Annotated in this window: 204 protein-coding genes, 2 tRNA genes and 5 pseudogenes (2 of these 211 cut by a window edge); 76 read left to right on the top strand and 135 right to left on the bottom strand. The window is 72.8% G+C overall.

Annotation, left to right across the window (positions count from 1 at the left end):
• Window positions 1–1,375, top strand: the 3' portion of a protein-coding gene (locus ACIQD7_RS02095) for a M1 family metallopeptidase (protein WP_402438629.1). The gene continues 239 nt to the left of window position 1, outside the view; 1,375 of the gene's 1,614 nt are visible here — the last part of the coding sequence; the start codon falls outside the window, past its left edge; its stop codon occupies window positions 1,373–1,375.
• A gap of 30 nt (window positions 1,376–1,405) precedes the next feature.
• On the opposite strand, the gene ACIQD7_RS02100 is transcribed toward ACIQD7_RS02095, so the two are convergent.
• Both ACIQD7_RS02100 and ACIQD7_RS02105 read right to left on the bottom strand, forming a co-directional pair.
• The gene (locus ACIQD7_RS02100; RefSeq protein WP_402438631.1) at window positions 1,406–2,269 is read right to left on the bottom strand and encodes an oxygenase MpaB family protein; all 864 of its coding nucleotides are present in this window, start codon (window positions 2,267–2,269) and stop codon (window positions 1,406–1,408) included.
• A gap of 97 nt (window positions 2,270–2,366) precedes the next feature.
• On the bottom strand, window positions 2,367–2,852 hold the full coding sequence (locus ACIQD7_RS02105; RefSeq protein ID WP_121829760.1) for a hypothetical protein: 486 nt from the start codon (window positions 2,850–2,852) through the stop codon (window positions 2,367–2,369).
• 125 nt (window positions 2,853–2,977) lie between these two features.
• Between ACIQD7_RS02105 and sph the strand changes: the two genes are divergently transcribed.
• Entirely contained in the window at window positions 2,978–4,003 is a 1,026-nt protein-coding gene (gene sph, locus ACIQD7_RS02110; protein WP_402438634.1) for a sphingomyelin phosphodiesterase, read from the top strand.
• Between the two features lie 22 nt (window positions 4,004–4,025).
• On the opposite strand, the gene ACIQD7_RS02115 is transcribed toward sph, so the two are convergent.
• On the bottom strand, window positions 4,026–4,517 hold the full coding sequence (locus tag ACIQD7_RS02115) for a hypothetical protein (RefSeq protein ID WP_391052761.1): 492 nt from the start codon (window positions 4,515–4,517) through the stop codon (window positions 4,026–4,028).
• A gap of 294 nt (window positions 4,518–4,811) precedes the next feature.
• Here ACIQD7_RS02115 and ACIQD7_RS02120 point away from each other — a divergent pair, with 294 nt between their 5' ends.
• Window positions 4,812–5,549: a MerR family transcriptional regulator gene (locus tag ACIQD7_RS02120; RefSeq protein WP_402438636.1), complete on the top strand. Its 738-nt coding sequence runs from the start codon at window positions 4,812–4,814 to the stop codon at window positions 5,547–5,549.
• A gap of 4 nt (window positions 5,550–5,553) precedes the next feature.
• On the opposite strand, the gene ACIQD7_RS02125 is transcribed toward ACIQD7_RS02120, so the two are convergent.
• Genes ACIQD7_RS02125 through ACIQD7_RS02140 form a run of 4 tightly spaced genes read right to left on the bottom strand, consistent with a single transcriptional unit; the run spans window position 5,554 to window position 11,328 of the window.
• Window positions 5,554–7,728 carry a 3-hydroxyacyl-CoA dehydrogenase NAD-binding domain-containing protein gene (locus ACIQD7_RS02125; protein ID WP_402438638.1) on the bottom strand — a complete coding sequence of 725 codons (2,175 nt, stop codon included), beginning with the start codon at window positions 7,726–7,728 and terminating at the stop codon, window positions 5,554–5,556.
• A gap of 40 nt (window positions 7,729–7,768) precedes the next feature.
• A complete protein-coding gene (locus tag ACIQD7_RS02130) occupies window positions 7,769–8,983 on the bottom strand; it encodes an acetyl-CoA C-acetyltransferase (protein ID WP_121829755.1) in 1,215 nt (404 codons plus the stop codon).
• Between the two features lie 57 nt (window positions 8,984–9,040).
• Window positions 9,041–10,183: an acyl-CoA dehydrogenase family protein gene (locus tag ACIQD7_RS02135; RefSeq protein WP_121829754.1), complete on the bottom strand. Its 1,143-nt coding sequence runs from the start codon at window positions 10,181–10,183 to the stop codon at window positions 9,041–9,043.
• Window positions 10,180–11,328 (bottom strand): CaiB/BaiF CoA transferase family protein, encoded by a 1,149-nt coding sequence (locus ACIQD7_RS02140; protein WP_402438640.1) that lies wholly within the window; start codon window positions 11,326–11,328, stop codon window positions 10,180–10,182. The genes ACIQD7_RS02135 and ACIQD7_RS02140 overlap by 4 nt, the downstream gene beginning before the upstream one ends.
• A gap of 247 nt (window positions 11,329–11,575) precedes the next feature.
• On the opposite strand from ACIQD7_RS02140, the gene ACIQD7_RS02145 reads away from it, so the two are divergent.
• Complete coding sequence (locus ACIQD7_RS02145; RefSeq protein ID WP_402438642.1) at window positions 11,576–12,799, top strand: saccharopine dehydrogenase family protein; 1,224 nt, start codon at window positions 11,576–11,578, stop codon at window positions 12,797–12,799.
• Window positions 12,800–12,859: 60 nt separating this feature from the next.
• On the opposite strand, the gene ACIQD7_RS02150 is transcribed toward ACIQD7_RS02145, so the two are convergent.
• The 3 genes from ACIQD7_RS02150 to ACIQD7_RS02160 form a co-directional block, all read right to left on the bottom strand.
• Window positions 12,860–13,246 carry a hypothetical protein gene (locus ACIQD7_RS02150; RefSeq protein WP_402438644.1) on the bottom strand — a complete coding sequence of 129 codons (387 nt, stop codon included), beginning with the start codon at window positions 13,244–13,246 and terminating at the stop codon, window positions 12,860–12,862.
• 90 nt (window positions 13,247–13,336) lie between these two features.
• A complete protein-coding gene (locus ACIQD7_RS02155) occupies window positions 13,337–13,708 on the bottom strand; it encodes a VOC family protein (protein ID WP_391166960.1) in 372 nt (123 codons plus the stop codon).
• 129 nt (window positions 13,709–13,837) lie between these two features.
• Window positions 13,838–14,563, bottom strand: a complete 726-nt coding sequence (locus ACIQD7_RS02160) for an endonuclease V (RefSeq protein WP_402438647.1) — start codon at window positions 14,561–14,563, stop codon at window positions 13,838–13,840.
• 90 nt (window positions 14,564–14,653) lie between these two features.
• Between ACIQD7_RS02160 and ACIQD7_RS02165 the strand changes: the two genes are divergently transcribed.
• Entirely contained in the window at window positions 14,654–14,953 is a 300-nt protein-coding gene (locus ACIQD7_RS02165; protein ID WP_121829749.1) for a YciI family protein, read from the top strand.
• A gap of 36 nt (window positions 14,954–14,989) precedes the next feature.
• Here the strand turns inward: ACIQD7_RS02165 and ACIQD7_RS02170 are convergent, their stop codons facing one another.
• Window positions 14,990–16,066: a WD40/YVTN/BNR-like repeat-containing protein gene (locus tag ACIQD7_RS02170; protein ID WP_402439686.1), complete on the bottom strand. Its 1,077-nt coding sequence runs from the start codon at window positions 16,064–16,066 to the stop codon at window positions 14,990–14,992.
• Window positions 16,067–16,694: 628 nt separating this feature from the next.
• On the opposite strand from ACIQD7_RS02170, the gene ACIQD7_RS02175 reads away from it, so the two are divergent.
• The 3 genes from ACIQD7_RS02175 to ACIQD7_RS02185 all read left to right on the top strand — a co-directional run bounded on the left by ACIQD7_RS02175 (window position 16,695) and on the right by ACIQD7_RS02185 (window position 20,266).
• Window positions 16,695–17,111, top strand: coding sequence for an SsgA family sporulation/cell division regulator (locus tag ACIQD7_RS02175; protein WP_121829748.1), 417 nt, complete (start codon window positions 16,695–16,697; stop codon window positions 17,109–17,111).
• Between the two features lie 259 nt (window positions 17,112–17,370).
• Window positions 17,371–19,014, top strand: coding sequence for an ABC-F family ATP-binding cassette domain-containing protein (locus ACIQD7_RS02180; protein ID WP_402438649.1), 1,644 nt, complete (start codon window positions 17,371–17,373; stop codon window positions 19,012–19,014).
• A 277-nt stretch (window positions 19,015–19,291) separates the two neighbouring features.
• On the top strand, window positions 19,292–20,266 hold the full coding sequence (locus ACIQD7_RS02185) for an acyl-ACP desaturase (RefSeq protein ID WP_121829746.1): 975 nt from the start codon (window positions 19,292–19,294) through the stop codon (window positions 20,264–20,266).
• 98 nt (window positions 20,267–20,364) lie between these two features.
• Here the strand turns inward: ACIQD7_RS02185 and ACIQD7_RS02190 are convergent, their stop codons facing one another.
• The gene (locus tag ACIQD7_RS02190) at window positions 20,365–20,622 is read right to left on the bottom strand and encodes a WhiB family transcriptional regulator (RefSeq protein ID WP_062756753.1); all 258 of its coding nucleotides are present in this window, start codon (window positions 20,620–20,622) and stop codon (window positions 20,365–20,367) included.
• A gap of 230 nt (window positions 20,623–20,852) precedes the next feature.
• On the opposite strand from ACIQD7_RS02190, the gene ACIQD7_RS02195 reads away from it, so the two are divergent.
• Entirely contained in the window at window positions 20,853–21,698 is an 846-nt protein-coding gene (locus ACIQD7_RS02195; protein WP_402438652.1) for a hypothetical protein, read from the top strand.
• On the opposite strand, the gene ACIQD7_RS02200 is transcribed toward ACIQD7_RS02195, so the two are convergent.
• From ACIQD7_RS02200 to ACIQD7_RS02230, 7 genes and pseudogenes are all read right to left on the bottom strand, one after another.
• Window positions 21,688–22,776, bottom strand: coding sequence for an LLM class flavin-dependent oxidoreductase (locus ACIQD7_RS02200; RefSeq protein ID WP_402438654.1), 1,089 nt, complete (start codon window positions 22,774–22,776; stop codon window positions 21,688–21,690). The two genes, ACIQD7_RS02195 and ACIQD7_RS02200, sit on opposite strands and share 11 nt — an antisense overlap.
• A 3-nt stretch (window positions 22,777–22,779) precedes the next feature.
• On the bottom strand, window positions 22,780–23,643 hold the full coding sequence (locus ACIQD7_RS02205) for an ABC transporter substrate-binding protein (RefSeq protein WP_402438656.1): 864 nt from the start codon (window positions 23,641–23,643) through the stop codon (window positions 22,780–22,782).
• On the bottom strand, window positions 23,640–24,431 hold the full coding sequence (locus ACIQD7_RS02210) for an ABC transporter ATP-binding protein (protein WP_402438658.1): 792 nt from the start codon (window positions 24,429–24,431) through the stop codon (window positions 23,640–23,642). The genes ACIQD7_RS02205 and ACIQD7_RS02210 overlap by 4 nt, the downstream gene beginning before the upstream one ends.
• A pseudogene (locus ACIQD7_RS02215) lies at window positions 24,428–25,240 on the bottom strand (ABC transporter permease); the annotation flags it as partial. The gene ACIQD7_RS02210 and the pseudogene ACIQD7_RS02215, both read right to left, overlap by 4 nt.
• A 356-nt stretch (window positions 25,241–25,596) precedes the next feature.
• Window positions 25,597–26,619 carry an ABC transporter substrate-binding protein gene (locus ACIQD7_RS02220; RefSeq protein ID WP_402438660.1) on the bottom strand — a complete coding sequence of 341 codons (1,023 nt, stop codon included), beginning with the start codon at window positions 26,617–26,619 and terminating at the stop codon, window positions 25,597–25,599.
• A 137-nt stretch (window positions 26,620–26,756) separates the two neighbouring features.
• The gene (locus ACIQD7_RS02225; protein ID WP_402438662.1) at window positions 26,757–27,830 is read right to left on the bottom strand and encodes an ABC transporter substrate-binding protein; all 1,074 of its coding nucleotides are present in this window, start codon (window positions 27,828–27,830) and stop codon (window positions 26,757–26,759) included.
• A gap of 324 nt (window positions 27,831–28,154) precedes the next feature.
• On the bottom strand, window positions 28,155–28,271 hold the full coding sequence (locus ACIQD7_RS02230; protein WP_343307113.1) for a putative leader peptide: 117 nt from the start codon (window positions 28,269–28,271) through the stop codon (window positions 28,155–28,157).
• Window positions 28,272–28,471: 200 nt separating this feature from the next.
• On the opposite strand from ACIQD7_RS02230, the gene ACIQD7_RS02235 reads away from it, so the two are divergent.
• Both ACIQD7_RS02235 and ACIQD7_RS02240 read left to right on the top strand, forming a co-directional pair.
• Window positions 28,472–29,263 (top strand): IclR family transcriptional regulator, encoded by a 792-nt coding sequence (locus tag ACIQD7_RS02235; RefSeq protein ID WP_383404670.1) that lies wholly within the window; start codon window positions 28,472–28,474, stop codon window positions 29,261–29,263.
• Between the two features lie 54 nt (window positions 29,264–29,317).
• Window positions 29,318–29,983, top strand: a complete 666-nt coding sequence (locus ACIQD7_RS02240) for a TetR/AcrR family transcriptional regulator (protein WP_402438665.1) — start codon at window positions 29,318–29,320, stop codon at window positions 29,981–29,983.
• Window positions 29,984–30,006: 23 nt separating this feature from the next.
• On the opposite strand, the gene ACIQD7_RS02245 is transcribed toward ACIQD7_RS02240, so the two are convergent.
• Complete coding sequence (locus ACIQD7_RS02245) at window positions 30,007–30,891, bottom strand: alpha/beta fold hydrolase (protein ID WP_402438667.1); 885 nt, start codon at window positions 30,889–30,891, stop codon at window positions 30,007–30,009.
• A gap of 512 nt (window positions 30,892–31,403) precedes the next feature.
• On the opposite strand from ACIQD7_RS02245, the gene ACIQD7_RS02250 reads away from it, so the two are divergent.
• Together ACIQD7_RS02250 and ACIQD7_RS02255 are read left to right on the top strand one after the other, a co-directional pair.
• Window positions 31,404–31,598: a hypothetical protein gene (locus ACIQD7_RS02250; protein WP_202526684.1), complete on the top strand. Its 195-nt coding sequence runs from the start codon at window positions 31,404–31,406 to the stop codon at window positions 31,596–31,598.
• Between the two features lie 84 nt (window positions 31,599–31,682).
• Window positions 31,683–33,776 carry an MDR family MFS transporter gene (locus tag ACIQD7_RS02255; protein ID WP_402438669.1) on the top strand — a complete coding sequence of 698 codons (2,094 nt, stop codon included), beginning with the start codon at window positions 31,683–31,685 and terminating at the stop codon, window positions 33,774–33,776.
• Window positions 33,777–33,783: 7 nt separating this feature from the next.
• On the opposite strand, the gene ACIQD7_RS02260 is transcribed toward ACIQD7_RS02255, so the two are convergent.
• Window positions 33,784–34,242 carry a YchJ family protein gene (locus ACIQD7_RS02260; protein WP_402438671.1) on the bottom strand — a complete coding sequence of 153 codons (459 nt, stop codon included), beginning with the start codon at window positions 34,240–34,242 and terminating at the stop codon, window positions 33,784–33,786.
• Between the two features lie 88 nt (window positions 34,243–34,330).
• Here ACIQD7_RS02260 and ACIQD7_RS02265 point away from each other — a divergent pair, with 88 nt between their 5' ends.
• Together ACIQD7_RS02265 and ACIQD7_RS02270 are read left to right on the top strand one after the other, a co-directional pair.
• On the top strand, window positions 34,331–35,674 hold the full coding sequence (locus tag ACIQD7_RS02265; protein ID WP_402438673.1) for a 6-phospho-beta-glucosidase: 1,344 nt from the start codon (window positions 34,331–34,333) through the stop codon (window positions 35,672–35,674).
• Between the two features lie 126 nt (window positions 35,675–35,800).
• On the top strand, window positions 35,801–37,696 hold the full coding sequence (locus tag ACIQD7_RS02270) for a M64 family metallopeptidase (RefSeq protein ID WP_402438675.1): 1,896 nt from the start codon (window positions 35,801–35,803) through the stop codon (window positions 37,694–37,696).
• Between the two features lie 77 nt (window positions 37,697–37,773).
• Here the strand turns inward: ACIQD7_RS02270 and ACIQD7_RS02275 are convergent, their stop codons facing one another.
• The 3 genes from ACIQD7_RS02275 to ACIQD7_RS02285 are packed head-to-tail and all read right to left on the bottom strand — an operon-like array spanning window position 37,774 to window position 39,778.
• Entirely contained in the window at window positions 37,774–38,592 is an 819-nt protein-coding gene (locus ACIQD7_RS02275; protein ID WP_121829730.1) for an SAM-dependent methyltransferase, read from the bottom strand.
• A gap of 43 nt (window positions 38,593–38,635) precedes the next feature.
• Complete coding sequence (locus ACIQD7_RS02280) at window positions 38,636–38,902, bottom strand: DUF397 domain-containing protein (protein WP_402438678.1); 267 nt, start codon at window positions 38,900–38,902, stop codon at window positions 38,636–38,638.
• Window positions 38,903–39,778, bottom strand: coding sequence for a helix-turn-helix transcriptional regulator (locus tag ACIQD7_RS02285; protein WP_121829728.1), 876 nt, complete (start codon window positions 39,776–39,778; stop codon window positions 38,903–38,905). It lies immediately after the preceding gene.
• A gap of 263 nt (window positions 39,779–40,041) precedes the next feature.
• Here ACIQD7_RS02285 and ACIQD7_RS02290 point away from each other — a divergent pair, with 263 nt between their 5' ends.
• From ACIQD7_RS02290 to ACIQD7_RS02300, 3 genes are all read left to right on the top strand, one after another.
• On the top strand, window positions 40,042–40,479 hold the full coding sequence (locus ACIQD7_RS02290; RefSeq protein ID WP_402438680.1) for an ATP-binding protein: 438 nt from the start codon (window positions 40,042–40,044) through the stop codon (window positions 40,477–40,479).
• A gap of 203 nt (window positions 40,480–40,682) precedes the next feature.
• Window positions 40,683–41,036: a hypothetical protein gene (locus ACIQD7_RS02295; protein ID WP_237528755.1), complete on the top strand. Its 354-nt coding sequence runs from the start codon at window positions 40,683–40,685 to the stop codon at window positions 41,034–41,036.
• Between the two features lie 34 nt (window positions 41,037–41,070).
• Window positions 41,071–41,781 (top strand): class I SAM-dependent methyltransferase, encoded by a 711-nt coding sequence (locus ACIQD7_RS02300; protein WP_402438682.1) that lies wholly within the window; start codon window positions 41,071–41,073, stop codon window positions 41,779–41,781.
• A gap of 84 nt (window positions 41,782–41,865) precedes the next feature.
• On the opposite strand, the gene ACIQD7_RS02305 is transcribed toward ACIQD7_RS02300, so the two are convergent.
• From ACIQD7_RS02305 to ACIQD7_RS02335, 7 genes are all read right to left on the bottom strand, one after another.
• Window positions 41,866–41,950 (bottom strand) — tRNA-Leu (locus ACIQD7_RS02305).
• Between the two features lie 239 nt (window positions 41,951–42,189).
• Entirely contained in the window at window positions 42,190–42,906 is a 717-nt protein-coding gene (locus ACIQD7_RS02310) for a class F sortase (RefSeq protein WP_402438684.1), read from the bottom strand.
• Window positions 42,907–43,023: 117 nt separating this feature from the next.
• Window positions 43,024–43,665, bottom strand: a complete 642-nt coding sequence (locus ACIQD7_RS02315; RefSeq protein WP_402438686.1) for a hypothetical protein — start codon at window positions 43,663–43,665, stop codon at window positions 43,024–43,026.
• Between the two features lie 168 nt (window positions 43,666–43,833).
• Complete coding sequence (locus tag ACIQD7_RS02320; RefSeq protein ID WP_121833080.1) at window positions 43,834–44,793, bottom strand: beta-ketoacyl-ACP synthase III; 960 nt, start codon at window positions 44,791–44,793, stop codon at window positions 43,834–43,836.
• A gap of 209 nt (window positions 44,794–45,002) precedes the next feature.
• On the bottom strand, window positions 45,003–45,386 hold the full coding sequence (locus tag ACIQD7_RS02325; protein ID WP_121833081.1) for a (2Fe-2S) ferredoxin domain-containing protein: 384 nt from the start codon (window positions 45,384–45,386) through the stop codon (window positions 45,003–45,005).
• Complete coding sequence (locus tag ACIQD7_RS02330) at window positions 45,383–45,904, bottom strand: isochorismatase family protein (RefSeq protein ID WP_402438689.1); 522 nt, start codon at window positions 45,902–45,904, stop codon at window positions 45,383–45,385. The genes ACIQD7_RS02325 and ACIQD7_RS02330 overlap by 4 nt, the downstream gene beginning before the upstream one ends.
• A gap of 366 nt (window positions 45,905–46,270) precedes the next feature.
• Window positions 46,271–47,335: a bile acid:sodium symporter family protein gene (locus ACIQD7_RS02335; protein ID WP_402438691.1), complete on the bottom strand. Its 1,065-nt coding sequence runs from the start codon at window positions 47,333–47,335 to the stop codon at window positions 46,271–46,273.
• Between the two features lie 148 nt (window positions 47,336–47,483).
• Here ACIQD7_RS02335 and ACIQD7_RS02340 point away from each other — a divergent pair, with 148 nt between their 5' ends.
• From ACIQD7_RS02340 to ACIQD7_RS02350, 3 genes are all read left to right on the top strand, one after another.
• Window positions 47,484–48,350, top strand: coding sequence for a LysR substrate-binding domain-containing protein (locus ACIQD7_RS02340; RefSeq protein WP_351973301.1), 867 nt, complete (start codon window positions 47,484–47,486; stop codon window positions 48,348–48,350).
• A 375-nt stretch (window positions 48,351–48,725) separates the two neighbouring features.
• Window positions 48,726–50,549, top strand: coding sequence for an AMP-dependent synthetase/ligase (locus ACIQD7_RS02345; protein WP_402438694.1), 1,824 nt, complete (start codon window positions 48,726–48,728; stop codon window positions 50,547–50,549).
• 251 nt (window positions 50,550–50,800) lie between these two features.
• On the top strand, window positions 50,801–51,595 hold the full coding sequence (locus tag ACIQD7_RS02350) for an aldo/keto reductase (RefSeq protein WP_402439688.1): 795 nt from the start codon (window positions 50,801–50,803) through the stop codon (window positions 51,593–51,595).
• Window positions 51,596–51,670: 75 nt separating this feature from the next.
• On the opposite strand, the gene ACIQD7_RS02355 is transcribed toward ACIQD7_RS02350, so the two are convergent.
• Window positions 51,671–52,123, bottom strand: a complete 453-nt coding sequence (locus ACIQD7_RS02355) for a carboxymuconolactone decarboxylase family protein (RefSeq protein WP_402438696.1) — start codon at window positions 52,121–52,123, stop codon at window positions 51,671–51,673.
• Between the two features lie 214 nt (window positions 52,124–52,337).
• On the opposite strand from ACIQD7_RS02355, the gene ACIQD7_RS02360 reads away from it, so the two are divergent.
• Both ACIQD7_RS02360 and ACIQD7_RS02365 read left to right on the top strand, forming a co-directional pair.
• Complete coding sequence (locus ACIQD7_RS02360) at window positions 52,338–53,657, top strand: PLP-dependent aminotransferase family protein (RefSeq protein WP_402438698.1); 1,320 nt, start codon at window positions 52,338–52,340, stop codon at window positions 53,655–53,657.
• Window positions 53,658–53,769: 112 nt separating this feature from the next.
• Window positions 53,770–54,243, top strand: coding sequence for an RICIN domain-containing protein (locus ACIQD7_RS02365; protein ID WP_402438700.1), 474 nt, complete (start codon window positions 53,770–53,772; stop codon window positions 54,241–54,243).
• 102 nt (window positions 54,244–54,345) lie between these two features.
• Here ACIQD7_RS02365 and ACIQD7_RS02370 read toward each other — a convergent pair whose 3' ends face one another.
• Window positions 54,346–55,278: a cupin domain-containing protein gene (locus ACIQD7_RS02370; protein WP_402438702.1), complete on the bottom strand. Its 933-nt coding sequence runs from the start codon at window positions 55,276–55,278 to the stop codon at window positions 54,346–54,348.
• Window positions 55,279–55,373: 95 nt separating this feature from the next.
• On the opposite strand from ACIQD7_RS02370, the gene ACIQD7_RS02375 reads away from it, so the two are divergent.
• The gene (locus ACIQD7_RS02375; RefSeq protein ID WP_402438704.1) at window positions 55,374–56,297 is read left to right on the top strand and encodes an NmrA family transcriptional regulator; all 924 of its coding nucleotides are present in this window, start codon (window positions 55,374–55,376) and stop codon (window positions 56,295–56,297) included.
• A gap of 42 nt (window positions 56,298–56,339) precedes the next feature.
• Here ACIQD7_RS02375 and ACIQD7_RS02380 read toward each other — a convergent pair whose 3' ends face one another.
• Window positions 56,340–57,086, bottom strand: a complete 747-nt coding sequence (locus ACIQD7_RS02380; RefSeq protein WP_402438706.1) for a class I SAM-dependent methyltransferase — start codon at window positions 57,084–57,086, stop codon at window positions 56,340–56,342.
• Window positions 57,087–57,124: 38 nt separating this feature from the next.
• On the bottom strand, window positions 57,125–57,430 hold the full coding sequence (locus ACIQD7_RS02385) for a 4a-hydroxytetrahydrobiopterin dehydratase (protein WP_053641596.1): 306 nt from the start codon (window positions 57,428–57,430) through the stop codon (window positions 57,125–57,127).
• A gap of 100 nt (window positions 57,431–57,530) precedes the next feature.
• Here ACIQD7_RS02385 and ACIQD7_RS02390 point away from each other — a divergent pair, with 100 nt between their 5' ends.
• The gene (locus ACIQD7_RS02390) at window positions 57,531–58,364 is read left to right on the top strand and encodes a helix-turn-helix domain-containing protein (RefSeq protein WP_121833912.1); all 834 of its coding nucleotides are present in this window, start codon (window positions 57,531–57,533) and stop codon (window positions 58,362–58,364) included.
• On the opposite strand, the gene ACIQD7_RS02395 is transcribed toward ACIQD7_RS02390, so the two are convergent.
• From ACIQD7_RS02395 to ACIQD7_RS02420, 6 genes are all read right to left on the bottom strand, one after another.
• Complete coding sequence (locus ACIQD7_RS02395) at window positions 58,354–58,770, bottom strand: hypothetical protein (protein WP_121833911.1); 417 nt, start codon at window positions 58,768–58,770, stop codon at window positions 58,354–58,356. The genes ACIQD7_RS02390 and ACIQD7_RS02395 overlap by 11 nt on opposite strands.
• Window positions 58,771–58,916: 146 nt before the next feature.
• Complete coding sequence (locus tag ACIQD7_RS02400) at window positions 58,917–60,809, bottom strand: alpha/beta hydrolase (RefSeq protein ID WP_402438709.1); 1,893 nt, start codon at window positions 60,807–60,809, stop codon at window positions 58,917–58,919.
• A 77-nt stretch (window positions 60,810–60,886) separates the two neighbouring features.
• Window positions 60,887–61,051: a hypothetical protein gene (locus ACIQD7_RS02405; protein ID WP_402438711.1), complete on the bottom strand. Its 165-nt coding sequence runs from the start codon at window positions 61,049–61,051 to the stop codon at window positions 60,887–60,889.
• A 59-nt stretch (window positions 61,052–61,110) separates the two neighbouring features.
• Window positions 61,111–61,470: a hypothetical protein gene (locus tag ACIQD7_RS02410; RefSeq protein ID WP_402438713.1), complete on the bottom strand. Its 360-nt coding sequence runs from the start codon at window positions 61,468–61,470 to the stop codon at window positions 61,111–61,113.
• Between the two features lie 365 nt (window positions 61,471–61,835).
• On the bottom strand, window positions 61,836–64,085 hold the full coding sequence (locus ACIQD7_RS02415) for a phage holin family protein (protein WP_402438715.1): 2,250 nt from the start codon (window positions 64,083–64,085) through the stop codon (window positions 61,836–61,838).
• A gap of 81 nt (window positions 64,086–64,166) precedes the next feature.
• Window positions 64,167–64,571 (bottom strand): recombinase family protein, encoded by a 405-nt coding sequence (locus ACIQD7_RS02420; protein WP_402438717.1) that lies wholly within the window; start codon window positions 64,569–64,571, stop codon window positions 64,167–64,169.
• A gap of 121 nt (window positions 64,572–64,692) precedes the next feature.
• On the opposite strand from ACIQD7_RS02420, the gene ACIQD7_RS02425 reads away from it, so the two are divergent.
• Window positions 64,693–65,466, top strand: coding sequence for an MBL fold metallo-hydrolase (locus ACIQD7_RS02425; RefSeq protein ID WP_391052672.1), 774 nt, complete (start codon window positions 64,693–64,695; stop codon window positions 65,464–65,466).
• Window positions 65,463–66,146, top strand: a complete 684-nt coding sequence (locus tag ACIQD7_RS02430) for a DedA family protein (RefSeq protein ID WP_402438719.1) — start codon at window positions 65,463–65,465, stop codon at window positions 66,144–66,146. Before ACIQD7_RS02425 ends, ACIQD7_RS02430 begins: the two co-directional genes overlap by 4 nt.
• Here ACIQD7_RS02430 and ACIQD7_RS02435 read toward each other — a convergent pair.
• The 3 genes from ACIQD7_RS02435 to ACIQD7_RS02445 all read right to left on the bottom strand — a co-directional run bounded on the left by ACIQD7_RS02435 (window position 66,126) and on the right by ACIQD7_RS02445 (window position 69,798).
• Complete coding sequence (locus ACIQD7_RS02435; protein WP_237529530.1) at window positions 66,126–67,148, bottom strand: MBL fold metallo-hydrolase; 1,023 nt, start codon at window positions 67,146–67,148, stop codon at window positions 66,126–66,128. The two genes, ACIQD7_RS02430 and ACIQD7_RS02435, sit on opposite strands and share 21 nt — an antisense overlap.
• 64 nt (window positions 67,149–67,212) lie before the next feature.
• Window positions 67,213–68,445 carry an aminotransferase class I/II-fold pyridoxal phosphate-dependent enzyme gene (locus ACIQD7_RS02440; protein WP_402438721.1) on the bottom strand — a complete coding sequence of 411 codons (1,233 nt, stop codon included), beginning with the start codon at window positions 68,443–68,445 and terminating at the stop codon, window positions 67,213–67,215.
• Between the two features lie 114 nt (window positions 68,446–68,559).
• A complete protein-coding gene (locus ACIQD7_RS02445; protein WP_402438723.1) occupies window positions 68,560–69,798 on the bottom strand; it encodes a sulfite oxidase in 1,239 nt (412 codons plus the stop codon).
• 197 nt (window positions 69,799–69,995) lie between these two features.
• Between ACIQD7_RS02445 and ACIQD7_RS02450 the strand changes: the two genes are divergently transcribed.
• Window positions 69,996–70,526: a GNAT family N-acetyltransferase gene (locus ACIQD7_RS02450; RefSeq protein ID WP_402438725.1), complete on the top strand. Its 531-nt coding sequence runs from the start codon at window positions 69,996–69,998 to the stop codon at window positions 70,524–70,526.
• A 90-nt stretch (window positions 70,527–70,616) separates the two neighbouring features.
• A complete protein-coding gene (locus tag ACIQD7_RS02455) occupies window positions 70,617–71,453 on the top strand; it encodes a methyltransferase domain-containing protein (RefSeq protein ID WP_399759694.1) in 837 nt (278 codons plus the stop codon).
• A gap of 7 nt (window positions 71,454–71,460) precedes the next feature.
• On the opposite strand, the gene ACIQD7_RS02460 is transcribed toward ACIQD7_RS02455, so the two are convergent.
• Window positions 71,461–73,428 (bottom strand): DUF5107 domain-containing protein, encoded by a 1,968-nt coding sequence (locus ACIQD7_RS02460; protein ID WP_402438727.1) that lies wholly within the window; start codon window positions 73,426–73,428, stop codon window positions 71,461–71,463.
• A gap of 189 nt (window positions 73,429–73,617) precedes the next feature.
• Here ACIQD7_RS02460 and ACIQD7_RS02465 point away from each other — a divergent pair, with 189 nt between their 5' ends.
• Window positions 73,618–73,950: a DUF6204 family protein gene (locus tag ACIQD7_RS02465; protein WP_121829094.1), complete on the top strand. Its 333-nt coding sequence runs from the start codon at window positions 73,618–73,620 to the stop codon at window positions 73,948–73,950.
• Window positions 73,951–73,963: 13 nt separating this feature from the next.
• On the opposite strand, the gene ACIQD7_RS02470 is transcribed toward ACIQD7_RS02465, so the two are convergent.
• From ACIQD7_RS02470 to ACIQD7_RS02480, 3 genes and pseudogenes are all read right to left on the bottom strand, one after another.
• The gene (locus ACIQD7_RS02470) at window positions 73,964–74,515 is read right to left on the bottom strand and encodes a GNAT family N-acetyltransferase (protein ID WP_402438729.1); all 552 of its coding nucleotides are present in this window, start codon (window positions 74,513–74,515) and stop codon (window positions 73,964–73,966) included.
• A gap of 64 nt (window positions 74,516–74,579) precedes the next feature.
• Window positions 74,580–75,818, bottom strand: a pseudogene (locus tag ACIQD7_RS02475) (IS701 family transposase).
• A gap of 180 nt (window positions 75,819–75,998) precedes the next feature.
• Window positions 75,999–76,430 (bottom strand): hypothetical protein, encoded by a 432-nt coding sequence (locus ACIQD7_RS02480; RefSeq protein WP_402438731.1) that lies wholly within the window; start codon window positions 76,428–76,430, stop codon window positions 75,999–76,001.
• 192 nt (window positions 76,431–76,622) lie between these two features.
• On the opposite strand from ACIQD7_RS02480, the gene ACIQD7_RS02485 reads away from it, so the two are divergent.
• The gene (locus ACIQD7_RS02485; RefSeq protein WP_402438733.1) at window positions 76,623–77,132 is read left to right on the top strand and encodes an SUKH-4 family immunity protein; all 510 of its coding nucleotides are present in this window, start codon (window positions 76,623–76,625) and stop codon (window positions 77,130–77,132) included.
• Window positions 77,133–77,156: 24 nt separating this feature from the next.
• Here ACIQD7_RS02485 and ACIQD7_RS02490 read toward each other — a convergent pair whose 3' ends face one another.
• The 4 genes from ACIQD7_RS02490 to ACIQD7_RS02505 form a co-directional block, all read right to left on the bottom strand.
• On the bottom strand, window positions 77,157–77,588 hold the full coding sequence (locus ACIQD7_RS02490) for a transposase (RefSeq protein ID WP_402438735.1): 432 nt from the start codon (window positions 77,586–77,588) through the stop codon (window positions 77,157–77,159).
• 92 nt (window positions 77,589–77,680) lie between these two features.
• The gene (locus tag ACIQD7_RS02495; protein ID WP_402438738.1) at window positions 77,681–78,220 is read right to left on the bottom strand and encodes a winged helix-turn-helix domain-containing protein; all 540 of its coding nucleotides are present in this window, start codon (window positions 78,218–78,220) and stop codon (window positions 77,681–77,683) included.
• 57 nt (window positions 78,221–78,277) lie between these two features.
• A complete protein-coding gene (locus ACIQD7_RS02500) occupies window positions 78,278–79,582 on the bottom strand; it encodes a caspase family protein (protein WP_402438739.1) in 1,305 nt (434 codons plus the stop codon).
• Window positions 79,569–80,273 (bottom strand): hypothetical protein, encoded by a 705-nt coding sequence (locus tag ACIQD7_RS02505; RefSeq protein ID WP_402438741.1) that lies wholly within the window; start codon window positions 80,271–80,273, stop codon window positions 79,569–79,571. The genes ACIQD7_RS02500 and ACIQD7_RS02505 overlap by 14 nt, the downstream gene beginning before the upstream one ends.
• 188 nt (window positions 80,274–80,461) lie before the next feature.
• Here ACIQD7_RS02505 and ACIQD7_RS02510 point away from each other — a divergent pair, with 188 nt between their 5' ends.
• Window positions 80,462–81,580, top strand: coding sequence for a DUF3644 domain-containing protein (locus ACIQD7_RS02510; protein WP_402438743.1), 1,119 nt, complete (start codon window positions 80,462–80,464; stop codon window positions 81,578–81,580).
• A 208-nt stretch (window positions 81,581–81,788) separates the two neighbouring features.
• Here ACIQD7_RS02510 and ACIQD7_RS02515 read toward each other — a convergent pair.
• Window positions 81,789–82,544 (bottom strand): annotated as a pseudogene (locus ACIQD7_RS02515) (transposase family protein).
• 226 nt (window positions 82,545–82,770) lie between these two features.
• On the opposite strand from ACIQD7_RS02515, the gene ACIQD7_RS02520 reads away from it, so the two are divergent.
• Window positions 82,771–83,199: a hypothetical protein gene (locus ACIQD7_RS02520; RefSeq protein ID WP_402438745.1), complete on the top strand. Its 429-nt coding sequence runs from the start codon at window positions 82,771–82,773 to the stop codon at window positions 83,197–83,199.
• Window positions 83,200–83,451: 252 nt separating this feature from the next.
• Here ACIQD7_RS02520 and ACIQD7_RS02525 read toward each other — a convergent pair whose 3' ends face one another.
• Window positions 83,452–83,802, bottom strand: a complete 351-nt coding sequence (locus ACIQD7_RS02525; protein WP_402438747.1) for a hypothetical protein — start codon at window positions 83,800–83,802, stop codon at window positions 83,452–83,454.
• A gap of 248 nt (window positions 83,803–84,050) precedes the next feature.
• Between ACIQD7_RS02525 and ACIQD7_RS02530 the strand changes: the two genes are divergently transcribed.
• Together ACIQD7_RS02530 and ACIQD7_RS02535 are read left to right on the top strand one after the other, a co-directional pair.
• Window positions 84,051–84,806, top strand: coding sequence for a GntR family transcriptional regulator (locus ACIQD7_RS02530; RefSeq protein ID WP_402438749.1), 756 nt, complete (start codon window positions 84,051–84,053; stop codon window positions 84,804–84,806).
• A gap of 86 nt (window positions 84,807–84,892) precedes the next feature.
• The gene (locus tag ACIQD7_RS02535) at window positions 84,893–85,981 is read left to right on the top strand and encodes an adenosine deaminase (RefSeq protein ID WP_402438751.1); all 1,089 of its coding nucleotides are present in this window, start codon (window positions 84,893–84,895) and stop codon (window positions 85,979–85,981) included.
• Between the two features lie 74 nt (window positions 85,982–86,055).
• On the opposite strand, the gene ACIQD7_RS02540 is transcribed toward ACIQD7_RS02535, so the two are convergent.
• The 7 genes from ACIQD7_RS02540 to ACIQD7_RS02570 all read right to left on the bottom strand — a co-directional run bounded on the left by ACIQD7_RS02540 (window position 86,056) and on the right by ACIQD7_RS02570 (window position 95,183).
• Window positions 86,056–86,922 (bottom strand): D-alanyl-D-alanine carboxypeptidase family protein, encoded by an 867-nt coding sequence (locus ACIQD7_RS02540; RefSeq protein WP_121829089.1) that lies wholly within the window; start codon window positions 86,920–86,922, stop codon window positions 86,056–86,058.
• A 150-nt stretch (window positions 86,923–87,072) separates the two neighbouring features.
• Entirely contained in the window at window positions 87,073–87,813 is a 741-nt protein-coding gene (locus ACIQD7_RS02545) for a class I SAM-dependent methyltransferase (protein ID WP_402438753.1), read from the bottom strand.
• Between the two features lie 147 nt (window positions 87,814–87,960).
• Entirely contained in the window at window positions 87,961–89,757 is a 1,797-nt protein-coding gene (locus tag ACIQD7_RS02550; RefSeq protein ID WP_402438755.1) for a CocE/NonD family hydrolase, read from the bottom strand.
• A 242-nt stretch (window positions 89,758–89,999) separates the two neighbouring features.
• Window positions 90,000–90,959, bottom strand: a complete 960-nt coding sequence (locus ACIQD7_RS02555; RefSeq protein ID WP_402438757.1) for an LD-carboxypeptidase — start codon at window positions 90,957–90,959, stop codon at window positions 90,000–90,002.
• A complete protein-coding gene (locus ACIQD7_RS02560; protein ID WP_402438759.1) occupies window positions 90,956–92,953 on the bottom strand; it encodes an LpqB family beta-propeller domain-containing protein in 1,998 nt (665 codons plus the stop codon). Before ACIQD7_RS02560 ends, ACIQD7_RS02555 begins: the two co-directional genes overlap by 4 nt.
• Before the next feature lie 69 nt (window positions 92,954–93,022).
• Window positions 93,023–94,357: a M20/M25/M40 family metallo-hydrolase gene (locus ACIQD7_RS02565; protein WP_402438761.1), complete on the bottom strand. Its 1,335-nt coding sequence runs from the start codon at window positions 94,355–94,357 to the stop codon at window positions 93,023–93,025.
• Entirely contained in the window at window positions 94,350–95,183 is an 834-nt protein-coding gene (locus ACIQD7_RS02570) for a M55 family metallopeptidase (RefSeq protein ID WP_121829083.1), read from the bottom strand. Before ACIQD7_RS02570 ends, ACIQD7_RS02565 begins: the two co-directional genes overlap by 8 nt.
• A gap of 215 nt (window positions 95,184–95,398) precedes the next feature.
• Between ACIQD7_RS02570 and ACIQD7_RS02575 the strand changes: the two genes are divergently transcribed.
• The gene (locus ACIQD7_RS02575; RefSeq protein WP_402438763.1) at window positions 95,399–96,619 is read left to right on the top strand and encodes a hypothetical protein; all 1,221 of its coding nucleotides are present in this window, start codon (window positions 95,399–95,401) and stop codon (window positions 96,617–96,619) included.
• A 28-nt stretch (window positions 96,620–96,647) separates the two neighbouring features.
• On the opposite strand, the gene ACIQD7_RS02580 is transcribed toward ACIQD7_RS02575, so the two are convergent.
• Window positions 96,648–99,206 carry an MFS transporter gene (locus ACIQD7_RS02580; protein ID WP_402438765.1) on the bottom strand — a complete coding sequence of 853 codons (2,559 nt, stop codon included), beginning with the start codon at window positions 99,204–99,206 and terminating at the stop codon, window positions 96,648–96,650.
• A gap of 280 nt (window positions 99,207–99,486) precedes the next feature.
• Window positions 99,487–99,930, bottom strand: coding sequence for an SRPBCC family protein (locus ACIQD7_RS02585; protein WP_121829080.1), 444 nt, complete (start codon window positions 99,928–99,930; stop codon window positions 99,487–99,489).
• Window positions 99,931–100,077: 147 nt separating this feature from the next.
• On the opposite strand from ACIQD7_RS02585, the gene ACIQD7_RS02590 reads away from it, so the two are divergent.
• Window positions 100,078–101,118, top strand: coding sequence for an Rv2578c family radical SAM protein (locus ACIQD7_RS02590; protein WP_161373374.1), 1,041 nt, complete (start codon window positions 100,078–100,080; stop codon window positions 101,116–101,118).
• 234 nt (window positions 101,119–101,352) lie between these two features.
• Window positions 101,353–102,981, top strand: coding sequence for an alpha/beta hydrolase (locus ACIQD7_RS02595; protein ID WP_402438768.1), 1,629 nt, complete (start codon window positions 101,353–101,355; stop codon window positions 102,979–102,981).
• Between the two features lie 68 nt (window positions 102,982–103,049).
• Here ACIQD7_RS02595 and ACIQD7_RS02600 read toward each other — a convergent pair whose 3' ends face one another.
• The gene (locus ACIQD7_RS02600; RefSeq protein WP_202527984.1) at window positions 103,050–103,688 is read right to left on the bottom strand and encodes a HEAT repeat domain-containing protein; all 639 of its coding nucleotides are present in this window, start codon (window positions 103,686–103,688) and stop codon (window positions 103,050–103,052) included.
• A 328-nt stretch (window positions 103,689–104,016) separates the two neighbouring features.
• Here ACIQD7_RS02600 and ACIQD7_RS02605 point away from each other — a divergent pair, with 328 nt between their 5' ends.
• The 9 genes from ACIQD7_RS02605 (at window position 104,017) to pssA (ending at window position 114,926) form a co-directional block, all read left to right on the top strand.
• Entirely contained in the window at window positions 104,017–105,798 is a 1,782-nt protein-coding gene (locus ACIQD7_RS02605; RefSeq protein WP_402438771.1) for a 3-hydroxyacyl-CoA dehydrogenase family protein, read from the top strand.
• Window positions 105,799–105,913: 115 nt separating this feature from the next.
• The gene (locus ACIQD7_RS02610; protein WP_402438772.1) at window positions 105,914–106,759 is read left to right on the top strand and encodes a TetR family transcriptional regulator; all 846 of its coding nucleotides are present in this window, start codon (window positions 105,914–105,916) and stop codon (window positions 106,757–106,759) included.
• Between the two features lie 409 nt (window positions 106,760–107,168).
• On the top strand, window positions 107,169–108,506 hold the full coding sequence (gene ccrA / locus ACIQD7_RS02615; RefSeq protein ID WP_121829074.1) for a crotonyl-CoA carboxylase/reductase: 1,338 nt from the start codon (window positions 107,169–107,171) through the stop codon (window positions 108,504–108,506).
• Between the two features lie 14 nt (window positions 108,507–108,520).
• Window positions 108,521–110,533, top strand: a complete 2,013-nt coding sequence (locus ACIQD7_RS02620) for a protein meaA (RefSeq protein WP_121829073.1) — start codon at window positions 108,521–108,523, stop codon at window positions 110,531–110,533.
• The gene (locus ACIQD7_RS02625; RefSeq protein WP_121829072.1) at window positions 110,530–111,504 is read left to right on the top strand and encodes a CoA ester lyase; all 975 of its coding nucleotides are present in this window, start codon (window positions 110,530–110,532) and stop codon (window positions 111,502–111,504) included. Before ACIQD7_RS02620 ends, ACIQD7_RS02625 begins: the two co-directional genes overlap by 4 nt.
• A gap of 5 nt (window positions 111,505–111,509) precedes the next feature.
• On the top strand, window positions 111,510–112,034 hold the full coding sequence (locus ACIQD7_RS02630; protein ID WP_402438775.1) for a MaoC family dehydratase: 525 nt from the start codon (window positions 111,510–111,512) through the stop codon (window positions 112,032–112,034).
• Window positions 112,035–112,036: 2 nt separating this feature from the next.
• Window positions 112,037–113,242: an acyl-CoA dehydrogenase family protein gene (locus ACIQD7_RS02635; RefSeq protein WP_389665370.1), complete on the top strand. Its 1,206-nt coding sequence runs from the start codon at window positions 112,037–112,039 to the stop codon at window positions 113,240–113,242.
• 168 nt (window positions 113,243–113,410) lie between these two features.
• Window positions 113,411–114,067 carry a phosphatidylserine decarboxylase gene (locus ACIQD7_RS02640; protein ID WP_121829069.1) on the top strand — a complete coding sequence of 219 codons (657 nt, stop codon included), beginning with the start codon at window positions 113,411–113,413 and terminating at the stop codon, window positions 114,065–114,067.
• Entirely contained in the window at window positions 114,060–114,926 is an 867-nt protein-coding gene (gene pssA / locus ACIQD7_RS02645) for a CDP-diacylglycerol--serine O-phosphatidyltransferase (RefSeq protein WP_121829103.1), read from the top strand. Before ACIQD7_RS02640 ends, pssA begins: the two co-directional genes overlap by 8 nt.
• Window positions 114,927–114,990: 64 nt before the next feature.
• Here the strand turns inward: pssA and ACIQD7_RS02650 are convergent, their stop codons facing one another.
• The 7 genes and pseudogenes from ACIQD7_RS02650 to ACIQD7_RS02680 all read right to left on the bottom strand — a co-directional run bounded on the left by ACIQD7_RS02650 (window position 114,991) and on the right by ACIQD7_RS02680 (window position 121,375).
• Complete coding sequence (locus tag ACIQD7_RS02650) at window positions 114,991–115,506, bottom strand: GNAT family N-acetyltransferase (protein WP_402439690.1); 516 nt, start codon at window positions 115,504–115,506, stop codon at window positions 114,991–114,993.
• Window positions 115,507–115,584: 78 nt separating this feature from the next.
• A pseudogene (locus ACIQD7_RS02655) lies at window positions 115,585–116,010 on the bottom strand (GNAT family N-acetyltransferase); the annotation flags it as partial.
• 143 nt (window positions 116,011–116,153) lie between these two features.
• The gene (locus ACIQD7_RS02660; protein WP_402438778.1) at window positions 116,154–117,419 is read right to left on the bottom strand and encodes an ABC transporter substrate-binding protein; all 1,266 of its coding nucleotides are present in this window, start codon (window positions 117,417–117,419) and stop codon (window positions 116,154–116,156) included.
• Entirely contained in the window at window positions 117,416–118,519 is a 1,104-nt protein-coding gene (locus tag ACIQD7_RS02665) for a branched-chain amino acid ABC transporter permease (protein ID WP_402438780.1), read from the bottom strand. Before ACIQD7_RS02665 ends, ACIQD7_RS02660 begins: the two co-directional genes overlap by 4 nt.
• Before the next feature lie 236 nt (window positions 118,520–118,755).
• A complete protein-coding gene (locus ACIQD7_RS02670) occupies window positions 118,756–119,646 on the bottom strand; it encodes a branched-chain amino acid ABC transporter permease (RefSeq protein WP_383402505.1) in 891 nt (296 codons plus the stop codon).
• Window positions 119,643–120,560 carry an ABC transporter ATP-binding protein gene (locus ACIQD7_RS02675; RefSeq protein ID WP_402438782.1) on the bottom strand — a complete coding sequence of 306 codons (918 nt, stop codon included), beginning with the start codon at window positions 120,558–120,560 and terminating at the stop codon, window positions 119,643–119,645. The genes ACIQD7_RS02670 and ACIQD7_RS02675 overlap by 4 nt, the downstream gene beginning before the upstream one ends.
• The gene (locus ACIQD7_RS02680) at window positions 120,557–121,375 is read right to left on the bottom strand and encodes an ABC transporter ATP-binding protein (protein WP_402438784.1); all 819 of its coding nucleotides are present in this window, start codon (window positions 121,373–121,375) and stop codon (window positions 120,557–120,559) included. Before ACIQD7_RS02680 ends, ACIQD7_RS02675 begins: the two co-directional genes overlap by 4 nt.
• A gap of 198 nt (window positions 121,376–121,573) precedes the next feature.
• Between ACIQD7_RS02680 and ACIQD7_RS02685 the strand changes: the two genes are divergently transcribed.
• Complete coding sequence (locus ACIQD7_RS02685; RefSeq protein ID WP_390756072.1) at window positions 121,574–122,773, top strand: PucR family transcriptional regulator; 1,200 nt, start codon at window positions 121,574–121,576, stop codon at window positions 122,771–122,773.
• Window positions 122,774–122,804: 31 nt separating this feature from the next.
• Here ACIQD7_RS02685 and ACIQD7_RS02690 read toward each other — a convergent pair whose 3' ends face one another.
• Complete coding sequence (locus tag ACIQD7_RS02690; protein WP_402438787.1) at window positions 122,805–123,953, bottom strand: glycerate kinase; 1,149 nt, start codon at window positions 123,951–123,953, stop codon at window positions 122,805–122,807.
• A 112-nt stretch (window positions 123,954–124,065) separates the two neighbouring features.
• Between ACIQD7_RS02690 and ACIQD7_RS02695 the strand changes: the two genes are divergently transcribed.
• Window positions 124,066–125,757, top strand: coding sequence for a BCCT family transporter (locus ACIQD7_RS02695; RefSeq protein WP_402438789.1), 1,692 nt, complete (start codon window positions 124,066–124,068; stop codon window positions 125,755–125,757).
• An 89-nt stretch (window positions 125,758–125,846) separates the two neighbouring features.
• On the opposite strand, the gene ACIQD7_RS02700 is transcribed toward ACIQD7_RS02695, so the two are convergent.
• The 6 genes from ACIQD7_RS02700 to ACIQD7_RS02725 all read right to left on the bottom strand — a co-directional run bounded on the left by ACIQD7_RS02700 (window position 125,847) and on the right by ACIQD7_RS02725 (window position 131,127).
• On the bottom strand, window positions 125,847–126,050 hold the full coding sequence (locus ACIQD7_RS02700) for a type II toxin-antitoxin system VapB family antitoxin (protein WP_121829062.1): 204 nt from the start codon (window positions 126,048–126,050) through the stop codon (window positions 125,847–125,849).
• A gap of 40 nt (window positions 126,051–126,090) precedes the next feature.
• Entirely contained in the window at window positions 126,091–126,591 is a 501-nt protein-coding gene (locus ACIQD7_RS02705; RefSeq protein WP_402438791.1) for a methylated-DNA--[protein]-cysteine S-methyltransferase, read from the bottom strand.
• 12 nt (window positions 126,592–126,603) lie between these two features.
• On the bottom strand, window positions 126,604–128,079 hold the full coding sequence (locus ACIQD7_RS02710; protein WP_402438793.1) for an AlkA N-terminal domain-containing protein: 1,476 nt from the start codon (window positions 128,077–128,079) through the stop codon (window positions 126,604–126,606).
• A gap of 81 nt (window positions 128,080–128,160) precedes the next feature.
• Window positions 128,161–128,781 carry an L-threonylcarbamoyladenylate synthase gene (locus ACIQD7_RS02715; RefSeq protein WP_383402482.1) on the bottom strand — a complete coding sequence of 207 codons (621 nt, stop codon included), beginning with the start codon at window positions 128,779–128,781 and terminating at the stop codon, window positions 128,161–128,163.
• A 10-nt stretch (window positions 128,782–128,791) separates the two neighbouring features.
• Window positions 128,792–130,210: an NAD(P)/FAD-dependent oxidoreductase gene (locus ACIQD7_RS02720; RefSeq protein ID WP_121829058.1), complete on the bottom strand. Its 1,419-nt coding sequence runs from the start codon at window positions 130,208–130,210 to the stop codon at window positions 128,792–128,794.
• An 80-nt stretch (window positions 130,211–130,290) separates the two neighbouring features.
• Window positions 130,291–131,127, bottom strand: a complete 837-nt coding sequence (locus ACIQD7_RS02725; RefSeq protein ID WP_402438796.1) for an inositol monophosphatase family protein — start codon at window positions 131,125–131,127, stop codon at window positions 130,291–130,293.
• A 111-nt stretch (window positions 131,128–131,238) separates the two neighbouring features.
• Here ACIQD7_RS02725 and ACIQD7_RS02730 point away from each other — a divergent pair, with 111 nt between their 5' ends.
• The 3 genes from ACIQD7_RS02730 to ACIQD7_RS02740 all read left to right on the top strand — a co-directional run bounded on the left by ACIQD7_RS02730 (window position 131,239) and on the right by ACIQD7_RS02740 (window position 134,222).
• Window positions 131,239–132,294 (top strand): biotin/lipoate A/B protein ligase family protein, encoded by a 1,056-nt coding sequence (locus ACIQD7_RS02730; RefSeq protein WP_402438798.1) that lies wholly within the window; start codon window positions 131,239–131,241, stop codon window positions 132,292–132,294.
• Between the two features lie 55 nt (window positions 132,295–132,349).
• Window positions 132,350–133,237, top strand: coding sequence for a hypothetical protein (locus tag ACIQD7_RS02735; protein WP_402438800.1), 888 nt, complete (start codon window positions 132,350–132,352; stop codon window positions 133,235–133,237).
• 175 nt (window positions 133,238–133,412) lie between these two features.
• Window positions 133,413–134,222 carry a serine protease gene (locus ACIQD7_RS02740; protein ID WP_383151835.1) on the top strand — a complete coding sequence of 270 codons (810 nt, stop codon included), beginning with the start codon at window positions 133,413–133,415 and terminating at the stop codon, window positions 134,220–134,222.
• Here the strand turns inward: ACIQD7_RS02740 and ACIQD7_RS02745 are convergent.
• The 8 genes from ACIQD7_RS02745 to ACIQD7_RS02780 all read right to left on the bottom strand — a co-directional run bounded on the left by ACIQD7_RS02745 (window position 134,176) and on the right by ACIQD7_RS02780 (window position 142,958).
• Window positions 134,176–135,705 carry an NCS1 family nucleobase:cation symporter-1 gene (locus ACIQD7_RS02745; RefSeq protein WP_402438802.1) on the bottom strand — a complete coding sequence of 510 codons (1,530 nt, stop codon included), beginning with the start codon at window positions 135,703–135,705 and terminating at the stop codon, window positions 134,176–134,178. The genes ACIQD7_RS02740 and ACIQD7_RS02745 overlap by 47 nt on opposite strands.
• 78 nt (window positions 135,706–135,783) lie before the next feature.
• Window positions 135,784–136,785, bottom strand: a complete 1,002-nt coding sequence (locus tag ACIQD7_RS02750) for a TIGR03842 family LLM class F420-dependent oxidoreductase (RefSeq protein ID WP_402438804.1) — start codon at window positions 136,783–136,785, stop codon at window positions 135,784–135,786.
• An 11-nt stretch (window positions 136,786–136,796) separates the two neighbouring features.
• On the bottom strand, window positions 136,797–138,200 hold the full coding sequence (gene hydA / locus ACIQD7_RS02755; RefSeq protein ID WP_402438806.1) for a dihydropyrimidinase: 1,404 nt from the start codon (window positions 138,198–138,200) through the stop codon (window positions 136,797–136,799).
• Between the two features lie 48 nt (window positions 138,201–138,248).
• Entirely contained in the window at window positions 138,249–139,529 is a 1,281-nt protein-coding gene (locus tag ACIQD7_RS02760; RefSeq protein ID WP_402438808.1) for an aspartate aminotransferase family protein, read from the bottom strand.
• Complete coding sequence (locus ACIQD7_RS02765; protein WP_402438810.1) at window positions 139,526–140,368, bottom strand: nitrilase-related carbon-nitrogen hydrolase; 843 nt, start codon at window positions 140,366–140,368, stop codon at window positions 139,526–139,528. Before ACIQD7_RS02765 ends, ACIQD7_RS02760 begins: the two co-directional genes overlap by 4 nt.
• Before the next feature lie 229 nt (window positions 140,369–140,597).
• Window positions 140,598–142,034: a UL36 very large tegument protein gene (locus tag ACIQD7_RS02770; RefSeq protein ID WP_402438812.1), complete on the bottom strand. Its 1,437-nt coding sequence runs from the start codon at window positions 142,032–142,034 to the stop codon at window positions 140,598–140,600.
• 113 nt (window positions 142,035–142,147) lie between these two features.
• Window positions 142,148–142,531, bottom strand: coding sequence for a PPOX class F420-dependent oxidoreductase (locus ACIQD7_RS02775; protein ID WP_402438814.1), 384 nt, complete (start codon window positions 142,529–142,531; stop codon window positions 142,148–142,150).
• Between the two features lie 10 nt (window positions 142,532–142,541).
• Window positions 142,542–142,958, bottom strand: a complete 417-nt coding sequence (locus ACIQD7_RS02780) for a winged helix-turn-helix transcriptional regulator (RefSeq protein WP_402438816.1) — start codon at window positions 142,956–142,958, stop codon at window positions 142,542–142,544.
• A 62-nt stretch (window positions 142,959–143,020) separates the two neighbouring features.
• On the opposite strand from ACIQD7_RS02780, the gene ACIQD7_RS02785 reads away from it, so the two are divergent.
• Window positions 143,021–143,719, top strand: a complete 699-nt coding sequence (locus ACIQD7_RS02785) for an NAD(P)-dependent oxidoreductase (RefSeq protein WP_402438818.1) — start codon at window positions 143,021–143,023, stop codon at window positions 143,717–143,719.
• Between the two features lie 28 nt (window positions 143,720–143,747).
• Here ACIQD7_RS02785 and ACIQD7_RS02790 read toward each other — a convergent pair whose 3' ends face one another.
• Entirely contained in the window at window positions 143,748–144,005 is a 258-nt protein-coding gene (locus tag ACIQD7_RS02790; protein WP_402438820.1) for a helix-turn-helix domain-containing protein, read from the bottom strand.
• 33 nt (window positions 144,006–144,038) lie between these two features.
• Between ACIQD7_RS02790 and map the strand changes: the two genes are divergently transcribed.
• The gene (gene map, locus ACIQD7_RS02795) at window positions 144,039–144,806 is read left to right on the top strand and encodes a type I methionyl aminopeptidase (RefSeq protein ID WP_121833140.1); all 768 of its coding nucleotides are present in this window, start codon (window positions 144,039–144,041) and stop codon (window positions 144,804–144,806) included.
• A gap of 34 nt (window positions 144,807–144,840) precedes the next feature.
• Here map and ggt read toward each other — a convergent pair whose 3' ends face one another.
• Window positions 144,841–146,643 (bottom strand): gamma-glutamyltransferase, encoded by a 1,803-nt coding sequence (gene ggt / locus ACIQD7_RS02800; protein WP_402438821.1) that lies wholly within the window; start codon window positions 146,641–146,643, stop codon window positions 144,841–144,843.
• Window positions 146,644–146,759: 116 nt separating this feature from the next.
• On the opposite strand from ggt, the gene ACIQD7_RS02805 reads away from it, so the two are divergent.
• The 3 genes from ACIQD7_RS02805 (at window position 146,760) to ACIQD7_RS02815 (ending at window position 150,549) form a co-directional block, all read left to right on the top strand.
• Entirely contained in the window at window positions 146,760–147,512 is a 753-nt protein-coding gene (locus ACIQD7_RS02805; RefSeq protein WP_402438822.1) for a hypothetical protein, read from the top strand.
• A gap of 127 nt (window positions 147,513–147,639) precedes the next feature.
• Window positions 147,640–148,887, top strand: a complete 1,248-nt coding sequence (locus tag ACIQD7_RS02810; RefSeq protein ID WP_402438824.1) for a hypothetical protein — start codon at window positions 147,640–147,642, stop codon at window positions 148,885–148,887.
• 105 nt (window positions 148,888–148,992) lie between these two features.
• Complete coding sequence (locus tag ACIQD7_RS02815) at window positions 148,993–150,549, top strand: CocE/NonD family hydrolase (RefSeq protein WP_402438826.1); 1,557 nt, start codon at window positions 148,993–148,995, stop codon at window positions 150,547–150,549.
• A 39-nt stretch (window positions 150,550–150,588) separates the two neighbouring features.
• Here the strand turns inward: ACIQD7_RS02815 and ACIQD7_RS02820 are convergent, their stop codons facing one another.
• From ACIQD7_RS02820 to ACIQD7_RS02855, 8 genes are all read right to left on the bottom strand, one after another.
• The gene (locus tag ACIQD7_RS02820) at window positions 150,589–151,449 is read right to left on the bottom strand and encodes an amino acid ABC transporter permease (protein ID WP_121833144.1); all 861 of its coding nucleotides are present in this window, start codon (window positions 151,447–151,449) and stop codon (window positions 150,589–150,591) included.
• Entirely contained in the window at window positions 151,446–152,090 is a 645-nt protein-coding gene (locus ACIQD7_RS02825) for an amino acid ABC transporter permease (protein ID WP_121833145.1), read from the bottom strand. The genes ACIQD7_RS02820 and ACIQD7_RS02825 overlap by 4 nt, the downstream gene beginning before the upstream one ends.
• Window positions 152,091–152,109: 19 nt before the next feature.
• Window positions 152,110–153,027, bottom strand: coding sequence for a glutamate ABC transporter substrate-binding protein (locus ACIQD7_RS02830; RefSeq protein WP_402438829.1), 918 nt, complete (start codon window positions 153,025–153,027; stop codon window positions 152,110–152,112).
• A 13-nt stretch (window positions 153,028–153,040) separates the two neighbouring features.
• Window positions 153,041–153,787, bottom strand: a complete 747-nt coding sequence (locus tag ACIQD7_RS02835) for an amino acid ABC transporter ATP-binding protein (RefSeq protein WP_383402430.1) — start codon at window positions 153,785–153,787, stop codon at window positions 153,041–153,043.
• A gap of 157 nt (window positions 153,788–153,944) precedes the next feature.
• A complete protein-coding gene (locus ACIQD7_RS02840) occupies window positions 153,945–154,388 on the bottom strand; it encodes a DUF6278 family protein (protein WP_402438831.1) in 444 nt (147 codons plus the stop codon).
• Between the two features lie 156 nt (window positions 154,389–154,544).
• On the bottom strand, window positions 154,545–155,324 hold the full coding sequence (locus ACIQD7_RS02845; RefSeq protein WP_402438833.1) for an exodeoxyribonuclease III: 780 nt from the start codon (window positions 155,322–155,324) through the stop codon (window positions 154,545–154,547).
• A gap of 47 nt (window positions 155,325–155,371) precedes the next feature.
• A complete protein-coding gene (locus tag ACIQD7_RS02850; RefSeq protein ID WP_121833150.1) occupies window positions 155,372–156,004 on the bottom strand; it encodes an MBL fold metallo-hydrolase in 633 nt (210 codons plus the stop codon).
• A gap of 9 nt (window positions 156,005–156,013) precedes the next feature.
• Window positions 156,014–157,273: an alpha/beta fold hydrolase gene (locus ACIQD7_RS02855; RefSeq protein WP_402438836.1), complete on the bottom strand. Its 1,260-nt coding sequence runs from the start codon at window positions 157,271–157,273 to the stop codon at window positions 156,014–156,016.
• Between the two features lie 904 nt (window positions 157,274–158,177).
• On the opposite strand from ACIQD7_RS02855, the pseudogene ACIQD7_RS02860 reads away from it, so the two are divergent.
• A pseudogene (locus tag ACIQD7_RS02860) lies at window positions 158,178–158,273 on the top strand (molybdopterin-dependent oxidoreductase); the annotation flags it as partial.
• Between the two features lie 35 nt (window positions 158,274–158,308).
• Here the strand turns inward: ACIQD7_RS02860 and ACIQD7_RS02865 are convergent.
• From ACIQD7_RS02865 to ACIQD7_RS02890, 6 genes are all read right to left on the bottom strand, one after another.
• Complete coding sequence (locus tag ACIQD7_RS02865) at window positions 158,309–158,434, bottom strand: hypothetical protein (protein ID WP_402438838.1); 126 nt, start codon at window positions 158,432–158,434, stop codon at window positions 158,309–158,311.
• A gap of 138 nt (window positions 158,435–158,572) precedes the next feature.
• Window positions 158,573–160,318: an FG-GAP-like repeat-containing protein gene (locus ACIQD7_RS02870; RefSeq protein WP_402438840.1), complete on the bottom strand. Its 1,746-nt coding sequence runs from the start codon at window positions 160,316–160,318 to the stop codon at window positions 158,573–158,575.
• Window positions 160,319–160,328: 10 nt separating this feature from the next.
• Window positions 160,329–161,651, bottom strand: coding sequence for an FG-GAP-like repeat-containing protein (locus ACIQD7_RS02875; protein WP_402438842.1), 1,323 nt, complete (start codon window positions 161,649–161,651; stop codon window positions 160,329–160,331).
• A gap of 143 nt (window positions 161,652–161,794) precedes the next feature.
• Window positions 161,795–162,637: a hypothetical protein gene (locus tag ACIQD7_RS02880; protein ID WP_402438844.1), complete on the bottom strand. Its 843-nt coding sequence runs from the start codon at window positions 162,635–162,637 to the stop codon at window positions 161,795–161,797.
• 192 nt (window positions 162,638–162,829) lie between these two features.
• On the bottom strand, window positions 162,830–163,000 hold the full coding sequence (locus tag ACIQD7_RS02885; protein ID WP_402438846.1) for a hypothetical protein: 171 nt from the start codon (window positions 162,998–163,000) through the stop codon (window positions 162,830–162,832).
• Between the two features lie 101 nt (window positions 163,001–163,101).
• Window positions 163,102–163,506 carry a hypothetical protein gene (locus tag ACIQD7_RS02890; RefSeq protein ID WP_402438848.1) on the bottom strand — a complete coding sequence of 135 codons (405 nt, stop codon included), beginning with the start codon at window positions 163,504–163,506 and terminating at the stop codon, window positions 163,102–163,104.
• 181 nt (window positions 163,507–163,687) lie between these two features.
• On the opposite strand from ACIQD7_RS02890, the gene ACIQD7_RS02895 reads away from it, so the two are divergent.
• Window positions 163,688–164,683 carry a LuxR C-terminal-related transcriptional regulator gene (locus ACIQD7_RS02895; protein ID WP_402438850.1) on the top strand — a complete coding sequence of 332 codons (996 nt, stop codon included), beginning with the start codon at window positions 163,688–163,690 and terminating at the stop codon, window positions 164,681–164,683.
• 341 nt (window positions 164,684–165,024) lie between these two features.
• Here the strand turns inward: ACIQD7_RS02895 and ACIQD7_RS02900 are convergent, their stop codons facing one another.
• Both ACIQD7_RS02900 and ACIQD7_RS02905 read right to left on the bottom strand, forming a co-directional pair.
• The gene (locus ACIQD7_RS02900) at window positions 165,025–165,678 is read right to left on the bottom strand and encodes a TIGR00730 family Rossman fold protein (protein ID WP_402438851.1); all 654 of its coding nucleotides are present in this window, start codon (window positions 165,676–165,678) and stop codon (window positions 165,025–165,027) included.
• A gap of 276 nt (window positions 165,679–165,954) precedes the next feature.
• Window positions 165,955–170,394, bottom strand: coding sequence for an FG-GAP-like repeat-containing protein (locus tag ACIQD7_RS02905; RefSeq protein ID WP_402438853.1), 4,440 nt, complete (start codon window positions 170,392–170,394; stop codon window positions 165,955–165,957).
• A gap of 480 nt (window positions 170,395–170,874) precedes the next feature.
• Between ACIQD7_RS02905 and ACIQD7_RS02910 the strand changes: the two genes are divergently transcribed.
• Window positions 170,875–177,603, top strand: a complete 6,729-nt coding sequence (locus ACIQD7_RS02910) for an RHS repeat-associated core domain-containing protein (protein WP_402438855.1) — start codon at window positions 170,875–170,877, stop codon at window positions 177,601–177,603.
• Entirely contained in the window at window positions 177,603–178,058 is a 456-nt protein-coding gene (locus tag ACIQD7_RS02915; RefSeq protein ID WP_093545256.1) for a hypothetical protein, read from the top strand. The genes ACIQD7_RS02910 and ACIQD7_RS02915 overlap by 1 nt, the downstream gene beginning before the upstream one ends.
• A 162-nt stretch (window positions 178,059–178,220) precedes the next feature.
• Here the strand turns inward: ACIQD7_RS02915 and ACIQD7_RS02920 are convergent, their stop codons facing one another.
• A complete protein-coding gene (locus ACIQD7_RS02920) occupies window positions 178,221–178,796 on the bottom strand; it encodes an IS630 family transposase (protein ID WP_402438857.1) in 576 nt (191 codons plus the stop codon).
• The gene (locus ACIQD7_RS02925; RefSeq protein WP_402439693.1) at window positions 178,781–179,395 is read right to left on the bottom strand and encodes a winged helix-turn-helix domain-containing protein; all 615 of its coding nucleotides are present in this window, start codon (window positions 179,393–179,395) and stop codon (window positions 178,781–178,783) included. Before ACIQD7_RS02925 ends, ACIQD7_RS02920 begins: the two co-directional genes overlap by 16 nt.
• A gap of 472 nt (window positions 179,396–179,867) precedes the next feature.
• On the opposite strand from ACIQD7_RS02925, the gene ACIQD7_RS02930 reads away from it, so the two are divergent.
• Window positions 179,868–180,224 carry a hypothetical protein gene (locus ACIQD7_RS02930; protein WP_402439695.1) on the top strand — a complete coding sequence of 119 codons (357 nt, stop codon included), beginning with the start codon at window positions 179,868–179,870 and terminating at the stop codon, window positions 180,222–180,224.
• Window positions 180,225–180,454: 230 nt separating this feature from the next.
• Here ACIQD7_RS02930 and ACIQD7_RS02935 read toward each other — a convergent pair whose 3' ends face one another.
• The 5 genes from ACIQD7_RS02935 to ACIQD7_RS02955 are packed head-to-tail and all read right to left on the bottom strand — an operon-like array spanning window position 180,455 to window position 185,123.
• Window positions 180,455–181,036 carry a hypothetical protein gene (locus ACIQD7_RS02935; protein WP_402438859.1) on the bottom strand — a complete coding sequence of 194 codons (582 nt, stop codon included), beginning with the start codon at window positions 181,034–181,036 and terminating at the stop codon, window positions 180,455–180,457.
• The gene (locus tag ACIQD7_RS02940; protein ID WP_402438862.1) at window positions 181,033–182,208 is read right to left on the bottom strand and encodes an ROK family glucokinase; all 1,176 of its coding nucleotides are present in this window, start codon (window positions 182,206–182,208) and stop codon (window positions 181,033–181,035) included. Before ACIQD7_RS02940 ends, ACIQD7_RS02935 begins: the two co-directional genes overlap by 4 nt.
• A 37-nt stretch (window positions 182,209–182,245) precedes the next feature.
• Window positions 182,246–183,058 carry an ATP-binding cassette domain-containing protein gene (locus ACIQD7_RS02945; RefSeq protein ID WP_402438864.1) on the bottom strand — a complete coding sequence of 271 codons (813 nt, stop codon included), beginning with the start codon at window positions 183,056–183,058 and terminating at the stop codon, window positions 182,246–182,248.
• Window positions 183,055–184,107 carry an ABC transporter permease gene (locus tag ACIQD7_RS02950; protein ID WP_402438865.1) on the bottom strand — a complete coding sequence of 351 codons (1,053 nt, stop codon included), beginning with the start codon at window positions 184,105–184,107 and terminating at the stop codon, window positions 183,055–183,057. The genes ACIQD7_RS02945 and ACIQD7_RS02950 overlap by 4 nt, the downstream gene beginning before the upstream one ends.
• The gene (locus tag ACIQD7_RS02955) at window positions 184,104–185,123 is read right to left on the bottom strand and encodes a sugar ABC transporter substrate-binding protein (protein ID WP_402438867.1); all 1,020 of its coding nucleotides are present in this window, start codon (window positions 185,121–185,123) and stop codon (window positions 184,104–184,106) included. The genes ACIQD7_RS02950 and ACIQD7_RS02955 overlap by 4 nt, the downstream gene beginning before the upstream one ends.
• Before the next feature lie 252 nt (window positions 185,124–185,375).
• On the opposite strand from ACIQD7_RS02955, the gene ACIQD7_RS02960 reads away from it, so the two are divergent.
• The gene (locus ACIQD7_RS02960; RefSeq protein ID WP_402438869.1) at window positions 185,376–186,374 is read left to right on the top strand and encodes a Gfo/Idh/MocA family oxidoreductase; all 999 of its coding nucleotides are present in this window, start codon (window positions 185,376–185,378) and stop codon (window positions 186,372–186,374) included.
• Between the two features lie 28 nt (window positions 186,375–186,402).
• Here ACIQD7_RS02960 and ACIQD7_RS02965 read toward each other — a convergent pair whose 3' ends face one another.
• A complete protein-coding gene (locus tag ACIQD7_RS02965) occupies window positions 186,403–187,074 on the bottom strand; it encodes a response regulator (protein WP_402438871.1) in 672 nt (223 codons plus the stop codon).
• The gene (locus ACIQD7_RS02970; RefSeq protein ID WP_402438873.1) at window positions 187,071–188,282 is read right to left on the bottom strand and encodes a sensor histidine kinase; all 1,212 of its coding nucleotides are present in this window, start codon (window positions 188,280–188,282) and stop codon (window positions 187,071–187,073) included. The genes ACIQD7_RS02965 and ACIQD7_RS02970 overlap by 4 nt, the downstream gene beginning before the upstream one ends.
• Before the next feature lie 146 nt (window positions 188,283–188,428).
• Here ACIQD7_RS02970 and ACIQD7_RS02975 point away from each other — a divergent pair, with 146 nt between their 5' ends.
• The gene (locus ACIQD7_RS02975; RefSeq protein ID WP_121832484.1) at window positions 188,429–188,650 is read left to right on the top strand and encodes a hypothetical protein; all 222 of its coding nucleotides are present in this window, start codon (window positions 188,429–188,431) and stop codon (window positions 188,648–188,650) included.
• Between the two features lie 9 nt (window positions 188,651–188,659).
• Here ACIQD7_RS02975 and ACIQD7_RS02980 read toward each other — a convergent pair whose 3' ends face one another.
• The 3 genes from ACIQD7_RS02980 to ACIQD7_RS02990 form a co-directional block, all read right to left on the bottom strand.
• Window positions 188,660–189,028 carry a hypothetical protein gene (locus ACIQD7_RS02980; RefSeq protein WP_402438875.1) on the bottom strand — a complete coding sequence of 123 codons (369 nt, stop codon included), beginning with the start codon at window positions 189,026–189,028 and terminating at the stop codon, window positions 188,660–188,662.
• Window positions 189,029–189,039: 11 nt separating this feature from the next.
• Window positions 189,040–190,089, bottom strand: a complete 1,050-nt coding sequence (locus tag ACIQD7_RS02985) for a DMT family transporter (RefSeq protein WP_402438877.1) — start codon at window positions 190,087–190,089, stop codon at window positions 189,040–189,042.
• A gap of 108 nt (window positions 190,090–190,197) precedes the next feature.
• The gene (locus ACIQD7_RS02990) at window positions 190,198–190,806 is read right to left on the bottom strand and encodes a dihydrofolate reductase family protein (protein ID WP_383402372.1); all 609 of its coding nucleotides are present in this window, start codon (window positions 190,804–190,806) and stop codon (window positions 190,198–190,200) included.
• A 217-nt stretch (window positions 190,807–191,023) separates the two neighbouring features.
• On the opposite strand from ACIQD7_RS02990, the gene ACIQD7_RS02995 reads away from it, so the two are divergent.
• On the top strand, window positions 191,024–191,764 hold the full coding sequence (locus tag ACIQD7_RS02995) for an SDR family NAD(P)-dependent oxidoreductase (protein ID WP_402438879.1): 741 nt from the start codon (window positions 191,024–191,026) through the stop codon (window positions 191,762–191,764).
• Window positions 191,765–191,800: 36 nt separating this feature from the next.
• Here the strand turns inward: ACIQD7_RS02995 and ACIQD7_RS03000 are convergent, their stop codons facing one another.
• Window positions 191,801–192,649: a class I SAM-dependent methyltransferase gene (locus ACIQD7_RS03000; RefSeq protein ID WP_402438881.1), complete on the bottom strand. Its 849-nt coding sequence runs from the start codon at window positions 192,647–192,649 to the stop codon at window positions 191,801–191,803.
• 167 nt (window positions 192,650–192,816) lie between these two features.
• On the opposite strand from ACIQD7_RS03000, the gene ACIQD7_RS03005 reads away from it, so the two are divergent.
• Window positions 192,817–193,401 (top strand): TetR/AcrR family transcriptional regulator, encoded by a 585-nt coding sequence (locus tag ACIQD7_RS03005; protein WP_402438883.1) that lies wholly within the window; start codon window positions 192,817–192,819, stop codon window positions 193,399–193,401.
• Between the two features lie 42 nt (window positions 193,402–193,443).
• On the opposite strand, the gene ACIQD7_RS03010 is transcribed toward ACIQD7_RS03005, so the two are convergent.
• The 3 genes from ACIQD7_RS03010 to allB all read right to left on the bottom strand — a co-directional run bounded on the left by ACIQD7_RS03010 (window position 193,444) and on the right by allB (window position 196,226).
• A tRNA-Trp gene (locus tag ACIQD7_RS03010) sits at window positions 193,444–193,519 on the bottom strand.
• A gap of 250 nt (window positions 193,520–193,769) precedes the next feature.
• On the bottom strand, window positions 193,770–194,888 hold the full coding sequence (gene alc, locus ACIQD7_RS03015; protein ID WP_161373541.1) for an allantoicase: 1,119 nt from the start codon (window positions 194,886–194,888) through the stop codon (window positions 193,770–193,772).
• A 3-nt stretch (window positions 194,889–194,891) separates the two neighbouring features.
• Window positions 194,892–196,226: an allantoinase AllB gene (allB, locus tag ACIQD7_RS03020; RefSeq protein WP_121832444.1), complete on the bottom strand. Its 1,335-nt coding sequence runs from the start codon at window positions 196,224–196,226 to the stop codon at window positions 194,892–194,894.
• 358 nt (window positions 196,227–196,584) lie between these two features.
• On the opposite strand from allB, the gene ACIQD7_RS03025 reads away from it, so the two are divergent.
• The gene (locus ACIQD7_RS03025) at window positions 196,585–197,391 is read left to right on the top strand and encodes an IclR family transcriptional regulator (protein WP_121832443.1); all 807 of its coding nucleotides are present in this window, start codon (window positions 196,585–196,587) and stop codon (window positions 197,389–197,391) included.
• Between the two features lie 80 nt (window positions 197,392–197,471).
• Here the strand turns inward: ACIQD7_RS03025 and ACIQD7_RS03030 are convergent, their stop codons facing one another.
• Window positions 197,472–198,152: an ABC transporter ATP-binding protein gene (locus tag ACIQD7_RS03030; RefSeq protein ID WP_402438885.1), complete on the bottom strand. Its 681-nt coding sequence runs from the start codon at window positions 198,150–198,152 to the stop codon at window positions 197,472–197,474.
• Between the two features lie 60 nt (window positions 198,153–198,212).
• Entirely contained in the window at window positions 198,213–199,292 is a 1,080-nt protein-coding gene (locus ACIQD7_RS03035) for an ABC transporter permease (RefSeq protein WP_402438887.1), read from the bottom strand.
• A 112-nt stretch (window positions 199,293–199,404) separates the two neighbouring features.
• Between ACIQD7_RS03035 and ACIQD7_RS03040 the strand changes: the two genes are divergently transcribed.
• Window positions 199,405–200,601, top strand: coding sequence for a sensor histidine kinase (locus ACIQD7_RS03040; RefSeq protein ID WP_402438889.1), 1,197 nt, complete (start codon window positions 199,405–199,407; stop codon window positions 200,599–200,601).
• Entirely contained in the window at window positions 200,598–201,224 is a 627-nt protein-coding gene (locus ACIQD7_RS03045; RefSeq protein ID WP_121832439.1) for a response regulator transcription factor, read from the top strand. Before ACIQD7_RS03040 ends, ACIQD7_RS03045 begins: the two co-directional genes overlap by 4 nt.
• Before the next feature lie 33 nt (window positions 201,225–201,257).
• On the opposite strand, the gene ACIQD7_RS03050 is transcribed toward ACIQD7_RS03045, so the two are convergent.
• Window positions 201,258–201,584 carry a DUF5955 family protein gene (locus ACIQD7_RS03050; RefSeq protein ID WP_402438891.1) on the bottom strand — a complete coding sequence of 109 codons (327 nt, stop codon included), beginning with the start codon at window positions 201,582–201,584 and terminating at the stop codon, window positions 201,258–201,260.
• Window positions 201,585–201,791: 207 nt separating this feature from the next.
• Here ACIQD7_RS03050 and ACIQD7_RS03055 point away from each other — a divergent pair, with 207 nt between their 5' ends.
• Both ACIQD7_RS03055 and aceB read left to right on the top strand, forming a co-directional pair.
• On the top strand, window positions 201,792–202,430 hold the full coding sequence (locus ACIQD7_RS03055) for an NTP transferase domain-containing protein (protein ID WP_121832437.1): 639 nt from the start codon (window positions 201,792–201,794) through the stop codon (window positions 202,428–202,430).
• A 226-nt stretch (window positions 202,431–202,656) separates the two neighbouring features.
• Entirely contained in the window at window positions 202,657–204,279 is a 1,623-nt protein-coding gene (gene aceB, locus ACIQD7_RS03060) for a malate synthase A (RefSeq protein ID WP_121832436.1), read from the top strand.
• Window positions 204,280–204,427: 148 nt separating this feature from the next.
• Here aceB and ACIQD7_RS03065 read toward each other — a convergent pair whose 3' ends face one another.
• Together ACIQD7_RS03065 and ACIQD7_RS03070 are read right to left on the bottom strand one after the other, a co-directional pair.
• Entirely contained in the window at window positions 204,428–206,224 is a 1,797-nt protein-coding gene (locus ACIQD7_RS03065; RefSeq protein ID WP_402438893.1) for a hypothetical protein, read from the bottom strand.
• 81 nt (window positions 206,225–206,305) lie between these two features.
• Complete coding sequence (locus ACIQD7_RS03070) at window positions 206,306–207,277, bottom strand: fibronectin type III domain-containing protein (protein ID WP_240450123.1); 972 nt, start codon at window positions 207,275–207,277, stop codon at window positions 206,306–206,308.
• A gap of 143 nt (window positions 207,278–207,420) precedes the next feature.
• Between ACIQD7_RS03070 and ACIQD7_RS03075 the strand changes: the two genes are divergently transcribed.
• Entirely contained in the window at window positions 207,421–208,026 is a 606-nt protein-coding gene (locus tag ACIQD7_RS03075) for a hypothetical protein (RefSeq protein WP_402438895.1), read from the top strand.
• Window positions 208,027–208,066: 40 nt separating this feature from the next.
• On the opposite strand, the gene ACIQD7_RS03080 is transcribed toward ACIQD7_RS03075, so the two are convergent.
• From ACIQD7_RS03080 to ACIQD7_RS03120, 9 genes are all read right to left on the bottom strand, one after another.
• A complete protein-coding gene (locus tag ACIQD7_RS03080; RefSeq protein WP_402438897.1) occupies window positions 208,067–208,780 on the bottom strand; it encodes an aspartate/glutamate racemase family protein in 714 nt (237 codons plus the stop codon).
• Between the two features lie 257 nt (window positions 208,781–209,037).
• A complete protein-coding gene (locus ACIQD7_RS03085) occupies window positions 209,038–210,486 on the bottom strand; it encodes a nucleobase:cation symporter-2 family protein (protein WP_161373934.1) in 1,449 nt (482 codons plus the stop codon).
• A 382-nt stretch (window positions 210,487–210,868) separates the two neighbouring features.
• Window positions 210,869–212,260, bottom strand: coding sequence for an 8-oxoguanine deaminase (locus ACIQD7_RS03090; protein ID WP_121829431.1), 1,392 nt, complete (start codon window positions 212,258–212,260; stop codon window positions 210,869–210,871).
• A gap of 48 nt (window positions 212,261–212,308) precedes the next feature.
• Window positions 212,309–213,715 (bottom strand): nucleobase:cation symporter-2 family protein, encoded by a 1,407-nt coding sequence (locus ACIQD7_RS03095; protein ID WP_402438899.1) that lies wholly within the window; start codon window positions 213,713–213,715, stop codon window positions 212,309–212,311.
• 74 nt (window positions 213,716–213,789) lie between these two features.
• The gene (gene pucL / locus ACIQD7_RS03100) at window positions 213,790–214,713 is read right to left on the bottom strand and encodes a factor-independent urate hydroxylase (RefSeq protein ID WP_121829429.1); all 924 of its coding nucleotides are present in this window, start codon (window positions 214,711–214,713) and stop codon (window positions 213,790–213,792) included.
• Window positions 214,714–214,718: 5 nt separating this feature from the next.
• Complete coding sequence (gene uraH, locus ACIQD7_RS03105) at window positions 214,719–215,123, bottom strand: hydroxyisourate hydrolase (protein ID WP_161373932.1); 405 nt, start codon at window positions 215,121–215,123, stop codon at window positions 214,719–214,721.
• Window positions 215,124–215,174: 51 nt separating this feature from the next.
• The gene (uraD, locus tag ACIQD7_RS03110) at window positions 215,175–215,690 is read right to left on the bottom strand and encodes a 2-oxo-4-hydroxy-4-carboxy-5-ureidoimidazoline decarboxylase (RefSeq protein ID WP_402438901.1); all 516 of its coding nucleotides are present in this window, start codon (window positions 215,688–215,690) and stop codon (window positions 215,175–215,177) included.
• Window positions 215,691–215,845: 155 nt separating this feature from the next.
• Window positions 215,846–216,184, bottom strand: a complete 339-nt coding sequence (locus ACIQD7_RS03115; protein ID WP_351970409.1) for a helix-turn-helix domain-containing protein — start codon at window positions 216,182–216,184, stop codon at window positions 215,846–215,848.
• Between the two features lie 44 nt (window positions 216,185–216,228).
• Window positions 216,229–216,480 (bottom strand): hypothetical protein, encoded by a 252-nt coding sequence (locus ACIQD7_RS03120; RefSeq protein WP_121829437.1) that lies wholly within the window; start codon window positions 216,478–216,480, stop codon window positions 216,229–216,231.
• A gap of 142 nt (window positions 216,481–216,622) precedes the next feature.
• Here ACIQD7_RS03120 and ACIQD7_RS03125 point away from each other — a divergent pair, with 142 nt between their 5' ends.
• The 3 genes from ACIQD7_RS03125 (at window position 216,623) to ACIQD7_RS03135 (ending at window position 220,046) form a co-directional block, all read left to right on the top strand.
• Window positions 216,623–217,456, top strand: coding sequence for a TIM barrel protein (locus tag ACIQD7_RS03125; protein WP_030219676.1), 834 nt, complete (start codon window positions 216,623–216,625; stop codon window positions 217,454–217,456).
• A 53-nt stretch (window positions 217,457–217,509) separates the two neighbouring features.
• Complete coding sequence (locus ACIQD7_RS03130; RefSeq protein ID WP_402438903.1) at window positions 217,510–218,400, top strand: 2-hydroxy-3-oxopropionate reductase; 891 nt, start codon at window positions 217,510–217,512, stop codon at window positions 218,398–218,400.
• Between the two features lie 191 nt (window positions 218,401–218,591).
• Entirely contained in the window at window positions 218,592–220,046 is a 1,455-nt protein-coding gene (locus tag ACIQD7_RS03135; RefSeq protein WP_121829424.1) for a catalase, read from the top strand.
• Window positions 220,047–220,361: 315 nt separating this feature from the next.
• Here ACIQD7_RS03135 and ACIQD7_RS03140 read toward each other — a convergent pair whose 3' ends face one another.
• Complete coding sequence (locus tag ACIQD7_RS03140; protein WP_402438906.1) at window positions 220,362–221,579, bottom strand: MFS transporter; 1,218 nt, start codon at window positions 221,577–221,579, stop codon at window positions 220,362–220,364.
• A gap of 80 nt (window positions 221,580–221,659) precedes the next feature.
• Between ACIQD7_RS03140 and ACIQD7_RS03145 the strand changes: the two genes are divergently transcribed.
• On the top strand, window positions 221,660–222,018 hold the 5' end (the start) of the coding sequence (locus tag ACIQD7_RS03145; RefSeq protein WP_402438908.1) for an ArsR family transcriptional regulator. The gene runs 661 nt beyond the window's last position; 359 of the gene's 1,020 nt are visible here — the first part of the coding sequence; the start codon lies at window positions 221,660–221,662; its stop codon lies off the right edge, out of view.

The following is a 222,018-nucleotide window of genomic DNA, read 5'->3' on the forward strand; positions in this document are numbered from 1 at the left end:
GTTCAACCTCGACCTCGGTCTGAAGGTCAGCGAGGTCCGGGTGAACGGCCGGGTCGCGAAGTTCGCCGCTTCGGGCGACCACGAGCTGGAGGTCACCCCGGCCGTCCCGCTGGAGAAGAACAAGGAGATCTCGGTGGTCGTCCGCTACGCGGGCAAGCCCTCCGAGTTCAAGGTCGACGGCTGGTCGGCCTGGGCCCGCACCCCGGACGGCGGTGTCGCCGCGCAGGAGCCGGACTCGGCCGCGTGGTGGTTCCCGTCCAACGACCACCCGCTGGACAAGGCCACCTTCGACGTCTCGGTCTCGGTGCCGGCCGGTCACCAGGCCATCAGCAACGGCGTGCTCCAGTCGCAGTCCACGGCGCTGGGCCGGACCCGTTTCAACTGGCGCTCCGACAAGCCGCAGGCGACCTATCTGGCCACGCTCGCCGTCGGGAAGTTCGACATCACGACGGACCGGACGGCGAACGGGCTGCCCGTCCTCAACGCGTACAGCAAGGACCTGGGCGCCAACGCCGGTGCGGCGCGCGCCTCGATCGAGCGCACGGCCGAGGTGACGGAGTGGCTGGAGACGGTCTTCGGGCCGTACCCCTTCAACGCGCTCGGCGGTTACGTGCCCAACGTGACCAGCGGCTTCGCCCTGGAGACGCAGACCCGGCCGTTCTACAGCCCGCGGCAGTTCGCCAACGGCGCGAACGTGTCGGTGGTCGTCCACGAGCTGGCGCACCAGTGGTACGGCGACAGCGTGTCCGTCCGGGACTGGAAGGACATCTGGATCAACGAGGGCTTCGCCCGCTACAGCCAGTGGCTGTGGTCGGAGAAGGAGGGCGAGGGCACGACGCAGGAGCTGGCGGACTACGTGTACGCCCTGCGGGGTGCCGAGGACCCGTTCTGGACGGTGAAGCCGGGTGATCCGGGTCCGGAGAACCAGTTCCACGGCGCCGTCTACGACCGGGGCGCGCTGGCGCTCCAGGCGCTGCGCAACAGGATCGGGGACGAGGCCTTCTTCGCGATCCTGAAGGGCTGGCCGAAGCAGTTCGCGTACGGCAACGCGCGGGTGGCCGACTTCGTGCGGTACGCGGAGCGGGTATCCGGCAAGCCGCTGGCCGAGCTGTTCGACACCTGGCTGTACCAGCCGTCGAAGCCGTCCGCCTCGACGGCGGACGCGGCCGGCGTGTCCGCCCCGACGGCCGCGGAGGCCAGGGCGCGGGCCGGGGAGAAGCTCGGGGCGAAGGCCAGGGCGGCGGCCACGGCGAAGGCGACGGCGACCGCGACGGCCGACGCGAAGCCCGCGCAGCCGAAGTCGTGGAAGAAGATCGCGGCGACGAACACGATCCACGACCACGAGCGCGGCCACGGGGGCCACGGCGGTCACTGAGCCGTGCGGTGAGCCCCGGGGGGCCGTCCGTCAGCGCTTCGCGCGGCGGGCGGCCCTCCGCGCTTCCCCGGCCAGCGGCAGGTAGCGCAGCCGCTCGGGCAGGACGGGGACCACGGCCCGCAGGACCCGGCAGAGCCGGCGCAGGGTCCGCTCCTGGGCGTCCGTCCACTCCAGGCCGATGGCCTCGCGGGCGTCCGGGGGCATGAAGCCCGCGGTGAGGAAGGCGCGCAGCCGCAGGAAGGGGCGGCGCAGGAGGGGCCAGAGGAGGCGGAGGGCGAGCCGGACCGGCCGCGGGCCCCGGTCGGGGGCGGGGACGGGCAGGTCGGTGTCGAGGAGCTCCCGGACGACGACGGTGGCCTCCAGCTCCTCGGCGAGGACCTTCCGGTAGTACGGCCAGAACTCCTCGATCGTCTGCGGCATGTCCCGGTCGTGGATGCCGAGGATGCGGCCGACCCGGAGCCACTCGGCGTACAGCTGCCGTTCCTGGGCCTCGGTGAGGGGGCGGAAGAGCAGGCGGAGGCCGTGCCGGTAGACGGGGAAGCCGGTGGCGTGCACCCAGGAGTAGTAGGCGGGGGTGAGGGCGTGGTAGCGGCGTCCGTGGGCGTCGGTGCCCCGGATCGTGCGGTGCAGCTCCCGGAGGCGGCGGCCCTCGCGGGCGGCCTCCTCGCCGCCGTAGATCCACAGCTGGACCGAGCGCAGCGAGCGTTCGCCGCGGCCCCAGGGGTCGGTGCGGAAGACGGAGTGGTCGTCGACTCCGGCGCCGATCGCGGGGTGGGCGACCTGCATGGTGAGGGCGGCGGGCAGCATGAGGAGCGCCCGGACGTCGCCGGCGACGCTCCACAGCACTCCGCCGGCGGGCGGCGGCGGGGGGGCGGCGGGCTTCACGCGTTCCACGGTGCTTCTCCTCCGTGTCGTTTCCAGGATGCACCCGCGAAGAGGGGCATGACGAAGGGGCCGTCGCCCGGGCGACGGCCCCTTCCGGGTGTGCGGGTCAGGCGCGGTCGGCGCCGACCGGCTCGCCGACGATGCGGGCGGCGAGGGCGTGGGCCCAGGCGTCGACGTCGGCGTTGAGCTCGCGCTCGGCGGCGGCGCGCTCGTCGGCGATCTTCGCGGTGCCGGCGGCGAGGATGGCGTCGCGCTCGGCGGAGCCCTCGGCGCGGGCGGCGGCGATGGCGGCGGAGCCCTCCTCGACGGCCTTGGAGCGGATGCGCGCGGCCTCGTGGCGGGCCTCGGCGAGCTCGGCCTCGTACTGCTCGCGGACGCGGGCGGCCTCGGCGCGCAGGTCGTCGGCGCGGTCGGTGCCGCCCTCGATGGCGTCCTCGCGCTGCTCGATCGTCCGCTTGATCTTCGGAAGGACGCCCTTCGCCAGGATGAGGAAGGTGATGCCGAACAACACCAGGCCGAGGATGAGCTCGGCCCAGACGGGGTTGAGCGGACCGAGGTCCATCTTGAAGATCTGCGAGTTCGCGAGGGTCATGCGCGCATTCTACCTGGATCAAATGGGTGCAAATACGGCACGGGAGTGAGAGTTGGCACGCTCGTGCGGGCCCGGCCAGATTCCCGGCACCCAGAGGCTACCGGAAGGTAACCACGGCTGATTGTATGTGCGGCGCCAGCCCAATCCCCCACGCCTCCCTGGGAGTTCACGTGTCGTTCGCCGCGCTCCGCCGCGCCCCCGGCGCCGCTCTTTCCCTCGCCCTCGCCGCCGCCACCCTGGCGGCGACGGCCCCGGCCGCCTCCGCCGCGCCCGCCGAGACCCCCCGGCTGAAGGTCCTCACCTACAACGCGTTCCTTTTTTCGAAGAGCCTCTACCCGAACTGGGGACAGGACCACCGGGCGAAGGCGATCCCGGCCGCCTCCTTCTTCCGGGGGCAGGACGTCGTGGTCCTCCAGGAGGCCTTCGACAACTCCGCCTCCGACGCCCTCAAGGCGAACGCCGCCGGGCAGTACCCGCACCAGACCCCGGTCGTGGGCCGGAGCAAGAGCGGATGGGACGCCACCGGCGGGTCCTACTCCGCGACCACGCCCGAGGACGGCGGCGTGACGATCCTCAGCACGTGGCCGATCGTCCGCAAGGAGCAGTACGTCTACAAGGACGCGTGCGGCGCCGACTGGTGGTCGAACAAGGGCTTCGCGTACGCCGTGCTCGACGTGAACGGCAGCCGGGTCCACGTCCTCGGCACCCACGCCCAGTCCACCGACCCGGGCTGTTCGGCGGGCGAGGCGGCGCAGATGCGCAGCCGCCAGTTCAAGGCGATCGACGCCTTCCTCGACGCCAAGAAGATCCCGGCGAACGAGCAGGTGATCGTCGCCGGCGACATGAACGTCGACTCGCACACGCCCGAGTACGGCACCATGCTCGCCGACGCGGGCCTGGTGGGGGCCGACGCCCGCACCGGCCACCCGTACTCCTTCGACACCGACCTGAACTCGATCGCCTCCGAGCGCTACCCGGACGACCCGCGCGAGGACCTCGACTACGTCCTTTTCCGCGCAGGGAACGCCCGTCCGGCCGGGTGGACCAACCACGTGGTCCTGGAGAAGAGCGCCCCGTGGACGGTGAGCAGCTGGGGCACGAGCTACACGTACACCAACCTTTCGGACCACTACCCGGTCACCGGCTTCTGACGACCGGGCCGGGGGCTCCGGCTCAGTAGCCGCGGCCCCCGAAGAGGCTGTAGAGCCAGGCGCCGAGCACCGCGGCGACGCAGAGCATGACGAACAGGGAGCCGGCGCTCGTGTGCCGCTCCTTCCGGGGACGACGGCCGGGGCGGGGGGCGCGAGCCTTCCGGCCCGGCTTCTCGCGCTTCCCGGCCCTTCCTCCCCGGTCCGGCACCGGCGCCGGCTCGGCCACCGCGGCGACGTCGGCGAGCAGACGACGGCAGACCGCCGCCAGCTCCGCCGTCCCGGCCGACAGGTCGACGACCACCTCCGTGCGCGCGGGCGCCGTCGTGCCCCCGTCCAGGATCCTTCCGGCCCGCAGCAGCGCCCGGTCCTTGCCCCCGGTCGGGGCCAGGCTGATCCAGCGGCGGACGTGCTCGCCCCGGATCACCACACCGCCGCCCCGCTCGCGATAGACGGTGTGCTCCCGCCACAGGATCCCGGCCAATTCCCCGGCCGTGTCCCTGAGTTCCGCGTACATCGAATCCCCCCTGCTCCCCTGTCCCCCGCTGCGACAGCGGCCGACTCTAACCCCCGGGCCCGGCCCCCGCGCCGCCGCCCCGGCCCGGCGCCCCTTACGCGCCGAAGTCGTACGTCGTGACCGGTATCCCCCGGTCGCGGCGTCCCCGGCGGCGGACGGCCGCCCCTCGATGACGATCACGCTACGGGTCGCCACCGACAACCGCGCCGGTCTTTTACACGGCTGGTGAGACAGCAATACTGTTCCAGCGGTCCGGACACGCGGGCCGACGGCTGGGGAAACGAGGCGGCTCGGATGGACGTCGGGAGTGACGTGGAGCGGGGACCGAGCTACACCGTCGACGAGCTGGCCGCACGGGCCGGGGTGACGGTGCGGACCGTGCGGTTCTACGGGACCCGTGGGCTCCTTCCGCCGCCCGTCATCGGGGCCCGGCGGGTGGGGCACTACGGGCCGGAGCACCTCTCCCGGCTCGCGCTCATCGAGGAGCTCCAGCGGCAGGGCATGACGCTCGCCGCGATCGAACGGTACCTGGAGCAGCTGCCGCCCGACCTCAGCGCCCGCGACCTGGCGGTCCACCGGGCCCTGGTGGCCTCCTGGGCGCCCGAGTCCGCCGAGTCGATCACCCGGCGCGAGCTGGAGCGGCGGGCCGGGCGGGCGCTGACCGAGCGGGACGTCGACCGGCTCGCCGCGATGGGGGTCCTGGACCGGACCGACGACGCCGACACGTACCGGCTCGACGGGTCGCTGCTGCGGCTCGGCGTGGAGATGCTGGACGTGCCCATCGAGCACGAGACGATCCTCGCCTCCCGGACCGTGCTCCTGGAGCACGCGCGGGCCGCCGCCGAGGAGCTGGCCCGGCTCTTCCGGGAGGAGGTGTGGAACCCGTACCGGGAGAGCGGCGAGGACCCGGACCACCTGAAAGCGATGAGGTCGCTCTCGGCCCACATGCAGCCGATGGTGATCCAGGCCCTCGTCACGGCCTTCCAGCGCTCGCTGAGCGAGGAGCTGAGGACGGCGTTCCGCACTCCGTGACCGGTCAGGCGTCGGTGAAGACCTCGCCGCGCTCGGCCTTCTCCACCAGGAGGGCCGGCGGGGCGAAGCGCTCGCCGTACGTCTCCGCCAGCTCGCGGGCGCGGGCGACGAAGCCGGCGACGCCACCCTCGTAGCCGTTGATGTACTGGAGGATGCCGCCGCTCCAGGCCGGGAAGCCGATGCCCATGATGGAGCCGATGTTGGCGTCGGCGACCGAGGTCAGGACGCCCTCCTCCAGGAGGCGGACGGTGTCGATGGCCTCGGAGAACAGCATCCGCTCCTGCATGTCGCGGAAGGGGATCTCGTACCCGGGCTTGGTGAAGTGCTCGCGCAGGCCGGTCCAGAGCTTGCCGCGCTTGCCGTTCTCGTCGTACTCGTAGAAGCCGGCGCCGCCGCTGCGGCCGGGGCGCCCGAACTCGTCGACCATGCGGTCGATCACGGCCTCGCCCGGGTGGGTGGCCCAGACGCCGCCGGCCTCCTCGATCGCCCGCTTGGTCTCGTTGCGGATCTTGCGCGGCAGGGTGAGGGTCAGCTCGTCCATCAGGGAGAGGATCTTGGCCGGGTAGCCGGCCTGCGCCGCCGCCTGCTCGATGGAGGCGGGCTCGATGCCCTCGCCGACCATGGCGACGCCCTCGTTGAGGAACTGGCCGATCACCCGCGAGGTGAAGAAGCCGCGCGAGTCGTTGACCACGATCGGGGTCTTGTTGATCTGCCGGACCAGGTCGAAGGCCCGGGCCAGGGTCTCGTCGCCGGTGCGCTCGCCCTTGATGATCTCCACGAGCGGCATCTTGTCGACGGGCGAGAAGAAGTGCAGGCCGATGAAGTCGGCCTGGCGCTCCACGCCCTCGGCGAGGACGGTGATCGGCAGGGTGGAGGTGTTGGAGCAGAGCAGCGCGTCGGGCTCCACGACGGCCTGGATCTCCTGGAACACCTTGTGCTTGAGGCCGGTGTCCTCGAAGACGGCCTCGACGACCGCGTCGCAGCCCGCGAGGTCGGCGACCTCGGCGGTGGGGGTGATGCGGGCGAGGAGGGCGTCGGCCTTCTCCTGGGTGGTGCGGCCGCGCGCGACGGCCTTGGCGCACAGCTTCTCGGAGTACGCCTTGCCCTTGGCGGCGGACTCAGCGGAGACGTCCTTGAGGACGACCTCGATGCCGGCGCGGGCGCAGGAGTAGGCGATGCCGGCGCCCATCATGCCGGCGCCGAGGACGGCGACCTTGCGGACCCGGCGGGGCTCGATGCCCTTGGGGCGGCTGGCGCCGGAGTTGACGGCCTGGAGGTCGAAGAAGAACGCCTGGATCATGTTCTTCGCCGTCTGGCCGGTGACCAGCTCGGTGAAGTAGCGGGACTCGATGACGGAGGCGGTCTCGAAGTCGACCTGGGAGCCCTCGACGGCGGCGGCCATGATGGCGGCGGGCGCCGGGTAGGGCGCGCCGTTGAGCTGCTTGCGCAGGTTGGCCGGGAAGGCCGGCAGGTTGGCGGCGAACTTCGGGTGCGCGGGGGTGCCGCCGGGGATCTTGTGGCCGGGCAGGTCCCAGGGCTGCTGCGACTCGGGGTGGGTGTCGATGAAGGCGACGGCCTTCGCGAGCATCTCCTCGGGGGTGGCCGCCAGCTCGTGCACCAGACCGTTGTCCAGGGCCCGCTTGGGGTTGTACTGGGTGCCCTGGAGCAGCACCTTGAGGAGGGCGTCGGTGATGCCCATCAGGCGCACGGTGCGGGTGACGCCGCCGCCGCCCGGGAGCAGGCCGAGGGTGACCTCGGGCAGACCGATCTTGGAGCCGGAGGCGTCGAGGGCGATCCGGTGGTGGGAGGCGAGGGCGATCTCGTAGCCGCCGCCGAGCGCGGCGCCGTTGATCGCGGCCACGACCGGCTTGCCGATGGTCTCGATGCGGCGCAGGGCCTTCTTCATCTCCAGGGCGCCCTCGAAGATGTCCCGGGCGTGCTCGGGGCCCGCCTGGATCATGTCCTTGAGGTCGCCGCCGGCGAAGAAGGTCTTCTTCGCGGAGGTGTAGATGATGCCCCGGATGGAGTCCTTCTCGGCCTCCACGCGGTCGGCGATCGCGATGATCGAGGCCCGGAAGGCCTGGTTCATGGTGTTGGCGGACTGGTTCGGGTCGTCCAGGACGAGGGTGACGATCCCGGTCTCGTCCTGCTCCCAGCGGATGGTGGTGCTCTCGCTCATGACTGATGCTTCTCCGTAAGAAGGGGTTCGGACGGGACGGTCAGACGCGCTCGACGACGGTGGCGATGCCCATCCCGCCGCCCACGCACAGGGTGGCCATGCCGTAGCGCTTGTCCTGGCGCTCCAGCTCGTCCACGAGGGTGCCCAGGATCATCGCGCCGGTGGCGCCGAGCGGGTGGCCGAGCGCGATGGCGCCGCCGTTGACGTTGACCTTGTCCAGCGAGGTGCCCATGTCCTTGACGAAGCGCAGGACGACGGCGGCGAAGGCCTCGTTGATCTCGACCAGGTCGATGTCGTCCATGGTCAGACCGGCCTTGGCCAGGGCCTTGCGGGCGGCCGGGGCCGGGCCGGTGAGCATGATGGTCGGCTCGGAGCCGGAGACGGCCACCGAGACGATCCGGGCGCGCGGCGTCAGCCCGTACCGCTCGCCGACCTCTTTGGAGCCGACGGCGACGAGGGCGGCGCCGTCGACGATGCCGGAGGAGTTGCCCGCGTGGTGGACGTGGTCGATCTCCTCGATCCAGTGGTACTTCTGCAGCGCGACCGCGTCGAAGCCGCCCAGCTCGCCGATGTCCGCGAAGGACGGCTTGAGCTTCGCCAGGGAGTCGGCGGTGGTGCCGGGGCGCAGGAACTCGTCGTGGTCGAGGACGGTGAGGCCCGCGCGGTCCTTGACGGGGACGACGGAGCGGGCGAAGCGGCCGTCCTTCCAGGCCGCGGCGGCGCGCTCCTGGGAGAGGGCCGCGTACTCGTCCACGTCGCGGCGGGAGAAGCCCTCGATGGTGGCGATGAGGTCGGCGCCGATGCCCTGGGGGACGAAGTTGGTCTCCAGGTTGGTCATCGGGTCGGCGAACCAGGCGCCGCCGTCGGAGCCCATCGGCACGCGGGACATGGACTCCACGCCGCCGGCCAGGACGAGGTCCTCCCAGCCGGAGCGGACCTTCATGGCGGCCATGTTGACCGCTTCGAGGCCGGAGGCGCAGAAGCGGTTCTCCTGGACGCCGGCGACGGTGTCGGGGAGTCCGGCGGCGATGGCGGAGACGCGGGCGATGTCGGAGCCCTGGTCGCCGACCGGGCCGACGACGCCGAGGACGATGTCGTCGATGGCGGCCGGGTCGAGGCCGGGGTTGCGGCTCTGGATCTCCTTGATCAGGCCGACGACCAGGTCGATCGGCTTGGTGCCGTGCAGGGATCCGGTGGCCTTGCCACGACCGCGCGGGGTGCGGATCGCGTCGTACACGTACGCTTCGGTGCTCACGGGAAGCCTTTCGCGATGAGGGTGGGAGGAATCTCGCCGGGGGTGTCGCGGGGGAGGTCAGCCGAGGAGGGAACGGCCGATGATCTCCTTCATGATCTCGGTGGTGCCGCCGTAGATGGTCTGGATGCGGCCGTCGGTGTAGGCCCTGGCGACCGGGAATTCCGTCATGTAGCCGTATCCGCCGTGCAGTTGCAGGCAGCGGTCGGCGACCTTCTTCTGGAGTTCGGTCGCCCACCACTTGGCCATCGAGGCGTCCACGGCGTCCAGCGCGCCGTTCGCGTGCTCCTCGATGCAGCGGTCCAGGAAGGCCCGGGTGACGGCGCACTCGGTGGCCATCTCCGCGATCTCGAAGCGGATGTGCTGGAGCCGGGAGAGCGGGCGGCCGAAGGCCTCGCGCTCCTTGACGTAGGTGGTGGTGATCTCCAGGAGGTGTTCGGCGGCGGCGATGCCGGCGACGGCGATGGCCATCCGCTCCTGGGCGAGGTTGGTCATCAGGTGGATGAAGGCGCCGTTGAGCTCGCCGAGCAGGTTCTCCTTGGGGACGCGGACGTCGTGGAAGAACAACTCGGCGGTGTCCTGGGACTTCTGGCCGATCTTGTCGAGGTTGCGGCCGCGCTCGAAGCCCTCCGCGCCGCGCTCCACGACGAGCAGGGAGAGGCCGTGGGCGCCGCCCTCGGGGGTGGTGCGGGCGACGACGACCACGAGGTCGGCCAGGATGCCGTTGGAGATGAAGGTCTTGGAGCCGTTGAGGATCCAGTGGTCGCCGCGGTCCTCGGCGGTGGTGCGGATGCCCTGGAGGTCGGAGCCCGCGCCCGGCTCGGTCATGGCGATGGCGGTGATGGTCTCGCCGGAGCAGAAGCCGGGCAGCCAGCGCCGCTTCTGCTCGTCGGTGGCGAGGGAGGTGAGGTACGGGCCGATGATGTCGTTGTGCAGGCCGAGGGCGAGGCCGGGGGTGCCGGCCCGGGTGAACTCCTCAGCCAGGACGGCGCCGTAGCGGAAGTCGGGGTTGCCGCCGCCCCCGTACTCCTCGTCGACGGCGATGCCGAGCAGGCCCTGCCGTCCGGCGGCGAGCCAGGCCTCGCGGGAGACGATGCCGTCCTTCTCCCACTGCTCGTAGTGGGGCAGCACCTCCTTCTCCAGGAAGGTGCGCACGACCGCCCGGAAGGCTTCGTGGTCCTCGGTGTAGATGCGGCGCTTCATGCGGAAGTCTCCTGGGGGTGCAGGGAGGGTACGGCCCAGTCGCGGGCGACCTCGGCGGTGTCGGCACCGGGCAGGGCGGGGCCCGTGCGCAGGGTGCCGGGGGTGACGGAGAAACGGGGTGCGGGGGCCGGCTGGACCTGCCCGGCGTGCTCGGCGAAGGTGCCGCGGGCGGCCAGGTGCGGGTGGGACGGGGCCTCGTCCAGGGAGAGGACGGGGGCGACGCAGGCGTCGGAGCCCTCGAAGACGTCCGTCCACTCCTGCCGGGTCCGGCCCAGGAAGGCCTTGGCGACGGCCTCGCGCAGCTCGGGCCAGCGGGCGAGGTCGTAGCGGCCGGCGGCGGCCTCCTCGCCGATCCCGAGGAGGCGGACGAAGTCGGCGTAGAACCGCTCCTCCAGGGCGCCGACCGCCATGTGGCCGCCGTCGGAGGTCGCGTACACGCCGTAGAAGGGGCAGCCGCCGTCGAGGAGGTTGGTGCCGCGCCGGTCCTGCCAGCTCCCGGCGGCCAGCATTCCCCGGATCATGGTGGTGAGGTGGGCGGTGCCGTCGACGATCGCGGCGTCCACGACCTGGCCCTCGCCGTGGGCGCGGGCGTGCTGGAGGGCGGCGAGGACGCCGACGACCAGGTAGAGCGAGCCTCCGGCGTAGTCCCCGAGCAGGTTGGCCGGGATCGACGGCGGGCCGTCCGGGTCCGGGCCGATCATGCCGAGGGCGCCGGTGATCGCGATGTAGCCGATGTCGTGCCCGGCGGTCGGGGCGAGCGGTCCGTCCTGGCCCCAGCCGGTCATCCGGCCGTAGACCAGGCGCGGGTTGCGGGCGAGGCAGGCGTCCGGGCCGATGCCGAGGCGCTCGGCCACGCCGGGCCGGTAGCCCTCGAGGAGGACGTCCGCGCGCTCGACCAGGTCGAGGACGGTCGCGGGGCCGTCGGCCGCCTTGAGGTCGACGAGCACCGAGCGCTTGTTGCGGTTGGTGAGGTCGCGGGCGGGGTCGATGCCGAGCCCGGGGCCGCCGGGGCGGTCGACCCGCACGACGTCCGCGCCGAGGTCGGCGAGCAGCATCGCGGCGAAGGGGCCGGGGCCGATGCCGGCCAGTTCCACCACGCGCACCCCGGTGAGGGGTCCGGTGCGGGCGGTGTGCGTCGTGCTCATCGAACCCCCGGAAGTGTGTGACACCAATGATGTAACACCGGAGATGCTAGGAACGTGTTCCACTCGGCACAAGCCCCCCGGCCGAGCAAGCGCTTGGAAATTCCGGACGGATCCTCCGATCGGGGCCCGCGTGCTTCCGGGGGCCCGGGGTACCTGAGGGCCCGGGAGATCCGGAGGAGGGCTTCCGCTATCCTCCGCCGACGACGACCGCGCACGGCGGCGCGGTCCGGCCGAGACGAGGGGCTGCATGGACACAGGGGCGGGCGTGGGGAGCGGGGCAGGGGCGGGCCCGGAGCGCGGGGCCAGGCCGTACGACGTGGTCCTCTTCGGGGCCACCGGTTTCGTGGGGGAGCTGACCGCGGAGTACCTGGCCGAGCACGCCCCCGACGGGTGCCGCTGGGCGCTCGCGGGACGCGGCCTCGGCAAGCTGGAGGCGCTGCGGGACCGGCTGGCCGCGGCCCGGCCGCACCTCGCGGACCTGCCGCTGGTCGTGGCGGACTCCGCCGACCCGGCCTCGCTGCGGGAACTGGCCGAATCCGCCCGGGTGGTGGCGACGACGGTCGGGCCGTACGTCTGGTACGGCGAGGAGCTGGTCGCCGCCTGCGCGGAGGCCGGCACGGACTATCTGGACCTGACGGGCGAGGCCGAGTTCGTGGACCTCGTGTACGTGCGGCACGACGCGCGCGCCCGGGAGACCGGCGCCCGGATCGTGCACGCCTGCGGCTTCGACTCGATCCCGCACGACCTGGGCGTGCACTTCACGGTGGGGCAGCTGCCGGAGGGCGTGCCGCTGCGGGTGGACGGTTTCGTACGGGCCGGGGCGGCGTTCTCGGGCGGCACCTTCGCCTCCGCGCTCACCGCCCTCGGCCGGGGCCGGGAGGTCCTGCGGGCCGCGCGCGAACGGCGCCTGCACGAGCCCCGGTTGGTGGGCCGCCGGTCGCGGGCGCCGCTCGGCGGCCCCCGGTTCAGCCGGGAGACGGGCACGTGGGCGCTGCCGCTGCCGACGCTCGACCCGCAGGTCGTGGCGCGCTCGGCGGCGGCCCTCGACCGGTACGGGCCGGACTTCCGCTACCGGCACTACGCCTCCGTGAAGACGCTCCCGATGGCCCTCGGCGGCGCGGCGGCCGTCGGCGCGGGCGTGGCGGCGGCCCAACTCCCGCCGGTCCGGAGCTGGCTGATGGAGCGTTACCGGGCCGGGGAGGGCCCGTCGGCCGAGCGGCGCGCCCGCAGCTGGTTCTCCGTGCGGTTCGTGGGCGAGGGCGGCGGGCGGCGGGTCTTCACCGAGGTGTCGGGCGGTGACCCGGGGTACGACGAGACGGCCAAGATGCTCGCCGAGTCGGCGCTCTGCCTCGCCTTCGACCCGCTGCCGAAGACCGCCGGCCAGGTCACGACGGCGACCGCGATGGGCGACGCCCTCACCGCCCGCCTGCGGGAGGCGGGCATCCGCTTCCGGGTGGCGCACCGGGGCTGAGGCCGGTGCGGCTGCCGCCCTCGTTCCGTACGGGCGAGGGCGGCGCCCGGCGGGTCCCGGTCAGTAGGCGTTGACGTACCAGATCGCGCCGCCGAGGAAGACCGGCAGCGTGAACGCCATCTGGAGCATCCAGGGGACGTCCGGGCCCTCGTCGTCGGGCTTGCCCGGGTTCTCCGCGCGCCACGTCATGAACGCGCGCATCGCCTTCCGGTGGCCGGCGACACCCAGGGCGATGCCCAGGAACGCCCCGCAGTAGAGGGGGAGCAGCCCGGTCAGGGGCGTGTCGTAGGTGGTGCTGTAGGTCGCGGCCGCCACGAAGCACAGCGCCGGGCCGCACGACACCCAGATCCTCTGCCGCCCGTTCGTCATCCCCGGAAACATCACGGCGAGATACACCGCCACGCTGATCACGGCGAACAGCCACCACCACGGTGACGTCCTGTCCATTTCGCCCCCCCTTCGCACCTGTGTTCGTTCTTGCGGTCCGGGGCCCATCCTCCCCCGACACCCGGAGCGGGCGGACGGCGGGGCTCCGCCTCAGGGCCGCACGAGGCGGAAGGGATGGCCGGCCGGGTCCGCGTAGACGCGGCGGGCCGGGTCGCCTCCCCCGTCGTCGAGCGGTACGGCTCCGAGCGCGAGGACGGCCTCGTCGGCGGCGGCCAGGTCGTCGACCCGTACGTCGAAGTGGAACTGCTGCTCGGGCGCGCCCCAGGCGGGCGACCGGTGGCCCGGGACGCTCTGGAAGGCGAGGACGGGGCCGCAGTCGCCGCGCAGGACGACACAGCCCTCGCCGGCGGTCCACCGGGGATCGGGGTCGTCGACCTCGCCGCCGATCAACCGCTGGTAGAAGAGGGCGAGTTCGTGCGCGTCGGGGCAGTCGAGGACGACGCACCGCAGCCGTCCGATCACGCGGACCTCCCGGGGGCGGCGGGGGTCGGGGTCGGGCCGCGCCGGGCGGAACGCGGCGGAACGGGAAGGGGAGTTGTCATGATCCCCACTCTGCCGGGTGGGCCCGGGAGCCGGTATCCGTACGCGTACTCAGAGGGATCCGGACGTTCCGGGAGGGGACGGACGTCCCCCGAGCGCCTCCGCGAGGGCGCGGCGGCAGAGGGAGTCGGCGCGGCGGGTGGTCTCGGGGATCCGGTAGCGCGGGGTGAGGTGGAGGGTGTGGGCGCAGGCCCGGTCGAGGGAGACCCGGTGGCCGACGGAGACGAAGACCGGCTTGACCCCGCCCCGGGTGCGCACGGCCCGCCCCACCTCCTCCCCGTCGGCGAGCAGCGGGGACGAGTCGCCGCGCGCGGGCCCCGGCTGCTCGTGGGCGAAGGCGAAGGGGTTCTTGGCGACGCCGACGGACGGCCGTCCGGTGAGCACGCCGAGGTGGCTGGCGAGCCCGAAGCGGCGGGGGTGGGCGAGCCCGTAGCCGTCGCAGACCAGGAGGCCGGGGTCGGCGTCCAGGGCGTCGAGCGCGGCGAGCACGGTCGGGATCTCCCGGAAGGCGAGGAGGCCGGGGACGTACGGGAACGAGACCCGGCCGACCGCCGTCGCCTCCTCCACGACCTCCAGGGTCCGCGCGTCGAGCACGACGGCCGCGGCGGCGACGAGGTCCCGCTCGTCGTCGTAGGCCACGTCGAGCCCCGTGACGTGCCCCTCGCCGACCGGCGGCCCCTCCTCGTCCCGTACGAGCCGCCCCCTCAGCTCCCGCTGGACGGCGAGGGCGGCGGTCTCGTCGGCGGGCCAGCCCGCCGGAATCTCGATGATCGTCATGATGCGGGCCACCCTACGGCCGGCCGGGCGCCCGTTCCGAAGGCCGGGACGGACGCCCGGGGCCGGAGGGCGGCCGGTAGCCTGGCGATCATGTTCGTACTGGAATTGACCTACACCGCCCCCGTCGAGCGGGCGGACGCGCTGCTCGACGCGCACGTCGAGTGGCTCGACGCGCAGTACGCCGCCGGCGTGTTCCTCGCGTCCGGGCGGAAGAACCCCCGAGACGGCGGGGTGATCCTGGCCGCCGGGGTCGACCGCGCGGAGATCGAGAGGATCGCGGCGGCCGACCCGTTCAGCGCCGAGGGCGTGTGCGCGTACCGGATCACGGAGTTCTACGCGACCAAGACGGTCGACGGGCTCGCCCCGTACCGGGACGAGCTGCCCTCGTAGCCCCCTGGCCCCATAGCCTCCTGGCCCTCTGGCCTCCTAGCGGAGGCCCAGCCGTGCGATCCGGCCCTGTTCGCCGGAGGCCCAGCAGGAGCCGTCCGGGGTGCAGTCGACCGTGTCGTACGAGCCGGTGTCGACCGTGCGCCAGGTGCGGCCCCCGTCGATGGTGAGGTCCGTTCCGGTGGGGCCGACGGCGAGCGCGGCCGTCCTGCCGTACGGGAGCCAGGCGACGCCCGAGCGGTAGGCGGGCGGCGGCGCGGCCGAGGGGCGCCAGGTGCGGCCCGCGTCGGCGGTGACGGCGGCGGCCTCGGGGGACGGCTGGTCCTTGCGGTAGTCGCCGCCGACCGCGATGCCGTGCGTACGGTCGCGGAAGGCGAGCCCGAAGACGCCCCGGGCCGGGTCCCCGGCCGGGATCGGCGAGGCCGTCACCGTCCAGGTCAGGCCCCGGTCGGCGGAGTGCAGCACGCGCGCGGTGGCCGCGCCGCCCGTCGCCAGCCACACGTCCCGGGATCCGGCCGACACCAGGCACTGGCCGCTCGCCGCGAACCCCGCCTCGCCGGGGAGCGCCTCCGGCATCCCCGCGGTCGGCAGGACCCGCCAGGACCGGCCGCCGTCTCGGGTGGAGAGGATGCGGTACCTGCCGTCGACCGGGTCGCTCATGGCGAGGCCGTTGCGGTGGTCGAGGAAGGTCATGCAGTCGTAGAAGGCGCGCGGGTCGGTGTTGCGGAAGGACTCGGTCCAGGTGGCGCCGCCGTCCTCGGTGCGCAGCACCCGCGAGGCCTCGCCCTCCCCGATGGCGAGGACGACGGCCCGGCGGGCGTCGAAGGCCTCCACGTCGCGGAACTCCAGCCCCTCCGCGCCGGGCGGGGACACGTTCCGCCAGCTCCGGCCCCCGTCGGTGGTCCGCAGCACCGTGCCCCGGGAGCCCGCGGCCCAGGCGGTGCGGCGGTCGACCGCCGCGAGCCCCCGGAAACGGGCGTCGGTACCGGTCGGCGTGAGCCGCCAGCCGATTGCGGACGGGAGGTGCCGGCCGGCCGCGAGCGCGAGCGGCCGGCCGTCCGCCGGTACGGAGTCCCGGTCTGTCGTCGGCGTGAACTGCCGGTCGGTCGTCGGCAGGAGGTCTCGGTCGGCCGTCGACGGGAACTGACCGTCGGTCGTCGGCAGGAGGTCTCGGTCGGCGGTCGGCGTGGGCCGTGCGTCCGTCGACGCCGCTGCCGCCGTCACCGTCGCCGCGAGCGGCCGGCCCGTCGTCGGTACGGGCCGCCCCTCCCCCGTCGACGCGACCGTCCGCGTGAGCTGTCCGTCGGTCGCGGCCGTGGGGGTCGCCCCGGCCCGCGCCGGGACGGCCAGGGTCAGCGCGAGCGCCGCCCCGACCAGTCCCGCCGACATCGTTCGTCTCGTCTTCCCCATGGACGTCATGGCGCCGGAAGCTAGTGCCCCCGCCCGTCCGCCGTCCAGGGTGCCTCCGCGCGAGCGGCCGGTACCGGTCGCGGGCCTCCGTATTCCGGCCGTACCACGACCTTTCCGACCCTTGCCCCGAATCGGCCGGAGAACTTTCCGGCCAGAGTCGGGACGCGGCGGAAAGGCCCCGACCTGCCCGGACGCCCTTCCCCCGGGCCCGGTGACGCAGCTCACGTGGATCCGGAGTGCACGTTCCGGCCGTCTCGCCCGTCTTCCCGGGTGTCAGGAGCCCCGGTGTCGGGGAGACGCACAGGATCCGAAACCCGCGCGAGAGGAGCCGGTCTTGTCCGCCGTCATCGAGCAGGCCGTCCAGGCCCGTCTGGTCGCATCCGCTCCCCGGATGGAGACCGTCCCCGCCACCCTGCGGTACGACCGCGAGGATCCGTACGCCGTCAGCATGGCCTTCCCGCCTCCCGCGACCCTGGAGGGCGTCGAGGTCTCCTGGGCCTTCGCGCGCGAACTGCTCGTCCAGGGCGTCGAGCGCCCGGCCGGGGTCGGGGACGTGCGGCTGCGCCCGTACGGGTACGACCGGACCGTGGTCGAGTTCCACGCCCCGGAGGGGGTGGCCATGGTCCACGTCCGGACCTCGGAGCTGCGCCGCTTCCTGGAGCGCTCGCAGCACCTGGTGCCGGAGGGGCGCGAGCACCAGTACCTGGACTGGGACCAGGACCTGACCGAGCTGTTCCGCGAGCGCCCCTGACCCCTCGCCGCCGGACCGTCTCCTAAATCGTTTGCCGCCCTCCCGGTCGGGCTCGTATCGTCGGTAACGACCTTGTCGTCACCCGATCGGAGAAGGACGTTGCTCGTCTGAGGTTGCGAGACACCGCGCCGCGCGTGCCCCCTGTGCCGCGTGTGCCGTTCTCGACCTCGGCGTACGAGCCGTCTTCCCACAGCCCGCGCCCCGGTGTCTCCACGCGTTGCATCCCTTCACGCCCGCGCTCGCGCAACCGGAGGCCTTCATGGCGCATCACCCCACGTTCCTCACCTGTTCCTCGCTCTCCTTCTCGTGGCCGGACGGCACCGAGGTCTTCGACGACTTCCGGCTCGCGGTCGGCCCCGGCCGCACCGGGCTCGTCGGGCTCAACGGCTCCGGCAAGTCCACGCTCCTCAAGCTGCTCGCGGGCGAGCTGACGCCCTCCTCCGGCACGGTCCGGGTCACGGGCGAACTCGGCCACCTGCCGCAGAACCTGGTCCTGGACACCTCGCGCCGGGTCGACGAGATCCTCGGCATCGACGCGAAGCGGGCCGCCCTGCACGCCATCGAGGCGGGCGACCCGGCCGAGGAGCACTTCACCGTCCTCGCCGACGACTGGGACGTCGAGGAGCGGGCCCGGGCCGCCCTCGACCAGCTCGGCCTGGACGGCATCGGCCTGGACCGGACCGTCGGCGAGATCTCGGGCGGCGAGTCCGTCCTGCTGCGCCTCGCCGCGCTGCTGCTCGCCCGGCCCGACGTCCTGCTGCTCGACGAGCCGACCAACAACCTGGACCTGCACGCCCGCGCGCGCCTCTACGAGGCCGTGGAGAAGTGGTCCGGGGTCCTGGTCGTGGTCAGCCACGACCGCGAACTCCTGGAGCGGGTCGACCAGATCGCCGACCTGCGGGACGGCGAGGTCGCCTGGTACGGCGGCTCCTGGTCGGACTACGAGGCGGCGCTCGCCGCCGAACAGGAGGCGGCGGAGCGGATGGTGCGGGTCGCCGAGGCCGACGTCCAGCGGCAGAAGCGGGAACTGGCCGACACCCAGGTGAAGTTGGCGCGCCGGAAGCGGTACGGGCAGAAGAGCTTCGAGAACAAGGTCGCCTCCAAGCTGGTGGCCAACAGCCAGAAGCGCAGCGCCCAGGTCACGGCCGGCAAGCAGCGCACGCTCCACGCCGAGCGCCTCTCGGAGGCCCGGGAGCGGCTGGACGCGGCGGTGGAGGCGGTGCGGGACGACGACGAGATCAGGGTCGAGCTGCCGCGCACCTCGGTGCCGCCGGGCCGCGAGGTGCTGCACCTGCGGGACCTGGAACTGCGGTACGGGGCCCGCGTCGGGGGCGCGTTCGAGCTGCGCGGCCCGGAGCGGATCGCGCTGGTCGGGCGGAACGGCGCCGGGAAGACGACGCTGCTCCGGACCGTCGCCGGGGAGCTGGAGCCGCTGGCCGGGGAGGTGGACGCGCGGGTGCCGCTGCGCTTCCTGCCGCAGCGGCTCGACGTCCTGGACGACGGGCTGAGCGTGGTGGAGAACGTGGCCCGCTTCGCGCCCGGCGCGACGGCGAACGCGATCAGGGCCCGGCTCGCGCGGTTCCTCTTCCGGGGGGCGCGGGCCGACCAGGCCGTGGGCACCCTCTCGGGCGGGGAGCGGTTCCGGGCGACGCTCGCGGCGCTGCTCCTCGCGGAGCCGGCCCCGCAGCTGCTGATGCTGGACGAGCCGACCAACAATCTGGACATGGCGTCGGTGCGGAGGCTGACGGAGGCGCTCGACGCCTACGAGGGGGCGCTGATCGTGGCGAGCCACGACGTGGCGTTCCTGGAGTCGCTCGGGATCACCCGCTGGCTGCTGCTCGACGGCGAGCTGCGGCCGACGACCGCCGAGGAGGTCCGGGAGGTGGCCGCCGACCGGTCCTGACGGGCGCGCGCCCGGCGCCGTCGAACACCCCCCGGGGCCGTACACCCAGCGCCGCCGGATGCTCGCGCCGTGTAGTCGGCGGGGCGTCCGGCGGGCGCCGCACCGGACGTGACCTGCGTCTCCGGCACCCAGCCCGAGCAGGGAGCATAACGGAACGTAATCGGACAACGCCCGGGACGGGGTTGGTGGACGCCTTACGGAGCCTTAACCTACGGTTTCGTAACCTACGGATTCGTAGGTACGCCCGTATGTCCTTCTCCGTCCCCAGGAGTTCCCCTTGACGCTCACCTCTCCCCACCTCGGCAGCTCGGCAGAGTGGACCGACGCCCGGCTGCTCTACGCCCTGGAAGAGGTCGTGGAGAAGGAGCTCAACCGGCACCTGAAGGTCACCAAGGACTGGATGCCGCACGAGTACGTGCCGTGGTCCGACGGCCGGAACTTCCCGGGCTTCTTCGAGGACGGCGAGGCCTGGGACCCGAAGCAGTCCAAGGTGACCGAGATCGGGAAGATCGCCCTCGTGGTCAACCTGCTCACCGAGGACAACCTGCCGAGCTACCACCACGAGATCGCCAGCCTCTTCGGCCGCGACGGCGCCTGGGGCACCTGGGTGCACCGCTGGACCGCCGAGGAGGGCCGGCACGGCATCGTGATGCGCGACTATCTGCTGGCCTCGCGCGCGGTCGACCCGGACAAGCTGGAGCAGTTCCGGATGGCGCACATGAGCGAGGGCTTCGAGTCCGACAACCGGCACTCGATGCTGCACTCCGTGGCGTACGTCGCCTTCCAGGAGCTGGCCACCCGCATCTCGCACCGCAACACCGGCCACCAGTCCGGCGACCCGGTCTGCGACCGGATGCTCGCCCGCATCGCGACCGACGAGAACCTGCACATGGTCTTCTACCGCAACCTGCTGGGCGCGGCCTTCGAGCTCGCCCCCGACCTGACCATGCGGGCCGTGCGGGACGTCGTGGTCAACTTCCGGATGCCCGGGCACGGTATGCCGGGCTTCGAGCGGGCGGCAGCGCAGATGGCGATCGGCGAGATCTACAACATGCGCATCCACCACGACGACGTGCTCCAGCCCGTGCTGCGCTTCCTCAAGGTCCTCCAGATCGACGGCCTGGGGCCGGAGGGGCTGCGCGCCCAGGAGGAGCTGGGCCTGTACATGAACGGTCTGAACAGCGAGGCGAGCAAGTTCGACGAGAAGCTCGCGGCCCGCAAGGCCCGGCTGGCGGCCCGCGCGGCGGGCTGACCGCCCGGACACCCCGCCCGGACACCCCGTCCGGCCGCCCGGCCGGACCGCCCCACGACGCCGGACCACCGCGCGGCGGACGCTCCCGCCGCGCGCGGTCAGCCCCGGTTGCGCTTCAGCCGGAACCGCTCCTTCTCCGAGAGCCCGCCCCACACGCCGAACCGCTCGTCGTGCGCGAGGGCGTACTCCAGGCACGCCACCCGCCCCTCGCAGGCCCCGCAGAGCTGCTTCGCCTCGCGGGTGGAGGAGCCGGGCGCCGGAAAGAAGAACTCCGGTCCGGCCTGGGCGCAGAGCGCGTTCTCCTGCCAGCTCATGTCGGGCTCCGGTGCGGTCAGTACGCTCGTGTCGGTCTGCATGTCGTACACCGTGCCGGAGCGTCGTAAACGAGCCATCAACGTTCGATCAATGCGGCGCGCCGAAAGGATTTGTCAGGTGGCCCCGCATGGACGAGGATCACCACGTGACGATCAGAAAGGGCCATGCCGCGTAGGCGCCCCGCTCCGCTCTCCCGCGCTCGCGCGCCACCGGGCCGGCTCCCCTCAGCCGCCCGACCGCACCCCGCGACCGCCCACCGAGGAGAGCCCCCGTGCACGAGATCGCCCTCGTTCCCCACGCCCGTCTGCCCCGCGCGTACCACGACCGCCATGTCCTGGGCAGTACCGTCGACGCCTTCGGCGCCGCCCACTGGCTGCTCGCCGAGCGCGCCCCTGAGCCGGGCGATGACCTCCACCCCTTCGACGCGCTGGTCGTCTCCGTCCATGACGGCGGTGCCGTCGAGACCACCGAGCTGAGCGGCGTACGGACCCGGTGGCCCAAACTGGACCGGCTGCCGGACGGCGGGTTCGTCGTGGCCTCGGCCCGTGACCGCCGGGGCGACGAGAAGAGCCAGGTGCAGGTCTTCGACGCGCTCGGCCGCGAGACCTGGACCTTCCCCGTCGGGGACGCGATCGAGCACCTGCTCGTGGACGAGGCCGGTGACCTGTGGGTCGGGCACTTCGACGAGAACCCGCTGGGCATCCGCCGCTGGAGCGCGACGGGTGAACTGCTGTGGGCGTCCGAGGACGACCCCGGCGCCGGGTGGATCACGGACTGCTACGCCCTGAACGTGTCCGGCACCGGCGCCTGGGCCTGTCCGTACGTCGATTTCCCGCTCCTGGAGATCAGACCCGGCCAGGACGTGAGGAGACGGACCGGCATCGGGAGAGGCGCCGACTCCCTGGCCGTCCACGGCGAGCGGGTCGCCTTCCTCGACCACGGCCGGATCGTCCACGGGGAGATGACCGGGAGCTCCGTGGAACGGAGGGACGTCGCCCTGCTCACCCGCCCGGAGGGCGGCCCCGTCGGCCGCCGCCGGGTCGCTGCCCGGGGGAGCAGGATCTACGTCGGGTACGGCCCCCTCACCGAGTGGGGCGTCTTCGACCTCAGCGCGTGACCCCCAGGGCCGGCAGGACCGTCTCGGCCACCCGGTAGGCCTCCTCCAGGAGGGGGTTGCCGGAGAGGATGAAGGTGTCGACGCCCAAGGCGCGGTATTCCTGGAGGCGTTCGACGACCTGGGAGGTGGAACCGACGACCGCCGTGCCGGGGCCGGGGCGGAAGAGGCTCATGCCGGGCCAGAGGTTGGGGTGGGTCTCCAGTTCGCGGGCGCGGGCCGGGACCCGGCCGCCGTGCTGGCGGAACTGGCGCTGCCAGCCGACGCCGTCCTCCCCCGCCCGCTCGCCGAGCTGCCGGGCGTACGTCGCCTCGCTGGTGACGTCGAGGAGGCGGTCGGCGGCGGCCCAGGCCTCGTCCTCGGTGTCGCGGACGATGAGGTGGAGGCGCAGGCCGATGCGGAGGGTGCGCCCGTGGGCGGCGGCCCTGGACCGTACGTGGTCGAGCTTCTCCTTCAGGAGGTGCGGCGGTTCGCCCCAGGTGAGGTAGACGTCGACGTGCTCGGCGGCCATCTCGATGCCGGGCGCCGAGGAGCCGCCGAACCAGAGCGGGACGTGCGGTTCCTGGACCGGGCGCAGGTCGCGGAAGGAGGCGCCCGCGTTCCTGAGGTCGTAGAAGCGCCCCTTGTGGTCGAAGACCTCCCCCGCCGTCAGCCGCTTCACGATCGACCAGTACTCGGCGCTCAGTGCGTACCGCTCGTCGTGCTCGACGTGCAGGCCGTACTCGCGCAGGGAGGCGGTCGAGCCGTTGACGACGTTGAAGCGGAGCCGGCCGCCGAAGAGGTTGTCGAAGGTGAGCGCCGTCTTGGCCAGGAGGGTGGGGGAGATCAGGCCCGGGTGGACGGCCAGGAGGGGCTTGAAGCGGGTGCTGGTGGAGGCCGCGAGGGCGGAGCCGAGCGGCCACACGTCGTAGAGGTCGGTGGCGAGCAGCGCCCCGGTGTAGCCGAGCCGTTCGACCGTCCCGGCGAGCTGCTGGAGGTAGCCGAGGTCGACGGGGCGGCGGCCCTCCGGCTCCCACGGGTAGGCGCCTTCGCGCGGGATGATGTACCAGAGGACTTCGGGGGCCTGTGTCGGTGGGGTCACGGGTCAGGCCTTCCGGGGCAGCGCGTCCGCGACGGTGACCGCGCGGTCGACGAATCCGGTGCGGTGGAAGACGTCCGCCGCCCGCTGCTGCTCCGCGACGAACTCCTCGGTGACCTCCTCGATCGTCCAGGGCAGGGCGCGCAGCGCGGTCTCCCAGTCGTCCACCGTGCCGCCCTGGTCGGCGGCGGCGATCTCGGCGGCCTCGCGCGGGTGGGCGGCGGCCCACTCGTCGGCCCGGCGCAGGGCCCGGACGAGCGCCTCGACCACCTCGGGCCGCTCCTCGGCCAGGTCGCGGCGGGTGAAGAAGACGGACCGGTCGCTGATGACCTCGCCGGTGGGGACGAGGACGCGCAGGCCGCCGGTGCGGCGGGCGGCGGCCAGTTCGGCGCCCTGGGCGACCCAGGCGGTGATCTCGCCGGAGCGCAGCTTCTCCTCGCTGCCGGAGTCGCCGCGCACGGCGGTGATGTCGGTGGCGTACGACAGGCCCGCGTCGTCCAGGGCCTTGGCGACGAGGTGGGTCTGCCAGGAGCCGACGGCGAGGTGGACGGTGCCGCCCTTGAGGTCGGCGACGGTACGGACCGGGCTGTCCTCGGGGACGAGGAGGGCGCCGTGGCCGGGGCGGGGCGCCGAGACGGCGACGTAGACGATGTCGTGGCCGGCGGCCTGCGCGGTGACGGGCGGGGTGGAGCCGGTGCCGCCGAAGTCGATGGTGCCGTCGGCGAGGTGCGCGCCGGTGCGGACGCCGTCGGTGTACGGGTGCCAGGCCACGGTCTCACCGAAGGCGGCGAGCTCCTGCTCCGCGTAGCCGAGGCGGGAGAGGTGGTAGAGGGAGGGGTTGCTGCGGTGGACACCGATGACGACGGTCATGCGGGCGCTCCTTCGAAGGGCTCTTCGGACGGGACGGTGACGGGGTGCGGGGCGGGTGCTTCCTCGGGGGCGTGGACGCCGAGGTCCGCGAGGAGGCGGCGGCGGAGGGCGACGAAGGCCGGGTCTCCGGGGTCGCGGGGGCGGTCGACGGCGACGGGTTCGTCGGTGACGAGCCGGCCGTCGCGCAGGACGGCGACCCGGTCCGCGAGGCGCACGGCCTCGTCGACGTCGTGGGTGACGAGCAGGACGGCGGGCCGGTGGATCCGGCGCAGTTCGCCGACCAGGTCCTGCATACGGAGCCGGGTCAGCGCGTCGAGGGCGGCGAACGGCTCGTCCAGGAGCAGCAGTTCGGGCTCCCTGACCAGGGCGCGGGCGAGCGCGACCCGCTGGGCCTCGCCGCCGGAGAGGGTGGCGGGCCAGGCGTCGGCGTGCCGTTCGAGGCCGACCTCCGCGAGGGCCCGCAGTCCGGTCTCCCGGGTCGCGGCCCCGCGCGGGAGGCCGACGGTCACGTTGGCGAGGACCTTCTTGGAGGGGACGAGCCGGGGCTCCTGGAAGACGATCGTGCGGGCGGCGGGGACGAGGGCCTCTCCCCCGTCGGCGCCGTCGAGGGCGCCGAGGATGCGGAGCAGGGTCGTCTTGCCGCTGCCGCTCGCCCCGAGCAGGGCGAGGAACTCGCCGCGCGCCAGGGTGAGGTCGAGGCCGTCGAGGACCGCGCGGGCGCCGAAGACCCGGCGCAGGCCCCGTACCCGTACCGCCGTCCCTCCGGTCGCGGTGGTGGGCGTGGTCATCGGGCTCCTCCCCCGGGGCCGGCCGTGCGCCAGGGCATGAGGACCCGTTCCAGGCCCCGGACGAGGACGTCGGCGGTGAGGCCGAGCAGACCGTAGACGAGGATGCAGACGGCGAGAATGTCGGTGCGGGCGTAGCTCTGGGCCTGGGACATCAGGTAGCCGATGCCCGCGGTGGCGTTGATCTCCTCGGCGGCGATGAGCGCGATGACGCTCAGCGTCATGGAGAGCCGCAGTCCGGCGAGGAGCGAGGGCAGGGCGCCGGGCAGGACGACCTGGCGGACGATCGCGAGCCGGCCGAGGCCGAAGCTGCGCATGGCCTCGACGAGCTTGCGGTCGGTGTTGCGGACGCCGCCGGTGGTGGAGACGTACATCGGGAAGGTGGTGGCGACCGCGATGAGCAGGATCTTCGCGGTCTCGTTGATCCCGAACCAGACCATGAAGAGCGGGACGAGGGAGAGGAAGGGGATGGTGCGCAGGGTCTGGAGGGAGGAGTCGAGGAGTTCGTCGCCGAGCCGGGTGAAGCCGGTGGTGATGCCGAGGGTGAGCCCGGCGGCGAGGCCGATGACGAGTCCGATGCCGGAGCGGGTGAGGGAGGTGGCGAGCGCGTCGGACAGCTGCCCGTTTCCCCACAACTCCCCTACTGCTTCGATGACTTGCGCGGGCGAGGCGAGTACGTCGGGGGTGAGGAGACCGGTGGCGGAGGAGACCCACCAGAGGACGAGGAGGGCGACCGGGCCGAGGGCGCGGACGGTGAGGGAGTACGTGCGGGAGCGGGCGCGGTGGGCGGGTGGGCGGGGGGCGACGAGGCCGGAGGTGTCCTCCCCGGCGCCCGGGGCCTCTCCGGCAACCGAGACCTTTCCGGCACCTGTGGCCTCCCCGGCATCCGGGGCCTTCCCGGTATCCGGGGCCTTCCCGGTATCCGGGGCCTCCCCCGTACCCGGCGCCTCCCCGGCCGGGGGCTTCCCGGCACCTGTGGCCTCCCCGGCCTCCGTGGCCTCCCTGGCACCCGAGGCCTGCCCGGCATCCAGGGCCTTCCCGGAATCCGAGGCCTTCCCGGTACCCGGGGCCTCCCCGGCCGGGGGCTTCCCCGTCCGGTTCTCCCCGGTCCGGTTCTCCCCGGTCCGGTTCTCCCCGGCTCGGTTCTCCTCGCTGGTGGCCGGGGCCGTCACGACAGCTTCTCCACGTCGAGGAGGTGGGCGGCGATGTCGACCTTGTTCGGCGTGACCTTCTGGTCGGCGTAGAAGCGGGCGACGGTCTCGAAGCGCTTGACGTCCTCGGGGCCGATCGGGTCGACGGTGCCCGCCTTGGCGGTGAAGGCGATCTGGACCTCCTTGGCCTTGCCGTTGACGGCGGTGGGGCCGGCGTCGGTGAAGACGTTGAGGTAGGCGGCCGGGTCCTTCTTCTCCTTGGCGCTGTTCTCGTGGAGGTAGGCGTAGAGCGCCTTGACGACCTCGGGGTGCTCCTCGGCGAACTTCGAACGGACCGCGTTCAGGCTGTAGTTGTCGGAGCCGATGGCGGTTCCGTCGGCGAGGAAGCGGGCCTTGCCCGAGCCGATCTCGGCGACGGCGTAGGTGGACCAGACGGCCCAGGCGTCGACCTGGCCGGCGTTGAAGACGGCGGCGGTCTGGTCGGGGCGCAGATAGACGCGCTCGACCTTGTCCGCGGGGATGCCGGCTCCGGCGAGGGCCTTCAGGAGGAGGTACTCGCCGGTGCCGCCCTTGTTGACGGCGACCTTGCGGCCGACGAGGTCCTTCACGGAGGCGATGTCGGAGCCCTCGCGGACGAGGATGCCCTCGCCGACGGGGTCGGGGTCGGTCGCGGTGAAGAAGGCGAAGCCGGGGCTCTGGGAGAGGGAGGTGATGCCGGAGGTGATCGAGCCGGTGGCGATGTCGAGCTGGTCGGCGTTCATCGCCTGGGCGGCGGGGGCGAAGGGGCCGGCGCTGCCGGTCCAGGCCACCTTGGCGCCGACGGCGGCGAGGGCCTCGTCGAGGCTGCCGTCCTTCTTGCCGAGGGCGAGGACGCCGAAGTTGCCGGGGTCGGGGATCCGGACGGTGACCGTTCCCTTCGCCCCCTTCGGGCCGTCGCCCTTGCCCGCGGCCGTGTCCGCGGCCGGGCTGCCGCCGCAGGCGGTGACGGTGGCGAGGGCGGCGAGGGCCGCCAGAGCGGCGAGCGGGGTGAGTGGGCGCATGACGGCCGTCCTTCGGGGTCGGGGTGGCTTGCGTCGGTTACGGGGCGGGGGCGGGTGGGGCGGTACGGGGCGCCTACGGCGGTACGGAGCGGGGTCGCGTGTCGCGCGGTTACGAGGTGGGTTCGCGTGTCGCGCGGTTACGGGACCCGCTGCGGGGACGGCCCCGCGTGCGGTTCCGGTGCGACGGTGGAGGTGGAGGTGGCGGAGGCAGCGGAGGAGTCGGCGGCGGCGAGCAGCCGGGCTCGGCGCAGTGGTTCCGGGTCGGCCCAGGCCCGTACGTCCACGGCCCCGGGCAGGAAGCCGTGGGCGCGCAGGGCCTCCTCCTGGCGGGTGAGGAGGTCGAGGCGGGTCTCGGACAGGTCGGGGTGGAGGGTGCGGTGGGTGCCGGGCCGGTAGGCGCCCGCGACCCCCTCCGCGCCCGCGCCGGTCTCGGCGCCGAGGATGCGGGCGACCTCGTCCGGTTCGCCCGCGGCCCAGTCGGCGGCGCGGAGCAGGACGGCGAGGAAGCGGGCCACGAGGTCGGGGTGCTCGTCCAGGAGGTCCTGGTGCACGGTGAGGGGGCGGGGGGTGCCGTTGTTGACGCGGTGCGCGGGGTCGGGCAGCTCGTCGAGCTCGACGGCCACCTCGGCTCCGGCGCGCCGGGCGGCCTCGACGGCGAGGGCGCCCTTCACGTAGACGGCGTCGACCTCGCCCCGGCGCAGGGCGTCCAGTTCGGCGGCCCACTGGCCCTCGTGCCCGTCGGCGGGCACGTCGACGAGGACGGCGTCGGCGAGTCCGTACCCCGCCGAGGCGAGGGCACCCTCGAAGCCGCGCAGGGCCATCGCGCGCCAGAAGTCGATGGGGACGGAGTGGCGGGGCACGGCGAGCCGGAGTCCGCGCAGGGCGGCGGCTCCGCGCACCGGGGAGCCGGGGGCGACGAGGACCGCCTGCCGTTCCTCGATCCAGGTGAGTCCGACGAGCCGGGTGCGCTCGCCCCGCGAACGGGCCCACAGCGCGGGCACGTTGCCGCCCTCGCGGAAGAGGCCGGGGAGGGCGTGGGTGAAGTGGGTGGCGCGGTCGGCGCCGGGTTCGGCGTCCTGGAGCGAGCGGACGGCGATGCCGTCGGCCGCGAACTCCCCGGCCAGCCAGCCCCGGTCGGCGGCGACGCCGGTGGCGGTAGGGACGGGGCAGCGGGTGAACCAGAGCGTGTCGGGAACGCGGGCGTGCGTCATGGAGGGCTTCCCGGGGGTGTGGGTGGGCGGGGGCGCGCCGGGGTGCGGAGGGCGCGTGACGGTTCCGGAGCGGTGACGGCGACGGGGTGCCGTTCCGGCTCGGAAGGTGGGGCGCGCTTTCGGCGGACGTCGACTCGAAGCGTTTTCGGCCACGGACCCGGCGGGCCCCGGGGACTCCAAGTCCCCTGCAGGCCTTACGGACTTACCGGCTCACGGGCTTACGCCGGTGAGCGTCGCCGGACGCGGGCGTCGGAGATGTCGTCGGCGCGTCGCGCCGGAAGCGGCGGCGCCGTCGGCCGTCAGGGGCGGCGGCCGCCGTTCGCGTCAGCGACAGGTGGCTCCGGCGACGCGGGCCAGGTCGATGTGGCGGCGCCGGGTGAGCCCGAGCGGCGCGGGGGAGGCGGCGGGCGCGCTGCGCGCCGTACGGCGTCGGTTCGTCATCGGCCCTGCTCCCTCCCGCTCGTCGCTGTCGCTGTGGTGCGTTGGCCGGAACCTTGCCATGGAAGCGCGACCGCCCACAACACGCCTCCCACCATGTGGGATCGGGTATGAACGGCGTGTTTCCGACCTTGCCGGGCCACTGATTCGGCTCCCGCCATGTGGGAGCGTGGGAGCCCGATCACCCACGGGGAGCGAACCCTATGACGACCGAGGCCGGCATCGTCCGACCCCCGGCGGGCGCCCAGGCGGTCCGCCGCGCACTGGACGTGCTGCACTGTTTCCACGACAACGGGCCCGACCTGAGCGCCTCCGAACTCGCGCGGCGGCTCGGGCTCTCCACCTCGACGGCGCACCGGCTCGCCCGGACGCTGCTCGGCGCGGGCTTCCTCGAACAGGACGCCAGGACGGCCCGCTACCGGCTCGGTCCCGCGATGACGGAGCTGGGCCGCCTCTCGTACCACCAGCGGGGTCTGCACCTGGCGGCGCCCGAGCTGTCCGACCTGGCCGAGCGGACGGGCGCGACGGCCGACCTGGCGCTGCGCAGCGGTCCGCACGTGGTGATCGTGGCGGGCGGTTCGGTGACCCCGAAGGTGGGCCTGCGCAGGCCGCTGCACTCGACGGCGCTCGGGAAGGTGCTCCTGGCCTGGCCGAGGGCGGGCGAGGGCGGACCGCGCTCCCTGCCTCCGCTGTACGCGTTCACCGAGCGGACCATCGTCGAACCGCCTCTGCTCGCGGCCGAGTTGGAGCGCGTACGGGAGGCGGGGTACGCGCTCAACGACGGCGAGTCGGCCCACGGGGTGCGGACCGTGGCCGTGCCGGTCCTGGAGCGGGCGGGCCACGCCCGGTTCGCGCTCGCGCTCCGCGCGACCCCGGAGCTGATCACCGACGAGCGGCTCGACTGGTACCTGGCCCAGGCGCGGGCGACGGCGCGCGCCCTGGAGGTGCTGCTGCTCGCCCCCGGGGAGCGGCGCGGCTTCGAGGAGGGGGCGTAGGGGCGGGGTCGCGACGAGAATCCCGCACGGTCGTGCGTTCAGTACGATGGAGGCATGAGCGGCGGCACGGGCGGTACGGGGACGAAGACGGACGGGCGCGTCGAGCGCGGCAACCAGACCCGGCGGCTCGTGCTCGGCCGGACGATGGACATCGCCTCGGTCGAGGGCCTCGAAGGCCTGTCCCTGGGGCGGATCGCGACCGAGCTGGGCCTGAGCAAGAGCGGCGTCTTCGCCCTCTTCGGCTCCAAGGAGGAGCTCCAGCTCGCCACCGTCAGGGCCGCCGTCTCCGTCTTCTCCCGCCGGGTGGTCGCCCCGCTGCGGGACGTGCCGCCGGGGGCCGTGCGGGTGCGCGACCTGTGCGGGAACTGGCTGGCGTACTCCTCGGAGCGGGTCTTCGAGGGCGGCTGCTTCTTCTACGCGGCCTCCGCCGAGTTCGACGCCCGTACGGGCCCGGTCCACGACGCCGTCGCCCGGGCCCGCCAGGACTGGACCGCGTACGTGGAGGAGAACCTGTCGGCTGCGCGCGCCGCCGGGGAGCTGGTGGCGGACCTGGACGCGGAGCAGCTGGCCTTCGAGGTGATCGCCCTGATGGAGGCGGCCAACGCGCACTCGGTGCTGTTCGACGAGCCCGCGGCGTACGACCGTGCCGAGCGGGGCATCGCGGCGCGGCTGCGCGCCTCGGTCACGGACCGGGGCCGGGAGGCCCTCGCCGCCGCGTAGCCCTCCCTGGCCCCGGCCCGGGGTCAGCCGGCGGCGACCCGTTCCCCGGACGGTTCGGCCGCCGGTGCCGTCACGAACTCCACGGTCGCGGCCACGACATCCGGGTCCTTCAGGATGCGGCGGTGGCCGAGGCCCCGGGTGACGACCAGCCGGGCGCGGTCGCCGTGGGCGCGCACGAGCAGGCGCGACTGGGACGGGGGCGTCATGTCGTCCTCCTCGTCGTGGAAGAGCAGGACGGGCGCGCCGAGCGACTCGGGCTCGTGGTCGCCCTCGAAGCGGTGCCAGACGCCGGGCTCGTCCGGCGCGAGCCGGCGTTCGACGTGGTCGCGGAGGGCCCGGACCACCCGCTCGTCCACGCCGAGGCGCTGCTGGAAGCCCGTGGCGAGGAAGGTGAAGGAGCCGACCGCGCCGAGGCCGACGAAGCGCTTCGCGCGCACGCCGTCCCGCAGGGCGAAGAGGGAGGCGAGGACCCCGAAGGAGTGGGCGACGACGGCGTCGAAGTCGCCGTGCCGGGCGTGCAGCCGCCGGACGATCTCGCGGTACTCGATGATGTTCGACGCCCGGCCCGGGGAGTCTCCGTGGCCGGGCGCGTCGAAGGCGACCGGGCTGTAGCCGCGTGCGAGCAGCGCCTCGGCGAAGGCGCCGAGGCGGGAGGCGCGTGAGGACCAGCCGTGGACGAGCAGGACGGGCCGCCGGCCGTCGCCCCACGCGTAGGTGACGACGTCCTTGCCCCGGACGCGCAGGCGCCCGACGCGGGCGGTGGCCATGATCGCCCGTTCGTCGGGTTTCGGCCGGGCCCGGCCGAGCGGGCGGACGAAGAGGTGGAAGGCGGCACGGCCGGCCGGACCCGGGGCGACGCGGACGGCGGTGTTCAGGAAGGCGCGGACGAGTGGGGCCAGGGGATGCACGGCGGATCTCCTCGGTGACCTGGACGTGAAAAAATGTTAGCACGACCGTTCGTCTTGTTTCATTGGTACGGGACCACGCGGAGACGAAGGCGCGAGCACATACCCCACCCGCTCCGAAAGACTCCGGACCGACGAGTGAGATCCTTCACACCCCACTGGATGTGGATCACCCCCGACACCCCTTTTGTGGATCTTCCGTGTGCCGAACGCGCGGTCGATACGCAGAGAAGGTGCGCAAACCGCCGACGCCTCCCGGCCCCCGCACCTGCGGGAACGCCGTCCGGAAGATCACCCTTCGCGCCCGGTCCGCTCCCCCGGCGTCCGCGCGGCCCGCCGGAGGCGCCCCGGGCCGTCACCGTCCCGCGACGCCTCCGTGTCCGAACCCGGAACGCCGTCCGGTACGTATGGGGGGAGAGACTCTTCCGTACCCTTCCCGGACCCACTAGGACTGACCCGTGATCACCTCGCCCTCGCGCCTCGTCCCCGTTCCGATCCCCGACCGCGTGGCCGCGATGATCGGCGCCTGTCTGCCGCTGCACGTCCTCCAGGCCGAGGTCGACGCGGACTGCGCGGCACGCGAGGTCTACCGGTTCCGGGGGCCGCTCTGCGCGGAGGACCGGGCCGACCGCGAGCACGCCCTCTCCGCGCTCGCGCGGGCCAACAAGATCCTCGCCAAGCACCACCCCGAGCTGCCCGTCACCCCCTGACGGACCCCGGGGGCCCTGACGGGGCGACACCTGTCCGGCCGTCCCCCACATGCGCGGGGGCGGGGCCGGTGTGACGCTGCGAGGGTGACCACGACCAGCGACGCAGCGCCCGCGCCCCCGGCCGCCACCGAACCGCCCGTGCTCGACGGGCGCCGCCGCAACATCGTCTTCGGCACGATCATGCTGGGCGTCCTGCTCGCCGCCCTCGACCAGACGATCGTCGGCACCGCCCTGCCGACGATCGTCTCGGACCTGGGCGGTGCGGCCCACATGTCGTGGGTGGTCACCTCGTACCTGCTGGCCGAGACCGTCGCGACCGTCCTGGTCGGCAAGTTCGGCGACCTCTTCGGCCGCAAGGTGATCTTCCAGATCTCCGCGGTCGTCTTCATCACCGGCTCGTTCCTCTGCGGACTCGCCACCAACATGACGCTGCTGATCGTCTGGCGCGGCCTCCAGGGCATCGGCGCCGGCGGTCTGATGGTCACCTCGATGGCGCTCATCGCGGACGTGATCCCGCTGCGCGAGCGCGGCAAGTACCAGGGCGCGATCGGGGCCGTGTTCGGCGTCTCCACCGTCATCGGCCCGCTCCTCGGCGGTCTGTTCACCGACCACCTCAGCTGGCGCTGGGCCTTCTACGTCAACGTGCCCATCGCGATCCTGGTCGTGGTCGCCGCCGCCCGCACGATCCCCTCCGTCCGCTCGGCGAGCAGACCCGTCATCGACTACGCCGGCATCGCGCTCGTCGCCGTGGGCTCCAGCGCCCTGATCCTGGCCACCAGCTGGGGCGGGAACGAGTACGCCTGGGGCTCCGGCGTCATCATCGGGCTCTTCGCGGGCGGGATCGTCGCCCTGGGCCTGTTCTGCCTGGTGGAGACCCGGGCGGCCGAACCGATGCTGCCCATGCGCCTCTTCGGGAACCCGGTCTTCACGGTCTGCTCCGTGCTGAGCTTCGTGGTCGGCTTCGCCATGCTCGGCGCGATGACCTTCCTGCCGACCTACCTCCAGTACGTCGACGGGGACTCGGCCACCGTCTCCGGCATCCGCACCCTGCCCATGGTCGTCGGCCTGCTCATCGCGTCGATCTTCAGCGGCAACGTGGTCAGCAAGACCGGCCACTACCGGATCTTCCCCATCGTCGGGTGCCTGGTGATGGGCGTGGGCCTCTACCTGCTCTCCCTCATGGAGCCGGACACGAGCACCTGGCTGGCGTCGCTGTACATGTTCGTCCTCGGCACCGGCATCGGCCTGTGCATGCAGGTCCTCACCATCGCCGTGCAGAACACCGTCGACTACGCCGACCTGGGCACCGCCACCTCGGGCGTCACCTTCTTCCGTACGCTCGGCAGCTCCTTCGGCACGGCCGTCTTCGGCACGATCTACGCCAACTCCCTGGAGCCCAACCTGACGGCCGGGGTCGGGGAGGCCTCCGCCGTCGCCGGGGGCCTCGGGCTCGACCCGGCCGCCGTGGCGCGGGCCGCGCAGAGCCCGGCCGGGGTGCACGGCCTGCCGGACGCGGTCGCGGAGCCGATCGTGAACGCCTACGCCGACACCCTCCACACCGTCTTCCTGTGGACCGTGCCCGTCGCCGCCGTCGGCTTCGTCGTCGCGCTCTTCCTCAAGCAGGTGAAGCTGCGGGACTCGGCGCGCGCCTCCGCCCCCGACATGGGCGAGGGCTTCGCCTCCCCCACCACGTCGGGCGACTCGGCGCGGCTCCTCGAACTGTCCGTCGGACGGATCCTGCGCCGCACCGACCTGGACACGGCCCGGCGGATCGTCGACGCGTCCGACACCCGGCTCGACGTGGCGGGCGCGTGGGCGGTGATGCAGGTCGAGCTGTACACCCGGACCGTCGGGCACGCGAGCCTCGGCCTGATCGCGGCCGGCCGGAGGGTGCCGCCCGAGGTGCTCCTGCCCGTCTTCGACCGGATGGTCGAGGAGGGCTTCCTCACCCGCGACGGCAATCTGTTCTCCCACACCCCGGCGGGCCGCCGGGAGGCCGACGTCATCACCCGCGCCTGGGGCACCTGGCTCACCGACCGCGTCGAACGCGAACGCGGCCGCCCCAGCGGCCCCGAACTCCGGGCGGCGACGGACGCCATCGCGAAGAAGATCGTCGCCGAGGACCTGGCGAACGGCCTCCCGCGCTCGGGGTCGCGGGCGGTGGCGGGCGCCCGCTGAGGACGGATTACTCCGTGAAGTCCCCGTCCACGTACACCCACGCCCCCTCGTGCCGGGCGAAGCGGCTGCGCTCGCGCAGGGCCCCCGGTGCGCCGTCATGGACGTAGCGGGCCGTGAAGGCGACCGTGCCGTGCTGGTGGAAGGCCGTGCCCTCGGTGGTGTCCTCGATTTCCAGGCCGGTCCAGCGAAGCCCCGGGTCGAAGTCGACCTCGCCCGGTCGCGTCTCCGGCGCCCAGGTGCGCAGCAGGTAGGACTCGTCGCGGACGACGAAGGCGCTGTAGCGGGAGCGCATCAGGAGTTCGGCGGTGGGCGCCGTGCCGCCCGCGCCCGTGTGGAAGCGGGCGCAGCACGTGCCGTAGGCGACGCCGAGACCGCAGGGGCAGGGCGAGTCCGGGGTGACGGCGGGGGCGGGAGCGGCCGGGGCGGAACGGGGCGCGGTGCGGGGGCGGGTCTTGCGTCGGGACATGGCGCCCATTGTCCCCCGGCCGCCGCCCCACCCGGTCCCGGCCCGTGTGCGAGGGGTCCCGGCAGGGGCGCCCGAGTAGCGTACGGGCATGAAACTGACGATTCTCGGAGGCGGCGGATTCCGGGTGCCGCTGGTGTACGGCGCGCTGCTCGGCGACCACGCCGAGGGGCGGGTCACCCGGGTCACCCTGCACGACCTCGACGCGGGGCGGCTCTCCGCCGTCGCCCGGGTCCTGGCGGACCAGGCCGAGGGGGTGCGGGACGCGCCGGAGGTGACGGCGACGACGGACCTGGACGAGGCGCTGCGCGGGGCGGACTTCGTGTTCTCGGCGATCCGGGTCGGCGGTCTGGAGGGCAGGGCGGCGGACGAGCGGATCGCGCTCGCCGAAGGGGTGCTCGGGCAGGAGACGGTGGGGGCGGGCGGGATCGCGTACGGCCTGCGGACCGTGCCCGTCGCCACCCACATCGCCCGGCGGGTCGCCGCGCTCGCCCCGGACGCCTGGGTCATCAACTTCACCAACCCGGCCGGCCTGGTCACGGAGGCGATGTCCCGGGTCCTCGGCGACCGGGTCGTCGGCATCTGCGACTCCCCCGTGGGCCTGGGCCGCCGGGTCGCCCGGATCCTGGGCGCGGACCCGGACGAGGCCTGGATCGACTACGTGGGCCTCAACCACCTGGGCTGGCTGCGGGGACTGCGGGTCGGCGGCCGGGACGAGCTGCCCCGGCTGCTCGCCGACGAGGAGGCGCTCGGCTCCTTCGAGGAGGGCCGGCTCTTCGGCCCGGAGTGGCTGCGCTCGCTCGGCGCGATTCCCAACGAGTACCTGCACTACTACTACTTCAACCGGGAGGCCGTGCACGCCTACCGGACCGCCGGGCGGACCCGGGGCGCGTACCTGCGCGACCAGCAGGGCGCCTTCTACGAGGAGATGGGCAAGCCGGACACCTCTGCCCTGGCCGCCTGGCGCCGTACGCTCGCGGACCGGGAGGCCACCTACATGGCGGCCAACCGGGAAGCCGCCGGGGTCGGGGAGCGCGACGAGGAAGACCTGGAGTCGGGCGGCTACGAGAAGGTGGCGCTCGCCCTCATGCGGGCGGTCGCGCGCGACGAGCGGACGACGCTGATCCTCGACGTGCGCAACGGCACGACGCTCTCCGTGCTCGACGCGGACGCGGTGATCGAGGTGCCCTGCCTGGTCGACGCGAACGGCGCCCGGCCGGTGGCGGTGGCCCCGCTGCCGTACCACGCCGTCGGTCTGGTGACGGCCGTGAAGGCGGTGGAGCGGGAGGTGCTCGCGGCGGCGGAGAGCGGGTCGCGGGAGACGGCCGTCAAGGCCTTCGCGCTGCACCCGCTGGTGGACTCGGTCGCGGTGGCCCGCCGGCTCGTGGAGGCGTACGCGGCGGAGCACCCGGGGCTCGCGTACCTGCGGCGCTGAGCCGGCCGCGCCGGGCCGTCGGTGCCGGGCCGTCGGTACCGCGCCACCGTCGCCTCCGTACGGCCGGACGATACGGCCGACGGACGTCTTCCACCGGGGCGGGGGCGCGGCCTAGGCTCGCGCCCCATGACCTTACGGAGCAAGGGAGTCCGGCGGGGCGCGGCCCGGCTCGTCGCGGCCTGTCTGCTGGCCGCCGGCCTGACGGGAACGGGGCCGGCCGCGGCGGAGACGGCGCCCTCGGGCGGGGAGCCGGTCGTCGTCCCCGTCCAGACCACCGGGCCGGCCGACCGGCGGTTCAACCTGGTGTTCCTGGGCGACGGCTACACCGCCGAGGAGATGCCGGAGTTCCGGGCGGACCTCGAACGGCACCTGAACACCCTGTGGAGCATCGAGCCCTTCGCCTCCTACCGCTCGTACGTCAACGTGTGGGCGGTGGAGGCCCCTTCGGCGCAGTCCGGGGTGGACTGCGACCCGGGGCTCGACGCGCCCGCCCGGGACACCGTGCTCGACATGGGCTTCTGGGGCGGCTGCGATCCGGGCAGCGTGCGGCGGCTGCTGACCGTCGACGGCCGGAAGGCGGCCGCGCTCGCGGACCTCGTCCCGGGCACGAGCGGCGCCGATCGGCAGGTCGTCGCCCTCGCCCACAGCTCCACCTACGGCGGCGCGGGCGGCGGCTACGCGACCGCGTCCGGCGGCAACGCGCTCTCCGCCCTGATCACCCCGCACGAGATCGGGCACTCGCTCGGCGGTCTCCAGGACGAGTACGACTACTACGCGCGCGGGGTGCCGGGCGGCGCGTACTCCGGCCCCGAACCGGACTCCGCCCACCACACGCTCCTGACCGAGCGGCAGATGCGGGAGCGGAAGGCCAAGTGGTGGCGCTGGCTGGGCGAGGAGAGCGAGTCCGGCGGGATCATCGGGCGCCACGAGGGCGGCCTGTACAGCACGGAGGGGGTCTGGCGGCCGAGCCGGCACTCCCTGATGAAGACCCTCGGCTACGCCTTCGACCAGGTGGAGCGCGAGGTGATGGTCCGGGCGATCTCGGCGAAGGTGGACCTGGTCCAGGGCCATACGCCGAACGCGGCACCGATCGGGGCGGACCGGTCGGCGTGGGTGGACGTCCTGCACCCGGTGGGCGGTGAACTCGCCGTCACCTGGCGGCTCGACGGGCGGGTCCTGGACACGCGCGGCGCCCGCACCGTCGACCTGCGGAAGCTCCGGCTCTCCCCCGGCCCGCACGCGCTGACGGCGACGGTCACCGATCCGACGCCGTTCGTCCGCGACCCGGCGGTCCGCGCCTCCGAGGCGCTCACCCGGACCGTCCGCTGGACGGTGGACCCCTCGCTGACCACCGCGCGGGAGCCGTTCCGGGCCGCGTTCACCGGGCGCACCCCGACCGGCTCGCCCGTCGGTGCCCGGAGCGTCGTGCACGCGGACACCACCCACGCGGTGGACGGCACCCCGGCCGTGCGCTGGCACCTCGACGGGCGACCCGTCGCGACGGGCGACCGCAACGACCGCGACCTGGACCTGGGCGCGCTGCGGATCGCCCCGGGGACCCACACGCTGACGGCCCGGCTCGCGGGCACGGGGCGGGAGTTGCGCTGGACGGTCGACGCCCGCCCGGCCACGGCCGCCTACGAGCTGTCGGAGCCGCTGCGGACGGTGCGGCGGCCTGGGCGGCCGGTGGAGTACGTGTACGACGGGGCGTTCACGATGCGGCTGACCGCGCGGGACGACCGGGAGGGCGCGGTGGTGAGCCAGTTCCGGGTCGACGGCGACGGCTGGTACACGTACTACGGCTGGCCGACGGACGCGGACGCGCCGTTCCGCTTCTCGCCGGGCGGCACGGAGATCGACGGCCTCGTGTACGGGAAGCTGGGCCGGAGCCGGGCGGTGCCGTGGGACGACGCGACCCCGGACCTCGGCACCCACACCGTCGAGTACCGCACGGTCGACGCGGCCGGGAACACGGGGCCGGCGCGGAGCTTCCTGGTGACGCTGGTGCCGCCGGAGGGCTGAGACGGGTCGGCCCCGTGGACCGGGAGGGTCCACGGGGCCGCCGTTCGCGCCGTTCTTGCTGTTCGTACGGGGTGGGGTCAGGGCTTGCGGGCCACGGCGGCCCAGCCCGGGATGGGCTCGTCGCCCGGGACCGGGACGGGCTCGCCCAGCTCCGGGTGCCATTCGGCGGTGAGCGAGACGCCCGGCTCGACGAACTCCAGGCCGTCGAAGAACGCGGCCAGCTCGTCGCGCGAGCGGGGCCGCAGGGTCAGCCCGCGCGCCTTGTACAGGGCGGCCGCCTGCGCCGCTCCCTCGGGGTTGAAGTCCCCGGTGACGTGGGAGAGGACCAGGTAGCTGCCCGGCGCGAGCTTGTCGACGAGCTTGGAGACCAGCTCGTACGCCCCGTCCTCGTCCCCGACGAAGTGCAGCAGGGCGAGCATCGACAGCGCGATGGGCCGGTCGAAGTCAAGGACCTTTCCGGCCCTTTCGAGGATGACCTCGGGCTCGCGGGCGTCCGCCTGGATGTACTCGGTGGCCCCTTCGGGGGTCGAGCGCAGCAGGGCGGCCGCGTGCGCGAGCACGATCGGGTCGTTGTCGCAGTAGACGATGCGGGACTCCGGCGCGGCCTCCTGCGCGATCTGGTGCAGGTTGGGCTCGGTCGGGATGCCGGTGCCGACGTCCAGGTACTGGCGGACGCCGTGGGCGCTGAGCCAGCGGATGGCGCGGTGCATGAAGGCCCGGTTGACGCGGGCCATGTCCCGGCCCCGGGCGTCGACGGTGAGCAGCTGACGGGCCATCGCCTCGTCGACCGGGTAGTTGTCCTTGCCGCCCAGGAACCAGTCGTACATGCGCGCCGGGTGCGGCTTGCTGGTGTCGATGCGTATCTCGGTCCGCGGGGCTGCGGGGTCCTGGGTCATCGGCTCTCCTGGTCGGGATGAACGGGTGGCGCTACGGCAAGAGTTACGCGACGGTAGGGGCGGGACGGAAGGGCTGGGCGAGCAGAAAGTCGGCCTGACCGGATTTCGCTCCCCGGATGAAGGCTTCGATCTCCCCGTGGGTGTAGATGAGCGCGGGTCCTTCAGGGTCTGCGGACTGTCGCACGGCGACCCTGCCGTCGGCCAGCTTCATGGCCTCCACGCAGTTGCCCCCGTTCCCGCCGCTCCAGGGCTTGTGCCAACCCTCGGCACCCAGCTCCGCGGCGGGCATCCCGTTGTATATGCGATCCATTCACAGCTCCTTGCGGAGATTCCGGAGAATCTCCTTCGTGCGTTGTGCAGTCGCGGCCTGAGCCGCCATGCGGTCCATGACCTCCAGGTGGGATGCCACCTCGGGACGCGCGTCGAGATAGACCGCGCCGGTCAGGTACTCGCTGTAGACCATGTCCGGGAGTTCGGGCATGGCGAAGCGGAAGAGGACGAACGGTCCGTAGGTGCCGGGGTGGTGGCCGGACGCGAACTCCGCGATCTGCAGGGTGACGTTCGGCAGCTCGGACGCTTCGAGCAGCCGGTCGAGCTGGTCGCGCATCACTTCGGGCCCGTCGCCGACCGGCCGGCGGAACACCGTCTCGTCCATGATCACCCAGAACTTGGGGGCGTCCTCCCTGAGCAGCAGGGACTGGCGCTCCATCCGCAGGGCTACATGCCGCTCGGCGTCCTCTTCCCTGGCGGCGTCGCTGCCGCCTCCGACCGCCCCGCTGCGCAGAATGGCACGGGCGTACTCCGCGGTCTGGAGCAGACCGGGAACGAACTGGGGCTCGTACGCCCGGATGAGGCTCGCGGCCCCCTCCAGGCTGACGTACATGGAGAACCAGCCGGGCAGCACGTCGTGGAACCGCTGCCACCAGCCGGGGAGGTTGGCCTCCTCCGCGAGGGCGACGAAGCCCTCGGCCTCGGAGTCCGTGATCCCGTACTCCTTGAGCAGGAGCTGGACGTACGGGATCTTCAGCGCGACCTCGGCGGTCTCCATCCGCCGGACGGTGGCCGGGGCCACCCGGAGGATCTTGGCGGCCTCTTCCCGCTTCATGCCGGCCCGCTCGCGCAGGTCCTGCAACCGCTTTCCGAGGACGACCTGTCCCACCGTGGGGGCGGACCGCGGCTCGCTCACTCCCAGACCTCCCCGACGCGCTGTTTTCGACGAGTGTGCCACGAAGCCGGTCCAGAGAGAACACGGCACTCTGCAATTTTCAGAGTGCCACTTGCCAAGTGTCCGACTCAGGAGGACAGTGTTCCGGTGAACCAGTACACGCTGCCGTCGTGCGCCTCCGCGCCCCGGCGCGGCGCCGTACGGCAAGTCCTGCCCACTGTTGTGAGGAACCGGTCGTGGCTTCTGGTAACGCGCAGCCTTCAGGTCTCATGAGTCCCCGCGTCATGGCCCAGCGCCCACAGCCCCAGACCGATACCGGCGCCGTGCGGCGCTTCGCCTTCGAGCTCCCGGCCCTCACCGCGTCGGTCGCACGGGCCCGCCGCCTCGCGGAGGAACGGCTCATCATCTGGGGCTGCGGCCCGGACATACGCGACGCCGTCTCCCTGATCGTGTCGGAGCTGGTCACCAACGCCGTCGTGCACACCGCGAGCGGCCGTTTCGTGTGCGAGCTGCGCGAGGGCGAGGAGAAGCTGCGGATAGCGGTGCGGGACGAGGGCGGCCCGGCGGGGCCGCGGATCCGCGACTGCGGCGAGGACGAGCGCGGCCGCGGGCTGATCATCGTCGACGCGCTGTGCAGCGCCTGGGGCGCCGAGCGCACCGGCCACGGCACGTCGCAGACCGTCTGGGCCGAGCTGGCCCACGGCACGGGGGAAGCGTGCTGAGGTCGATGGCGACCCGCATCATGGTGCCGCGGGCCCGTCGCCACTCCGGGCTCGGCCTGACCCCGGCCGCCGGGCGCCCCCTGGAACTCCGTCTCGAACGGGACGGCCGCCGCACCGCCGGCGCCCCCGTGGGCCCCTCCCCCGCCGCGCGCGGCAGCCTCGGCCCGTCGGGACCCGGGTCCGTCCGGCAGCCGGACGCCACCCTGCGCCTCGCCGTCCCCGCCGGGCTGCACACCGGCCTCGGCCGCGACGCCGTCGGCGTCCCCGCCCGCTTCGGCTTCAAGATCCTCTCCCGGCTCCCCGCCAACGGCTGCGTCTACGCGGACTCCGACTGGTGGTGGTGGCTGGTCCCGGCCGGTTCCGACCTGGACCTGACCTGGCCGCTGCCCGCCTGCTACGCGCCGGGCGCGAAGATCCCGGACCGCCGGCCCCGGCTGATCCACCACCCCGACGGCACCTCGCCCTACACGCCGCCGATCCCCCTCTACCTGCTGACCTGCCAGCTGACGGGCATCGCCCCCGCCTGGTCGGCGGCCTCGGTGCGCAGCGCGCTCTGACGCGCACGGTCCGTCACGGCATAGGGTCGGGGCCATGTTCACTCCGCAGGGTCCCAGCCTCCGCGAACTGACCGTCCAGGCCCTCTCCTCGGTCGAGCACGGTTACGACCTGCTCGCGGCCACGTTCGACGCGACCCCCTTCCGCACCTCCGACCGGCTCCTGGACGCGGTGACCCGCACCCTGGAGACCCTCGGCCCGTTCGACTCGGGCCTCGACGTCTGCTGCGGCACCGGCGCGGGCCTCGGCGTCCTCCGCGCGGTCTGCGCGGGCCGGGTCACCGGGGTCGACTTCAGTACGGGCATGCTGGCCGAGGCCCGCCGCGCCCACCCCGACGCCGAGCTGGTGCGCGTCGACGCCCTGGCCCTGCCCTTCGGGCCCGTCTTCGACCTGGCGGTCAGCTTCGGCGCCTTCGGCCACTTCCTGCCGGACGAACAACACGCCCTCTTCACCCGGGTTCATGCCTCCCTGCGCCCCGGCGGCACCTTCGCCTTCCCGCTCCCGGCCCCGCCCCGCGTCGGCTCGCGCGCCTACTGGACCCTGTGGGGCTTCGACGCGGTGATGCGGGTCAGGAACGCGCTCTGGCGCCCGCCCTTCGTCATGTACTACCGCACCTTCCGCCTCGCGGACGTCCGCGCCCGCCTGGAGGCGGCCGGTTTCGACGTCTCCCTCGTCCCGGTCGAGTCCCTGGGCCGCCTCGAGGACGGCAGCCCGCGGTGCAGGCTGGTGGTGGCGCGGAAGGCCTAGGGCGGGATGCCGCCGGACGTACGAGAAGTGCCGGGCATACGAGAAGTGCCGGTCGATGCGAGATCGACCGGCACTTCTTCTCTGTGTCCGAGGGGGGACTTGAACCCCCACGCCCGATAAAGGGCACTAGCACCTCAAGCTAGCGCGTCTGCCATTCCGCCACCCGGACTAGGTGTTTTTGTCGTTTCGGGGTTTCCCCCGCGGCGACAGAGATAACTCTACCAGGGGTTCGCGGCGCCTTTCACCAGCGTTTTCCGTGGTCAGTGGGGTGCGGGCCTCCGGGCGGGGCGGTGGAGCTCGACGCCCCCCGACGCCGGCTCCGTGGGAGCCACCTTGGCGACCGTCCTGCGGTCCAGGCCAATGCTTCGGGGGGAGTCCGTCAGGTCGGCCCGGGCGCCGTCCGGAGGGTCAGCGGACTCCGGTCAGGCGGGCCGAGACCACCACGTTGCCCTCGTAGCCGCCCTTCTCCGTGAACGGGCCGCCGCAGGTGATCAGGCGCAGCTCGGGCCGGCCGGAGTCGGCGTAGACCCGCTCGGCGGGGAAGCCCTCCTTGGGGACGACCTCGACCCCGTACACGGTGAAGACGGCGGTCCTGCCGTCGCGGCGGAGGACCTCGACGCGGCTGCCCCGGCCGACGGCGCCGAGGTCGTAGAAGACGGCCGGTCCCTCCGGGGTGTCGACGTGGCCGACGACGACGGCGGTGCCCCGCTCGCCGGGGGTGACCGCGCCGGTGAACCAGCCCGCGAGCCGGTCGGCCTCCGGCGGCGGGGCCTCGATCCAGCCGTCGGCGTCGAGCCCGACCTCCGTTACGGGCGCGTCGACGCGGACGGCCGGAACGCGGACGCGGGCCGGGGGCGAGGCGGGCAGCGGGCCGGGGCCGGACGCGGGGGCGGGGGCGAGGACGGCGGCGTCGGCGCGGGGCGCGGCGGGAGCACGGGCGGCGTCGGGGGCGCGGGGCGCGTCGGAAGCGCGGGCCGTGTCGGGGGCGGCCGCGGCGAGGGGCTGCGGCGGTCCCGCCGCCCGCAGCTCCTCCGCACCGCCGCGCACCAGGTGCACGCCCACCAGGAGGACGACGGCGACGGCGCCCCAGGCGCCGTGCCGGCCCGTACCGTCCGTTCGCCCCACGTCCGCTCTCCTCCACGACGGCCGCGCGGCCGTGTGGTCTCGTATGGCGCCCCTCCGTCCCGGACCTCGTCACACCGGGGCGGAGGGGCCGTTTCGGTCCCCTGTCGGTCCCGGCCGTCAGGAGCGGCCGTCGGCGGTGCGGCGGCGGGTCAGGACGACGGCGGAGCCGAGCGCGCCGACGATGAGCAGGGCGCCCGTCACCACCTCGGCCGTGCCGAGCCCGTCGGACTCCGCACCGGAGGCGGCGGTCCCGTAACCGGCCTTCACGCCCTTCCGGGCGCCGGTGTGGGTGCCGGGGTCGGCGTAGGTGTCGGTGTGGGTCTCGGTCTCGGTCTCGGCGAGGTCGGGGGGATCGACGGGGACGGTGGCGTGTTCCTCGGCCTCGCCGTCGGCGTCGTGCTCCCGGGGCTCGCCTCCGGAGACGGTCAGGGTGGTGGTGCCGCGCTCGCCCTCGCAGTCGAAGGTGATCTCGTACTCGGCGCCGGTCTCGGCGTCGGCGTCCACGGTCGCGGTGCCCGGACGGCCCTCCTGGAGGGTGACGGCGTCGAACACGCCGGAGGTGACCGTCACGGACGGCACCTCGCAGCCCTCGGACGCGAGGGTGACGGTGCCGCCGGGGGCGACCGCCGCCGGGGTGACGGAGAAGCCGAACGACGTGACGGCGCCGGCGCCCTCGTCCGCCAGGGCCGCCGGGCCCGCCGTCATCACGGCGGCGGCGCCGAGCAGGGCGGCGGAAGCGGCGGCACGTATCGCACGCATGGCGTTCCTCCTGATCGCGCGAGGGCCCGGACGCGAAGCGGTTCCGCCGTCGGAAGGGACGACCCTCACCGCGTTCGAAGTTAGGTCCGCCCCCGGCCCGCCGCCACCGGGCTCCGCCGAACGGGGCACGGGACCCTCACGGCCCCGGCCCGGCCGCCGCGCGGCCCGTCACGGAACCCGGATCACCTGACCGGCGTACGAGAGGTTGCCGCCGAAGCCGAAGAGCAGGACCGGGGCGCCGGAGGGCAGTTCGCCGCGCTCGACCAGCTTGGCCAGGGCCATCGGGATCGAGGCGGCGGAGGTGTTGCCGGAGTCGACGACGTCGCGGGCCACGACCGCGTTGACGGCGCCGATCTTCGCGGCGAGCGGCTCGATGATGCGCAGGTTGGCCTGGTGGAGGACCACGCCCGCGAGCTCCTCGGGGGTGACGCCGGAGCGCTCGCAGGCCTTGCGGGCGAGGGCGGGGAGCTGCTGGGTCGCCCAGCGGTAGACGCTCTGGCCCTCCTGGGCGAAGCGGGGCGGGGTGCCCTCGATGCGGACGGCGTGGCCCATCTCCGGGACCGAGCCCCACAGGACCGGGCCGATGCCCGCGGGGGCTCCGTCCGCGTCCGCGCCGTCGACGGCCTCGACGATCACGGCGCCCGCGCCGTCGCCGACGAGGACGCAGGTGGTGCGGTCCGTCCAGTCGGTCACGTCGGTCATCTTGTCGGCGCCGATCACCAGGACGCGGCGGGCCCCGCCGGCCCGTACGGCGTGGTCGGCGGTGGCCAGGGCGTGGGTGAAGCCGGCGCAGACCACGTTGAGGTCGAGGGTGGCGGGCGAGGTCATGCCCAGGCGGGCGGCGACGCGGGCGGCCGTGTTCGGCGAGCGGTCGATCGCGGTGGAGGTGGCGACGAGGACCATGTCGACGTCGTCGGGGACGAGGCCGGCGGCGGCCAGGGCCTTGCCGGCGGCGTGCGCGGCGAGTTCGTCCACGGGCTCGTCGGGGCCCGCGACGTGCCGGGTGCGGATGCCGACCCGGCTGGTGATCCACGCGTCGTCGGTGTCGACGAGTCCGGCGAGGTCGTGGTTGGTCAGCACCTTGGCGGGCTGGTAGTGCCCGAGCGCGGCAATGCGAGTGCCCGTCATGCTCAGGGTCCCCCTAGGTGGTTCGTTCGTCCGGCAGGACCACCCAGTCTTGCCAGCGACTGATGGGTAACCGGTGACGTAAACCACCAACATTCCCCCGTAACGCTTGGACGACCGTGACAAGGGCCCGGGCGGGGCACGGCTCCCGCCCGGGTCCGCCTCCCACCGGTTCCGTACGGGGCGTGCGGGACGTACGGGACGTGCGGGGGTCAGTTCTTCGGCGGGTCGACCAGCTGGAGGGCCAGGGTCGCCGGGGGCGGGGCGATGCCGGGGCCGCCGGCCTCCGTCCAGGCGAGGATCTCGTCGAGGCAGTCGTCGTCCAGGGCGAACCCGACCCAGGCGGCCCGTCCGCCGCGCCGCCGGCCCTCGGTGGAGGGCTGCACCACGACGATGTTGGCCTGGGCGCAGGGCCCGAGGCAGTCGCTGGTGCGGACAAGCAGCCGGCCGCCGGAGGCCGCGGCGGCCTCGCGGAGCCGGGCGAGCTGGGCGTCGTGGTCGGTGCCGGGGTTCTTGCGGGCGTCGCCGCAGCAGCAGCCCCGGCAGACGACGAGGGAGCAGGGGCGGGCCCCGTACCGTATCGGCGCCGGGGTCACTCCGAGCCGTCCAGGGTGATCGCGGAGACGGGGGCGACCGTGCCGAGGCGGGGGAAGTCGAGGGCTACGGAGGCGTGGTGCTCGTCGGCGGTCAGGGCGGCCATGGCGTCCTCGGCGAAGACGAGTCCGTAGCCGAGGTCGCAGGCGGCGCGGGCGGTGGACTCGACGCCGAGGTTGGTGGCGATGCCGCCGAGGACGAGGGTGGTGGCGCCGAGGCCGGAGAGCAGCTCGTGGAGGCCGGTGTCCTGGAAGCCGCCGATGGTCCGCTTGACGACGACCGGGTCGCCGTCCCGGACGAGGTCGGGGACGAGTTCGCTGCCGGGCGGCTGGGCGTCGGTGTTCGGGCGCTCGACGCGGAGGTGGACGACGGGGGCGCCGGCGTCCCGGAAGGCGTCGGCGAGCCGGGCGGAGGCGGCGAGGACGTCGGTGCCGGGGCGGGGGGCGAGGGGCAGCGCGACGATGCGTTCCATCAGGTCGACGAGGACGAGCGCGGTGCGGCCGGGATCGAGTGCGGGCATGGAAGCACCGTAGCGGCCCCGATGATCACCGCGGGGGGACCGGGGGTGTGATCCGGCCTACGGGGGGGCTTGCCCGCCGGGGCGGGGGGGGCGTACGGGCCGAGGGCCTGGGACCGGGCGGGGTGAGGGAGGGCGTACGGGCCGGAGGCCGGGGACCGGGCGGGGTGAGGCGAGGCGGGGCGAGGGCGTACAGGCCGGGCTCCGGGCTCCGGGCTCCGGGCTCCGGGCTCCGGGCTCCGGGCTCCGGGCTCCGGGCTCCGGGCTCCGGGGATCGGTACCCGGAGGCGGGGCGGGTGTCGCGGGTGTCGTTCGGCGGGCGGAGTCTGCCCGTGCCCCGGTCTCCGGCCTGGCCGGCAAGACACCCCCTCAGCGGTCCCGTACGGTCGCCGGTTCGGCCGTCTCCCGGGTTTCCGGAGCGGCGTCCGGAGCCTCCGGGGCGGCCGGTTCGACGTCGTGCGAGCGGCGTTTCGCGATGACCGCGCAGACCATCAGCTGCATCTGGTGGAAGAGCATCAGCGGGAGCACGGCGAGGGAGGCCTGGGGGCCGAAGAGGACGCTGGCCATCGGGAGCCCGGCCGCCAGGCTCTTCTTCGAGCCGGCGAACTGGATCGCGATCCGGTCGGCCCGGTCGAAGCCGAGGCGCCCGGCCCCGTACCAGGTCACCGCCAGCATCACCGCGAGCAGGACGGCCTCGACGGCGAGCAGCAGGCCGAGCCGGGCGGGGGTCACCAGGTGCCAGACGCCGGCGACCACGCCCTGGCTGAAGGCGGTGTAGACGACGAGCAGGATCGACCCCCGGTCCACGTACCCGAGGACCTTCTTGTGGCGGACCAGGAAGCCTCCGACCCAGCGGCGCAGGAGCTGGCCCGCGAGGAACGGTACGAGGAGCTGGAGGACGATCCTCAGGATCCCGTCGGCGGAGAGGCCTCCCCCGCTGCCGCCGAGGAGCACCGCCGCGAGCAACGGCGTCAGGACGATGCCGGCGAGCGAGGAGAACGAGCCGGCGCAGATCGCGGCGGGCACGTTGCCGCGGGCGATCGAGGTGAAGGCGATGGAGGACTGGATGGTGGACGGCACCAGACAGAGGAAGAGGAGCCCGCCGTAGAGCTGGGGCGTGAGCACGGCGGGGACGAGTCCGCGCGCGGCGAGGCCGAGGAGCGGGAAGAGCAGGAAGGTGCAGCCGAGGACGGTGAGGTGGAGCCACCAGTGCCTCAGGCCGTCGAGCGCCTCGCGGGTGGAGAGCCGGGCGCCGTAGAGGAAGAAGAGGAGGGCCACGGCCCCGGTCGACGCCCCTTCCACGACGGTGGCGGCGGTCCCGGAGGCGGGCAGGAGCGCGGCGAGGACGACCGTGCCGAGCAGCGCCAGGACGTACCGGTCGACGGGCAGCCGGGAGAGGAGGCGGAGGGCGCGGCCGGTGGTGCGGGGGGTCATGGGCTCCACTGTCTGTGCGCTGCGGCGGGTCGGGGGTCTGCGCTGCGGCGGGTCGGGTGCGGGGGTGTCCATCCTGCTCCACGGCCCGGTGATCGGGAATCCCGTACAGCGCTCTGACTGTCATCGCGGATCGCGATAACGTCGTCCCGTGTACGAGCCCACCCAGCTGCGCACCTTCCTCGCCGTGGCCCAGACACTGAGCTTCACGCGGGCCGCGGACCGGCTCGGGCTGCGCCAGTCGACCGTCAGCCAGCACGTGCGGCGCCTGGAGGAGGCGACCGGGCGGCCGCTCTTCAGCCGGGACACGCACCGCGTGGAGCTGACCGAGGACGGCGAGGCGATGCTCGGCTTCGCGCGGACGATCCTCCAGGCGCACGAGCGGGCGGCGGCGTTCTTCGGCGGGACGCGGCTGCGCGGGCGGCTGCGGTTCGGCGCGTCGGAGGACTTCGTGACGACCCGGCTGCCGGAGATCCTGGAGTCCTTCCGGCGCGAGCACCCCGAGGTCGACCTGGAGCTGACGGTCGAGCTGTCGGGGACGCTCCAGGCCCGGCTCGCGGCGGGCCGGCTCGATCTGATCCTCGCCAAGCGGCGGGGCACGGAGGGCGGGGGCCGGCTCGTCTGGGAGGACTCCCTGATCTGGATCGGGGCGCCGGGGCTGCGGATCGAGCCGGACCGGCCGGTGCCGCTCATCCTGTACCCGCCGCCGGGGATCACCCGGGCGCGGGCCCTGGAGGCGCTGGAGGCGCAGGGCCGGGCGTGGCGGATCGCCTGTACGAGTTCCAGCCTGAGCGCGAACGTGGCGGCGGCCCGCGCGGGCCTCGGGGTGATGGCCCACACCCGGGGCCTGGTGCCGCCGGGGCTGGTCCCGGTGCCGCCCCGGGCGGGGCTCCCGGACCTCGGCGAGGTGGGCTTCGTCCTGCGGAGGGGGCGCCGGGGCGGGGAGGCGCAGGAGGCGGCCGACGCGCTCGCGGAGGCGATCCTGGCGGGCGGCGACCGGCTGCACCGCCCGCGCTGACGGAGCGGCCCCGGTGTCAGGCGCCCGGCGCCCCGGCATCCGGCGCCCCGGCCGACGGAGCCGCCCGCCCGGTGTCCGGTGGCTCCGCCGACGGGGCCGCCGGTTCCGTACGGGCGCGGCCGTGAGGGGTCCGCCGTGAGCGGTCCGTACAGATTCCGTGGAGATTCGCGCCCGGCGGACGTACCGCGCGGTACGCAAGAGCCCCGCAGTGTCGCCGACTTGGCTCCCCCACCCATTCTGACCTGTGGGAACGGTGAATGTCCCGGCTTGGTGAAGGTCCTCCCGCCGGGCAGGCGGGTGGGGTACCGTCGCCCGCGCCGTACGGAGAGCGACCAACGGGCTTTTTCAGCCATCGAGCCGTCGAGGAGCAGGTCAGTGCGCGAGTTCACCGTGCCGCCCGTCGAGGCGGCGCCTCAGATCGGCGGTCTGGCGGACGCCGTGTTCGCGCACGCCGCGGCCGACCCGGACCGGATCGCCTTCGGCCGCAAGGGCCCGGACGGGCGGTGGCGGGACGTGACGGCCGCCCGGTTCCGGGACGAGGTGGTGGGCCTCGCGAAGGGGCTGGTCGCGGAGGGGGTGCGGTTCGGCGACCGGGTCGCGATCATGGCCCGCACCCGGTACGAGTGGACGCTCTTCGACTTCGCCCTGTGGACGCTGGGCGCGCAGCCCGTGCCGGTCTATCCGACCTCCTCCGCCGACCAGGTCCTCTGGATGCTGCACGACGCCGAGGTCACGGCGTGCGTGGTGGAGCACGAGGACCACGCCATGACGATCGGCTCGGTGATCGACCGGCTGCCCCTGCTGCGGCGGCTGTGGCAGCTGGACGCGGGCGCGGTGGCCGAGGTGACGGCGGCGGGGGCCGGCATCGACGAGGAGGTCGTGCACCGGCACCGGCGGGCGGTGACCCCGGAGACGGTCGCGACGGTCATCTACACCTCGGGGACGACCGGCCGCCCCAAGGGCTGTGTGATCACCCACGGGCACCTGATGTTCGAGACGGACATGGTGACGGGCCGCTGGGAGTCGGTGTTCCGCTCCCGGCCCGGGGAGCAGGCCTCGACGCTGCTGTTCCTGCCGCTGGCGCACGTCTTCGGGCGGATGGTGGAGGTCGCGGCGGTCCGGGGCGGGGTGAAGCTGGGGCACCAGCCCGTGATGGCGGCGGCCGAGCTGCTCCCCGACCTGGAGGCCTTCCGGCCGAGCTTCGTGCTGGCCGTGCCGTACGTCTTCGAGAAGCTCTTCCGGGCGGCGCGGCGCAAGGCGGAGGGCGAGGGGAGGGCCGGTCCCTTCGACAAGGCCGTGGAGGTGGCGGTGGCGTACGCGGAGGCGCTGGAGCAGAAGGCGTTCGGGCGCGGGCCCGGGCCGTCGGCGGCGCTGCGGGTGCAGCACCAGTTCTTCGAGAAGACGGTGTACGGGAAGGTCCGCGGGGCCCTGGGCGGACGGGTCCGGCACGCGATGTCGGGCGGTTCGGCCATGGACCGCAGGCTCGGCCTCTTCTTCGCGGGGGCGGGGGTCACGGTCTTCGAGGGGTACGGGCTCACCGAGTCCTCGGCGGCCGCCACGGCGAACCCGCCCGAGCGGATCAAGTACGGCACGGTCGGGCAGCCGATCCCGGGGACGACGGTGCACATCGCGGAGGACGGGGAGGTGTGGCTGCACGGCGGCCAGGTCTTCTCCGGCTACCTCAACGACCCCGGGGCGACCGCCGCCGTCCTCAGCGACGGCTGGCTGGCCACCGGGGACATCGGCAGCCTCGACGAGGACGGCTATCTGACGATCACCGGGCGGAAGAAGGAGATCCTGGTGACGTCGGGCGGCAAGAGCGTCGCGCCCGGGGCCCTGGAGGAGCGGGTGCGGGCGCATCCGCTGATCGCCCAGTGCATCGTCGTCGGCAACGACCGGCCGTACATCGCGGCCCTGGTGACGATCGACCAGGAGGCGGTGGAGCACTGGCTCGCGATGCAGGGGCGGCCGCCGCTCGCCCCGGCCGAGCTGGTGCGGGACCCGGCCCTGGAGACGGAGATCCGGCGGGGCGTGGTCGCGGCGAACACGCTGGTCTCGCAGGCCGAGTCGATCCGGACCTTCCGGATCCTGGCGCACCCCTTCAGCGAGGAGCACGGGCTGCTCACCCCGTCCCTGAAGCTGAAGCGGAGGGCGATCGAGCGGGCGTACGCGACGGAGGTCGCGGCGCTGTACGGCTGAGCCGGGGAGGTCCCGGACGGCCGGGGCCGGGGCGTACGACCGGGGCGGTTCCCGTACGGGGCCGGGGCGGGGTCCCGGACGGTCGGCGCGGGGCGCGGACGGACGAAACGGAACGCCGTTCGCGGAATGCGGAGCGGCCCGTGATCGTTGACGCTGGGAGTACCCCGTACGACCTCACACGACGTAAGGATCTCCCTCACGTGAGCACGGACAGCAAGGTTCCCCAGGTCACCCTGAACAACGGCGTGCCGATGCCGCAGCTGGGCTTCGGCGTCTGGCAGGTGCCGGACGACGAGGCGGAGAAGGCCGTGGCGACCGCCCTGGAGGCCGGCTACCGCTCGATCGACACCGCCGCGATCTACGAGAACGAGCGGGGCACCGGCCGCGCCGTCGCCCGGTCCGGGATCGCCCGCGAGGACCTGTTCGTCACCACCAAGCTGTGGAACAGCGAGCAGGGCTACGACACGACGCTGCGCGCCTTCGACGCCTCCCTCGACAAGCTGGGCCTCGACCACGTCGACCTGTACCTGATCCACTGGCCGGTCCCGGCGAAGGACGCGTACGTCGACACCTACCGGGCGTTCGAGAAGATCCTCGCGGACGGGCGGGCCCGGGCGATCGGCGTCTCGAACTTCCTCCCGGAGCACCTGGAGCGGCTGATCGGCGAGACGTCGGTCGTGCCCGCCGTCAACCAGATCGAGCTGCACCCGCAGCTCTCTCAGCAGGCCTCGCGCGAGGCGCACGCCCGGCACGGCATCGTGACCGAGGCGTGGTCGCCGCTCGGCCAGGGCAAGGGGCTCCTGGAGGTCCCGGCGATCGTCGCGATCGCGCAGAAGCACGGCCGGACCCCGGCGCAGGTGGTGCTGCGCTGGCACCTCCAGCTGGGGAACGTGGTGATCCCGAAGTCGGTCACCCCCTCGCGGATCGCGGAGAACATCGACGTCTTCGGCTTCGAGCTGGACGACGAGGACCTGGCCGGGATCGCCGCCCTCGACGAGAACCGGCGCCTCGGTCCGAACCCGGCGGAGTTCAGCGTCGGCGCCTGACCGTACGGAGCGAACGCGCCCAGGGGCGCCGGGACCGCTTCGGCGGACCCGGCGCCCCTCGGCGTGCCGGGGCGGCTACGAGGCGCCGGGGGTCTTGCGCGTGCTGACGTTCATGCGGTTCCACGCGTTGGCGGTGAGGATCAGGGCGATGAGCTGGGCGAGTTCCTTCTCCCCGAAGTGCCGGGCGGCCTCGGCGTAGACCTCGTCGGACACTCCCCCGGGCAGCAGGGTGACGGCCTCGGTCAGCGCCAGGGCGGCCCGCTCCTCCTCGGTGTAGAGGCTCGACTCCTCCCAGGCGGAGAGCTGGTAGACGCGCTCCTCGCTCTCGCCCGCCTTCCGGGCGTCGGAGGTGTGGTAGTCGAGGCAGTACGCGCAGCGGTTGATCTGGGCGGTGCGGATCTGCACCAGCTCGAGGAGGACCGGGTCGAGGCCCTCGCGGGCGGCCGCGTCGAGGGCGAGGACGGCCTTGAAGACCTTGGGGGCGACGGTGGAGAAGTCCATGCGCTGGGGAACCCGAAACGTTGTCATGCCATGACCCTAGGAGCGGAAACGGCCCACGGTAGGGTGCATTTCCATGGCAGAAACACGGGCCAATCGTCCGGCGCCCTCCGACTCCGGCTCCCGGCCCGGCCCCGTGGCGGAGACGCCGGCGGGCCCCGGAGCGGGCGTTCGCGGGGGTCCGGTCGCCGGGACCGATCTCCATCTGGAGCTGTCGGGCGGGGGGAGCCTGCGGAGCCGGCTCATGAACGCCCTACGGGAGGCGGTCCGTTCCGGCCGGCTCGCCCCCGGCACCCGGCTGCCGCCCTACCGGGGCCTCGCCCACGACCTGGGCATCGCCCGCAACACCGTCGCCGCCGCCTACGCCGAACTGGTCGAGGAGGGCTGGCTCACCGCCCGCCGGGGCTCCGGCACCCAGGTCGCCCCGCGCGCCGCCGTCCGGCCCGCCCGGGCGCCCGGACCGCGGCGCAGGACCACGCGCCGGGTCCTGCACGACCTGATGCCCACCTCCCCCGACGCGGCCGCCTTCCCCCGTACCGCCTGGCTGGCCTCCGCGCGCCGGGCCGTGGTCGCCGCCCCCAACGACGCCTTCGGCGTGGGCGATCCGCGGGGCAGGCCGGAGCTGCGGGAGGCGCTCGCGGAGTACCTGGCGCGCGCCAGGGGGGTGCGCGCCGAGCCCGACCGGATCGTGGTCTGCTCCGGTTTCGCCCACGGGCTGCGGCTGCTCGGCGGCCTCCTGAAGGGGCCGGTCGCGGTCGAGTCGTACGGCCTCGCGTTCCACCGGGGCATCCTGGAGGAGACCGGCCGGTCCACCGTGCCGCTGCCGGTCGACTCGCACGGGGCGCGCGTCGGCGACCTGCCCGGCACCGGCGCGGAGGCCGTCCTGCTCACCCCCGCGCACCAGTTCCCCACCGGCGGGCCCCTGCACCCGGAGCGCCGGGCGGCCGTCGTCGACTGGGCCCGCGCCTCGGGCGGCCTGGTGGTGGAGGACGACTACGACGGCGAGTTCCGCTACGACCGGCAGCCGGTCGGGGCCGTGCAGGGGCTCGATCCCGACCGGGTCGTCTACATCGGCTCGGCCGGCAAGAGCCTGTCGCCGGCCCTGCGGACGGGCTGGATGGTGCTGCCGGGGTGGCTCGTCGACGACGTCGTCGCCGCCAAGGGGGCGCGGGAGATGTGGGCGGGGGTCGTCGACCAGCTGACCCTGGCCGACTTCGTCGCGCACGGCTCCTACGACCGGCACCTGCGGCACATGCGGCGGCGCTACCGGGGCCGCCGGGACCTGCTGGTGCGGACCCTCGCCGCGCGCGCCCCGCACATCGGGGTCAGCGGGATCGCGGCCGGGCTGCACGCCGTGCTCGAACTCCCGGAGGGCACCGAGGAGGCGGCGCTGCGCGCGGCCCGGCGGCAGGGGCTCGCCCTGGAGGGACTGGGCGCCTACCGGCACCCCGACAGCGCGATGCCGCCGCGCGACGGCCTGGTGATCGGCTACGGCACGCCGCCGGAACACGCCTTCGCGGCGGCCCTGGAGGCCCTGTGCCTGGCGCTGCCCGACCCTCCGTGAGGAGCGGGGGCGGCGGGTTCTGTCAGAGCCCGGACGTAGGGTCGGCGGGGCCCCTGGGGGCCGGGGCGTCAGATGCCCCGATCGGTCGGGCGAGACGTGAGGAGTCGGTGCGGTGAGCGGTGGGCCGGAGCTCGTGGAGGAGGGCCTCTACCGGGTGCGGAACGTGGCCAGCGGGCTGTTCCTGGAGGTGTACGAGGGGTCCTCGCGCGCGGGCGCGAGGGTGCAGCAGGGCACCGGGAACGGAACGCCCGGGCAGCACTGGCACATCACGGCGGTGCCGAACGGCGGCGGGCTCTACCACCTGGTCAACGCGGCCAGCGGGAAGCGGCTCGACGTCGCGAACGCGTCCACGGAGAACGGCGCGCGCATCCAGCAGTGGCGGGCGAACAACTTCGGCGCCCAGGAGTGGATCATCGAGCAGGACCTCCAGTCGCCCGGCACCGTGACCCTGGTGAGCTTCGTCAGCGGGCTGTTCCTGGAGGTCGCGGACGGCTCGCGGGAGGACGGCGGGGACGTCCGGCAGTGGGAGGACACCGACTCCCCGTTCCAGTGGTGGCGGTTGGAGCCGGTGGCCCGAGCCCGGTGACGCGGGCCGTGAGGTGGGTGCCGTCCCGGTGGTGACCGTGACTGTGGCCGTGCCGGTGCCGGTGCCGGTGGCCGTGGCCCTGGTGGGATGCGGGATGCCGGCTCACACCCCGGTGCGGTGCTCCTGCGGGCTGAGGCCCCGTACCCGCTTGAAGGCGGCGCTCAGGGCGAACGCGCCGCTGTAGCCGACCTGTCGGGCCACGGACTCGACGGTGGCGTCCGTCCCGCGCAGCAGGTCGGCGGCGAGCGCGAGCCGCCAGCCGGTGAGGTACGCCATCGGGGGCTCCCCGACGAGGGCGGTGAACCGGCGGGCGAGCGCGGCCCGGGACGCGCCCGTCCGCGCGGCGAGCGAGGCGACGGTCCAGGGGTGGGCGGGGTCGTCCTGGAGCAGCCGGAGCGCCCGGCCGACCACCGGGTCGCCCATCGCCCGGTACCAGGCCGGGGGTTCGGCGCCGGGGCGGGAGAACCAGGCGCGGACGGCGGAGATGAGCAGCAGGTCGAGGACCCGGTCGAGGACGGCGCTCTGGCCGGGCTCGTCGCGGGCGACCTCCTCATCGAGGAAGGGCATGAGGGGGCAGTGCCACGCGTCGGCGGACAGGTGGAGGAAGCCGGGCAGGGCGTCGAGGAGCCGGCGGCCGACCTCGCCGTCCATCCGGTAGGTGCCGACGAGGACGGTGGTGCCGCCGTCGGGGGCGTTGCCCCAGGTGCGGACGCCGAGCCTCATGCTCTGGTCGAGGGGCTCGCCGGTGAGGGTGGTGCAGTCGCCCTCGGGGCCGATCAGGGCGCGGGGCGGGGTGCCGGGGTCGTCGGCGACGGTGTACGGCTCGGGGCCCCGGACGACGGCGATGTCGCCGGGCCGCAGCAGGACGGGCGCGCCGGTCCCGGGGGCGATCCAGGTCTCGCCGCCGGTGACGCACATCAGGCAGAGCGGGGCGCCGTCCTCGACGCGGACGGACCACGGCGGCTCCATGACCATGCGGAGCAGGAAGGCGCCCTTGGCACGGGGCCCGTCGAGGAGTCCGGCGAGTGGGTCCATGGTCCGCAAGCCTAGGCGAGCGCGTGAGACGCACGCGCAGGGACGTGAGACGGCGCGACATGGGCCCGGAGGGCCGCGGGCGGGAGCCTTGGGGCATGACGACGCACACGTGGAACACACAGACGGTCCTGGTGACGAGCGCCTCCGGCAAGACCGGGCGGCGCGTGGCCGAACGGCTCGCGGCGCGCGGGGCGACGGTCCGCGCCGGGTCCCGTACCGGCACGACCCCCTTCGACTGGGAGGACCCGGCGACCTGGGCCCCGGCGCTGCGGGGCGCGGACGCCGTGTACGCGGCCTACTACCCGGACCTGGCCGCCCCCGGCGCGGTGGAGGCGATGGAGACCTTCGGCCGACTGGCCGCGGAGCACGGGGTGCGGCGGATCACGCTCCTGTCGGGGCGCGGGGAGCCCACGGCCGTGGCGGCGGAGGACGCCCTCCGCACGGCGGCCGCCGGGGGCCGGGAAGGGGAAAGGGCCGGGAACGGGTCCGGGTCCGGGTCCGGGTCCGGGGTCGGGGTCGGGGTCGGGGTCGGGGTCGGGGTCGAACTGACCGTCGTACGGGCCTCGTTCTTCGCGCAGAACTTCTCCGAGGGGTTGCTCGCGGAGGGGGTCGCGGAGGGCGAGCTCGTCTTCCCCGCCGGGGACACGGCCGAGCCGTTCGTCGACGCGGACGACCTGGCGGACGTCATCGTGGAGACCCTCACGGCGGACGGTCACGCCGGTCTGGTGCACGAGGTGACCGGGCCGCGCCCGCTGGGCTTCGCGGAGGCGGCGGCGGAGATCGCGCGCGCCTCGGGCCGCCCGGTGGTCTACCGGCCGGTGCCGGAGGCCGCGTACGCGGAGCTGCTCACCGGCTTCGGGCTCCCGGCGGACGAGGCGGCCTGGCTCTCGGCCCTCTTCACGACGCTCCTCGACGGCCACAACTCCTCGGCCACGGACGGGGTGAAGCAGGTCCTGGGCCGCGAGCCGCGCTCCTTCGCCGCGTTCGCGACGGAGACCTGGGGCGGCGGCGGGTCCTAGCCGTACGGCTCCGGGCGCCGGCCGGCGTGCTCGCGCGGGGGCTCAGCCCCGCTTGGCGAAGGAGGCCAGCCGGTAGCGGGGGTCGGGGCGGCGCCGGTCCTGGTCCGGCAGGGCGGCCAGGGCGGCGGCGAGCGCGTCGACGGTGGCCGGGTCGCCGCGGAACCAGGAGGCGAAGTGACCCGCGCGCAGCTTCCGCGCGGTGTCGCGCGGGGTCCTGCCCTGGCCGTGGCCGGTGAAGCGGGTGCCGGGGGCGGGGTCGAGTCCGTGGGCGGCGGCGCACCGGGCGATCAGGTCGGCGCGGTCGGAGGCCGCCCCGGCCGCGCGGTGGGGGCGCAGGACCGCGTCGACGTCGCTGCCGACGTCGTGGGCCGCGTCCTTGTCGACGGTGGCGATCAGGACCCCGCCGGGCCGCAGGACGCGGGCGGCCTCGGCGACGACGTCCGCCGCGAAGGGGACGAGGTGGAGCAGCCAGACCGCACAGACCGCGTCGAGGGAGGCGTCGGGCAGCGGCAGGCGCCGGGCGTCGGCGCGCACGGCCCGGCCCGGCACCCGCCCGGCGGCGACCCGCAGCATGGCGTGCGCGGCGTCGGCCCCGTACACGCGCAGACCCGGGCGGACCAGCCGTTCGGTGACGAGGCCGGTGCCGCAGGCCAGGTCGAGCAGGGTGCGGGCGCCGGGCGGCACGAGCCGCAGGACGGCCCCGGCCGCCGCCTCCGCCCGGGGCGTGCCGCCCCGGGTGCGGTCGTAGTGCGCTGCCTCGGCCTCGTAGTCGAGCACGGTCTCCGCCATGGCGGCGATCCTACGGACCCCGCCGGGCGGGCGGCGGGTCAGCGGGCGCCGTGGCCGGGGGCGATCCGCTCGACGCGCTCGGCGAGTTCGAAGTCCTTCCCGGTGAGGGCGCCGCCCGCGGAGTGGGTGTGCACGGAGAGGGCGACGGAGTCGTATCCGAGGGTCAGGTCGGAGTGGTGGTCCAGCTCCTGCTGGATCTGGGCCACGTGGACGACGAGGGCGGTCGCCGCGAAGTGGTCGCCGAGCCGGTAGGCGCGGGTGAGGCGGTCGTCCTCGACGGACCAGCCGGGGAGTTCCCTCAGGCGGTCCTCGATCTCCTTCTGGGACAGCGGTTCTGCGGGCACGGCGGTGCTCCCTCCTGGGGCGGCGGACGGGCGGACGGTGGGGTGCGCGGGGGTTCCCGGGAAAGGTACCCGGGCTCCCCCTCTGGGATACCGTCTGGCCATGACGACTGTCGTGAGCGACACGGGCGTGGGGCCGCTGCTGCGCGCATGGCGGGAGCGGCGCCGGCTCAGCCAGCTGGAGCTGGCGCTGCGCGCGGGCTCCTCGGCGCGGCACGTCTCGTTCGTGGAGACGGGCCGTTCGCGGCCGAGCGAGGAGATGGTCCTGCGGCTCGCCGAGCACCTGGAGGTGCCGGTGCGGGAGCGGAACGCGCTGCTGCTCGCCGCCGGTTACGCGCCCCGGTACGCGGAGTCGCCGCTCGACGCCCCGCGCCTGGAGGCGCTCCGGGAGGGCATCGAGCGGCTGCTGCGGGGGTACGAGCCGTATCCGGCGCTCGTGGTGGACGGCTCGTACACGGTGGTGGCGGCCAACCGGGGCGTTCTGATGCTGCTCGACGGGCTGCCCGAGCACCTGCTGGCCCCGCCGCTGAACACGATGCGGATCGCCCTGCACCCGGAGGGCCTGGCGCCCCGGATCCGGAACCTGCGGGAGTGGCGGGGCCATCTGCTGTCCCAGATGGAGCGTCAGATCGCCCTGGTGCGCTCGGAGTCGCTGCGGGAGCTGTACGAGGAGGTGGCGGCGTATCCGCCGCCGCCCGGCGCGGAGGGCGAACCGGAGGAGGCGGAGGCGGAGCCGTACGTCTCCTTCGCGCTGCCGATGCGGATCGAGCACGGGGGGCGGGTGCTGTCGTTCGTGTCGTCGATCTCGACGTTCAACACCCCGATGGACGTGACGGTCGCCGAGCTGGCCATCGAGACGCTGATCCCGGCCGACCCGGAGACGGCCGCGCACCTGCGGGCACTCGCGGAGGCCGACGGGGCGCCCGCTAGCGGCTGACGGCCCGCAGGGCGGTCCACTGGAGCACGGCGAACCCGGCGACGACGGCCGCCTGGAGCGGTGTCCACACCAGACCGGCGGTGGTGGGCTCCAGCCAGACCGCCAGGGCGACGACGCTCAGGACGGCCCACAGCAGATTGGCGTCGACGACGAGCTTCACGGCGGTCGCCGGGGGCTGCGGGCGGCTCGCGAGCCGGCCGACCCCGGCCGCGAACACGACGAGGAACAGGCCGAGTCCGAGCAGCGGGCCCGCGTCGATCCCGAGGAGTTCGCCGAGGGGGCGGGAGGCGACGGCGTAGGCGAGGCCGTTGGCCCCGGTGACGGCGGCGTCGAGGGCGAGGAGGCGGCGCACCGCCGTGTGGGGGCGGGAGACGCGGGCGGGACCGGCGGACAGGGCCTGGGACATGGCGGATCACCTTCCGGGGACGTGCGGGTGGTGGACCCGGAGCCCGGACGGAGTGCGCCGCCCGGGTTCCGGTGCCCCCGAGCATGGCGGGCGGCGGGCGGGGGGTCGATGACCTCGGAGGTAATGCGGCGGGCTCCGGGGGCCGTTCAGTACGCGGCCGGGCGTCCCCGGACGAAGGCGCGCAGCCGGGCGGTGTCGGCGGCGGTCCAGCCCGGGGGCGGCAGGACGGCCGCCCAGCCGTCGACGGATCCGGCGCCGTAGCGGTGGCCGTGCGGGGCGTCGACCCCGTAGGAGACGGCCATGTCGACGGAGGTCTGCCAGAAGGAGACGAACGGGAACCAGGTGACCTCCGGGGTGACGTCGGGGCCGCGCGGTTCGTCCAGCCAGGCGGGGCGGTCGAGGAGGAGGTCGGGCGACCACCAGACGACGGGGTCGGAGGCGTTCTGGAGGTAGACCGCGCGCGGGTGCCCCCAGGGTCCTCCGGGGCGGGCGAGGTCGGTCTCGGGGAACTGGGCGAAGCGGATGTGGGCGCCGTCCCGGTACTCGGGGCGCCACACGGGGCTCGCGGGGTCGCGGTCGCGGCGGATCTCGCGGGAGATCGGGGAGAAGTTCGGGGCGCCCATGAGGAGGGCCCCGTCGGTGGAGGCGAGGAGGTCGTCGGCGCCGTCGAAGGAGGCCTCGACGGCGTAGGCGCCGAGGCTCTCGCCGGTGACGACGAGCCGGGGCCGGCGCTCGGCGGGCAGGGCGTCCAGCCGGGCGCGTACGGCGTCGAGCAGGGCGCGGGTGGCCTGCCCCGCCTTCTCCTTGTCCACGAGGAAGGAGACCCAGCTCGGGAGGTACGAGTACTGGACGGCGACGATCGCGGTGTCTCCGCCGTACATGTACTCCAGGGCCTCGGCGACGTTCGGGTCGATCCAGCCGGTGCCGGTGGTGCCGGCCACGGCGAGGACCGCCCGGTCGAAGGCGCCGGTGCGGTCGAGTTCGCGGACGGCCAGGCGGGCCCGGGCGGCGAAGGGGCTGGTGTCCTCGAAGGCGCCGGGGAGCGCGGAGGGGACGTACACGCGGACGGGGTCGAGGGCGGGCCGGCCGCTCCAGGCGGCGAGGGCGGCCCGGGTGGGGGCGGAGCCGGTGAAGTTGCGGCCCTGGTAGCCGAGGTCCCGCCAGGAGACGAGGGAGCCGGGGCCGCCGGAGACGTGCCGGGAGACGGGGCGCCGGATGCCGTCCTTGGTGCCGTCGTTGGTGGCCTCGGCGACGCGGTCGGCGAGGTCCACGATCCCCCGCTCGAAGACGACGTCGCGGACGCCGACGAGGACGGCGAGGGTGGTGAGGACGGTGCCGAGGGCGAAGGCGACGGGCCGGGGCATGAGCCGGCCGAGCAGCCGTATCAGGGTGACGGCGCCGAGCCGCACGGCCCGCGCGACCAGGAGCGCGGCGAGCAGGAGGGCGAGCGCGATCAGGGCGATCATCGGGGTGTGCCAGGTCAGGGACGGCGGGAGGCCCTGGAGGACCCGGAGCCGGCGCTGCGTCCGGGCGCTCTCGGAGATGAGCCAGACGGCGAGGACCGGGCTGAGCAGCCAGTACGCCTGCCAGCAGCGGGCGCGGACCCGGTCGGACGGGTGCCGGGGGCGGGGCAGGGCGGCCCGGAAGGCCCAGGCGAGGGCCGAGCCGAGGGCGTAGCCGATGGCGGCGGTGATGCCGCCGACGAGCCCCTGGAGGTACCAGGGCCGGGGCACCAGGGAGGGGGTGAGGCTCGACCAGAAGAAGACGGTGGCCACGCAGAGCGCGGTGAGGTCGGGCCAGCGCCGGACGCGGTACGAGGGGTGGGGGCGGTCCCAGTAGGGGCGCCGCGCGAGGGCGAGCGCGCGGGCGGCGGCGCGGCGAGGCCCCGTGGGGGCGGGGACGCGGTCGTGGTCGTGGTCCGGGGCGGCGCGGGGGCCGGGGATGCGGTCGAGGGGGGTGGGGCGGGGGGTCTCGGGGCCCGGGCCGGACGCGGGTCCGGCGGACCGATCGGGGCTGGTGTTCCGGTCGGCCGAGGTCATCGGATCATCCTCGCGCCTCCGGACGCCGGTCCGCACGTCGGATTTCGCCGTGTCCCGCGCCGGGCCGTTCCCGGGTGTCAGCGGACGGGTTCGTTCCGGGACGAGGGCGGTTCGGGGGCGGGGGCCGGGGCGGACTCCGGGGCCGGGGCGCCGGGTTCGGGGGCGGCGCGGTCGGCGCGCTGGGCCCGGGAGGCCTCGGCACGCATCAGGGCGTGGAGGACGGCGAACGGATCGACGGGCATGGCGAAGCTCCTCGCGGTGCGAAGGGTGGATGAGGTGACTGCCGGGGCGCTCGGGCCTCTCAGCAGCGCATCACCACGCACCGGAGCGCGTCCCCGCGCGGGGCGGGTACGGGGGCGGAGGGCTTCCGGCGGTGCCTGCGGCCGTGCGCGTGGGGACGCGGGCGGGTGCGGTGCCGCCGGGTGCGGCCGGGGACCGCGGTGTCGGCGGCGGCCTGGTCGTGGGTCTCGCCGACCGGGTCGGACGCCGGTGCGGCGGCCGCGGCGGGGAGCGGTGAGGTGCCGGAGAGCAGGGCCGGGGCGCCGGTGCCGAACAGCGCGGCGAGGACGAGCAGCAGGACGACCCAGCGGCGGCGGCCCGGGCGCGCCCGGCGGCCCGCCGGGGCGGCGGGCACTGCGGTCGGCTCGGGCACGGGGCTCACGGAGATCCGTACTGCCCCGCCCGGGTCCCGGCACGGCGCCCGGACCCCGAGATCCGCCCGGCCGGCCTACGCCCGACCCCCGTGATTCACCGCCCCGGCGGTCCCGACCGGCCGAGCGTTTTCCCCGCCGGGACGACCGGGCCCGCGACCTGCGCTCCGGAGGGCCGGGGCGGCGCCGCTCACTCCGGAGAGCCCGGACAGCGCCTCTCGCCCTGCACGACCGGGCCGGTGCGCCTTGCCCCGCACGGCCGGGCCAGCGCCACGCGCTCCGTACGGCCGGACCGGAGTCCCTCGCTCCCGAGGGCCAGCTCACGGCTTCCCGTCCCGCACGGCCGGACCCGGTGCCACTCGCTCCGAGAGCCGGGTCAGTGCTTCTCGTCCCGTACGGGCGGGCCGTGGACCGGCCGTGCGGTCGGGTCGTCGGCCGGGGCGGGCGTCGGGTCCGCGGCCGCCGTGTCGGCCGGGGTACGGGCAGAACCGTCGGTCGGGTCGCCCGGTGGGCGGTGCGGGTCCGGTTGGGGCTCGGTCGTTTTCACCGGGACCTGGGGGCCCGAGGACTCGCGGAGCCAGCGGCGCAGGACCCGGTGGATCTGTTCCGCGCCGAAGAGTTCCTCCCCCTCCCCCGCCGGCGGCGAGAGTTCCGGCGGTGAGAGCAGGAAGGGGTGCGACTGCTCGCCGCCGAGGCCGCCGTGCGAGCCGATCTGCTCCTCGAAGGCGTGCACGGCGCCGGTCTCCGGGTCGTACATGGAGTTGACCATGATGTCCGCGACGTGCGGGAAGCCGTCCGTGCGCCGCACGGCCCGCGCCGCGCCGGGTCCGAACGCGGCCAGCGGCCCGTCGTCGGTCAGCTCCGCGACCGGGACCTCGGTCCCGTCCCCGGCCAGGACCACCGAGCCGTGCTCGGCGCTCGCCACGAGGACGAAGCCGACGCCCGGGTGGTGGGCGAGGGTGCGGAGCAGGGCCGGGTGGCGCCGGTCGATCTCCTCCCGGGTCATCCGGTGCGGCACGTCGGGGAAGGAGACGAGGCCGAGGTTGCCGGAGGCGAGGACCACCGGTTCGGAGGGCTTGGCGGGCAGCTCCCGCGCCGTCTCGCCGCTCTCGTCGACCGGCCGGTGCAGCGCGCTGCGCAGCGCGTCCCTGGCCGCGTCCCGTGCCTCCGAGCCGCTGCGGGTGCGCCGTACCCGGCGCGGCACGGGCAGTCCGCACCCGGCCCTGACCAGGTCCTTGAGCGTCAGGCCGTACACCGCCTCGAAGGTCTCGCCGGGGCTCTGCCCGTGGTCGGAGAGGAGCACGATCCGGTAGGGGCGCGGGGCGTGCTCGGCGACGTCGGCGATCAGCGCGATCGAGCGGTCGAGGCGGCGCAGGACCTGGTCGGTGTCCCGGCCGTGCGGGCCGGAGTGGTGGGCCACCTCGTCGTACGCCACGAGGTCGGCGTAGACGGCGGTCCGCCCCGCCAGCATGTCCCCCATCACGGCCGCGACCACCACGTCCCGCTCCACGACCGTCGCGAAGGCGCGGACGAAGGGGTACGTGCCGCCGCGCGAGATCCTCGGGGTCTCGTGGCGCAGTCGCGCCCGCGTCGACTGGTACGCCTCGCGGACGCACTCGGTGACGAACGACCCGGCGGTGCGGACCGCGTTGGCCGGGTCGGAGAAGTACGCGAAGTAGCCGGCCCGGGAGCGGTTGCGGCGGCCGCGCCGGGCGGCCACCGACAGGACGAGGGCGACCTGTTCGGCGCCGCCGCTGAAGAGGTTGCCCCGGGAGGCTCCGTCGTAGGAGAGGAGCCCGCCGTCGCCGGTGCGGCGCACCGCCCGCCGCTGGAGCTCGACGGCACTGGCCGGGCGGTTCGACACCATGAGGCGGCCGGTGTCCTTCTCGTACCAGCGGAAGGCGGGCACGTCCTCGTTGGAGCCGTGCAGGATGCCGAGCTGGCTGGCGCCGGTCTGGCTGGACCAGTCGGTGTGCCAGGGGGTGAGCCGGTGGCCGGCCGCCAGCCAGGCGGCGACGGTCGGCATGAGCCCGTCGGCGACGGCGTCGCGCAGCACCCGGTGGCCGACGCCGTCGAGCTGGAGGAAGACCGTGCCGGGGACGGCGTCCGCCGAGGCCCCGGGGTCGCGGGGCCGGGTGCGGCCGGTGAGCCGGTAGAGGCGGCTCCGGTAGGCGTCGTCGTCGCGGACGGCGAGGCCCGTGGAGGTGGCGGAGGCGACGGCGGACATGACGGCCGCGACCACGACGGCGGTCTCGGGGTCGGCGGCGCCGCGCCCGTCGGGGGTGACCCAGAGCGCGACGAGCAGCAGCGAGCCGTTGAGGAAGAAGCCGAGCAGGCCGAGGACAAGGGCCGGGACGAGCAGCAGGGCCCGGACGAGCAGCGGCCACACGAGGGCGCCGAGCAGGCCGAAGGCGCCGGCCGCCCAGGCGGCGGTGATCGCGGTGCGGGTGAGGCTGTCCCCGTCGGGGGACTGGAGCTGGAAGTCGGGGAGCAGTCCCGCGAGGAGCAGCAGGGTGAGCGTGGACACCGCCCACACCGCGATCACGCGCCCCAGCGCGCGCCCGGTGGACCTCCAGCGCCCCGCGAACCGCAGGCGTCCGGCGCCGCCCCATCGCCCGTCACCCACGCCCGCCTCGCCTTTCGCCCGTTTCCTGACCCCAGCGTGTCACAACGCCCGCGACGGGGAGGGGGAGGAGGGGAGGAGCCCTCAGGAGCCGTCGTACCCGGCGGTGGGCATCGAGAGCCTCCGGTGCACCCCGGCCTTGGCGGCCGTGTCGTACACCGGCTCGTCGGGGCAGACCGTCTCCAGGCGCACCCCGCGCCGCTCGCACTCGGCGCGGAAGCCGGTCACGGAGGTCAGGGCGCGGGCGAGGACCCGTTCGCTGGCCGCGACGAAGAGGTCGACCGCGCCGGCCTCCACGTCCGCCCACAGGGCCTCGTGGTCGGGCCGGATGCCGTAGAACAGCAGCTGGCGGGCGATCACGTATCCCCGGTCCTCGGCCCAGCGGGCGCACACCGCGTGCTGGCCGCGCGTGTCGACGAGGAAGGGTTCGTTCTCGAGCTCTTCGAGCGGGGTGAGGCTGGCGATCGCCGCCACCCGAACGTCGTCCATGGAGGGACCCTACTGCGGGACGGTGCGGGCGAACATCCTCCGGTGCCCGCCCGGGACATCTACCCTCGTTACGGGGGTACGGAGGGTGCGGGGGCACGGAACGGACGGAAGGCGGCACGCGGTGGAGGTCACCTGGTGGGGTCACGCGACCTGCACGGTCGAGGACTCCGGGGTCCGCTTCCTCACCGATCCGCTGTTCGCGCGGCGGCTCGCCCATCTGCGGCGCCGCCGGGGCGCCCCGCCGCCGCCCGAGGCCGCGACGGCCGACGCCGTCCTCGTCTCGCACCTGCACTCCGACCACCTGCACCTGCCGTCGCTCGCGCGCCTCGCGCCCGGGACGCGGCTCCTGGTGCCGCGCGGGGCGCCCGCCGCCGTGCCGGGGCTGCGCAGGCTGGCGCGGGCCGGGCTGCGGCTCACCGAGGTCGAGGCGGGCGACGCGGTGGCGGTGGGGGGCGTGACGGTACGGGCCGTCCCGGCGCTGCACGACGGGCGGCGGCTGCCCGTGGGACCGCACCGGGCGCCCGCGCTCGGGTACGTCGTCGAGGGCGAGGCGCGCACGTACTTCGCCGGGGACACCGGTCTCTTCGACGGGATGGCGGAGGCGGTGGGCCCGGTGGACGTGGCGCTGCTTCCGGTCGGCGGCTGGGGGCCGTACCTGGGGCCCGGCCACCTGGACGCGGGCCGGGCCGCCGAGGCGCTGGCGGAGCTGTCCCCGGCGGCGGCGGTGCCGGTGCACTACGGCACGTACTGGCCGATCGGGCTCGACGGGGTCCGGCCGCACGAGTTCCACTCCCCGGGGGACGAGTTCGTCCGGCACGCGGCGCGTCTGGCGCCGAAGGTGGCGGTGCACCTGCTCGGGCACGGCGAGCGGGTGCGGCCGGAGGTCGCCCGGTGATCGACGGGATCGCCCGGTTCGTCACGGCGGTGCGCGAGCTGCCGCCGGAGTCCACGCAGCAGGCGGTCGGCTACCCCTCGCTGTTCCTGCTCGTGGCGCTCGGCGCGCTGGTGCCGGTGGTGCCGACGGGCGCGATCGTCAGCTCGGCGGCGGTGGTGGCCTTCCACCAGACCTCGCCGCTGTCGCTGCTCTTCGTCTTCCTGGTGTCGGCGTTCGCCGCGTGCCTCGGGGACGCGGCGCTCTACTGGCTGGGGCGGCGCGGAGTGCACTCCGACAAGGGCTCGCGGTGGCTGGCCGCGCTGGAGAACCGGGTCACGCCGGAGCGGCTGGCACACGCGCGGGAGCGGCTCGACGCGCACCAGGTGTCGGTGCTCGTGCTGTCCCGGCTCGTGCCGGCGGGCCGGATCCCGGTGATGCTGGCGTGCCTGCTCGCGGAGATGCCGCTGCGCCGCTTCGTCCGGGGGGACATGGCGGCCTGTCTGGCGTGGGCGGCGACGTACCAGCTGATCGGGCTCCTGGGCGGTTCGCTCTTCCCGGAGCCGTGGCAGGGGGTCGTGGCGGCGGTGGGCCTGACGGTGCTCCTCAGCGCGGTCCCGGCGCTGTGGCGGCGGGTGCGGGGGGCGCGCCCCGGGGCGGCGGCCTCCGAGGCGCCCGGCGGGTCACGGCACGAGCACCCGTGAGCCGCCGATCGGCAGGTCCCACAGGTCCTCGCGGGCCAGTCCGGCCTTCTCCCAGGCGGCCCTGACCCGGGTGAGCGGTTCGAGGACGGGCTCGCAGGAGAGCACGAAGGTGGCCCAGTGCATGGGCGCCATCCGCCGGGCCCCCAGGTCGCGGTGGGCCCGGACGGCCTCCTCGGGGTCGGTGTGGACGTCGCGGAGCCACCAGCGCGGGTCGTAGGCGCCGATCGGGAGCAGTGCCAGGTCGATGCCGGGGTGGCGGCGGCCGATCTCGGCGAACCAGTGGCCGTAGCCGGTGTCCCCGGCGAAGTACACGCGGTGTCCGGAGCGGTCGGTGAGCACCCAGCCGCCCCACAGGGAGCGACAGGTGTCGGTGAGGGTGCGCTTGGACCAGTGGTGGGCGGGGACGAAGTCGAAGCGGACGCCGTCGAGTTCGGCCGCCTCCCACCAGTCGAGCTCGGTGACCCGGCTGAACCGGCGGCGGGTGAACCAGCGGCCGAGGCCGGCCGGGACGAAGACGGGGGTGTCGCGGGGCAGCCGCTTCAGGGTGGGGGCGTCGAGGTGGTCGAAGTGGTTGTGGCTGATGACGACGGCGTCGACGGGCGGCAGGTCCTCCCAGCGGATGCCGACGGGGGTGAGCCGGGCGGGGGTGCCGAGGATGCGGCGGGACCAGACCGGGTCGGTGAGGACGGTGAGGCCGCCGATCCGCACCACCCAGCTGGCGTGCCCGGCCCAGGTGACGGCGAGGGTGTCGGGTCCGGCGGGCGGGAGCGGGCCGGGCTCGAAGGGGAGCAGGGGGACGTCGCGGAGTCCCTCGGGGCGGGGGCGCACGGCTCCTTCGCGGGCGAAGCGGGCCATGGACCGGACGCCGGGGAGGGGTGCGGTCAGCCGGTCGACGAAGGTGCGCGGCCAGTCGTGCCGGATCCGGCCGACGGGCTGGAGGAGGGATGCGGGGACCGTGGCACGGTCGGTTTCGTACGGGGCGGCTGCCGTCCGTTCGGTCATCTGCGGGCTCCGTTCCGTTCGGCGCTTCATGGCGGGCTCGTGGGGCGTCGGCGGGCGGCCGGGGTCACCGGAGTTCCTCCAGCGCCGCGCCGAAGTCCGCGAGGGCCCGGACCACCCGGGGAAGCTCCAGGGGGTCCTCGGCCCCGAGGGCCTCGGTCCGCTCCTCCCCCGTGGTCCCCAGGAACATGCGCGTGCCGAACCGGACCCGCAGTGCGCCGAGTTCGTCGCCGAAGCGGTGTCCGCCGGCCGCCGGGGCGCCGAGCCGTTCGGTGAGGAGTCCCTCCAGTTCCGGGGAGTCGGTGACGCCCCGGGCGGCGAGACCGGCCCGCAGCGGTCCGAGGTCGGCGTAGAGGTGGCGGCCGGCCTGCGGGGGCAGGGCGAGCGCTCCGGCGGCGAGGACGGCGCGGTGGGCGGCGGCGGCGAGGCGTCCGTGGACGGCGGCCGCGTGCCGGGCCTGCGCGGTGACGTCCTCGGGTTCGTCGAGGGCGTGGGCGACGGCGGGGGCGAGGGGGCCGGGGAGGACGGAGTCGAGGACGGTGAGGACGTCGAGGACGCGGGCCCGGGGGTCGGTCCAGCGGTCGGCGCGGGCCGGGTCGGTGGGCGGGAAGCGGGCGACGGCGCAGGGCCAGGCGGCGGGGGTGAGCGCGCCGCCGAGGTCGACGAGGACGGTGACGTCGTCGGGGCACATCTCGGCGGGGCTGACGAGCACGGTGCCGTGCGGGTCGTGGAGGGTGTCGCGCCAGGTCTCGTCGCTGACGACGTGGAGGCCCTCGGCGACGGCGGCCTCGCAGGCCTCGCGGAGGAGTTCGGGCGGGGCGACGGTGCCGGTGGGGTCGTCGGCGACGGAGAGCAGCAGGACGCGGGGGTCGCCGCCCTCGGCGCGGATCCGCCGGACGGTCTCCAGGAGGGCGTACGGGTCGGGGACGCCGCCGCACTCGGCGGGGGTGGGCACGTGGTACGCGGGGCGGCCGAGGAGCCGGGCCTGCGGGGTCCACCAGGCGGGGCAGGGGCGGGGCAGCAGGAGGTCGCCGCCGTGGGCGGCTATGAGGGCCAGGAGCAGGGCGGGGGCGCCGGGGGCGACGGCCACGTCCTCGGGGTGGGTGCGCAGGCCCCAGCGCCACCAGTGGCCGGCGGCGGCCTCGCGCAGGACGGGGCCGCCGCCGGGCGGTTCGGGGGCGGCGCGTCCGGCGGCGGCGGAGAGGAGGCCGGCGAGCACGGGCGGGACGGGCAGGCCGGTGTCGGGGGCCGGGGGGCCGTAGCGCACCGGGCCGCGCCCTTCCGGAGCCTTCTGCGGCATGTCCCGTACCTCCTGAGCGCACGGGGGCGCCGGGCACGGCACCCTCGTGCCCTTTATACGGAGTTTCAGACGTTTCCGCCGCTTATGAGAGCGGTCCGGGAGGGGCCGGGCGGCTCAGACCACGGTGACGGGGTGGCGCACGGCCGCGTGGAACAGGTAGCCCTGGGTGTTGTGGACGGTCCGCTCGGGCTGGACGTTCCCGGCGGCGTCGGTGGTGCGGGAGAGCAGGGTGACCTGCCCGGGGCGGTGCGGGCGCCACGGGGCGCTCCAGCGGACCCAGCCGTCGCGCCGGGGGACGTCGTGGAGCTGGGCGGGGCGCCAGTGGGCGCCGCCGTCGACGGAGACCTCGACCTTCCGGACGGGGGCGAGGGCGGACCAGGCGCGGCCGGTGAGCCGGTGGACCCTGCCCGCCTCCAGGGTGGCGCCGGAGGGGAGCTGATAGCCGGACTTGAGGGTCTGGCGGCCGAGCGGGGCGCTGCCGCCCTCGGGGTGGGCGTCGCCGAAGAGCCGGTACCAGTCGGTGGACCAGGGCGAGGCCAGCGGGCGGGTGGAGACCTCGATGTCGCCGAGCCACTTGATGGAGGCGATGCCGATCCAGGAGGGCACGACGAGCCGGACCGGGTACCCGTGGTCGTACGGGAGGGGCTCGCCGTTCATCTCGTACGCGAGGATCACGTCGTCCAGGGCCTTGGCGATCGGCAGCGGGCGGCGCACCCGGCCGTAGTCGACGCCGCCGGAGACGTACGGGTCGTCGAGGCCGCGCGGCTGGACGGCGACGGCGTCGCGGGCGATCCCGGCGCGCCGGAGGACGTCGGCGAGGCGGACGCCGCGCCAGCGGGCGGCCCCGACGGCGCCCAGGGTCCAGGCGGTGCCGCTGACGGTCTCGCCCTGCTGGCTGGTGTAGTGGCTGCGGCCGTTGCCCGCGCACTCGATGAGGGCCGTCCGGGTGACGGACGGCAGGTCGCGGAGCTGCCCGTAGGTGAGGTGGACGGGGGTGCGGCCGTGGAGTCCGTCGCCCCAGAGCGTCAGGCGCCAGTCGCGGGCGTCGAGGACGGGGGTGGAGGTGTGGTTGCGGACGAAGAAGCGGTCGGCGGGGGTGAGGTACCCGGTGTCCGCGAAGGCGTCGAACCGCGCCTCGGCGTTGGTGCCCCGGACGGTGAAGTGCTCGGCGGGGAGCGCCTTGACGATCCCGGGCGCGGTGGGCCCGGCCGCGACCGCCGCCCGCGCGAGGGCGGTGGTGGACGCCGCGTGCGCGGGGTCTGCGGCGGCGAGCCCGCCGAGGGCGGACACCGCCGGACTCGCGGCGAGCAGCTTCAGCAGGGAGCGTCGGGCGGGCACGGGCGAGTACGGCACGGGTCTCCTCGACGGGACGGCACAGGGGGGCGACCGGACGGCGGCGCGCCGATCCTAGGGGCACGGAACACCTTCGTACGGCCCGTTCATACGCCTGTCATGGAAGCCCGGTGGAGGCCTGGCAGACGCGAGGTCGAGGCGCCGTGCCGACCGGAAAATGCGAGGTGGCCGGGGCGGGGCCCGGCGCAGAATGCGGCATGTCGATACGTGAAGCGCACCCCGCGGACGCGGCCGCCCTCGCCGCCGTGCACGTCCTGTCCTGGCGGGCCGCCTACCGCGATCTGCTCCCCGGCCCGTACCTGGCGGCCCTGGACGTGGAGGAGCGCGCCGCCACCTGGCGCGCCCGCCTCACGGCGCCGGACCGGCCCACCGTGCTGCTCGCGACGGAACCGGGGCGGGACGGGGACGGCCGGCCGGTCGCCTTCTCCTGCTTCCGCCCGTGGCCGGGCGAGGGGTTCGCCCCCGCTCCCACGGCCGAACTGGCCGCGCTGTACGCCCTGCCGGAGGCCTGGGGCACGGGGGTGGGGCGGGCGCTCCTGTCCGCGACCACCGGGGCGCTCGTGGCGGCCGGCTTCCGCTCGGCGGCGCTGTGGGTGTTCGCGGGGAACGAGCGGGCCCGGAGGTTCTACGAGGCGGCGGGCTGGCGGGCGGACGGCGCGGCCGTACGGGAGGAGACGGGCGGCCGGGTCCTGGAGGAACTCCGATACCGAAAGGACCTGTCGGGCTGAGGCATGGTCCACATGTCAAGACGCAGGTCTCATCATGCGGCCGGGGCGCATACCGTGGAGGTATCCGCCCACACCGAGGGAGTCGGTTCGATGACGCACGCCTCCACACCGCCCGCGGCCCACGAGACCGCCGTCTACACCCACGGCCACCACGAGTCGGTCCTGCGCTCGCACAGCTGGCGGACCGCCGCCAACTCCGCGGCCTATCTGCTGCCCGAGCTGCGGTCGGGGCTGGACGTCCTGGACGTCGGCTGCGGGCCCGGCACCATCACGGCCGACCTGGCCGCGCTGGTCGCGCCGGGCCGGGTGACCGGGGTCGACGCGGCGGAGGACGTCCTCGCGAAGGCCCGCGCCGTCGCGGACGGGCGCGGCCTGGAGAACGTCCGGTTCGCCGTGGCCGACGTCCACGCCCTGGACTTCCCCGACGACTCCTTCGACGTCGTCCACGCCCACCAGGTGCTCCAGCACGTCGGGGACCCGGTGCGGGCGCTGCGCGAGATGCGGCGGGTGTGCCGCCCCGGCGGGATCGTCGCCGCCCGGGACAGCGACTACGGGGCCTTCGCCTGGTTCCCCGAAGCACCCGTCCTGGACGGGTGGCTGGAGCTGTACCACCGGGTCGCGCGCGCCAACGGCGGCGAACCGGACGCGGGCCGGCGCCTGTTCTCCTGGGCCCGGCGGGCGGGTTTCACCGACGTCACGACGACCGCCGGCACCTGGTGCTTCGCCACCCCCGAGGAGCGGGCCTGGTGGAGCGGCCTGTGGGCGGACCGCACGACCGCCTCCGGCTACGCCGACCTGGCCGTCTCCGGCGGCCACGCGACCGCCGGGGAGCTGGCGGCGATCGCGGAGGCCTGGCGGGAGTGGGGCGGGCGGGAGGACGCCTGGTTCATGGTGCCGCACGGCGAGATCCTGTGCCGGGTGCCGTGACCGCCCCTCACGGGCCCGGGCGCATCCGGAACTCGTAGGCGTCCGGCAGGGGTTCGTCGGTGAGCCGCGCCCAGAGCTCGCCGAGCGTCTCGGCGCCCTCGCCCAGGTCCGCCACCTCGAAGCCCTCGTCGAAGACGGCGCGGGCCGCGTCCGGCCGCCCCTCCGCGAGGAGGATCCGCGCCTCCAGGAGCCGGAACGCGCCCCTCCCCCGCACCTCCTCCGGAAGCCGCGCCCACACCTGCCGGGCCCGGTCGGCCCGGCCGGTGGCGAGCAGCGCCGTCACGGCCTCGCGGCCGAGGGCGGCGGCCACCGCCCCTCCCCCGGCGGAGCCGTCGTGGCCCGCGTGGTCCGCGAAGGCCTCCGCGAACCGCTCGGCGGCCCGCTCCGGGTGCCCCTCCTCCCGGTCGGCCACCGCCAGGCAGTACAGCAGCGGCCAGGACGCGTCGGCCCCGCGCAGCCCCCGCTCCCAGCTCCGTACCGCCTGGGCGCGGTCCCCGGCGTGCCACTGGGCGATGCCGAGGTGGTACTCGGTGGAGGGGTCGGCCGGGGCGGTCTCCAGCATGTCCCGCCAGGGGGCGGAGACGAGCGGCGCGCCGGGCCCGGCGCCCTTCGCCGGGGGCGGCAGGACGCCGGTGCGCAGGAGTGCGCGCCACGGTTCCTGCTCCGGTCCGAGCGTCGACTCCGGGAAGGGCGTACCGGGCAGCTCGTACCCCCCGCGCAGGACTTCGAGGGCGCCCCAGCCGGAGCCGGCCGCGAGGACCGTCTCCGGCGCGGCGTCGGCGGCGCGCTCCCGCCAGGCGGTGTACGCGGCGTCGACGGCGGTACGGGGCAGGGCGGCGTCCAGGGCCCGTTCGACGTCCGTACGGGCCGCCGTCCAGTCGTCGCCGAGCGCGGCGGCGGGATCGGCGGCCAGCGGCCCGTACGCCTCCAGCCAACTGAACTCCGCCTCGCCCGGCAGCTCCAGGTGCTCCAGCTGGGTGCGGGCGAGCCCGGCCTGCATCTCGGCGTAGCCGGGGGCGCCGGGTTCGGTCAGCCACTCCTGCCAGCGGCGGCCGCCGCGTCCGGTGCCCCAGACGAAGAGCTTGCGGCCGCGCAGGGCGTCGGTGGAGGTCTGGACGAGCCCGGTGCCGTCCGCGGCGAGGGCGGCGATCCAGCGCCGCCGCCCGTCCGGGAGGTCGTAGAACCAGTCGGCGGCGTGGCCGCTGTTCAGCGGGTACGTGCGGTCGGTGCCGGTGTCGTCGGCGGGCACGGGCACCCGGTCCAGGCCGCGTTCGTAGCCGTGGTGCCAGGCCGCGTCGGCGGGCGCGAGGATCCGCCGGTCCTCGGGGACGGCGGTGTTGGACCACCAGTAGACGGGCGCGGGGCGCTCGTGGGGGTTGCGGATCCGGACGCCGACGTACAGGAAGTCGGAGTCCTCGGGGAGCCACAGGTCGACCTGGAACGGCAGGTCGCGCAGCCGCTCCCACTCCCACAGCCGGAGCATCGGGCCGCCGTCGGGCGCGCGGACGGTCGCCGCGTGGAGGGGCGAGCAGGAGAGGGCGGTGTGGCCGGTGGCGCCGATGTTCCACTCGACGCCGCCGGCGAACCAGGCGCCGTTGAGCGCGAAGGCGGCGGGCTGGAGGACGGGGTTGCGGTGGACGAGCTCGCGGCCGGTGGGCTTGTGGTGGAGGGAGTGGATCCGGCCGCCGAGGCCGGGCAGGACGGTCGCCCGGAGCCGGTCGTTCTCGATCACGATCGTGTCGAGGTCCGTGGGGACGCGGTCGCGGCCGTAGCCGTCGCGCAGGGGGACGGGCAGGAGGCTGCGCAGCGGCGCCCGGCCGATGCCCCGGGCCATGTCGCGCGGGAGCCCGGCGAGGGTCCGCGCGTCGACGGCGTGCGCCCCGGCGCGGGCGGGGGCGCGCAGGGCGGGAAGGGGGTTGTCCGGTCCCAGCGGGGCGGCGGGCAGCGTCAGTACGGCACGTCGTACGGTCGTCATCGCCCCATGGAACACGGTGGGTTCCGTCCTGACCAGGGGTTCCCGGCCTCGGCCTACGGCGGGGGCCGCCGGGCGGGGCGGCCGGATATTCCGGGCGGCGCGGGGGCCCGGCGTCGTACGGTGACGGGTCGGCGCGCCGCCGTGGCGGGCCGGGGAACAGCGGCACCCGTGGCACAGGGAGTACGAGGAATGGGCACGCAGCACACCTACCGGGTCATCGTGCGCGGCACGTTCGACGGTCTGTCGGAGGAGAGCCGGTCCCGGCTGCTCGCCGAGGTCGACGAGCACGGGATGACGGCGATGCGGTTCACGGAGGAGGGTTCGCTGGCCTACGACCGGACGCTGAAGCACTTCTCGTACCGGCTGGTCGTCGTCTCCGACGCCGAGGACGGCGAGGAGATGGCGGGCGCGCTCGCGGAGGACCGGGTGGAGCGGGCGCTCGGGGAGCTGGGCCACGGGTACGCGGGGCTGCGCTCGACCGTGACGGACCTCGACACGATGAAGATCAACCGCAAGCGCTGAGGCCGTCGCGCGGTCACGCCCCGGGTTCCGGGGCCGTGACCGCCCAGCGCTCGTGGTCGCGCCAGGCGCCGTCGATGAACAGCATCGCGGGCGAGAAGCCCTCCAGGCGGAAGCCCGCGCGACGGACGAGGGCGCGGGAGGCGACGTTCCCGGGCTGGACGTTCGCCTCCAGCCGGTGCAGTTCCAGGGGCCCGAAGGCGTACGCCATGACCAGACCCAGGGCCTCGGTGAGCAGCCCCCGCCCGGCGGCGTGCGCGAAGGCGCCGTACCCGAGGGCCCCGCTGCGGAAGGCGCCGAGGACGATGTTGTTGATGTTGACGAACCCGGCGATCCGGCCGCCCTCCTCCCGCTCGCACACCAGGAACCCGGCACGCGCCGGGTCCCCGATGAGCGCCCCCGCGTAACCGGCGTACGCCTCCTCCGTACACGGCGGAAACAACCAGGGCCGGTGCAGCTCCCGGCTCTCCCGGGCCCGGGCGGTGAACTCACCGGCATCGGCGAGCGAGAAGGGCCGCAGACCCACGCGGGGGCCGAGGGCGAGGTACGGACCGGGGGTGTAGGGCATGTGGCCAGATTATGTGGAGCGGTCGCGCAGGGGTGGCTGGCACTCCAGCCGTAGATCGTGATCTTCATGTCTGGTTCGCGGTTTGTCGGTGGTAGTGGCCGGTCCGGGGTCGGGCCTGGTGGCGGCGTCGCCAAGTGGACCGGGCGAGCCGGTGGGCCGCACCGTGCACGGGCTGGACAACCAGTGCCGTGAACAGTCGCTGGATCTCGTCGCAGGTGAGCGGGATCAGCTCGTCCGGGACGGGATGGCGGGCGTGTTCGTCGGCGCGGACGACGGCGAGGAAGGCGTGAGCGAGCATGGCCAGGGTGACCCGGCGGGACCAGGAGGCGTAGCGGCGGACCTGGTGTTCGTCCAGTCCGGCCAGGCCCTGTCCGGACTGGAAGGTCTCTTCCACCCGCCGTCTTGACCCGGCGACGCGCACCGGCGTGGCCAGGGGCGCCGGGGCGGATGAGAAGCAGCGGTAGTAGGCCAGTTCGCCGGTGGTGCGGTTGCGGCGGATCGACAGCCGGTGGCTGCCGGGCCGGGCTCCGGCCAGGTCGATGACGGCCCAGTCGTAGAAACGGTGCCCCTTGGCGCCGGCCCCCGCGGACAGCTTCTACCAGGCCCGCCTGGGCACCTTCGCGGCCAGGGCATCCGCACGGAACCTCCCCGCAGCGGTGGCGACTTCGGCCGAGCAGGCGACGGCGAGCACGTAGCAGGCCTGGCGCTCTTCCAGCGCGGACCGCAGTTTCGGGTTGCCGCCGTAGACCTCGTCGCTCGTGGCCCAGCCCACGCGGTGCCCGGCGGCGAGGAACCGGACGGTCATGCGGGCGGCCGGCTCTGGCTCGGTCGCGAAGACGGTGTCCTCGTTCAGGCCCGCGGCCCGACAGCGGGCCGGATCCGAGGTCCATGAGCGCGGGATGCACAGCTCACGGTCCACCGCCGCGTGTCCCCGGGAGCGCGCGTAGACGAGGTAGACGGCGACCTGCGCGTTCTCGATCCTCCCGGCGGTGCCGGTGTACTGGCGCTGGACCCCGACGGTGTGGATGCCCTTTCTCACGTCGCCTGTCTCGTCGACCACCAGCACCGCATCCTCGTCGCGCAGATGCTCCAGTACGTACTCACGCACATCGTCGCGCACCTGGCCGGCATCCCACCGGGCCCGGCCGAGCAGGTGCCGCATGCCGTCCGGAGTGGCCTCCCCGGCCCAATCGGCGACCGACCAGCAGTTCTTGCGTGGCAGGTCCGACGGCAGCCCCCGCACCAAGGCCCTCACCCGGCGCCGGGGCTCGACCCGAGCGAACCGGCCCGCTATCCGGCCCATCAGGACCCCGAACGCTTCCTGCCAACAGGCAGGGTCTGCGCTGTGACCCGCGGCCACCGCATGGTCTTCAGTCTTCACACACCGATGATCAGCGGTGGCCGTACCCATGTCCGAACAAGATCCACCAACACGATCGGCCCCGTCCAGCCCACGCCGTGAGCAACCCGAGGGTGTCCTTCGTCAACAGCAAGGAGCAGGACCAAGCGATTCGATCCAGGACGTGAAGTCCGCGGACACGACGTCGAAGTCCGCAGGGTCCAGATCGCCCAGCCCGGAGGAGAACACGGCGGAGTCCGGGTCATCGGCACGCAGGAGGAATCCGCGGCCGCCGCTGTCATCACCGACGAGGAGGAAACCCGGTGCATACTGCGCGACTTCGTACGTGGCGTTGCGTTCACCGATGTCTATCGCCGAGTACACGGCGACACCGGACTCGGCGAGAAGGCCGTCCCTCACGCTCCACAGCGCCACCAGCGGAGCCGGCAGATTCACCTCCGTCTCGGCCCGCGCCCGCATCACATCGGCCGGCGTTGCCGCCGACAGGCTCGAAACCGCCCCCGTCACCCTGCACCCCTCCGAACAGACTCCGGCCGCCCCGACAATCAGCGGCACAGCCACTCCCACCGGGAACGCTCCCAAGCAAACCACTGCAACCGAGCAGACGCGGGCCAACATGATCACGATTTACGGCTGGAGTACTACTGAACTTGAATGCGTGATGTCGGGGCTGGACGCTCGGCATGAGTCGTCCGTCTGGCGGGTCCATGGGTGTTGCCGGGCAGCCCGTCGGGAGAGGATCCTCCTGTGAGCCAGCCCCTGCCGCAGTTGCCGAAGCCCGAGTTCGTCTTGACCCGCGTCGAGGTGCCACCCGAGGTGCCCAGCCGGATCGCTGTCAACCTCCGGGACACCGGCATCCCAGTCGGGTTGATCGGATACGAGTACCGGCTGCTGAGCGAGCCGGTGTACCTCGGGGGGATCGGCGAGCGGGGGCTGGTCGTCATTGCGACGAGTGGCCTGTTCGGTCGCATCGGCGTCGATGTGGCCAGTGGTCGCGTGGTGGAGGTTCCCACGATCGAGTCAGCGACGGCCAGTCACGTGAACAGAGACCTCGACTCCTTCAGCCGATGCGTTGAGGCCGTGATCGCACGCTTCCCGTTCTACGCGGTGGACGACGAGGAGAGGTGCGATGGGGTGGCGGAAGAGCTGCGCGATCTCGTCTCCGGCATCGACGAGACCGCTCTGGTGGCGAACGGGTTCTGGGAGACGTTCTGTGATGACGTGCAGATGGGGGACTACGCGGACTGGGACGAGTGATGCGGGACCTGTCCCCGTATTCGGTCAGCCGTCCAGGCTCAGGCCAGTGGCAGCGATGCACCCGTCGACGAGGTCAGGGCGGTACTGGATCTTCTTGAGCCGACGTTTCACGGCCCTGGTGATCTCGCCGAGGTCCGTGGCGGCCAGGTTGCCCAGGTCGCGCTTCACCAGCGCCCAGATGCCCTTGGTCGGATTGAGGTCAGGAGCGTAGGCCGGGAGTTGGAACACGGTCAGCCATTCGGCGTTCGCCGCAATGAACTGCTTCATCCCGGCAGTCAGGTGGAGGCGGACGTTGTCCCAGACCAGCACGATCGGGCCCCCGAGCTGGATCCGGGCGCGGACGACCAAGTCGCGGAAGTCGCGCCAGCCGAAGCCCTTCGGCTCGTCCTTGCGGCCCCGGTACTCGCGGATTGCATAGATGAGTCGGGATCGCCGGCCCGGCTTGAAGCAGGCCATGCCCGCCATTGACACTCACCCGGAGCCCCAGCCCCGTACCCTCACGACCGGGGTCTGTCCGATCCGGCCCCAGGTCCTGGCACGCGGCGGAGTCATCGACTGTCCGGCCTCGTCCTCAAAGACGATCCAGGCACCGCGCTCCGCCGCGGTCCTCTTACCCGCGGCCAGGTCTCCTTCTTCCACACCTCGGCCGCGTCGTCGTCCCGCTCGATGGCGCGTCGGGCCGGCTGCTGCCAGCTCCAGCCGTGGCGCTTCAGCAGCCGCCATGTGCCCTCGACGGTGTAGGAGACGTGGAAGAGCCGGCCGATCAACGTCTTGATCCGCGCCAGCGTCCACCGTTGGTCCGTCCAGCCATGGACCAGCGGGCCACGCTCCAACTCCCGCTCCAGCCTGGCGATCTGTGTTTCGCTGAGCCGCGAACGCCCCGGAGAACCCTGCGACAGGACGCCAGCCTGGCCGTGCTCGTGCCAGGCCCGGCGCCACCGTTCCACCGACCGCTCGCTCACCCGCAGCGCAGCGGTGACCTCTCGGTTCTTCTCACCGACCTCAAAGCGGACGACAGTCTGCAACCGGATTCGCTCCCGCGCGGCCCTCTCGGCGTCGGTCAGCCCACCACCCTGCACGTATCTCACGACCCAGGACTTACCGGAGCAGCCAGACTGCTGTCAGGCAAACTGTCCCGACATCACTCAATCAAGTTCGGTAGTGAGCCGAGAGAGGGCGAACCGTACCAGCTCCGCGCGTTTTTCCCCCCAAGGTCCGTATCCGACTTTGTTTCCTCGGAAGGTCAGATCCACGTACCACTCCGGAAAGCCAGCGTTGTACGTGGATCTGACGGCAATTTCGACCGCCGACAGTTCGGCGTAGGGGCAGCCGAACATGGCAGAGCCGTCAGACACGTAGAACATGGTCTCCGTGAAGACCAGCAGCCGCTTCCCGACGGAGAACTGTCCATGCGCTTCCGCTCTTCCTACCGCAATCAGCGACTCGGACTCCGGTATATGGAACAGCGCGCGCGCCTTCGCGGCGACCCGAGGTTTGATCGCCTGCCCTCTCGTGACCACGTCCGTGGGAAGGTCCGTCAGGATACGTCTGGCGCGGGTATTTGGCTCCTCCAGGGGCGGTGCTGGCCGCTGTCGAGGCGCCACGACGATCGGCTCGCTTTTTCGCTGAGGCATGTTGTGAGCGCGGTTGTGCCACTGGAACCTGTGGTCCACACCGTTGTGCGGGAACAGGTGCGGCTCGGGGCTCCCGCGCATACGCATGCGCTTCTTGATGGTCTGCCAGGTGTCGGCCAAACTCAGCGTCGCACCACGTCCGCTGATGCCCCGGTGGAGAATATCGATGAGTTCTGCGGTGAACTCGGGATAATTGGCGCCTTCGGCAACGAAAGACCTTTGCACAGCCGAAGTCGAGGTCAGCACGCAGCTTCCGTAGTCGTAGTCGTCGTCAGATTCTGTCTCGTCCTTTTCTGCGGCCCGCGCTGGGTCTGACGACGCGGATTCCTCGATCGCGGTGGCCAGTTCCGCGCGCGTGGGGGTGCCGATGGTCCCCATACCCGCGGCACCGCTGTAACAGCAGTCCAGGATGATCACCCAGGAGCGCAGGTGCCGCCCGGCGTGTTGCACGACCTCCCGGATGGTGACGTACGGAATGGTGCCGATCTGCGGATGGTCGGCGTCGGCCATCGGGAAGGCAAGGTGCAGCTTCCCGGCCCGGTCCAGTAGTCCGTGGCCCGCAAAGTAGACAACCAGGGCGTCCGTGGCGTCGGCCGCCGCATCGCGCACGGATTTGAGGACGGCGGTCTCCGAGGATTTCGAGTCCAGGACGGTGACGCTGGTGTCGGCCAGTCCCCAGACGGCTGTATCGCACAGCAAGGAGCCGAGCCGGACCGCGCCCTCCTCGGCCGCTGGCAGCTGTTCCAAATCCGGGGAGGTGTAGGTACCGATACCGACGAGGACGGCGCGGCTCGCGCCCGGGTCAGCGACCGGCATCTGCTGCGGGGGAGACGCCCGGAGCCGGAGCCGGGTCAGCGGGCGTGGACTGCTCGGGCGATGAACCGGTCAGCGCGAGGGCGATGCGGATGGCATCTTCATCGGTACCGTGCTCCACCTCGATCCGAGCACCGTTGCATTCGACGACCATACGGACACCCTGCCGGACCCGGGGTGGCAGCGAGGCTCGGAACGTGCGGTGGGCGTAGACGAGGGCAGCAGTGGAGAAGCTTCCTGACACGACGAGGTTGAGCCATTCGACGAAGTCGCCGGACATCGCTCCCTTGACTGGATCCGGCCTCACCGCTCGGACCTTTGCATTCGCAGCTACTGCACGGTCCCTGGCCAGCCACTCTCCGAAGGACTCGGTAAGCCGCCCGACCAAGACAGCATCGGTTCTGCCCGGCTCAGCGCCGACGTTCACTATCTGTACGCGCATGTGCAACGCCCCCCATCTACAAGCCCCGGCAGCGTGTTCAGCCGTCGGGTACGTCCATAACTGTCTTGCACCTGCCGATCCGCCTACAAACCCTGTGACGAGATCGTTTCTGCGCGGCGCGCGGGCGCCGAGGGTGGTTCGCGCTGCCAAGATCGGAGGGAAGACGACGTCCTGATCTGCCGGCGGGCCTGGCTTGGTTTCCGCCCACCAGCCGCTCGTCGACGGCTGCCTCGCCGAGACCGGCATGACCATCAGGCCCGCCTGAGCAACCCCACGACATCACGAGTTCAACCTCAGTAGCCATGGATCGTACGGATGCTACGCCGGTCAGCGGCCGGACTCCCGGACATGGAAGCAGCCAGTGGAAACCTATGTGAATACTGCTTGTCCAGGGGTACCCACGAATGTGATCCTTCTGTCGAACGAGAAGGATGTACGACATGGCACATGCCCGCTGGCACCACATCGTCATGGAGTCGCAGCGCCACGCCCTCAAGGCAGTTGATGAATGGAACTGCTCAGACGGCAACTACTCCGACTTCCTCACCCACATGCACAAGGCGTGGCACTACCTGCTTCACGCAGAGTTCCGCAAGGACAAGATCGACTATCACTACAAGGATTCCAAGACCGGCCGATACAAGCTGATCGACGGTGAGCCGAAGGCCTGGGATCTGGAGTGGTGCTTGAAGATGCGCTATCCCAACGCCCGCGACATCGTCCGACTGAATGCCGAGCTCTTCGTCGCGCTCCGTAACAAGGTAGAACACCGGTACGAACACAACCTGAAGATCGTCACCGGCGGCAAGGCTCAGGCGCTCGTCATGAACTACGAGCAAGAGATGGTGGCCTTCTTCGGCTCCAAGTACAGCCTCGCCGATCGACTCCGCTTCCCGATCTCTCTCCAAGCACTCACCGCTGAGGGGCGCAAGCAACTCCAGGAAGCGGCGAAGAAGCTCCCGAAGCACACTCGCGACGTGGTGGCGAAGTTCGAAGCGGACATCGACCAGGCCGTACTGGACGACCTCCGGTACGACTACCGCGTCCGACTCGTCCCCATCGTCGGCTCGAAAACGGAGGCCGATCTCGCGATTGACTTTGTCAAACTTGACGAGTTGACCGAAGAGGAGCGGAAGGTCATGGTCGAGGCCGGACGCAAGGGCATGGTCATCATCAAGGACCGGCATGTCGAGGTGGCGGACAAGGACAAGCTGTTGCCGAAGCAAGTCGCTCGTCAAGTCGAAGCGCAGGTACCCTTTGAGTTCCACATTCAGCCTGAGCACACCGAGATGTGGCGACGGCTCGGCGTACGGCCCACCGCCGGCGCCGCCGATCCGTACAGCACTGACGCCAGGTACTGCGTCTACAACGAAGCGTTCAAGAGCTACGCCTATACGCCGGCCTGGGTGAAGCGGATCGTCAAGGAAATCGGCACGGCAGAGAAGTACCGGGCCTTCTTCGGCAAGGAGCCGCGCATGAAGATGGTCATCCCCTTGCCGAAACAGGCGGTCTCGCCCACCGAGGAGAGCGGGTCCCATCCGCGGAGCAAGAGCGCCTGACGGCGAGACCACCCGAGTCGCAGAGGAGGGCTAATCCCTCTGCTCACGAGAGCCTAAGCCCACCCATGCACAGCGACGCTGCGCATGGGTAGCGATGGATGCAATCTTCTCGTTTTTCAGGTCGCCCAGGCCAAGTCAAGTGGACGGCTGCGATTGGTGCAGCAGATCACCTTGCCGAACGTGCCAATTCAGTGAGCCTTTTCCAACCTCACGCTGATGCGTGGTGAAGGACGAGGATGGTCTGGACGATCTCTGTGATGCGGTTGGTGCTGCAGCGGAGCTTCCGTAGGAGGCGCCAGCCCTTGAGGGTGGCCATGGCCTGCTCGCCGAGGCAGCGGATCTTGGCGTGCGTGCTGTTGTGCCGGCGCTGCCACCGCTTGAGCCGGCGGCCGCGGAAGGGCACCCGGATGGACCTACCGGCGCCTTGGTATGCCTTGTCGGCCCAGCACTTGAGGTCGGCGTCGTGGAGTGCGTCGACGATACCGTGGGTGCGGGCGGCGGTCAGGTCGTGGGTGGATCCGGGAAGCGCGGGTGAGACCCACAGTAGGCGGCCGAAGGGGTCGGTGAGGACCTGGACGTTCATGCCGTGGCGTTTGTGCTTGCCCGAGTAGTACGGGGTGTCCGCGGCGATCCGGTCGATCGGCAGCAGGGTGCCGTCCAGGATCACGAACGCCTTGGTCCGCGCGACGCGCATCGCCTCGGCCAGGGTGGGCGCGAGCGCGGCCAGCACGTCGACGGCTTCGCGTATGTAGCGGTACGCGGTCGCGATGCCGATACCGAACCCGGCGGCCAGCTGGGCGTAAGTGTCACCGCACCGCAGATGGGCCAGGGCGAGGAGAGCCTGACGGCCGGCGGTCAGGCGCCGTCACCGGGTCCCGATCTCCCCTCGCCGCACAACGAGTCGTCCGGCCAGGTGCCGCAGGGTGCGACTGGACAGGTCAATCGACGACGGGTAGACAAGCACGCGAGGCTCCTGGTGGCTGCGGGTAATCTTGGTCGAGAACCCGTCTACCAGGAGCTTCGACGTTCCGCAGGTCCGTCCAACAAGCTGCCGACACCGCCAGGTTGGAAACGGCTCAGTGAGCCCTTTCCGACTTCACGTCGCGCTTCAAGTCGACACTCCCCCGCAGGTGGCGCTGTCGAGGCGGCAACAGGTTACGCAGGGACCGCCGGCCTGGGAGGATCCACTCATGGAGGACAGTACGTTCGGGCCGACCGGGGCAAACGCAGACCTTGAGTGCCAGATCTACGTCGCCGCTCCCAGCCGTGATCGGTTGATGGAGCGGCTGGCAGCGGTACTGAACGTGTCGCTCGGACCGGATCGCTCACTCTCGTACGGATGCGTCGAGGTGAAGTGGGAGCACAACGACTACGAAGGCACTGGCACTGGCGCTGACGCGGAGTTCCTCGACTGGCACTCGCTCCTCGTGTGCCAACCTCGTCGCGACGCCTCGGCAACCGCTGTCGTGTCGGACACGGCAACGGTTCTGGAAGCGGTCCGGGAGGCCGGTTACCGAGCCGTCCCCGTTTGCGGCTACGAAGATCTTCTGCAGAAGCCGGACACTGAACCTCGGCGAACCCGACGGGTGGCTGGATCGACGTTCCCGACGGGTGCATGAAGAAAGCTCCTGGCAGACGGGCTCACGACCAAGATCACCCGCCTTCCGGGAGCTGTCTGACGTGCTCGACCACCCGTCCGCCATCGATCTGTACAGGTGCCTTGGAGTACCTCTCGAGTCCTCTCGCAAGCCACCGCCGTCGCATCCGCAGGGGCCACGCCCGTCGGGGTGCGGGTCGAGGCAGTCGTACGGGACGGGTCAGCGACGGGCGCCCGTACGGAACCGGTCACCGGCGGCCCCGTACGGCGCCCCTCAGCGGCGGGCCGTGCGGACGCGGGGTGGGCAGGTCTCGCCCCGGCGGACGACTCCGATCATGACGGTGGTCCGCCGGTCGAGGTCCGTGCCCGCCGCCGGGTACTGGGTGCAGACCTGCCAGCGGGACGGCCAGAGGACCCGCCGGTCGCGGCCGCTCACGTCGTGGACGTCGAGCCGGGTGCGGCGGTCGAGACGGGTGAAGACCCGCCACAGGCCCAGGCCGAGGAAGTCCGGCACCGTCCGTTCTCCCGGCTCTCCCCCGGCCCCGGAGGTCTCCTCCGCCGAGGTCGCGGCGACGGCCGCGAGCGCGAGGAGGGCGACCGCGCCGACGGCGGCGGCCCGCCTCACTTCCGCCTCCGGCCGGGCCGGGACGCGCCCGCGTCCGCCGTCCGTTCCCTGTCCTGGGGACTCATCGTTCCGGACCTCTCCTCGTCGTACCGTCCTGCCGCCCGTACCGGCCGCCGCCGTGGGACCAGAATGAGGGGGACGGAGCCCCGCCGTGACGGTGGGAAGAGCCGTACGGGTGACTTGTCAGACAACGCGGCCCGGCTACCGTGGTCCCGGAAGCGGGGCCGACGACGAGAAGAGGAGGGGCCGTGGCGGTCAGCGGACAGCGGCGGCGGCCGGTCGTGGCGCTCTACGAGAGGATCGCGGACGCCGTCCACGACGGCACCTACCCGCCGGGCTCCACGCTCCCCTCCGAGCCGAAGCTCGCGGCCGAGCTGGGCGTGAGCCGGCCCGCCCTGCGCGAGGCGCTGCTGCTGCTCCAGGAGGACGGCGTCCTCACCGTGCGGCGCGGGGTCGGCCGGACCGTGAACGACCGGCCGCCCCGGCGCGGGTTCGAGCAGGTCCAGCCGCTGGAGGAGCTGATCGGCGGGGGCGCCCCGCTCCGCGTGCGGGCGCTCCTGCGGACGGTCGAGGAGCCGACCGACTTCACCGCCCAGCACCTGCTCGCCCCGGCCCGCGCCGAGCTGCGATTCTGGGAGTCCGTGCTGGTCGGGGAGGGTGCGGCGACGGCCCTGAGCCACGAGTGGGCGGCGGCCGACGCGCTCCTCGACCGGGTGCACCCCGAGTTCGCGCGGGCCCTGCGGGAGGCGGAAGCCGACGGGCGCCCCGCCGTCTCCATGCTCTCGGTCCTGGTCGGGGCCTCGCGCGAGACGGCCCTCGGCGCGCACAGCGGCATCACGGCGACGCTGCTCGGGCGGCGGCGCGGGGACCAGCTCGGGCGCCCGGCGGACACCCCGGCGGTCCTGGTCACCCAGGTCGTACGGGTCGGGGAGGTGCCGGTCCTGGCCGCCAAGCACATGCTGCCGACGGGGGCGCCCGCGCTGCCGGTGCTCCAGTCCCACTGAGCGCACCGGCCCGATACACGCCCCCGCCCGGCCCCTGTCGGGGGCGTCACAGCGCGCGCCCTCCCCGTGGCGTACACTTCCCCGCCATGCACTTGTCTGACAACCTCACCGCGCCCGCCGCCGCCCCCGTCTCCGACTGGATCCGGCGGGCCCCCAAGGCCGTCCTCCACGACCACCTCGACGGCGGGCTGCGCCCCGCGACCATCGTCGAGCTGGCGCGCGAGTGCGGTTACACCGCGCTGCCGACCGAGGACCCGGCCGAGCTGGCGGTCTGGTTCCGGGACGCCGCCGACTCCGGTTCGCTGGAGCGGTACCTGGAGACCTTCGCCCACACCTGCGCGGTGATGCAGACCCGCGAGGCGCTCACGCGCATCGCGGCCGAGTGCGCCGAGGACCTGGCGGCGGACGGCGTCGTCTACGCCGAGGTCCGCTACGCCCCCGAGCAGCACCTGGAGGGCGGCCTGACCCTCGACGAGGTCGTCGAGGCGGTCAACGAGGGCTTCCGCGAGGGCGAGCGCCGTTCCGGCGGCCGGATCACCGTCCGCACCCTGCTCACCGGGATGCGCCACACGGACCGCTCCCTGGAGATCGCGCGACTCACGGTCGCGCACCGGGACAACGGCGTGGCGGGCTTCGACATCGCGGGCGGCGAGATCGGCAACCCTCCGGCCCGTCACCTCCCCGCCTTCCAGCACCTGAAGCGGGAGAACTGCCACTTCACCATCCACGCGGGCGAGGCCGTCGGCGCGGAGTCGATCCACGAGGCCGTGCAGGTCTGCGGCACCGAGCGGATCGGCCACGGCGTGCGGATCACCGACGACATAGCCGAGGACGGCACGCTCGGCCGGCTCGCCTCGTACGTCCGGGACAACCGGATCGCCCTGGAGGTCTGCCCGACCTCCAACCTCCAGACGGGCGCGGCGAAGGACTACGCCACGCACCCGATCGACGAGCTGCGCCGGCTGGGCTTCCGGATCACGCTCAACACGGACAACCGGCTGGTCTCCGGCACCACCATGAGCGAGGAGTTCCAGCACATGGCGGACGCCTTCGGCTACGGTCCCGAGGTCTTCGAGGAGTTCACGGTCGCCGCCCTGGAGGCCGCGTTCCTGCCGCTGCCGGAGCGCCTGCGGCTGATCGACGAGGTCGTGCGCCCGGGGTACGCGGCGCTCTGAGGACCGCGGAGGGGCGGGTCCGCGCGGGATGCGCGGGCCCGCCCCTCCGGGTTTTTCCGGGGTCGCCCCCGGGGTTACTTCGCGAAGCCGTAGTCGAGCAGCTTCTTGACGTCCGCCGTGCGGTTCGCCTCGGAGGAAGAGGCGAGGACGGTGCCGATGACGGTCTTGCCGTTGCGGGTGGCCGCGAAGACGAGGCAGTACTTGGCCTGCGGGCCCGAGCCGGTCTTCACGCCGATCGCGCCGCTGTACGTGCCCAGGAGCTTGTTCGTGTTGGTCCACGACATGTACCGGTAGCCACCGGTCTTCGTGGTGACCTTCTGCTTCGTGGACTTGGTCGCGACGACGGTGCGGAACGTGGAGTTCTTCATCGCGCTGCTCGCGAGCTTCGTCAGGTCGCGCGGGGTCGAGTAGTTCTGGCCATTGCTTATTCCGTCGAACGAGTCGAAGCGGGTGTTCTTCATGCCCAGGTTCTTCGCCTCGGTGTTCATCTTGCCGATGAACGACTTGACCCGGGCCGCGCGCGTGGTGCCGGTGCCGAACTTGTCGGCGAGCGCGTAGGCCGCGTCGCACCCGGACGGCAGCATCAGGCCGTAGAGGAGCTGCCGGACGGTCACCTTGTCGCCGACGATGAGCCGGGCCGAGGAGGCGTTCTTCGCGACGATGTAGTCGCTGTAGGCCTTGTCGATCGTGACCTTGGCGTCGAGGTTGAGGCCCTTCTGGGCGAGCACCACCTTCGCGGTCATGATCTTCGTGGTGGATCCGGTCGACCGGCGGGTGTCCGCGGCCTTCCCGTACAGCGTCGCGCCCGTCCCGTTGTTCATGACGAAGCCGCCGGGGGCGGTGATCGTCGGGACGGCCGGCGCGGCGTGCGCCTGGCCGGCGAAGAGGCCGCCGGCCAGGACCGCCGAGGCCGTGAACGCGACCGTCACGGCACTGCGCACCCCGAGAGTGGGAGTCTTCAAAGTCTTCTGCCCTTGGATCGATGCCTTCCGGGCCCGCAACGGGCCCGGCGCACACAAGACGCACGAGGGGCCCCGAAGGATGTACGGGCAGAGGGGTGATGTTCCTCCTATTTCCGGAGCCGCCGGGGATCAGGCGCGGCAGCGCAGCATCGTCAGCGGCGGATTGGCGGCGAGGTCGTCCCAGAAGCCCTCGTCGTACGCGCGCAGCCCCTCGGGGGAGATCTCCAGGGGGACCCAGGTGACCTCGTGGAATCCGGCCGCCCGCAGGCTCTTCTCGTACACCTCGCGGCTGGGCGGGTTGGCCTCGAAGGAGATCGGCGGGTCGAGGAGGGCGGTGATCCGCACGCGCGGTCCGACCTCGGTCTCCTCGCCGAGCGAGGCGCACAGGAAGCCGTACTTGGCGAGCGACGGCCCGTCGAAGCGGAAGTCCGGGTTCTGCCCGAAGACGAAGAACTCGGCCCCGGGCACGAGGCTGCGGTGGACGGCGCGGCACATGCGCTCGACGGTGGCGACGCCGTCGGCGTAGTTGAACAGCTGGACCCCGACCGCGAGGTCGAAGGGCTCCTCGAAGGCGCGCAGTTCGGCGACGTCCCCGACCTCGTAGCGCACGCCCAGCGGGTCGCGGTCCTCCAGGGACCGGGCCGCGTCGACCATCGCCCCGGAGATGTCCACGCCGAGGACGTCGGACGCGCCGCGGCGCTTGAACTCCCTGCTGTAGAAGCCGGTCCCGGAGGCCAGGTCGAGGACCGTCTTCCCCCGGACGTCCCCGACGAGGCCGAGGACGCCGGGCACCTCTCCGTAGCGGGCGAGCGGGAGCGTCTTGAAGCCCTCGAACGCCTCGCCGATCCCGTCGTACAGCTGACCGCTCATCGTGCCGTTCCCCTCGTCGTGGCGTCGGCCTTCGGGCAGGCCGCGGCCCCTGGCGGGAAGTCTCTCCCCGGCCGTCCGGGGGGCCGTACTGGCGGAACCCACGAAGATGGAGCGGTCGTTTCGTGCTCCGATCCGCCGGACGGGCCGTCAGCCCACCCTTCCGCGCACCAGGGGCAGGGAGAGCGTTCCCGTCGACTCGGGGGCGCTGACGACGGTCACCGGTTTGACGCCCCGGTTGCCCGCGTACGCCGTGTCGCTCGCCGCGATCACGAACTCCAGCCGGTGGCCGGTCTCGTAGCGGTGGACGATGCCGGGCAGCTCGACCGTGAACGGGCGGGTGACGTCCGGCACCCGGACCGGTGCGACGAGCCGGTTGACCAGGGTCTTCGTGCCGTCGGGCGCGACGTCGTAGAGCTTGGCGAAGAGGACGAGCTTGTCGGCGGCGTCGCCGGAGTCCTGGACCCGCTCGGTCGCCGGGGAGACGACCTTCAGGGTGGCCTTCGGCGCGCCGACCAGGTCGACGGGGGCGGTGAGCGGGGCGCTGGTCCAGCCGAGGTGGGTGCCGGGGGTGTCGTACGGCCGGGGGTCGGGCAGTCCGATCGTCCCGGCGAGCGAGGACTCCGAATGGCTCGTCGGGATGAGCCAGTTGGTGTACGTGCGGGAGCCCCGGGCGACCTTCGCGCGGTCGTCGACGAGCTTGCCGTTCCCGGAGAGGTACAGCTCCTGGCTGAGCGCCGGGACCTCGTCGGCGGTGCCGTAGCCGTCCTCCGCGTCCCGGTACCAGGCGAAGGCGGGGCCGGTGTCCGCCGCCGCGTCCTTCCGCAGGTGGCGGTCGAACCAGGCGAGGATCCGCTGTCCGACGTAGCTGCCCTCCGGGTTCCCGAGGTCGAGTTCGCCCGGCCTCTGTCCTCCGCTGTGGCCCCAGGACTGCCAGATCATGCGGGTGTCGACGCCGCGCTCGCGGAGCCGGTCGTAGGTGGCCCGCGCCTCGTTGAGGTTGAACAGGGTGTCGGACTGCCCCTGGACGATCAGGGTGGGGGCGGTGACCCGGTCGAGGTAGGAGACCGGGGAGACGCTGCGGGCGTAGGCGAGCGTCTTCTCGGTCGCGGCGGCGGGGAGGCGGCCGGAGTTGAGGAGCCGTACGGTCTCGCAGGCGTCGGTGGTGAAGTGCAGGCAGCCGAGCGCGTTGATCCGGCTGGGGTCGAGGGAGGGGACGAGCAGCGGCTGTCCCTCGCCCATGAGGTAGAAGCCGTTCGCCCACTGCCATTTGAAGACGCCGGGGGTGGCGCGGTCGGCGGCGTTGGGGGCGAGCGAGTACGCCAGGTCGTGCCAGGTGATGAGCGGGACGAGGGCGTCGAGGCGCCGGTCGACGGAGGCGGTGGCGAGCTGCACGGCGCCGCCGTACGAACCGCCGATCATGCCCACGCGCGGGTCGTCCGCGCCGTCGCGGACGACGAAGTCGGCGCGGGTGCCGTCGTCGGCGGCCCGGGTGCCGGCGAGGAAGTCGACGAGCCGGGAGGCGGCCCGGCCGTCGGTCTCCGGGTCGTCCAGGGAGATCAGGCAGCCGGACTTGCCGAAGCCCAGGCCGGAGTAGACGAGGCCGACGTAGCCGCGCGCGGCGAAGGCCTTGCCGATGGCGTCGGTGGAGCCGTCGCTCTTGCTCCCGCCGAAGCCGTTGGTGGCGAGGACGGCGGGCGCGGGGTGGTCGGCGTCCACTCCGTCCGGCCGGTAGAGGTCGGCGTCGACCACACAGCTCCGGCCGCCCGCCCGGACGGTGAACTTGAGCGGGGTGACGGTGTACGAGCCGGACTCCCCGGCTCCGGCGGGCGCCGCGAAGGCAGGGGGTGCGAAGACGAGGGGTGCAAAGGCGAGGGGCGTGGCCAGCGCGGTCGCACCGGCCACGAGGGCGAGGAGTTTGCGGGACCGGGGCACGGCACGGGACACAGGGACCTCCACGCTGAGGACGACACCGGGCGGCCCACGGGCACGTACCGACTGGTCAGTACCAGGGCAGCGCGCCCATCGTGTGGCACGCCTCACAGGCCCGTCAACGCGCGCGTCAGAGGTGGTTGACGGAGATTCAGTGAAGGCGGACGGCCCGTGGAGGCGGGTGGCCCTTGGAGGCGCACGGTCCGTGGAAGCGGGTGGCCCGTGGAAGCGGGTGGCCTGTGGAGGGGCCGTGGTCCTCAGCGCAGGGCCGGTATGTCCAGGGTGAGCGTCCCCGCGTCCGCGTCGAGCACCGCCGGTACGCCGAGCGGCACGGTGAGCGCGGTCGTGCCGTGCCCGAAGCCCAGCTCCTCCACGACCGGCACCCCGAGACCGCCGAGCCGGTCGGCGAGCACCGCCCGGACCTCCTCGTACGGGCCGCACTCCGCCCAGGAGCCGAGCGCGACGCCCGCGACCCCGTCGAGCCAGCCGGAGCGGAGGAGTTGGGTGAGGATCCGGTCGAGGCGGTACGGCTCCTCGCCCACGTCCTCCAGGACCAGCAGCCCGCCGCGTGCCGAGGGCCGGGCGTGCGGGGTGCCGAGGTCGGCGGCGAGGAGGCTGACGCAGCCGCCGAGGGTCACGCCCCGGGCCCGGCCCGGCACCAGCGCCCGCGCCGTCTCCAGGCCCAGGGTCCGTACCGACTCGGGCGCGAACAGGGTGGCCCGCAGCGACTCGCGTGTGCGCGGGTCCGAGAGGAAGGTGCCCGCGGCGGTCATCGGCCCGTGCAGGGTGGCGAAGCCCGCGCGGACGGCGAAGGCCTCGTGCAGGGCGGTGACGTCGCTGTAGCCGACGAAGGCCTTGGGCCCGGCCGCCCGGACCGCCGCCCAGTCGACGAGGTCCACCATGCGCTGGGCCCCGAACCCGCCGCGCGCGCAGATCACGGCGGAGACCGAGGGGTCGCACCAGGCCTCGGTCAGGTCCCGGGCCCGCGCCCGGTCCGCGCCCGCCAGGTACCCGAGGCCGGGGTGGACGTCCAGGACGTGCGGGGCGACCACCGGCTCCAGGCCCCAGCCGCGCAGCACGTCGAGCCCCGCCCGCAGCCGCTCCCCGGCGACGGGCCCGCTGGGGGCGACGACGGCGACCCGCGCCCCGGCCCGGAGCCGGGCGGGCCGCTCCAGGGCGCCGACGGCGAGCGGCTCCCCCGCCCCGCGACCGGTCACGTGCGGTACTCCAGGGCGGGCACGTCCGTGCGGTCGACGCCGAACACCTTCACGTACAGGGACAGTTCGGCCTCCAGGGCGCGGACCAGGGTGTCGGCCCCCCGGAAGCCGTGGCCCTCCCCCGCGAAGGCGAGGTAGGCGTGCGGGACGCCCCGGCCGGCCGCGCGGGCGAGCAGGCGCTCGGCCTGCGCGGGCGGGCAGATGACGTCGTCGAGGCCCTGGAGCAGCAGGAACGGGGCCGTGATCCGGTCGACGTGCTCGACGGGCGCGCGCTCCTTGTACCGGCCGGGCACCCGGTCGAAGGGGCCGATCAGCCCGTCGAGGTAGCGAGACTCGAAGTCGTGGGTCTCGCCGGTGACCCAGCCCCGGGGATCGAGGACGGGGTAGAGGATCGTGCCGCAGGCGTACACGTCCGTGCCCGCGAGGGAGGCGGCGGCCGTCCAGCCGCCCGCGCTGCCGCCGCTCACGGCGAGCCGCGCCGGGTCGGCCGTGCCCTCGGCGGCGAGCGCCGTCGCGACGGCCGCGCAGTCCTCCACGTCGACCACGCCCCACTGCTCGCGCAGCCGCTCCCGGTACTCCCGGCCGTAGCCGGTCGAGCCGCCGTAGTCGACCTCGGCGACGCCGATGCCCCGTGAGGTGAAGTAGGCGATCTCCAGGTCGAGGCCGAGCGGGGCGCGCCCGGTGGGCCCGCCGTGGGCCCGGATCACGTACGGGGGCAGCTCCCCGTCGGGGCCGGTGAAGCCGGGGTGGCGGGGCGGGTACACCTGGGCGTGGATCTCCCGGCCGCCGGGCCCGGTGAAGGTGCGCGGGCGGGGTTCGGGGTAGTACGCGGGGTCGACGGCGTCGGTGTGGGCGGCGCCGACCACGCGGGCGCGGCCGGTGCGGGTGTCGAGCTCGACGAGTTCGTGGGAGTTGTACGGTCCGGCGGCGACGCCGACGACCCGGGTGCCGTGGACGGCGAGGGCCGGGGCCCACTCGGTCCAGGGGCCGACGGCGTCGACGAGCTCGCCGCGCTCGGGGTCGAGGATGCCGAGGGAGGTGGTGCCCGTGCCGTGGACGACGGCGACGAGCCCGTTCTCCAGGGGCGCGAACCAGGTGAGCCCGATCTTCCAGAGCGCGCCGCCGAACTCCTCGGGGCGGGGACAGAGCGCGACCGGTTCGGCCAGGGCGCCGTCGCCGTCGACGGCGGCCCGGTAGAGGTTCCACCAGCCGGTCCGGTCGCTGACGAGGAGCAGCCGGCCCGCAGCGTCCCAGTCGACCTGCGGGATCGACTCGGCCGGTCCGCCGGCGACGGTCCTGGCGTCCCGGAAGGTACCGTCGGGGGCGACCTCGGCGAGCAGGACCTCGGTGCCGTCCCACGGCATCCGGGGGTGGTCCCAGCCGATCCAGGCCGCCCGGGTGCCGTCCGGGGAGAGCCGGGGGCCGGTCACGAACCGGTGCCGTTCGCCGGTGAGTTCGCGCACGGCCGTGCGGTCCCCGGCGGCCGAGCCGTCGAGCGGCACGGCGACGGGCACCCGGCGCACGTCGGTCGGCGCGGGGCCGGTGAACTCCTCCAGGACGCACCACGCCTCGCCCCGGTCCGGGTGGACCACCGGGTCGGCCCAGCGCAGCCCGCCGCCGACCGGGGAGACGGGGGTGAGCGGCCGGGGCTCCGCGCCGGGACCGGCGTCGGGCTCGTACGCGTACAGCCGCTGGTCGGGGAAGTGGCAGAAGACCACGAGCGGTCCGCCGTCCGGGCGGTCGGCCGCCGCCCAGGGCCGTCCGCCGTACTCGACGACCCGGCTGCGGACGTTCCACGGGGCGGGCAGCGCGGTCTCCTCCGTGCCGTCGGCGCGCCGCCGCACCAGGGCCCGGCGGCCGCCCTCGGCGGGCCGTGGCGCGGTCCACCACAGCTCGTCGCCGACGGCGCCGGGATACTCGGGCCGTCCGTCGTGCGCGGCGGCGAGCGCCGCGTCGACGGGTGAGGGCCAGCTGCCGTAGGCGGCCGTGTCCATGGTCTCCGCTCCCCCTGTCACAGGTTCCGTTCCCCCTCGTGTCCTTCGTGTCCCGGACGTCCGGGCGCCCTAGGCGGTCTTCAGATAGTGGTCGAGCACGCGGACGCCGAAGTGGAGGGCGTCCACGGGGACCCGCTCGTCGACGCCGTGGAAGAGCGCCGCGTAGTCGAGGCCCGGGGGCAGCTTCAGCGGCGAGAAGCCGTAGCCGGTGATGCCGAGCCGGGAGAACTGCTTGGCGTCGGTGCCGCCGGACATGGTGAACGGCACGACGTGCCCGTCCGGGTCGAAGCGCTCGACGGCGGCCCGCAGCTTGGCGAAGGTCGGCGAGTCGACGGGGGCCTCCAGGGGCACCTCGCGGTGGTGGAACTCCCACTCCACGTCCGGCCCGGTGAGCCGGTCCATCGTCTTGGTGAACTCCTCCTCGCCGCCCGGCAGCATCCGCCCGTCCACGTACGCGACGGCGGTGCCCGGGATGACGTTGACCTTGTAGCCGGCGTCGAGCATCGTCGGGTTGGAGCTGTTGCGGACGGTCGGCGCGACGAGGGCGGCGGCGGGCCCGAGCTTGTCGAGGAGGAGGTCCGCGTCGAAGTCAGGGGCGTGGGTGTCGACCTCGATCCCGTACAGCGCGGCCAGCTCGGTGAGGGCGGCGCGGACGGTGGTGGTGAGCCGGACGGGCCAGGTGTGGGCGCCGATCCGGGCGACGGCGGCGGCGAGGCGGGTGACGGCGTTGGCCGTGTTCACCTTGGAGCCGTGGCCGGCGCGGCCGTGGGCGGTGAGCTTGAGCCAGGCGGTGCCCCGCTCCCCCGCCGCGATCGGGTAGAGGGTGGTGCCGGGCTCCGGGTGGAAGCTGAACGCCCCGGACTCGCTGATGCCCTCCGTACAGCCCTCGAAGAGCGCCGCGTGGCGGTCGGCGAGGAAGCCGGAGCCGTCGGCGGCGCTGTCCTCCTCGTCGGCGGTGTAGGCGAGGACGACGTCCCGGCGCGGCCGGACGCCCTGCCGGGCCCAGGAGCGGACGACGGCCAGGACCATCGCGTCCATGTTCTTCATGTCGACGGCGCCGCGCCCCCACACGAGGCCGTCGCGGACCTCGCCGGAGAAGGGGTGGACGCTCCACTCGGAGGGGTCGGCGGGCACCACGTCCAGGTGGCCGTGGACGAGGAGCGCGGGGGCCGTGGGGTCGGTGCCGGGGATGCGCGCCACGACGTTGGTGCGGCCGGTGGTCCGCTCCAGGAGGGTGGGCTCGATCCCGGCGGCGGCGAGCCGCTCGGCGACGTACTCGGCGGCGGGGCGCTCGCGGCAGTCGCCGCCGCCCCGGTTGGTGGTGTCGATGCGGATGAGCTCGGAGGTGAAGGTGACCACCTCGTCGAGCGCCGTCGCGTCCGGTTCCCGGACCTCCTCAGCCATACTGCTCCTCCACGGCGGCGGAGACGATGGTCGTGACCGCCTTGAACGTACGGATTGCCTCGTACATGGTCCCGCTCGTGTACGCGACGCGCCGCTCCCCGCTGCGCGCCACGCCGGGGACCACCGTGGCGGCGGCGCCCAGGTGCTCGGCGTCGAACTCGACCTCCACGGTGAAGGGGCCGCCCCGGACCGGTTCGTACCGCACGGCGAGCGCGGCGCCGGCCTTCGCCGCGGCCCGGATGTCGGCGGCGGTCCTGGCCGGGGGACGGCACACCGCCGCGTACCGCGAGACGTGGTCCTTGACGGCGACCTTGGGGGCCTCAGGGGCGTAGCCGAGGGCGTCCTCGCAGGTCAGGTCGTCGCCGGTGACGAGGACGACGGGGACGCCGTACTCCGCGACCACCTCCGCGTTGAGCAGGCCCTCGCTCGCCCGCTCGCCGTTGAGCCAGACCCCGGTGATGGAGTTGGCGAGGTAGGTGTGGGCGAGGACCCCCTCGGTGCCCGCGCCCGTGTGGTAGCCGACGAAGGCGATGCCGTCGACGTCGCCGTGCTGCACGCCCTCGACCATGGAGAGGGACTTGTGGCGGCCGGTGAGCATCTCGGCCCGCTCGTCCAGTCTCTCCAGGAGCAGGTTCCGCATGGTCCAGTGCGCCTCGTTGATCAGCACCTCGTCCGCGCCGCCGTCGAAGAAGCCGAGCACCGCCGCGTTCACGTCGGACGTGAACATCGAGCGGCACCGCTCCCACTGGGGCGTGCCGGGCAGCACGTCGGCGGGCCAGGTCACACCGGTCGCGCCCTCCATGTCGGCGCTGATGAGGATCTTCATGCCTGGCACCGTACGCGCCGCCCGGCACCCGTACCACCCCTGTGGAAAACCACCGTTGGAGTGGACCAATGGCACGGACCGGGCGGCGGTAGGGGTCGCCCGGCGGGTTCCGGTTGCCTCCTGCGCGCCGCACCGCTGAAACGGGTGAAACTTCACCAAGGGGTGTGTATAGGCTGTCGGCCGCAGTTCTCGTCCCCGACCCTCGGAGAGCCCCGGTGACCATCGCCTTCACCCCGTCCGAAACCACGCCCGCCGAGGCCGGGCCCGTCATGGCGGAGGAGCCCGAGTTCTGGGAGCCGTCGGCGCCGGAGCCCCGGGACGGGCAGGACGCCGAGGACAGGAAGGACGCCGAGGACGCACGGGACTCGCAGGACTCGCGGGGCGCCGAGAACCAGGAGGGGAAAGAGGAGGCGGACGAGGAGGAGGGCCAGGACCTCGGAGAGGTCGACCCCGTCGTCGTCCGCGACGCCCACGACTTCGGCGTCTACGCCCGTACCGGCGGCTGGGCCTTCGCGCTCAAGGTGGCGCGGAGCGTGCGGCCCGGCGGCCAGGCCGCCGAGGGCGACGCCCGGAGGAAGGTCTCCGCGAAGGCGTTCGCGGAGCTCGCGGGGTGCTCGCCCGAGCGGGTCATGCGCCACTACAAGGCCTGGGACATGGCCGCCGACGACGGTCTGGTCCCGCAGTTCGAGGTCCTGGTCCCCGGCGAGAATGTCGACCTGCCCGACGCGGACGTCTGGATCTCGTACTACTCCTCCCGCAACAGCGCGGCCTCGGTGCGCGGGCAGGCGATCAGCGCGGCGGCCGAGGCCGAGGGCATCCGGCCGACGAAGGCCCTGGAGGTCGCGGAGAACCCCACCGCGCTGCGGGCGGCGATCCTCGCCGACCCCGGGACGGCGGAGGCGGCGCGCGGCGCGCTGCTCGACCGGATGAAGGAGGACCCGGTCCTCCAGACGGAGATGGCCCGCGCGATCGCCCGCACCGGCGACCTGAAGAAGGCGGTGGCGAGCGAGGCGAAGGCGGCCGACCGCATCGGGTACGTCCGGCAGATCGCGGAGAAGGGCCAGTTCAAGACGCCCGCCGGTCAGACCGTGGAGGCGCCGCCCGAGCTGCGGGCCGAGGCCGAGCGGCACCTGTCGCTGCTCGACGAGCTGGACGACTCGGAGGAGGCCGGCGAGTGGGCCGGCGAGGCCTACGACGCGGTCAAGGGCCTGGCGGCCAAGGCCATCGAGGAGGATCCGGCGCTGCGGGTCCAGGAGCGGCGGACGAAGTTCTACAACAGCCTGCAGAAGGCGACGAAGGTCTTCGAGGAGCTGACCCTGGACGAGGTCCTGGAGGAGGAGATCTTCGAGGACGACATGCTCCAGCGCCTGGAGGCCCTCCAGGAGGCGATCGGCTCCTGCATCAGCACGCTGCGCAGGGCGTCGACCGCCTCCTGACCCTCCGGGAAGGGGCCTCAGCCCTGCCTCAGTCCTGGTGGCCGAGCTGGAGGTCGCGCTCGGTGCGGCCCCCGCCGGCCACCTGGAGGACGGTCGCGACGGGCGGGTACCCGGCGGCGATGACCGTGTACTCGCCGGAGGACAGGTCGATGAAGCGGAAGGTGCCGTCGGGCCCGGTGGTGAGGGTGTCGACGACGTTCCCGGCCGCGTCGAGCAGGGTGACCCGGGCGTCCTCCACCGTGCGCCCGCCGCCGGCCCGCACCGTCCCGCGCAGCACGGCCCCGCCGGCCAGCTCGATGTCCTGGCGGGTCTCGCGGGAGGCCTGGACGCTGACCGGGAGCGCGGCGGGCCGGAAGGCGGGGGCGCTGGCGGCGAGCGTGTACTCGCCCGCGACCAGTTCGGTGATGACGTACCCGCCCTCGCGTCCGCTGCGGGTGGAGGCGACGACCTCGCCGCGCACGTCGGTGAGGGTGACGGCCGCGTCCCGCACGGGCGTGCCGTCGGCGGTGACGACGCTGCCCGCGAGCCGCCCGGCGCCGCCGAGGACGACGTCGAGCTCCACCGGACGGTCCCCGACGGTCACGGAGACGGCCTGCGGCTGGTGTCCGCCGGCCGCGGCGATCAGGACGTAGGCGCCGCCGCCGGGCACGCTCAGCGCGTACCGGCCGTCCTCGCCGCTCGCGCCGCGCCCGATCTGCCGCCCCTGGACGTCGATGAGGGTGAGGGCGGCCCGGGGGACCCGGCTGCCGTCGTGGTGCTGGACAGTGCCGCAGACCGGGAGTCCGGAGTGCGGCGGGGCGGCGGCCGGAGCGGGCTCGGGGGCGGCGTGCCGGGCGTGCGGGACCGCCCGGGTGACGGGGTCGGCGGCCTCGGTGGTGGGGGTGGGGTGGGACACCAGCGGTTTCTCCTTGAGGAAGAAGGCGAGGACGAGGCCGAGCACGAGGACCGGCACGAGGTAGAGGAAGATGCGCGGCATCGCGTCCGCGTACGCCTGGACGTACGCGTCGCGCAGGGCGGGCGGCAGGGTGTGCACCGTCTGCGGGGTGATCGACTCGGCCGGCGGGAGCGCGGCGGGGCCGCCCTGGGGCAGGACGCCGGCGAGCCGGTCGCCGAGGGCGTCGTCGAGCCGGGAGGCGAAGAGGGTGCCGAAGATCGCGGCGCCGACGCTGCCGCCGATCTGGCGGAAGTAGTTGTGGGCGCTGGTGGCGGTGCCGAGGTCGGCGGGGCGCACGGAGTTCTGGACGGCGAGCACGAGGACCGGCATGACCAGGCCGATGCCGGTGCCGAGGACGGCCTGCCAGAGGCTGTGGTGGAGGCGCGGGGTGTCGGCGTCCATGTGGGAGAGCAGCCACATGCCGAGGACGGCGAGGGCGCCGCCGGCCACCGGGTACGCCTTGTAGCGGCCGGTGCGGCTGATGAACTGGCCCGAGACGACGGAGGCGACGACGATGCCGCCCATGAGGGGCAGCATCAGGAGGCCGGACTCGGTGGCAGTGGCGCCCTCGACCATCTGGAGGAAGCTGGGGAGGTAGCTGGCGGCGCCGAAGAGCGCGATGCCGACGACCGCGCCGACGAGGGCGGTGACGGTGAAGACGGAGTCGCGGAAGAGCCGGAGCGGGATGAGGGGCTCGGGCGCGAAGTGCTCGACGACCAGGAAGAGCAGGGTGGTTCCGGCGGCTCCGCAGGCGAGGGCGAGGACGACCCGGGAGTCCCAGGCGTACTCGGTGCCGCCCCAGCTGGTGAGCAGGACCAGGCAGGTGGAGGCGGCGGCGAGGAGCAGGGCGCCGAGGACGTCGAAGCGCGCGCGTGCGGCGGGCTTGGGGAGCTTGAGGACGGTGGCGACGACGGCGAGGGTGACGAGCCCGAAGGGCACGTTGAAGTAGAAGCACCAGCGCCAGGAGACGTGGTCGGTGAAGAAGCCGCCGAGCAGCGGTCCGGCGACGGAGGCGAGGCCGAAGGCGGCGCCGATCATGCCCATGTACCGGCCGCGTTCCCGGGGCGGGACGATGTCGGCGATGATCGCCTGGACGCCGATCATGAGGCCGCCCGCGCCGATGCCCTGGATCGCGCGGAAGGCGATGAGCTGGTCCATCGTCCGGGACCAGCCGGCGAGGCCGGAGCCGATGACGAAGACGACGATGGCGAAGAGGAAGACGCCCTTGCGGCCGAGGAGGTCGCCGAGCTTCCCGTAGATCGGGAGGCCGATGGTGGAGGTCAGCAGGTAGGCGGTGATCGCCCAGGACATCCGGTCCAGGCCCTGGAGTTCGCCGACGATCTTCGGCAGGGCGGTGGCGACGATCATCTGCTCCAGGGCGGCGAGGAGCAGGGCGAGCATGAGGCCGCAGAAGACGAGCCGGACGCGACGGGGGTCGAGGTCGGCCGCGCCGGGTCCGGACGCGGGCGCGGTACCGGCGGACGGGACGGGCGGCTCCGCGCCCCCGGCCCCGGCGACACCCTTGGCACCGCCGACGTCCTCGGCACCGCCGGCGTCCTCGGCGCCGCCGACGCCTCCCGCACCACCGGCGCCGTCGACACCCCCGGCGCCCGCGGCGTCTTCGGTGTTCTTCACCACGGTGACCGCACCCACGTGTCTGCTCCCCTCGTCACGGCGTCTGCGCCGCGCCATTCTTCGCATTGGGCGCGAAGAGGGAGCAAGTCGGGCGGTACGGGAGGTCAGTGGGGTCCCGGGCGGCGAACGGCCCCGGGAGGCGGCGCACTTGGGTCGCTCATCAGCGCGTTTACGAGAGGGCCCGCGCCCCCGGCGCGCGCGGGCGCGGTCACGGGAGGCGCGGGCGATCCACTCGAACCGGTGAACGCTCCGGACGTCGCTCCTCGGGTTCCGGGCGTTACCGCTCGGGCTCCGGGTCCTACTTCTCGACCTCGGCCGCGAGCTTGGCGAGGACGAGGTCGTAGATGCGGCCGAGCCCCTTGGGCGCGAAGGTCTTCTCGAAGAAGCCGCCGATGCCCCCGGCGCCGTTCCAGACGGTGGTGACGACGGCGCGGGACTTCCCCTCGCCCGCGGGGGTGACGGTCCAGGTGGTGACCATGGAGGAGTTGCGGTCCTTCTCGACGAGCTGCCCGTCGGTGGGCTCGCTCACCTCCAGGAGGCAGTCGCGGACGCGCTTGCTGGTGGCCTGGAGCTTCCAGTGGACGAGGGTGCCCTCGCCGTCGCCGCCCTCGCGCACCTCGTACTCGCTGAAGTGCTCGGGGAGCAGCTTCGCGCGCGTGCCGCTGTAGTCGGCGAGGGCGTCGAACACCGTCTCGGCGTCCGCGGCGATGATCCGTTCCGTCGTGGCCTCGACCTGCGCCATTGACTTCCTCCAGCTCGTGGTTGCTCGGGGTTGCGGGCCAAGCGAACCACGTGGGCTCCGGCGCGCGAAATCCGGGTTGCGGCGATCAAGGGAACAAGTGTTCTATTCTGAGCGAACGGCCGGATCCGAGCGATCGAGGAGGCGTCCATGCGCTGGGACAACCTGGGTGAAAATCCCGCGAATCCCCCGGCTCCCGCCGACCTCTCCCTGTTCGGTGCGGACGCGGTCACCACCCGGACGTTCGACACCCCCGAGTTCCGGGGCGTCACCTTCCACGAGGTGCGGGCCCGCTCGATCCTGAACCGGGTCCCCGGCGCCTCCCGGATGCCGTTCGAATGGACGGTCAATCCCTACCGGGGTTGCACGCACGCGTGCGTGTACTGCTTCGCCCGCAAGTCCCACGCCTACCTCGACCTCGACACCGGCCTCGGCTTCGACTCCCAGATCGTCGTCAAGGTCAACGCCCCCGAACTGCTCGCCCGCCAGCTCGCCTCCGCCCGCTGGCAGGGCGCGCACATCGCCGTGGGCACCAACGTCGACTGCTACCAGAGGGCGGAGGGGCGGTACGGACTGATGCCGGGCATCCTCACCGCCCTGCGCGACCGCGCCAACCCCTTCTCGATCCTCACCAAGGGCACCCTGATCCTGCGCGACCTGGAGCTGCTCGCCCAGGCGGCCCGGGTCACCGAGGTCGGCGTCTCCGTCTCCGTCGGCTTCACCGACCGGGAGCTGTGGCGCACGATCGAGCCCGGCACCCCCTCCCCGCAGAGCCGCCTCGACGTCGTCCGCGCGCTCGTCGGGAACGGCATCGACTGCGGGGTCCTGATGGCCCCCGTGGTGCCCTTCCTGGGCGACCGGCCGGAGCAGCTGCGCGCGACGGTCCGCGCGATCGCCGAGGCCGGGGCGAGTTCGGTCACCCCGCTCGTCCTGCACCTGCGGCCGGGCGCCCGCGAGTGGTTCGCGGAGTGGCTGGGGCGCCACCACCCGGGCCTGGTGCGGCGGTACGAGCGGATGTACGCGGACGGGGCCTACGCTCCGACCTGGTACCAGCGCCGGATCACCCGTCAGGTGCACGAACTGGCGGCCGAGTTCGGCATGGGCCCGGCGGGCCGGGGCGGAACGCGCCGGACCGCCGCTCCGGAGGAGCCGGGCGCGACGACCGTCCCGGAGCAGCTCACCTTCCTCTGAACCTCTGAACCGTCGAAGCCACCGAAGCCCCCGAAGCCGCCGAAGCGTCCGGAGCGCGGGAAGCCCCGAAGCTCCGAAGCCCCTGAATCCCCAGCACCACTGACACCCTGAAGCCCCCGACGGCCGGGCGGATCATCGGACCGGCCCGTCTGACACGCCGTCCGATCCCCTCCTTTCGGGTCAACTCCGGGCGGAACGGGTCCCGCCGGGGCCCGTTCGAGGCACAAAGGCCCTATGACCCCACGCGCAGGAATGCTGATCGCCGCTGGAGCGCTGGTGGCCGGGACGGTCGCCGCGCTGCCCGCCGCGCCCGCGGACGCCGTCGAACCGGCCCCCCGCCCGCTCCCCCGGCTCGCCTGGACCGACTGCGCCACCAAGGCGTACCCGAAGCTCCAGTGCGCCACCCTGGAGGTGCCGCTCGACCACGACGACCTGGCCGGACGGAAGGTGACGCTCGCCCTGACCCGGGTCCAGCACACCGCCGAGACCTTCCAGGGTCCGCTGCTCGTGAATCCGGGCGGGCCCGGCGGCAGCGGACGCGGCATGGCGGGGTACGTGGCGGCCGCGCTGCCCGCGGAGGTGGCCGCCCAGTACGACGTGATCGGCTTCGACCCGCGCGGGGTCGGGAAGAGCGAGCCCGCGCTCGACTGCCGGCCCGGCCACTTCGCCCCGGTGCGCCCCGACTCGGTGCCGCGCGGGTCGCGGGCCGAGCGGACCGGGGTCGACCGGGCGCGGGCCTTCGCGGAGGCCTGCGGCGAGAAGTACGCGGACGTGCTGCCGTACATCGACACCGTGAGCGCGGCCAAGGACCTGGACCTGATCCGGGAGGCGCTCGGCGCGCCGAAGCTCAACTACCTCGGCTACTCGTACGGCACCTATCTGGGCGCCGTGTACGCGCGCCTGCACCCGGACCGGGTGCGGCGGATGGCGCTCGACTCCGTCGTCGATCCGCACGGGGTCTGGTACGAGAGCAACATCGGGCAGAACTTCGCCTTCGACGCGCGGCACAAGGACTTCATGGCGTGGGTGGCCCGCTACGACGCCACGTACCGGCTGGGCGGCGATCCGGCGGCGGTCGAGGCCGCCTGGTACCGGATGCGCGACGCGGTGCGCGCGGAGCCGGCCGGCGGGAAGGTCGGGCCGGGCGAGCTGGAGGACGCCTTCCTGCCCGGCGGGTACTACGACGGCTACTGGCCCAAGCTGGCGAGCGCCTTCTCCTCGTTCGTCAACGACGGGGACTCCGGGCCGCTGGTTGAGGCGTACGAGCGGTACGGGGAGGCCGACGCGGCCGGTGACAACGGCTACTCGGTCTACGCGAGCGTGCAGTGCCGGGACGCGGCCTGGCCGCGCGACTGGAACGTCTGGCGCAAGGACGCCTGGGAGACGCACGCCAAGGCGCCGTTCTCGTCCTGGAACAACACCTGGTACAACGCACCGTGCGCGTTCTGGCCGGTGGAGTCGCTGACCCCGCCGGACGTCTCCAACGACCAGGTGCCGCCGGTCCTCGTCCTCCAGGCGACGGACGACGCGGCGACGCCGTACGAGGGCGGGGTGGCCCTGCACCGGCTGCTGCGCGGCTCCCGTCTGGTCGTGGAGGAGGGCGGCGGCAACCACGGCGTGACGCTGGCCGGGAACGACTGCCTCGACGACCACCTGGCCTCCTACCTGGCCACGGGCGAGGTCCCGCGCGGCGAGGAGGGCGCCGAGGCGGACGCGGTGTGCGCCGCGCTCCCGGAGCCGGAGCCGGATCCCGTCGTCACGACCGGGTCGACGGAACCGGAGAGGAGCGGCGCGCGCGTGGGCACCGCGCGGACCGAACCGGCCGGCACCACCCTGCACGGGCTCCTCGGCCACGTGCGCTGAGGGGTTCCGTACGGCGGAAGCGTTCCCCGTACGACTGAGGGGTTCCCTGCGCGCGAACGCCCCTCCCCTCAGGGGCGGTCGGCTGCGCGCTCCGGGCCGAGCAGGTCCAGGGAGCGCGCGGCCGCCGCGCCGAGGCGGGGGTGGGGCAGGGCGGACTCCAGGGCGGGGCGGGCCCGGGGGTCGCCGAGGGTGCCGAGGCCCTCGACGCAGGCGAGGCCGACCCGCCAGTGCGGGTCGGCGGCCGGGAGGCGCCGTTCGAGGACGGTGATCAGGGCCGGTACGGACTCGGGGGCGCGCAGTTCGGCGAGCAGCCGGACCGGCAGCAGGGCGTAGGCGGCCCGGAGTTCGTTGGTGGCGAGGGCGGCGGCCGCGCGGGCGGTGCGGGGGTCGCCGAGCCGGGCCAGGGCGTGGGCGGCGGTGACGCAGCGCTCGGGGTCGCGGTGGTTGAGGAACAGGACGAGGGCCTCGAAGGCGCGCGGGTCGCCGGCGACGCCGAGCGCGTAGGCGGCGACCTCGCGGGCCCAGAGCGGCTGTCCGGGCGCGGTGAGGACGCGGTGCAGTTCCTCGGGGTCGGCGGGCAGTTCCCCGGGGTCACCGGTTTCCGCGAGCCGACCGAATGGAGCCGGGACTTCTCCGGTGTCATTCCCGATCTCGTCGCGCAATCGATCGATCATCGAGCAGAATTCCGGATCCTCGGCGTATTCCATGAAACCGAGCCTATCCGCGATCCAGATCACATTTTCTCGACTTCCCGGGACTGGCGCGCTCGTTACCCGCCGGTTAATCTCAGGTGAGCGGGTCAACCCCCGCTTCTCACAACGGCCTGGTGACGCAGCCGTGGTGAGCGCACGTCGGTTCGGCAGTTTCGACGCGGCTCCGGGACAGAGCCCGTCACCCCTCTTCCACCGGGCGCCGCCCTTTTCCACGGGCCCCTTCCCGTGTGTTTCCCGCGGTTCTCCTCGCGCCCGCGCAATTCAGCGGCACCACCCGCACGCACCGCCCTCAGTCGTCACTCTTCCTCTCTGGAGTCCCCTGATGGACACCCCTCTCTCCACCATCGCCGTCGTCGGTCTCGGCACCATGGGCGCGGGTATCGCCGACGTCCTCGCCCGGGCCGGCCGCGAGGTCATCGGCATCGACGTCAGCGACACCGCCGCCGCCCGGGCCGTCGCCGCCCTGGAGGCCTCCACCGCCCGCGCCGTGGCCCGCGAGCGGATCACCGAGGAGGAGCGCCAGGACGTGCTGGCCCGCTTCCGCACCTTCTCCGACCTCCAGGCGGCCGCCGCGGCCGACCTCGTGATCGAGGTCGTGCCGGAGTCGTACGAGGCGAAGCACGAGGTCTTCCGGGCCCTGGACGGCATCGTCCGGCCCGACGCGATCCTGGCGACCGGCACCAACGCGCTCTCCGTCACCCGGCTCGCGGCCGACTCGGCGCACCCCGAGCGGGTGCTCGGCCTGCACTTCTTCACTCCGGTCCAGGCCATGAAGCTGGTCGAGGTGGTCTCCTCGGTGCTGACCGACCCGCGGGCCGTCGACGCCGTCACCCGGCTCGCCCAGGACCTCGGCAAGGAGCCGGTGGCGGTCGGGGACCGGGCCGGTTTCATCGCGGACGGGCTGCTCTTCGGCTACCTCAACCAGGCCGCCGCCATGTACGAGGCCAAGTACGCCTCCCGCGAGGACATCGACGCGGCGATGAGGCTGGGCTGCGGCCTGCCGATGGGCCCGCTCGCGCTGCTCGACCTGATCGGCGTGGACACGGCCCGCACGGTCCTGGAGGCCATGTACGCCTCCTCGCACGACCGGCTGCACGCCCCGGCCCCGATCCTCAAGCAGCTCAGCGAGGCGGGCCTGACCGGCCGCAAGGCGGGCCGCGGCTTCTACACGTACGCGGCGCCGGGCTCCGACGAGGTGGTGCGCGACGCGCTGACCCCGCTGACCTCGGCGGAGAGCGCCGGCGGGCGCGAGGTCCGCTCGGTCGGCGTCGCCGGCTCGGGCACCATGGCCTCGGGCATCGCGGAGGTCTTCGCCAAGGCCGGGTACGAGGTCGTGCTCGCCGCCCGCTCCCAGGAGAAGGCGGACGCCGCCAAGGCCCGGATCGCCACGTCCCTGGAGCGTTCGGTTTCCAAGGGCAGGATGACGGCCGAGGCCCGCGACACCGTGCTCGCCCTGATCGCCCCGGCCGGCACGCTCGACGCCTTCGCCGAGGTCGACCTGGCGGTCGAGGCGGTCGCGGAGGACCTGGAGGTCAAGCAGGACCTGTTCGCGCGGCTCGACAAGATCTGCAAGCCGGGCGCCGTGCTCGCCACCACGACCTCCTCGCTGCCGGTCGTGGCCTGTGCGCGGGCCACCACCCGCCCGCAGGACGTCATCGGGATGCACTTCTTCAACCCGGCGCCCGCGATGAAGCTGGTGGAGATCGTCCGCACGGTCCTGACCGGCGACGACGTCCACGCCACCGTCCGCGAGGTCACCGCGAAGATCCGCAAGCACCCGGTGGACTGCGGCGACCGGGCCGGCTTCATCGTGAACGCGCTGCTCTTCCCGTACCTGAACAACGCGATCAAGATGGTCCAGGAGCACTACGCGACCCTGGACGACATCGACGCCGCCATGAAGCTGGGCGGCGGCTACCCGATGGGCCCGTTCGAGCTGCTCGACGTGGTCGGCCTGGACGTCTCGCTCGCGATCGAGCAGGTCCTGCACCGCGAGTTCCGCGACCCCGGCCTCGCCCCGGCCCCGCTCCTGGAGCACCTGGTGGCGGCCGGCTGCCTGGGCCGCAAGACGGGTCGCGGCTTCCGCGAATATGCCCGACGCTGAGCCCCGCACCCCCGGTTGGGGCGGGCTCCTGAGCCCCTCGGGCACCCCCGGTGCCCCGGCGGGCTCCCCGCCCCCACCTGGGCACACTCCTCCCCCGATGCAGTACGTTCGGACCATGCCCAAGGCCGCGAAGTCACCCCGTGCCACCTCCCCGTCCGACGCTCCGGAGAGCGCGGCGGGCACCCGTGCCGCCGCACAGCGGCTCAAGATGCGCCGGGAGCTCGCCACCGCCGCGATGGAGCTCTTCGCGACCAAGGGGTACGAGGCCACCACGGTGGACGAGATCGCGGCCGCGGCCGGGGTCGCGCGGCGGACCTTCTTCCGGCACTTCCGGTCCAAGGAAGAGGCGATCTTCCCCGACCACGACGACACCCTGGTGCGGGCGGAGGCGGTGCTGAACGCCGCGCCGCCGCACGAGCACCCGCTCGACACGGTATGCCGGGGCATCAAGGAGGTCATGAAGATGTACGCGGGGTCCCCCGCGGTCTCCGTGGAGCGCTACCGGCTCACCCGCGAGGTGCCGACCCTGCGGGAGCGGGAGATCGCCTCGGTGGCCCGCTACGAGCGCCTCTTCACCCGGTACCTCCTCGGACACTTCGACGAGCGCGACCACCACGACGGCAACGACGACCCGCTGCTCGCCGAGGTGGCCGCCTCGGCGGTCGTCACCGCCCACAACCACGTGCTACGCCGCTGGCTGCGGGCGGGCGGGCGGGGCGACGTGGAGGCCCAGCTCGACCACGCCTTCGCGATCGTCCGGGAGACCTTTGGGACGGGCATAGGCGCGGGCCGGCCGGCCCCGTCCGCGGCCTCCGCCGCCACGGCCCCGGAGGCGCGGGAGGAGACCGCCCCCGCCGTCCGGGCCTCCACCACCGGTGACGTGGTGGTCGCGGTGGCGCGCACGGACGCGCCGCTCGACGAGGTCATGCGGACCATCCAGAAGGCGCTCGGCACCGCCTGAGCCGCTTCTCACGACGAGGGCCGTTCCCGGATTCCGGGGACGGCCCTCGTCGTGTTTGCCCAGCTCGGAGCCCGTTTGCGGGCATGATTCGATCGATCATCGCTCATGTGTGACCGCCGGATTGCATCTGAGTGAAATTGTTGGCACCGAGTGCCTTGTCAGGTGACACGGCGTGCCATACGTTGATGTTGTCCGGGCGGCCGGCGCGCAGAGACCAACCTCGTGCGCCGGCTGTCCCCACGAGCCGACGGCTCGTGTGCCCGGACGCCTGCGTCACAGGCAACCCCGCGCCCGACCGGCGCCGCGCCACCGCACGACCCAGCCGAACCGACGGCACACCTCCACAGCAGCACTCACCGCCGTAACCCTCAGGCGTCCTCCCCCGGACGCTCACCGCCGGAGGCAACCCGTGAAGGAAATCCTGGACGCGATCCAGTCCCCGGACTCCACGTCCGCCGACTTCGCGAACATCAAGCTCCCCGAGTCGTACCGCGCCGTCACCGTCCATAAGGACGAGGCGGAGATGTTCACCGGACTCGCCAGCCGCGACAAGGACCCGCGCAAGTCGCTCCACCTGGACAACGTCCCGCTGCCCGAGCTCGGCCCGGGCGAGGCGCTCGTCGCCGTCATGGCCTCCTCGGTCAACTACAACTCGGTGTGGACCTCGATCTTCGAGCCGGTGTCGACCTTCGGCTTCCTGGAGCGCTACGGCCGTCTCTCCGAGCTGACCAAGCGCCACGACCTGCCGTACCACGTCATCGGCTCCGACCTCGCGGGCGTCGTCCTGCGCACCGGCCCGGGCGTCAACTCCTGGAAGCCGGGCGACGAGGTCGTCGCGCACTGCCTCTCGGTCGAGCTGGAGTCCTCGGACGGCCACAACGACACGATGCTCGACCCCGAGCAGCGCATCTGGGGCTTCGAGACCAACTTCGGCGGCCTGGCGGAGATCGCCCTCGTCAAGTCCAACCAGCTGATGCCGAAGCCGGACCACCTGAGCTGGGAGGAGGCGGCGGCCCCGGGCCTCGTCAACTCCACCGCGTACCGCCAGCTGGTCTCCCGCAACGGCGCCGGCATGAAGCAGGGCGACAACGTCCTGATCTGGGGTGCCAGTGGCGGCCTCGGCTCGTACGCCACCCAGTTCGCCCTGGCCGGCGGCGCCAACCCGATCTGCGTCGTCTCCTCCCCCGAGAAGGCCGACATCTGCCGGTCCATGGGCGCCGAGGCGGTCATCGACCGCAACGCCGAGGGCTACAAGTTCTGGAAGGACGAGCACACCCAGGACCCGAAGGAGTGGAAGCGCTTCGGCAAGCGCATCCGCGAGCTCACCGGCGGCGAGGACATCGACATCGTCTTCGAGCACCCGGGCCGCGAGACCTTCGGCGCCTCCGTGTACGTCACCCGCAAGGGCGGCACCATCACCACCTGCGCCTCGACCTCCGGCTACATGCACCAGTACGACAACCGCTACCTGTGGATGTCGCTCAAGCGGATCATCGGCTCGCACTTCGCGAACTACCGCGAGGCGTGGGAGGCCAACCGCCTGATCGCCAAGGGCAAGATCCACCCGACCCTGTCGAAGGTCTACTCCCTGGAGGAGACCGGCCAGGCCGCCTACGACGTCCACCGCAACCTCCACCAGGGCAAGGTCGGCGTCCTCGCCCTCTCGCCCGAGGAGGGCCTGGGCGTGCGCGACCCGGAGCTGCGGGCCCAGCACATCGACGCCATCAACCGCTTCCGCAACATCTGAGCCCGGGACCATAGATGACTGAGCGCCAGAAGGACCGTCCGTGGCTCATGCGGACGTACGCCGGTCACTCGACCGCCGAGGCGTCCAACGAGCTGTACCGGCGCAACCTCGCCAAGGGTCAGACCGGCCTCTCGGTCGCCTTCGACCTGCCGACGCAGACCGGATACGACCCCGACCACATCCTCGCCCGCGGCGAGGTCGGCCGGGTCGGAGTCCCCGTCTCGCACCTCGGTGACATGCGCCGGCTGTTCCAGGACATCCCCCTGGAGCAGATGAACACCTCGATGACGATCAACGCCACGGCGATGTGGCTCCTGGCGCTCTACCAGGTGGTGGCGGAGGAGCAGGGCGCGGACGTCACCAGGCTCCAGGGCACCACCCAGAACGACATCGTGAAGGAGTACCTGTCGCGCGGGACGCACGTCTTCCCGCCCGGCCCCTCCCTCCGCCTCACGACGGACATGATCACCTACACGGTGAACAGCATCCCGAAGTGGAACCCGATCAACATCTGCAGCTACCACCTGCAGGAGGCCGGGGCCACTCCGGTCCAGGAGATCTCGTACGCGATGTCCACCGCCATCGCGGTGCTGGACGCGGTCCGGGACTCCGGCCAGGTCCCGGAGGACCGCTTCGGCGAGGTGGTCGCCCGCATCTCGTTCTTCGTGAACGCGGGCGTCCGCTTCGTCGAGGAGATGTGCAAGATGCGCGCCTTCGGCCGCATCTGGGACAAGGTCACCCTGGAGCGGTACGGCATCGAGAACGCCAAGCAGCGCCGGTTCCGCTACGGCGTACAGGTCAACTCGCTCGGCCTGACCGAGGCCCAGCCGGAGAACAACGTCCAGCGGATCGTCCTGGAGATGCTGGCCGTCACCCTCTCCAAGGACGCCCGCGCGCGGGCCGTCCAGCTCCCCGCCTGGAACGAGGCCCTGGGCCTGCCCCGGCCCTGGGACCAGCAGTGGTCGCTCCGCATCCAGCAGGTGCTCGCCCACGAGTCCGACCTCCTGGAGTACGAGGACATCTTCGCCGGCTCGCACGTCATCGAGGCCAAGGTCGACGCCCTCGTCGAGGAGTGCCTGGCCGAGATCGACCGGATCCAGGAGATGGGCGGCGCGATGGCCGCCGTCGAGTCCGGCTACCTCAAGTCGCAGCTCGTCTCCTCGCACGCCGAGCGGCGCGCCCGGATCGAGGCCGGCGAGGAGAAGATCGTCGGCGTCAACATCTTCCAGTCGACCGAGGAGAACCCCCTCACCGCCGACCTGGACACCGCGATCATGACGGTGGACCCGGCGAACGAGGCGCGGGTCGTCGCCGCCCTCCACGAGTGGCGCGACAACCGCGACGAGAACCGCGCCCAGGAGTCCCTGGCCGCGCTGAAGGCGACGGCGGCCGGCGACGGCAACCTCTTCGCCGCCACCCTGGAGTGCGCGCGTGCGGGCGTCACCACCGGGGAGTGGTCCTGGGCGCTGCGGGACGTCTTCGGCGAGTTCCGCGCCCCGACGGGCGTCTCCTCCGCCCCGGTCGCGGTGACCGCCGAGGCGGGCACGCCGCTGGCCCTCGTCCGCGAGAAGGTGGCGCGGACCGCCGAGGAGCTGAACGCCGGACGGCTGCGGCTGCTCGTCGGCAAGCCCGGTCTCGACGGGCACTCCAACGGAGCCGAGCAGATCGCCGTACGCGCGCGTGACGCCGGTTTCGAGGTGGTCTACCAGGGGATCCGGCTGACCCCCGAGCAGATCGTCAACGCGGCCCTGGCCGAGGACGTGCACTGCGTGGGCCTGTCGATCCTCTCCGGCTCGCACGCCGAGCTGGTCCCGGACGTGCTGGAGCGCCTGCGCGAGGCGGGCGCCGCCGACATCCCGGTCATCGTCGGCGGGATCATCCCGAACGCCGACGCCGCAGAACTGAAGCGCGCGGGTGTGGCCGCCGTCTTCACACCGAAGGACTTCGGTATCACGGAGATCATCGGCCGTATCGTCGACGAGATCCGGAAAGCGAACAAGCTCGATCCCCTGGAGGTCCCCGCATGACCAGCCCCGCGTCCCCCGTGAACCGGCTGCGCCCCCGCCGTTCCTGCCTGGCGGTCCCCGGCTCCAACCCGCGCTTCCTGGAGAAGGCCCAGGGCCTCGCCGCCGACCAGGTCTTCCTGGACCTGGAGGACGCCTGCGCCCCGCTGGCCAAGCCCGAGGCGCGCCACACCATCGTGAAGTTCCTGAACGAGGGCGACTGGACCGGCAAGACGCGCGTGGTCCGCGTGAACGACTGGACAACCCACTGGACGTACCGGGACGTCGTCACGGTCGTCGAGGGCGCCGGCCAGAACCTCGACTGCATCATGCTGCCGAAGGTCCAGGACGCGCAGCAGATCGTCGCGCTCGACCTGCTGCTCACCCAGATCGAGAAGACCATGGGCTTCGAGGTCGGCAAGATCGGCATCGAGGCGCAGATCGAGAACGCCCAGGGCCTGACCAACGTCAACGCGATCGCGCAGGCCTCCCAGCGCGTCGAGACGATCATCTTCGGCCCGGCCGACTTCATGGCCTCCATCAACATGAAGTCGCTGGTCGTGGGCGAGCAGCCGCCCGGCTACCCGGCCGACGCCTACCACCACATCCTGATGAGCATCCTGATGGCCGCCCGCGCCAACAACCTCCAGGCGATCGACGGCCCCTACCTCCAGATCCGCAACCAGGAGGGCTACAAGGCCGTGGCCCGGCGGGCCGCCGCCCTGGGCTTCGACGGCAAGTGGGTGCTGCACCCGGACCAGGTCGCCGCCGCGAACGAGATCTTCTCGCCGTCGCAGGAGGACTACGACCACGCCGAGCTGATCCTCGACGCGTACGACTACTACACGTCCGAGGCCGGCGGGAAGAAGGGCTCCGCGATGCTCGGCGACGAGATGATCGACGAGGCCTCCCGCAAGATGGCCCTGGTCATCTCCGGCAAGGGCCGCGCCGCCGGTATGCAGCGCACCAGCAAGTTCGAGATCCCGGAGGCCTGAGTCCCATGCAGTTCGGCCGCACGTACGAAGAGTTCGAGGTCGGTGCCGTCTACAAGCACTGGCCCGGGAAAACGGTCACCGAATACGACGACCACCTCTTCTGTCTGCTCACGATGAACCACCATCCGCTGCACATGGACGTGAACTACGCGGAGAACACGACGGACTTCGGCAAGAACGTCGTCGTCGGCAACTACATCTACTCGCTGCTGCTCGGCATGTCCGTGCCGGACGTCTCCGGCAAGGCCATCGCCAACCTGGAGATCGAGTCGCTGCGGCACGTGGCGCCGACCTTCCACGGCGACACGATCTACGGCGAGACGACGGTCCTCGACAAGACCCCGTCGAAGTCGAAGAACGACCGCGGCATCGTCCACGTCGAGACCAAGGGCTACAAGCAGGACGGCACCCTGGTGTGCGTCTTCCGCCGCAAGGTGATGGTCCCCACCGAGACGTACATCAAGGAGCGCGGCGGCGAGCAGCCCGGCCGCCCCGTGCTCGTCGAGCCCTCCAAGAAGACGGAGAAGTAGTCATGGCGCGACTCGCCCAGACCCACGGTCTGACCGACGTCCAGCAGGAGATCCTCGCCACCGTCCGGGACTTCGTCGACAAGGAGATCATCCCGGTCGCGACGGACCTGGAGCACCGCGACGAGTACCCCCAGCAGATCGTGGACGGGCTCAAGGAGCTCGGCGTCTTCGGCCTGATGATCCCCGAGGAGTACGGGGGCCTGGGCGAGTCGCTGCTCACCTACGCGCTGTGCGTGGAGGAGATCGCCCGCGGCTGGATGTCGGTCTCCGGCATCATCAACACCCACTTCATCGTGGCGTACATGCTCAAGCAGCACGGCACCCAGGAGCAGAAGGAGTACTTCCTTCCGCGGATGGCGGCCGGCGAGACGCGCGGCGCGTTCTCGATGTCGGAGCCGGCCCTCGGCTCGGACGTGTCGGCCATCACGTCGAAGGCGGTGAAGGACGGCGACGAGTACGTCCTCAACGGCCAGAAGATGTGGCTGACGAACGGCGGGACGTCCTCGCTGGTGGCCGTTCTGGTCCGGAGTGACGAAGGACACCCCGAGGGCACCGCGCCCCACAAGTCGATGACGACCTTCCTCGTGGAGAAGGAGCCCGGCTTCGGAGAGGTCCGCCCCGGCCTCACCATCCCCGGGAAGATCGACAAGATGGGCTACAAGGGCGTCGACACGACCGAGCTCATCATGGACGGACTGCGCATTCCGGCCAATCGTGTACTCGGCGGGGAAACCGGCCGGGGGTTTTACCAAATGATGGACGGTGTCGAGGTCGGGCGCGTGAATGTCGCGGCCCGTGGCTGCGGCGTCGCTCAGCGTGCGTTCGAGCTGGGTGTCTCGTATGCCCAGCAGCGTCACACTTTCGGCAAGCCGATCGCCCAGCACCAGGCGATCCAGTTCAAGCTGGCCGAAATGGCTACCAAGGTCGAGGCCGCTCATGCGATGATGGTCAACGCAGCACGCAAAAAGGACTCCGGGGAACGAAACGACCTCGAAGCAGGGATGGCGAAGTACCTCGCCTCCGAGTACTGCAAGGAGGTCGTCGAGGACGCCTTCCGCATCCACGGTGGATACGGGTTCTCGAAGGAGTACGAGATCGAGCGCCTCTACCGCGAGGCCCCGATGCTGCTCATCGGTGAAGGTACCGCCGAGATCCAGAAAATGATCATTGGTCGTCGGCTGCTCGAGGAGTACCGATTCCAGGGATGATTGTCGCTTTTGAGCCGGTAAGGCCGCGAAGAAGATCACACCCTGTGTTCGTCTTCCGGCCTCCGACTCGGTTCCTGGCTTGCCCAGTTGCGCCCCGCAACCGATAGCATCGCCGGAAAGCCGCCGTCCCCGTTGCCTGCGCGGCATCATCCGCTACGAAGGTCATCCATGCCCCACAGCCAAACCTCTGCACACCGCGACAGCCTCAAGGGCGTACGCCTCGCGCGCGGAGCATCGCCGTGGCTCCTGCCGACCGTCGCCACCGCGGCGCTCAGCCTCGTGCGCGCCCGCGGCTCGCGGCGCGCCGCGGCCATCGCCGTGCCGACCACCGCTCTCGCGGCCGGCATGTTGTGGTTCTTCCGCGACCCCGAGCGCGAGATCGCTCAGGGCCGGGTCATCTCCCCCGCCGACGGCGTGGTGCAGAGCATCATGCCGTGGAAGGACGGGCGCACCCGGGTCGCCATCTTCATGAGCCCGCTGAACGTCCACGTCAACCGCGCGCCGCTGGCCGGCACGGTGACGTCCGTGGAGCACGTCCCCGGTGGGTTCGTCCCGGCGTTCAACAAGGAGAGCGAGAACAACGAGCGCGTCGTCTGGCACTTCGACACCGAGCTCGGCGACATCGAGATGGTGCAGATCGCGGGCGCCGTCGCCCGGCGCATCGTGCCGTACGTCCCGCAGGGGACGAAGGTCGAGCAGGGTGACCGCATCGGCCTGATCCGCTTCGGCTCGCGCGTCGACATCTACCTCCCCGAGGGCGTCGAGGTCGCGGTCGAGGTCGGTCAGGTCACCACGGCGGGGGTGACTCGCATTGACCGTGATTGACCCCGACACACGGGCGGCCGACTGGGCCGCCGACACCGGGACCGAGTCGGCCGAAGAGGCCGAGGAGATGCCGCTGTCGCTGAGGCTGTCCATAGCGGACGCCCTCACGCTCGGTAACGCCACGTGCGGCTTCATGGCGGTGTACTTCACCACCACGGGCATCCTCATCCCGCACCTGACGGGCAGCAGCGAGACCGGCATGGCGCGCAACAGCGCCGCCACCGCCGTGATCCTCATGCTGTGCGCGGCGATCTTCGACCTCTTCGACGGGATCGTGGCGCGCAAGCTCCGCTCGTCCCCGATGGGCGCCGAGCTGGACAACCTGTCGGACCTGATCAGCTTCGGTCTGGCCCCGGCCTACTTCGTGCTCGTGTACGGGATGGTCGCGGACGATGCGCAGCAGAAGGTCTCGGCGGTGGCCGCGATCGTGGTGCTGCTCGCGGTGGTCCTCAGGCTGGCGAGATTCTCCTGCGTGACCATGAAGGACGGCATGTTCCAGGGGATGCCGAGCCCCTTCGGCGCGCTGACGGTCGTCTCGATCGTGCTCCTGGAGCTCCCGTTCATCCCGACGCTGCTCGCGATCATCGGGGTGGCCTGGCTGATGGTGAGCCGGGTCGAGTACCCGAAGCCGCGCGGCGTGCTCGCGGTGGCGATGCTCAGCTGGATCGTCGGCGCGATGGGGATGCTGGCGGCCTGGGCGTTCGACGCCCCGGGCGGGCAGTTCCTGCTCCAGACCGGCTGTGCGCTCCAGGTCGTGATGGGCGCGGTCATCCCGCTCTTCGCGACGGCCCGCCGGGTGAACACCTTCCGCGGCAACCGGCGCGAGAGCCGGGAGGCGCGGGCGGCGCAGCTGCCGTAGCGGACGGTACGCGTACGAAGGGCCCCGGGAGGCTATACGGCCTCCCGGGGCCCTTTCGCGTGCCCTAGCCGAGCCGCTTGTAGTACAGCGTGGTCGCGCGGAGGGTCCCGGCCGGGTCGGCGGCGTACTCCGGGATCGTCCCGGCGGCGGTCCAGCCCGCGCCCCGGTAGAGGCGCTCGGCCGGGCTGCCGGTCTGCGTGTCCAGGACGAGCAGGGTGAGGCCGGTGGCGGCGGCGTGCGCCTCGGCCGCGGCGAGCAGCCGCCGTCCGAGGCCCCGGCCCCGGGCGGAGCGGTGGACCAGGAGCCGGGCGATCTCGCCCCGGTGCCGGCCGTTGGCGGCGCCGGTACGGACGAGGGTGACGGCCCCGGCCGGGCGCCCGTCGCCGTCCAGGGCCGCCCAGACGTCCCGTACGCCCTTCTCGGCCTCCCCGGCGGCCCGGAGCCACCAGGAGGCCGCCTCGGCGGCGTCCAGGGGCGCGAGGAAGCCGACGGAGGCCCCGCCGTCCACGGCGTCCACGAGGAGCGCGGCGAGGCCGTCGGGGGCGTGGTCGCGGACGGCGTCGGGGGTGAGGCGCGCGATCCGGTCGGCCGCGAGCGGCTTCTCCAGGCAGAGGAGGTCGGGGCGGGCGTCCCAGGAGGGGACGGTCTCGAAGCCGAGGCTCCGGTAGAGGGCCAGCGGCTCCTGGCGCCAGTTCCAGACCGTGAGGCGCACGGCGGGCGCTCCGAGGGCGGCGGCCCGGCGCAGGGCCTCGGCCACGAGGGCCCGCGCGAGGCCCTTCCGGCGCTCCCCCGGCTCGACCCAGAGGCGCTTGACCTCGGGCGTGCGCCCCTCACGGGGAGCCTTCAGGACGACGCAGCCGACCGGCCCGTCCCCGCCGTGCGGGGTGGCGAGCAGGACCGTGTCGGCGGCGAACGCGGCGGCCGGGTCCTCGGCCTCCCCCCGGTATGTGGCCGGAAGCCCGGCGACCGCCGCCACGGGCGTCCCCTTCTCCGCCTGGTTGGCCAGGTGGTAGGCGCCCAGCAGGCCGGCGAGGTGCGGGTGGGAGCGGTTCTCCTCGATGAGCGGAGCGATGTGCGGCTTCATGCGCCCGAGCTTCACATCCGTGTGTTTCCGGGAGGTGACGATCCTCCCGGGCCTTCGGTGCCGGCGCCCGTGCGCGTACGGGCCGCGGGCGCCGTGGGCCCGGGGCGTGATGGACGCCCCGGGCCGTGCGGTCGACCGGGCCCCTACGGGGTGTAGCTCTTCGCCGCGTCCGAGACGAAGGGCTGCCGGACCGTGCGCATCCCGCCGGGGACGGACTTGTCCGGCTGGATGATGACGGACTCGCGGGAGGAGGGCGCCTTCGGGTCGCCGAGGTTGTGGGTCATGCCGAAGCCGGCGTCGTGGGCGGTCAGGGTGAGGAGGGCCTTTCCGACGCCCTCGCGGGTGAGGTCCTTGTCGGCGCAGGCCTTCTTCAGGGCCTCGCCGAAGACGCTCGCGGCGGTCCAGCCGGCGACGATGCCGTTGTCGAGGGCCTCGCCCGGGTAGGCCGCCCCGTAGTCGGTCACCAGCTTCTTCGCGGCCGGGGTGTCCGCGCCGATGGGCAGGCTCGGGGAGGCGAACCAGTACATCTTCTCCAGGGCGGGTCCGGCCTGGGTGCCGAGGAGCTGCGGGGCGAAGGCCGAGTTGTTGCCGACGACCGGGACCCTGAGGCCGGTGGCGGCGGCCACGCCGACGAGGGAGGCGGCCTGGCGGGGGCCCGCGCTGATGACGACGGCCTTGACCCCGGCCTGCTTGAGCGCCGCGACCTGCGCGGACATGTCGTTGTCGGTGGGCTTGATCTTCTGCTCGACGACGGTCAGACCGGCCTTCCCGGCCGCGTACTTCGAGCCCTTGAGGGCGTTCTCGCCGTAGTCGCCCTCGAAGTAGACGTGGCCGAGCTTGTCCCCGGCCTTGAGGCCCTTCTCCGTCAGGAGGAAGTCGACGGCGTTGATCGTCTCGACGTCGTACGTGGCGCCCAGGACGCGGATGTACGGCGAGCCGAGCAGCGAGGCCGACCAGGCCTGCGGGAGGACGAGGCCCTTGTCCTGGGCGTCGACGCGCTGCTTGACGGCGGCGACGAACGGGGAGCCGATGAACTGGGCGTAGCCGACGACCTTGGGCTCCAGCTCGGTGTAGGCGGCGAGCGCCTTCTGCGGGTCGTAGCCGTGGTCGCGGACCGTGAGCTCCAGCTGTCGGCCGCAGATCCCGCCGGCGGCGTTGACCTGCTTCACGTACAGCTGCTGGGCCTGGGTGACGCTCTTGCCGAGGGTGGCGTACACGCCGGTCATGTCGGTGAGCGCGCCGACCGCGATCGTCTTGTCGGTGACGCCCTCGCCGGTCTTCACCCCGCCCGCGCCGGTCTGCTCGCCGTCCCCGGTCTTCGCCTTGGAGCTGCATCCGGCGGCGGTGAGGGCGACCAGGGCGGCGAGCGCGGCGGCCAGGCCCCGCACGGCCTGTCGTCTGTGGTTCATCGTGTCTCCCCTGAGGGTTCGGTGGACGTGGGGGTCTCGGGTGCCCGGGGCGTCCGGGCGGCCAGGCGGGCCAGGCCGCCGGGCAGGAACAGCACCACCGCGACGACGGCGGCGCCGTACAGGTAGCGGGCGGCCTCCCCCGGGGCGATCCCGCCCGTCCCGGGGGCGGAGACCAGGGGCAGGGCGTCGCTGTAGCGGGTGAGGAGCTGGGGCAGGAGGGAGACGAAGACGCCTCCGGCGACCGCCCCGGCGACCGAGCCGAGGCCGCCGATGACGATCATGGCCAGGTACTCCAGGGAGAGCGCCATGCCGAAGTACTCGGGGACGGTCCGCTGGAAGACCAGGGCGAGCAGGACACCGGCCAGGCCCGCGTACATCGAGGACAGGACGAAGACGGCGGCGCGGTGGCGGGCCACCGGGATGCCCATCACGCCGGCGGCGATCCGGTGGTCCCGGATGGCGTTCATGGCGCGCCCGGGGCGGCCCCGGAGGACTCCCCTGGCGAAGAGGACCCCGCCGAGGAGCAGGGCGAGGCCGAGGTACCAGAGCTTCTCGACGGCGCCGAAGGGGACCTGGGCTACGAGCAGCTCGCTGTCGTCGAAGGCGAGGCCGAAGAGGGAGAGCGGCGGGACGGCGCGGCCGTTGTAGCCGCCGGTGAGGTCGTGGGCGTTGAAGAGGACGTGCTGGCCGATGAAGATCAGCGCGAGGGTGGCGATGCCGAGGTACGCGCCGTGCAGTCGTCCCGCGATGGGGCTGAACACCCCGCCGGCCAGGCCCGCGAGGGCGACCGCGAGGACGGCGGCGAGCCAGCCGGGCAGGCCGAGTCCGGCGAGTCCGTCGGTGCCGTCCCCGGCGAAGGCGCAGTAGCCGTAGGCGCCGACGGCGAGGAAGAAGGCGTGTCCCATGGAGAGCTGGCCGGTGGCGCCGGTCAGCAGGTTGATCCCGATGGCGCCGAGGGCGGCGGCCATGGCGAACAGGCCGGCCTGGAGCCAGAAGCGGTCCAGGTAGAAGGGCAGGGCGAGCAGGACGAGCCCGGCGGCGGCCCCTCCGTACACGGCGGGCCGGACCCGGAGGCCGGGGCGGGCGAGGGTCTCAGACACGGGCGGTCTCCTTCGGGCCACCGGGGCGGGCGGGCTCCCCGGACACGGACGCGGACCGGTTGCCTCGGGCCGCCGGGCGGGCGGTGCGCGGAAGGTTCACCGGGCAGGCTGCGGCGCGGGGAGGGGACGCCGGGCCCGTGGCGACGTGCGGAGGGGTTGCCCGGTGTGCGGCGGCATACGGAGGGGACGCCGGGCGGGCAGTGGTGTACGGGCGGATCGTCCGGCGGGCGGGGGTCTCAGACACGGGCGAGCTCCTTCGTGCCGAAGAGTCCGGCCGGGCGAATCAGGAGGACCGCGACCATGACGAGGTACGGGGCGAGGTCGCCGATCCCCCGGCCGAGGAACGCCAGGTCGCCCTGGTAGCCGGTGGCGAGGGACTCGGTGACGCCGACGAGGAGGCCGCCGACGAGCGCGCCCGTGGTGGAGTCGAGGCCGCCGAGGATCGCGGCCGGGAAGGCCTTGAGGGCGGCGAGCGAGGTGGCCCGCTCCAGGCCGGGGGTCGGGAAGACGGTGAGGAAGAGCGCGGCGACGGCGGCGAGGCCGCCGGCGACCGCCCAGGCGCCGAGCGAGACCCGGCCGAGCCGGATGCCCATGAGGGCGGCGGTCTCCTGGTTCTCGGCGGCGGCCCGCATGGCGACGCCCCAGGAGGTGTACCGGAAGGCGAGCAGGAAGGCGGTGATGAGGAGGGCCGCCGCGAGGAGGGCGGCGATCCGGGTCTGGGCGATCGTGACCGGCCCGACGGTGACGACGGCGTCGCCCCAGGGGTCGCCGAGGGCGAGGATGTCGGTGCCGATCCGGCGGGTCAGCTCGGTGGCGAGCAGGATGTCGACGCCGATGGTGACGATGGCGAGGACGCTGTGGTCGGCGCCCCGGTGGCGGCGCATGACGAGGAACTCGACGGCCGCGCCGACCACCGCCGCGCCCGCGATGCCGGCGAGCAGGGCGGGCCAGAAGCCGATGTCGTCGTGGAGGACGGCGGTGACGTAGCCGCCGGCCAGGAGGAGCGAGGCGTGGGCGAAGTTGACGACCTCCGTGGCGCGGAAGATGACGACGAAGCCGAGGGCGATGAGGGCGTAGATCGAGCCCAGGGAGACGCCGTTGATCAGGAACTCCGCGAAGGTGCTCACGCGGCGGACTCCTCTCCGAGGTAGGCGCGGACGACCGCCGGGTCGTTCTGTACGTCGGCGGGTGCCCCGTCGGCGATCCGGCGGCCGAAGTCGAGGACGGTGACGGAGTCGGCGAGCCGCATCACCAGGCCCATGTCGTGCTCGACGAGGAGGACCGAGATGCCGAGGCCGTCGCGGACCCCGGCGATGACGGAGGCGGTGCGGCGCCGCTCGTCGGCGGTCATCCCGGCGACGGGCTCGTCCAGGAGCAGGAGCCGGGGCTCCATGCAGAGGGCGCGGGCGAGTTCGGCAAGCTTCTGCTGTCCGTACGGGAGGGAGCCCGCGGGCCTGGAGAGCTGTCCCTCCAGGCCGACGAAGGCGGCGATCTCGCGGACCCTGGCCCGGTGCCGGGCCTCCTCGCGGGCGGCGGAGGGGAGCCGGAGTCCGGCGGCGAGGAAGCCGGTGCGGGTGAGCCGGTGGCGGCCGAGCATCAGGCTGTCCTCGACGGTGGCGCGGGGCGGCAGGGCCAGGTTCTGGAAGATCCGGCCGACGCCGAGGTCCGCGATCCGGTGCGAGGGCAGGCCGGTCAGCTCGTGCTCTCCGAGGCGGACGGAGCCGGAGGTGGCGCGGTAGACGCCGGAGAGCACGTTGAAGCAGGTGGACTTGCCGGCGCCGTTGGGGCCGATGAGGGCGTGGACGGTGCCGGGCCGGACGGTGAAGCCGACGGCGTCGAGGGCGGTGAGCCCGGCGAAGCGGACGGTCAGGTCGCGGACGTGGAGGGCGGGGACGTCGGGGGCGGGGCCCTGTGCGGGTCCCGGCGGCGGAGGCTGCGGTGCCGATCCCGGGTCGGGTCCCGGCAGTGGAGGCTCCGGGAGTTGCGGTGTCGATCCCGGGCCGGGTCCCGGCGGCGGGGGCTCCGGGGGCTGCGGTCTCATCGGGTCTCCTCCCAGCGGGTCAGGACCGGGTGCGCGGTGGCCGCGCGGGCCGCGTCGGCGGCGGCGTCCTCGTCCACCACGCCCAGGTAGCGGCGGCGCACCTCGTCGGAGGCGGCGAGTTCGGCGGCGGGTCCCGCGAGGGTGACCTCGCCGACCTCCAGGACGTACGCGAGGGAGGCGAGCCGCAGCGCGAGCGCCGCGTTCTGCTCGACGAGGAGCACCGCCGTGCCCTGGGCGTTGATCTCGCGGACGGCGTCCGCGATCCGGGCCGCCATCAGCGGGGCGAGGCCGAGGGAGGGTTCGTCCAGGAGGAGCAGGCCCGGCGCGGCCATCAGGGCGCGGCCGACGGCGAGCATCTGCTGTTCGCCGCCGGAGAGCAGTCCGGCGGGCTGGCGGGCGCGCTCGGCGAGGACCGGGAAGAGCTCGTGGACCCGACGGAGGGCGGCGGCCCGGGAGGCCCGTCCGCCGCGCCGGCCGAGCGCCCCGGCCCGCAGGTTGTCCTCGACCGTCATCCGGGCGAAGACCTGGCGGCCCTCGGGCACCTGGGAGACGCCGGCGGCGACGACCCGGTCGGGCGGCAGTCCGTCGAGCGGCAGTCCGTCGCGGCTCACCGTGCCGGAGACCACGGCGCCGCCGTGGAACTGCAGGGTGCGCGAGACGGCCCGCAGCAGGGTGGACTTGCCGGCTCCGTTGCCGCCGAGGACGGTGACGACGGCGCCCGCGGGCACGGTCAGCGACACCCGTCGCAGCGCGCGCACCGGTCCGTATCCCGCCGTCAGGTCCGTGACCTCCAGGGCGGGTGCGGTACCTCCCATGGCTCCCCTTTCCCGGGCCGCCCACGTCGGTCCGGCCGTTCGGTGGCGCTCACCCCAGCACCGCACCGGACCGCGCGTCCACGCCCGGCGGCCGAATCGCTGCCGTTGACCAGCGGGCGCGGCGGCGGGCTGTGCACGCGCACAACGGTGCGCGTCAGGGGGTGTGCGAAGGGGCCCCGGGCAGGGGATCCTCCCGGCATGGGACGGCGCAGAAGACGGACCGGTGACGACTGGAAGGTGCTCGCACGGGCGTGCGCGGACCTTCTGGAGCGGGTGCCGGAGCTGGTCGACGAGCACCTGAGGGAACTCCACGCGTACGAGCCCGCCTACGGGCGGATCCTGCCGTACGACCAGCACTGGCAGGAGGCCCACGAGGCGATGCGGATCGGGATCGAGATGATCTCGGCGCCCCGGAACTCGCCCCGGCGGGACCTGGAGCACGCCGACGGGATGGGCCGGCGGCGGGCCGCGCAGGGGATGCCGCTCGAACTGGTCGTGCACGCCTACCGGCACGCCGGGCACCTGGTGTGGGACGCGCTGATCGAGGGCGCGGGGTCGGACGCGGCGCACCTGGCCGCCCTGATGCAGTCGGCGACGACGGTGTGGTCGGCGGTGGACGCGCAGGCGGACACGGCGTCGGAGGCGTACCGGGAGACGGAGCTGGAGCTGCGCAGCCGTACGGACGAGCAGTTGCAGGCGCTCCTGGACGCGCTGCTCCAGGGGCAGCGCTCGCCGGAGCTGGTGGCGCGGGCGGCGGCGGGCCTGGACCTGCCGGAGCAGGGGCGGTACGCGGTGGTGGTGCTGCGCTACGACCGGCGGGAGGAGCGGGAGGCGTTCCACCGGCAGGTGCAGGGCGAGGGGGTGCGGTTCCTGTGGCGGATGGGCGCGGACTGCGAGCTGGGGGTGGTGGCGCTCGCCGGTGACACGGGTCTGGACGCCCTGTCGGAGCTGCTGGACGGGCGGTGTCCGGGGCCGGGCGGGATCAGTCCGGTGGTGGTGGGCCTGACCGAGCTGGGCCGGGCGCGCCGTCTCGCGGAGCTGGCGCTGCGGACGTGTCCGCCGGGCAGCCGGCGGATCGTGCGGCTCGACCGGCGGATGACGGGGGCGCTGGTGGTGGGCCAGCCGGAGATGGCGAGCCTGCTGGTGTCGGACGTGCTGGGCGGTCTGCTGGAGCTGGATCCGGCGGACCGGGCGGTGCTCCTGGAGACGCTGGACGCGTGGCTGGAGTGCGAGGGCTCGGCGGGGCGGGCGGCCGGGCGGCTGTACTGCCACCGCAACACGGTCTTCAACCGGCTGCGGCGGCTCGAACAGCTGACGTCCCGGTCGCTCTCCCGGCCGCGGGACCTCACGGAGATGACGCTGGCGCTGGACGCGTTCCGGCTGACGGGGCCGGGGTGACCGGGCCCCGTCCCCGTAGGCCCCGGAGCGGCTACTCCAGGAAGTCCCGGGCGATGTCCGCTGCGGCCTCCTCCAGGAGCGGGCCCGCGTTCGCCATGGACTTCGCGGGGTCCGGCTCCCGGGCGGCGAGGGGGTAGGCGCGGCGGATGCCGGCCCGGCCGAGGGCTTCGGCGGGGAGGGCGAGACGGCCGCAGACCGCGACGACCTCCTTGCCGGCCGCGCGGGCCGCCGCGGCGACGCCCGCCGGGGCCTTGCCGTGGAGGGTCTGCTCGTCGAGGGAGCCCTCGCCGGTGATGACGAGGGTGGCGCGCTCCAGGGCGGGGGCGAAGCCGAGGACCTCCAGCATCAGCTCGATGCCGGGGCGGAAGCTCGCGCCCAGGATGAGGGCGCCGTAGCCGATGCCGCCGGCGCCGCCCGCGCCGGGCGCGAGGGCGGCCTCGGCCGCCTTGGGCCCGATCGCCTTCTCCAGGACGGTGGCGAAGTGGGCGAGGGCCGCGTCGAGGGTGCGGACGTCGTCGGGGGTGGCGCCCTTCTGCGGTCCGTAGACGGCGGGGGCGCCCTTGGGGCCGGTGAGGGGGTTGTCGACGTCGCTCGCGAGGATCAGGTCGACCTCGGCGAAGCGGGGGTCGAGGCCGGTGAGGTCGGCCGTGGCCAGGTCAGCGAGGGGCGCCCCGCCGGGGCCGACGGGCTCGCCGGCCGCGTCGAGGAAGCGGGCGCCGAGCGCGGCGAGCATCCCGGCGCCGCCGTCGGTGGTGGCGCTGCCGCCGACGCCGAAGACGACGGTGGTCGCACCGGCGTCCAGGGCCGCGCGGAGCAGTTCGCCGGAGCCGTACGTGGTCGCGGTCAGCGGGGCGAACTCGCCGGCCGGGAGGAGCTGGAGTCCGGAGGCCTCCGCCATCTCGACGACCGCGGTGGTGCCGCGCAGCGCGAACGCGGCGGTGACCGGCTCGCCGAGCGGCCCCGTCACCGTCACCTCGTGGCGCTCGAATCCGGCCGCGACGGCCGCCGCGACGGTGCCGTCGCCGCCGTCCGCGACGGGCAGCGTCTCCACCTCCAGGTCGGGGACGACCCGTCGCAGGCCCGTCGTGACCCGCTCGGCGACCTCCACGGCCGTGAGCGAACCCTTGAACTTGTCGGCCGCCACGAGCACGCGAGCGACCGTTGCTGCTCCGTCCGTCACCTTGCATCCCTTGCTTTCGAACGTGCAGTCGCGCCGCCGCCGACCCTATCCGGAGCCCCGGACGGCGTGCCACCCCCTGATGTGCGGATATTCCGCACCATAGTGGGGTCGCATGAGCACGGAACCGAGCGAGCGCGCCCCGGCGGATCCGGACGGGCGGTACGCACCCGACGGCAAGGTCATCGGCATCGGGGTCGCGGCCGTCGTCGCGGCCGTGGCCTGGGCGGCCCTGGGCGAGGACTCCTTCGACAGCGCCTCGTCCACGGCCCTGGACTGGGTCCTCTCCAACTTCGCCTGGCTGTTCGTGGTGGCGGCGGACGTCTTCCTGGTGCTGTGCGTGGTCCTCGCGCTGAGCCGGTTCGGCCGGATCAGGCTGGGCCGGGACGACGACGAGCCCGAGTTCACGAATCTGGCCTGGATCGCGATGATGTTCAGCGCCGGCATGGGCATCGGTCTGATGTTCTACGGGGTCGGGGAGCCGCTCCAGCACTTCCTGGACCCGCCGCCGGCGAGCGGGGCCTCCGCGGGGACGGGCGCGGCGGCCCTCAACGCCATGGAGTACTCGTTCTTCCACTGGACGCTGACCCCGTGGGCGATCTACGGCATCACGGGGCTCGCCCTGGCGTACGCGGGCTTCCGCAAGGGCCGGGGGAACCGGCTGAGCTCGGCCTTCGTGCCGCTGATGGGGACACGGCGCGCGGACTCCTGGCCGGGCAAGGCGATCGACCTGCTCGCGGTGTTCGCGACCGTGTTCGGCACGGCGACGAGCCTGGGGCTCGGCGCGCTCCAGGTCGCCGAGGGACTGGACCTGACGGCGGGCGTGGAGAACACCACGGGCGTCCAGCTGGTCATCATCGTGTCGCTGTCGGCGGCCTTCGTCCTGTCGGCCTTCTCCGGCCTCCACAAGGGCGTGAAGTGGCTCTCCACGCTGAACGTCGTCCTCGCGGCCTGTCTGATGCTCTTCGTCTTCCTGCTCGGGCCGACCGTCTACGTCCTGGACACGATCCCGGCCTCGCTCGGCGGCTACCTCCACGAGCTGCTGCCGATGGCCAGCCGGACCGGGGCGTTCACCGACCCCGACTGGCTGGGGACGTGGACGATCTTCTACTGGGCGTGGTGGCTGTCCTGGGCGCCGTTCGTCGGCACGTTCATCGCCCGGATCTCGCGGGGCCGGACGGTCCGGGAGTTCCTGATGGGCGTGCTGCTCGTGCCCTCGGGGGCGACGGTGGTGTGGTTCTGCGTGATGGGCGGCACGGCGATCCGGCTGGAGTCGACGGGCGCGGCGGACCTGGCGGCGACCGTGCAGGACGGGGCGGAGGCCTCGCTGTTCGGGATGCTGGAGGCACTGCCGCTGGGCACGGTCACCTCGGTCGTGGCGATGGTCCTGGTGATGACGTACTTCATCACCAGCGCCGACTCGGCCTCGCTCGTGATGGGTTCGCTGACGAGCCGGGGCTCGCTGCACCCGCCGACCTGGCTGGTGGTGACCTGGGGGGTCCTGATGGCGGCCGTGGCGGCCGCCCTGCTCGTGGTGGGCGGCCTGGACTCGCTCCAGACGGCGACGATCCTGGTGGCGCTGCCGTTCGTGGTGGTGATGCTGGTGCTCTGCTGGGCCCTGGTGAAGGAGCTGCGGGAGGACCCGGGGGCGGGCCCGGCCCGGCACCACGCCCTGCACGGGCTGCGGGACGCGGTGCGGTCCATGGTCGGCGAGGCGATGACCGAGCAGGGCGGCGACCGCCACCCCCGGCTGCGGCGGGCGGCGCGGGCCCGCAGCGACGCGGAGCCTCCGGAGCGGGAGGACTGAGGCCCCGGCCGAGGAGCGGGAGGGCCGAGGCCACCGGCCCCCGGATCCCCGGAGCGGAAGGGACGAGGCCTCCTCCGGGGCCGGTGGGCTCAGCCCTGCTGCGGTTCCGGCGGGACGATCTCGCCGGTGCGGACCGGTTCGTCGCGGCCGGCGACCCGGGCCTCGGTGCGGTGGCCGCGGGCGATGTAGTCGCGGACGACCGCCTCGACGGCGTCCTGCGGGTTGTTGACCCCCGCGAGGACCATGACTTCCACGACGAGTTCGGCGTCGAGCGCGATGTTCACCTTGGCCATGGCGGGAACCTAACACCCCGGCGGCGGAAGGACACCGGGTTCAGAAGAGGGCGTCGGGCTCCCGCGCTCCCGACTCGAAGGCCAGGAGCCGCTGCTTGCGGTCGAGGCCGCCGCCGTAGCCGGTGAGGCCGCCGCCCGCGCCGACCACCCGGTGGCAGGGGACGATGATGCTGACGGGGTTCTTGCCGTTGGCGAGGCCGACGGCGCGGGAGGCGCCGGGATTCCCCAGCTCCTCCGCGAGTTCGCCGTACGTCCGGGTCTCCCCGTACGGGATGAGGCTCAGCCGCTCCCAGACGCGGAGCTGGAACGGGGTGCCGACCAGGTGGAGCGGCAGGTCGAACGCGGTGAGGTCGCCCGCGAAGTAGGCGTCGAGCTGGCGGACCGCCTCCCCGAAGGGGCGCGGGTCGGGGTCCCCGAAGGTCTCCTCGGGCGGGCGGTGGCGCTGGCCGGTCATGTGGACGCGGCTGAGGACGCCGTCGACGGCGACGAGGGTCAGCGGCTCGTACGGGCTGTCGACAACGGTGTGCTGGACGGTGGGCACGGGGTGACCTCCTCAGGAGGGCAGGTGGTTGATCGGGTGGGAGTCGGTGGCCCAGAGGTACTGGACGGCGTAGGCGCGCCAGGGACGCCAGCGGGCGGCGCGGGCGGTCAGCGCGGCCGGGGTGGCGGGCAGGCCGAGGTCCTCGGCGGCGCGGCGGACGCCGAGGTCGCCGGGGAGGAAGGCGTCGGGGTCCCCGAGGGCCCGCATGGCGATGACCTCCGTGGTCCAGGGGCCGAAGCCGGGCAGGGCGAGCAGCCGGGCACGGGCCTCCTCGCGGTCGTCGGCGGGACCGAGGGGCAGCGACCCGTCCGCGAGGGCCCGGACCAGGGTGAGCAGGGTGGTGCGGCGGCTGCGGGGCAGGGCCAGGGTCTCGGGGTCGAGGGCGGCGAGCGCCGCGGGCTCCGGGAAGAGGTGGGTGAGGCCGCCCTCGGGGTCCTCGACCGGGGTGCCGTGGGCGGCGACGAGCCGGGCGGCGTGGGTGCGGGCGGCGGCGGTGGAGACCTGCTGGCCGAGGACGGCCCGTACGGCGAACTCGGCGGGGTCGACGGAGCCGGGCACCCGGCGGCCGGGGGCCTCGTCCACGAGCGGGGCGAGCAGCGGATCGGCGCGCAGCCGCTCGTCGACGGCGACGGGGTCGGCGTCCAGGTCGAGGAGCCGGCGGCAGCGGCTGATCGCGTGGGTGAGGTCGCGCGGGTCGGTGAGGGAGAGCCGGCAGGCGATGTGGTCGGCGCGCGGCGCGAGGGCGACGGTGCCGTGCCCGTACGGGAGGTTCAGGGTGCGGCGGTAGGCGCCGTCCCGCCACTCCTCGACGCCGGGGACGGCGGTGGCGGCGAGGTGGCCGAAGAGGTTGGAGGGTTCGAGGGGCGCGCGGAACGGCAGCCGGAGGGTGATCGCGCCGGAGGCGGGGGCCCGGCGGCCGGCCGGACCGGCGGCGCGGGCGCGCAGCTCGCCGGGGGTGAGGGCGAAGACCTCGCGGACGGTCTCGTTGAAGGCGCGGACGGAGGAGAATCCGGCGGCGAAGGCGATCTCGCCCAGAGGCAGGGGGGTCGTCTCGATGAGGACCCGGGCGGTCTGGGCGCGCTGGGCGCGGGCCAGGGCGAGGGGCCCGGCGCCCAGCTCGGCGAGGAGCTGGCGCTCGATCTGGCGGGTGGACCAGCCGAGCCGCCGGGCGAGACCGGGGACGCCCTCCCGGTCGACGACGCCGTCCTGGATGAGCCGCATCGCGCGGGCGACGGCGTCGGCCCGGACGTTCCACTGGGGCGAGCCGGGGCTGGTGTCGGGCCGGCACCGCTTGCAGGCCCGGAACCCGGCGCGCTGGCAGGAGGCGGCGCTGGGGTGGAACTCCATGTTCTCGGGCTTGGGCGGGACGACCGGGCAGCTGGGTCGGCAGTAGATCCGGGTGGTGCGGACGGCGGTGAAGAACACGCCGTCGAAGCGGGCGTCCTTCGACCGGACGGCCCGCACGCAGCGCTCGGTGTCGGTGTGCATGTCTCCATGATCGGGGGCGGACGGCGCCGGGGCTGGCGGAAAAACGACATGGCCGTCCGGCCCCGGACCCCCCCGGGGCTCCTACTCGAAGCGGGTGGTGTCCCCCGCTCCCCGGCGGACGACCTCGGGCTCGCCGCTGGAGAAGTCGACGACGGTGGTGGGCTCGGTGCCGCAGTCGCCGGAGTCGAGCACGGCGTCGACCTGGTGGTCGAGGCGCTCCTTGATCTCCCAGCCCTGGGTCAGCGGCTCGTCCTCGTCGGGCAGGAGGAGGGTGCTGGAGAGCAGCGGCTCGCCGAGTTCGGCGAGGAGGGCCTGGGTGGCGACGTGGTCGGGGATGCGGACGCCGACCGTCTTCTTCTTGGGGTGGAGGAGCTGGCGCGGCACCTCCTTGGTGGCGGGCAGGATGAAGGTGTACGGGCCGGGGGTGGCCGCCTTGACGGCGCGGAAGACGTCGTTGTCGATGTGCACGAGCTGCCCCAGCTGGGCGAAGTCCCGGCACATCAGGGTGAAGTGGTGGCGGTCGTCGAGGTCGCGGATCGCCCGGATGCGGCTGATGCCGTCGCGGCTGCCCATGCGGGTGCCGAGGGCGTAGCAGGAGTCGGTCGGGTACGCGACGAGCGCCCCGTTCCGGATGCTGTCGGCCACCGCGGAGATGGTGCGCGGCTGCGGGTTGTCGGGGTGCACGTCGAAGTACTTGGCCATGGGGGCCAGTCTAATTTTCGCGGGCGGAGGCGCGCAGCCGCCGCCAGACCGCCTTGGCCGCGTTGTGCCCGGACATGCCGTGCACGCCGGGGCCGGGCGGGGTGGCGGAGGAGCAGAGGAAGACCGCGGGGTGCGGCGTGGCGTAGGGGCGGAGCGACAGGGTGGGGCGCAGCAGGAGCTGGAGGCCGCGGGCGGCGCCGCAGGCGATGTCGCCGCCGACGTAGTTGGCGTTGTGCGCGGCGAGTTCGGGCGGTCCGGCGGTGGCGCGGGCCAGGACGCGGTCGCGGAAGCCGGGGGCGAAGCGCTCGATCTGGCGCTCGATCGCCCCGGTGAGGTCGCCGCGCCAGCCGTTGGGCACGTGGCCGTACGCCCAGAAGACGTGCTTGCCCCCGGGGGCGCGGGAGGGGTCGACGAGGCTGGGCTGGGCGGTGATGAGGAAGGGGGCGTCGGGGGCGGTGCCGGAGGAGGCCTGGTTCAGGGCGGTGCCGATCTCCCCGGCGGTGGGGCCGATCTGGACGGTGCCGGCGCGCCGGGCCTCCTCGGCGGTCCACGGCACGGGGCCGTCGAGCGCGTAGTCGATCTTGAAGGCGGCGGCGCCGTACCGGTAGTGGTCGTAGTGGCCGCCGAAGCCGGCGATCCGGGCGAGGGCGGTGGGCGAGGTGTCGAAGACGTAGGCGCGGGCCGGCGGCAGGTCGTCGAGGCGCTTGACCTCGAAGTCGGTGTGGACGGCGCCGCCGAGGTCCCTCAGGTACGCGGTGAGGGCGTCGGAGATGGACTGCGAGCCGCCCCGGGGCAGCGGCCAGCCGCCGGCGTGGGCGGCGAGCGCGAAGACGAGGCCGACGGCGCCGGTGGCGGGGCCGTCGAGCGGGGCCATGACGTGGCCGACGAGTCCGGCGAAGAGGCCGCGGGCCTTCTCGTCCCGGAAGCGGCGCATCAGCCAGGTGGAGGGCGGCAGTCCGGCGAGTCCGAAGCGGGCGAGGGTGACCGGGTCGCGGGGCAGCGCGGTGAGCGGCAGCTGCATGAAGTCCGCCGCCAGGGTGTCCCACTTGCCGAGGAAGGGGGCGACGAGCCTGCGGTACGCCCCGGCGTCGCGCGGTCCGAAGGAGGCGGCGGTCTCGGCGACGGAGCGGGCGAGGACGGCGGCGGTGCCGTCGTCCCAGGGGTGGGCCATGGGCAGTTCGGGGTGGAGCCACTCCAGGCCGTACCGGTCGAGCGGCATGGTCTTGAAGACGGGCGAGCCGGCGCCGAGGGGGTGGACGGCGGAGCAGGGGTCGTGCCGGAAGCCGGGGAGGGTGAGCTCCTCGGTCCTGGCGCCGCCGCCGACGGTGGGCGCGGCCTCGAAGACGGCCACGGAGAAGCCGCGCCGGGCCAGTTCGACGGCGGCGGTCAGTCCGTTGGGCCCCGCCCCCACGACGACGGCGTCGAGCATCGGCGTCCTGTGCGTCACCTGCGGGCTCCTTCGTCAGCCGGTGGCCGGGGTCTCAGGATAGGCGGACGGGTGCGGCGGTCTCACCGCCCCCCGAGGAGGGTCCGTATCCGCTCGGCGGTCGCCGCGTCCCGGGCCGCGGTGAACGGCAGCGCGTTGTCCCCGGTGACGCGGAACGGCTCCCCGGCGACCGTGGTGTCCGCGCCGCCCGCCTCGGCGACCAGGAGGAGCCCGGCCGCGTGGTCCCAGGCGTACTCCCAGGAGAAGGCGACGCCGGAGAGGGCTCCGCGCGCGATGGCCAGGTATTCGAGTCCGGCGGAGCCGCAGGGGCGGGGGCGGACGCCGTCGACGGCCAGGCCGAGCAGGGCGCGCTTCTGCTCCGGGGTGGTGTAGTCGGGGTGTGAGGAGGCGATCTCCAGGACCTCGCCGGGCGCGGGCGCGCCGGAGCGCAGCGGCTCGCCGTTCAGCGTGGCGCCGCGGCCGCGCACCGCGACGGCCATCTGTTCCAGGGCGGGGGCGTACGTCCAGGAGGCGAGGACCTCGCCGTGCCGGGCGAGGGCGACGAGGGTGCAGAAGGCGGGGTCGCCGTGGACGAACTGGCGGGTGCCGTCGACGGGGTCGACGATCCACACGGGCGCGTCGCCGCGCAGCGCGTCGTAGACCGCCGGGTCGGCGTGGACGGCCTCCTCGCCGACGACCACGGAGCCGGGGAGCAGCGCCGTGAGGGAGGCGGTGAGGTGCGCTTCGGCGGACCGGTCGGCGACGGTGACCAGGTCGTGCGGGCCGTTCTTCTCGACGATCTCGTGGGCGGCGAGCTGCCGGAAGCGCGGCATGATCTCGGCGGCGGCGGCCTTGCGGACCGCCTCCTCCACCTCGGTCGTGCCGCCGGCGAGGACGTGCTCAAGGAAGTCTTCGATCATGCGTCCAGCCAATCACGACGCTCTGACAACCGGTACGGCGCATCCGTCACCCGTTGTTTCCCCGGGGAGTACCCTTTGGCCGAGTTCATCCCTTACCCGCGGGAGGGTTCCGTGCACGGCGAGTACAAGGTCCCCGGTGGAAAGCTGGTGGTCGTCGACCTCGACGCGGAGGACGGCGTCCTGCGGAACGTGCGGGTCGCGGGCGACTTCTTCCTGGAGCCGGACGAGGCGATCCTCGCGATCGACCGGGCCCTGGAGGGCGCCCCGGCCGACACGGACGCGGCCGGGCTCGCGGCACGGATCGACGCGGTGCTGCCGCCGGGCACCCACATGTTCGGCCTGACGTCGGAGGGCGTCGGGATCGCGGTCCGCCGGGCCCTCGCGCACGCCACGGACTGGACCGACTACGACTGGCAGCTGATCCACGAGCCGCCCCGGTCCCCCGCCCTGCACATGGCGCTCGACGAGGTCCTGACGGACGAGGTGGCGGCCGGCCGCCGCCCGCCGACCCTGCGGGTGTGGGAGTGGGGCGCCCCGGCGGTGGTGATCGGCAGCTTCCAGTCGCTGCGCAACGAGGTGGACCCGGAGGCGGCCGAGCGGCACGGGATCCGGGTGGTGCGCCGGATCAGCGGCGGCGGGGCGATGTTCATCGAGCCGGGCAACACCATCACGTACTCGCTCTCCGTCCCCTACGCCCTCGTGCAGGGCCTGTCCTTCGCCGACAGCTACGCCTACCTGGACGACTGGGTGCTCGGCGCGCTCGGCGACATGGGGGTCCGGGCCTGGTACCAGCCGCTCAACGACATCGCCACGGACGCCGGGAAGATCGCGGGCGCCGCGCAGAAGCGGGTCGTGGCGGGCGCCGGCGCGGTCCTGCACCACGTGACGATGGCGTACGACATCGACGCGGACAAGATGACGGAGGTGCTCCGGATCGGCCGGGAGAAGCTCTCCGACAAGGGGACGAGGAGCGCGAAGAAGCGGGTGGACCCGCTGCGCCGCCAGACGGGCCTGCCGCGCGAGGCGGTGATCGAGCGGATGATCGCCTCCTTCCGGAACCGGTACGGCCTGGCGGAGGGCCGCCTCACGGAGGAGGAGCTGACGCGGGCGAAGGGGCTCGTGGAGAGCAAGTTCGGGACGGAGGAGTGGACGGCCCGGGTGCCGTGACCGCCGCCCGTGCTCCACGGGCCGTCGCCCCGACCGCCCCGCGTAGGGTGACGGGATGCGCGTCGAGGAGCCGGTGAAGCCCGGTCTGCGGATGGAGTGCGCCGACGGACGCCGTCTGGTGCTGGTGCAGGGGTCCGTCCCGGTGCTGTTCGCCCGCCAGCGGGTCACCCACCGCGGGGTGCACTACGCGCGGACCGGTCGGTACGCCTCCCCGCTGTCCCCGCTGCGAGCCGAACGGACCCGCGCCTTCGCGGAGTTCGCCGAGCCGGGCTCGGAGGAGTGGACGGCGCGCTGGGCCGCGCACGCCGGGACGGAGCTCCGGGCGGCCGCCCTCGGTCCGCTCCACGAGGGCGAGTGGCGGCTCGGGCCCGACGCGAACCGCTGGTTCGTGGAGGCCAATTGGCCGAAGCTGCTCGCGCACGACCCCGACCGGGGCCATCTGACCTGGTTCGGGTACGGCGACCCGGTCGAGGACGCGCGCGACCTGCTGCCGCTGCGGGCGCTCTCGCCGGTGGAGGCGCCCCGGGTGCGCGCGTACCGCCGCCAGTACCGGGAGGGGGTGCTGCCGCCGGTGTTCGCCTGGTGGATCAGCGGGCTCAACTCCCCCGTGGTCCTGGACGGTCACGACCGTCTGACGGCGGCGCTGGCGGAGGGCGGCCGACCGGGGGTGCTGCTCCTCTCTCGGGCCGTGGACGCCGCGTGGGTGGCGCTCTACGCGGCCCCTCCGGTCCGGGCGTACGAGGAGCGGGTCGCCGCCCTGGGCGACCGTCCGGACGCCGCTTCCCGGGTCGCGTACGAGAGCCGCGGTCTCGCGGACACCCTCCGGTCGCTCGTCGCCTCCCCGGACACGACCCGGGCGTGGCCCTTCCCGGGCGGTGTCCCGGCCTGGGAGGCGGCGGCGGCCTCGTACGTGCCGGGCTGGAACCCGGACGCGGACCGCTGAGCGGCCTGCGGCCCGCCCCTCCGCACACCAGTCCGGATCGCGCCCCCCGGTGACCGGATCCCGTCCGGTTCGTTGATGCCGACGCGGGCCGGAGCGCGTGCGCGGGACGGGTGGAGGAAACGTCTTTGCACGCCGAAGGGCCGGAGAAGACGGTGCCGACAGTTCGGAGTTCTCCATGGGATGGGCGCGGAAGCTCGTGGCCGCGGTCGCGGGTGTGGTGATGGGGGCGAGTCCGCTCGGGATCGCGCCGGCGTACGCGGTCGTCGGCGGCCAGGAGGCGCGGCCGCACCAGTACCCGTTCATGGCGGGGCTCGTGGACCTGGCGGAGCGGCGGGTGATGTGCGGCGGGGCGCTGATCGGCGACCGGTACGTGCTGACCGCCGCGCACTGCCTGACGGGCTCGTACGGCAGCACGGCGCGGGTGGGCGTGCTGCTCGGGGACCACGACCTGACGGCCGGGGACGACAGCCCGCACGCGCTCCTCGCCTCCCCGGCCCGGTTCCTGACGCACCCGGAGTACGACCCGGAGACCCAGCGGAACGACATCGCGCTCGTCCGGCTGGCCGAGCCGGTCGCGTTCAACCGGGACGTGCGCCCGGTCGCCCTGCCCACCGCGTACGCGCACGGCGCCTTCGACCACACGCGGGTCGAGGCCCCCGGCTGGGGCGCCACCTCGTTCGGCGGGCGCGCCTCCGACGTCCTGCGGACGGTGACCCTCGGCACCATGAACAACCGGACGTGCGTCGCCCGGGGCATGTCCCGGGTGACGTCCGCCCAGCTCTGCACGTACGCCCCCGGCCGGGACACCTGCCTGTACGACTCCGGCGGCCCCCTCGTCCACACGGCGGCCCGGAAGCCCCATCTGGTGGGCCTGGTGTCCTACGGGCGGGGGTGCGCCGGCGACACCCCCGCCGTGAACACCCGCGTCTGGTCGTACCTCAGCTGGATCGGACGGGTGACCGGGCTGCCGTCCCGCGCCTCATGAGGGCGGTGTACAGGAGCAGCGAGGCGGCGAGGCCCACCGCCCAGCCGTAGTCGGCGAGCGGCTTGAGGAAGGGGATCAGGCCGTCCTCGGGGAACGGGCCCGTGCCCGGGGCCGAGTGGGAGCCGCCGACGGCGAGGATCCCGCCGACCGCGAAGGCGAGGACGGCGACCGGGTTCCAGCCGCCCCGGTACCAGTAGGGGCCGTCGGCCCGGTAGAGCCCTTCGAGGTCGAGGACGGTGCGGCGGACCAGCCAGTAGTCGGCGATGAGGATCCCGGCGACCGTGCCGAGCAGTCCGCCGACCAGACCGAGCCAGGTGAAGATGTACAGCTCGGGGGTGGCGGTGAGCTTCCACGGCATGATGACCACGCCGACGACCCCGGTGATCAGCGCGCCCGTGCGGAAGCTGATCAGCTTCGGGGCGAGGTTGGCGAGGTCGTACGCCGGGGAGACGACGTTCGCCGCGATGTTCACTGACAGGGTGGCGACCAGGACCGTCACCAGGGCGAAGAGCAGCCCGAAGACGTTGTCGGTCTTGGCCGCGAGCGCCACCGGGTCCCAGACGGGCGCCCCGTACACGGCCTGCGAGCCGGAGGTGACGAGCACCGAGAGCAGCGCGAAGAGGGTCATGGTGGTGGGCAGGCCGAGGGTCTGGCCCCACACCTGGGCGCGCTGGCCCGCGCCGAAGCGGGTGAAGTCGGGGATGTTGAGGCTGAGGGTGGCCCAGAAGGCGATCATGCCCATCAGGGCCGGGAAGAAGACGGGCCAGAAGTCGGCGCCCCAGCCGAGCTCCGAGGGCTGGTCGAGGAGCGGGCCGAGGCCGCCGGCCTTGGCGGAGACCCAGACGAGGAGGACGAGCGCGCCGACGATGACGAAGGGCGCGGCCCAGTTCTCGAAGCGGCGCAGGGCCTCCATGCCCCGGTAGATGATGGCGAGTTCGAGGGCCCAGAAGAGGACGAAGCAGAGCCAGAGGGTCCAGGGCTGGCCGGCGACGCGGGACGCCTCCGCCCAGCCGCCGAAGACCTTGTCGAGCAGGACGAAGACGCCCTGGCCGCCGATCCAGGTCTGGATGCCGAACCAGGCACAGGCCACCCCGGCGCGGATCAGCGCGGGCAGGTTGGCGCCGCGCAGCCCGAAGGAGGCGCGGGCCAGGACGGGGAAGGGGATGCCGTACTTGGGTCCGGCGTGCCCGGTGAGCAGCATCGGGAGGAGGACGATCACATTGGCCAGGGCGATCGTCAGGACGGCCTGTTTCCAGTCCATGCCGAGGGCGACGAGGCCGGAGGCCAGCATCCAGGAGGGGATGTTGTGGGCCATGCCGACCCAGAGGGCGGTGAAGTTGTACGTGGTCCAGCGGCGCCGTTCGACGGGGACGGGGAGCAGGTCGTCGTTGACGAAGCGGGGGTCGGCCGGGACCGTGCCGGGCGCGAGCTCGACACGGTCGTCGGCTATGGCGGGTCTTCCCGCGGGGGTGGTGGCGGTCATGGCGGCGGAACCCTTCGTTCGTTCGGCGGGGGGACGGAACGAGCCGTGCGGGGCGTGGGGGTTCGGGACCGGCGGGGGTTACGGAGCGAGCGCCGGGATGACCTCGGAGCCGTACGCGTCGATCGTGGCCTCCTTGGCGTCGTGCATCGCGTACACGGCGAACTGGTCCACGCCCATGTCCCGGAGCCGTCGCAGCTTCTCGACGTGGGCCTCGGCGGGGCCGAGGAGGCAGAAGCGGTCGACGATCTCGTCGGGGACGAAGTCGGTGGAGGGGTTCCCGGCGCGGCCGTGGTGGGAGTAGTCGTAGCCGTGCCGGTTCTTGATGTACGCGGTGAGTTCCTCCGGGACCATGCCCGAGTGCTCGCCGTACTTCTCCACCAGGTCGGCGACGTGGTTGCCGACCATGCCGCCGAACCAGCGGCACTGCTCGCGGGCGTGGGCGAGGTCGTCGCCGACGTAGGCGGGGGCGGCGACGCAGATGGTGAGGGCGTCGGGGTCGCGGCCCGCGTCGGTGGCGGCCTGCCGGACGGCCTTGACCATCCATTCGGTGAGGAAGGGGTCGGCGAGCTGGAGGATGAAGCCGTCGGCCTTCTGCCCGGCCAGGGCCAGGGCCTTGGGCCCGTACGCCGCCATCCAGACGGGCAGCTTGCCGTTCTTGATCCAGGGGATGCGGATCGGGTTGCCGTCGACCTCGGCCTCGCGGCCCTCGGCCAGGTCGCGGATGACGTCGATGGCCTCGCCCAGGCGGGCCAGGGTGTTCGGCCTGCGTCCGGCGACGCGCATGGCGGAGTCGCCGCGGCCGATGCCGCAGACGGTCCGGTTGCCGAACATGTCGTTGAGGGTGGCGAAGGTGGAGGCGGTGACCTCCCAGGTGCGGGTGCCCGGGTTGGTGACCATGGGGCCGACGTGGAGCTTGGTGGTGTGCTCCAGGATCTGGCTGTAGATGACGAAGGGTTCCTGCCACAGCACGGCGGAGTCGAAGGTCCAGCCGTAGCGGAAGCCGTTGCGTTCCGCCCGGCGCATCAGGCCGACGACCTGCGAGGCGGGCGGGTCGGTCTGCAGGACGAGTCCGAAGTCCAAGGCGCGGTCTCCTAGTTCAGGTATTGACAGGTGGAGCGGGGGGTGAAGACCCCGTGCCCGGCGCGGCCGACGTACTTGCGCTGGTCGATGACGGGTTCGCCGCGCGAGAGGACCGTCTCGACCCGCCCGGTGACGGTCCTTCCCTCGTACGCCGAGTAGTCGACGTTCATGTGGTGGGTCTCGGCCGAGATCACCTGGGTGGCGTGCGGGTCGTAGATGACGACGTCGGCGTCGGCGCCCGGCGCGAGGGTGCCCTTCTGCGGGTAGAGGCCGAACATGCGGGCCGGGGCGGCGCAGGCGATCTCGATCCAGCGGCGCCGGGAGATGTGCCCGTCGACGACGGCCTGGTGGAGGAGGTCCATGCGGTTCTCCACCCCGGGAAGGCCGTTGGGGATCTTGGAGAAGTCGCCCCGGCCGAGGTCCTTCTGCCCGGTGAAGCAGAAGGGGCAGTGGTCGGTGGAGACCACCTGGAGGTCGTTCGTCCGCAGGCCCCGCCAGAGCGCCGCCTGGTGCTCCCGGGGCCGCAGGGGCGTGCTGCACACGTACTTGGCGCCCTCGAAGCCCGGCTCCGCGAGGTTGTCGGTGGAGAGGAAGAGGTACTGGGGGCAGGTCTCGCCGAAGACGGGGAGGCCCTTGTCGCGGGCGGCGGCCAGCTCGGCCACCGCCTCCTGGGCCGACACGTGCACGACGTACAGCGGGGCGCCGGCCACCCGGGCGAGCTGGATCGCGCGGTGGGTGGCCTCCGCCTCCAGGAGGGCCTTGCGGACCTCGCCGTGGTAGCGGGGGTCGGTCTCGCCCCGGGCCAGGGCCTGTTCCACGAGGACGTCGATGGCGATGCCGTTCTCGGCGTGCATCATGATCAGCCCGCCGTTCTCGGCGGAGCGCTGCATGGCGCGCAGGATCTTCCCGTCGTCGCTGTAGAAGACGCCGGGGTAGGCCATGAAGAGCTTGAAGGAGGAGATCCCCTCCTGGACCAGCTTGTCCATCTCCTTGAGCGTGTGCTCGTTGACGTCGGAGAGGATCATGTGGAACGCGTAGTCGATCGAGCAGACGCCGTCGGCCTTGGCGTACCAGGCGTCGAGCCCCTCGCGCAGGCTGTGGCCCACGCTCTGGACGGCGAAGTCGACGATGGTGGTGGTGCCGCCCCAGGCGGCGGCGCGGGTGCCGGTCTCGAAGGTGTCGGAGGCGAAGGTGCCGCCGAAGGGCAGCTCCATGTGGGTGTGGGCGTCGACGCCGCCCGGGATGACGTAGCGGTCGGTGGCGTCGATGGTCCGGTCGGCGGTCCAGCCGGCCGCCGCGTCCGAGCCGTGGGCCGCGAGGGCGGCCACGCGGCCGTCCTCGATCAGCACGTCGGCGTGGACCTCGTCGGCGGCGGTGACGACGAGACCGCCCCGGATGAGGGTACGGGTGCTCACGGGACTCTCCCTGGTCGCTGAGTCGGAACTGCGGGGCGGCCGGCGGGGCTACAGGGAGCGGAGGGCCGCTTCGAGCAGGGCGGCGCCCTCCTCGGCCTCGGAGACGGTGAGGGAGAGCGGCGGGGCGATGCGCAGGGTGCTGGTGTCGTGCCCGCCGCCCTTGCCGATGAGCAGGCCGTTCTCGCGGGCCGCCTCCAGGACGGCGGCGGCCGCGTCCGGGTTCGCCCGGTCGGTGCCCGGTTCGGTGAGTTCGATGCCGATCATGAGGCCGCGGCCGCGCACCTCCCGTACGGCGGGGGCTCCGGCGCAGGCGGCCCTGATCCGTTCGATCAGGAGGCCGCCGACCCGGCGCGCGTTGCCCTGGAGGTCGTGCTCCAGGAGGTACGCGAGGTTGGCGAGCCCGGCGGCCATGGTGACGGGCGAACCGCCGAAGGTGGAGATGGAGTTGGCGTCGAGGCAGTTCATGACCTCGGCGCGGGCGACGACCCCGCCGACCGACATGCCGTTGCCGATGCCCTTGGCGAAGGTGAGGATGTCGGGCGGTCCGGCCTGGCCGTGGGCCTGCCAGCCCCAGAAGTGCTCGCCGGTGCGGCCCCAGCCGGTCTGCACCTCGTCCGCGATCCACAGGATGCCGTGCCGGTCCAGGACGCGGCGGAAGGCGGCGTACAGGCCGTCGGGCGGGGAGGTGAAGCCGCCGACGCCCTGGATCGGCTCCGCGATGAGGGCGGCGACGTTCCGGGTGTGCCCGAGGAGGTCTTCGAGGTCGGCGACGCAGGCCTCGGTGAACCGCTCGTCGGTGTACTCGGCGTAGGGGCCGCGGGTGCGGACGCCGCCGTGCACGTAGAGCGTCTGGAGCGGGGAGAGGCCGGTGGGCGACCAGGCGCGGTTGCCGGTGATGCCGACGGTGGAGAAGGAGCGCCCGTGGTAGCTGTTGCGCATGGCCAGGATCTGGTTCGAGCCGCGGTACGCGGTGGCCAGGAGGAGGGCGGTGTCGTTGGCCTCGGTGCCGGAGGTGGTGAAGAAGACGCGGGCGTCGGGGATGCCGGAGAGCCCGGCGATCCGCTCGGCCAGCTCCACCATGGGCCGGTTGAGGTAGAGCGTCGAGGAGTGGATGATCCGCCCGGCCTGCTCGGCGACGGCCTTGGTGACCTCGGGCAGGGCGTGGGCGGTCATGGTGGTGAGGATGCCGCCGAAGAAGTCGAGGTACCTGCGTCCCTCGGCGTCCCAGACGTGGCGGCCCTCGCCGTGGGTGATCTCCAGGGGGTCGCGGTAGTAGAGGGCGACCCAGTCGGGGATGACGGCCCGGTGCCGGTCGTAGAGGTCGTTCACGGCTTCACCAGCCCGTCGTACGCGTCGGGGCGGCGGTCCCGGTAGAAGGCCCACTGCTGCCGGACCTGCTCGATGAGGCCGAAGTCGAGGTCGCGGACGACCAGCTCCTCGGCCTTGTCGGAGGCGACGTCGCCGACGAAGCGGCCGCGCGGGTCGACGAAGTAGCTCGTGCCGTAGAAGTCGTTGTCGCCGTACTCCTCGACGCCGACGCGGTTGATGGCGGCGACGAAGTACTCGTTGGCGACGGCGGCGGCGGGCTGCTCCAGCTGCCAGAGGTGGGCGGAGAGGCCGCGGTGGGTGGCGGACGGGTTGTAGACCAACTGGGCTCCGTTGAGCCCGAGTTCGCGCCAGCCCTCCGGGAAGTGGCGGTCGTAGCAGATGTAGACGCCGATCTTGCCGACGGCGGTGTCGAAGACCGGCCAGCCGGCGTTGCCCGGGCGGAAGTAGTACTTCTCCCAGAAGCCCTTGACCTGGGGGATGTGGTGCTTGCGGTACTTGCCGAGGTAGCTGCCGTCGGCGTCGATCACGGCGGCGGTGTTGTAGTAGAAGCCCTCGCCCTCGACCTCGAAGACGGGGACCACGATCACCATCCCGGTCTCGCGGGCGAGGTCCCGCATCCGGCTGACGGTCGGTCCGTCGGGGACGGGCTCGGCCCAGCGGTAGTGCTCGGCCTCCTGCACCTGGCAGAAGTAGGGGGCGTTGAACACCTCCTGGAAGCCGATCACCTCGGCCCCCTGGCGGGCGGCCTCCCGGGCGTACTCCTCGTGTTTGGCGATCATGGATTCGGTGTCACCCGTCCAGGATGCCTGGACGAGCGCGGCGCGTACGACGTCGGTCATGAGCTGCTCCTTCGGCACGGCGTCAGAGAGCCTCTACGCACGTAGACGCAATGCGTAGGAGGAGAACGTAAGCCCCGTCACACCCCGGAGCAAGACCGCCGCCGTGAACCGGCCGGGTCGATCATGTTTCATACCCGAGTGGTCCACATCGGACACGTACCGACACGTGGGGAGGCTTACGGGTACGCCCACCGGTCCCGTACGGTCCCGCTCCCGCGGCCACGGCCCCTCAGACGCCCGCCAGGCCCGCCACGCGGAAGGCGTGGAGGAGGTCGCGCTCGCGGGAGCCGGACACCGCGCGGGCCGCGTCGAGGAGTTGGGGGACGAGGCCGCGCGGGTCGGCGCCCGCGAGGCGGGCCGCGTCCTCGGGGGCGCGGACGCGGACGAAGGCGGTCAGGAGGGCGTGGGCCTCGCGGTGGTGCTCCTCGGCGTGCAGGGCGGCGCAGGCCCCGGCCAGTTCCTCGACCGGGCGGGCCACACCCTGGCGGAGGAGCTGCTCGCAGTCGGCCGCCCGGCCCGCGTCCGCGAGGACGCCCGCGACGGCGGCGAGCCGGTCGGGCGGCAGCGAGGCCGCCTCCCAGAGCAGGGTGGCCCAGTCGGCGTCGAGCCCGGCCCGGTGCAGCTCGTCGGCGAGGGCGGGCAGCCGGGCGGGCGGGCCGCCGAGCGCCTCGCAGAGCAGGACGTGGGCCTCGCCGCTGCGGCCCCGGGCGCGGAGCCTGCGGAGGGCGTAGACGGCGTTCGCGGCGGCGCGGGCGGCCTCGGCGGGGTCCTCCGCCGGGCCGGCGGCCGGTCCTCCGCCCGGCCCCTCGGGCCCGGCGACGCCTCCGAAGCGGGCGCCCCGGGGTGCCGCGCCCCCTGCGGGGAGCACGGGAACGGGCGCGGGTACGGCCGGCTCCCGTTCCTCGTCGCCCTCCTCCAGCCAGGCGTACCGGGCGCCCCGGGGGCGGCGCCCGGCCTTCCCTGCTTTCCCGGCCTTCGGCGACCGTTCCGCCTTCGGCGGGGGCGCGGGAGCGAAGGCCCCAGACGCGGACGTGGTGGCGAGTGCCGGGGGCGCGGGGGACGCGGCGGCGGGCGCGGCGGCCCGGCCGGCCGCAGACGCCGGGGCCGCCGCCGGAACCGGAGCGCGGCCCGCCGGGGCCCCGCTCTCTGGAATTGCCCCTCGCCCCCACTCCCCCGTCCCCGCGAGCCGTGCCGTCAGTTCCGTGACGCGGGCGACCGCCCTGGCCCGGTCGTCGTGGGTCCAGGCGAGGTCGCGCTCCAGGCGGGCGGCCTCCTCGGGGTCCGGGCCCGGGACCGCGCGGAGCCGTTCGAGCAGTTCGCGGGCGCGGGACTCGGCGTACCGGCGCTCGCGCTCCATGAGTTCCCGGCGTTCGGCGAGCGCCGCCGCCGTGCCGGGCCGGCGGTCGTGGGCGCCCGCGGCCGCCGCGTACAGCGCGCGGCCCCGGACCGCGAAGGGCCCGCCGGCGGGCTCCCCGGCGTCCTGGAGCAGGGACGAGACGACGTCCCAGGGCAGCAGTTCCGTACCGTCGAGACAGGCGCGCAGGCCCTCCGGGTCGCGCGCGGCGAAGACCCCGTACCAGCCGGCGTCCGGCCGGAGGCGGGTCGTGAGACCCGTCAGCCAGTGGGTGAACTCGGCGACTTCCACCGGTTGCTGACTTACCGTCATGCGTTACGCACCTGCCCCGCGGTCGACTGGAACCGTACGGTCCGCGGGTATTGGACCGCAGTCGTGTTACGGGACGACTACGGACCGTTTTCGTGCGGGTGCCCGACCTCCCCTCACGGGAAGCGCACGACGATCCCGGTGTGCGGGCGCTTGCCGAGCCGGAAGACGGTGGCGGGCACGTCGACGAACCAGAACTGCCAGGTGTACTTGCGCAGGAGCAGCTTCCGGACGCGGCGCAGCTCCTCGCCCGTCACGAGGCGGGCCTCGCCGGTCACCCGCGCGGCGCCCTCGGGGACGTTTCCGCGCACGTCGCAGACGGCGGCCTCGACCCGGGGGTCGTTCCGCAGCCGCTTGACCTTCCAGGAGTCGGTGCGGGTCCAGGCGTACAGCTCGGAGCCGTCCACCGCGTACCAGACGGGCGTCGCGACCCCCGTGCCGTTCTTCCGGAAGGTGGTGAGACTGACGTAGCGGCCGCGCCGCAGTTCCTCGGGAATCATGCCCGGGAGCCTACGGGGTGCGTCGGACTCCTCCGCCCGTCCGTCCGTACGCACTGCGGGCCTCGGCGATCTCGGACGCGTGGGCGCGGGCCCAGTCGCACGCCGTGTCGAGCGGGGCGACGAGGGAGCGACCGAGGCCGGTAAGGGCGTACTCGACGCGGGGCGGGTTCTCGTCGTGGACGGTGCGGGTGAGGAAGCCGTCGCGCTCCATGGAACGGAGGGTCTCGGTGAGGACCTTGGGGGTGATCCAGTGCAGGGGCACGCGGAGTTCCGTGAAGCGGCGGGGCGTCCCGTCCTCCAGGCAGCGCAGCACCACGGCGGTCCACTTGTCGCCGACGCGGAAGGGCCGGCCGGCGGCCCCGGCACAGTCGGGGTCGCCGAAGAGGTCGGGGTCCAGCGGTGCGGGCGGGGCGGGTCGCTCGGTCACGCGGCCGACGCTAGCCCAGTACCGTTGAAGTAACCAGGGGCACCCGTCCTACGGTCCCGGGCATGGACATCGAGAACGACAACAACGGTGACACCGTCCGCACGACGGCGAACGGCGCGCTGCGCGTCGCGGTCTTCGGGGCCGGCGGGAAGGTCGGCCGGGCGGCCGTGGCGGAGGCGGTTGCCCGGGGCCGCCGGGTGACGGCCGTGGTCCGCGACCCCGGCGCGCACGACGACCTGGCGGGCGCGGGGGTGACACTCGTACGGGGTGACGCGACGGACCCGCTCTCGGTGGCGGTGCTCGCGGCGGACCACGACGCGGCGCTGCACGCGGCCGTCCGGCTCGACCTCCCCTCGGAGGAGTACTTCACCGCGGCGGCGAAGGCCCTGGTCGCCGGGCTCGCGGAGGCGGGCGTGCCGCGGCTGCTCACGCTCGGGATCGCGACGACCCTGGAGGCCGCGCCCGGGGTGCGGCTGATGGACGCGCCCGACTTCCCCGCGGAGTGGCGGGCCTTCGCGCAGGGCCACGTGGCCGAGTTCGAGCTGCTCACGGCCGAGGCGGGACCGGAGCTCGACTGGCTGATGGTGGTGCCGCCGCCGGACCTGAATGCGGAGGCGGAGCCGATGGGCGGGTACCGGACGGCGGTGGGCCGGGTCGTCGACGGACCGGGGCGCATCGCGCACGCCGATCTGGCGCGGGCGCTCCTGGACGAGATCGAGCACCCCCGCCACAGCCGGGTCCAGTTGGCCGTGTCCTCCTGAGGAACCCGGCTCCGACCCCGGATCCGGCTCAGGCAGGAGCCGGGACCGGGGAGCAGTGCGCCACCAGTTCGTCCATGGAGAGGTCGAGGACTCCGGCGAGGGCCGCGACGGTGAAGAAGGCGGGGGTCGGGGCCCGGCCGGTCTCGATCTTGCGGAGGGTCTCGGCGGAGAGGCCGGCGGCCGCGGCGATCTCGGCCATGGACCGCTCGCCGCGCGCCGCGCGCAGGAGCAGGCCCAGGCGCTCGCCGCGCTCGCGCTCTTCGGGGGTCAGGGGTGTGCGCACCATGGGGACCATTCTAATACCGGTATAGTAATTGGCATGGTGGAGATCAAGACGAACGAATCGCTGGCGGCCATGCGCGAGGCCGGGCGGGTGGTGGCCCGCGCCCTGGCGGCCGTGCGGGAGGCGGCTGCGCCCGGTGTCCGGCTGACCGACCTCGACCGGGTCGCGCGCGAGGTGCTGGACGGGGCGGGCGCCGCCTCGCCCTTCCTCGGCTACCGCCCGGAGTGGGCACCGGTGCCGTTCCCGGCGGTGGTGTGCCTCTCGGTGAACGACGCGATCGTGCACGGCGTCCCGGACGACACCCGGCTCGCGCCGGGCGACCTGGTGTCGGCGGACTGCGGGGCGCTGCTCGGCGGCTGGGCGGGCGACTCGGCCGTCAGCTTCACGGTCGGCCGGGCCCGGCCGGAGGACGCCCGGCTGATCGCCACGGCGGAGGAGGCCCTGGAGGCCGGCATCGCGGCGGCCGTCGTCGGCAACCGGATCGGGGACGTCGCGCACGCGATCGGCCGGGTCTGCCGGGCCGCCGGATACGGCATCCCGGACGGCTTCGGCGGGCACGGCATCGGCCGCACCATGCACGAGGACCCGGGCGTCCCCAACGAGGGACGCCCGGGCCGGGGCATGAAGCTGCGCCACGGGATGACGCTGGCGATCGAGCCGATGCTCGTCGGCGGCGGCACCGACGACTACTACACGGCGCGGGACGGCTGGACGATGCGCACGCTCGACGGCTCGCGCGCCGCCCACGCCGAGCACACGGTGGCGATCACGGACGACGGCCCGCGCATCCTGACGGCGCTGTAGCCGCCGCCGGTCACGACGTTGTAGCCGCCGCCGGTCACCGCCCCGCCGACCGGACCACCATCGCGGAGCCGCCGCCCCTGCGGACCTTCTCCGCCGCGGCCACCCAGCGGCCGTCCGGCAGGCGCTGGACGCCGGTCGCCGCGCCGATCTCCGGGTTCTGCCGGAAGCCGTGCCCGATCGCCTCCAGGTCGGCGCGGACGGGGCTGTTCCACAGGCCGGGTTCGAGCTCGGTGGTGGTCTGGTTGCGCTGGCTGGCGCGCGGCGCGGCGATGGCCTCGACGAGCGGCAGGCCCCGGTCGACGACCCCGGTGAGGGTCTGCAGGACGGTGGTGATGATGGTCGCGCCGCCCGGGGAGCCGAGCGCGAGGACGGGCCGGTCATGGCGGTCGAGGACGATCGTCGGGGAGATCGAGGAGCGCGGCCGCTTGCCGGGGCCGGGCAGGTTCGGGTCGTGCACGGCCGGGTTCGCCGGGGCGAAGGAGAAGTCGGTCAGCTCGTTGTTGAGGAGGAAGCCCCGGCCGGGCACGGTGATGCCGCTGCCGCCGGTGGACTCGATGGTGAGGGTGTAGGCGACGACGTTGCCCCACTTGTCGGCCACCGTCAGATGGGTGGTGTTCTCGCCCTCGTACGTGGTGGGGGCGGCGGTCCCGCCGGGGGCGCAGGCCGCCGGGTCGCGCGGGTCGCCGGGCGCGAGCGGGCTGGTCAGGACGGCGTCGTCGCGGATCAGGCAGGCGCGGGAGTCCGCGAACCGCTGGGAGAGCAGGCCGCGCGTCGGCACGGACTCGAAGGCCGGGTCCCCGACCCAGCGGCCCCGGTCGGCGAAGGCGATGCGGCTCGACTCGATGAACCGGTGCAGGTAGCGGGCCTGCGACGCGCGGGAGAGGTCGGTGCGCTCCAGGATGTTGAGCGCCTCGCCGACGCTGGTGCCGCCGGAGGAGGAGGGGGCCATGCCGTAGACGTCGAGTCCCCGGTACGCGACCTTCGTCGGCGCGCGGAACACGGTCCGGTACGCGGCCAGGTCGCGCTCCGTCAGGTCGCCGGGGCGGACGTTCCGGGTGGCGCCGGGGCGGACGGGGGGCGTGCGGACCGTACGGACGATGTCCCGGGCGAGCGGCCCCCCGTAGAGCGCGCCGACGCCCTCGCGGCCCAGCTTCCCGTACGTACGGGCCAGGTCCGGGTTCTTGAAGCGGGAGCCGACCGCGGGCAGCTGTCCGCCCGGCAGGAAGAGGTCGGCACTGGCCGGGAAGTCGCGGAAGCGGGCCTCGTTGGCGGCCGTCTGGGAGCGGAAGGTCTCGTCGACGGTGAAGCCCTCGCGGGCGAGGCGTTCGGCGGGTTCGAGGAGGGTGGAGAGGCGCTTGCTGCCCCAGGCGTCGAGGGCGGACCTCCAGGTCGCCGGGGTGCCGGGGGTGCCGACGCCGCGCCCGCTGGTCATGCCCTCCTCGAAGGGGATGGGGACGCCGTTCTCCCTGAAGAGGTTCGCATCGGCGGAGCGGGGCGCGGTCTCGCGGCCGTCGACGGTGTGCACGCTGCGGCTCTTCGCGTCGTAGTAGACGAAGTAGCCGCCGCCCCCGATGCCGGCCGAGTAGGGCTCGGTGACGCCGAGCGCGGCCGCGACGGCGACGGCGGCGTCGACCGCGTTGCCGCCCTTGCGGAGGATCTCGATCCCGGCGGCCGAGGCGTCGGCGTCGACGCTGGCGACGGCGCCGCCGTATCCGGTCGCGACGGGCTCCTTGAGGGGCGGTTTCGCCACCGCCGCCGGTGGCGCGGCGGCGCCCATCGAGAGGACCGTCGCCGTGACGGCGAGAACGGAGACCTTGCCAGCGGCGGAGCGACGCATTCGTACCTCCAGTCAACAACCGTCCGCGCAGCGTAACTTCCCCCCTGCCCTTCCGTCAGGAACGCCTCGAACGGAATCTCGAACTGGAAGCCGGACGGCCGCTACCATGCGCGCCCATGAACGAAGACGTGCGCAACATCGTGCTCGGGGTGCTCGCCACCGGCGTCAGCGCCACCCTCGGCTGGCTCGGCCGTACGTACCGGTGGCGGCGCGGACTCCGCCGCAAGCAGGCGTTCTTCGGGCTGCCCGGCGGCTCGGAGTGCCTGCTCGTGGTCAACAGGGAGTCCGGCGGGGACAACGTGGTGCACCGCTACGACGTCTTCGCGATGCTCGAACTCTCCGCGCTGATCAAGGATTGCGGCGCGCAGGCCCGCATCCTGCCGCAGGACCAGACCCACCAGGGCTTCGGCGACCGCACCGAATTCTGCGTGGGCGGGCCGTACTCAAATAGGCGCATGGCCGCCCACCTGTCGACCCTGCTGCCGGGCGTGAAGGTGAACGTGGACGTCGAGCCGTCCGAGGTGCGGGGCTCGATCACGATAGGCGGCGAGCGGTACCTGATGGAGAAGGGCCTTTCGGAGTACGTGATCCTGGCCCGGCTCACGGCCGGGGAGGGCCACCGGCCGGTCTTCCTCTTCTGCGGCCAGCGGGCGATCACCAACCAGGCGGCGACCCGCTATCTGGCCCGCCACCACGAGACCCTGGCCCGCCGTCACCGCGGTGGCTCGTTCGTCCTGCTCCTGAAGGTCGTCAACTCGGAGGCGTACGGCCCCGACGTGGTGGAGCTGGTCGCGGACGTGACGCGCGCGGCCCGTACGGCTCCCCCGGCGCCCGAGCCCTCCGCCGCCGAACCGGCGGCAGCGGCCTGACCTGAGGGAGGGGTCCGACGGGGTGAAGACGTCACCATCATGACAGGTCAGAGGCGTTTTCCGTAGGACCGAACGCACAGTTCGCGAGCCTTGTCCGGCCCCTCCCCCGGCTTCCAGAATCTCCGTCATGAATCACTCCGGGAACATCAGTCAGAACATCGATCAGGACGCGGTCCTGCGGGCGAGGACGATGCTGCTCGGATCGGAAAGGCTCGACCTGACCGAGGAGTTGGAGGCGTACCGGATCCTCGCGGAGGTGAGCCCGGCGGCCTATCTGCCGAAGCTCGTCGGAGCGCTGCTCTCGTACGGATCCGGGGCGAGCTACGGGCACGACGTGGAGCGGAAGCTGGCGCTGCGCGCGGAGGCCCTCGACACGGCCCGGCGCATCGACGTCGACCACCCGAGGAGGACGGAGGTGCTCACCGACGCCCTGGAGTGCTATGGACTCACGCTCATCCAGTCGGGGCGGCGGGCCGAGGGGCGGGCCGCGTACGAGGAGATGGCCGCGGTCGGGCGGGCCGGCTTCGAACGGGGACAGGTGAAGCACCCGGCGTACAGAAGCGGCCGGCTCGCGATCGTACTGGCCGAGGAGGGGCGCCACGGGGAGGCGGCAGACCTCCTGGCGCAGGGCAACCGCTCGCACAGGGACTTCTTCTTCTGGTCCGTGGTCGAGAAGACGGCGGAACTGGAGGCGGCCGGCCGGCGGGAGGAGGCGGTGGAGGTCTTCACGGACCTCGTGGACGACACGAGGAAGGAGCGGAGACAGAACCTCCTGGTGTGGGAACTCGTGCACCGCTCCCGGATGCTGGACGCCGCCGGGCGGCACGGGGAGGCCGGCGCGGACCGGTGGGAGGCCCTGTCGGTCCTCACCCGGCTCGCCGATCCCGACGCGTCCGAACGCCAGGACGGGCTTCACTCCTGGTGGAGCGTCCTGTACGGCCTGTCGGCCCGGGCGGTGGAGCCGGACGGGTCCCCGGATGCCCCGATGCCGGCGTTCGGCAACCCGCTCTTCCACTGGTCGTGGGACGTGCGGACGGCCTACTTCGACGGCATTCCCGCCCTGGAGGCCGAGGCCGCGCGCCTGTCGGCGGCGGGGCGGCTCACCGAACTCGCGACCGTGCGCCACCGGCTGACCGTACGGTCCACCCTGATGTGGACCGACCGCACCCACCTGTTCGAGGAACCGCTCCGGCCGCTCTTCGACGAGGAGGTGGCGCTCGCCCGGCGCTCGGCGGAGGGCCTCTCCCGGGCCCTGGCCGACCGGGCGATGTTCCTCCTCGCGGCCGGGCGGTACGAGGAGGCGCGGGCGGACTTCGCGGAGGCCGTGGGGCCGCTCGACGGCGCCGACCGGACGCCAATCGTTACCGCCACGTAACTTACCGGGGAGTTACCTCGGGTAAGCCCTCGCCGTTACCGTCGGGTCACTTTCACTGCCCCCCATCGCCGACCACCCATCGGCGCCCCCAGTGAGGAGTGCCCCGTGCGCACATCCCTGGTCCTCGCCGTCTCGGCCGCCCTCGTGGCCGGGACGGCCCTCGGGCTCGCCCCCGCCGCCCAGGCCGTGGAGACCGCCGACTCCACCGGCATCCGCTTCGTCGACATCGCGGGAGAGGGCGGCACCGTCCTCAAGGCGAACGTCCTCGCCCCCGCCGGGTCCGCCGGCGTCCGCCACCCCCTGATCGTGCTGCCCACCAGCTGGGCCATGCCCCAGATCGAGTACCTCGCCCAGGCGCGGAAACTCGCCGACTCCGGCTACGTCGTGGTGAGTTACAACTCGCGCGGCTTCTGGCAGTCCGGCGGGGAGATCGAGACCGCGGGCCCCAAGGACGTCGCCGACGCCTCCAAGGTGATCGACTGGGCCCTGGCCAACACCGCCGCCGACCCCGACCGGGTGGGCATGGGAGGCGTCTCGTACGGCGCCGGGATCAGCCTGCTCGCCGCCGCGCACGATCCGAGGGTCAAGGCCGTCGCCGCGCTCAGCGGCTGGGCCGACCTCATCGAGTCCATCTACAGCGGCCGGACCCAGCACCTCCAGGCCGCCGCCCTGCTCGGCGGCGCCGGGGCCCTCACCGGCCGTCCGGGCCCCGAACTCAAGCAGATCCTCAGCGACTTCCTCTCCTCCAACCTGGCCAAGGAGGAGGACATGATCGCCTGGGGCCGCACGCGCTCCCCGGTGACCTACCTGGACCGGATCAACGCCAACGGCGCCGCGATCATGCTCGGCAACGCCTGGGGCGACACCATCTTCCCGCCCAACCAGTACGCGAGCTTCTACGAGAAGCTCACCGGCCCCAAGCGTCTGGAGTTCCGCCCCGGCGACCACGCCACCGCCGAGCTCACCGGCCTGTTCGGCCTGCCCAACGACACCTGGACCAACGCCCAGCGCTGGTTCGACCGGTACCTCAAGGGCACCGACAACGGCATCGACCGCGAGCAGCCCGTCCAGCTCAAGTCCCGGTCGACGGGCGGCTACGAGGGCTATCCGGACTGGAAGTCCGTGCACGCGAACCAGCGCAAGTTCGACCTCGGCGGCACGCAGCGGGTGTGGGCGAACGTCGACTCCGGCGCCAACGGCGGGGTCACCCTGCTCACCAACGCCCTGGACCAGTTCCTCCGCACCCCGCCCGTCGTCTCCGTCCCCCTCCTCCCCCGCTCCTTCGCCGGCGTCTGGCAGTCCGAGCGGTACGACGCCCCGCAGCGGGTGCGCGGCACCGTGAAGGTGCACACCACGGTCGCCTCCACCAAGGAGAGCGGCACCCTCGTCGCGTACCTCTACGACGTGGGCCCGCTCGGCGTCGGCAAGCTGGTCACCAACGCCCCGTACACCTTCCATGGCAAGACGCCCGGGCAGCCGTTCGGCGTCGACCTGGAGCTGTTCTCCACGGCGTACGACGTGCCCGCCGGGCACCGGCTGGCGCTGGTCGTCGACACCGTCGACCCGCTCTACATCGAGCACAACCCGACCGGCGCGCAGCTGACCTTCTCCTCCCCGGCCGCCGACCCGTCGTACGTGTCGGTGCCGCTGCGGAAGGAGTGATCTCCGGCTGCCGCCGGGCGGGTGCGGCCCGTGCCCCCGCTACCGCCCTCCCGGCGGCGGCCCTCCCGGTCCGGCCGGAGCGACGTCCACGGCCTTCGCCCTCGGGTCGCGGCGCTCCCTGCGGGCCACCCGGGTGGCACACCAGGAGAGGATCATGCACATCCCGATGTAGATCGGCGAGATGACGAGCACGACGGGGATGAACGGCAGGTCGTAGTCGAGGTTGGACGCGATCAGCTTGCCCGCGTGCAGGAACTCCTCGTAGGTGATGAGGAATCCGAGCGAGGTGTCCTTCAGGGCCACCACCAGCTGGCTGATGATGGCGGGCAGCATCGCGCGGACGGCCTGGGGCACCAGGACGTGGGTCATCACCTGCGTCTTGCGCATTCCGAGCGCGTACGCGGCCTCGCCCTGGCCGCGCGCCACGGAGTGGACGCCGGTGCGGAACACCTCGGCGAGCACGGAGCCGTTGTAGAGGGTCAGTCCTGCGACCAGGGCGGGCAGCGGCTGCACCTTCAGGGCCACGAAGATGAAGAAGATCATCACGAGGACGGGCATCGCGCGGAAGAACTCCACAAAGAGGGTGGAGACCCAGCGCAGGACGCGGTGTTCGGAGAGGCGGCCGGCGGCCAGGACGGCGCCGAGGGCGAGCGAGAGCACCGACGCGCAGGCGAAGGCCTTCAGGGTGTTGCCGAGGCCCCTGAGCAGCAGCTCCTGGATGCCCTCGTAGAGGAAGGGCGACCACTTGACGGAGGTGAACTGGCCGGTGTCGAAGAGGAGGTAGAGGATCCAGCCGGCCAGGGCGAGGATCACGGCGGTGGAGAGGAGGCCGTAGAGGAGGTGGCGCCGCCGGGCGCTCGGCCCGGGGATGTCGTAGAGGGCGGTGGACTCGGTGGTCATCGGGCGACTCCCCAGCGCTTCTCCATGACGTGGAAGAGGGCGCTGATGGTGAGGGTGATGATCAGGTAGCCGACGGCAATCCAGACGAAGGTCCAGACGATGTTGTAGCCGAGCTCGCTCAGCGTCTTGTAGGTGCCGAGGAGTTCGGTGACGCTGAAGGCCCCGGCGATCGCCGAGTTCTTGGCAAGGGCGATCAGGGTCGAGCCGATGGGCGGGATGACGGTGCGGAAGGCCTGCGGCAGGACGACCGTGCCGAGGGTCTGGGCGAAGGTCATGCCCAGGCTGCGGGCCGCCTCGCCCTGGCCGCGCGGCACGGTGTTGATGCCGGAGCGCAGCACCTCGCAGACGAAGGCCGAGGTGTAGCAGCCGAGGGCGAGGACCGCGAACAGCTGGAAGGGCAGGACGAGTCCGAAGCGGGGCAGCCCCAGCATGACCGCGAAGAAGAGCAGGGTCAGCGGGGTGTTGCGCAGGACGGTCACCCAGACCGTGCCGAAGACCCGGAAGGAGCCGACGGGCGCGACCCGGAAGGAGGCCATGACGAAGCCCAGGACGAGGGCGAGCGCCGAGGCGTAGACGGTGAGTTCGACGGTGCCGAGGAACCCCTTTCCGTAGAGCGAGAAGTTGTCGGTCAGGACGTCCATGTCGGGAGGCTCCTCCGGGTCAGCTCGCCGGATAGCGGTCGATGGCGGGCGGCGGCGGGGCGGGGACCCCGGAGAGGCCTAGGGTGGCGTCGTAGGCCTTCTTCCAGTCGCCGTTCTTCTGGTGGGCGGCGATGGCGTCGTCCAGGGCGAAGCGCAGGGCGGTGTCGCCGCGCGGGACGCCGATGCCGTACGGCTCCTTCGAGAACGGCTTCCCGGCCACCTTGAGCTCGTCGGGGACCTTGGCCGCGTAGCCCATGAGGATCGTGTCGTCGGTGGTGACCGCGTCGACCTGGAAGGTCAGCAGGTTGTCCACGCAGACGGAGTACGTGTCGTAGGCGACGAGTTCGGCCTTCGGGTAGTCCCTCTCGATCCGCTGGTACGGGGTGGAGCCCGCGGCCGAGCAGACCCGCTTGCCGTCCAGGTCCTGGGGTCCTCCGATGTCGTCCTCGTCGGTGCGGACCAGGAGGGACTGGCCGGCCTGGTAGTAGGGCCCGGCGAAGCCGACGAGCTTCTTGCGGTTGTCGTTGATGGTGTAGGTGCCGACGTAGTAGTCGATCTGGCCGTTCTGCAGGGCGGTCTCGCGGTTGGCCGAGGCGATCGTGCGGAACTCGACGCGGGCCGGGTCGAAGCCGAGGGAGGCCGCCATCATCTTGGCGATCTCGATGTCGAAGCCGGAGTAGCGGCCGGAGGCGGGGTCCTTCTCGCCCATGTAGGGCTGGTCCTCCTTGGCGCCGACGACGAGCCGGCCGCGCTTCTTCGCCCGGTTCCAGGTGGCGGAGCCGGGCAGGGTGAAGTCCGACCTCACCTGGTAGACCGGGAGTTGGTCGGGCTGCGGGCCCTTGACGGGCGGGCTGCCCTCGCGGCCGCAGCCGCCGAGCGCCGCCGTCGCGGCGAGCAGCAGGGCGAGCGCGGCCAGGGTCCGGTGCGTACGCTGCATGGTTCCCGTCCGGTCAGTGCTTGAGGATCTTGGAGAGGAAGTCCTTGGCGCGCTCGCTGCGCGGGGCGGTGAAGAACTCCTCCGGCGCGCGGTCCTCGACGATCTTCCCGTCGGCCATGAAGACGACCCGGTTGGCGGCGGAGCGGGCGAAGCCCATCTCGTGGGTGACGACCACCATCGTCATGCCGTCCCGGGCCAGTTGCCGCATGACCTCCAGGACCTCGTTGATCATCTCGGGGTCGAGGGCCGAGGTCGGCTCGTCGAAGAGGAGCGCCTTGGGGTCCATGGCGAGGGCGCGGGCGATGGCCACGCGCTGCTGCTGGCCGCCGGAGAGCTGGGCCGGGAACTTGTCGGCGTGCCCGGCGAGTCCGACCCGGGCGAGGAGTTCGCGCGAACGCCGGTCGGCCTCCTCCTTCTTGCGCTTGCGGACCTTGATCTGCGCGAGGGAGACGTTCGCGAGGACGGTCTTGTGCGCGAAGAGGTTGAAGGACTGGAAGACCATGCCGACCTCGGCCCGCAGCCGGGCCAGCGCCTTGCCCTCCTCGGGGAGCGGCTGTCCGTCGATGAGGATCTCGCCCGACTCGACGCTCTCCAGGCGGTTCATCGCCCGGCAGAGGGTGGACTTGCCGGAGCCGGAGGGGCCGATGACGACGACCACCTCCCCGCGGCCGACGGTGAGGTCGATGGACTGGAGGACGTGCAAGGTGCCGAAGTGCTTGTTGACGCCACGCAGTTCGATCAGCGGATCGACGACGGCCATACGCTGCCCTGCCCCATTCCTCAGCGGTGTCGCGGTTCCCGTGGGTGTCGCGGTCCACGCAAACTATCCACCGGAAAAAGGACTTCAGGGACGACACGCATGAAACGGGTATTAGCCGTATTTACTGCGGAAGGGGGGCGGCCGACAGGCGTACGGCTCAGTACTCGGCGGCCTCCGCGTACACCTGGGAGAGCTGCGGGGCGCCCGTCATCGCCCAGTCGAGACCGGCCTCGACGACCTGGATCTCCCGGCCGGAGGCGAGCCGCACCACCGGGCCGCCGCCGGGCCGCATCTGCCAGCGGGCGGCCGGGACGTCACGGACGATCACCGTGCCGAGGTAGAGCCCGGCGTCGTTCCCGAACCAGGGCAGCTCCTCCGGGTCGTCCCGCCAGCGGGGCGGCAGCTGGTCGAGCTCCTGGAGGGAGCGGGGGGTGTCGTCGAGCACCACCCCGGCCTCCGCGACCCGGGTGCGCAGCAGCTCGCACTCGGCGAACAGCTCGGCCATCCCGTCCGGGGCGCGGTCGAAGGCGGCGGCCGGCGGGGCGGCCGGGGAGTCGAGATGGTGCCGTTTGCGCCAGCTGTCCAGAAACGGGATGTTCATCCGAACAGCCTCGCACCGCCACCCGCCGGTCCACCACTCGGCGCGCGGAGATCGTTTCCGGGCGGTGGGCGGTGGGCGGTGGGCGGTGGGCGGTGGGCGGTGGGCGGTGGGTCCCAGGCTCCGGCCCCGGGCGGCAGGTCCCGGGCGGCGGGCCGGCTACACGTCGAGGTCGACGACGACGGGGGCGTGGTCCGAGGCGCCCTTGCCCTTGCGCTCCTCACGGTCCACGTAGCTGTCCGTGACCGCGTCGGCGAAGGGCTTGTTGCCGTAGACCAGGTCGATCCGCATCCCCTTGTTCTTCGGGAAGCCGAGCTGGCGGTAGTCCCAGTAGGTGAAGGGGTGGTCGTACTTGAGGGGGCGCGGGACCACGTCCCGCAGGCCGGTCTCGCGCAGGCCCGCGAGCGCGGCCCGCTCCGGCTCCGTCACGTGCGTGGCGCCCTCGAAGACGGCGATGTCCCAGACGTCCTCGTCGGCCGGCGCGATGTTGTAGTCGCCGAGGACCGCGAAGGGGCGGTCGCCCGCCGCGTCCTCGCCGACGGCCGCCCTGAGCGCCTCCAGCCAGCGCAGCTTGTAGGCGTAGTGCTCGTGGGCCACCTCGCGGCCGTTCGGCACGTACACCGACCAGACGCGGACCGGGCCGCAGGTCGCGGAGACCGCCCGGGGCTCCTGCGCCCCGTCGTACTCCGGGCCGCCGGGCAGGCCCGTGACCACGTCGTCGAGGCCGACCCGGGAGAGCAGCGCGACGCCGTTCCAGCGGCCCGTGGCGTTGACCGCGGACTCGTAGCCCAGTTCCCGCAGTTCATCGGCGGGGAACTGCTCGGCGGTGCACTTGGTCTCCTGGATGCACAGCACGTCGGTGCCGCTGCTCTCCAGCCAGGCCAGGAGACGGGGCAGCCGGGCGGTGATCGAGTTGACGTTCCAGGTGGCGATGCGCATGGGCGCCAGCCTACTGGCGGGCACCGACAACGGCCGTTCGCCCGTGCTCAGATCTCGGTGGAGTTCCCGGGGGCGAGGCGGGAGTGGTCGGTGCCGCCGAGTTCGCCGATCTGGCGGTCGTAGATGGGCCGGGCGAGGTCGGTGAGCAGGGCGTCGTGGATGTCGTACGCCCGGCGCGGCTTCAGCTCGCGCACGTAGTCGATGACCTCGGAGATCTTGTTCCAGGGGGCCATGACGGGTAGCAGGAGCGTGTCGACGGGGTGGTCGGGCACGGTGAGCGCGTCGCCGGGGTGGAAGACGGAGCCGTCGACGAGGTAGCCCACGTTGGTGATGCGGGGGATGTCGGGGTGGATCACCGCGTGCAGCTCGCCGTGGACCTGGACGTCGAACCCGGCGGCCGTGAAGGCGTCGCCGTGGCCGACGGTGTGCACCCGGCCGGGGAAGGCCGCCGAGATCCGCTCGGCGACGCTGCGCAGCGTCCAGATCTCGGCGGCCGGGTTCGCCTCCAGGGCGGTCCGCAGTCGGCCCTCGTCGAAGTGGTCGGGGTGCTCGTGGGTGACGAGCAGCGCGTCGGCCCCGGCGACCGCGTCCTCCTCGGTGAACCCGCCGGGATCGAGGACGAGCGTCCGCCCGTCCTTCTCCAGGCGGACGCAGGCGTGGGACTTCTTCGTCAGCTTCACACGACCAGGCTACGCCGGGGGCGTGGTCTCCTCCGCGATGACGCGGGTGACGACCCGCAGGGCGGTCTCGGCGGCCGGGAGGCCGCAGTACACGCCCGCGTGGAGCACGATCTCGCGGATCTCGTCGGGCGAGAGGCCGTTGCGGAGGGCGGCCCGGGTGTGGTCCGCGAGGGCCTCCCGGTGGCCCCCGGCGAGGAGGGCGGTGAGGGTGACGGCGCTGCGGGTGCGCCGGTCGAGGCCCTCGCGGCTCCAGACCTCGCCCCACTCGTAGCGGTGGACGAGCCCCTGGAGGGTGCCCTCCGGGTCCTCGGCGAGGGCCCGGTCCACCTGGGCGTCGCCGAGCACCTCGCGGCGCAGCCCGAGCCCCTTCTCGTACGGGTCGGGGCGTCCGTCCCCGGCGGGCTCGGCGGCCGGGGCGGGGGCCGTGGGCTCGGCGACGGGCGCCGGTCCGGCGGGCAGCGGCGGCACGGTGAGGGTGCCGCTGGTGTCCTGGACGGTCCCGGCGAAGTGGTCGAGGAGCAGGTCGGTGACGGCGGCGGGCTGCTCGACGGGGGCGAGGTGGGAGGCGCCGGGGACGACGGCGAGCCGGGCGTCGGCGATGCCGGCGACCAGGGTGCGGGCCTCGGCGGGCCCGGTGACCTGGTCCTCGGAGCCGACGAGCACGAGCGCGGGGACGCCGACGCGGCCGAGGGCCTCGCGGACGTCGAAGACGGCGAGGGCCTCGCAGGCGGCGATGTAGCAGGCGGGGTCGGTCGTACGGACCATCTGCACGGCCCAGTCGACGATGGCGGGCTGCGCGCCGGCGAAGAGCGGGGTGAACCACTGCTCGGGGGCGGTGCGGGCCATCGGCTCCAGGCCGTTGGCCCGCACGATGACGCCCCGCTGCCGGAACTCGTCGGCGGTGCCGAACCGGGGCGAGGTGGCGACCAGGGCGAGCGAGGCGACCCGGTGGGGCGCCCGCAGCGCGAGGTCGAGCCCGACGGCCCCGCCGAGGGAGCAGCCCGCGTACCCGAAGCGCTGGATCCCGAGCGCGTCGAGGGTGGCGAGCAGCCGGTCGCCCAGCTCGGCGACGGAGCCGAAGGGCCGCGCGGGCGCGCCGCCGTGTCCGGGGAGGTCGAAGCGTACGATCCGCCAGTCCCGCGTGAGGTCGGGGATCTGCCGGTCCCACATGTGGAACGTGGTGCCCAGGGAGGGCCCCAGGACCAGGACCGGGGCGTCCTCCCGCCCGTCGACGCGGTACTGCAGGGTGTTCGGTGGTGTCTCACTCACCCGCTAGACCCTCTCATCTCTCACGTTCTCTCACGGCGCCGGGTCGAACCTAGCGGTTCCGGCGCCCGGCCGGGCGCGGGACCGGAAGCCGGCCGCTCTCGTGGAAGAGGGGTGCGGCAGCGGACTGTGCGGACGGGTGTCGGCCCTTCGGGCTGTCCGCACGGGCAACCCGCTCCGCCGGTTCCTCCGGCGCCTCGGCGGTGCCTGAGGTTCGCCCAGGCCGAGCACCGGGACGTTCACACCGTGGCTCTCTTCACCGCCACGACACGCACGAGGACGAGCGAACCCCGGCGGGAGGTGGGTTGTGTGCGCAGGTGGCCGAAGCGCTCGTCCCGGGCTCCGGATGCCAGGTCGTGGCGCGGAGTACGGAGTACGGTCGAGCGGGATCGGGACGGCATCGACGGCACCGGTTCCGCCGACGGCCGCCGTGATCCCGTCGGCCGGACGGCAGCGGCGGGCCTCCGTGTCGGGACCTCCGGGAAGTAGTCGTATAGCCAGAAATCCCTCACCACGACCGGGCCGCGGGTCACCGGGGGCATCTCCGGGAGGCCGGCGGTCATGTCGCTCCACTGGTGCACGCCGAAAAGGGTCATGGCGGCGCCGAACGCGCGGGGGAACCCGGTCGGACGCCGGGCGCGCGTCGAGGACGCCACCGCCGTGCGTACGTGTCGTCGTCTGCTCTCCCTCGCCTCGTGGACCGCTCCGGTCATGCGGCTGGAGAGAGGGACGAACCCACGGCACCCCCCCTGAGTACAGGGGATCACACGAGAGGGAAAGATACCGTTTCAGGGCATATGCGCAAGTCAGAAGAGGGGACAGGTCCTTGCCTGTGTTCTCCTCCGATGCGAGCGCGAGATGTGCGGTGCGCGGCGACACCCTCCCCCGGGACAGCGTGCGGTGAAGGTTCGCCTCCGAGCAGACGCTCCTGGCGACCCACCACGACGGCGAGCCGCTCACCGTCGAGCACGGCTTCCCGCTGCGCCTGGCCATGCCCCACCTCTCACGACCACCGGTTCTCGTCGGACCTGCGGGGCGTCATCCGGTGAGGGCGTGCCCGTGCTGGACGACGGCGACGAGGGCCGGTCCGTCGGCGGTCCGCACGGAGTCGTGCGGAACGGGCAGGGGCGAGGCGATCGGCATGGACGTGAGTCGGGGATTCATCCGACGGTACGGTCGGCGGGCGGACTCGGATCCGACCGCGTTCGACGGGGGGCTGGTACGGCGGAGGGCGCAACCGTACGGTTGCGCCCTCCGCGTGCCTTCTTGCACCGGGCCTGCCGCGGTACCCGGTCCGTCGCCTCAGCGCAGCAGGTCGGTGGTGGAGAGGCCTCCCCCGGCCTTGACCATGGCGGCGAAGGTGGCGTTTCCGTTCAGCGTCCCGCTCCCCGCGTAGAACTGGAGCGTTCCCGCGCCGTCCCGGGCGAGCAGGTCCGGCTTGCCGTCTCCGTTGACGTCTCCCGGGGCGAACACCGTGTTGTAGACCTGCCAGCCGTGGCCGATCTGCGTCCGCGCCCCCAGCGTTCCCGTGCCGGTACCGGGGTGTACGAACAGCGCCCCGGCCGTGTCTCGGGTGATGACGTCGGCCTTGCCGTCACCGGTGACGTCGCCCGGGGTGAGCACGGTGTCGTAGACACCCCAGTTCTGCCCGATGCGGATCTTGGCGTCGACCGTGCCGTCACCGTTGCCCGGGACGAGGTAGAGGTCGCCGTTGTCGAAGGCGACGAGCAGGTCGGCGAGGCGGTCCCCGTTCATGTCGGGGGTGGAGTTGAGCGCCGTCGCCGCCGACCAGCCCCAGCCCGCCTTCCGGGGGGTGGAGAAGAACAGCTCGCTCTTGTGACCGGGGTGGAAGAGAAGGTCTCCGGACCCGTCGATCGAGTACAGGTCCTCGCCCCCGCCGTCGTGGTCGGAGCCCCGCCCGATCAGGCGCAGGCCGTCCATGCCGGTGCCCACCTTGCAGGGAACAGGGGCGAGTACGCCGTTGGAACGTCCGAAGTGGCGCCAGAGATCGCCCTCCGCGTCACGGCGGAGCATGTCCGCCATGCCGTCGTCGGGGTTGTTGCAGAAGGACCAGGAGGCGGCGCCCCGGTACGCGTAGTGATCGGAGACCGAGGGGGACTGCGGCAGGACGTCGCCGGCGACGTTCTTGAAGTGGTCCTTGCTGAGGAAGATGTAGTCGAGCTTGGCCTCCGGGTCGGGGGCCTTCGCCATGAGCGTGGGAGCACCCGAGCGGCAGTGTCCCGAGGGCGGCCGGAGGGCGGAGCACGCGGCGGTGAAGCGGCTCGCGTCCGTCTCGTCGACCTCGGTGAAGCGGCCGGTGCCCCCGGAGTGGCTGTAGAACGGGTCGAGAACCGTGGAGAGCGGCGCGTTGGCCTGGCCCCCACCGTACCGGGGGTTGAAGTCGCCGCCCAGGACGACGGGGACGCCCTGGGCGATCCAGGTGTTCGCGACGGTCGCCAGGTTCTCGGCCTGCTGTTTCGCGACGGCCGTACTGTCGGAGTACAGGTGCACCGAGCAGCTCCGAGCGGTGCGTCCCTGGAGGGGGGCGTCCACGCAGAGGGCCGGCCAGCTCTCCGTGCCCGACTCCAGCCCCGTGGCCAGGTCGACGACCTGGGGGTTGACGGCGGTTCCCTTCGTGAACACGGCGAGCCCGTAGTCGCTCTCCACCGGGTTCGGAGCGGCATCGTCCTTGCAGAGGTCCTGGGAGGAGTCTCTGGCGGGGGTCAGGGTCTCCGTGAAGGAGCCGGCGTAGCCGAGGGGGGCCAGTTTTTCCTTGAGCTTGGTGAACTGCGTACGGCAGACCTCCTGGAGGAGGACGACGTCCGTCTTCCAGGCCACGGTCTCCTCGTACACCTTCCGGACGCGGTTGGTGACCTCGTCCCCTGTGGAGCTGCACTTCTCCCAGTTGCCGCAGATGTTGTAGCTGAGGAAACGGAGGACGGGCGCGGAAGCCGTGTTGACGCTGTCCGCCTGGGCCGAGGAGGTGAGCGGAGCGACCAGTCCCGCCACAGCGAGAACGCCGGCGATCACGGTTCGACGAATACGCATGACGTAGTCCTCAGGCGTAGGTGTTGTAGCCGTGGCCGATCTTGGTGGGACCGGTGAAAGTACCCGCACCGACACCCATGTGGGAGAAGAGGTTCCCGTCACCGTCACACGCGATGATGTCGGCCACCCCGGTCCCGTTGATGTCACCCGGACCCGCCAGAGCCGTGTACTTCTCCCAGCCACCACCCAGATCCGTACGACCCGAAAGAGTCCCCGTCCCGGTACCCATGTACGAATACAGATGACCAGTGACCTTGTCCCGCGCCACCAGATCCGGAACACCCGTCTTATTGATGTCCCCCACCCCGACGATGGTGTCGTAGATGTCGAAACCATGACCGATCTTGGTCCGACCCGTAAAACTACCGTCACCCACACCCATGTAAATCCACAGCACACCATCACGATCCCGAGCGATGATGTCCGCGACACCGGTGCCGTTCATATCACCCGCACCCACGATCAGGTCGTACTGATCCCAACCCGCACCCAGATCCGAACGACCCGTGAAAGTACCGTCACCCACACCCATGTACGAATACAGACGACCCGTCGTCTTGTCCCGCGCCAACAGATCAGGAACACCAGTCCTGTTGATGTCACCAGCACCCACGATCATGTCGTACTGATTCCACCCACCACCCAGATCCGAACGACCCGTGAAAGTACCGTCACCCACACCCATATACGAATACAGATGACCATCCTTCCCCCGAGCCACATAATCAGCCACACCCGTCCTGTTGATATCACCCACACCAACAATCGGAGACATCCCCACCGCCATCGGCGGCTTCACAGGATCGCGGTCCACTCCGCCGATCGGTGAGACGTATCCGTCGACCCGCTGGCTGTTGTAGTAGCCGTTTTTGATCGTGCCCTGGGTCACGGCACCGCTCTGGTTGCCGCCGATGGTGGTGATGGTGCCGTCGGCGTTGATGGACTTCACCAGGGCGACGTGGTCGGCGTATCCGGCACCGTTGTAGTTGAAGACCACCGCGTCACCGACGTGGGGAGTGCCCTTCAGTCCGCCGTTGTACTGGCCGAAGCTGCCGGCGGCGGGGGTGAGGCCGGTGACGTCCACACCGGCCTGCGCCCAGACCCATTTCGCGAAGTCGGCGCACCACGCCTCTCCGCAGCTTCCGTAATAGCCGGAGCCTCCGGCGCTGTTCGTGTCGCACGGACCGTTGCCGAGGTTCTGCGCGGCTATGCCCATGATGGTGGATCCCACGCTCGCCGAAGCCGGCTGGGTACCGGCGAACACGAGGGCGGGGGCGAGCGCTGCAGTGGCGAGGATTCCCTGCAGAGTGCGTCGGAAAGACGTCTTCGGCATGATGTGTCTCCTGTTTTCGGGCATGGTGGAGTCCGCTCGGGCACATAGGTGCCGGGACTGTGTGTCGGAGGGCGTGGTGACGGCCGGGCCGGGCCCGGGGCGCCCTGGAGGAAGGAAGCCGGTGACGAGCGGTGCGTGCCGGGTCAGGGCACGATCGTCACCTCGGTCGCGGCCTTTCCGGCCTGCTGGTTGGACGGCTGGGAGACGGCGTACGCCTGGAGTTCGGTCCGGCCGGCGCGCAGACCGGGCGCGAGCGAGACCCGGTAGCGGATCGTCGTCGTCGCTCCCCTGGGCAGCGGCGCCCCGCCGGTCGCGACGAGGAGGAAGTCCATGCCCGCGGCCTGCGGCAGCGGCGCTTCCCGCCAGGCGCCGGTGGCCGGGTCGAAGCGTTCCAGTCGGCCGGCGACCGATCCGAGGGGCGCCAACCCCCCGTCGTACTGGTCGAAGCGCACCACGGGAGCGATGAGCGGGTGATCGGCGTTCCCGGTGTTGCGCAGTGTCACGGTGAACTCCACCGGCGCGCCACCGGGCACGAGTCGGGGCGAGGCGGGCAGACCGGTGATTCCGACGGTGAGCCGTGCGGTGTCGGCGACGGTCAGCCGGCCCTCGGGAAGGCGCTGCTGCTTCCCCGGCGCCGGGGTGGGCGCCGGCGTCGAGGAGTGTCGCGGCGCCGGTGGCGGTGTCGTCGCGCTTCGCGGCGTCACCTGCGGACCCCGGGGGGCGTCGGGGGCGTGCCGCTCCCCCGTCGGGGGCTGCGTGATCCGCGGCGAGGGGGTGCCGCGGGTGGGCTGAGTGGGCAAGGGGGAGGAAGCGGACGGGCTCGGGGCGGTGGAGACGTCCGGCGCGGTGGCCGCGACTCTGACCTGCGAAGTGGCCGGTTGGGTGCCTCCACAGGCGACGAGCGGGCCGGCGAGTCCGGCGACGACGAGAAGGGCGGCGGCGAGCCGGCGGGAGGAGGAGCGGCTGCGGGAAGGGGTGGACGGCACGGTGGCGGGGCTCCTCTGCGGAGGCTGATGGAGGGATGGGTCCGGTCTGTCACCGGACCTCGCGGGTGCCGGCGCCGGAGGCGGCGGCCGTCGGGGCGGAGGAGCCGGATGCGGAGCGCGGGCGGATCGGGTCACACACCCGGCGCGTGGTCGGAGAGTCGTCGAACGCCGCCCGTCGCGGGCGGAGTTCCGCTACTGCCAGGTCATGTTGTTGGTCCCCGCGGCCGGAGTGCTGTTCGTGGTCGCTTCGGCGATGACGGTCCGGGTGTCCGCCGGAGCGGCGGTGGCGGCCGTGCCGAGAAGTACGGCGCCGAGGGCGAGGACGGCGACCGCGGCGGTCTCGGCGATACGGGTGCGCAGCATGACGTGGTTCCTTCTTCTGGGAGGGACGGTTCTTGACTCCGGATCGCATCCCGCGGTGATGTCGGATCCGGTGGCCTGACCGGTTTCCCCGGCGGCGAGTTCTAGCTTTCCTCCAGCTCAGCCCGGGGAGAAGGGCTTCGGTGTGGACGGAATCGGCCCTGGACGGTTTCGTCCACGGGAGCCGTTTCGGCATCACGGACACGGTCGGCGGTGAGGGCGTCGTAGACCGGGGCGAGAAGCGGTACGCACCCTTCGGTGATCTGCCACCCCCGAAGTTCGGGCCGGGTGTCCAACGTGCGCCGGCAGGCGGTCAAGGCCAGTTCCTCGGCCTTCTCCAAATGGGAGGCGAGCAGATACACCCCCAGAACGGGGTGGGGGAACGCGTCGGCGTGGACGGATACGTGCTCGACGTGGCCGGGATCGGCCAGATCGCGCACCCAGGCCCCGATCCTCTCCGGAACGTCGGCTCCGGCGGGCGGGCGCACATGGACATGCACGAGATACATGCTTTCAGGGTTCCAGTCCGGGGAACCGCACGGGAGTTTCTTGGAAGGCCGGTTAAGGACATGGCCGGAACCGTCCAAGAGGTGACGACAACTGCTGCCGACAAGGACACGACGGCCCTTCACCTGGCATGATCCTGGGATCAAGATTCACTGTGAAAACATTCCGGGGGGGATGTCAGAGATGCTTGCCGAATTGGGTCTGGACAGTACGGCCGAGGCTGTGTACCGGATGATGCTGGCCCGACCGGACCTCGGCGTCCTCGCTGTTTCGGAGAGCCTCGGCCTCGCCGAGGACGAGGTCCGTCGCTCCTTGGACGTACTCAGCGAACTGACCCTGGTGCGTCCGTCGTACGAGACCCAGGGCAGCCTGCGGGCCGTACCTCCGGCCCTGGGGATGGAGGTGCTGATGGCGCGCCAGCAGGCCGAACTCGCGGCCCGTCAGCAGCGTCTGGAGGCCTCGAGAGCGGCGGCGGCCCGGCTGATCGCCGACTACGCCACCCTGACCCCCACCGTCGGAGGCCCCGGAGTCGAACAGCTCACGGGCCTGGACCAGATCCGCGACCGGCTCACCACTCTGACCCGGGACGTCCGCGAGGAGGTGCTGGGCCTCAACACCGACGGAGCGCAGACAGCCGAGGCCATGGAGGCCTCCCGCCCCCTGGACCGGGAACTGCTCGACCGGGGCGTGCGTATGCGTACGGTCTACCTCGACAGCGTCCGCAACGACGAACCGACGCTCTCCTACGCGGACTGGCTCACCCAGACCGGCGGGCAGGTCCGCACCGCCGCGACCCTTCCCACCCGCATGATCGTCATCGACCGGGAGACCGCGGTCATCCCGCTCATCACCCAGGACACGGCCGTGGGAGCGGTCTGTCTGACGAGCAACGGCATCGTCACCACCCTCTGCGCCCTCTTCGAGACCATATGGGCCTCCGCCCAGCCCCTCGGCAGCGCTTCCGTCCAGGACGCGCACGGGCTGACGGCCCAGCAGAACGCGGCTCTCCAGCTCCTCGCCGCCGGCCACACGGACGACGCCATCGCCAAACGCCTGGGCGTCTCCTCCCGTACCTCCCGGCGTATCGCCACCGACCTCATGGAACGGCTCGGCGCCCGCAGCCGTTTCGAAGCGGGCACCCGGGCCGTCCAGCAGGGATGGCTCCCCAGGACCGTCTGAGCACGGCCGGGGGGGCAGAGCCCGAGGCGCTCCGGGCCCGAACACGAGTGATGCCCGAGCGGCGGAACCGCTCGGGCATCACGGTCGTGCGTCGGCGACGTGCGGGCGAGCGGCACCCTCCTCGTCCGTGCCGAGCGTCACGAAGAGGCTGAGCGGGAGGAGGCCGTGCGAAAGCGACGGGCCCACGGACCGAGTCACTCGCGATGTTCCGCGCCCGTCCCCGGCCGCGCTCGCTCATGTCGGGAGGCCACCGGCGGATCGGCTCCCCGACGATGTCGGGGTTGTTCACCAGGACGTCCGCCCGGGGCAGCACCTCGCCTCTGCGGCGGCCGGCATCCCCCTCAGGGGGAAGCGTGCCGCTCCCCCTCACGGCGAGGACCGGACGTGAGCCCTCGGTCGAGTCCGGGCGCGGGCTCGACGTCGCGGGCGCCGTGCGCGGGCCGGCGGGTGTCGCGCAGCCGCTCGTCCAGCGCCTCCAGAAGGCGAGGGAGGTCGGGGGCGACGGCGAGGTCGTCCAGGGTGGACGCGGCGAGGAGGCCCGTGTCGGAGATGCCGCGCAGGGCGCCGAGCAGCGGCGTCCAGAAGCCTCCGGCGTCGAGGAGGCCGACGGGCTTGGTATGGAAGCCCAGCTGGCGCCACGACCACACCTCGAAGATCTCCTCCAGGGTCCCGAGCCCACCGGGCAGTGCGGCGAAGGCGTCCGCACGGTCGGCCATGATCGCCTTGCGCTCGTGCATCGTGTCGCAGACGACCAGCTCCGTCACCCCCTCGTGGGCCCACTCCCGTTCGATCATGCTGCGCGGGATGACGCCGACGACCTCGCCGCCCGCCTTCAGGGCCGCGTCCGCCACGACACCCATGAGACCCGTGCGCCCGCCGCCGTAGACGAGGCCGATCCCGCGTCGGGCCAGGTCGGTGCCGACCGAGGCGGCCAGGGCGGCGTGGGCCGGGTCGTGGCCGTCGGACGAGGCGAGGAAGACGGCGAGACGGCGCATGGGGACCTCCCGGGGCCGGGGCTGCGGCGGACGGTCCGGTCTACCACGGACGTCGCCGCTCCGACCAGGTGCTTTCGGGAGCGCAGAGGAGTGATCCGCGCGATGGCCGGACTCAGGCGGCGTCTCCCTCGAGAACCCGCCGCTGGGCAGGAGCGCCCATCGGGAACCGTCTCGTGGCTGCCCGCCGCACGGCGGACGAACCCCTCGGAACGCACCACTGCCCCGCCCCTGGGAAACGGGGCGGGGCAGTGGTGCGTTCGGACCGTACGGTCGGGGTTACAACTGCCTCTCGAAGAAGACGACCCGGTCGTAGTTCCAGTTGCCCGCCGGGGCGGACCAACTGTCCATCGGACCATCGAACTTGTCGGAAGCGTTCGTCAGCCAGGTGAAGGTGCGGACGACACCCGCGTTGGGGGCGGTGTCATAGCCGTACAGGCCGGCGAACTCGTCCTTGCCGTCGCCGTTGTAGTCGCCGGTGACGAGCTTGACGTTCCCGCGATACATGAAGTCCGTTGCGCCGCTCCATGCGATGTACTTCGCCGCAAGGCCCCCGGTGGCGGTGCTGGACCAGATCTGGATGGTGTCATGACCGTCGGTGTGGTCATACCAGGCTGCTACGTCGTCACGGCCGTCACCGTTGAAGTCGCCGGCGTGGAGAGTGGTGCGGTTCCAGTCGCCCCAGTCGGTCGCGGTCCACTTGTCGGCCGGGGTGAAGGTGCTGTTGGCCGTGGCGGAGAAGATGCGGATCTTCTCGCTGCCGTCCGGGTTGTGGTAGAAGGTCGCGAGGTCGTCACGGCCGTCTCCGTTGAAGTCACCGCTGACGGTCTTCGCCCGGGACTGCTCCCAGCCGGTGATGCCGCGCCAGTACTGGACCGGTTGGTTGAACGTGCCCTGTGTGGTGCTGGTGAACGTGAAGAGGGTGTCGGTGGTGTCGGAATAGTCGTACCAGACGGCTATGTCGTCGCGTCCGTCGCCGTTGAAGTCCCCGCTGTAGGGGGTCATGTTGCCGAGCCACCAGCGGCCTGGTTCGACCTGCCAGGATCGAGCCTGCTTGACGAACGTGCCGTCGCCCTTCCCCAGCCAGGCGTGCAGTGCGACGCTGCCGTTGTCGTACCCGTAGAAGCTGGCGAGGTCGCCCACTCCGTCGCCGTTGAAGTCGCCGGTCACCCGCTTCATGTTCTCGGACCAGAAGTGGCCGGCGTCGACGTTCCAGCCTATGCGCGGAGAGGCCTCGAACTTTCCGTTGGACGCGGGGGCGAAGACGTGCACGGAGTCGTGGCCGTCGTAGTAGTCGTACCAGGCGGCCATGTCGCTGCGGCCGTCTCGGTTGTAGTCGTGGCGGACGGCCGTGCCGCTGGACCACAGGGACTGGCTCTTGTCGTTGTAGACGGTGAGGTCCCCGGAGTCCTTGAGGACGGCGAAGCCCTGGCCGGCGTTGGTGGCCTTGGTGGCCTGCAGGCAGTTGTTGTCGGCGTTGCAGACGACGAGGTTGCCGTTGTCCTCGACGCGGGCGGTGGAGCCCGCGGTGTTGGCCGCGCTGCTCCACGTCTTCGCGCCGGACTTGCCGGTGATGGTGAGCCTGCCGTCGAGTCCCATGGTCAGGGTCGAGGACTGGCCGGTGATGGAGTGGCCGGAGGCGATGACGGTCTTGGGCGCCAGACGGATGCCGCCGGTGATGCCCTCGATGGTGTAGGGGGGTTCGAAGCCGGTGAGGTTGGTGGGAGTGCCCTTGCCGCGCCAGCCGACCATGGTGTTGTCGGCCTTGCGGGCCCACAGGTCGGGAATCTTGTCGCCGTCGGTGACGCCGTCGCCGGAGCCGTCGCCGTCGAGGTCGCCGGACACGCCCAGCTGGGGGTACAGGGCCTTCGTCAGACCACTGCCGATCTTGACGCGGTTCCGGCCCCAGGTGGCGAAGTTCATCTTCGCCCGGTTGCTGGGGTCGGCCGTGGCGTGCGAGCGGAAGAGGTCGCCGGTGGCGTTGTCACGGAGCAGCAGGTCGGGGAGCTTGTCTCCGTTGATGTCGCCGGTGGAGACGATCGTGTACTTGCTCCACTGCGAGGCGGCGTCGCCGATCGGGGCGATGGCGCCGTTGCCGAAGCCGATGACGGGCAGGCGGCTGCCGCGGTAGAACCACAGGTCGTTCCCGGTCTTGACGAGGACGTCGGGCTTGGTGTCCGCGTCGAAGTCGCCGCCGATGACCTGGTCGGCCTGGGCCCAGCGGTTGTTCGACGGCATGGTCGTTCGAAGGGTCAGCGGGCCCCCGTCGGTGTTGACGAGGCCGGAACCATTGTTCCTGTAGACCTGGAGGTCCTTGTTCCCGTTCTGGTTCGGGTTGGGAACCAGGGCGAGGAGGTCCTGATATCCGTCCTGCTGCCAGTCGTCCACGATGGAGACCTGCTGGCCGGGGAAGGTCGCGTCTCCGGACGCGGCGTTCATGGTGGAGAACTGCCGGTCGCCGTGGCCGGTGTAGGCGATCAGAGTGCCATTGCCGTCAGGGCTCCAGATGTCCTTGAACCGGTCACCGTTGACGTCGTTGGGCTCGTCCCGCGCCTGGTCCTTGTTGGCGTAGTAGAGGTAGGTCGCGGTGTCGGACCGGTTGCCGGCCCCGTCCACGCTGTAGGCGTAGACCATGTGGGGGCCGTAGGAAGGGATCGAGACCAGGCCGGTGTAGACGCCGCCGGCGGGCGCCACCTCGTTGAGGTCCGGGTCGGTGTCGGTCCACCAGTAGATCTTCTTGATGTCCGGCTCGACCGGCAGGAAGGTGAAGGGCACCTTCTGCCGGGCCTTGCCCGTCGGGTTCGGCCACTCCTTGTCGCCCGCGGGGTAGAGGGGCTTCCCGTCCGGCCCCTTGGGCGAGACGATCACCGGCGGCTGCTTCGGACGTTGGCGGTCCACCTTGAAGGCGCAGGGCACGTTCTTCCACCCGGAGTCCGACTTGTCGGAGTCGAGGGCGTGCACGCGCCACGAGTAGGTGATGTCCTTGCCGTCACTGCCCTTGCCACCGGGTGTCATCGACACGGGGACGACCAGTGTGGCGACCCGCTCGTTCAGGGCCGGCACGGCCTTGGTGAAGACGCGGGTGGCCACGCCGGCCTTGTTCTCGTAGAGCTCGAACTCGGCGGTGAGGTTGCCCTTGTCCTCGTCCGTGATCGTGGCGTGCAGGCTGACCGTCACGTTACCGAGGGCCCCGCCGCCGGCGCACGGGGTGACAGGGCTGGTGCCGAGCTTGCTCGGAGGGTCCGGAGGGGTGTTGTACCTGGTCTCCAGGACGACGGTCTTGGGGTCGAACTTCTTCCAGCCGAAGGTGTCCTTCTCGTCGGCGTAGAGACCGAAGGTGACGGTCTCCGCGCCCGCGGCGGCCCGGCCCTTGACCCAGTTGGTCGCGTCGAACTCGAGGTCGCCGGCCGGGCATGCCGAGCTCGAGCCGTCCGGGGGTATCCAGCCCTTGGAGTCGTCGACCGTGTCCAGGGGCGAGGTCGTCAGCTTGTCGGGCTGGTTGCCCCAGTTGGTCTTGGAGGTGATCGCGCCGGTCGGGTACAGGTACACCGGGCGGGCCTGGCAGGACCAGGACCAGGTGTTCTTCACCCGGAAGGTCGCCGACTTCACCTCGGTGTTCTTCAGGTGGGAGACGTCGAGCTGGAAGAAGGAGCGGGAGATGCGGTTGGAGCCCCCGCTCTGGGCTTCGTAGCCCACGCGGACGGGGTCCTTGGCATTCCAGAACGACTGGTCCGGGTACTTCTTGTAGACCCGGGTCCAATTCCACTTCTGGCGGTCGCCGTAGCCCCAGCTGGGGTCGATGTAGACCGGGTAGGTCGTCTCGGCACCGTTCAGGAGGTTCTGGTCCGGGGTGATGGTGAGCGTGTCCGACGTCAGCTCGGTGGGCATCACGGCGTCCTGCGCGCCCTGGCCCGGGTCGAAGGGACTGCCGTCGTCCGTGGTCTGCGTGGCTCCGGCGGTCGCCGCCATGGCGCCGAGCCTGGCGCTCGCACCGGCCGGTGCGCCCTGGGCGGGCGTGGAGTCCCACATCATCGGAGCGGCGCTGGAGAAGACGATCTGACCGCCGGGGTCCTTGGCCGTCAGGCTCCCCGTCTCGGGGTCCTTCTCGATCGTCAGGCCGTCGGCGCCGATGCCGAACTGCATCCGGGTGAGCTCGGGGTTCTGCGCGGCCTGCGCGGTCTTGACGACGAAGACCTGCGAGAAGCCCTCGACCTCCGCCTTCAGCTGAAGGTCGACGCCCGGCAGCACCTCGGCGTACGTGGCGACGTTGCCGTCCAGCGTGGGCTTGGGCAGTGCGTTCGGCCAGGTCAGCGTCAGCGTCCGGCCGTTCATGGCGCCCTGGATCAGGGGCGCGGTCCCGCCGCCGGAGAACTTCACGGCGACGTTCGTGGCCCTGGTGACCACCGACCCGTCCGTAGCGAACTCCAGGTTCGCGTCGGCGGCGATCCAGCCACCGTCACGCCACAGTCGTACGGGGGTTCCGTGTTCGGTGACCTTGAACCCGCCCTCGGGCTGGGCCCAGGTGTCGGAGCTCTCCGTGCGCCGGGAGACCACCTCGACGGGCTGTCCCGTCGCCGCGGCCTGCTGCAGCGCGTAGTCCTCCTCGCTCAGCGAGCCGTTGGCCACCGGGTCGTCGGAGGCCGTGGAAGCCGCGGCGAGAGGTGCCCGCACGGGCTCCAGGCCCGTGGCGGGAGCCACCGCCAGCACGGAGGTCAGCATGGCACCGGCCATCGCCCCCGGTATCAGGCGGGCCCCCCTGAGCCGCCCGAAATTCGATCTTCTTGTCGTGGACACGGTTGAAAATCCTCCCCAAATTTGTGCCCTTATTTCGACGCCCGCCGGCGCGCAATCAGCACAGTGGGCTCGAATCGAATCGACTCTACAGGCACGTCAAACCTCTGGAGCGAAGCATCTTATGCCGCAATACCAGACAATCCGACACACGCCGGGAGAGTCACGACGAGACCGCTCAACCCCACTTGACCTGGGATTCTATGGGGCAGCTGTGGGCCAGCTGTGCGGCAACACCCTCAAGGGACCTTGTCGCACCAGATGCATTCAATAGGAAACTGAATCAGGTCGACGTGTTTCCCACCAAAGCCCTCCTGTTACAGTTCCCCGGTTTTATTCGTTTTTAAGGGGTGGGAGTAAGTGGGCAATTTCCGTACCAGAGGGTGGGCCGCGGCTTTGTCCGCGGTGATGGCAGTGGGACTGCTGCCGTCCACCTCGGCCGCACTCACAGGACAGGACCCGGGTATCGGCACCTCGCTGACCGGGCTCAAGCAGCCCAAGCCGGTACCCGTCGTACCGGTCCGGGCGGGGGGAAACAAGCGCCCGGACATCGGCCGGGTCAAGGCCGCGACCCGCGCCGCCTGGCCCGCGCCCGGCACGCGGACGGTCGACGTCACGACGCAGAAGACGCCGGGACGCACCGCCGCGGGAGAACCGCTCCCGGTCTCGGTGTCCGCGGTTCCCGAGACCGCCTCCAAGGCCGCCTCGGCGTCCCGGGCGGGAGGCGCCGGGCGGACGCCCGCGCTGACCAGGGCACAGATCTCGGTCAAGTCCCGCGCGGCGGCCGAGAAGGCGGGCGTCGACGGCCCGCTGTTCACCGTGGGCCGCGCCGACGCGGCCACCACCGCGAGCCAGGCGCGCGTCAGCCTCGACTACGCGGCCTTCAAGGACACCTACGGTGGCGACTGGGCCGCGCGCCTGCGCCTGGTCCAGCTGCCGGCCTGCGCGCTGACCACACCGGAGAAGGCGGCCTGCCGCACGGCGAAGCCGCTGAAGACGGTCAACGACACGAAGAGCCGCACGCTCACCGCCGTCGCACCGGTTCCGGCGGGAACGCCCGCCGCCTCCCCCGCCGCAGCGGGCATGACGGTGCTGGCCGCGACTGCCGACGCCGGAGGGTCGAGCGGAAGCTTCACGGCGACCTCGCTGGAACCGTCCGGCGCCTGGAGCGCCGGCAGTTCCACGGGCGGCTTCAGCTGGAGCTACCCGGTGGGCGTTCCTGCCGTTCCGGGCGGGCTGAAGCCCGGGGTGACCCTCGGCTACAGCTCGCAGGCCGTCGACGGCCGTACCTCCGCCTCGAACAACCAGGCCGGCTGGATCGGTGACGGCTGGGGCTACGAGCCCGGCTACATCGAGCGCCGTTACAAGTCCTGCGAGGACGACAAGTCCGGCGCCACCAACACCACCAAGGTCGGCGACCAGTGCTGGTTCACCGACAACGCGGTGCTGTCGCTGGGCGGCAAGACCACCGAGCTCGTCTTCGACGCGGCCAAGGGCTGGCGTCCCACGTCCGACGGCGGCGAGAAGATCGAGAAGCTGAGCGGCGCCGACAACGGCGACGCGGGCACGGGCACCGTCGCGGGCGCCGGCGAGTACTGGAAGGTGACGACGCTCGACGGCACGCAGTACTTCTTCGGCAGGCACAAGCTCCCCGGGTGGGCCACGGGCAATCCCGTGACCAACTCGACCCTGACGGTGCCGGTCTTCGGCAACCACACGAACGAGCCCTGCGCCACGTCCTCCTTCGCCACCTCGTGGTGCCAGCAGGCCTGGCGCTGGAACCTCGACTACGTCGTGGACCCGCGCGGCAACGCGATGGCCTACTTCTGGAAGAAGGAGACCAACAACTACGGCCGCAACGTCAACGCGACCACCGGCGCGTCGACGAAGACCCCCTACAACCGCGGCGGCTACCTGGAGCGCATCGAGTACGGACTCCGGGACACCACGCCCTACGCGGCCAAGGCCATGGGCAAGGTGACCTTCACCTCCAAGGAGCGCTGCGACACGAACTGCACCTTCGACACGGCCAACGCGCTCAACTGGCCGGACACCCCGGTCGACCTGTACTGCAAGGACACGGCGACGGAATGCAAGGGGCAGTACTCTCCCAGCTTCTGGTCGAGCGTGCGGCTGACCGACATCTCCACGCAGGTCCTGACCGCCGGTGCCTACGCGACCGTCGACTCCTGGCACCTGACGCAGACCTTCCCCCCGTCGGGTGACGGCATCTCCACCCCGATGTGGCTCCAGGGGATCAAGCGCACGGCCACGGACGGCGCCGCGACGGCCGACGTACCGATGATCACCTTCACTCCGGTGCAGAAGCCCAACCGCGTCGACAAACTGGGCGACGGGCTCGCCCCGTTCATCCGGATGCGGATGTCGCAGATCACCACGGAGTCGGGCGGCACCATCGGCGTCGACTACTACGACCCCGACTGCACCGCGACCTCCCTGCCGCCGGTCGACGACACCAACTCCACGCGCTGCTACACCGTCAAGACGGTGATCGACGGACCGGACCCCGAGCACGACTGGTTCAACACCTACCCCGTCCAGCGGGTCACCGAGGGCGACAACGTCGCGGGCACCCCCGACGTCGTCACCGAGTACGCCTACGTCGGCGGCGCGGAGTGGGCCAAGAGCGAGGACGAGTTCAGCAAGGCGGAGAACCGCACCTACTCGCTCCCCCGCGGCTACCACCTGGTCCAGACCCGGACCGGCTCCGGCTTCGACAAGAAGACCCTGTCGGAGTCCCGGTACTTCCGCGGCATGGACGGCGCCTCGGTCAAGAACTCCGCCGGTGTCGGCGTCACCGACCGCGAGCAGTTCGCCGGCATGCTGCGCGAGAAGGCCACGTACGACGGGGACGGCGGACCGCTCGTCAGCGCGTCCTCGTACGTGCCCTGGCGCTCCGCGGTCACCGCGACCCGCGCGCGCACCGGACTGCCCGCCCTCGAGGCGTACATGACGGGTACGCAGACCGAGGAAACCCGCGTCAAGATCACCGGTGGTGAGCGCACCACGCGGACCGTCAAGGGCTTCGACTCCTACGGTCTGGTGACCACGGTCTCCGAGCTGGGAGACGTCGCCAAGTCCGGTGACGAGAAGTGCACCACCACGACCTACGCCCGCACCGGCACCTCCACGATCCTGGACAAGGTCTCCCGCAGCGAGACCGTCGCGGTCGCCTGCGGCGAGACCGCGTCGCGGCCCGCGGACGTGATCGACGACGTCCGCACGTACTACGACGGCCTGGCCCTGCACGCCGCTCCGACCAAGGGGCTCGTGACCAAGTCGGAGCAGATCAACGGCGCCGGAACCGGCTACGAGGTGACCTCCTCCACGCCGAGCACCTGCGGCACCGGAGGCACCCAGCTCTGCTACGACGTCTACGGCCGCCAGCTGGCCGAGGCCGACGCCTACGGCAAGGTGAGCCGCAGCGCCTTCACCCCCGCCACCGGTGAGGTGCCGACGAGCAGCGTCGTCACCAACCCGCTCGGCCACACGATCACCACCGTGCTGTCGGCCCGACGTGGCCTGCCCACCAAGGTCACCGACACCAACGGCAAGATCACGACGAACGTCTACGACCCGCTGGGCCGCGTAACCAAAGCCTGGCTGCCCGGCCGGGCCCAGGCCACCTACCCCACGGCGCCGAACTTCCAGTTCGAGTACCTGCTGCGGAACAACGGGCCGGCCGTCGTCACCACGAAGGCACTCACGCACGACAACCAGTACCGGACGAGCTACTCGTTCCAGGACGGCCTGCTGCGGGCTCTGCAGACCCAGGAGGAATCGCCCGACCGCGCCGGCCGCCTGGTGACCGAGGTCTTCTACAACACGCGCGGCGAGGCGGTCACCAACTCCGGGACCTACTTCGCCACCGGTGCTCCCGAGCCGGTCCTGGTGACCGGTCAGCAGACCATGTACCCGTCGTCGACGCAGACCGAGTTCGACGGCCTCGGGCGCCCCACCGCCGTGATCGCCAAGCGGTACACGGACGAGACGAAGCGCACCACGACCACGTACACCGGGGACACCTCCACCGTGGTGCCGCCGGCGGGCGGCATCGCCACGACGACCGTGGTGGACGCGCTCAACCGCACCGTCGAGCTGAAGCAGTACACGGACGCGGCCCGCACCACCTCCCAGTCCACCCGTTACGCCTACGACAACAAGGGTCGGCTGGCGAAGGTCACCGATCCCACGGGGGCCGAGTGGACCTACCAGTACGACATCCGCGGACGTGAGACCGTGTCCGTCGACCCCGACAAGGGCAAGGTCGTCACGGCCTACGACAAGGGCGACCGGACCACGGACGTCACCGACGCCCGCCAGGTCACGCTCCACAGCGACTACGACGACCTCGGACGCCGTACGGCGCTGAAGAAAGGTGCCAAGCTCCTCGCGTCCTGGAGCTACGACCCGACGGGCGCCAAGGGCCAGCCGTGGAAGTCCACCCGCTATGACGACGCGGGCAACGCCTGGGTCACCGAGGCCGGCGACTACGACGACTCCTACCAGCCGCAGCTGACCAAGGTCACGGTTCCGGCGTCGGAGACGGGTCTGGCCGGTACGTACGAGTGGCACACCTCGTACAACGCCAACACCGGACAGGTCCAGGACGTCGAGCACCCGCAGCTGGCGGACCTGCCCTACGAACTGGTCAGCAACGGCTACACCGCGGTCACCGGCCTGCTCGACACCGTCGGCACCATGACCGAGACCTCCAGCGCCGCGCTGGTCTCGGACATGACCTACGACCACTACGGCCGTGCGATCCGCGCCGAGTACGGCGAGTTCGGCCGCCACGTGTGGACGACCAGCCAGTACGACGACCACACCGGTCAGGTCACCAACACCTTCACCGACCGCGACACCGCGCCGCAGCGGGTGGAGGACACCTCCTACACCTACGACCCGGCCGGCAACATCACCGCCGTCGCCACCGGTTACGACCAGGGCGCGGCCCGCACCACCGACACCCAGTGCTTCGCCCTGGACGCCCTGCGGCGCATCACCGAGGCCTGGACCAACACCGGCACCACCTGCGCCGCGGCCCCCTCGGCCGGCGTCGTCGGCGGACCGGACGCGTACTGGACGAGCTACACCTACGACGCGGTCGGCAACCGCAACACCGAGGTCCAGCACCAGACCCCCTCGGGACCGGCCGCCGACACCACCCGCACGTACACCGCCCCGGCCGCCGGCACCCACAAGCTGCCCGGCGTCACCCAGACCGGCGCGAACCCGCGCACCGAGACCTACACCTACGACGCGACCGGCAACACCGAGACCCGCAAGATCGGCAACGCCGACCTGGAGACCCTGTTCTGGGACGACGAGGGTCACCTCAAGTCCACCACCAAGGTCACCGACACCACCAGCTACCTGTACGACACCGCCGGACAGCGACTGGTACGCCGCGACTCCACCGGCACCACCCTCTACCTGCCCGGCGGCAACGAACTCCACAAGAACAAGGCCGGCAAGGTCACCGGCACCCGCTACTACGGCGGCGTCGCCATGTACAAAGCGGGCAAGCTCACCTTCCTGCTCGCCGACCACCACGGCACCGGCAGCACCCAGATCACCAACGACGCCGCCCAGACCGTCACCCGCCGCAAGACCACCATCTTCGGCGCCCCGCGCGGCATCCAGCCCGCCAACTGGATCGGCGACAAGGGCTTCGTCGGCGGCACCCGTGACGCGGACACCTCGCTCACCCACCTGGGCGCCCGCGAGTACGACCCCGCCATCGGCCGCTTCATCAGCGTCGACCCGATCCTCGACCTGAACGACCCGCAGCAGTCGCAGGGCTACAGCTACGGCAACAACAACCCGGTCTCCTTCAGCGACCCGTCGGGCCTCCGCCCGGACGGTCCGGTCGGCGGTGCCGACTACAACGACAAGCGGGATACGCGCGGCGAGTACAGGGAGGACACTGCGGGAAGCGGTTGGTTCCTGGACCGCCAGGGCGGCTGGAGTTACCGCTACCGCGAGATCATTGGCGGCCCGTTCGGCGGTATCACGCTGTCGCAGACCATCTGGTCGGACCGGGCCACGTCCAGCGGCTACGCGAAGATGAAGCCGCTGAAGGTCGTCAAGAACCCGCCGCCTCCGGTGAACTTCTACGGCCGGAACATCGGCCCGGTCGTCGGCGGAATTTTCCTTCCCGATGCCGAGGCGTGGACCGACTGCTTCGGCGACGGCCCCCTCGTGCAGTGCGCCTGGGCAGCTACCGACATTCCCATCGCGAAGCCGCTGAAGGGCCTCAAGGCTCTGAAGGGCTTGAAGGGCGGGAAGGCCGCCGAGAAGGCGGAGGACGCCGCCGATGCGGTGGGCACCGTGTGCGGGACAGGGAAGAAGCACAGCTTCCTTCCCGGCACGAAGGTGCTGCTCGCCGACGGCTCGACCAAGAAGATCGAGGACATCCGCATAGGGGACATCGTCCTCGCGACGGACCCGGACACCGGGGAGACACGCGCGGAAAAGGTCCTCAACGTCATCGTCACGGAGGACGACAAGGACTTCACCGAACTGACGGTGAAGACCAAAACGGGCCAGGCGAAGATCGTCGCTACGGACACCCACCCATTCTGGTCGGTCGACCTGAAGAAGTGGATCGACGCCGGCAAGATCACTCGCGGCATCGACCTGCGCACCCCGAAGAACGGCAACGCCGAAGTCCTTTCGGTACGCCACTTCACAGAACAGCAGCAGACGTACGATCTCACTGTTGACCGCATCCACACGTACTATGTGCTGGCGGGCAAGACTCCGGTCCTCGTGCACAATGCCGGAGGGCTTTATGTACGCGGTCCGAAGGATCCTCTGAATTTCGGGAGTAATTACACCGGGCGCGTCGACAGATTCGACATCGGTGGTACGACTGACTTCGAGGTTCACGTCTACCACAAGGGTAAGGAAGTCGGGATCTTCGGCAGTGACGGATGGTTCTCGAAGCACGGAAAGAGTGCTGACGTCGATGTTCCGCGGGATGTCTACAACAACCTGAAGGGGCTAGCCGTGGGCGAATTGAGGCGAGATGGCCGTATCGGCGAAAAGGGAACCGAGAACGTGAAGGGCGACAACTGGAAGCGCCCGCGCATCACTGGCGGTGGATGCTAATGAAGTACGTGCGTGTGGAGCCATTGCAGGACCGGTACGGATACCACCTGGATCCGCAGAATTACTTGCAGGTCCTCCCTCAGCTCTCCGGTGACCTTCCGCCGGGTGCGGCGGCGTTTGCCACTCACCCTGATCACTACGACTTCCGAGGCGTTCGGTGCGTTAAGGATCTGGAGCTGAGCAAGGCAACTCTCGTTGATGACCAAGGGCAAGTTTCTCTCGAATTTGTCCTGACGCCGAACGAGTGGAAACATGAGAGCGGTCTATGTATTCGCTACTCGGACGTCCAGTCTTTCCGTGTCGACGCTGAGGAACCTGACGGCATGTTTCCTCGCCTGGGTGATCTGCAGTTGGATGAGGTGCTTCCGCATTCGTCGGGCATGTCGCACGAAATTTCCTTCACGTGCGGTTCGATTCTCGTTGTCGCTGCCGATCTCGTGGCGACGTGGGATTAGAGATTAATCCGTGACGAAATAGTGAATCCCCGAAGGGGCTATGGCCCTTCGGGGATTCACTATTTCCGATGTCCAGATCCATTCAGTCAGGTTCCCGATTTGACCCCTTCCTGGAGTCTCTGGGTGCCTTGACGCTGAGGTTGAAAGGGTGGGGTGACAGGGCTACGGAGGCTCCAGCCCGAGTCCGGTCTCGGCGATGAAGCCGTCGAGGATCTCGGGTCGGCGTTGGATGCCGCGCAAGCGGTTCTTCACGAGTGGAGTGAGGTCGTCGATCGTCCGGGGTGCGAGGTTGGCCAGGGACTTCTTCAGGTGGGCCCACACGCCTTCGACCGGGTTGAGGTCGGGTGTGTAGGGCGGGAGTTTGACGATGGTCAGCCAGTCGCTGTTGCGTTCGCAGAACTCCCGCAACGCCTTGGCGTGATGGGTGCTGGCGTTGTCCCACACCACGATCAGCGGGGCACCGCCGAGCTGCCGGCGGGCAGAGGTCAGCAGGTCCGCGAACTCGCGGGCCCGGAAGCCCTTCTTCTCGCCGGTCCGGCCTCGGTACGTCTGGGTCCGGTAGATCAGCCTGGTCTCGCGGCCCGGTCTAACGCAGATCATCCCGGTCATCAGGACCCGGCCCGATCCCTTCCCCGTCACCTTGGCCAACGGAGTTCGGCCCCGCCGCGACCAGGTCCTGCCCTTGCCGGGCTTCAGGTCCTGCCCGGCCTCGTCCTCGAAGACTATCCACGCGCCCAAGAGCTGGGCCGTCCTCTTACCCGTGACCACTGCTCCGTCCGCCACGCGGCGACGGCCTCTTCGTTCCGCTCGACCGCCCGGTGCGCGGGGACCTGCGGTGACCAGCCCAGCCGGTGCAGCAGATACGACACCCCACGCGGGGTGTACCGGTGGCCGAACAGGCGGCGAATCAGCTCCGCGACCCTGGCCAGAGTCCACCGCTGGTCCTCCATCCAGCCGTGCGCCGCCGGTCCGGCCTCCAGCTCGGCCTGCAACCGCTCCGCCTGAACATCGCCCAGCCGGCACGGAAAGCCACCAGCCCCCTTGGACGCCAGAGCCGTTCTGCCGCCTTGGCGCCAGGCAGCGTGCCAGGCGTAAGCCGACTTCCGCGACACCCGTAACCTGCGAGCTACCTCCGGCGGCCGCACCCCCTGCCCGAACATCTCCGCGGCCTCGAAACGCACCACTTCACGCTTCGCCCGCCCCGCGGCGGTCAGCCCGCCGCCATCCGCGTACCTCATGACGAGGATGTAGCACCGCCAACGCCCCCTGTCACCCCACCCTTTCAACCTCAGCGGCAACGCCGACGGCAACAGAGGCGCACAGCACGACACTTCCATGCACACCCACGGACAGGCCGGAATTCGCTGACCAGCGAAAATGCAGGTGACAACCGCCCGGCGAGCACACGTACTATGTGCTAACAGGGCCCGCAGCCGTACTGGTCCACAACACTGACGGGATACCGTCGGTTGACAACCCGAGACTGCAAAGCATTGTCAACACCTTGTTCCACGGCGTGGGAAATGAAAACCTGATCGGCGATGGATCGGCAATGGCTGCGGCCAATCACGAAGCTCTTGGTGGGGCGCAGGTCGAAGGAAGAAATCCTATGGCCAGCACGGCACAGCTTCGGAGCTCGCTCAACAACTTCCTCTCAAAGGACGTAATTCGACTGAAGGGCGGAAAGAGGGAGACCGCGGTAAGGACGACGCGTGATATACAGGTGGCGAATAGCTTGATAACGGCCATCGATGACGCTCACGCCGGCAGGTACTCGGGATTGGGCGACTATCCCGGACTGGGGTGCTGATGAACGCTGTCATGCAACTGGTGAAAGATCTGGTGAACCAGTTCCCAGTCCTAGAGGATTCTTACGAAACCCATGTGTTCAACGAGGGTGAACTCCTGCCGCATGTCTTCTTCTGGGATGTCACACAGGACGTAGTGAGCTCTTTCGCCACTCCAGACTCGAAGGCATTGGACTGGCGGGCCGTTCTTTCCTTCCTAGAGGAAAACCTCTCCAAGGGGATACCCGAGGTAAATGAAGTGATATGCACTTCATTCCTCTGGTATTTGCCGCAGCCCGGCAATCCCGGATACGAGATCACCGGTCGCATGGGCCCCGCCATGGCACGCAGGTTTCAGGAGATCCGCCCCTCCGGGTAGAGTTCACATGAGACGTCGGATCAAGCTCCTTGAATAGGAGACAAAATGACGCCTCATTCAAACAGCCCTGGTTCCACAAGTCTTCTTGTGGAACCAGGGCTGTTTTTCTTTACCGATTTCGACGTCATTGAGGCCGGTCGCACTTATGGCGGATACACCCGAAGGACAGGTCTCGGATCGAAGTATCCGACCGATGTTCGCCCGACCTCTTACTTCAGGGGCTCGTCGTCTCAAGGACTCGTCGTCGAGACCGCGTACACCCGGGGGAAGGCCGGTTCCGTGAGGTCGACCGTGATGTCCGTGGTGGGGCGGGGCTCCTCGCGGGTGACGGTGGTGCCCGACCAGGCCGGGCTGTTCGGGAAGGTCCAGGCGGCGATCGAGCGGTCGCGCTCGCCGATGGTGATCCGGCCCGGGGTGAGCTGGGCGCGGGCGGCGCCGGACTCGGCGAGGAAGACGTCGAGGCCGGCGGCGGTCGTCGTGAACCGGACGTACAGCCGGCTGGTCTTCCAGTTGCTGGTCTCGTAGTAGGCGACGTCCCAGGCGCCGGCGGGGATCGGGACCTCGAAGACCCGGCGCTTCATCTGGGAGGGCCAGTTGTCCTGGAGGCCCGCCGCCGAGGACTCGCGTTCCTTGTCGCGGCCGCTGTCGCGGCTCTGGCCCGCCGAGATGACGAGGTAGCCGGCCGGGATGCCGACGAGGAGCACGATGATGACGGCCGTCAGCCAGCGGCGGCGGATCATGTGCCGGCGGTCCTCGGGCATCCGCTCGCGCGGGGCGCGGGGCGGGGCGGACGACGGGTGGGGCGGGGTCATGAAGGGGGGTCCTCGGGGGTGCGGGCGGTCCGGACCGAGGTCCCGCTGCGCAGGGCCTGGGCGTAGCGCTCGTACCGCTCGTACCGCTCGACGCGGCGCCGGTTGGCGCGGCGGAAGCGGCGGGCGACGAGCCGGGCGAGGTCGGCGGCGCCGACCATGCCGGCCTCGGGGCCGAGCTGGGCGCGGACGAGCCGGGCCTCGGGGCGGTAGCCGCGGCCGGTGAGGTGGCGGCGGAAGGAGTCCCGGGCGGGGCCGATGAGCAGGTCGTCGGCGGCGGAGACGCCCCCGCCGATGACGAAGCAGGAGGGGTCGAGGGCGGCGGCGAGGTTGGCGATGCCGACGCCGAGCCACTGGCCGATGTCCTGGAGCAGCTCGACGCACATGGCGTCGCCCTCGCGGGCGAGCTCGGTGATCAGCGGCCCCGTGATGTCGGGGACGTGGCCCTTGACCCGCTCGATGATGCCGTACGCGACCGGGGAGTCGGCGGCGGCCAGCTCGCGGGCCTCGCGGACCAGCGCGTTGCCCGAGCTGTACTGCTCCCAGCAGCCGCGGTTGCCGCAGGGGCAGCGGTGGCCGCCGGGGACGACCTGCATGTGGCCGAACTCGCCGGCGACGCCGTACTTGCCCCGCTTGACCTGGCCGTCCTCCAGGATGGCGCCGCCGATGCCGGTGCCGAGGGTGATCATGACGAGGTGGTCCTCGCCCCGCCCGGCGCCGAAGCGCCACTCGGCCCAGGCGGCGGTGTTGGCGTCGTTGTCCACCATGACGGGGACGGCGAGGCGGCCCTGGAGGGCGTCCCGGAGGGGCTCGTTGCGCCAGGCCAGGTGCGGGGCGAAGAGGACCCGGGCCCGGTCGGCGTCGACCCAGCCGGCCGCGCCGATGCCGACGGCGTGCACGTCGTGCCGGTCGGAGAGGTCCAGGACCAGTTCGACGATGGTGTCCTCGACGACCTTGGGGCTCTTGGACTTGTCCGGGGTCTCCGTGCGGAGCTTCTCCAGGATGTTGCCGTCGGCGTCGACGACCCCCGCCATCACCTTCGTGCCGCCGATGTCGATGCCGACGGTCGGCACCCGGGGGGCCGTCAGGTGGGAGCGCCGTTCCCGGGTCCCCACGGTCCGCAGCACGGTGCCGCGGGCGGAGCCGCGGTGGGCGAGGTCACGGTAGGTACTCATCGGATCCGATTCTGCCAGGTGGGGTGTACGGGGGCCGTTACGTCGCCGGGGGGCGTTCCAGTTCGTGGCGGAGGTCCTCCAGCTCGGTGCCGCCGGCCATCTGCCGGGTCAACTCGTCGAGGGTGACGGAGCCCTTGGTGTGGCTGCCGGCCATGGTGCCGCGCTTGAGGAGGACGAAACGGTCGCCGACGAGGTGGGCGTGGTGGGGGTTGTGGGTGATGAGGACCACGCCGAGGCCCTGGTCGCGGGCGGCGGCCACGTACTTCAGGACGACCCCGGACTGCTTGACGCCGAGGGCGGCGGTCGGCTCGTCGAGGACGAGGACCTTGGCGCCGAAGTGGACGGCGCGGGCGATGGCCACGCACTGGCGCTCGCCGCCGGAGAGGGTGCCGATGGGCTGGTCGACGTCGCGCAGGTCGATGCCCATGCGGAGCAGGGCCTCGCGGGTGGTGGCGCGCATGAGCCCGGCGTCGAGCCGCTTGAGGGGGCCCCTGCCCTTCGTCGGCTCGGAGCCGAGGAAGAAGTTCCGCCAGACCGGCATGAGCGGGACGACGGCGAGGTCCTGGTAGACGGTGGCGATGCCCCGGTCGAGGGCGTCGCGCGGGTTGGCCAGGGCGACCTCCTCGCCCTCGATGCGGAAGGTCCCGGCGTCGTGCCGGTGCAGCCCGGCGACGATCTTGATGAGGGTGGACTTGCCGGCGCCGTTGTCGCCGAGGACGCAGGTGATCTCCCCCGCGCGGACCTCCAGGGAGACCCCTTCGAGGGCGCGGATGTTGCCGTAGTACTTGCTGACGTCGTCGAGCTCGACGAGGGGCGCGGTCGCGGTCGTCACAGAGGTCCCGGTCGTCATTTGGTGGCCTCCACGCGCTTGCGGATCCAGGCGTTCAGGAGGGTCGCGAGCAGCAGCATCGCGCCCAGGAAGAACTTGAACCAGTCCGGGTTCCACTCGGCGTACACGATGCCCTTGCTGGTCATGCCGAAGATGAGGGCGCCGACCGCCGAGCCGATGGCCGAGCCGTACCCGCCGGTGATCAGGCAGCCGCCGATGACGGCCGCGATGATGTAGATCAGCTCGTTGCCGACGCCCTCGCCCGACTGGACGACGTCGAAGGAGAAGAGCAGGTGCTGGCCGGAGATCCAGGCGCAGAAGGCCACGCCCGCGTAGAGGCCGATCCTGGTGCGGTGGACGGGGACGCCGACCGCGCGGGCCGCGTCGGCGCCGCCGCCGACCGCGAAGATCCAGTTGCCGAAGCGGGTGCGGAGCAGGATCCAGGTGGCGAGGGCCACCAGGCCGAACCACCACAGGATGGTGACCTTGAACTCGACCCCGCCGAGGGTCAGCTGCGAGGCGAAGAGCGTGCGGGCGGAGGGGAAGCCCTCCATGTCGGCGATGGTCTTGGTGGAGACGGTGCCGCTGATCAGCTTGGTGAGGCCCAGGTTCAGGCCGGTCAGCATGAGGAAGGTGCCGAGCGTGATGATGAAGCTGGGCAGCTTGGTGCGGGTCAGCATGACGCCGTTGAAGACGCCGATCGCCAGGGTGACGAGCAGCGAGACGCCGACGCCGACCCAGACGTTCGCCGTCATCTGGTAGCTGAACATCGAGGAGATCAGCGCCGAGCTGGTGACCATGACGCCGGCGGAGAGGTCGAACTCGCCGCCGATCATCAGGAGGGCGACCGGGACGGCCATGATGCCGATGGTGGAGGCCGCGTAGAGGACGGTGCCGAGGCTGGAGGCGCGCAGGAAGCTGTCGGCGAAGACCGCGAAGAAGACGAAGACGGCGGCCGCGCCGACGACCGAGCCCAGCTCGGGGCGGGCGAGCAGCTTCTTCAGCGGGGTGGTGCGCAGGAGGCGTTCGTCGACGTGGTCGATGCCGGACGGCGGGGCGGTGGAGCTCATCGGGTGCCCCGATCCGCGTAGGCGACGAGGTCGGCGGCGTTCTCCTTGGTGATGATCTGGGGGCCGGTGAGGACCGGCTTGCCGCCGCCGAGGACATCGGCGTTGTAGCGGTAGAGCCAGAGCAGGTCGACGGCCTCGTACCCCTGGAGGTAGGGCTGCTGGTCGACGGCGAAGCCGAGGGTGCCGGTCTCGAGGGCGGCGGCGACCTTGGCGTTGAGGTCGAAGGTGTCGATCTCGGCCTTGCTGCCCGCGCTCTTCGCGGCCTGGACGGCGGTGTCGGCGAAGGGGGCGCCGAGGGTGACGACGGCGTCGACGTCCTTGTCGGCCTGGAGCTTGGCCTCGATGGAGGCCTTCACATCGGGCATGTTGGTGCCGTCGACGTACAGGTTCACGAGTTCGCCGCCGAAGGTCTTCTTCGCTCCGGCGCAGCGCTGCTCGTGGCCGACGTTGCCCTGCTCGTGCAGGACGCAGAGCGCCTTCTTCCTGCCGCGCCTGTCGAGTTCCTCGCCGACGGCCTCGCCGGCGACGGTCTCGTCCTGGCCGATGTGGGTGAGGGCGCCGTAGGCCTTGGACTGCTCGGCGCCGGAGTTCACGGTGATCACCGGGATGCCGGCCTTGACGGCCTTCTCGACGGCGGCCTTCATGGCGTCGGGCTTGGCGAGGGTGACGATCAGGCCGTCGACGTCCTTGGCGATGTACGAGTCGACCAGCTGCGCCTGCTGCTGCGCCTCGTCGCTGTGGGCGTAGAGGAAGTTGATGTTGTCCTTGACGGCGGCCTGCTTGGCGCCCTTCTGGACGATGTCCCAGAAGGTGTCGCCGTCGCCCGAATGGGTCACCATCGCGAAGGTCCAGCGGGGGGTGTCGACGGCCGCCCTGCCCTGGGCCTGCGCGGCCTTGCGGGCGTCCTCCGCCCGCTTTCCGCCGGTGCTGCTGCATCCGGCGAGCGCCGTCGTCAGCGCGAGTGCGAGCACGGCGCCGACCGCGGCGCGTACCCCTCCTGTCCGAAGCCTGGTCACGAGGCCGTGCCCTCCTTTGTGTCCTTTGCACGCATTGCAGGCGTGCATTGCAGTATCGGTCATGCGGGTCGGGAGGCTCGCCGCGGGGCCCGGTGCCGGGGCGGCCGGGTCGCCCGCCGGGGGGCGCGAGGGGGGAGCGTAGTCCCGGGTGCGGAGGACGGGAAGCCGAGGGCGGGAAGGTGCGGGAGGGCGGGGTGTCCCGCCGTCCTGGCCTGCCTTGACAGGGGGTGGGCGCGCCCCCACGGTGGGCCCATGCGCATCGGACTCATCGGTACGGGACGGATCGGGAGCTTCCACGCGGGGGTGCTGGCCCGGCACCCGGAGGTCGGGTCCCTGGTCGTCACGGACGCGGATCCCGCGCGGGCGGCCGGGGTGGCGGAGGCGCTCGGGGCGGAGGCGGCGCCGGACGTGGCCGCGCTGCTCGGGAGCGCGCCGGACGCGGTGGTGATCGCCTCGGCGACGGCCGCGCACGCGGAGCTGATCGCCCGCGCCGCCGGGGCGGGCCTGCCGGTCTTCTGCGAGAAGCCGATCGCCCTGGAGGTGCCGGGGACGCTCGCCGCGCTCGACGCGGTGGCGGCGGCGGGCACGGAGCTCCAGCTGGGGTTCATGCGCCGCTTCGACGCGGGCTACCGGGCAGCCCGCGAGGCGGTGCGGTCGGGGCGGCTCGGCCGGCTGCACACCGTACGGGCGGTGACCTCCGACCCGGAGCCGCCGCCCGCCGCGTACCTGCCGCTCTCCGGCGGCCTCTTCCGCGACTGTCTGGTGCACGACTTCGACGCGGTGCGCTGGGTGACCGGGCGGGAGGTCGTCGAGGTGTACGCGACGGGCTCGGACGCGGGCCCCGCGATGTTCCGGGACGCGGGGGACGTGTCCTCGGCCGCCGCGCTCCTCACCCTGGACGACGGCACGCTGGTGACGGCGACCGCGACCCGGTGCAACGGCGCCGGGTACGACGTGCGGATGGAGCTGGCGGGCGAGCGGGGCCAGATCGGGGTGGGCCTGGACGAGCGCACCCCGCTCGTCTCGGTGGAGCCGCAGGGGCCGCCCGCGCCGGAGAAGCCGTGGCCCGGCTTCCTGGAGCGGTTCGCCCCGGCGTACGAGGCGGAGCTGGACGCCTTCGTACGGCTCGCGCGCGGCGCGGCGCCCAATCCGTGCGACGGGCGGGAGGCCCTGGCGGCGCTGCGGATCGCGGAGGCGTGCGAGCGCTCGCGGCGGGAGCGGCGGCCGGTGAGGGTGGAGGGCTCCGGCTGACCTGCCGAGAGGGTGCTTCTCCGGGGATCTACGTGCCCTCCTCCTCGTCCAGGAGGCCCGCGTCGTGGACGAGGAGGGCGATCTGGACGCGGTTGTTGAGGCCGAGCTTGGCCAGGATCCGGGAGACGTACGTCTTGACGGTCGGCACGCCCATGTACAGCTCGGCCGCGATCTCCGCGTTGGAGCGGCCGTGGCCGACGGCGACGGCGACCTCCCGCTCCCGGTCGGCGAGTCCGGCGAGCCGGTCGGCCGCCGTGGCGCGCCGGGGCTGCCCCGGCCGGCCGGCGACGTGGGTCATGAGCTGGCGGGTGACGGCCGGGGAGAGGACGGGGTCCCCGGCGGCGACCCGGCGGACGGCGGCGACGATCTCGGCGGGCGGGGTGTCCTTGAGGACGAAGCCGGCGGCTCCGGCCCGCAGGGCGCGCAGGACCTGCTCGTCGGCGTGGAAGGTGGTGAGGACGACGACCTCGGGGGCGTCGGGCCGGGCGCGCAGGAGTTCGGTGGCGGTGAGGCCGTCGACGTGCGGCATCCGGATGTCCATGAGGACGACGTCGGGGGCGTGCCGGGCGACGAGTTCGGGGACGTCCCGGCCGTCGGCGCCCTCGCCGACGACGGTCAGGTCGTCGGCTCCGCCGAGCATGAGGGTGAGGCCCGCGCGGACCAGGGGGTCGTCGTCGACGATGAGCAGCCGGATGGTCATGGGGGCCACGGTAGCCAGGCGTGCAGGGCGAACCCGCCGTCGGGGGCCGGGCCGTGGGCGAGGCGGCCGCCGGCGAGGGCGGCGCGCTCGGTGAGTCCGATGAGGCCCTGGCCGGAGCCGGGGACGTGCGGGACGGGTCCGGCGGGGGCCGGGTTGTGGACGTCGACGGTGAGCCCTTCGCCGGGGCGGCCGCGGACGGTGACGGTGACGGGGGTGCCGGGGGCGTGCTTGCGGGCGTTGGTGAGGCCCTCCTGCGCGATGCGGTAGACGGTGCGGCCGGTGGCGGCGGGGACTGCGGCCGGGTCGTCGACGGTGGTGTCGAGGACGACCTCCGCCCCGGCCTCGCGGGACTCCTCGACCAGCGCGCCGAGGGTGGCGAGGGTGGGCTGCGGCCGGTTCCCCTCGCCGTCCTCGTCGGGGGCGCGCAGGACGCCGATGATCTCGCGGAGGTCCTGGAGGGCCTCGTGGGCGCTGTCGCGGATGACTCCGGCGGCGCGGGCGATCTGCTCGGGCGGGGCGTCGGGCCGGAACTCCAGGGCTCCGGCGTGCACACTGAGCAGGGTGAGCCGGTGGGCGAGAACGTCGTGCATCTCGCGGGCGATGGCCTCGCGGGCGAGCCGCTGGGCCTGGGCGGCGCGCAGCTCGGCCTCGGCCTCGGCGCGGCGGGCGCGTTCCCTGAGGGCCTCGACGAGCTGGCGCCGGGAGCGGACGAGCATTCCCCAGGCGGTGACGAGGAGGACGAGGACGAAGCCGAGGACGAGGGAGAGCGTGCGGCTGGTGGTGGGGTCGGGGCGGAGGAAGACCTGGACGACCGAGGTGGCGACGGCGAGCGCGCAGATCCAGGCGACCTCGCGGAAGGGACGGCGTACGGCGACGCTGAACAGGCTCGCGAGGAGGGCGCCGGCGGCGACCGGCGCCACCACGTTCGCCAGGGAGAGGCCGACCGCGAGCCCGACCGGCCACCGGCGGCGCAGCCAGAGCGCGCAGCAGGCGAGGGCTCCGGCGAGCTGGTCGAAGAGGATGACGGGCTCGCTGGTGTACTGCGCGCTGGTGTCGGCGGCGACGAGTCCGACGAGGGCGGCGAGCAGGAAGAGCGAGGTGTCCACGATCCAGTCGCGGACGGTACGACGGGGCCGTGCCGCCCCGCTCCCGCCCGGTTCGACCAGGTGGGAGGGGAGCAGCCAGCGCTGCCGGTCCGTGCGGGTCATGTCCGCAATGTACGCAGCCGGGGGCGCCCGGCCGGGCATCGGCGGGCCGGGTCGCTACCGAAGTCGCGGAGGTCGGTACTTCGGTAGCGGCGGGCGGGGACCGGGGTCGGACGCGGGCGCTCCCCCGCCCCGGTCATGATCGGGACATGAAGAGATTCCTGGAGACGGTCGGGGCCGTGATCGCCCTGGCCGGTGTGTGCGGAGTGGTCCGCGAGCTGACGGACGGCTGGTTCCGGTTCATGGGCCTGACCCGGTTCCTGACGGAGAACGTGGGGTTCCTGGAGGGGCGGGAGCTGTTCGCGAACATCGTGATAGCGGTGCTCGGCGGGGTCGTCCTGATCGTCTCGGACCGGGTGCCGAAGTCCTGAGCGGGGGCCTCAGGCCTTGGCGGAGTCCAGGCGGGTGACCTCGGAGAGGTAGTCCGCGGTCCGCTGCGCGGCGGAGCCGCTGGTGTAGAGGGCGGCACCGGCGACGGCGAAGGGCAGGGAGCCGCCGAGGAGGGCGACGAGCCCGGGCCAGTCGCGCTCCTCGACGCACGCCTCGTGGTGGACGTACTCGCTGGTGAGGAGGGCGGGGCAGGGGCTGCCGCGGCCGTCGTCCTCCTCGTACGGGGTGACGAGGAAGACGGCGAACCAGATCCAGAGGAGGCCGGCGACGGCGAGCAGGCCGATCCCCCAGCCCTGGGTGCGGCGGGCACGGGCCCTGAACTCGTGGGTGTGGACGAGGGAACGCGTGGACGAGGACATGGACGGAGAACCTACCTGGCGTCCTCGCCGGCCCCGACGGCCCTGTCGGCCCTGCCCGCCGGGCCGCTCCTGCCCGTCTCGCCCGCTCCGTCCGTCCCGTCCACCCCATCCACCCCGCCCGCCCCGTCCGTCCGGTCGGCCTCGTCCGCGGCGCGGCGGCCCCAGCTGGTGCCGGCCAGGACGAGGACCGCGCCCGCGAGGCCGAGGGCGCCGGGCCGGTCCCCGGCCAGGGCGATGCCCGCGGCGGCGGCCCAGAGGGGTTCGGTGCCGAGGAGGAGGCTGACCCGGGACGGGGAGGTGCGGCGGACCGCCCACATCTGCACGAAGAAGGCGAAGAGCGTGCAGAAGACGGAGAGGAAGACCAGCCCGGCCCATGCGCGCGGGCCGAAGTCGAGGGCCGTGGCCCAGGGGGAGGCGCCGGTGCCGGGGAAGGCGGCGATGACGGCGAACACGGCGACGGCGGAGCCGAGCTGGACGGTGGTGAGGGAGAGCGAGTCGGCCGAGCGGACCGCCGCGATCCGGGACATGGCCAGGACGTGGACGGTACGGGCGAGGGCGGCGAGCAGCATGAGCAGGTCGCCGGTGGAGGGGGCGGTGAAGCCGCCGCCCTGGGTGAGCAGGACGACGCCCGTGACGGAGAGCCCGGCGGCGGCGAGGAAGGCGCGCGTCGGCCGGACGCCGGTGACGGCGGCCTCGGCGAGCGGGGTGAAGATCATGGTGAGGCTGATGATCAGGCCCGCGTTGGTGGCGGAGGTGTGGACGACGCCGTAGGTCTCCAGGAGGAAGATCCCGCCGAGGATCAGCCCGAGGGTGCCGGCGCCGCGCCACTGGGCGGCGGTCAGGGCGCGGAGCCTGCTCCATCCGGCGGCGACGAGGACGGGCAGCACCACCGCGAACCGCAGGACGAGGACGGCGACGACCGTGTGGGTGGTGGTGATGCCCTTGGCCGCGAGGTAGCTGGCGCCCCAGAAGACGGCGACCAGCAGGACGGGCAGGTCGGTGAGCCAGGCCCGGCGCGGGGCGCCGAGGGGCAGGGGGGCGGCGAACGACGGAGCCGACATCGGGCCGTTTCTCCAAGTCTTCGGGCGGGGTGGAGACTTCGGCGGCTCGCACGCGGAGGATCACCGTACCCGGGGCGGCCCGTGGTGGCTACATCTTTCCGCGGCCGGTCAGTAGCTGCCGTACGCGGGGCGTCCTTCGAGCGCGTACGTGTGGATGGCGACGCCCGTGCCGGTGGTGCGCGACCCGGTGGGGCGGAAGGCGGTGGGGCGGACCCCGTCGGTGAAGAGGCGGCGGCCCGTGCCCAGGACGACCGGGAAGACGAGCAGGTGGAGGGTGTCGATGAGGTCGTGGTCGAGGAGGGTGCGGGCGAGGCCGGCGCTGCCGTGCATCTGGATCTCGCCGTCGAGCCGCTCCTTGAGTCCCGCGACCTCCCGGGCGGCGTCGCCGCGGAGCAGGGTGGTCCCGGCCCAGTCGGCCTCGGTGAGGGTGGTGCTGGCGACGTACTTGGGGAGGGCGTTCAGCTTGGTCGCGACCGGGTCGCCGGGGTCGGTCCGCTTCGGCCAGTACCCGGCGAAGATGTCGTAGGTGCGGCGGCCGAGGAGGAAGGCGGTCGGCCGGGTGAAGACCTCGTCCATGAAGCGTCCGAAGTCCTCGTCTCCGTACGGCACGGACCAGCCGCCGTGCTCGAAGCCGTCGCTGCGGTCCTCGTCGGGGCCGCCGGGGGCCTGGACGACGCCGTCGAGGGTGAGGAACTGGGTGAGGCTGAGGGTGGCCATGGCGGGTGCCCCTTCCGTGTCTCCGGACCGTCTTCCGCGGCTCCGGACCTTCGTGTCCGCGCCTGCGGACCATCGTGTTCCGAAAGCTCCGACCGCGCCGCCGGGCGAAACTCATCGGTCCCCGGCGGGGTCGGCGTCCGATTGCCGCCAGCGTCCGCCCGCTCCCCCGACTTTCATTGAACCCGCAACCACTTATTCCTTTCCACGGAGGTTCGGGATGTCCACGATGCACGGCACGGCGGCCCTGGTGACGGGCGGCAGCAGGGGGATCGGCGCGGCCACGGCGGTACGGCTCGCCCGGGAGGGCGCGGACGTGGCCTTCACCTACGTACGGGACGAGGAGCGGGCCGCGGAGGTCGCGGCGCGGATCGCGGCGACGGGCCGGAAGGCGCTGCCGCTGCGGGCCGACGCGGCCGACCCCGGGGACGCGGCGGGCGCGGTCGCGTGGGCGGCGGACGCCCTGGGACGGCTCGACGTCCTGGTGAACAACGCGGGCGTCGGGGTCCTCGGCCCGCTGGAGTCACTGGCCCTCGCGGACGTGGACCGGGTCCTCGCCGTGAACGTCCGGGCGGTCTTCCTAGCCTGCCAGGCGGCGGCGGTCCGGCTGCCGGACGGCGGCCGGATCGTCACGATCGGCAGCTGCATGACCCAGCGGGTGCCGGGCCCCGGCGGGACCCTGTACGCGATGAGCAAGACCGCCCTGACGGGCCTCACGAAGGGGCTCGCCCGCGAGCTGGGCGGCCGGGGCATCACGGCGAACCTCGTCCACCCCGGCCCCGTGGACACCGACATGAACCCGGCGGACGGCCCGCTCGCGGAGGGCCAGACGGCCCTCACGGCCCTCGGCCGCTTCGGCACCCCGGACGAGGTGGCGTCGATGGTCGCCTTCCTGGCGGGCCCGGAGGGGCGGTACGTGACGGGGGCGGAGTTCTCGGTGGACGGAGGGCACGCGGCGTGACGCCCGGCCGGAGGTGACGCGGCCCCGGAAGCCGGTTCAGGCCGGGCGGTCCGCCGTGACCAGCCAGCACGTGCTGAGCAGCCGGACGGTGCCGTCCGCCGTCTCGTGGGTGCGCAGGCTGTCCTCCAGGGTCCGGCGGACGCGGGCCCGCGTCTCCGCGTCGGCCCGCTCCGTCAGGTGGCGGCCGGGGCCCGTGCCCAGGAGGAACTCCGCCGCGTCCTCGGCTCCCCGCCCCCACGTCCCGTACGCCCGGACCCGCTCGGCGGTGACGCCGGTGAATCCGGCGGTGGCCAGAACGCGGCGGATCCGGTCCGGGTCCGCCAGCGAGAACATGCCGGGCAGCCCCGGGCTCCCGAAGTCGCCGACCGGCAGGAGGTCGCGCAGGGCCGTCATCACCACGGCCCAGTCGTTGAGCGCGGCCTCGGCCGGACAGACGAAAGCCAGGCGGCCGCCGGGCCGCAGGGCCCGGCCGATGTTGGCGAAGGCCGCTACGGGGTCGGCGAAGAACATCACCCCGTAGCGGCTGATCGCCGCGTCGAACGCGCCCGCCTCGAAGGGGTGTTCCTGGGCGTCCCCCTGCTCGAAGAGGGCGTGGGGAATGCCCTCGCGCTCCGCGCGGGCGCGCGCCTCGGCCAGCATCGGGCCGGACAGGTCGAGGCCCAGGGCGCTCCCCCGGGGCGCCCTGAGCGCGGCGAGCCGCGTGGTCTGTCCGGCGCCGCAGCCGATGTCGAGGACCCGGCCGTCCCCGGTGATGCCGGCGGCGTCGAGCAGCGGTTCGTCGAAGCCTCCGTTCACAGCGTTCCAGCGGTCCTGGTGGCGGGCCCAGTGGACTCCTTCGGGTCCGTTCCACGCCTGCGCCTGCTCGGTGTTGACGATCCCGGACATGGATGCCTCCTGGTGGACGACGGGATGCGGGGCGCGCGTCCGACGAGTATGGGCGGACGCCCAAACAGTATGGGCGCATGCCCAAACTGGCAATCCCCGCTAGGATCGACCGTGTTCGAGGAGGTGCGCCCACCGGAAAGGTCGGCGGCAGTCGCAGGGAGAGGCCCATGTCACCGCGCGGAGTGGCGACGCCGGACGTGCGGGAGCGGCTGTTCGCGGCCGCCGAGCGGGTCCTCGCGGAGGGCGGGCCCGGCGCGCTGACCAGCCGGGCGGTCACCACCGAGGCGGGCTGCGCGAAGGGGCTGCTGCACGCGCACTTCGCCGGCCTCGACGAGTTCGTGGCGGAGCTCTGCCTCGACCGCTTCGCGCGGACGGCCGCGACGGCGCGGGCGCTCTCGGGACTCGTCGGGCGGGGCTCGGTGGCGGAGAACCTCGACGCCGTCGTCCTCGCGCTGCTCGGCTCCGGCGGCCCGGCCGTCTCCGGCCTCGCCCTGACCCGGCCCGTCGCCACCGTGCGCGTCCGCGAGGCCCTGGAGGCGGGGGCGCCCGGCTTCGCCGCGGTCCAGGAGGCCGTCACCGACTACCTGGAGGCCGAGCGGCGCCTCGGCAGGGTGGCGGACGCCGTCGAACCGTCCGTCGCGGCCCTCGCCCTGGTGGGGACCGCCCACCACCTCCTGATGACGAGTCGGCCGGGCACGCCCGATCTCCGGGCCCTGATGACGGACCTCGTGACCTCTTTGCTGAGGGGCTGAGCCTCACGGTGGTCCGGAGGACCCGGAGGGCCCCGGAGAAAGTGGCAGGGGTGACAGGAGTCGAACCTGCGGCATCCGGTTTTGGAGACCGGCGCTCTGGCCTCTGAGCTACACCCCTTCGGTGGTCCCGAGCATGACACTCGGCGCACGCCGACCGCCACGCGTTTTCCGGGCGCGGGGCCTGGAGGGCTTCTCCGGAAGGGAGTTGGAGGGGGAATGCGCGAGGGCGCACCGGTGCTGTCGGGTCGGTGCGCCCTCGGGGGCCGGGCGGGGTGTCGTGTCCCGCTCGGGTCGTGGGGGCCGGGCGGGTCGCCCGGCCGGGGCGGGGGTCCCGGGGACGGCCGTGTCGGCGGAACGTCCCCGGGAGGTCAGCCGCCCAGTTCCTGGTGGCGGGCGGTCAGCCGCGCCGTACCGGCCTCCGTGAGGGAGCCGAAGAGGCGGAGGCGGGAGATGCCGCCGTCCGGGTAGATGTCGATCCGGACGCGGGAGCCGACCGCCGGGGCGTCCAGGACGAAGCGGTGGTTGGTGTCGGGCTGGAGGCGGGTCCGGGGCAGGACCTCGGTCCACTCCTCCGAGCCCTCGGCCGCGACGGAGAGGGCGGCCCAGCCCGCGCTGTTGCCCTTGAGGTAGGCGGTGTCGATCTCGACGGCGCGGATCTCGGACTCGGCGACCAGGGCGTAGCGGATCCAGTCGTTGCCCTTGTCGCGGCGGCGGCGGGTCTCCCAGCCGTCGTCCATCTTGTGGGAGCGGCCGGGCTGGATGGTGTTGGTGGCCGGGGAGTAGAAGCGGTCGGAGGCGTCCTCGACCTGGCCGCCGTTCTCCAGGGCCGCGAGGTCGAAGGTGCCGAGGACGCCCAGCCACACCGGGTCGGGGGCGACCTCGCCGTACACGCGGAGGCGGGCGATGCCGCCGTCGGGGTGCTGGTTGACGCGCAGGTGCGTGAAGCGCTGCTCGACGTCGACGGCGAAGCCGTTGGCGGCGTGGCCGCCGACGGCGGTGCGCGGGACGAGCACCGTCCACTTCACGTCGTCGGCGAGGAGGTCCTCGGGCGAGGGCGAGCCGGCGACGGAGGTGGCCTCGACGGAGACGGCCTGCGGGTAGTTGCCGCGGAAGTGGGCGGTGTCGAGGACGATGCCGCGGATCACGCCGGGGGCGCCGAGCCGTACGAGGGCCCAGTCGTGGTCGTCCTCGGTGGGGTGCGGCTGCTGCGCGGAGATCCCTCGGCGGCGGCGGGTCTCCCAGCCGTCCATGATCTTGCCCTTGTGGCCGAAGTGCTCCGGGTCGAACTCGGCGGCACCGGGCTTGAGAAGGTTCTCGCGCTCCGCGAAGAACTCGTCGTTGGCCGCGATCACGCCCGCGCCGAGCCGCCGGTCCGCGAGGTCCGCGTACTGGGTGAAGGGGAAGTCGGCCGTGCGGTAGTCGGCGTACGGGTCGCCGCCGCCGTAGGGGCTGGCGTCGCCGGTGAAGGAGGGTATGCCGGTGCTCACGGGTCAGTTGTTCCTTTCGAGGAGGCGGCCGGAGGGCTCGGCGAGGACACCGCGGTCGGCGATCCGCTCGCCGCGCAGCCAGGTGGAGGTGACGACGCCGTGCAGGGTCCGGCCCGCGTAGGCGGTGATCCGGTTGCGGTGCTGGAGCTCGGCCGGGTCGACGGTGAAGGTGGCCTCGGGGTCGAGGACGGCGAAGTCGGCGTCGCGGCCGGCCTCGATGGCGCCCTTGCGGTCGAGTCCGGCGAGCCGGGCGGGGCCCTCGGACATCCAGCGGACGACGTCCGTCAGGTCGTGGCCGCGGCGGCGGGCCTCGGTCCAGATGGCGGGCAGACCGAGCTGGAGGGAGGAGATCCCGCCCCACGCGGAGGCGAAGTCGGGGGTCTTGAGGTCGGCGGTGGACGGCGAGTGGTCGGACACGACGCAGTCGATCGTGCCGTCCGCGAGCCCCTGCCACAGCGCGTCCTGGTTGGCGGCCTCGCGGATCGGCGGGCAGCACTTGAACTCGGTGGCGCCGTCCGGGATCTCCTCGGCGGTGAGCGTGAGGAAGTGCGGACAGGACTCGACGGTGATCTTCACGCCCTCGGCCCGGGCGGCGGCGATGGCCGGGAGGGCGTCGGAGGAGGAGAGGTGCAGGACGTGGACGCGGGCGTCGAGCCTGCGGGCCTGGTCGATCAGGTTCTCGATGGCCGTGTTCTCGGCGTCCCGGGGCCGGGAGGCGAGGAAGTCGGCGTACGCGCCGCCCGACCGCTGGGGCGCGGCGGCGAGGTGGTGCGGGTCCTCGGCGTGCACGATCATCAGGCCGCCGAAGCCGGAGATCTCGGCGAGCGAGGTCGCGAGCCGCTCCTGGTCCAGCTCGGGGAACTCCTCCACGCCGGAGGGCGACAGGAAGCACTTGAAGCCGAAGACGCCGGCGTCGTGGAGCGGCCGCAGGTCCTTGACGTTGTCGGGCAGGGCGCCGCCCCAGAAGCCGACGTCGACGTGGGCCTTGGCGCGGGCGACGTCCTGCTTGATCCGCAGGTTCTCCACGGTGGTGGTCGGCGGCAGCGAGTTGAGCGGCATGTCGAGCAGGGTGGTGATGCCGCCGGCGGCGGCCGCGCGGGTGGCGGTCCAGAAGCCCTCCCACTCGGTGCGGCCGGGGTCGTTCACGTGCACGTGGGTGTCGACGAGTCCGGGCAGGACGACGTCGTCGCCGACGTCCTCCAGCCGGGCGCCGGCGGGCACCTCGGCGTCGTACGGCAGCACGGCCGCGATCGTCCCTCCGGAGACGGCGATCGACGCCGGGCGGGTCCCCTCGGGGGTGATGACGCGCGTCGAGCGCAGGACCAGGTTGACGTCCACCCGTACCCCTTCTTCCACTGCTCCTGGAAGGAGCCGTCCCTGCTCGGGGCGGGCTCCACGGAGAAATTCAACGAACTGTTGAAGGAGTCTTCACTTCCGGACGACATGGCGTCAAGGGCACACTTCCAGCATCCGGGACCGCCGAACCCGGCTTGGACGTTTCCACAGAGTGGAATGTAAATTTCGTACAGTAGAACGTAGCTCCGCACATGCGGGGCAGTCCCGGGCCTCTCCGGGCCCTCTCCGACACCGGACAAACACCCCCTGACCGGCGCCGACGCCGGGACCGGGGCCGTGTGCCCCGGCCGGTGGCCCGGTAGGCTGCTGCCTTGCCCGCCCGCCCCGAAAGGACCGTGACGTGCCGACGTCCAGCGCCAGCACCACCGACGCCGCCAAACCCGCCGCGAGCGGGGGCGTCCAGTCCCTCGAGCGCGCCTTCGACCTCCTGGAGCGGATGGCCGACGCCGGGGGCGAGGTCGGGCTGAGCGAGCTCTCCGCCAGCAGCGGGCTCCCGCTCCCCACCATCCACCGCCTGATGCGCACCCTCGTCGCCTGCGGCTACGTGCGCCAGCAGCCCAACCGGCGGTACGCGCTCGGCCCCCGGCTCATCCGGCTCGGCGAGTCCGCCTCCCGCCTCCTCGGCACCTGGGCCCGGCCGTACCTCGCCCGGCTCGTCGAGGAGACCGGCGAGACGGCGAACATGGCGCTGCTCGACGGCGACGAGATCGTGTACGTGGCGCAGGTGCCGTCCAAGCACTCGATGCGCATGTTCACCGAGGTCGGCCGGCGGGTCCTGCCGCACTCGACCGGCGTCGGCAAGGCGCTCCTCGCGCACACCCCTCCGGAGGAGGTGCGCGCGCTGCTCGCCCGCACCGGGATGCCGGCCGCGACCGAGAAGACCATCACCACGCCCGAGGGCTTCCTCGACGCGCTCGTCGCGGTCCGCGAGGCGGGGTACGCGGTCGACGACAACGAGCAGGAGATAGGGGTCCGCTGCCTCGCGGTCTCCGTGCCGGACTCCCCCACCGCCGCCGCCATCTCCATCTCGGGCCCGGCGGGCCGGGTCACCGAGGCGGCCACCGAGAAGATCGTCCCGATCCTCCAGGAAGTGGCGCGCGACCTGTCGGCGGCGCTGGCGAACACGGCGGGCAACGGCCAGGGCTGACCCGCATCGCCCCGCACCCGCACCTGAGGGCGCCCGGAACCGCACCCGGTTCCGGGCGCCCTCGCGCGTGCCGGGAGGCGTCACACCGGTACGGCCTCCGAGAGCCGCCCGTCCCTGACCGTGACCGTGCGGTCCGTCCGGGCCGCATGGGTCCGGTCGTGGGTGACCAGGACCGTCGCCGTCCCCCGCTCCCGCGTCAGGCGGGCGAGGAGGTCCACGACCGCCGCCCCGCTCTCGTGGTCGAGGGCGCTGGTCGGTTCGTCGACCAGGAGGACGGACGGCTCGTTCATCAGGGCCCGCGCGATGTTGACCCGCTGCCGCTGGCCGCCCGACAGCCGGTGCGGCCGGCGCCCGGCCAGGTCCGCGAGGCCCACCGCGTCGAGCAGGTCCAGGGCCCGGCCCCGTACCGCCCTCGGGGAGCGGCCCGACAGGTGGGCCATCACCTGCACCTGTTCCGCCGCGCTCAGCGAGGGCAGCAGGTTGGGCTGCTGGAAGACGATCCCGACGTGCTCGCGCCGCAGCCGCGCCTTGGCGGCCGGGGTGAGCGCCCCCGCGTCCGTACCGGCGACGACGACCCGCCCCCGGTCCGGGGTGACGAGGGTGGCGGCCACCGCGAGCAGGCTGGACTTGCCGGAGCCCGAGGGGCCGACGACCGCCGTGAGCGTCCCGGCGGGGACGGCGAGGGAGACGGCGTCGAGGGCGGTGAGCCGGCCGTCGCCGTCGGGGTAGGTGAGGGTGACGCCGTCGAGGACGAGGCTCATCGGGTGCTCCGGTGGTGAGTGAGGGTGCTCATCGGGTGCTCCGGTCGGGGGCGAGGGGGCTCATCGGGCGCTGCCCAGGGCGGTGAGGGGGTCGACGGCGGTGATCCGCCGGACGGACAGGGCCGCGCCGAGCACGCCGAGGACGACGATGACGGCGGCCGGGCCGAGGACCGTGAGCGGTTCCAGGACGAAGGGCACGTCCCCGCCGCCGATCAGGGCGCCGATGCCGGCCGCGAGCGCGGTGCCGAGCAGGGTGCCGGCGGCGAGCATGAGGACGGCCTGCCCGAGGGCGTCCTTCAGGAGGTACGGGGTGGAGGCGCCGAGCGCCTTGAGGACGGCGACGTCACCGGAGCGCTGGATGGTCCAGACGGTGAAGAAGGCCCCGATGACCAGCGCGGAGATCGCGAAGAGGAAGCCGCGCATGAGCTGGAGGGAACCGTTCTCGGCCTGGTACGACCCGATGGCCGTGAGGGCGTCGCCGACGGTCCGCGCCTCGGTGCCGACTGCCGCGTCCCCGGCCGCCCAGTCGGTCCCGTCTCCCCCGCTCAGGGCGATGACCGTGGCTTCCTCCCGGACCGCGCCGCCGCCGCGACCGAGCCTCTGCCAGTCGTCGAGGGAGGTCCACACGATGGGCGTGTGGCTGTACGAGGCGTCGCCGGAGACCGCCGCGACGGTGACCTCCAGGGGCCCGAGGCGGACCCCGTCACCGGCGCCCGCGCCCAGCTCCCCGGCCGCCGACTCGGACAGGACGACCTTCCCCGGGGCGACCGGTCCGGGCGCGAGCCCGGCCCCCGGCTCCGTACCGAAGGCGGAGACGGCGGCGGTGCGGTCCCCGGCGGCGGCGTCGAGCGTGCGGATGCCGAGCGGCGCCGCGCCCGTCACCCCGGGCCGCTCCGCCCAGGCCCGCCACTGCTCCTCCGTCACCGTCGAGTCGGTGAAGGAGGCCGACCGGCCGGGCGGCGGCGCCGCGAAGGCCAGCCGGTCGGCGGGCAGACCGGTGATCGCGGAGACGTTCTCCCGCGCGAGCCCGGCGGTCAGCCCGGACAACAGCCCCACGAGCAGGGTGATCAGCACGATCACCGTGCCCATGAGGGTGAACCGCCCCTTGGCGGATCTCAGGTCTCTCCATGCCACGAACATGCCGACCAGCCTGGTCCGCGCACCCCCTCGCGGGCATCGCGCGGCGGATGGCTCCACGATCGAACTTTCGGTTGAGGCGGGTCCACCGCCCGCTGTCTACCCTGGAGGGATCATGACCGACCGCTCCTCCCTCCACCCCGCCCCGCTCGTGCTCCGCCTCTGTCTGCACCTCCTCATGGCGGGCCTGCTCGTCCTGGCGGCGGTCCGGGCGCACTCGGCCGCCGGGACGGTGACGGCGGCGGTGACGGGAGCGGTCTACGCGGCGGGCTCGTACCTCCCGACGGTACGGACCTCCCGGCGGGCGGCCGCCGTCTGGCTGGGGGTCCTGGGGGCGTCCTGGCTGGCAATGCTCTGCCTGACGCCGGAGGCGCTCTGGGTGGCCTTCCCGCTGTACTTCCTCCAACTGCACCTACTGCCCGTCCGCTGGTCGCTGCCGGCGGTGGCCCTCACGGCGGGCGCGGCGATCCTCTCGTACGTGGGGCACGGCGCCGCGCTCAACCCGGGGGTCTTCATCGGGCCGCTGCTCGGCGCGGCGGTCGCGGTGGCGACGGTCCTCGGCTACCAGGCCCTCTACCGGGAGAACGAGCGGCGGCGCCGGCTCATCGAGGAGCTGATCGCGACGCGGGCGGAGCTGGCGGCGGCGGAGCGGCACGCGGGGACGCTGGCCGAGCGGGAGCGGCTCGCGCGGGAGATCCACGACACGCTCGCGCAGGGCCTGTCGTCGATCCAGCTGCTGCTGCGGGCGGCCGAGCGGGCGCTGCCGCCGGACTCGCCCGCCGCCGGGCACATCGAGCGGGCGCGCCGGGCGGCGCAGGACGACCTGGCGGAGGCGCGGCGCTTCGTCCGGGCGCTCGCGCCGCCGGACCTGGAGCACGGTTCGCTCGCGGCGGCCCTGGAGCGGCTGTGCGAGCCGGGGGCGGAGGCGGGTCCTTACGGGCCCCGGGTCCGGTTCTCGGTGAGCGGGACGCCGGTGGAGCTGCCGACCCCGTACGAGGTGGCGCTGCTGCGGATCGCGCGGTCGGCCCTCGCGAACACGGTGCGGCACGCCTCGGCCTCGCGGGCGGAGATCACCCTGTCGTTCATGGGCGCGTCGGTGACCCTGGACGTGGTCGACGACGGGGAGGGCTTCGAGCCCGGTGCCGTACGCCCCTCGTCCGAGGGCGGTTTCGGGCTTCCGGCGATGCGGTCGCGGGCGGAGTCGCTCGGCGGCACGTTCACCGTGGAGTCCGCGCCCGGCCAGGGCACCGCCGTCGCCGTCTCCCTGCCGCTGTCCGACAAGGTTTCCCTTCCCGCCGGAGGTTCCGCATGACCATCCGTCTGCTGCTCGCCGACGACCATCCGGTGGTACGGGCGGGCCTGCGCGCGGTCCTCGACACCGAGCCGGACTTCGCGGTCGTCGCGGAGGCCGCCACCGCCGAGCGGGCGGTGGAGCTGGCCGCCGCCGGGGGCGTGGACGTGGTCCTGATGGACCTCCAGTTCGGCGCGGGAACGCACGGCTCGGAGGCGACGGCGGCGATCACGGCGGCGCCGGACGGGCCGAAGGTGCTGGTCCTGACGACGTACGACACGGACGCGGACATCCTGGCGGCGGTGGAGGCGGGCGCCTCCGGCTACCTCCTGAAGGACGCGCCGCCGGAGGAGCTGGCGGCGGCGGTCCGGACGGCGGCGGCCGGGCAGTCGGCCCTCGCGCCGGCGGTGGCGCACCGGCTGATGGACCGGATGCGGACCCCGGCGGAGGCGCTGACCAAGCGCGAGCTGGAGGTGCTCCAGCTGGTCGGCGAGGGCCTGTCGAACCTCCAGGTCAGCAAGGCGCTGTTCCTGAGCCAGGCGACGGTGAAGTCCCATCTGGTCCACATCTTCGCGAAGCTGGGCGTGGACTCCCGTACGGCGGCGGTGGCGGCGGCGACGGCCCGGCGGCTGATCAGACGGTGAGCCCCCGTCTCCGGACGGCCGCTTGACGGCCCCTCAGTTCTCCGCGCTCCGCTCCGGCGGCGCGCCGAAGAGCTCGACGGCGCGGCGGACCCCGGCCAGGGCGTCGGCGAGGGCGCTGACGGAGCCGACGCAGCCCGCGACGATCAGCAGGGAGCGGCGCAGCCGCCGTACCTCCGGGGCGCCGCCGAGCACCATGGCGTCGAGCGCCGCGAGCTCCCCCTCGGCGATCTCGCGGTCGGCGAACTCGGCCCGGTGCGCGGCGAGTTCGCGCCGCAGCCGGGACACGGCCGACCTCAGCTCGGTCACCCTGGGGTCCACGCCCTCGCTGCCCACCGGCCTCTGCTCCACGCTTCGCAACATGGTTCTCCCCCTCGCACGACACTGTGCGCAGAACTCCACACCCCGAGCACGCGGAACGCCCCGGACCGCCCCCTCCGGACGACTCCGGACGGCGGTCGGGCGCCGCGAGTCGGGCCAGTTAACTCCTTCGCCACCCCGCCGCGCCACCCCCCGCAAGGCTGATTCGGGCAACCGTGTGTTTCCGTCCGGATGCGGTATGCAGTCCTCATGACGACTCCGGAAGACCTCACCTCCCCGTCCGCCTCCGACCGTTCCCCCGTCGTGGCCGGCCTGCTGCTCGCCGCCGGGGGCGGCCGGCGGCTCGGGGGCCGGCCGAAGGCGCTGCTCGTCCACCGGGGCCGCCCGCTGGTGGAGCACGCGGTGGGGGTGCTGCGCGCGGCCGGGTGCGAGGTGGTGCACGTGGTGCTCGGGGCGTCGGCCGACGTCGTGCGGGAGCGGGCGGAGCTGCCCGGCTGCGTCCTGGTGGAGAACCCGGAGTGGGCGGCGGGGATGGGCTCCTCGCTGCGGGCCGGGCTGGCGTCGCTCGCCGCCGATCCGCGCGGGGTGGACGCGGCGCTCGTGTTCCTGGTCGACCAGCCGGGGATCGGGGCGGAGGCGGTGGCCCGGGTGCGGGCGGCGTACGGCTCGCGGGACTCGCTCGCGGCGGCCTCGTACGACGGGCGGCGGGGGCATCCGGTGCTGTTCGGCGCCGGGCGCTGGGCGGGGATCGCGGAGACGGCGGTGGGCGACCGGGGCGCGCGGGACTATCTGGCGGCGCACCGGGACGCGATCACGCCGGTGGACTGCTCGGACGTGGCCGAGCCCTACGACATCGACACCGAGGCGGACCTGTCGCACTTGGAGTGAGCGGCCTGGCACTGAGCGCCGCGTTCTGTCGATCCGGAGAATCTCGACGTCAACAAACCATTGAACTTCCACCATGAGGAAACTAGTATCCACTGTTCAGAAGCGCCTGCCAGTCCGGAGGGCGCTCGCGGCCGTATCTCGGCTCCGGTGGCACTCCGTGCCGTCCCGTGACGCCCGGCGGCCGTCTGGCACCGCCCGCGAAGTCCGCTGAAGGAAGTGACAGTTCATGTCCGCACCAGCGCCGTCCCCCCTGGCCGTCGTCGATGCCGAGCCCCTGCCGCGCCAGGAAGAGGTGCTCACCGAGGCCGCCCTGGCCTTCGTCGCCGAACTGCACCGGCGGTTCACCCCGCGCCGGGACGAGCTCCTCGCCCGGCGGGCGGAGCGCCGCGCCGAGATCGCCCGCACGTCCACCCTGGACTTCCTCCCGGAGACCGCCGCGATCCGCGCCGACGACTCCTGGAAGGTCGCCCCGGCCCCGGCGGCCCTGAACGACCGCCGGGTCGAGATCACCGGCCCCACCGACCGCAAGATGACGATCAACGCGCTCAACTCCGGCGCGAAGGTGTGGCTCGCCGACTTCGAGGACGCCTCGGCGCCGACCTGGGAGAACGTGGTCCTGGGCCAGCTGAACCTGATCGACGCGTACACCCGGAACATCGACTTCACGGACCCGCGCTCCGGCAAGTCGTACGCCCTCAAGCCCGCCGACGAGCTGGCGACGGTCGTCATGCGGCCGCGCGGCTGGCACCTGGAGGAGCGTCACCTCGCCTTCGAGGGACGGCCGGTGCCCGGCGCGCTCGTCGACTTCGGCCTGTACTTCTTCCACAACGCCCGCCGCCTGATCGACCTCGGCAAGGGCCCGTACTTCTACCTGCCGAAGACGGAGTCGCACCTGGAGGCCCGCCTCTGGAACGAGATCTTCGTCTTCGCCCAGGACTACGTCGGCATCCCGCAGGGCACCGTCCGCGCCACGGTCCTCATCGAGACCATCACGGCCGCGTACGAGATGGAGGAGATCCTCTACGAGCTCCGCGACCACGCCGCGGGCCTCAACGCGGGCCGCTGGGACTACCTCTTCTCCATCGTCAAGAACTTCCGCGACGGCGGAGCCAAGTTCGTCCTGCCGGACCGCAACCTGGTCACGATGACGGCCCCGTTCATGCGCGCGTACACCGAACTCCTCGTGCGCACCTGCCACAAGCGCGGCGCGCACGCGATCGGCGGCATGGCGGCCTTCATCCCGTCCCGCAAGGACGCCGAGGTCAACAAGGTCGCGTTCGAGAAGGTCAAGGCCGACAAGGACCGCGAGGCCGGCGACGGCTTCGACGGCTCCTGGGTCGCCCACCCCGACCTGGTGCCGATCGCGCTGGCCTCCTTCGACGCCGTCCTCGGCGAGAAGCCGAACCAGAAGGACCGCCTGCGCGAGGACGTCTCCGTCGCGGCCGGGGACCTGATCGCGATCGACTCGCTCGACGCGAAGCCCACCTACGACGGCCTGCGCAACGCCGTCCAGGTCGGCGTCCGCTACATCGAGGCGTGGCTGCGCGGCCTCGGCGCCGTCGCCATCTTCAACCTGATGGAGGACGCGGCCACCGCCGAGATCTCCCGCTCCCAGATCTGGCAGTGGATCAACGCGGGCGTCGTCTTCGAGAACGGCGAGAAGGCCACCCCGGAGCTGGCCCGGAAGGTCGCCGCCGAGGAACTGGCCGCGATCCGCGCCGAGATCGGCGAGGAGGCCTTCGCGGCCGGAAAGTGGCAGCAGGCCCACGACCTGCTGCTCCACGTCTCCCTCGACGCGGACTACGCGGACTTCCTGACGCTTCCCGCGTACGAGCAGCTGGTCGGCTGACTCGCCCCGTACGGCTGATCCGGCTGCCCGCACAGTCGCCGGACGGCTTTCCGGACGGGCCCCGCCCCTGGTGTCGCACAGCACCGGGAGCGGGGCCCGCCCCGTTTTCCCGTTTTCCCTGCTTCTCCCGCTTTTCGCTTCTCCCGCGTCAGGGCAGGGCGATGCCGAGCGGGCCGAGGACGCGTTCCGCCTCGTGGCGGTCGGCCCCGGCCATCGCGCGGACCAGGGCGGCCGAGCCGCCGGGCCAGGCGGCGGCCGCCCTGTCGAAGGCGGCGCGGCGGGACTCCAGGGGCCCCTTCTTGGCGGGCAGCGCGTCGAGGACGTGCAGGGCCCGGGCCGAGGTCGGCACCTGGATCGGATCCGCCTCCTCGCCCTGCTCCTCCAGGGCCCGGAGGGCGTACGCGCCGATCACGGGGTCGCGGAGGGCGGCGCGCAGCGTCCCGGGCGGGGCGGTGGTGGTGTCCAGGGCGGTGAAGAGCCCCCGGACGGAGGCCGCTTCGGAGGTGCCGGCGTGGACGGTGCCGAGGGCGTCGAGCAGCCGCGTCCAGGCGTGGGCGGTGTCCACGCGCGCGTGGAGCCAGTCGGCGAGGACGCGCGCGGCGACGGACGCGGACCAGCCCCCGGCGGCGGCGACCAGGACGGGCGCGGGCCAGGCGGCGGCTTCGGCGGCGTCGGGCGCGGCGATCCCGCGCACGGCGAGCAGATAGCGCACCGTCCCCGCGCCGCGCGGGGTGAGGCCGAAGGCGTCGCCGCTTCGGAAGACCAGGCCGGTGGCGGCGAGCCGGTCGAGGACGGCGGCCAGGTCCCGGGCGGGTCCCGCGAGCCGGGCGCGGTCGGCCTCGTCCAGCTCCGGGGTGCCCAGGAGCCGGACGAGCTCCGGCACGGGCGGGACCTCGTACGCGTCGGGCGCCCCGTCCGACACCGGGACGGGCAGGTCCTCCAGGGCCGGGTCGACGGTCCAGTCCTCGTACTCGGCGGCCTTGCGGGCGACGGACTCGGCGGAGCAGCCGCGCTGGTAGACCACGTAGAGGAGGTGCGGGGCCTCGCCCCCGTACGGCTCGAACTCCTCCTCCGCGAGCTCCTCGACGGCGGTGAGGAGGGCGTTCGCGTCGTCCTCGGGGGCGCCGGGCCCGATCGCGGGCGGCGGGGGCACGGGGGCGGCGGGGTCGCCGTAGTGGTCGAGGTGCTCGTCGAGGAGGGCGTCGGCCAGGACCAGATGGGGGAAGGCGTCGGGGCCGGGGGCGTAGTGCGCGTACGGTCCGGCGAGCTGTGCGGCCAGTCCGGCGGCGGTCCACCGGTCCTGGAGCGCGGTGGCCACCTGTCCGATGCCGGTCGCGACGGCGTGGTCCGTGAGCAGCGGCCCGACGGGCGGCGGCGCCTCGGCGTCCCGGACGTACGCGCGCGTGAGGGCCTCGGTGAGCAGGACGTCCGCGAGGGCGGTCCGTCCCATGAGGTCGGCCCGGCGCACGCCGTCGGGCAGGGGCGCGCCGTCGAGGGCGGCGAGCCTGCGGCGCACGTCCTCGGGGTCGGTGAGGTCGGCGCCGCAGCTCCGCAGGAGGGAGGCGTACCAGCGGTGCCAGGTGAGGTTCCCGGGGTCGTTCATGGCCCGCTCGAAGTCGGGCACGGCCTCCGCGACCGCTCCGGCGATCCGCTCGGCGCCGTCCCCGTCGAAGCGGGCGGCGAGCGCCCCGAGCACGGCGGGGTAGAGCGCGAGCTCGCCGGGCGGCACGTACACGAACGCGGGCAGGTCCTCCACGAGGATCTGCCGCGCCAGCTCGGGCGTCGGCTCGGGCAGGCCCGTCCCCCGGTCGGCGCCCCGGAGCGCGAGGAGCCCGAGCACCGCCTCGGCGGCCCGCGCGAACGCGGGGTCGCGGTGCTCGGGTGCTCCGCCGACGAGTTCGAGGAACCTGTCGAGCCCGGTGTTGGTGAGAACGGTCTCGGCCACGCTTCCCAGGGTAGTTCCGGGTGGGCGCTTCCGGGCTGCAAGGACCAGGGGCCAGGTGTGTCGCCGCAGTTCGGGGGCGTTTCAGCGCACGACCACCGTCCTCGGGGCCGAGAAGTCGCCCCAGGTGCCGTCGGGGAGCCGGGCGCGGAGGGTGACGGTGTAGCGGGTGCCCGGGGGGTCGGTGACCGGGAAGGCGTAGGTGGCGCGGCCGGGGGGCGGTGCGGTGCCCCAGACGATGGTGGTGGTGAAGCGGCCGTTGAGGTGGAGTTCGTGGTGGGTGACCGGGGCGCCCGTCTTCGGCGGGGTCCAGGTGAGGGTGATCTCGCCGCCCTTCGCGGCGGTGGCGGTGAGGTCGGTGGGGGCGGTGTTCGCGGGCGCGCCCGGGGCCGGGGCGGTGGTGAGGTCGACCGCGTTGCTGTCCGGGGAGGAGTTCTCGGCGGCGTCGCGGGCGCGGACGGTGAACGCGTAGGCGGTGCCGGGGCGCAGGCCGGTGAGGCGGGCGTCGGTGGCGGTGCCCGGGACCGTGTGGACGCGGGTGTCGGCCTGGTAGACGTCGTACGCGGTGACCCGGGTGTCGTCCCGGGCCGGGGACCAGCGGAGGACGGCGGCGCGGCTGCCGTCGGGAGCGACGCGGAGGCCGGTCGGGGCGGTGGGGGGCGTGCGGTCCTCGGCGGCGGCCCGGAGCGTGGTGGCGGTGACGGTGGCGCTGGGCGGCGAGGCGTTGCCGGCGGCGTCGCGGGCGCGGACGGTGAAGCGGTGGGGGGTGGCCGGAGCGAGGCCGACGACGTCGGTCATGAGGGTGGTGGCGGGGAGGTCCTTGACCTTGCGGCCCTCGCGGTAGACCTCGTAGCCGGTGACGGCGCGGTCGTCGGTGGCCGCGCTCCACATGACGTGGACGGTGGTCGAGCTGCCCGAGGTGGCGGTGACGCCGGTGGGTGCGGTGGGGGCGCGGGTGTCCTCCGGTTCGGCTCCGGCGGCGGAGCAGGCGGTGAGGGCGAGCGCGAGAAGTGCTGCCGGGGCGAGCAAGCGGTGTGGGGGGAACGGGCGTTGCACGGTGCGGCCTCCGTCCGTCGGAAAGGTCCAGACCTATATCGCACAGTCGGGGCGGGCTCGACAAGGGGGCGGCGAGGGGGCGTTGTCAGTGGGGTGCGCTTCACTGGAATCGTCACGCTCCGTAGTCGAGTTCTGGGGGAAACATGACGGACCGTACGACCTATGTGTCGCTCGCCGGGGTGCGCCGGCGCGGCTGGACCGACGCGATGGTCCGGGACCTGCTCGGCACGCCCGACGTGCAGGGGCGCGATCCGCGCCGCTGGTCCCTCGCGCCGGTGCGGCTCTATCTGCTCGCCCGGGTGGAGACCGTGGAGCGGACGCCCGAGTTCGCCGAGACCTCGGCGCTCTCGCGGGCCCGCTCCTCGGCCGCCGGGGCGTACGCCGAGCGGCGGCGGGCCGCCGTCCTGACCGCGATCCGCGCGGAGCCGATCGAGGTGCCCCGGCTGCCCGGCCCCGAGCTGGAGCGCCGGGCCGTCCGCCACCGGCGCCTGCTGGGGGCCCGGAGCCCGGGAGCGCCGGAGCCGGCCGGAGCACCCTCCGGAGCGGCCGCCGGGGCGCTCGTGCGGTGGCAGGTGAACTATCTGCGGCACGCCCTCTCGCGGTACGAGGCGCTGCTCGACGGCCTGTACGGCGAGACCGGGCGCGGCGAGGCCGAACGGCTGCTGCGCAGGCGCCTGTACGAGGCGATCGGCGTCGCGTATCCGTCCCTGGCCCGGGAGTGCCGGCGCCGGATCGCGGTGGAGGGGTGAGCGGGGCCGTCCGCCCCGGGGCTTCCGGCGGTCCCGGCCGTCACTCCGTCAGCAGGCGGGCCAGTGCCCGGCAGGCCGCCGGGATCGGGGCGACGATCCGGACGGCGCACCGGGCACGGAGTTCCTCGGCCGCCTCGCCGAGCGGGCCGCCGCCGATGACGACGGTGCGGGCCCCGTCCCGTTCGGCGCAGGCGCGGACCGCCCGCTCCAGGCGGTCGAGGAGCACGGCCGGGTCGGCGGAGAGGCGTTCGGGGGCGCCGGCGGTGAGCCGCAGTCCGGTGTACCGGTCGGAGAGGCCGAGTTCCGCCACCCGGGCGGTGAGGGCGTCGGCCAGGAGCGGGGTGGTGGTGGCGATCCCGAAGGGGGCGCCGTCGGCGGCCGCCTCCAGGAGCGCCGCCTCGCCGAGGCCGGCCACGGGGAGCCCGGTCGCCGCGCGCAGCGCCTCCAGGCCCGGGTCCCCGAAGGCCGCGACGAGCAGGCCGGCGCAGTCGCCCCCGGCGGTGGCGGCGGCCCCCGCGGCGAGGACCTCGGGCGCGGCGGCCCGCAGGGCGGCCGGGTCGGTGAGCATGAGCGGCCCCCGGGCGACGGTCACGCCCCGGACGGGGCGGGCGGGGCCCAGGGTGCGTCGGGCGATGGCGGTCATCATCGCGGTGGTGGCGGCGGAGGTGTTGGGGTTGATCAGGACGACGGTCCGGGCAACCGCCCTGGGTAGGGCCGTTGTCGCGGTGCCGGGTGCGGTCGCGGTGCTGGTCACTGTCGCGGCCCTGGTCGCCCTTCCGATCCCGAGCGCGGTCGCGATACCGGGCGCGGTCCCGGCCCTGGTCGCAGTCCCGGCCCTGGTCGCGGCCCCGGTCGCCGTCCCCGTGCCGGGCACTGTCACGATGCCGGTCGCTCCTCCGGTTCCGGGCCCCGTTCCGGTCCCGGGCCCCCTTTCGGTCCCGGCGCGCGCGGCGGCCCCGGGCCCCGCCGGGTGGGCGGGGGCCGGGGCGGACAGTGGGGTGGGGTGCGGGTTCAGTGGACGTGGGCCGCCTTCGCGGTGCGGGTGCCGGAGATCTCCTCGCCGGGCTCCATCGGCGCGGTGACCTCGTCGTCGTCCTGGCGCCGACCCAGGTGGTTGAAGACCACGTTGAGCAGGACCGCGGCGACGCAGCCGGTGGAGATACCGGAGTCCAGGATGATCTTCGCGGTCTCCGGGAAGGCGTGGTAGAAGTTCGGCGCCGTGATCGGGATGATGCCGACGGCCAGCGAGACGGCCACGATCAGGACGTTGTTGTCCTTCTCCAGACCGGCCTTGACGAGGGTCTGGATGCCGCTGGCGGCGACCGAGCCGAAGAGGACGACGCCCGCGCCGCCGAGGACAGGCCGGGGCACGACCGAGATCAGCGAGGCGGCGACCGGCGAGAGGCCCATGAGGACCAGGAAGCCGCCGCCGCAGGCGACGACGAAGCGGCTGCGGATCCGGGTCATGGCGACCAGGCCGATGTTCTGGGCGAAGGCGCTGCACATGAAGCCGTTGAACAGGGGGCTGAGCGCGGAGCCGAGGGTGTCGGCGCGCAGTCCGGCCGCGATGGTCTTCTCGTCGGCGGGCCGCTCGACGATCTCGCCGAGCGCCAGCATGTCGGCGGTCGACTCGGTCATGGAGACCAGCATGACCACGCACATGGAGATGATCGCGGCGAGGGCGAACTGCGGGGCGCCGAAGTGGAACGGGGACGGGAAGCCGACGATGTCCGCCTCGGTCACCGGGGAGAAGTCGGTGACGCCGAACGGGATGGCGATGAGGGTGCCGATGACGAGGCCGACCAGGACGGCGACCTGCTTGAGGAAGCCGCGGGTGAAGCGGCGCAGGAGCAGGACGACGACGAGGGTGATGCCGGCGAGGGAGAGGAAGGTCGTCGAACCGTAGTCCTTCGCCTGGGGGTTGGGTCCCTGGGCCCAGCCGAACGCGACCGGGAGGAGGGACACGCCTATGAGGGTGATGACGGTGCCGGTGACGACCGGCGGGAAGAACCGGACGAGCCGGGAGAACCAGGGGGCGGCGAGGAAGCCGAGGAGTCCGGCGACGATGATCGCGCCGAAGATCACGGGGAGCGCGTCGGCCTTGTTCTCGGTGGTGTCGACGATGGCGAGCATCGGGGCCACGCCGGCGAAGGTGACGCCGTTGACGAACGGCAGGCGGGCGCCGATCTTCCAGACGCCCAGGGTCTGGAGGAAGGTGGCGAGTCCGGCGGTGAAGAGGCTGGCGCCGGTGAGGAAGGTGAGTTCGGTGCCGGAGAGGCCGACGGCCGCTCCCACGATCAGGGGCGGGGCGACGACGCCCGCGTACATGGCGGCCACGTGCTGGAGGCCGCTGGTGAGCATCTTCACTGGGGGCAGCGTCTCGTCGACCGGATGCTTCTCGCGGTCTTCGGGGGCGGAGCCTGCGTCTTGTGCATTGCGAACCTGGGGCTTGGATGCCACGGCGGTTCCTCCGGTCGGTTACACGTCGGCGGTGACGCGGGTGTCTGGGAGGTGGTGCGATGCGGTGCGGGGTGCGGGAGGTGCGGCTCGTCGCGGGGCGGGGCTCCGGCGGGCGGGGTCCCTGAAGCGGAGTCCCGGCGGGCGGGATCCGGAGGGCGGTGCTTCGGGAGGCGGTGCTTCGGAAGGCGGGGCGGTGCGGCCGCGGAGGGAGCGCGGCGCGTGGGCGGGGTGCCCGGTGGGGGTGCGGGCGGGTGTCACCGTCCCGGGAGGTGCCGTACTGCTTCTGCGTACGCCACCTCCCGGTCCGGCTGCCGCGGATCCCGCTCGGATCCGCGGCGACCGGTCGAGGGCCGTCCCCCTCGGCCGGACTCCGTGGGGAGGGTCAGCCCTGGGCCGCGATGCGGGCCAGGCGCTGCGCCTCCGTGCGCGCGTCGCGCGCGATGGTGTCCTCGTCGACGGTGAGCAGCCGGTCGTTCTCGACGATCTGCTTGCCGTTGACGAAGGAGGCCGTGACCGGGGCCGCCGCGCCGAAGACGATGGCGGTGACCGGGTCGGCGATCGTGGAGTGGCCGAGGCCGTCGATCTTCCAGAGGACGAAGTCGGCGAGCTTGCCGGCTTCGAGGGAGCCGATGCTGTCGGCGCGGCCGAGGACCTGCGCGCCGCCGTAGGTGCCGAGGCGCAGGGCCTGGCGGGCGTTGAGCGCGGCCTCGCGGTGGGCGCCGAGGCGGTTGATGAGGAGCGCGTTGCGCAGCTCGGTGTGGAGCTCGCCGGACTCGTTGGAGGCGGTGCCGTCGACGCCGAGGCCGACGGGGACGCCCGCCTTCAGCATGTCCGGTACGCGGGCGATGCCGGCGGCGAGGCGCGCGTTGGAGGAGGGGCAGTGGGCCACGCCCGTCTTCGTGCGGGCGAAGGCGGCGATGTCGGAGTCGTTCATGTGGACGCAGTGCGCCATCCACACGTCCTCGCCGAGGAAGCCGGTGGACTCGAAGTAGTCCGTCGGGCCCATGCCGAAGAGCTCGTGGCAGAACTTCTCCTCCTCCACGGTCTCCGAGCCGTGGGTGTGCATCCGCACGCCCAGGCGGCGGCCGAGCGCGGCGCCCTCGCGGAGCAGCTCGGTGGAGATGGAGAAGGGGGAACAGGGGGCGACGGCGACCTGGGTCATCGCGTCGAAGGAGGCGTCGTGGTACTTCTTCACCGTCTCCTCGGTCGCGGCGAGCGCGCCCTCGGTGGTCTCGACGGCGAAGTCCGGCGGCAGGCCGCCGTCCTTCTCGCTGCGGTCCATGGAGCCGCGGGCGAGGGTGAAGCGGACGCCCATCTCGGAGGCGGCGCCGATGATGGCGCCGGAGAGGTCGCCGGAGTTCACCGGGTAGACGTAGTGGTGGTCCATGGCGGTGGTGACGCCGCCGCGGGCCATCATCGCCAGCGAGCCCTGCGCGGCCGCGCGCACCATCCGCTCGTCGATGCGCGCCCAGGTCGGGTAGAGCGCCACCAGCCAGTTGAAGAGGTTGTGGTCGGTCGCCAGGCCGCGGGTGATCCACTGGTAGAAGTGGTGGTGGGTGTTGACCAGGCCGGGCGTGACCAGGTGGCCGGTGGCGTCGATGCGCCGGACCACGTTCTCCAGGTTCTCGGGGGCCTTGCCGGCTCCGATGGACTCGATCCTGTTGCCGGCGACGACGAGGTACCCGGAGGCGTACTCGGTGTCGTCGGCGTCGACGGTCGCGATCGCCGCGTTCTCGACGACGATCCGCTGGGGGGCTGCCGAAGGTGCTGCCATGGCGGTGCTTCCTTCATTCCTCGGGGGTGGTGTGGGCACGGCAGGACCCTAGGAGGATTTGAGTGCCGGGGCCGTGTGACGGCTCCGGGTGCCGAGATGGTGGAAGAACAGGTTGAGCAGGACCGCGACGAGCGCGCCCGCGCTGATGCCGGAGCCGAGCACGGTCTGCGCCCAGGCCGGGAAGTCGGCGTAGAAGGTGGGCGCGGCGAGCGGGATGATGCCCGCTCCGAGCGCGACGGCCACCAGGATGATGTTGGAGCTGTCGTCGAGTCCGGCTTCCGAGAGGGTGCGGATGCCACTGACCGCGATCGAGCCGAAGAGGACGATGCCGGCGCCGCCGAGGACGGGCATCGGGACCGTGGAGACGACCGCGCCGAGGACCGGGAAGGCGCCGAGGACCAGCAGGGCGCAGCCGGCGGCGGCGACCACGTACCGGGAGCGGACCCGGGTCAGCGAGACGACGCCGACGTTCTGGGCGAAGGCCGAGGTCGGGAAGCCGCCGAAGACGGGGCCGAGGAGGGTGGCGACGCCGTCGGTGCGCAGGCCGCGGGTGATGGTCCGGCCGTCGGTGCGCCGCTCGCAGATCTCGCCGAGGGCGAGCATTCCGGCGCTGGACTCCGTCATCAGGACCAGCATCACGATGCACAGGGAGAGGATCGCGGCGGGCTGGAACTCGGGGGCGCCGAAGGCGAAGGGGGCGGGCAGGGCGGCGACGGGTGCCTCGCGCAGGGCGCCGAAGTCGGCCATCCCGAAGGGGATCGCGGCGAGGGTGCCGATGAGGAGGCCGAGGAGCAGGGCGATCTGCTTGACGAAGCCCTTGCCGAAGCGCTGGAAGAGCAGGACGACGACGAGGGTGAAGCCGGCGAGCGCCAGGTACCTCATGGCGCCGAAGTCGGCGGCGGTCCGGTCGCCGCCCTGGGCCCAGGCGACGGGCACGGGCATCAGGGTGACCCCGATGAGGGTGATGACGACGCCCGTGACGAGCGGCGGGAAGAAGCGCAGGAGCCGGCCGAAGAAGGGGCCGACGGCGAGGCAGAAGACTCCGGCGACCATCACCGCGCCGTAGATGGCGGGCAGTTGGTGTCCGGGGGCGCTGGTCTCGGCGATGGCGAGCATCGGGGCGATGCCGGCGGACGAGGCGGCGTTGACGAACGGGAGCCGGTTGCCGGCGAACCGTCCGGCGCCGAGGGTCTGCAGGAGGGTCGCGCAGCCGGCGATCAGCAGGCCGGCGGCGATGAGCCGGGTCATCCCGGCCGCGTCCAGGCCGACGGCCTGGCCGATGATGAGCGGAGGGGTGACGACGCCGGCGTACATGGCGGCGATGTGCTGGAGCGCCGCGGGGACGAGCCGCGAGGCGGGGAGCTTCTCGTCCACCGGATGGCAGGGGGCCGGGGAGGACGACGGGGTGGAACACGGGCCTTCGGCGGTTGCCGGCCCCTGTGCAGGCTGTGCCATGGGAAGGTTCCCTCCGGTCTGGTGCGGCCCCCGCCCGACTGCGGGCGGGCGGGGGCCGGTCACTCAGATGCCGCTTAGAGGTTGGTCATGTCGACCGGGATCTGCGCCGTGGCTCCGTCACGCAGGACGGTGGCCTCGATGAGGCCGTACATGCGGTCGGCGGCGTAGTAGACCTCGTTGTCGTTCTTCAGTCCGAAGGGCTCGAGGTCGACCAGGAAGTGGTGCTTGTTCGGGAGCGAGAAGCGGACCTCGTCGATCTCCGAGCGGTGGTTGATGATCCGGGTGGCCATCTGGTACAGCGTCTGCTGGAGGGAGTACGAGTAGGTCTCCGCGAAGGCTTCGAGCATGTGCTTCTTGGTCTGCTCGTAGGACCGCTCCCAGTTGGGCATCCGCTGGTCGTCGTCGGTCCAGTTGAACCGCCACCGGCCGGAGACCTGGGTGGCCAGGATGCGGTCGTACGCCTCCTGGAGGGTCGTGTACTGGTCCTTGATGTAGCCCCAGAACTCCGAGTTGGTGGAGTTCATGACGACGAGGTCCTTGAGGCCGGAGATGACCTCCCACTTCTCGCCGTCGTAGGTGATCTGGGTGACCCGGGTCTCCTGGCCCTTGCGGGCGAAGGAGTGGTTGACCTCGTCGGCGCCGATGAACTTGGAGTTGGCGTCGGAGGAGGCGATGCGCTCCCAGCTGTACTCCTCGATCCGGATCCGGGCCCGCTCGATCGGCTCCTGGCTCGTCACGAAGTGGCGGGCCAGGTGGATGCCGAACTGCTCGGCGGACTCGATGCCGTACTCCTTGGCGAACGCGAAGACGGTGTTCTTCGTCGTGTCGGTGGGGAGGCAGTGGGCGTTGGAGCCGGTGAGGTGGACGTCGCTGAGGTCGCCGGAGAGGGCGACGGAGACGTTGAGGTCCTTGATGTGGTGGGTGGCGCCGTCCCGCGTGATCTTGACGACGCGGTTCTCTGCTTTGCCGTACTGGTTCTGGCCGAGAATCGTGGGCATGTCTGCTAGCTCCCTCGGTATACGGAGTAGCCGAACGGGTTGAGCAGCAGCGGTACGTGGTAGTGCTCGCCCGGGGTGACGGCGAACGTGATCGCCACCTCCGGGAAGAACGCACCGCTGTCCCTTACGCGGGGGGCGTCCTGCTGCGCCTCGGCTTGCTTCTTCGCACTGTGCTGGGTGGAGAAGTACGCCTCGGTCTCGAAGTCGAGGCGTACGTGGGTGGTTCCCTCCGGCAGGGCCGGCAGGTCCTTGCAGCGCCCGTCCGCGTCGGTGGCGGAGCCGCCGAGCGCGGTCCACTCCGCGTCGGAGCCGGCGCGGGCCGCGAGCGCGATGGCGACGCCCCCGGCGGGGCGGCCGATGCTGGTGTCCAGGATGTGCGTGGACACCGAGGCCGTGGTGTCGGTGCTCATGTGCGGAGCTCTCTTCTCTCTTACGAGTCCCCTGCGGGACCCGCGGGCCCGTTACGGGGCCTGCGGGCCCTCCGCGAGGCGGGTCAGCCGGATGCGGTTGATCTTGCCCAGTTCGGTGCGGACGATCTCGCGCTCCGCCTCGGGCGAGTTGCCGATCCGCTCGCGGACCGCGTCGCGCATCTGCTCGCCGTTCTTGCCGGTGGCGCAGATGAGGAAGACATGACCGAACCTGTCCTGGTACGCCAGGTTGAGTTCGAGCATCTCGGCCTTGAGCTCCTCGGAGGCGCCGGCCATCCCGCTCTGCTCGCGGGAGGAGGTCGGGTCCCCGGCCTTCGGACGACCGATCGGCGGGTGCCCGGCCATCGCCTCGGCCAGGTCCTCGGCGGTCAGCTCGGCCATGGCGGCGTCACTGGCGAGGAAGAGGGCTTCGGCGGTGGTGTACGGGCGCTGGGCGAGGATCTTGCTCCCCCACGCCGAGCTGGAGCACACCTCGTGGAGCGCGGCGAGGGCCTCGCTGTCCGCCGAGGTGTTGAACCGGGCCAGGCCCGGTGTCGTACCTGAAGTCACGGGAAGCCTCCGTGGCTGTTTTTCGCTGTGCGTCGGACGGGCTGCGGATAGCTAACGCCCTCCACAACACAACGTCAACACTTTGTTGAAAAGTCGGTGACACAAAAGCCGTCGTCCCGACATCCGGACGACGGCTCCTGGACACACATGATCAACTAGTCGGCCTTGACGGCCTTTTCCCTGTTCAGGGCGGTCTCGCGGTTCAGGTAGTTGTACACGGTGAAGCGGCTGACGCCGAGCGCGCCCGCCACCGTCTCCACCCCGTGACGCACGGAGAACGCGCCGCGCGCCTCCAGGAGCCGGACGATCTCCTGCTTCGACTTCCGGTCGAGTTCGGCGAGCGGGGTCCCGTGCCGCCGCTCCATCGCGGCCAGGATGTGGTCCAGGGACTCCGAGAGCTGCGGGAGGCGCACGGCGAGCACGTCCTCGCCCTCCCAGGACAGGACGACGTCGTCGGGCTCGGCCAGCTCGGGGCCGAGCAGCTCGGCGCCCATGGCGTCGACCAGGGGCTTCACCGCGGCGATCAAGGGGTGTTCGTTCACTTCTCGCCCTCCCCGATCACGTTGACCTGGAGCGAGACGCGGGTGGCGCCGGCCGCGAGCGACTCGCGGAGCAGCGCGTCGACGGCGGTGAGGACCGCGTCGGCACCGCCCTCCGCCGTGTTGCCGAAGGGACCGACGTCGACCGCGTCCAGGTCGGCCGACTGGATGACCTCACGGGCCACGACCGCGTGCGCCGGCGCCTCGTCGAGGTCGAACGGCTCGGTCGTGAACTCCACTCTCAAACGCACCATGGCCCCACGCTACGGCCCCTCCCCGCCCCCGCGGGAGCCCCGGACCTGCGGGGACCCCTTGACAAGCGCGCCGACCTGCTTGCAACATTCCGACAGACAGAAACTTACTTCCGCTATACGGAAGGAGCGCCTACCCCTCATGGGATACACGGACCAGCGCTTCGATGTGAACCTGTCGATCCTCTTCACGGAACTCCCGCTCCTGGAGCGCCCCGCGGCCGCCGCCGCGGCGGGCTTCACCGCGGTCGAGCTGTGGTGGCCCTGGATCGACACCGCCACCCCCGAGCAGAGCGAGCTCGACGCCCTCAAGAAGGCCCTCGAGGACGCCGGCACCCAGCTGGTGGGACTGAACTTCTACGCCGGACAGCTCCCCGGCCCGGACCGCGGGGCCCTCTCCGTACCGGGTGAGGAGTCGGACCGCTTCCGCGCCAACATCGACGTGGCCGCCGACTTCGCCGCCTCGGTCGGCTGCAAGGCGCTCAACGCGCTCTACGGCAACCGCGTCGAGGGCGTGGACCCGCAGATCCAGGACTCCCTCGCCCTGGAGAACCTGGTCCTGGCCGCCCGGGCCGCCGACCGCGTCGGCGCGATCCTCCTGGTCGAGACCCTCAACAAGCCGGAGTCGCCGCTCTACCCGCTGGTGAGCGCCCCCGCCGCGATCGAGGTCGTGGACAAGGTCAACGCGGCGACCGGCCTCGGCAACGCCAAGTTCCTGCTCGACGTCTACCACCTGTCGATGAACGGCGAGGACGTGAGCGCGGTCATCGCGCAGTACGCGGACAAGACCGGTCACGTGCAGATCGCGGACAACCCGGGCCGCGGCGCGCCGGGCACCGGCGACCTGCCCCTGGAGCAGCTCCTCGACGAGCTGAAGAAGGCCGGTTACGACGGCTGGGTCGGCCTGGAGTACAAGGCCGCCGACGCCGCCGCGTCCTTCGCGTGGCTCCCGGCCGAGGCCCGCGCGGCCCGCTGACCGGCCGACCCGCGCCCCCTCCCCCGTACCACCAGTTTTCGAGAGGCACCCTCATGAGCAACCTTCCCAAGATCGCGTGGATCGGCCTCGGCATCATGGGCTCCCCCATGTCCGAGAACCTCCTCAAGGCCGGCTACCAGGTCACCGGCTTCACCCTGGAGCAGGACAAGCTGGACCGCCTCGCCAAGGCCGGCGGCACCGCCGCGGGCTCGATCGCCGAGGCCGTCAAGGACGCCGACGTGATCATCACGATGGTGCCCGCCTCCCCGCAGGTCGAGGCGATCTCCTACGGCCCCGAGGGCATCCTCGAGAACGCCAGGCGGGGCGCGCTGATCGTCGACATGTCGTCGATCACCCCGCAGACCTCGGTCGACCTCGCCAAGAACGCCGCCGAGAAGGGGATACGCGTCATCGACGCCCCGGTCTCCGGCGGCGAGGCCGGCGCCATCGAGGCCGTGCTCTCGATCATGGTCGGCGGCGAGCGGGCCGACTTCGACGAGGCCCTGCCGATCCTGGAGGCCCTCGGCAAGACGATCGTGCTGTGCGGCCCGCACGGCTCCGGCCAGACGGTGAAGGCCGCCAACCAGCTGATCGTGGCGGTCAACATCCAGGCCTGCGCCGAGGCCGTGGTCTTCCTGGAGAAGTCCGGTGTGGACCTCACCGCGGCCCTCGACGTCCTCAACGGCGGTCTGGCCGGCTCGACCGTGCTGACCCGCAAGAAGGACAACTTCCTGAACCGGGACTTCAAGCCCGGCTTCCGGATCGACCTGCACCACAAGGACATGGGCATCGTCACCGACGCCGCCCGCAACGTGGGCGCCGCCCTCCCGGTCGGCGCGGTCGTCGCCCAGCTGGTCGCCTCGCTGCGCGCGCAGGGCGACGGCGGCCTGGACCACTCGGCCCTGCTGCGCGCCGTCGAGCGCCTCTCCGGCCAGCAGGTCTGACCCCGTCCCCGCTTCCCCGGGGCCCCCGATTTCCGGTCGGCGGCGGTGCTGACAACTGTCCTGTCGCGCCCAGGCGCCGCCGCCGACCGGAACACCACACTTCATTTTCAACAAACTGTTGACGTTTTTCGGAGGGCGTACCTACGCTCCTGGCACCGTCACACAGTGCAGCTCCCGTACGGAAGGTCACGATGTCGCAGCGCGTGCTTACGACCGAGTCCGGCGCCCCCGTCGCCGACAACCAGAACTCCGCCACCGCCGGCGTCGGTGGCCCCCTGCTCCTCCAGGACCAGCACCTGCTGGAGAAGCTCGCGCGCTTCAACCGTGAGCGGATCCCGGAGCGCGTGGTGCACGCCCGCGGCTCCGGCGCGTACGGGTACTTCGAGGTCACCGACGACGTCACCGGCTTCACGAAGGCCGCCTTCCTCTCCGAGGTCGGCAAGCGGACCGAGACCTTCATCCGCTTCTCCACCGTGGCCGACTCGCTCGGCGGCGCGGACGCGGTCCGCGACCCCCGGGGCTTCGCGCTGAAGTTCTACACCGAGGAGGGCAACTACGACCTCGTCGGCAACAACACCCCGGTGTTCTTCATCAAGGACCCGATCAAGTTCCCCGACTTCATCCACTCGCAGAAGCGCGACCCCTTCACGGGCCGTCAGGAGCCGGACAACGTCTGGGACTTCTGGGCGCACTCCCCCGAGTCCACCCACCAGATCACCTGGCTCTTCGGCGACCGCGGCATCCCGGCCTCGTACCGGCACATGCACGGCTTCGGTTCGCACACCTACCAGTGGACCAACGAGGCGGGCGAGGCCTTCTTCGTCAAGTACCACTTCAAGACGAACCAGGGCGTCCGCAGCCTCTCCGCCGAGCAGGCCGCCGAGCTGGTCGGCAAGGACGCCAACTCGCACCAGACCGACCTGCTCCAGGCGATCGAGCGCGGGGTCAACCCCTCCTGGACCCTGTACGTCCAGGTCATGCCGGCCGCCGAGGCGGCGGACTACCGCTTCAACCCGTTCGACCTCACCAAGGTGTGGCCGCACGCCGACTACCCGCTCCAGCGGGTGGGCCGCCTGGTCCTCGACCGCAACCCGGACAACGTCTTCGCCGAGGTCGAGCAGGCCGCGTTCTCCCCGAACAACTTCGTCCCGGGCATCGGCCCCTCGCCGGACAAGATGCTCCAGGGCCGCCTCTTCGCCTACGCGGACGCCCACCGCTACCGCCTCGGCGTCAACCACACCCTGCTGCCGGTGAACGCCCCCAAGGCGACCACGGCGCAGAACTACGGCCGGGACGGCTTCATGGCCACCCGCAACGGCTCGCGCCACGACAAGAACTACGAGCCCAACTCGTACCAGGGCCCGGCCCAGACCGACGCCGCGCTCTCCGCGCCGCTCGCGATCCACGGCTGGACCGGCACCCACGAGGCGCCCGCGCACGTCAAGGACGACGACTTCTTCCAGGCCGGCGAGCTCTACCGCCTGATGTCCGAGGACGAGAAGGCCCGGCTGGTCGCCAACATCGCCGGCGGCCTGTCCCAGGTGTCCCGCGAGGACGTCATCGAGAAGAACGTCGCGCACTTCGCCGCCGCCGACCCGGAGTACGGTCGGCGCGTGGCCGAGGCGGTCGCCGCCCTGCGCGACTGATCCACGGCGACACCCAGACTGCGTACGGCACTTGACGGGAGGTCAGCGCCGTACGCGGTCCGGAACACCGGCCCGAATGAGGGGTGGCCGGTGGACCGGACAGCGTGAGGACCGCGGCGGCTCCGAGCCAGTGCGGTGGTAAGGGCGACGGCCCCCTTCTTGACCTGAAGGAAGGACGGCCGCTCCGCCCGTCGGCACCGCCGCGGTCCCAACGCCCTCCCCTATATAGGACCTATATGGGGGGACGGGCATCCCGAGACTCCGCCCGGCGGCGCGAACGTCCTGTCGCGCCAGCCTCGCACCGTCGGGCGGTCATCAGACGGGAGAGCGCGGAACCAGGTTTACGGTCCCTGGTTCCGCGCTCTTCTTCGTTTCCCGGCGGTCGGCCCACGCCAGGAGGAACGTCACGGCGAGCGAGGCGACGGCGAGGAGCACCATCCCGGTCCGCGGCGAGGCGTACTGGGCCAGGGTGCCGGCCAGGGCCGCGCTCACCCCCTGGAACGCGAGCATCCCCGAGGAGTGCAGGCCCAGGGCGTGCCCGCCCAGCTCCTCCGGCACCAGGGCCATCAGCCGCTCCTGGTGCAGCAGGCTCGCCCCGTACCCCACCGCCGACACGGTCACGGCGGCGAGCGCGAGCGGAAGCCCGGGGTCGAGGGCGAAGAGCAGGAACGGGGCCGCGAGCAGCGCCTGGAGCGGGAAGCGGAGCCGGGCCCGCAGCCGCTCCGGCAGGAAGCGGCCGACGGCGGTGTCCCCGACCAGCATCCCGAACGCGCCGCAGACGAAGAGGAGTCCGGCGCGCTCGGGGGCGTACGGCACGAACAGCGACTCGCAGCCCACGATCAGCCCGTTGGGCACCCAGAGCGCGAGGTAGCAGCGGCGGCGGGCGGGCAGGGACAGGAGCCGGGCGTTGGTGCGGCGGGTCACGGCGATCGAGGGGCGTCCCTCCGCGCGCGGAGGGCGCGCCGCGAGGCCGAGCCGGGCGAGGAGGGCGGCGGCGAGGTAGAGCCCGGCGCCGGCGAGGACCGCGCCGCGCGGCGAGAGCAGGGCGACGAGGAGCCCGCCGGCCGCGAAGCCGCCGATCTGGCAGACGCCGGTGGCCATGTTCGTCACCGAGCGGCCGAGGAGGTACGCGTCGCGCGGCAGGATCTCGTTCAGGAGGCCGTAGCGCACCCCGCCGCCCAGCGAGGCCGCGAGCCCCTCGGCGAGGAGGACCGCGAAGACCGCCCAGACGGGCAGGGCGGGGACCGCCAGGACGGCCGTGCCCACGGCGAAGAAGAGGGCGATCCCGGAGAGCGCGGCGCGCGGCGGCAGCCGGTCGGCGGCGGAGAGCAGCGTGGTCGCGCCGAGGAGCTGGGCGAGCGAGGGACCGAAGAGAGCCAGGGCCGACAGGAGCGGCGAACCGGTGGCGCGGAAGACGAGGGTGGCGAGCCCGAGCCCGGCCACCGTCTGCGCGGCGGTGTGGGCGGAGCCGGTGAGGAAGAGCGGGGCGAATTCGGGGGTGCGGAAGAGGGAGCGGTAGCGGGAACGGGACATGCGGGGAGTCTCGGGGGCGCCCGGCGTCCGCCGTTATCGTTTCGCACGGAGGCGAAACCGAGGAGCTCGGGGGGCGCGGGATGGGCTGGTGGCGGATCGGGACCGACTCGCTCGCGGGCGGCCGCTTCGTGGTCTCGCCGCTGGCCGAGACCATCGCCGCGCTCAAGACCCTGCACGCGGCCGCCGCGACCCATCCGGGCGAACGGGCCTGGCTGGCGTCCTCGCTGCCCGCCTACCGGGCGCGTCTGGCGGCCGAGCCGCTCGACGCCCTGCTCGTACGGGCCGCGATCGGGCCCACCTGGAACGCGGACTTCCTGACGCCGACGCCGCTCGGCGAGGGCGAGCGGTCCTTCGGGGAGGAGGTGGAGGCCGTCCGCGCCGCCGACCCGGCCGGGGCGGTGCCGCAGCTGGCCGTCGCCCTCGGCGGCCCCGTGCCGGA

The organism is Streptomyces sp. NPDC093071 (assembly GCF_044754545.1).
Lineage (GTDB): Bacteria > Actinomycetota > Actinomycetes > Streptomycetales > Streptomycetaceae > Streptomyces.

What these genes read in the sequence shown, in the direction of transcription:
- ACIQD7_RS02105 (WP_121829760.1), bottom strand. Translation starts at nt 2,852, where the DNA reads ATGACCCTCGCGAACTCGCAGATCTTCAAGATGGACCTCGGTCCGCTC.
- sph (WP_402438634.1), top strand. Translation starts at nt 2,978, where the DNA reads ATGTGCGGCGCCAGCCCAATCCCCCACGCCTCCCTGGGAGTTCACGTG.
- ACIQD7_RS02115 (WP_391052761.1), bottom strand. Translation starts at nt 4,517, where the DNA reads ATGTACGCGGAACTCAGGGACACGGCCGGGGAATTGGCCGGGATCCTG.
- ACIQD7_RS02120 (WP_402438636.1), top strand. Translation starts at nt 4,812, where the DNA reads ATGGACGTCGGGAGTGACGTGGAGCGGGGACCGAGCTACACCGTCGAC.
- ACIQD7_RS02125 (WP_402438638.1), bottom strand. Translation starts at nt 7,728, where the DNA reads ATGAGCGAGAGCACCACCATCCGCTGGGAGCAGGACGAGACCGGGATC.
- ACIQD7_RS02135 (WP_121829754.1), bottom strand. Translation starts at nt 10,183, where the DNA reads ATGAAGCGCCGCATCTACACCGAGGACCACGAAGCCTTCCGGGCGGTC.
- ACIQD7_RS02140 (WP_402438640.1), bottom strand. Translation starts at nt 11,328, where the DNA reads ATGAGCACGACGCACACCGCCCGCACCGGACCCCTCACCGGGGTGCGC.
- ACIQD7_RS02145 (WP_402438642.1), top strand. Translation starts at nt 11,576, where the DNA reads ATGGACACAGGGGCGGGCGTGGGGAGCGGGGCAGGGGCGGGCCCGGAG.
- ACIQD7_RS02150 (WP_402438644.1), bottom strand. Translation starts at nt 13,246, where the DNA reads ATGGACAGGACGTCACCGTGGTGGTGGCTGTTCGCCGTGATCAGCGTG.
- ACIQD7_RS02160 (WP_402438647.1), bottom strand. Translation starts at nt 14,563, where the DNA reads ATGACGATCATCGAGATTCCGGCGGGCTGGCCCGCCGACGAGACCGCC.
- ACIQD7_RS02165 (WP_121829749.1), top strand. Translation starts at nt 14,654, where the DNA reads ATGTTCGTACTGGAATTGACCTACACCGCCCCCGTCGAGCGGGCGGAC.
- ACIQD7_RS02180 (WP_402438649.1), top strand. Translation starts at nt 17,371, where the DNA reads ATGGCGCATCACCCCACGTTCCTCACCTGTTCCTCGCTCTCCTTCTCG.
- ACIQD7_RS02190 (WP_062756753.1), bottom strand. Translation starts at nt 20,622, where the DNA reads ATGCAGACCGACACGAGCGTACTGACCGCACCGGAGCCCGACATGAGC.
- ACIQD7_RS02205 (WP_402438656.1), bottom strand. Translation starts at nt 23,643, where the DNA reads ATGACCGTCGTCATCGGTGTCCACCGCAGCAACCCCTCCCTCTACCAC.
- ACIQD7_RS02210 (WP_402438658.1), bottom strand. Translation starts at nt 24,431, where the DNA reads ATGACCACGCCCACCACCGCGACCGGAGGGACGGCGGTACGGGTACGG.
- ACIQD7_RS02220 (WP_402438660.1), bottom strand. Translation starts at nt 26,619, where the DNA reads ATGCGCCCACTCACCCCGCTCGCCGCTCTGGCGGCCCTCGCCGCCCTC.
- ACIQD7_RS02225 (WP_402438662.1), bottom strand. Translation starts at nt 27,830, where the DNA reads ATGACGCACGCCCGCGTTCCCGACACGCTCTGGTTCACCCGCTGCCCC.
- ACIQD7_RS02230 (WP_343307113.1), bottom strand. Translation starts at nt 28,271, where the DNA reads ATGACGAACCGACGCCGTACGGCGCGCAGCGCGCCCGCCGCCTCCCCC.
- ACIQD7_RS02235 (WP_383404670.1), top strand. Translation starts at nt 28,472, where the DNA reads ATGACGACCGAGGCCGGCATCGTCCGACCCCCGGCGGGCGCCCAGGCG.
- ACIQD7_RS02240 (WP_402438665.1), top strand. Translation starts at nt 29,318, where the DNA reads ATGAGCGGCGGCACGGGCGGTACGGGGACGAAGACGGACGGGCGCGTC.
- ACIQD7_RS02250 (WP_202526684.1), top strand. Translation starts at nt 31,404, where the DNA reads ATGATCGGCGCCTGTCTGCCGCTGCACGTCCTCCAGGCCGAGGTCGAC.
- ACIQD7_RS02260 (WP_402438671.1), bottom strand. Translation starts at nt 34,242, where the DNA reads ATGTCCCGACGCAAGACCCGCCCCCGCACCGCGCCCCGTTCCGCCCCG.
- ACIQD7_RS02265 (WP_402438673.1), top strand. Translation starts at nt 34,331, where the DNA reads ATGAAACTGACGATTCTCGGAGGCGGCGGATTCCGGGTGCCGCTGGTG.
- ACIQD7_RS02270 (WP_402438675.1), top strand. Translation starts at nt 35,801, where the DNA reads ATGACCTTACGGAGCAAGGGAGTCCGGCGGGGCGCGGCCCGGCTCGTC.
- ACIQD7_RS02275 (WP_121829730.1), bottom strand. Translation starts at nt 38,592, where the DNA reads ATGACCCAGGACCCCGCAGCCCCGCGGACCGAGATACGCATCGACACC.
- ACIQD7_RS02280 (WP_402438678.1), bottom strand. Translation starts at nt 38,902, where the DNA reads ATGGATCGCATATACAACGGGATGCCCGCCGCGGAGCTGGGTGCCGAG.
- ACIQD7_RS02290 (WP_402438680.1), top strand. Translation starts at nt 40,042, where the DNA reads ATGGCCCAGCGCCCACAGCCCCAGACCGATACCGGCGCCGTGCGGCGC.
- ACIQD7_RS02300 (WP_402438682.1), top strand. Translation starts at nt 41,071, where the DNA reads ATGTTCACTCCGCAGGGTCCCAGCCTCCGCGAACTGACCGTCCAGGCC.
- ACIQD7_RS02315 (WP_402438686.1), bottom strand. Translation starts at nt 43,665, where the DNA reads ATGCGTGCGATACGTGCCGCCGCTTCCGCCGCCCTGCTCGGCGCCGCC.
- ACIQD7_RS02320 (WP_121833080.1), bottom strand. Translation starts at nt 44,793, where the DNA reads ATGACGGGCACTCGCATTGCCGCGCTCGGGCACTACCAGCCCGCCAAG.
- ACIQD7_RS02330 (WP_402438689.1), bottom strand. Translation starts at nt 45,904, where the DNA reads ATGCCCGCACTCGATCCCGGCCGCACCGCGCTCGTCCTCGTCGACCTG.
- ACIQD7_RS02335 (WP_402438691.1), bottom strand. Translation starts at nt 47,335, where the DNA reads ATGACCCCCCGCACCACCGGCCGCGCCCTCCGCCTCCTCTCCCGGCTG.
- ACIQD7_RS02350 (WP_402439688.1), top strand. Translation starts at nt 50,801, where the DNA reads ATGCCGCAGCTGGGCTTCGGCGTCTGGCAGGTGCCGGACGACGAGGCG.
- ACIQD7_RS02355 (WP_402438696.1), bottom strand. Translation starts at nt 52,123, where the DNA reads ATGACAACGTTTCGGGTTCCCCAGCGCATGGACTTCTCCACCGTCGCC.
- ACIQD7_RS02360 (WP_402438698.1), top strand. Translation starts at nt 52,338, where the DNA reads ATGAACGCCCTACGGGAGGCGGTCCGTTCCGGCCGGCTCGCCCCCGGC.
- ACIQD7_RS02370 (WP_402438702.1), bottom strand. Translation starts at nt 55,278, where the DNA reads ATGGACCCACTCGCCGGACTCCTCGACGGGCCCCGTGCCAAGGGCGCC.
- ACIQD7_RS02375 (WP_402438704.1), top strand. Translation starts at nt 55,374, where the DNA reads ATGACGACGCACACGTGGAACACACAGACGGTCCTGGTGACGAGCGCC.
- ACIQD7_RS02380 (WP_402438706.1), bottom strand. Translation starts at nt 57,086, where the DNA reads ATGGCGGAGACCGTGCTCGACTACGAGGCCGAGGCAGCGCACTACGAC.
- ACIQD7_RS02390 (WP_121833912.1), top strand. Translation starts at nt 57,531, where the DNA reads ATGACGACTGTCGTGAGCGACACGGGCGTGGGGCCGCTGCTGCGCGCA.
- ACIQD7_RS02395 (WP_121833911.1), bottom strand. Translation starts at nt 58,770, where the DNA reads ATGTCCCAGGCCCTGTCCGCCGGTCCCGCCCGCGTCTCCCGCCCCCAC.
- ACIQD7_RS02400 (WP_402438709.1), bottom strand. Translation starts at nt 60,809, where the DNA reads ATGACCTCGGCCGACCGGAACACCAGCCCCGATCGGTCCGCCGGACCC.
- ACIQD7_RS02405 (WP_402438711.1), bottom strand. Translation starts at nt 61,051, where the DNA reads ATGCCCGTCGATCCGTTCGCCGTCCTCCACGCCCTGATGCGTGCCGAG.
- ACIQD7_RS02420 (WP_402438717.1), bottom strand. Translation starts at nt 64,571, where the DNA reads ATGGACGACGTTCGGGTGGCGGCGATCGCCAGCCTCACCCCGCTCGAA.
- ACIQD7_RS02435 (WP_237529530.1), bottom strand. Translation starts at nt 67,148, where the DNA reads ATGACCGAACGGACGGCAGCCGCCCCGTACGAAACCGACCGTGCCACG.
- ACIQD7_RS02440 (WP_402438721.1), bottom strand. Translation starts at nt 68,445, where the DNA reads ATGCCGCAGAAGGCTCCGGAAGGGCGCGGCCCGGTGCGCTACGGCCCC.
- ACIQD7_RS02450 (WP_402438725.1), top strand. Translation starts at nt 69,996, where the DNA reads ATGTCGATACGTGAAGCGCACCCCGCGGACGCGGCCGCCCTCGCCGCC.
- ACIQD7_RS02455 (WP_399759694.1), top strand. Translation starts at nt 70,617, where the DNA reads ATGACGCACGCCTCCACACCGCCCGCGGCCCACGAGACCGCCGTCTAC.
- ACIQD7_RS02460 (WP_402438727.1), bottom strand. Translation starts at nt 73,428, where the DNA reads ATGACGACCGTACGACGTGCCGTACTGACGCTGCCCGCCGCCCCGCTG.
- ACIQD7_RS02465 (WP_121829094.1), top strand. Translation starts at nt 73,618, where the DNA reads ATGGGCACGCAGCACACCTACCGGGTCATCGTGCGCGGCACGTTCGAC.
- ACIQD7_RS02470 (WP_402438729.1), bottom strand. Translation starts at nt 74,515, where the DNA reads ATGCCCTACACCCCCGGTCCGTACCTCGCCCTCGGCCCCCGCGTGGGT.
- ACIQD7_RS02490 (WP_402438735.1), bottom strand. Translation starts at nt 77,588, where the DNA reads ATGGCCTGCTTCAAGCCGGGCCGGCGATCCCGACTCATCTATGCAATC.
- ACIQD7_RS02500 (WP_402438739.1), bottom strand. Translation starts at nt 79,582, where the DNA reads ATGCCGGTCGCTGACCCGGGCGCGAGCCGCGCCGTCCTCGTCGGTATC.
- ACIQD7_RS02505 (WP_402438741.1), bottom strand. Translation starts at nt 80,273, where the DNA reads ATGGTCATGCCGGTCTCGGCGAGGCAGCCGTCGACGAGCGGCTGGTGG.
- ACIQD7_RS02510 (WP_402438743.1), top strand. Translation starts at nt 80,462, where the DNA reads ATGGCACATGCCCGCTGGCACCACATCGTCATGGAGTCGCAGCGCCAC.
- ACIQD7_RS02520 (WP_402438745.1), top strand. Translation starts at nt 82,771, where the DNA reads ATGGAGGACAGTACGTTCGGGCCGACCGGGGCAAACGCAGACCTTGAG.
- ACIQD7_RS02535 (WP_402438751.1), top strand. Translation starts at nt 84,893, where the DNA reads ATGCACTTGTCTGACAACCTCACCGCGCCCGCCGCCGCCCCCGTCTCC.
- ACIQD7_RS02545 (WP_402438753.1), bottom strand. Translation starts at nt 87,813, where the DNA reads ATGAGCGGTCAGCTGTACGACGGGATCGGCGAGGCGTTCGAGGGCTTC.
- ACIQD7_RS02560 (WP_402438759.1), bottom strand. Translation starts at nt 92,953, where the DNA reads ATGGACACGGCCGCCTACGGCAGCTGGCCCTCACCCGTCGACGCGGCG.
- ACIQD7_RS02565 (WP_402438761.1), bottom strand. Translation starts at nt 94,357, where the DNA reads ATGGCTGAGGAGGTCCGGGAACCGGACGCGACGGCGCTCGACGAGGTG.
- ACIQD7_RS02570 (WP_121829083.1), bottom strand. Translation starts at nt 95,183, where the DNA reads ATGAAGATCCTCATCAGCGCCGACATGGAGGGCGCGACCGGTGTGACC.
- ACIQD7_RS02585 (WP_121829080.1), bottom strand. Translation starts at nt 99,930, where the DNA reads ATGGCGCAGGTCGAGGCCACGACGGAACGGATCATCGCCGCGGACGCC.
- ACIQD7_RS02590 (WP_161373374.1), top strand. Translation starts at nt 100,078, where the DNA reads ATGCGCTGGGACAACCTGGGTGAAAATCCCGCGAATCCCCCGGCTCCC.
- ACIQD7_RS02595 (WP_402438768.1), top strand. Translation starts at nt 101,353, where the DNA reads ATGACCCCACGCGCAGGAATGCTGATCGCCGCTGGAGCGCTGGTGGCC.
- ACIQD7_RS02600 (WP_202527984.1), bottom strand. Translation starts at nt 103,688, where the DNA reads ATGGAATACGCCGAGGATCCGGAATTCTGCTCGATGATCGATCGATTG.
- ACIQD7_RS02605 (WP_402438771.1), top strand. Translation starts at nt 104,017, where the DNA reads ATGGACACCCCTCTCTCCACCATCGCCGTCGTCGGTCTCGGCACCATG.
- ACIQD7_RS02610 (WP_402438772.1), top strand. Translation starts at nt 105,914, where the DNA reads ATGCCCAAGGCCGCGAAGTCACCCCGTGCCACCTCCCCGTCCGACGCT.
- ACIQD7_RS02620 (WP_121829073.1), top strand. Translation starts at nt 108,521, where the DNA reads ATGACTGAGCGCCAGAAGGACCGTCCGTGGCTCATGCGGACGTACGCC.
- ACIQD7_RS02625 (WP_121829072.1), top strand. Translation starts at nt 110,530, where the DNA reads ATGACCAGCCCCGCGTCCCCCGTGAACCGGCTGCGCCCCCGCCGTTCC.
- ACIQD7_RS02630 (WP_402438775.1), top strand. Translation starts at nt 111,510, where the DNA reads ATGCAGTTCGGCCGCACGTACGAAGAGTTCGAGGTCGGTGCCGTCTAC.
- ACIQD7_RS02635 (WP_389665370.1), top strand. Translation starts at nt 112,037, where the DNA reads ATGGCGCGACTCGCCCAGACCCACGGTCTGACCGACGTCCAGCAGGAG.
- ACIQD7_RS02640 (WP_121829069.1), top strand. Translation starts at nt 113,411, where the DNA reads ATGCCCCACAGCCAAACCTCTGCACACCGCGACAGCCTCAAGGGCGTA.
- ACIQD7_RS02660 (WP_402438778.1), bottom strand. Translation starts at nt 117,419, where the DNA reads ATGAACCACAGACGACAGGCCGTGCGGGGCCTGGCCGCCGCGCTCGCC.
- ACIQD7_RS02675 (WP_402438782.1), bottom strand. Translation starts at nt 120,560, where the DNA reads ATGAGACCGCAGCCCCCGGAGCCCCCGCCGCCGGGACCCGGCCCGGGA.
- ACIQD7_RS02680 (WP_402438784.1), bottom strand. Translation starts at nt 121,375, where the DNA reads ATGGGAGGTACCGCACCCGCCCTGGAGGTCACGGACCTGACGGCGGGA.
- ACIQD7_RS02685 (WP_390756072.1), top strand. Translation starts at nt 121,574, where the DNA reads ATGGGACGGCGCAGAAGACGGACCGGTGACGACTGGAAGGTGCTCGCA.
- ACIQD7_RS02695 (WP_402438789.1), top strand. Translation starts at nt 124,066, where the DNA reads ATGAGCACGGAACCGAGCGAGCGCGCCCCGGCGGATCCGGACGGGCGG.
- ACIQD7_RS02700 (WP_121829062.1), bottom strand. Translation starts at nt 126,050, where the DNA reads ATGGCCAAGGTGAACATCGCGCTCGACGCCGAACTCGTCGTGGAAGTC.
- ACIQD7_RS02710 (WP_402438793.1), bottom strand. Translation starts at nt 128,079, where the DNA reads ATGCACACCGACACCGAGCGCTGCGTGCGGGCCGTCCGGTCGAAGGAC.
- ACIQD7_RS02715 (WP_383402482.1), bottom strand. Translation starts at nt 128,781, where the DNA reads ATGGCCAAGTACTTCGACGTGCACCCCGACAACCCGCAGCCGCGCACC.
- ACIQD7_RS02720 (WP_121829058.1), bottom strand. Translation starts at nt 130,210, where the DNA reads ATGCTCGACGCCGTCGTCGTGGGGGCGGGGCCCAACGGACTGACCGCC.
- ACIQD7_RS02725 (WP_402438796.1), bottom strand. Translation starts at nt 131,127, where the DNA reads ATGATCGAAGACTTCCTTGAGCACGTCCTCGCCGGCGGCACGACCGAG.
- ACIQD7_RS02735 (WP_402438800.1), top strand. Translation starts at nt 132,350, where the DNA reads ATGCGCGTCGAGGAGCCGGTGAAGCCCGGTCTGCGGATGGAGTGCGCC.
- ACIQD7_RS02740 (WP_383151835.1), top strand. Translation starts at nt 133,413, where the DNA reads ATGGGATGGGCGCGGAAGCTCGTGGCCGCGGTCGCGGGTGTGGTGATG.
- ACIQD7_RS02745 (WP_402438802.1), bottom strand. Translation starts at nt 135,705, where the DNA reads ATGACCGCCACCACCCCCGCGGGAAGACCCGCCATAGCCGACGACCGT.
- ACIQD7_RS02765 (WP_402438810.1), bottom strand. Translation starts at nt 140,368, where the DNA reads ATGACCGACGTCGTACGCGCCGCGCTCGTCCAGGCATCCTGGACGGGT.
- ACIQD7_RS02770 (WP_402438812.1), bottom strand. Translation starts at nt 142,034, where the DNA reads ATGACGGTAAGTCAGCAACCGGTGGAAGTCGCCGAGTTCACCCACTGG.
- ACIQD7_RS02775 (WP_402438814.1), bottom strand. Translation starts at nt 142,531, where the DNA reads ATGATTCCCGAGGAACTGCGGCGCGGCCGCTACGTCAGTCTCACCACC.
- ACIQD7_RS02785 (WP_402438818.1), top strand. Translation starts at nt 143,021, where the DNA reads ATGGACATCGAGAACGACAACAACGGTGACACCGTCCGCACGACGGCG.
- ACIQD7_RS02790 (WP_402438820.1), bottom strand. Translation starts at nt 144,005, where the DNA reads ATGGTGCGCACACCCCTGACCCCCGAAGAGCGCGAGCGCGGCGAGCGC.
- map (WP_121833140.1), top strand. Translation starts at nt 144,039, where the DNA reads ATGGTGGAGATCAAGACGAACGAATCGCTGGCGGCCATGCGCGAGGCC.
- ggt (WP_402438821.1), bottom strand. Translation starts at nt 146,643, where the DNA reads ATGCGTCGCTCCGCCGCTGGCAAGGTCTCCGTTCTCGCCGTCACGGCG.
- ACIQD7_RS02805 (WP_402438822.1), top strand. Translation starts at nt 146,760, where the DNA reads ATGAACGAAGACGTGCGCAACATCGTGCTCGGGGTGCTCGCCACCGGC.
- ACIQD7_RS02810 (WP_402438824.1), top strand. Translation starts at nt 147,640, where the DNA reads ATGAATCACTCCGGGAACATCAGTCAGAACATCGATCAGGACGCGGTC.
- ACIQD7_RS02820 (WP_121833144.1), bottom strand. Translation starts at nt 151,449, where the DNA reads ATGACCACCGAGTCCACCGCCCTCTACGACATCCCCGGGCCGAGCGCC.
- ACIQD7_RS02825 (WP_121833145.1), bottom strand. Translation starts at nt 152,090, where the DNA reads ATGGACGTCCTGACCGACAACTTCTCGCTCTACGGAAAGGGGTTCCTC.
- ACIQD7_RS02830 (WP_402438829.1), bottom strand. Translation starts at nt 153,027, where the DNA reads ATGCAGCGTACGCACCGGACCCTGGCCGCGCTCGCCCTGCTGCTCGCC.
- ACIQD7_RS02835 (WP_383402430.1), bottom strand. Translation starts at nt 153,787, where the DNA reads ATGGCCGTCGTCGATCCGCTGATCGAACTGCGTGGCGTCAACAAGCAC.
- ACIQD7_RS02840 (WP_402438831.1), bottom strand. Translation starts at nt 154,388, where the DNA reads ATGAACATCCCGTTTCTGGACAGCTGGCGCAAACGGCACCATCTCGAC.
- ACIQD7_RS02845 (WP_402438833.1), bottom strand. Translation starts at nt 155,324, where the DNA reads ATGCGCATCGCCACCTGGAACGTCAACTCGATCACCGCCCGGCTGCCC.
- ACIQD7_RS02865 (WP_402438838.1), bottom strand. Translation starts at nt 158,434, where the DNA reads ATGAATCCCCGACTCACGTCCATGCCGATCGCCTCGCCCCTGCCCGTT.
- ACIQD7_RS02870 (WP_402438840.1), bottom strand. Translation starts at nt 160,318, where the DNA reads ATGCGTATTCGTCGAACCGTGATCGCCGGCGTTCTCGCTGTGGCGGGA.
- ACIQD7_RS02875 (WP_402438842.1), bottom strand. Translation starts at nt 161,651, where the DNA reads ATGCCGAAGACGTCTTTCCGACGCACTCTGCAGGGAATCCTCGCCACT.
- ACIQD7_RS02885 (WP_402438846.1), bottom strand. Translation starts at nt 163,000, where the DNA reads ATGCTGCGCACCCGTATCGCCGAGACCGCCGCGGTCGCCGTCCTCGCC.
- ACIQD7_RS02890 (WP_402438848.1), bottom strand. Translation starts at nt 163,506, where the DNA reads ATGTATCTCGTGCATGTCCATGTGCGCCCGCCCGCCGGAGCCGACGTT.
- ACIQD7_RS02895 (WP_402438850.1), top strand. Translation starts at nt 163,688, where the DNA reads ATGCTTGCCGAATTGGGTCTGGACAGTACGGCCGAGGCTGTGTACCGG.
- ACIQD7_RS02900 (WP_402438851.1), bottom strand. Translation starts at nt 165,678, where the DNA reads ATGCGCCGTCTCGCCGTCTTCCTCGCCTCGTCCGACGGCCACGACCCG.
- ACIQD7_RS02905 (WP_402438853.1), bottom strand. Translation starts at nt 170,394, where the DNA reads ATGCTGACCTCCGTGCTGGCGGTGGCTCCCGCCACGGGCCTGGAGCCC.
- ACIQD7_RS02910 (WP_402438855.1), top strand. Translation starts at nt 170,875, where the DNA reads ATGGCAGTGGGACTGCTGCCGTCCACCTCGGCCGCACTCACAGGACAG.
- ACIQD7_RS02915 (WP_093545256.1), top strand. Translation starts at nt 177,603, where the DNA reads ATGAAGTACGTGCGTGTGGAGCCATTGCAGGACCGGTACGGATACCAC.
- ACIQD7_RS02925 (WP_402439693.1), bottom strand. Translation starts at nt 179,395, where the DNA reads ATGGAAGTGTCGTGCTGTGCGCCTCTGTTGCCGTCGGCGTTGCCGCTG.
- ACIQD7_RS02930 (WP_402439695.1), top strand. Translation starts at nt 179,868, where the DNA reads ATGAACGCTGTCATGCAACTGGTGAAAGATCTGGTGAACCAGTTCCCA.
- ACIQD7_RS02935 (WP_402438859.1), bottom strand. Translation starts at nt 181,036, where the DNA reads ATGACCCCGCCCCACCCGTCGTCCGCCCCGCCCCGCGCCCCGCGCGAG.
- ACIQD7_RS02940 (WP_402438862.1), bottom strand. Translation starts at nt 182,208, where the DNA reads ATGAGTACCTACCGTGACCTCGCCCACCGCGGCTCCGCCCGCGGCACC.
- ACIQD7_RS02945 (WP_402438864.1), bottom strand. Translation starts at nt 183,058, where the DNA reads ATGACGACCGGGACCTCTGTGACGACCGCGACCGCGCCCCTCGTCGAG.
- ACIQD7_RS02950 (WP_402438865.1), bottom strand. Translation starts at nt 184,107, where the DNA reads ATGAGCTCCACCGCCCCGCCGTCCGGCATCGACCACGTCGACGAACGC.
- ACIQD7_RS02960 (WP_402438869.1), top strand. Translation starts at nt 185,376, where the DNA reads ATGCGCATCGGACTCATCGGTACGGGACGGATCGGGAGCTTCCACGCG.
- ACIQD7_RS02965 (WP_402438871.1), bottom strand. Translation starts at nt 187,074, where the DNA reads ATGACCATCCGGCTGCTCATCGTCGACGACGACCCCCTGGTCCGCGCG.
- ACIQD7_RS02970 (WP_402438873.1), bottom strand. Translation starts at nt 188,282, where the DNA reads ATGACCCGCACGGACCGGCAGCGCTGGCTGCTCCCCTCCCACCTGGTC.
- ACIQD7_RS02975 (WP_121832484.1), top strand. Translation starts at nt 188,429, where the DNA reads ATGAAGAGATTCCTGGAGACGGTCGGGGCCGTGATCGCCCTGGCCGGT.
- ACIQD7_RS02980 (WP_402438875.1), bottom strand. Translation starts at nt 189,028, where the DNA reads ATGTCCTCGTCCACGCGTTCCCTCGTCCACACCCACGAGTTCAGGGCC.
- ACIQD7_RS02985 (WP_402438877.1), bottom strand. Translation starts at nt 190,089, where the DNA reads ATGTCGGCTCCGTCGTTCGCCGCCCCCCTGCCCCTCGGCGCCCCGCGC.
- ACIQD7_RS02990 (WP_383402372.1), bottom strand. Translation starts at nt 190,806, where the DNA reads ATGGCCACCCTCAGCCTCACCCAGTTCCTCACCCTCGACGGCGTCGTC.
- ACIQD7_RS02995 (WP_402438879.1), top strand. Translation starts at nt 191,024, where the DNA reads ATGTCCACGATGCACGGCACGGCGGCCCTGGTGACGGGCGGCAGCAGG.
- ACIQD7_RS03000 (WP_402438881.1), bottom strand. Translation starts at nt 192,649, where the DNA reads ATGTCCGGGATCGTCAACACCGAGCAGGCGCAGGCGTGGAACGGACCC.
- ACIQD7_RS03005 (WP_402438883.1), top strand. Translation starts at nt 192,817, where the DNA reads ATGTCACCGCGCGGAGTGGCGACGCCGGACGTGCGGGAGCGGCTGTTC.
- ACIQD7_RS03030 (WP_402438885.1), bottom strand. Translation starts at nt 198,152, where the DNA reads ATGAGCCTCGTCCTCGACGGCGTCACCCTCACCTACCCCGACGGCGAC.
- ACIQD7_RS03035 (WP_402438887.1), bottom strand. Translation starts at nt 199,292, where the DNA reads ATGTTCGTGGCATGGAGAGACCTGAGATCCGCCAAGGGGCGGTTCACC.
- ACIQD7_RS03040 (WP_402438889.1), top strand. Translation starts at nt 199,405, where the DNA reads ATGACCGACCGCTCCTCCCTCCACCCCGCCCCGCTCGTGCTCCGCCTC.
- ACIQD7_RS03045 (WP_121832439.1), top strand. Translation starts at nt 200,598, where the DNA reads ATGACCATCCGTCTGCTGCTCGCCGACGACCATCCGGTGGTACGGGCG.
- ACIQD7_RS03050 (WP_402438891.1), bottom strand. Translation starts at nt 201,584, where the DNA reads ATGTTGCGAAGCGTGGAGCAGAGGCCGGTGGGCAGCGAGGGCGTGGAC.
- ACIQD7_RS03055 (WP_121832437.1), top strand. Translation starts at nt 201,792, where the DNA reads ATGACGACTCCGGAAGACCTCACCTCCCCGTCCGCCTCCGACCGTTCC.
- aceB (WP_121832436.1), top strand. Translation starts at nt 202,657, where the DNA reads ATGTCCGCACCAGCGCCGTCCCCCCTGGCCGTCGTCGATGCCGAGCCC.
- ACIQD7_RS03075 (WP_402438895.1), top strand. Translation starts at nt 207,421, where the DNA reads ATGACGGACCGTACGACCTATGTGTCGCTCGCCGGGGTGCGCCGGCGC.
- ACIQD7_RS03090 (WP_121829431.1), bottom strand. Translation starts at nt 212,260, where the DNA reads ATGGCAGCACCTTCGGCAGCCCCCCAGCGGATCGTCGTCGAGAACGCG.
- ACIQD7_RS03095 (WP_402438899.1), bottom strand. Translation starts at nt 213,715, where the DNA reads ATGGCACAGCCTGCACAGGGGCCGGCAACCGCCGAAGGCCCGTGTTCC.
- pucL (WP_121829429.1), bottom strand. Translation starts at nt 214,713, where the DNA reads ATGCCCACGATTCTCGGCCAGAACCAGTACGGCAAAGCAGAGAACCGC.
- uraH (WP_161373932.1), bottom strand. Translation starts at nt 215,123, where the DNA reads ATGAGCACCGACACCACGGCCTCGGTGTCCACGCACATCCTGGACACC.
- ACIQD7_RS03115 (WP_351970409.1), bottom strand. Translation starts at nt 216,184, where the DNA reads ATGGGCGCCGAGCTGCTCGGCCCCGAGCTGGCCGAGCCCGACGACGTC.
- ACIQD7_RS03125 (WP_030219676.1), top strand. Translation starts at nt 216,623, where the DNA reads ATGGGATACACGGACCAGCGCTTCGATGTGAACCTGTCGATCCTCTTC.
- ACIQD7_RS03130 (WP_402438903.1), top strand. Translation starts at nt 217,510, where the DNA reads ATGAGCAACCTTCCCAAGATCGCGTGGATCGGCCTCGGCATCATGGGC.
- ACIQD7_RS03135 (WP_121829424.1), top strand. Translation starts at nt 218,592, where the DNA reads ATGTCGCAGCGCGTGCTTACGACCGAGTCCGGCGCCCCCGTCGCCGAC.
- ACIQD7_RS03140 (WP_402438906.1), bottom strand. Translation starts at nt 221,579, where the DNA reads ATGTCCCGTTCCCGCTACCGCTCCCTCTTCCGCACCCCCGAATTCGCC.